The sequence below is a fragment of the Paenibacillus sp. MAHUQ-45 genome (assembly GCF_058133325.1).
Genome location: NZ_JBYUPV010000001.1, coordinates 57,672 through 288,357, shown reverse-complemented (window position 1 = coordinate 288,357; position 230,686 = coordinate 57,672). Strand labels below are relative to the sequence as shown.

Annotated in this window: 196 protein-coding genes (2 of these 196 only partly in view); 41 read left to right on the top strand and 155 right to left on the bottom strand. The window is 46.7% G+C overall.

Going from position 1 to position 230,686, the window contains the following annotated elements; genetic code table 11:
* From AC3Y23_RS01260 to AC3Y23_RS01240, 5 genes are all read right to left on the bottom strand, one after another.
* On the bottom strand, positions 1 to 4,703 hold the 5' portion of the coding sequence (locus tag AC3Y23_RS01260) for an S-layer homology domain-containing protein (protein WP_379194807.1). Its footprint begins 1,360 nt before the window's first position; only the first 4,703 of its 6,063 coding nucleotides appear in the window; it begins with the start codon at positions 4,701 to 4,703; its stop codon lies off the left edge, out of view.
* A gap of 113 nt (positions 4,704 to 4,816) precedes the next feature.
* Positions 4,817 to 6,373 carry an extracellular solute-binding protein gene (locus tag AC3Y23_RS01255; protein WP_379194805.1) on the bottom strand — a complete coding sequence of 519 codons (1,557 nt, stop codon included), beginning with the start codon at positions 6,371 to 6,373 and terminating at the stop codon, positions 4,817 to 4,819.
* Positions 6,374 to 6,429: 56 nt separating this feature from the next.
* Positions 6,430 to 7,314, bottom strand: a complete 885-nt coding sequence (locus tag AC3Y23_RS01250; RefSeq protein WP_379194803.1) for a carbohydrate ABC transporter permease — start codon at positions 7,312 to 7,314, stop codon at positions 6,430 to 6,432.
* An 81-nt stretch (positions 7,315 to 7,395) separates the two neighbouring features.
* Positions 7,396 to 8,322, bottom strand: coding sequence for an ABC transporter permease (locus AC3Y23_RS01245; protein ID WP_379194801.1), 927 nt, complete (start codon positions 8,320 to 8,322; stop codon positions 7,396 to 7,398).
* A gap of 202 nt (positions 8,323 to 8,524) precedes the next feature.
* Entirely contained in the window at positions 8,525 to 10,390 is a 1,866-nt protein-coding gene (locus AC3Y23_RS01240) for a cache domain-containing sensor histidine kinase (protein ID WP_379194799.1), read from the bottom strand.
* A gap of 70 nt (positions 10,391 to 10,460) precedes the next feature.
* Between AC3Y23_RS01240 and AC3Y23_RS01235 the strand changes: the two genes are divergently transcribed.
* Positions 10,461 to 13,193 (top strand): alpha-mannosidase, encoded by a 2,733-nt coding sequence (locus tag AC3Y23_RS01235; RefSeq protein WP_379194797.1) that lies wholly within the window; start codon positions 10,461 to 10,463, stop codon positions 13,191 to 13,193.
* Positions 13,194 to 13,255: 62 nt separating this feature from the next.
* On the opposite strand, the gene AC3Y23_RS01230 is transcribed toward AC3Y23_RS01235, so the two are convergent.
* Entirely contained in the window at positions 13,256 to 14,884 is a 1,629-nt protein-coding gene (locus AC3Y23_RS01230) for a response regulator (protein WP_379194795.1), read from the bottom strand.
* Between the two features lie 268 nt (positions 14,885 to 15,152).
* The gene (locus AC3Y23_RS01225; protein WP_379194793.1) at positions 15,153 to 15,920 is read right to left on the bottom strand and encodes an HAD-IIB family hydrolase; all 768 of its coding nucleotides are present in this window, start codon (positions 15,918 to 15,920) and stop codon (positions 15,153 to 15,155) included.
* 206 nt (positions 15,921 to 16,126) lie between these two features.
* Between AC3Y23_RS01225 and AC3Y23_RS01220 the strand changes: the two genes are divergently transcribed.
* The gene (locus tag AC3Y23_RS01220) at positions 16,127 to 16,891 is read left to right on the top strand and encodes an ABC transporter ATP-binding protein (protein WP_379194791.1); all 765 of its coding nucleotides are present in this window, start codon (positions 16,127 to 16,129) and stop codon (positions 16,889 to 16,891) included.
* 62 nt (positions 16,892 to 16,953) lie between these two features.
* On the opposite strand, the gene AC3Y23_RS01215 is transcribed toward AC3Y23_RS01220, so the two are convergent.
* Positions 16,954 to 17,868 (bottom strand): LysR family transcriptional regulator, encoded by a 915-nt coding sequence (locus AC3Y23_RS01215; protein ID WP_379194789.1) that lies wholly within the window; start codon positions 17,866 to 17,868, stop codon positions 16,954 to 16,956.
* Positions 17,869 to 17,988: 120 nt separating this feature from the next.
* On the opposite strand from AC3Y23_RS01215, the gene AC3Y23_RS01210 reads away from it, so the two are divergent.
* From AC3Y23_RS01210 to AC3Y23_RS01195, 4 genes are all read left to right on the top strand, one after another.
* Positions 17,989 to 19,038 (top strand): aliphatic sulfonate ABC transporter substrate-binding protein, encoded by a 1,050-nt coding sequence (locus AC3Y23_RS01210; RefSeq protein ID WP_379194787.1) that lies wholly within the window; start codon positions 17,989 to 17,991, stop codon positions 19,036 to 19,038.
* 18 nt (positions 19,039 to 19,056) lie between these two features.
* On the top strand, positions 19,057 to 20,043 hold the full coding sequence (locus tag AC3Y23_RS01205) for an Ldh family oxidoreductase (protein WP_379194784.1): 987 nt from the start codon (positions 19,057 to 19,059) through the stop codon (positions 20,041 to 20,043).
* Positions 20,040 to 20,813, top strand: coding sequence for an ABC transporter permease (locus tag AC3Y23_RS01200; protein WP_379194782.1), 774 nt, complete (start codon positions 20,040 to 20,042; stop codon positions 20,811 to 20,813). Before AC3Y23_RS01205 ends, AC3Y23_RS01200 begins: the two co-directional genes overlap by 4 nt.
* Before the next feature lie 230 nt (positions 20,814 to 21,043).
* On the top strand, positions 21,044 to 22,738 hold the full coding sequence (locus tag AC3Y23_RS01195; protein WP_379194780.1) for a CocE/NonD family hydrolase: 1,695 nt from the start codon (positions 21,044 to 21,046) through the stop codon (positions 22,736 to 22,738).
* Between the two features lie 96 nt (positions 22,739 to 22,834).
* Here the strand turns inward: AC3Y23_RS01195 and AC3Y23_RS01190 are convergent, their stop codons facing one another.
* The 5 genes from AC3Y23_RS01190 to AC3Y23_RS01170 all read right to left on the bottom strand — a co-directional run bounded on the left by AC3Y23_RS01190 (position 22,835) and on the right by AC3Y23_RS01170 (position 31,412).
* Complete coding sequence (locus AC3Y23_RS01190; protein ID WP_379194778.1) at positions 22,835 to 25,177, bottom strand: glycoside hydrolase family 95 protein; 2,343 nt, start codon at positions 25,175 to 25,177, stop codon at positions 22,835 to 22,837.
* Between the two features lie 309 nt (positions 25,178 to 25,486).
* Complete coding sequence (locus AC3Y23_RS01185) at positions 25,487 to 27,790, bottom strand: AraC family transcriptional regulator (protein ID WP_379194775.1); 2,304 nt, start codon at positions 27,788 to 27,790, stop codon at positions 25,487 to 25,489.
* Between the two features lie 127 nt (positions 27,791 to 27,917).
* The gene (locus tag AC3Y23_RS01180; RefSeq protein ID WP_379194773.1) at positions 27,918 to 29,498 is read right to left on the bottom strand and encodes a DUF3502 domain-containing protein; all 1,581 of its coding nucleotides are present in this window, start codon (positions 29,496 to 29,498) and stop codon (positions 27,918 to 27,920) included.
* 90 nt (positions 29,499 to 29,588) lie between these two features.
* The gene (locus tag AC3Y23_RS01175) at positions 29,589 to 30,470 is read right to left on the bottom strand and encodes a carbohydrate ABC transporter permease (RefSeq protein WP_379194771.1); all 882 of its coding nucleotides are present in this window, start codon (positions 30,468 to 30,470) and stop codon (positions 29,589 to 29,591) included.
* 30 nt (positions 30,471 to 30,500) lie between these two features.
* Positions 30,501 to 31,412 (bottom strand): ABC transporter permease, encoded by a 912-nt coding sequence (locus tag AC3Y23_RS01170; protein ID WP_379194769.1) that lies wholly within the window; start codon positions 31,410 to 31,412, stop codon positions 30,501 to 30,503.
* A 409-nt stretch (positions 31,413 to 31,821) separates the two neighbouring features.
* On the opposite strand from AC3Y23_RS01170, the gene AC3Y23_RS01165 reads away from it, so the two are divergent.
* From AC3Y23_RS01165 to AC3Y23_RS01150, 4 genes are read left to right on the top strand one after another with little or no spacing between them, the layout of a single operon-like run.
* Positions 31,822 to 32,502, top strand: a complete 681-nt coding sequence (locus AC3Y23_RS01165) for a response regulator transcription factor (protein WP_379194767.1) — start codon at positions 31,822 to 31,824, stop codon at positions 32,500 to 32,502.
* Complete coding sequence (locus AC3Y23_RS01160; RefSeq protein ID WP_379194765.1) at positions 32,499 to 34,283, top strand: sensor histidine kinase; 1,785 nt, start codon at positions 32,499 to 32,501, stop codon at positions 34,281 to 34,283. Before AC3Y23_RS01165 ends, AC3Y23_RS01160 begins: the two co-directional genes overlap by 4 nt.
* Before the next feature lie 40 nt (positions 34,284 to 34,323).
* Positions 34,324 to 34,848 (top strand): CDP-diacylglycerol--serine O-phosphatidyltransferase, encoded by a 525-nt coding sequence (pssA, locus tag AC3Y23_RS01155; protein ID WP_379194763.1) that lies wholly within the window; start codon positions 34,324 to 34,326, stop codon positions 34,846 to 34,848.
* 7 nt (positions 34,849 to 34,855) lie between these two features.
* On the top strand, positions 34,856 to 35,353 hold the full coding sequence (locus tag AC3Y23_RS01150) for a DedA family protein (protein WP_379194761.1): 498 nt from the start codon (positions 34,856 to 34,858) through the stop codon (positions 35,351 to 35,353).
* Here the strand turns inward: AC3Y23_RS01150 and AC3Y23_RS01145 are convergent.
* On the bottom strand, positions 35,350 to 35,667 hold the full coding sequence (locus AC3Y23_RS01145) for a hypothetical protein (protein WP_379194759.1): 318 nt from the start codon (positions 35,665 to 35,667) through the stop codon (positions 35,350 to 35,352). The genes AC3Y23_RS01150 and AC3Y23_RS01145 overlap by 4 nt on opposite strands.
* 170 nt (positions 35,668 to 35,837) lie before the next feature.
* On the opposite strand from AC3Y23_RS01145, the gene AC3Y23_RS01140 reads away from it, so the two are divergent.
* A complete protein-coding gene (locus tag AC3Y23_RS01140; protein ID WP_379195736.1) occupies positions 35,838 to 36,413 on the top strand; it encodes a TetR/AcrR family transcriptional regulator in 576 nt (191 codons plus the stop codon).
* A gap of 79 nt (positions 36,414 to 36,492) precedes the next feature.
* Here AC3Y23_RS01140 and AC3Y23_RS01135 read toward each other — a convergent pair whose 3' ends face one another.
* A complete protein-coding gene (locus AC3Y23_RS01135; protein ID WP_379194757.1) occupies positions 36,493 to 37,305 on the bottom strand; it encodes an SDR family NAD(P)-dependent oxidoreductase in 813 nt (270 codons plus the stop codon).
* A 222-nt stretch (positions 37,306 to 37,527) separates the two neighbouring features.
* Between AC3Y23_RS01135 and AC3Y23_RS01130 the strand changes: the two genes are divergently transcribed.
* Positions 37,528 to 38,109, top strand: a complete 582-nt coding sequence (locus tag AC3Y23_RS01130; RefSeq protein WP_379194755.1) for an LOG family protein — start codon at positions 37,528 to 37,530, stop codon at positions 38,107 to 38,109.
* 701 nt (positions 38,110 to 38,810) lie between these two features.
* On the opposite strand, the gene AC3Y23_RS01125 is transcribed toward AC3Y23_RS01130, so the two are convergent.
* The 11 genes from AC3Y23_RS01125 to AC3Y23_RS01075 all read right to left on the bottom strand — a co-directional run bounded on the left by AC3Y23_RS01125 (position 38,811) and on the right by AC3Y23_RS01075 (position 50,387).
* Positions 38,811 to 39,125 carry a hypothetical protein gene (locus AC3Y23_RS01125; RefSeq protein WP_379194752.1) on the bottom strand — a complete coding sequence of 105 codons (315 nt, stop codon included), beginning with the start codon at positions 39,123 to 39,125 and terminating at the stop codon, positions 38,811 to 38,813.
* Positions 39,126 to 39,493: 368 nt separating this feature from the next.
* On the bottom strand, positions 39,494 to 40,180 hold the full coding sequence (locus AC3Y23_RS01120; RefSeq protein ID WP_379194750.1) for a DUF4982 domain-containing protein: 687 nt from the start codon (positions 40,178 to 40,180) through the stop codon (positions 39,494 to 39,496).
* Entirely contained in the window at positions 40,137 to 41,972 is a 1,836-nt protein-coding gene (locus AC3Y23_RS01115; RefSeq protein WP_379194748.1) for a glycoside hydrolase family 2 TIM barrel-domain containing protein, read from the bottom strand. The genes AC3Y23_RS01120 and AC3Y23_RS01115 overlap by 44 nt, the downstream gene beginning before the upstream one ends.
* A 30-nt stretch (positions 41,973 to 42,002) precedes the next feature.
* Positions 42,003 to 43,514, bottom strand: a complete 1,512-nt coding sequence (locus AC3Y23_RS01110; protein ID WP_379194746.1) for an ABC transporter substrate-binding protein — start codon at positions 43,512 to 43,514, stop codon at positions 42,003 to 42,005.
* A 61-nt stretch (positions 43,515 to 43,575) separates the two neighbouring features.
* Positions 43,576 to 44,463: a carbohydrate ABC transporter permease gene (locus AC3Y23_RS01105; protein ID WP_379194744.1), complete on the bottom strand. Its 888-nt coding sequence runs from the start codon at positions 44,461 to 44,463 to the stop codon at positions 43,576 to 43,578.
* Positions 44,464 to 44,476: 13 nt separating this feature from the next.
* Entirely contained in the window at positions 44,477 to 45,412 is a 936-nt protein-coding gene (locus AC3Y23_RS01100; RefSeq protein ID WP_379194742.1) for an ABC transporter permease, read from the bottom strand.
* A 280-nt stretch (positions 45,413 to 45,692) separates the two neighbouring features.
* Positions 45,693 to 46,334: a TetR/AcrR family transcriptional regulator gene (locus tag AC3Y23_RS01095; RefSeq protein ID WP_379194740.1), complete on the bottom strand. Its 642-nt coding sequence runs from the start codon at positions 46,332 to 46,334 to the stop codon at positions 45,693 to 45,695.
* 66 nt (positions 46,335 to 46,400) lie between these two features.
* Entirely contained in the window at positions 46,401 to 48,098 is a 1,698-nt protein-coding gene (locus AC3Y23_RS01090) for a glycoside hydrolase family 3 protein (protein WP_379194738.1), read from the bottom strand.
* 20 nt (positions 48,099 to 48,118) lie between these two features.
* Positions 48,119 to 48,925 carry a tyrosine-protein phosphatase gene (locus tag AC3Y23_RS01085; RefSeq protein ID WP_379194736.1) on the bottom strand — a complete coding sequence of 269 codons (807 nt, stop codon included), beginning with the start codon at positions 48,923 to 48,925 and terminating at the stop codon, positions 48,119 to 48,121.
* Positions 48,926 to 49,320: 395 nt separating this feature from the next.
* On the bottom strand, positions 49,321 to 49,854 hold the full coding sequence (locus AC3Y23_RS01080) for a group II intron maturase-specific domain-containing protein (RefSeq protein ID WP_379195734.1): 534 nt from the start codon (positions 49,852 to 49,854) through the stop codon (positions 49,321 to 49,323).
* A 332-nt stretch (positions 49,855 to 50,186) separates the two neighbouring features.
* Positions 50,187 to 50,387, bottom strand: coding sequence for a hypothetical protein (locus AC3Y23_RS01075; protein ID WP_379194734.1), 201 nt, complete (start codon positions 50,385 to 50,387; stop codon positions 50,187 to 50,189).
* Positions 50,388 to 50,520: 133 nt separating this feature from the next.
* Between AC3Y23_RS01075 and AC3Y23_RS01070 the strand changes: the two genes are divergently transcribed.
* On the top strand, positions 50,521 to 52,119 hold the full coding sequence (locus AC3Y23_RS01070; RefSeq protein ID WP_379194732.1) for an amidase family protein: 1,599 nt from the start codon (positions 50,521 to 50,523) through the stop codon (positions 52,117 to 52,119).
* 146 nt (positions 52,120 to 52,265) lie between these two features.
* Here AC3Y23_RS01070 and AC3Y23_RS01065 read toward each other — a convergent pair whose 3' ends face one another.
* A complete protein-coding gene (locus AC3Y23_RS01065) occupies positions 52,266 to 53,444 on the bottom strand; it encodes an adenosylhomocysteinase (protein WP_379194730.1) in 1,179 nt (392 codons plus the stop codon).
* Positions 53,445 to 53,572: 128 nt separating this feature from the next.
* Here AC3Y23_RS01065 and AC3Y23_RS01060 point away from each other — a divergent pair, with 128 nt between their 5' ends.
* Positions 53,573 to 54,247 (top strand): Crp/Fnr family transcriptional regulator, encoded by a 675-nt coding sequence (locus AC3Y23_RS01060; protein ID WP_379194728.1) that lies wholly within the window; start codon positions 53,573 to 53,575, stop codon positions 54,245 to 54,247.
* 87 nt (positions 54,248 to 54,334) lie between these two features.
* Here AC3Y23_RS01060 and AC3Y23_RS01055 read toward each other — a convergent pair whose 3' ends face one another.
* The 12 genes from AC3Y23_RS01055 to AC3Y23_RS01000 all read right to left on the bottom strand — a co-directional run bounded on the left by AC3Y23_RS01055 (position 54,335) and on the right by AC3Y23_RS01000 (position 67,795).
* Positions 54,335 to 55,168, bottom strand: a complete 834-nt coding sequence (locus AC3Y23_RS01055) for a carbohydrate ABC transporter permease (protein WP_379194726.1) — start codon at positions 55,166 to 55,168, stop codon at positions 54,335 to 54,337.
* Between the two features lie 15 nt (positions 55,169 to 55,183).
* On the bottom strand, positions 55,184 to 56,074 hold the full coding sequence (locus AC3Y23_RS01050) for a carbohydrate ABC transporter permease (protein ID WP_379194724.1): 891 nt from the start codon (positions 56,072 to 56,074) through the stop codon (positions 55,184 to 55,186).
* Between the two features lie 106 nt (positions 56,075 to 56,180).
* The gene (locus tag AC3Y23_RS01045; RefSeq protein ID WP_379194722.1) at positions 56,181 to 57,581 is read right to left on the bottom strand and encodes an ABC transporter substrate-binding protein; all 1,401 of its coding nucleotides are present in this window, start codon (positions 57,579 to 57,581) and stop codon (positions 56,181 to 56,183) included.
* 257 nt (positions 57,582 to 57,838) lie between these two features.
* Positions 57,839 to 58,570: a glutamine amidotransferase gene (locus AC3Y23_RS01040; protein ID WP_379195732.1), complete on the bottom strand. Its 732-nt coding sequence runs from the start codon at positions 58,568 to 58,570 to the stop codon at positions 57,839 to 57,841.
* Positions 58,570 to 59,892, bottom strand: a complete 1,323-nt coding sequence (locus AC3Y23_RS01035) for an ArgE/DapE family deacylase (protein WP_379194720.1) — start codon at positions 59,890 to 59,892, stop codon at positions 58,570 to 58,572. Before AC3Y23_RS01035 ends, AC3Y23_RS01040 begins: the two co-directional genes overlap by 1 nt.
* The gene (locus tag AC3Y23_RS01030; RefSeq protein ID WP_379194717.1) at positions 59,889 to 60,458 is read right to left on the bottom strand and encodes an ureidoglycolate lyase; all 570 of its coding nucleotides are present in this window, start codon (positions 60,456 to 60,458) and stop codon (positions 59,889 to 59,891) included. Before AC3Y23_RS01030 ends, AC3Y23_RS01035 begins: the two co-directional genes overlap by 4 nt.
* Positions 60,459 to 60,482: 24 nt before the next feature.
* Positions 60,483 to 61,526, bottom strand: a complete 1,044-nt coding sequence (locus AC3Y23_RS01025; protein WP_379194715.1) for an autoinducer 2 ABC transporter substrate-binding protein — start codon at positions 61,524 to 61,526, stop codon at positions 60,483 to 60,485.
* Between the two features lie 21 nt (positions 61,527 to 61,547).
* Positions 61,548 to 62,483 carry an ABC transporter permease gene (locus tag AC3Y23_RS01020; RefSeq protein WP_379194713.1) on the bottom strand — a complete coding sequence of 312 codons (936 nt, stop codon included), beginning with the start codon at positions 62,481 to 62,483 and terminating at the stop codon, positions 61,548 to 61,550.
* Positions 62,480 to 63,442, bottom strand: coding sequence for an ABC transporter permease (locus tag AC3Y23_RS01015; protein ID WP_379194711.1), 963 nt, complete (start codon positions 63,440 to 63,442; stop codon positions 62,480 to 62,482). The genes AC3Y23_RS01020 and AC3Y23_RS01015 overlap by 4 nt, the downstream gene beginning before the upstream one ends.
* Positions 63,439 to 64,953, bottom strand: coding sequence for a sugar ABC transporter ATP-binding protein (locus AC3Y23_RS01010; RefSeq protein ID WP_379194709.1), 1,515 nt, complete (start codon positions 64,951 to 64,953; stop codon positions 63,439 to 63,441). Before AC3Y23_RS01010 ends, AC3Y23_RS01015 begins: the two co-directional genes overlap by 4 nt.
* A gap of 191 nt (positions 64,954 to 65,144) precedes the next feature.
* Positions 65,145 to 66,143 carry a LacI family DNA-binding transcriptional regulator gene (locus tag AC3Y23_RS01005; RefSeq protein WP_379194707.1) on the bottom strand — a complete coding sequence of 333 codons (999 nt, stop codon included), beginning with the start codon at positions 66,141 to 66,143 and terminating at the stop codon, positions 65,145 to 65,147.
* 752 nt (positions 66,144 to 66,895) lie between these two features.
* Positions 66,896 to 67,795, bottom strand: coding sequence for a LysR family transcriptional regulator (locus tag AC3Y23_RS01000; RefSeq protein ID WP_379194704.1), 900 nt, complete (start codon positions 67,793 to 67,795; stop codon positions 66,896 to 66,898).
* Positions 67,796 to 67,932: 137 nt separating this feature from the next.
* Between AC3Y23_RS01000 and AC3Y23_RS00995 the strand changes: the two genes are divergently transcribed.
* Both AC3Y23_RS00995 and AC3Y23_RS00990 read left to right on the top strand, forming a co-directional pair.
* The gene (locus tag AC3Y23_RS00995) at positions 67,933 to 68,943 is read left to right on the top strand and encodes an alpha/beta fold hydrolase (protein ID WP_379194702.1); all 1,011 of its coding nucleotides are present in this window, start codon (positions 67,933 to 67,935) and stop codon (positions 68,941 to 68,943) included.
* A gap of 41 nt (positions 68,944 to 68,984) precedes the next feature.
* The gene (locus AC3Y23_RS00990; RefSeq protein WP_379194700.1) at positions 68,985 to 69,731 is read left to right on the top strand and encodes an MFS transporter; all 747 of its coding nucleotides are present in this window, start codon (positions 68,985 to 68,987) and stop codon (positions 69,729 to 69,731) included.
* A 19-nt stretch (positions 69,732 to 69,750) separates the two neighbouring features.
* On the opposite strand, the gene AC3Y23_RS00985 is transcribed toward AC3Y23_RS00990, so the two are convergent.
* The 5 genes from AC3Y23_RS00985 to AC3Y23_RS00965 form a co-directional block, all read right to left on the bottom strand.
* Positions 69,751 to 70,341, bottom strand: a complete 591-nt coding sequence (locus AC3Y23_RS00985; RefSeq protein ID WP_379194698.1) for a TetR/AcrR family transcriptional regulator — start codon at positions 70,339 to 70,341, stop codon at positions 69,751 to 69,753.
* Positions 70,342 to 70,383: 42 nt separating this feature from the next.
* On the bottom strand, positions 70,384 to 71,463 hold the full coding sequence (locus tag AC3Y23_RS00980; RefSeq protein WP_379194696.1) for an oxidoreductase: 1,080 nt from the start codon (positions 71,461 to 71,463) through the stop codon (positions 70,384 to 70,386).
* 280 nt (positions 71,464 to 71,743) lie between these two features.
* Positions 71,744 to 73,102, bottom strand: coding sequence for an Nramp family divalent metal transporter (locus AC3Y23_RS00975; RefSeq protein ID WP_379194694.1), 1,359 nt, complete (start codon positions 73,100 to 73,102; stop codon positions 71,744 to 71,746).
* Positions 73,103 to 73,352: 250 nt separating this feature from the next.
* Positions 73,353 to 75,422 (bottom strand): iron ABC transporter permease, encoded by a 2,070-nt coding sequence (locus AC3Y23_RS00970; RefSeq protein WP_379194692.1) that lies wholly within the window; start codon positions 75,420 to 75,422, stop codon positions 73,353 to 73,355.
* Positions 75,419 to 76,441: an ABC transporter substrate-binding protein gene (locus AC3Y23_RS00965; protein ID WP_379194690.1), complete on the bottom strand. Its 1,023-nt coding sequence runs from the start codon at positions 76,439 to 76,441 to the stop codon at positions 75,419 to 75,421. The genes AC3Y23_RS00970 and AC3Y23_RS00965 overlap by 4 nt, the downstream gene beginning before the upstream one ends.
* Positions 76,442 to 76,687: 246 nt before the next feature.
* Between AC3Y23_RS00965 and AC3Y23_RS00960 the strand changes: the two genes are divergently transcribed.
* Positions 76,688 to 77,317 carry a class I SAM-dependent methyltransferase gene (locus AC3Y23_RS00960; protein WP_379194688.1) on the top strand — a complete coding sequence of 210 codons (630 nt, stop codon included), beginning with the start codon at positions 76,688 to 76,690 and terminating at the stop codon, positions 77,315 to 77,317.
* 128 nt (positions 77,318 to 77,445) lie between these two features.
* On the opposite strand, the gene AC3Y23_RS00955 is transcribed toward AC3Y23_RS00960, so the two are convergent.
* Entirely contained in the window at positions 77,446 to 78,270 is an 825-nt protein-coding gene (locus tag AC3Y23_RS00955) for an aldo/keto reductase (protein ID WP_379194686.1), read from the bottom strand.
* 26 nt (positions 78,271 to 78,296) lie between these two features.
* Positions 78,297 to 79,055, bottom strand: coding sequence for an IclR family transcriptional regulator (locus AC3Y23_RS00950; RefSeq protein WP_379195730.1), 759 nt, complete (start codon positions 79,053 to 79,055; stop codon positions 78,297 to 78,299).
* Positions 79,056 to 79,271: 216 nt separating this feature from the next.
* Between AC3Y23_RS00950 and AC3Y23_RS00945 the strand changes: the two genes are divergently transcribed.
* On the top strand, positions 79,272 to 79,676 hold the full coding sequence (locus AC3Y23_RS00945; protein WP_379194684.1) for a hypothetical protein: 405 nt from the start codon (positions 79,272 to 79,274) through the stop codon (positions 79,674 to 79,676).
* Positions 79,677 to 79,841: 165 nt separating this feature from the next.
* Here AC3Y23_RS00945 and AC3Y23_RS00940 read toward each other — a convergent pair whose 3' ends face one another.
* The 7 genes from AC3Y23_RS00940 to AC3Y23_RS00910 form a co-directional block, all read right to left on the bottom strand.
* Positions 79,842 to 80,813 carry an alpha/beta hydrolase gene (locus AC3Y23_RS00940; RefSeq protein ID WP_379194681.1) on the bottom strand — a complete coding sequence of 324 codons (972 nt, stop codon included), beginning with the start codon at positions 80,811 to 80,813 and terminating at the stop codon, positions 79,842 to 79,844.
* A gap of 138 nt (positions 80,814 to 80,951) precedes the next feature.
* Positions 80,952 to 81,236: a CD3324 family protein gene (locus AC3Y23_RS00935; RefSeq protein ID WP_379194679.1), complete on the bottom strand. Its 285-nt coding sequence runs from the start codon at positions 81,234 to 81,236 to the stop codon at positions 80,952 to 80,954.
* A gap of 505 nt (positions 81,237 to 81,741) precedes the next feature.
* Positions 81,742 to 82,002, bottom strand: a complete 261-nt coding sequence (locus tag AC3Y23_RS00930) for a hypothetical protein (protein ID WP_379194677.1) — start codon at positions 82,000 to 82,002, stop codon at positions 81,742 to 81,744.
* Between the two features lie 106 nt (positions 82,003 to 82,108).
* A complete protein-coding gene (locus AC3Y23_RS00925) occupies positions 82,109 to 82,918 on the bottom strand; it encodes a hypothetical protein (protein WP_379194675.1) in 810 nt (269 codons plus the stop codon).
* The gene (locus AC3Y23_RS00920; RefSeq protein ID WP_379194673.1) at positions 82,918 to 83,886 is read right to left on the bottom strand and encodes an ABC transporter substrate-binding protein; all 969 of its coding nucleotides are present in this window, start codon (positions 83,884 to 83,886) and stop codon (positions 82,918 to 82,920) included. Before AC3Y23_RS00920 ends, AC3Y23_RS00925 begins: the two co-directional genes overlap by 1 nt.
* A gap of 28 nt (positions 83,887 to 83,914) precedes the next feature.
* Positions 83,915 to 85,150 carry an alpha/beta hydrolase family protein gene (locus tag AC3Y23_RS00915; RefSeq protein WP_379194671.1) on the bottom strand — a complete coding sequence of 412 codons (1,236 nt, stop codon included), beginning with the start codon at positions 85,148 to 85,150 and terminating at the stop codon, positions 83,915 to 83,917.
* A gap of 140 nt (positions 85,151 to 85,290) precedes the next feature.
* Positions 85,291 to 86,883 (bottom strand): helix-turn-helix domain-containing protein, encoded by a 1,593-nt coding sequence (locus tag AC3Y23_RS00910; RefSeq protein WP_379194669.1) that lies wholly within the window; start codon positions 86,881 to 86,883, stop codon positions 85,291 to 85,293.
* Positions 86,884 to 87,062: 179 nt separating this feature from the next.
* Between AC3Y23_RS00910 and AC3Y23_RS00905 the strand changes: the two genes are divergently transcribed.
* On the top strand, positions 87,063 to 87,425 hold the full coding sequence (locus tag AC3Y23_RS00905) for a MerR family transcriptional regulator (protein ID WP_379194667.1): 363 nt from the start codon (positions 87,063 to 87,065) through the stop codon (positions 87,423 to 87,425).
* A gap of 131 nt (positions 87,426 to 87,556) precedes the next feature.
* On the top strand, positions 87,557 to 88,312 hold the full coding sequence (locus AC3Y23_RS00900) for a Nif3-like dinuclear metal center hexameric protein (protein ID WP_379194665.1): 756 nt from the start codon (positions 87,557 to 87,559) through the stop codon (positions 88,310 to 88,312).
* A 103-nt stretch (positions 88,313 to 88,415) separates the two neighbouring features.
* On the opposite strand, the gene AC3Y23_RS00895 is transcribed toward AC3Y23_RS00900, so the two are convergent.
* From AC3Y23_RS00895 to AC3Y23_RS00885, 3 genes are all read right to left on the bottom strand, one after another.
* Positions 88,416 to 89,567: a stalk domain-containing protein gene (locus AC3Y23_RS00895; protein WP_379194663.1), complete on the bottom strand. Its 1,152-nt coding sequence runs from the start codon at positions 89,565 to 89,567 to the stop codon at positions 88,416 to 88,418.
* A 182-nt stretch (positions 89,568 to 89,749) separates the two neighbouring features.
* Positions 89,750 to 90,682 (bottom strand): DMT family transporter, encoded by a 933-nt coding sequence (locus AC3Y23_RS00890; RefSeq protein ID WP_379195727.1) that lies wholly within the window; start codon positions 90,680 to 90,682, stop codon positions 89,750 to 89,752.
* Entirely contained in the window at positions 90,682 to 91,542 is an 861-nt protein-coding gene (locus AC3Y23_RS00885; protein ID WP_379194661.1) for an AraC family transcriptional regulator, read from the bottom strand. The genes AC3Y23_RS00890 and AC3Y23_RS00885 overlap by 1 nt, the downstream gene beginning before the upstream one ends.
* 145 nt (positions 91,543 to 91,687) lie before the next feature.
* Between AC3Y23_RS00885 and AC3Y23_RS00880 the strand changes: the two genes are divergently transcribed.
* Positions 91,688 to 92,866 (top strand): DNA glycosylase AlkZ-like family protein, encoded by a 1,179-nt coding sequence (locus AC3Y23_RS00880; RefSeq protein WP_379195725.1) that lies wholly within the window; start codon positions 91,688 to 91,690, stop codon positions 92,864 to 92,866.
* Between the two features lie 58 nt (positions 92,867 to 92,924).
* Here the strand turns inward: AC3Y23_RS00880 and AC3Y23_RS00875 are convergent, their stop codons facing one another.
* Entirely contained in the window at positions 92,925 to 93,512 is a 588-nt protein-coding gene (locus tag AC3Y23_RS00875) for a TetR/AcrR family transcriptional regulator (RefSeq protein WP_379194659.1), read from the bottom strand.
* Between the two features lie 177 nt (positions 93,513 to 93,689).
* Between AC3Y23_RS00875 and AC3Y23_RS00870 the strand changes: the two genes are divergently transcribed.
* The gene (locus AC3Y23_RS00870) at positions 93,690 to 94,430 is read left to right on the top strand and encodes an SDR family oxidoreductase (protein ID WP_379194657.1); all 741 of its coding nucleotides are present in this window, start codon (positions 93,690 to 93,692) and stop codon (positions 94,428 to 94,430) included.
* A 223-nt stretch (positions 94,431 to 94,653) separates the two neighbouring features.
* Here the strand turns inward: AC3Y23_RS00870 and AC3Y23_RS00865 are convergent, their stop codons facing one another.
* The 16 genes from AC3Y23_RS00865 to AC3Y23_RS00790 form a co-directional block, all read right to left on the bottom strand.
* Positions 94,654 to 95,349, bottom strand: a complete 696-nt coding sequence (locus tag AC3Y23_RS00865; RefSeq protein WP_379194655.1) for an HD domain-containing protein — start codon at positions 95,347 to 95,349, stop codon at positions 94,654 to 94,656.
* A 219-nt stretch (positions 95,350 to 95,568) separates the two neighbouring features.
* Entirely contained in the window at positions 95,569 to 95,859 is a 291-nt protein-coding gene (locus tag AC3Y23_RS00860) for a hypothetical protein (protein WP_379194653.1), read from the bottom strand.
* A 30-nt stretch (positions 95,860 to 95,889) separates the two neighbouring features.
* Positions 95,890 to 97,014, bottom strand: a complete 1,125-nt coding sequence (locus AC3Y23_RS00855; RefSeq protein ID WP_379194651.1) for an MBL fold metallo-hydrolase — start codon at positions 97,012 to 97,014, stop codon at positions 95,890 to 95,892.
* Positions 97,011 to 98,765, bottom strand: a complete 1,755-nt coding sequence (locus AC3Y23_RS00850; RefSeq protein ID WP_379194649.1) for an ABC transporter ATP-binding protein — start codon at positions 98,763 to 98,765, stop codon at positions 97,011 to 97,013. The genes AC3Y23_RS00855 and AC3Y23_RS00850 overlap by 4 nt, the downstream gene beginning before the upstream one ends.
* 18 nt (positions 98,766 to 98,783) lie before the next feature.
* Positions 98,784 to 99,563 (bottom strand): energy-coupling factor transporter transmembrane component T family protein, encoded by a 780-nt coding sequence (locus AC3Y23_RS00845; RefSeq protein WP_379194647.1) that lies wholly within the window; start codon positions 99,561 to 99,563, stop codon positions 98,784 to 98,786.
* 14 nt (positions 99,564 to 99,577) lie between these two features.
* On the bottom strand, positions 99,578 to 100,168 hold the full coding sequence (locus AC3Y23_RS00840) for a hypothetical protein (RefSeq protein WP_379194645.1): 591 nt from the start codon (positions 100,166 to 100,168) through the stop codon (positions 99,578 to 99,580).
* 19 nt (positions 100,169 to 100,187) lie between these two features.
* Positions 100,188 to 100,889, bottom strand: coding sequence for a Crp/Fnr family transcriptional regulator (locus AC3Y23_RS00835; protein ID WP_379194643.1), 702 nt, complete (start codon positions 100,887 to 100,889; stop codon positions 100,188 to 100,190).
* A 38-nt stretch (positions 100,890 to 100,927) separates the two neighbouring features.
* A complete protein-coding gene (locus tag AC3Y23_RS00830; protein ID WP_379195723.1) occupies positions 100,928 to 101,371 on the bottom strand; it encodes an NUDIX hydrolase in 444 nt (147 codons plus the stop codon).
* Positions 101,372 to 101,613: 242 nt separating this feature from the next.
* Positions 101,614 to 102,450 (bottom strand): SDR family NAD(P)-dependent oxidoreductase, encoded by an 837-nt coding sequence (locus tag AC3Y23_RS00825; protein ID WP_379194640.1) that lies wholly within the window; start codon positions 102,448 to 102,450, stop codon positions 101,614 to 101,616.
* An 850-nt stretch (positions 102,451 to 103,300) separates the two neighbouring features.
* Positions 103,301 to 104,029 (bottom strand): SDR family oxidoreductase, encoded by a 729-nt coding sequence (locus AC3Y23_RS00820; RefSeq protein ID WP_379194638.1) that lies wholly within the window; start codon positions 104,027 to 104,029, stop codon positions 103,301 to 103,303.
* Positions 104,030 to 104,431: 402 nt separating this feature from the next.
* Positions 104,432 to 105,739, bottom strand: a complete 1,308-nt coding sequence (locus tag AC3Y23_RS00815) for an LLM class flavin-dependent oxidoreductase (protein WP_379194636.1) — start codon at positions 105,737 to 105,739, stop codon at positions 104,432 to 104,434.
* Between the two features lie 11 nt (positions 105,740 to 105,750).
* Positions 105,751 to 106,290 carry a GNAT family N-acetyltransferase gene (locus AC3Y23_RS00810; RefSeq protein ID WP_379194634.1) on the bottom strand — a complete coding sequence of 180 codons (540 nt, stop codon included), beginning with the start codon at positions 106,288 to 106,290 and terminating at the stop codon, positions 105,751 to 105,753.
* Complete coding sequence (locus AC3Y23_RS00805) at positions 106,287 to 108,329, bottom strand: ABC transporter ATP-binding protein (RefSeq protein WP_379194632.1); 2,043 nt, start codon at positions 108,327 to 108,329, stop codon at positions 106,287 to 106,289. The genes AC3Y23_RS00810 and AC3Y23_RS00805 overlap by 4 nt, the downstream gene beginning before the upstream one ends.
* 22 nt (positions 108,330 to 108,351) lie before the next feature.
* Complete coding sequence (locus AC3Y23_RS00800) at positions 108,352 to 109,176, bottom strand: ABC transporter permease (protein ID WP_379194630.1); 825 nt, start codon at positions 109,174 to 109,176, stop codon at positions 108,352 to 108,354.
* 59 nt (positions 109,177 to 109,235) lie between these two features.
* Positions 109,236 to 110,159 carry an ABC transporter permease gene (locus AC3Y23_RS00795; protein ID WP_379194628.1) on the bottom strand — a complete coding sequence of 308 codons (924 nt, stop codon included), beginning with the start codon at positions 110,157 to 110,159 and terminating at the stop codon, positions 109,236 to 109,238.
* A 24-nt stretch (positions 110,160 to 110,183) separates the two neighbouring features.
* Complete coding sequence (locus AC3Y23_RS00790; protein WP_379194626.1) at positions 110,184 to 111,848, bottom strand: ABC transporter substrate-binding protein; 1,665 nt, start codon at positions 111,846 to 111,848, stop codon at positions 110,184 to 110,186.
* A gap of 268 nt (positions 111,849 to 112,116) precedes the next feature.
* Here AC3Y23_RS00790 and AC3Y23_RS00785 point away from each other — a divergent pair, with 268 nt between their 5' ends.
* A complete protein-coding gene (locus AC3Y23_RS00785; RefSeq protein WP_379194624.1) occupies positions 112,117 to 113,451 on the top strand; it encodes an LLM class flavin-dependent oxidoreductase in 1,335 nt (444 codons plus the stop codon).
* A gap of 68 nt (positions 113,452 to 113,519) precedes the next feature.
* Here AC3Y23_RS00785 and AC3Y23_RS00780 read toward each other — a convergent pair whose 3' ends face one another.
* Positions 113,520 to 114,143: a TetR/AcrR family transcriptional regulator gene (locus AC3Y23_RS00780; protein WP_379194622.1), complete on the bottom strand. Its 624-nt coding sequence runs from the start codon at positions 114,141 to 114,143 to the stop codon at positions 113,520 to 113,522.
* A 168-nt stretch (positions 114,144 to 114,311) separates the two neighbouring features.
* On the opposite strand from AC3Y23_RS00780, the gene AC3Y23_RS00775 reads away from it, so the two are divergent.
* From AC3Y23_RS00775 to AC3Y23_RS00760, 4 genes are all read left to right on the top strand, one after another.
* Complete coding sequence (locus tag AC3Y23_RS00775; RefSeq protein WP_379194620.1) at positions 114,312 to 115,004, top strand: response regulator transcription factor; 693 nt, start codon at positions 114,312 to 114,314, stop codon at positions 115,002 to 115,004.
* An 80-nt stretch (positions 115,005 to 115,084) separates the two neighbouring features.
* On the top strand, positions 115,085 to 116,005 hold the full coding sequence (locus tag AC3Y23_RS00770; protein WP_379194618.1) for an ATP-binding cassette domain-containing protein: 921 nt from the start codon (positions 115,085 to 115,087) through the stop codon (positions 116,003 to 116,005).
* Positions 115,998 to 116,717 carry a hypothetical protein gene (locus tag AC3Y23_RS00765; RefSeq protein WP_379194616.1) on the top strand — a complete coding sequence of 240 codons (720 nt, stop codon included), beginning with the start codon at positions 115,998 to 116,000 and terminating at the stop codon, positions 116,715 to 116,717. Before AC3Y23_RS00770 ends, AC3Y23_RS00765 begins: the two co-directional genes overlap by 8 nt.
* A gap of 22 nt (positions 116,718 to 116,739) precedes the next feature.
* The gene (locus AC3Y23_RS00760) at positions 116,740 to 117,663 is read left to right on the top strand and encodes a sensor histidine kinase (protein WP_379195721.1); all 924 of its coding nucleotides are present in this window, start codon (positions 116,740 to 116,742) and stop codon (positions 117,661 to 117,663) included.
* A gap of 327 nt (positions 117,664 to 117,990) precedes the next feature.
* Here AC3Y23_RS00760 and AC3Y23_RS00755 read toward each other — a convergent pair whose 3' ends face one another.
* The 8 genes from AC3Y23_RS00755 to AC3Y23_RS00720 form a co-directional block, all read right to left on the bottom strand.
* Positions 117,991 to 119,049, bottom strand: coding sequence for a threonine aldolase family protein (locus tag AC3Y23_RS00755; protein WP_379194614.1), 1,059 nt, complete (start codon positions 119,047 to 119,049; stop codon positions 117,991 to 117,993).
* A gap of 1 nt (position 119,050) precedes the next feature.
* Positions 119,051 to 119,488 carry a MarR family winged helix-turn-helix transcriptional regulator gene (locus AC3Y23_RS00750; RefSeq protein ID WP_379194612.1) on the bottom strand — a complete coding sequence of 146 codons (438 nt, stop codon included), beginning with the start codon at positions 119,486 to 119,488 and terminating at the stop codon, positions 119,051 to 119,053.
* 189 nt (positions 119,489 to 119,677) lie between these two features.
* The gene (locus AC3Y23_RS00745) at positions 119,678 to 120,487 is read right to left on the bottom strand and encodes an SDR family NAD(P)-dependent oxidoreductase (protein WP_379194610.1); all 810 of its coding nucleotides are present in this window, start codon (positions 120,485 to 120,487) and stop codon (positions 119,678 to 119,680) included.
* A gap of 77 nt (positions 120,488 to 120,564) precedes the next feature.
* Positions 120,565 to 121,665: an MBL fold metallo-hydrolase gene (locus AC3Y23_RS00740; RefSeq protein WP_379194608.1), complete on the bottom strand. Its 1,101-nt coding sequence runs from the start codon at positions 121,663 to 121,665 to the stop codon at positions 120,565 to 120,567.
* 145 nt (positions 121,666 to 121,810) lie between these two features.
* The gene (locus AC3Y23_RS00735; RefSeq protein WP_379194606.1) at positions 121,811 to 122,221 is read right to left on the bottom strand and encodes a MerR family transcriptional regulator; all 411 of its coding nucleotides are present in this window, start codon (positions 122,219 to 122,221) and stop codon (positions 121,811 to 121,813) included.
* Positions 122,222 to 122,437: 216 nt separating this feature from the next.
* Positions 122,438 to 124,747, bottom strand: a complete 2,310-nt coding sequence (locus AC3Y23_RS00730) for a glycoside hydrolase family 95 protein (protein WP_379194604.1) — start codon at positions 124,745 to 124,747, stop codon at positions 122,438 to 122,440.
* A 1,003-nt stretch (positions 124,748 to 125,750) separates the two neighbouring features.
* Positions 125,751 to 126,872: an AbrB family transcriptional regulator gene (locus AC3Y23_RS00725; RefSeq protein ID WP_379194602.1), complete on the bottom strand. Its 1,122-nt coding sequence runs from the start codon at positions 126,870 to 126,872 to the stop codon at positions 125,751 to 125,753.
* Positions 126,872 to 127,600 (bottom strand): MBL fold metallo-hydrolase, encoded by a 729-nt coding sequence (locus AC3Y23_RS00720; protein WP_379194600.1) that lies wholly within the window; start codon positions 127,598 to 127,600, stop codon positions 126,872 to 126,874. The genes AC3Y23_RS00725 and AC3Y23_RS00720 overlap by 1 nt, the downstream gene beginning before the upstream one ends.
* A 148-nt stretch (positions 127,601 to 127,748) precedes the next feature.
* Here AC3Y23_RS00720 and AC3Y23_RS00715 point away from each other — a divergent pair, with 148 nt between their 5' ends.
* Complete coding sequence (locus tag AC3Y23_RS00715; RefSeq protein WP_379194598.1) at positions 127,749 to 128,636, top strand: TetR/AcrR family transcriptional regulator; 888 nt, start codon at positions 127,749 to 127,751, stop codon at positions 128,634 to 128,636.
* Between the two features lie 83 nt (positions 128,637 to 128,719).
* On the opposite strand, the gene AC3Y23_RS00710 is transcribed toward AC3Y23_RS00715, so the two are convergent.
* The 30 genes from AC3Y23_RS00710 to AC3Y23_RS00565 all read right to left on the bottom strand — a co-directional run bounded on the left by AC3Y23_RS00710 (position 128,720) and on the right by AC3Y23_RS00565 (position 166,050).
* On the bottom strand, positions 128,720 to 129,400 hold the full coding sequence (locus AC3Y23_RS00710) for a TetR/AcrR family transcriptional regulator (RefSeq protein ID WP_379194596.1): 681 nt from the start codon (positions 129,398 to 129,400) through the stop codon (positions 128,720 to 128,722).
* A gap of 40 nt (positions 129,401 to 129,440) precedes the next feature.
* On the bottom strand, positions 129,441 to 130,622 hold the full coding sequence (locus AC3Y23_RS00705; protein ID WP_379194593.1) for an FAD-dependent oxidoreductase: 1,182 nt from the start codon (positions 130,620 to 130,622) through the stop codon (positions 129,441 to 129,443).
* A gap of 343 nt (positions 130,623 to 130,965) precedes the next feature.
* Positions 130,966 to 132,393 (bottom strand): MDR family MFS transporter, encoded by a 1,428-nt coding sequence (locus tag AC3Y23_RS00700; protein ID WP_379194591.1) that lies wholly within the window; start codon positions 132,391 to 132,393, stop codon positions 130,966 to 130,968.
* A gap of 288 nt (positions 132,394 to 132,681) precedes the next feature.
* On the bottom strand, positions 132,682 to 134,115 hold the full coding sequence (locus AC3Y23_RS00695) for an aldehyde dehydrogenase family protein (RefSeq protein WP_379194589.1): 1,434 nt from the start codon (positions 134,113 to 134,115) through the stop codon (positions 132,682 to 132,684).
* Between the two features lie 183 nt (positions 134,116 to 134,298).
* Positions 134,299 to 135,237, bottom strand: coding sequence for an ABC transporter substrate-binding protein (locus AC3Y23_RS00690; RefSeq protein ID WP_379194587.1), 939 nt, complete (start codon positions 135,235 to 135,237; stop codon positions 134,299 to 134,301).
* A 266-nt stretch (positions 135,238 to 135,503) separates the two neighbouring features.
* The gene (pnuC, locus tag AC3Y23_RS00685) at positions 135,504 to 136,214 is read right to left on the bottom strand and encodes a nicotinamide riboside transporter PnuC (RefSeq protein ID WP_379194585.1); all 711 of its coding nucleotides are present in this window, start codon (positions 136,212 to 136,214) and stop codon (positions 135,504 to 135,506) included.
* 5 nt (positions 136,215 to 136,219) lie between these two features.
* Complete coding sequence (locus tag AC3Y23_RS00680; RefSeq protein ID WP_379194583.1) at positions 136,220 to 136,945, bottom strand: nucleoside phosphorylase; 726 nt, start codon at positions 136,943 to 136,945, stop codon at positions 136,220 to 136,222.
* A gap of 3 nt (positions 136,946 to 136,948) precedes the next feature.
* The gene (locus AC3Y23_RS00675) at positions 136,949 to 137,617 is read right to left on the bottom strand and encodes a Crp/Fnr family transcriptional regulator (RefSeq protein WP_379194581.1); all 669 of its coding nucleotides are present in this window, start codon (positions 137,615 to 137,617) and stop codon (positions 136,949 to 136,951) included.
* A gap of 290 nt (positions 137,618 to 137,907) precedes the next feature.
* Complete coding sequence (locus AC3Y23_RS00670; protein WP_379194579.1) at positions 137,908 to 138,858, bottom strand: iron-hydroxamate ABC transporter substrate-binding protein; 951 nt, start codon at positions 138,856 to 138,858, stop codon at positions 137,908 to 137,910.
* 233 nt (positions 138,859 to 139,091) lie between these two features.
* The gene (locus AC3Y23_RS00665; RefSeq protein ID WP_379194577.1) at positions 139,092 to 140,630 is read right to left on the bottom strand and encodes an MFS transporter; all 1,539 of its coding nucleotides are present in this window, start codon (positions 140,628 to 140,630) and stop codon (positions 139,092 to 139,094) included.
* Positions 140,631 to 140,663: 33 nt separating this feature from the next.
* Entirely contained in the window at positions 140,664 to 141,749 is a 1,086-nt protein-coding gene (locus AC3Y23_RS00660) for a TetR/AcrR family transcriptional regulator (RefSeq protein WP_379194575.1), read from the bottom strand.
* Positions 141,750 to 141,785: 36 nt separating this feature from the next.
* Positions 141,786 to 142,295 (bottom strand): NADPH-dependent FMN reductase, encoded by a 510-nt coding sequence (locus AC3Y23_RS00655; protein ID WP_379194573.1) that lies wholly within the window; start codon positions 142,293 to 142,295, stop codon positions 141,786 to 141,788.
* Between the two features lie 13 nt (positions 142,296 to 142,308).
* Positions 142,309 to 142,797 (bottom strand): flavin reductase family protein, encoded by a 489-nt coding sequence (locus tag AC3Y23_RS00650; protein ID WP_379194571.1) that lies wholly within the window; start codon positions 142,795 to 142,797, stop codon positions 142,309 to 142,311.
* A 56-nt stretch (positions 142,798 to 142,853) separates the two neighbouring features.
* A complete protein-coding gene (locus AC3Y23_RS00645; protein ID WP_379194569.1) occupies positions 142,854 to 144,191 on the bottom strand; it encodes a zinc-binding metallopeptidase family protein in 1,338 nt (445 codons plus the stop codon).
* A gap of 2 nt (positions 144,192 to 144,193) precedes the next feature.
* Positions 144,194 to 144,802, bottom strand: coding sequence for a cysteine hydrolase family protein (locus tag AC3Y23_RS00640; RefSeq protein ID WP_379194567.1), 609 nt, complete (start codon positions 144,800 to 144,802; stop codon positions 144,194 to 144,196).
* Positions 144,799 to 145,875: an LLM class flavin-dependent oxidoreductase gene (locus tag AC3Y23_RS00635; RefSeq protein ID WP_379194564.1), complete on the bottom strand. Its 1,077-nt coding sequence runs from the start codon at positions 145,873 to 145,875 to the stop codon at positions 144,799 to 144,801. The genes AC3Y23_RS00640 and AC3Y23_RS00635 overlap by 4 nt, the downstream gene beginning before the upstream one ends.
* 28 nt (positions 145,876 to 145,903) lie before the next feature.
* On the bottom strand, positions 145,904 to 147,046 hold the full coding sequence (locus AC3Y23_RS00630) for an ABC transporter substrate-binding protein (protein WP_379194562.1): 1,143 nt from the start codon (positions 147,044 to 147,046) through the stop codon (positions 145,904 to 145,906).
* A 55-nt stretch (positions 147,047 to 147,101) separates the two neighbouring features.
* Positions 147,102 to 148,013: an ABC transporter permease gene (locus AC3Y23_RS00625; protein ID WP_379194560.1), complete on the bottom strand. Its 912-nt coding sequence runs from the start codon at positions 148,011 to 148,013 to the stop codon at positions 147,102 to 147,104.
* A gap of 2 nt (positions 148,014 to 148,015) precedes the next feature.
* Positions 148,016 to 148,792, bottom strand: a complete 777-nt coding sequence (locus AC3Y23_RS00620) for an ABC transporter ATP-binding protein (protein WP_379194558.1) — start codon at positions 148,790 to 148,792, stop codon at positions 148,016 to 148,018.
* Positions 148,793 to 149,225: 433 nt separating this feature from the next.
* Positions 149,226 to 151,850, bottom strand: coding sequence for a carbohydrate-binding protein (locus tag AC3Y23_RS00615; RefSeq protein ID WP_379194556.1), 2,625 nt, complete (start codon positions 151,848 to 151,850; stop codon positions 149,226 to 149,228).
* A gap of 145 nt (positions 151,851 to 151,995) precedes the next feature.
* On the bottom strand, positions 151,996 to 153,000 hold the full coding sequence (locus AC3Y23_RS00610) for a carbohydrate ABC transporter permease (RefSeq protein ID WP_379194554.1): 1,005 nt from the start codon (positions 152,998 to 153,000) through the stop codon (positions 151,996 to 151,998).
* Positions 153,001 to 153,018: 18 nt separating this feature from the next.
* A complete protein-coding gene (locus AC3Y23_RS00605; RefSeq protein WP_379194552.1) occupies positions 153,019 to 153,924 on the bottom strand; it encodes a carbohydrate ABC transporter permease in 906 nt (301 codons plus the stop codon).
* Positions 153,921 to 156,473 (bottom strand): DUF5696 domain-containing protein, encoded by a 2,553-nt coding sequence (locus tag AC3Y23_RS00600; protein WP_379194550.1) that lies wholly within the window; start codon positions 156,471 to 156,473, stop codon positions 153,921 to 153,923. The genes AC3Y23_RS00605 and AC3Y23_RS00600 overlap by 4 nt, the downstream gene beginning before the upstream one ends.
* A 17-nt stretch (positions 156,474 to 156,490) precedes the next feature.
* Complete coding sequence (locus AC3Y23_RS00595; protein ID WP_379194548.1) at positions 156,491 to 157,099, bottom strand: Yip1 family protein; 609 nt, start codon at positions 157,097 to 157,099, stop codon at positions 156,491 to 156,493.
* A gap of 1 nt (position 157,100) precedes the next feature.
* Positions 157,101 to 158,555, bottom strand: a complete 1,455-nt coding sequence (locus AC3Y23_RS00590; protein WP_379194546.1) for a gluconolactonase — start codon at positions 158,553 to 158,555, stop codon at positions 157,101 to 157,103.
* Positions 158,556 to 158,571: 16 nt separating this feature from the next.
* Positions 158,572 to 159,447 (bottom strand): carbohydrate ABC transporter permease, encoded by an 876-nt coding sequence (locus AC3Y23_RS00585; protein ID WP_379194544.1) that lies wholly within the window; start codon positions 159,445 to 159,447, stop codon positions 158,572 to 158,574.
* A gap of 4 nt (positions 159,448 to 159,451) precedes the next feature.
* A complete protein-coding gene (locus AC3Y23_RS00580) occupies positions 159,452 to 160,324 on the bottom strand; it encodes a carbohydrate ABC transporter permease (protein ID WP_379195719.1) in 873 nt (290 codons plus the stop codon).
* Positions 160,325 to 160,441: 117 nt separating this feature from the next.
* Positions 160,442 to 163,336: an extracellular solute-binding protein gene (locus AC3Y23_RS00575; RefSeq protein WP_379194542.1), complete on the bottom strand. Its 2,895-nt coding sequence runs from the start codon at positions 163,334 to 163,336 to the stop codon at positions 160,442 to 160,444.
* A gap of 115 nt (positions 163,337 to 163,451) precedes the next feature.
* A complete protein-coding gene (locus AC3Y23_RS00570; RefSeq protein ID WP_379194540.1) occupies positions 163,452 to 164,861 on the bottom strand; it encodes an extracellular solute-binding protein in 1,410 nt (469 codons plus the stop codon).
* A 178-nt stretch (positions 164,862 to 165,039) separates the two neighbouring features.
* Positions 165,040 to 166,050 (bottom strand): LacI family DNA-binding transcriptional regulator, encoded by a 1,011-nt coding sequence (locus tag AC3Y23_RS00565; RefSeq protein WP_379194537.1) that lies wholly within the window; start codon positions 166,048 to 166,050, stop codon positions 165,040 to 165,042.
* 355 nt (positions 166,051 to 166,405) lie between these two features.
* Here AC3Y23_RS00565 and AC3Y23_RS00560 point away from each other — a divergent pair, with 355 nt between their 5' ends.
* Entirely contained in the window at positions 166,406 to 168,535 is a 2,130-nt protein-coding gene (locus AC3Y23_RS00560) for an alpha-galactosidase (protein ID WP_379194535.1), read from the top strand.
* A 71-nt stretch (positions 168,536 to 168,606) separates the two neighbouring features.
* Here AC3Y23_RS00560 and gndA read toward each other — a convergent pair whose 3' ends face one another.
* The 4 genes from gndA to zwf all read right to left on the bottom strand — a co-directional run bounded on the left by gndA (position 168,607) and on the right by zwf (position 174,101).
* Positions 168,607 to 170,022 carry an NADP-dependent phosphogluconate dehydrogenase gene (gndA, locus tag AC3Y23_RS00555; protein ID WP_379194533.1) on the bottom strand — a complete coding sequence of 472 codons (1,416 nt, stop codon included), beginning with the start codon at positions 170,020 to 170,022 and terminating at the stop codon, positions 168,607 to 168,609.
* A gap of 19 nt (positions 170,023 to 170,041) precedes the next feature.
* Positions 170,042 to 171,400 carry a glucose-6-phosphate isomerase gene (locus tag AC3Y23_RS00550; RefSeq protein ID WP_379194531.1) on the bottom strand — a complete coding sequence of 453 codons (1,359 nt, stop codon included), beginning with the start codon at positions 171,398 to 171,400 and terminating at the stop codon, positions 170,042 to 170,044.
* A gap of 16 nt (positions 171,401 to 171,416) precedes the next feature.
* On the bottom strand, positions 171,417 to 172,082 hold the full coding sequence (gene fsa, locus AC3Y23_RS00545) for a fructose-6-phosphate aldolase (RefSeq protein WP_379194529.1): 666 nt from the start codon (positions 172,080 to 172,082) through the stop codon (positions 171,417 to 171,419).
* Positions 172,083 to 172,562: 480 nt separating this feature from the next.
* Positions 172,563 to 174,101, bottom strand: a complete 1,539-nt coding sequence (gene zwf / locus AC3Y23_RS00540; RefSeq protein WP_379194527.1) for a glucose-6-phosphate dehydrogenase — start codon at positions 174,099 to 174,101, stop codon at positions 172,563 to 172,565.
* Positions 174,102 to 174,278: 177 nt separating this feature from the next.
* On the opposite strand from zwf, the gene AC3Y23_RS00535 reads away from it, so the two are divergent.
* The gene (locus AC3Y23_RS00535; protein ID WP_379194525.1) at positions 174,279 to 175,157 is read left to right on the top strand and encodes a LysR family transcriptional regulator; all 879 of its coding nucleotides are present in this window, start codon (positions 174,279 to 174,281) and stop codon (positions 175,155 to 175,157) included.
* A 181-nt stretch (positions 175,158 to 175,338) separates the two neighbouring features.
* On the opposite strand, the gene AC3Y23_RS00530 is transcribed toward AC3Y23_RS00535, so the two are convergent.
* The gene (locus AC3Y23_RS00530) at positions 175,339 to 176,040 is read right to left on the bottom strand and encodes an SDR family oxidoreductase (RefSeq protein WP_379194523.1); all 702 of its coding nucleotides are present in this window, start codon (positions 176,038 to 176,040) and stop codon (positions 175,339 to 175,341) included.
* Positions 176,041 to 176,297: 257 nt separating this feature from the next.
* On the opposite strand from AC3Y23_RS00530, the gene AC3Y23_RS00525 reads away from it, so the two are divergent.
* The gene (locus tag AC3Y23_RS00525; RefSeq protein WP_379194521.1) at positions 176,298 to 177,803 is read left to right on the top strand and encodes an IMP dehydrogenase; all 1,506 of its coding nucleotides are present in this window, start codon (positions 176,298 to 176,300) and stop codon (positions 177,801 to 177,803) included.
* A gap of 106 nt (positions 177,804 to 177,909) precedes the next feature.
* Here the strand turns inward: AC3Y23_RS00525 and AC3Y23_RS00520 are convergent, their stop codons facing one another.
* Positions 177,910 to 178,761 carry an alpha/beta fold hydrolase gene (locus tag AC3Y23_RS00520; protein WP_379194519.1) on the bottom strand — a complete coding sequence of 284 codons (852 nt, stop codon included), beginning with the start codon at positions 178,759 to 178,761 and terminating at the stop codon, positions 177,910 to 177,912.
* A gap of 257 nt (positions 178,762 to 179,018) precedes the next feature.
* On the opposite strand from AC3Y23_RS00520, the gene AC3Y23_RS00515 reads away from it, so the two are divergent.
* From AC3Y23_RS00515 to AC3Y23_RS00505, 3 genes are all read left to right on the top strand, one after another.
* A complete protein-coding gene (locus tag AC3Y23_RS00515; RefSeq protein WP_379194517.1) occupies positions 179,019 to 179,981 on the top strand; it encodes a bifunctional helix-turn-helix transcriptional regulator/GNAT family N-acetyltransferase in 963 nt (320 codons plus the stop codon).
* 38 nt (positions 179,982 to 180,019) lie between these two features.
* On the top strand, positions 180,020 to 180,619 hold the full coding sequence (locus tag AC3Y23_RS00510; RefSeq protein WP_379194515.1) for a DUF4062 domain-containing protein: 600 nt from the start codon (positions 180,020 to 180,022) through the stop codon (positions 180,617 to 180,619).
* Between the two features lie 75 nt (positions 180,620 to 180,694).
* A complete protein-coding gene (locus AC3Y23_RS00505; protein WP_379194513.1) occupies positions 180,695 to 180,949 on the top strand; it encodes a DUF1450 domain-containing protein in 255 nt (84 codons plus the stop codon).
* A 202-nt stretch (positions 180,950 to 181,151) separates the two neighbouring features.
* On the opposite strand, the gene AC3Y23_RS00500 is transcribed toward AC3Y23_RS00505, so the two are convergent.
* The 3 genes from AC3Y23_RS00500 to AC3Y23_RS00490 form a co-directional block, all read right to left on the bottom strand.
* Entirely contained in the window at positions 181,152 to 184,259 is a 3,108-nt protein-coding gene (locus tag AC3Y23_RS00500) for an MMPL/RND family transporter (RefSeq protein ID WP_379194511.1), read from the bottom strand.
* Between the two features lie 19 nt (positions 184,260 to 184,278).
* Positions 184,279 to 185,280 carry an NADP-dependent oxidoreductase gene (locus AC3Y23_RS00495; protein ID WP_379195717.1) on the bottom strand — a complete coding sequence of 334 codons (1,002 nt, stop codon included), beginning with the start codon at positions 185,278 to 185,280 and terminating at the stop codon, positions 184,279 to 184,281.
* A gap of 236 nt (positions 185,281 to 185,516) precedes the next feature.
* Positions 185,517 to 185,843: an ArsR/SmtB family transcription factor gene (locus AC3Y23_RS00490; protein ID WP_379194509.1), complete on the bottom strand. Its 327-nt coding sequence runs from the start codon at positions 185,841 to 185,843 to the stop codon at positions 185,517 to 185,519.
* 191 nt (positions 185,844 to 186,034) lie between these two features.
* Here AC3Y23_RS00490 and AC3Y23_RS00485 point away from each other — a divergent pair, with 191 nt between their 5' ends.
* Positions 186,035 to 186,796 carry an SDR family oxidoreductase gene (locus tag AC3Y23_RS00485; RefSeq protein ID WP_379194507.1) on the top strand — a complete coding sequence of 254 codons (762 nt, stop codon included), beginning with the start codon at positions 186,035 to 186,037 and terminating at the stop codon, positions 186,794 to 186,796.
* Positions 186,797 to 186,872: 76 nt separating this feature from the next.
* On the opposite strand, the gene AC3Y23_RS00480 is transcribed toward AC3Y23_RS00485, so the two are convergent.
* From AC3Y23_RS00480 to hutH, 12 genes are all read right to left on the bottom strand, one after another.
* Positions 186,873 to 187,352, bottom strand: a complete 480-nt coding sequence (locus AC3Y23_RS00480) for a DUF6530 family protein (protein WP_379194505.1) — start codon at positions 187,350 to 187,352, stop codon at positions 186,873 to 186,875.
* Positions 187,353 to 187,524: 172 nt separating this feature from the next.
* Positions 187,525 to 187,884, bottom strand: a complete 360-nt coding sequence (locus AC3Y23_RS00475; protein WP_379194503.1) for a GIY-YIG nuclease family protein — start codon at positions 187,882 to 187,884, stop codon at positions 187,525 to 187,527.
* A gap of 42 nt (positions 187,885 to 187,926) precedes the next feature.
* The gene (locus AC3Y23_RS00470) at positions 187,927 to 188,886 is read right to left on the bottom strand and encodes a vWA domain-containing protein (RefSeq protein WP_379194501.1); all 960 of its coding nucleotides are present in this window, start codon (positions 188,884 to 188,886) and stop codon (positions 187,927 to 187,929) included.
* Positions 188,887 to 189,020: 134 nt separating this feature from the next.
* On the bottom strand, positions 189,021 to 190,148 hold the full coding sequence (locus tag AC3Y23_RS00465; protein WP_379194499.1) for an AAA family ATPase: 1,128 nt from the start codon (positions 190,146 to 190,148) through the stop codon (positions 189,021 to 189,023).
* Between the two features lie 22 nt (positions 190,149 to 190,170).
* Positions 190,171 to 191,379, bottom strand: coding sequence for an MFS transporter (locus AC3Y23_RS00460; protein WP_379194497.1), 1,209 nt, complete (start codon positions 191,377 to 191,379; stop codon positions 190,171 to 190,173).
* A gap of 2 nt (positions 191,380 to 191,381) precedes the next feature.
* On the bottom strand, positions 191,382 to 191,861 hold the full coding sequence (locus AC3Y23_RS00455; protein WP_379194495.1) for a DUF6530 family protein: 480 nt from the start codon (positions 191,859 to 191,861) through the stop codon (positions 191,382 to 191,384).
* Positions 191,862 to 192,085: 224 nt separating this feature from the next.
* Complete coding sequence (gene solA / locus AC3Y23_RS00450) at positions 192,086 to 193,219, bottom strand: N-methyl-L-tryptophan oxidase (protein ID WP_379194493.1); 1,134 nt, start codon at positions 193,217 to 193,219, stop codon at positions 192,086 to 192,088.
* A gap of 51 nt (positions 193,220 to 193,270) precedes the next feature.
* Positions 193,271 to 194,059 carry an IclR family transcriptional regulator gene (locus AC3Y23_RS00445; protein WP_379194491.1) on the bottom strand — a complete coding sequence of 263 codons (789 nt, stop codon included), beginning with the start codon at positions 194,057 to 194,059 and terminating at the stop codon, positions 193,271 to 193,273.
* A 15-nt stretch (positions 194,060 to 194,074) separates the two neighbouring features.
* Positions 194,075 to 194,797 carry an amino acid ABC transporter ATP-binding protein gene (locus tag AC3Y23_RS00440; protein WP_379194488.1) on the bottom strand — a complete coding sequence of 241 codons (723 nt, stop codon included), beginning with the start codon at positions 194,795 to 194,797 and terminating at the stop codon, positions 194,075 to 194,077.
* Complete coding sequence (locus AC3Y23_RS00435) at positions 194,784 to 195,461, bottom strand: amino acid ABC transporter permease (protein WP_379194486.1); 678 nt, start codon at positions 195,459 to 195,461, stop codon at positions 194,784 to 194,786. The genes AC3Y23_RS00440 and AC3Y23_RS00435 overlap by 14 nt, the downstream gene beginning before the upstream one ends.
* 58 nt (positions 195,462 to 195,519) lie before the next feature.
* Positions 195,520 to 196,362, bottom strand: coding sequence for a transporter substrate-binding domain-containing protein (locus AC3Y23_RS00430; protein WP_379194484.1), 843 nt, complete (start codon positions 196,360 to 196,362; stop codon positions 195,520 to 195,522).
* Positions 196,363 to 196,408: 46 nt separating this feature from the next.
* Positions 196,409 to 198,022 carry a histidine ammonia-lyase gene (gene hutH / locus AC3Y23_RS00425; protein ID WP_379194482.1) on the bottom strand — a complete coding sequence of 538 codons (1,614 nt, stop codon included), beginning with the start codon at positions 198,020 to 198,022 and terminating at the stop codon, positions 196,409 to 196,411.
* 223 nt (positions 198,023 to 198,245) lie between these two features.
* Between hutH and AC3Y23_RS00420 the strand changes: the two genes are divergently transcribed.
* Positions 198,246 to 198,608 (top strand): nuclear transport factor 2 family protein, encoded by a 363-nt coding sequence (locus tag AC3Y23_RS00420; protein ID WP_379194480.1) that lies wholly within the window; start codon positions 198,246 to 198,248, stop codon positions 198,606 to 198,608.
* Positions 198,609 to 198,925: 317 nt separating this feature from the next.
* On the opposite strand, the gene AC3Y23_RS00415 is transcribed toward AC3Y23_RS00420, so the two are convergent.
* The 8 genes from AC3Y23_RS00415 to AC3Y23_RS00380 form a co-directional block, all read right to left on the bottom strand.
* Positions 198,926 to 199,669: a gamma-glutamyl-gamma-aminobutyrate hydrolase family protein gene (locus tag AC3Y23_RS00415; protein ID WP_379194478.1), complete on the bottom strand. Its 744-nt coding sequence runs from the start codon at positions 199,667 to 199,669 to the stop codon at positions 198,926 to 198,928.
* Between the two features lie 53 nt (positions 199,670 to 199,722).
* The gene (gene opp4C, locus AC3Y23_RS00410) at positions 199,723 to 200,595 is read right to left on the bottom strand and encodes an oligopeptide ABC transporter permease (protein ID WP_379195715.1); all 873 of its coding nucleotides are present in this window, start codon (positions 200,593 to 200,595) and stop codon (positions 199,723 to 199,725) included.
* Positions 200,596 to 200,654: 59 nt separating this feature from the next.
* Positions 200,655 to 201,605, bottom strand: a complete 951-nt coding sequence (locus AC3Y23_RS00405; RefSeq protein ID WP_379195713.1) for an ABC transporter permease — start codon at positions 201,603 to 201,605, stop codon at positions 200,655 to 200,657.
* A 29-nt stretch (positions 201,606 to 201,634) separates the two neighbouring features.
* A complete protein-coding gene (locus tag AC3Y23_RS00400) occupies positions 201,635 to 202,612 on the bottom strand; it encodes an ABC transporter ATP-binding protein (protein WP_379194475.1) in 978 nt (325 codons plus the stop codon).
* A complete protein-coding gene (locus AC3Y23_RS00395) occupies positions 202,609 to 203,631 on the bottom strand; it encodes an ABC transporter ATP-binding protein (protein ID WP_379195711.1) in 1,023 nt (340 codons plus the stop codon). The genes AC3Y23_RS00400 and AC3Y23_RS00395 overlap by 4 nt, the downstream gene beginning before the upstream one ends.
* Positions 203,632 to 203,679: 48 nt before the next feature.
* The gene (locus tag AC3Y23_RS00390) at positions 203,680 to 205,089 is read right to left on the bottom strand and encodes an amidohydrolase (protein ID WP_379194473.1); all 1,410 of its coding nucleotides are present in this window, start codon (positions 205,087 to 205,089) and stop codon (positions 203,680 to 203,682) included.
* A 12-nt stretch (positions 205,090 to 205,101) separates the two neighbouring features.
* On the bottom strand, positions 205,102 to 206,781 hold the full coding sequence (locus tag AC3Y23_RS00385) for an ABC transporter substrate-binding protein (RefSeq protein ID WP_379194471.1): 1,680 nt from the start codon (positions 206,779 to 206,781) through the stop codon (positions 205,102 to 205,104).
* Positions 206,782 to 207,139: 358 nt separating this feature from the next.
* On the bottom strand, positions 207,140 to 208,111 hold the full coding sequence (locus AC3Y23_RS00380; RefSeq protein ID WP_379194469.1) for an alpha-L-fucosidase: 972 nt from the start codon (positions 208,109 to 208,111) through the stop codon (positions 207,140 to 207,142).
* A 242-nt stretch (positions 208,112 to 208,353) separates the two neighbouring features.
* Between AC3Y23_RS00380 and AC3Y23_RS00375 the strand changes: the two genes are divergently transcribed.
* Positions 208,354 to 208,932 carry a TetR/AcrR family transcriptional regulator gene (locus tag AC3Y23_RS00375; RefSeq protein ID WP_379194467.1) on the top strand — a complete coding sequence of 193 codons (579 nt, stop codon included), beginning with the start codon at positions 208,354 to 208,356 and terminating at the stop codon, positions 208,930 to 208,932.
* Between the two features lie 104 nt (positions 208,933 to 209,036).
* Here the strand turns inward: AC3Y23_RS00375 and AC3Y23_RS00370 are convergent, their stop codons facing one another.
* Entirely contained in the window at positions 209,037 to 209,495 is a 459-nt protein-coding gene (locus tag AC3Y23_RS00370) for a tautomerase family protein (RefSeq protein ID WP_379194465.1), read from the bottom strand.
* A gap of 246 nt (positions 209,496 to 209,741) precedes the next feature.
* Here AC3Y23_RS00370 and AC3Y23_RS00365 point away from each other — a divergent pair, with 246 nt between their 5' ends.
* Positions 209,742 to 210,197, top strand: coding sequence for an Lrp/AsnC family transcriptional regulator (locus AC3Y23_RS00365; RefSeq protein WP_379194463.1), 456 nt, complete (start codon positions 209,742 to 209,744; stop codon positions 210,195 to 210,197).
* Positions 210,198 to 210,272: 75 nt separating this feature from the next.
* On the opposite strand, the gene AC3Y23_RS00360 is transcribed toward AC3Y23_RS00365, so the two are convergent.
* The 3 genes from AC3Y23_RS00360 to AC3Y23_RS00350 form a co-directional block, all read right to left on the bottom strand.
* On the bottom strand, positions 210,273 to 211,481 hold the full coding sequence (locus tag AC3Y23_RS00360; RefSeq protein WP_379194461.1) for an MFS transporter: 1,209 nt from the start codon (positions 211,479 to 211,481) through the stop codon (positions 210,273 to 210,275).
* Between the two features lie 671 nt (positions 211,482 to 212,152).
* Positions 212,153 to 214,495 (bottom strand): M13-type metalloendopeptidase, encoded by a 2,343-nt coding sequence (locus AC3Y23_RS00355; RefSeq protein WP_379194459.1) that lies wholly within the window; start codon positions 214,493 to 214,495, stop codon positions 212,153 to 212,155.
* A 55-nt stretch (positions 214,496 to 214,550) separates the two neighbouring features.
* On the bottom strand, positions 214,551 to 214,862 hold the full coding sequence (locus AC3Y23_RS00350) for a YbjQ family protein (RefSeq protein ID WP_379194457.1): 312 nt from the start codon (positions 214,860 to 214,862) through the stop codon (positions 214,551 to 214,553).
* A gap of 183 nt (positions 214,863 to 215,045) precedes the next feature.
* On the opposite strand from AC3Y23_RS00350, the gene AC3Y23_RS00345 reads away from it, so the two are divergent.
* Both AC3Y23_RS00345 and AC3Y23_RS00340 read left to right on the top strand, forming a co-directional pair.
* Complete coding sequence (locus tag AC3Y23_RS00345; protein ID WP_379195708.1) at positions 215,046 to 215,780, top strand: response regulator transcription factor; 735 nt, start codon at positions 215,046 to 215,048, stop codon at positions 215,778 to 215,780.
* Complete coding sequence (locus AC3Y23_RS00340; protein WP_379194455.1) at positions 215,777 to 217,513, top strand: sensor histidine kinase; 1,737 nt, start codon at positions 215,777 to 215,779, stop codon at positions 217,511 to 217,513. Before AC3Y23_RS00345 ends, AC3Y23_RS00340 begins: the two co-directional genes overlap by 4 nt.
* Positions 217,514 to 217,721: 208 nt before the next feature.
* On the opposite strand, the gene AC3Y23_RS00335 is transcribed toward AC3Y23_RS00340, so the two are convergent.
* The 10 genes from AC3Y23_RS00335 to AC3Y23_RS00290 form a co-directional block, all read right to left on the bottom strand.
* Positions 217,722 to 218,513 (bottom strand): CPBP family intramembrane glutamic endopeptidase, encoded by a 792-nt coding sequence (locus tag AC3Y23_RS00335; RefSeq protein ID WP_379194453.1) that lies wholly within the window; start codon positions 218,511 to 218,513, stop codon positions 217,722 to 217,724.
* A gap of 65 nt (positions 218,514 to 218,578) precedes the next feature.
* Entirely contained in the window at positions 218,579 to 219,352 is a 774-nt protein-coding gene (locus AC3Y23_RS00330) for a MerR family transcriptional regulator (RefSeq protein ID WP_379194451.1), read from the bottom strand.
* 210 nt (positions 219,353 to 219,562) lie between these two features.
* Complete coding sequence (locus AC3Y23_RS00325; RefSeq protein ID WP_379194448.1) at positions 219,563 to 221,482, bottom strand: DHA2 family efflux MFS transporter permease subunit; 1,920 nt, start codon at positions 221,480 to 221,482, stop codon at positions 219,563 to 219,565.
* Between the two features lie 121 nt (positions 221,483 to 221,603).
* Positions 221,604 to 222,863, bottom strand: coding sequence for a TraB/GumN family protein (locus AC3Y23_RS00320; RefSeq protein ID WP_379194446.1), 1,260 nt, complete (start codon positions 222,861 to 222,863; stop codon positions 221,604 to 221,606).
* A 244-nt stretch (positions 222,864 to 223,107) separates the two neighbouring features.
* Complete coding sequence (locus AC3Y23_RS00315; protein WP_379194444.1) at positions 223,108 to 223,893, bottom strand: MerR family transcriptional regulator; 786 nt, start codon at positions 223,891 to 223,893, stop codon at positions 223,108 to 223,110.
* Positions 223,894 to 224,207: 314 nt separating this feature from the next.
* Entirely contained in the window at positions 224,208 to 225,467 is a 1,260-nt protein-coding gene (locus AC3Y23_RS00310) for a TraB/GumN family protein (RefSeq protein WP_379194442.1), read from the bottom strand.
* A gap of 178 nt (positions 225,468 to 225,645) precedes the next feature.
* Positions 225,646 to 226,410 (bottom strand): MerR family transcriptional regulator, encoded by a 765-nt coding sequence (locus AC3Y23_RS00305; protein ID WP_379195706.1) that lies wholly within the window; start codon positions 226,408 to 226,410, stop codon positions 225,646 to 225,648.
* A gap of 444 nt (positions 226,411 to 226,854) precedes the next feature.
* The gene (locus AC3Y23_RS00300) at positions 226,855 to 227,166 is read right to left on the bottom strand and encodes a YbjQ family protein (RefSeq protein ID WP_379194440.1); all 312 of its coding nucleotides are present in this window, start codon (positions 227,164 to 227,166) and stop codon (positions 226,855 to 226,857) included.
* Between the two features lie 111 nt (positions 227,167 to 227,277).
* On the bottom strand, positions 227,278 to 228,531 hold the full coding sequence (locus tag AC3Y23_RS00295) for a TraB/GumN family protein (RefSeq protein WP_379194437.1): 1,254 nt from the start codon (positions 228,529 to 228,531) through the stop codon (positions 227,278 to 227,280).
* 96 nt (positions 228,532 to 228,627) lie between these two features.
* Positions 228,628 to 229,374 (bottom strand): MerR family transcriptional regulator, encoded by a 747-nt coding sequence (locus AC3Y23_RS00290; RefSeq protein WP_379195704.1) that lies wholly within the window; start codon positions 229,372 to 229,374, stop codon positions 228,628 to 228,630.
* Positions 229,375 to 229,600: 226 nt separating this feature from the next.
* Here AC3Y23_RS00290 and AC3Y23_RS00285 point away from each other — a divergent pair, with 226 nt between their 5' ends.
* Positions 229,601 to 230,686 carry the 5' portion of an alpha/beta hydrolase family protein gene (locus AC3Y23_RS00285; RefSeq protein WP_379194435.1) on the top strand. It continues 417 nt past the right edge of the window, so only the first 1,086 of its 1,503 coding nucleotides appear in the window; the start codon lies at positions 229,601 to 229,603; the stop codon falls past the right edge of the window.

The window sequence follows — 230,686 nt, the reverse complement described above, 5'->3', positions numbered from 1 at the left end:
CCCGGGTCAGTGCCTGGACCGGGATCGACCGAACCCCCGATAGCTGCCAACCGGGCAATCAAAGCAGTCTTCACCGGACCTTCAGGCAGCAAACTGACAAAATTAGCTGCTATATCCTGATGGGTGATATCCTTAAGCGTCTCTGCTTGTGCAACCTGTGCTGTTGCCGAATGTTCCAGCAGACCAGCATAATCGCTGTCCAGCAGAATCAGGTCCCCGTACAATGTTGCATCCTTGCTGGTTCCAATGCCCTGATTGTATTCCATGAATCCGGCACGGCCAGCTCCGTCATTCTCATTGATAAGCAGCGTAAATCCGATTACATCGGAAGGTGAGAATGTATACCCTGGTTTGTGTAACTCACTAAACGGAATCTTCAGGTTATACGTGGTCAGATGAGTGGACTCGTCACGGGTAATATCTGCCTGGACATTTTTCAACGCCCCGGTCTGTACCCCATCCGGTGCTCTCCATCTCCACTTCGTGATGCTGCCTTGATTATTCAGGGCAAAGCCCAGCTCATTTACATTTTTACTGGCCGATCCATCTTTCTTGGACAGATCAATACCAAGCTGGACACTATCGCCCTGCCAGATATCCCCGCCACTCCAGGTCTGTACATGCACATCGTCCTTCACAACAATCGAAGTGTACAGATTCCCGTCATCCCAGGTTACGGACGCATGGGCGCTGAGATCGTCTGGACCTTTCCATTGACCGCCTACACTGGAATATTGATCAATGCTTGACAGTTCAATCGTCGGATTAACCGCCGATTCCACTCCCTGGCGCTCGGCAAAGGTTTGTGCCAATCTGACAGAAGTCGTATAAGTGTAGCCATCATCCAGCGTGACGCGGTATTTCAGCGTGTCACTGGATAGGAACGGCAAGGCAATCTCCCGGGACTGTCCCAGAGCAATACCTTCAAATCGGATAGGCTTAAATTTCCCGGCATACCCGGAAGGCTGCAGTAACTCCAGACGACCGCTCAACGGCTGTTCCCCTGTTACATTGGTTACGGTGAGCACACTGTTCGATTTATCCGGTTCGTTAGCATTGAACGGACTGCGTTTAATGCCTAGTGCAACTGGAACCAGATTGGTGCCAGATACTTTATTCACAGCGTCATTGACTAGTTGCATGCCGCCCTTGAAGAGATTGTTCGTAATCACCAGCTTGCTGATATCCGGGCCGGCATAGACATGCGTAGTGCGCGGCTGTTGGAAGTAGGAATTGTATAATGCGGTATCCCCACCCAGAGCATTGATTCCTCGTTCTCCAACGGTTGTGAAGTTAGCTTGCTGAATACGCACGGTCCCAGCGTAAATATCGAAGGAACGCGTCGTATCTCCCCACATAGAAGTGTTGAAGAGCGTGACTTTGGAGTCAAAGCCTTCGCCGACTACGACATAGACTTTATCCGAGCTGCTCATCGATACAAGCTCGGTATTGATCAGAGAAAGCCCTGCTGGACCCGCACTGTCAATGACGGCGCCTTTTTTACTACCGTCCGTTCCGTGACCGATGACAACCGCTTCTGGACCAGAACCATTCTGTTCCTCGAAATGAATGCCATACATCGAACCGTAAACAAAGGTATTGAAAATCGTCTCCTGCTTCACATGTCCTACGCGGAAGGCATCCAGATGATCCTTCTGATAGTTCCAGACTTTATTGAAGTCCTCGCCGCTTTCAGGATGGTTCGGATAGTTGTTTCTTCCATAATAGTGTGGGTTAAACTGGACATTGCGGACCATTCCGCCTTCTGCCCCGCCGCCGAGGAAGATCCCTTCTTTAAGCGGAGAACCGGCGACATAATCAATATAATGTCCACTAGTATCATAGCTACCAAAATCAATGCCTTGATAAGAGTTAATCAAAGTCGTATTGATGGCGTACACGCCATGACCTTGTCCCTGAATCGTCCAGGAATAAGGCTTCACTGTGTTCCAATTCTGCTTATCATAGTAGACAGACAAGCCTCTGACACCTGCGGAGGCCTCCAGAGTGATCAGTGGTGTGCCATCAGGATCATTTTCCCCAAAATTGGTGAAGAACACGGTTCCGCCACCAATGGTATGATGGGGCACATCCCATGATCCTCTTAATTCAACACCGCTTGGCACAATAATAGGCGAGTTCAGCCGGTAGATCCCTGCTGGCAGATACACTGTACCGCCCCCGGCAAGCTTCGCATCATTAAGGGCCTGCTGCACAGTGGCGGCAGCGTCGATCTGACCGCTTTTATCAGCTCCGTAAGGCTGTGCAGTTACATTGTATAAGCCGTTTGTTGCAGGCTTCGGCTGCTGTGCCAGATCAAGGGCTGCTACTTCTGGCAGTGCCTCCAAGCTGTACTTGTCATCTTGGTAAATGTTCAGTTGTGCGCCTTCGCTCTCATTCTTCACCTGAAGCTGACCCTCATAGCCGGAATTGACAGCATTCACTTCAGCCACAGTATCTTGAAGCAAGATGTGATTTGACGGCTTGTCGAAGGTGGACTGACCAAGAATAAGCGAGCCGCCCTTGGCCACAATAGCATAGCCGCCAGCCTGGTCATCCCAGTTCTCGAAAGTACTATTTTCAAAAGAAAGTATACCCGTTCCTTCATTGACGACTGCCTGATGCGGCTGACCGCCGACCGTCACCTGGTTGAACTGAACGATGGAGCGGAACCCAGGCGTTGCTTGAATGGCGATTGGATTGGCTCCAACATCAGCTTTAAAGCTGCTATCAGTCACCAGCAGACCATAATCATTGACGCCTTCAATCTTGAGCGCTACCTGGGAATGATCAATATTGATTTTGTAAAGCTGGGCATTTGCCGTTTCCAGGCTATCCGTTCTGGTAGTCACGCGCATCCCGGTCTTGAAACCCGACAGGTAGATGTCCGACATATATTCCCAGTCAGAACGGCCCATGACAATCCCTTCGGCATGGCCTGTAAGATAATTCGTTAATTGCTCCTTCTGTGGAGACCCAGCCAGACCAGAGCCAGACCAATAATCAGGAGCTAGTCGAACATGCTCAAGGCGTCCGATATCTGTGGTGAAATCCAGGAAAATCCCGGTGTTCAGTACGGTACCGAATACATTTTTGACATAATGAAGCTCATTCCAGATCGGACCGATTTTGATACCATTATAGGAGTTGACCATTGTCACATTCTGAATGGTAGCGCTATCACCTGAGAGCTGCTCAAAGGTCCATGGATAAAGGACCGGCTGCTCGGCCGATTGCTCCGGATACCAAACTGATAGATTCGTGACACCACTGGAAGGTGCGAGTTGCAGGAAACTTGGCGCTTCAGCGTCTCCTCTACCAGCGTAAGCTTCAAGAACTGTTCCCTTTACTTCTTTATTGACTGTGTCCGGGTTTACCCAGTCACCACGGAGTGTAACTCCGGTTGGAATGATGAGATTACTGGTGATCTTGTAATGGCCTTCCGGTGCAAAGACTACCCCGCCCCCACGGTTGCCCGCTGCGGTCAAGGCATCCTGGAACGCCTGCGTATCATCCTTGACGCCATCCCCGACAGCACCAAAATCCTTAACACTGCCATCGGCTATAACTACATCCTGTGTTGCATAATTCGTTGTATATACTTTGGTTTGCGCGTCCACAGCAGTGCGTGGCGATTTCGTAATCGCGACCGAAGCCAAGATCAGTTCCGGATTACCAGCCGGTGCACCTGCACCACTGACACCAAGCCGGAAGTCGCCACCGTTAGTGCCGTTACCAAAATAAGCATCGCTTAATTTGTAGGTATGTGTCTTCCAAGTATTCGTATTTTTATAGGTGAACAATGGCGCATCTTTAAAATGCGCTGACTCTGCATCATACTGCAGAACCATGCTCCCATTGCCGCGATCATAGTATTCCACCGTTACAAATACATCCTGATCGGTATTCTGATACAAATAATCGTCGGCTACATTAAAATAAAAGTAGAGGACATTCTGTCCCGGATCCGACGAGCTTACATTCTGATTCGTCTGCCAGTAAGTTTTGCCGTCCCGTGTTCCAGTCACGAGGCCGGTAGCTGGTCCATCCCCAGGTCTTGCTGTAATGCCGTTAGCGTCGACTTGCGGCCCTAACTTGATGTCGACCTTTTGTTTTGAATCCGCTTTCAATTTCTTGACAACTTTAACTGCAGCAACCTTAAGATCCTTGTTGACCGCAGCATCAATGCCCCCGCCTTCCACACTAAGCCGCATATCCGCTCCGTTGGTACGGTCTGCAAATTTAGCATCCTTCAGCGTGAAGGTATGGCTTTGCCATGTCTTAGAATCACCATATTGGAATGGCTCCCCATCCTTAAAAGGGGCTGTCTGGGCATCATATTGCAGAACAAACTTTCCACTGCCCTCGTCATAGTAATCTACAGTGACATCCACATCGTAATCATTGCTGTCATACAAATAGTCTTTGTCCACGTCCAGATAGATATAGCTTGTTCCGAGGTCCTTACCAGTCTCCCAATAGGTGACTCCGGTGACCGTTCCGGTCTTCAGGCCGGCGGCAGTATCACCTGCCCTAGCAGACAGTCCATCCACAACCGGTGTTTCTCCCAAGATAACTTGCACAGCGCTGGCCTCAGCCTTTACTGTGCCAAGAGGAAGCTGGATGCTGGACACCAGCAGCAGAGCCGCAAGTACCCGTGATACCCCTCCCCGGAGCTTGGCCCATGATTGATTTGTACTCACTAACGCACCTCCAATAGTTTATTGGTCATACATTCCTGCGGATAGGCAATGGTGCTATGAATAAAAAAACAGGAAGCACACCTTACAAGGCGGCTTCCTGTTTGCCGCAAGCTTTATTTTTTGGCAGCAAGATAAGCATCAATTTGTTTCTGTGTTTCAGAGATAATTTTATCGAGTCCATTCTTCTTCTGAGTCTCAATGTAATCGGCTACAGATTTTTCAACATCCTTCACCATACCGTATTCGATCGGTCTGCTAATCTCATCGGTAGCCTGGTCACGCTTGGCCAGTTCATTCTTCATGCTGTCTTCAGCAATGAACAATCCGTCGATTGGCGAGTTCACGTTGTTCGGTTGGTTGGCGAAATCGGCTTCCTTCACCCAGAAATCTTTGGCATATGTTGTGGTTGGACGCATAAATTGTGGCTTCCAGAATGCCCATTGTCCGCCCCACTCCATGTAGTTACTAGTAGAGGATTGCATACCTGCCGGATAATCAGCAGCATCTCCATTCAGGACGTAGGTTTTGCCTTCGATACCATATTGCAGCAAGTCATACAAGGTTTGATCGGTTTCTACCATATCGAGGAACCGTAGTACCCGGTCCGGATTCTTGGAATTCGTATTGATGGCAACTACGTTGGCAAGAGCAGTACGGTTGACGTATTTCTTATCAGGATAAAGTAGCGACATTCCTTGTTTAAAGGAAGAATCGGAGAAGCCTGGATCAGCGTAAGCCCATTCATGAGAAGTCACGGTAAAGAGCAGCTTGCCGTTTCTCCACTGGTCTTCTGCGCCTTCTTTATCAATCATCGCGTCTCTGTTGATCAGCTTGTCATCGTACCATTTCTTAGAGAGCTGCGAAGCTTCCAGGAAGAACGGTTGTTGTTCAACAGGCTGCACAGTAATCTTCGGATCATTCAGATAGAAACCGAGACCGTGGAAGTTCAGATCCACCCATTCATCACGGATATAATAGAGGGACAGCGGTGTAGTACGGGACAACTTTTCGTTAGGATAAGCTTTTTTCAGTTCACGAAGCAGATTGTCTACATCTTCAATGGTTTTGATGGAATCTGGTGCAATATTAATACCTGCCTTCTCGGCAAGATCCGAGCGCCAGCCAGCAAATTTACGTTCATTCATTTTCATCGTCCATGGCAGACCAACAATTTTACCGTTCACTGTTGCTGCGCTCAACGTGCCCTGTTCTTCATATTTCTTCTCCAGATTAGGCGCATACTTCGGCAGCAGATCATTCAGGGCCATATAGGAACCTTTAGCCGCCATTTGCTTATAAGAGAGCCAGTCGCCGTCAAAGTTCATGTCCCAGCTATCCCCGGACGCGGCCATAACGAGCATTTTTTCCTTGAAATCACCAAACGGAATAAAGTTGACATCAAATTTAACATTAAGGCCTTTGGCTTTAACATAATCACTAATTTTGGACCAAACCTCATCCGTGGCAGCCTTCTTGTCACCGCCGAAATAGAATTTGAGGGTAACTTCATTCTCAGTCTTCGTTGCTGCTGTGTCATTTCCTCCGCCAGTACTCGTCTTATTGCCTGCATTCGACGTGTTGTTGTTACTACCGCCACATGCGGACAAGACTAGACTGAACAGCAGGAGTGTGGTCAGGATTAGCTGAAATCTACCGATGCTTTTGCGCATCCAAATCTCCCCTTTGTTGAAATGTAATTTATACTATACGACCGTGGTCGGCATAGTTAACCTTTTACAGCCCCAACCATGAGGCCTTTTACGAAATAACGCTGCAAGAATGGATAGAGGAAAATGATCGGGCCAATCGTGATGACTGTGAGCGCCATTTTGATCGACTCGGAAGGAATCTGGGTCGAAATTCGCTGCATCGCTGCTGCATTACTAGAGCTCTTCAGGAACTCAACATTGGAAATCAGCGTGCGTAAGAGCAATTGCAATGGCTGAAGCTCTTGCTTATCTACGAACATCAGACCGAGGAACCAGTCGTTCCAATAGCCCAGGGCTACGAACAAACCAACAGTAGCTAGAACGGGTAAAGCTAGCGGCATGATCAGTCGGGCATAAATTCGGAACTCGCCAGCACCGTCCATTTTGGCCGATTCGTGCAAATCTTCTGGTATGGAGAGCATAAAGTTCCTGATGAGGAACATGTTGAAAGCATTTGCCAGAGACGGCAGAATAAGTGCCCAAATCGTATCTTTCAAGTGCAGGTATCTAACGATAATAATATACCAAGGCACGAGCCCACCACTGAAGAGCATAGTGATAATGACGAAGATCGAAAGAATATTCCGGTATTTAAAGGAACGACGGGCCATAACATAAGCGCCCATGCTCGTCAGAAACAGAGACAGTACGGTACCGACAATTGTAACGAATGTGCTGACCCCGTAAGCCTGGAATATACGGTTAGAGCCGAGTAGCAGAATCCGGTAAGAGTCAAAGGTAATCGTCTTCGGCCAAAGTGAATAGCCATACTGCATAATATCCTTCTCTGTACTCAGTGAGCCGGAGATTACCATCAGGAACGGGAATAGGCAGGCCAGACTGAACAGGCCGATGACCAAAGCAATAAGGAACTGGCTGAGGGAAAATTTTCTTGCTGACATCGTGTGGGATGACCTCCTAAAAGTATAATGTGTCTGGTGTCCGAAGCACCTCAATGAACAAACGCTTCGGACACACAGCCTTTAGAATATCGCTGAGTCTTTGTCAATTTTGCGCGCCGCATAGTTGCTACCAAGCACCAGGAAGAAGGCGACAAAGGACTGAAGGAAGCCTGCAGCGGAAGCCATCCCGATGTCACCGGATTTACGCAAGCTCCGGTAGACGAAGGTGTCAATTACATCTGTGGTCGGGAAGAGCAATGAAGCATCCCCTACCATGGCATAGAACATACCGAAGTCCGCATTCATGATTCTTCCTACTGCCAGGAGGGTCAGGATGATGATCGTTGGCCGCAGCATCGGAATGCTGATATAACGAATCTGCTGCCATCTGGAAGCTCCGTCAATTGAAGCGGCTTCATAATAAGAATTGTCAACAGAGGTTAAGGCCGCCAGATAAACAATCGTGCCGTAACCGGTTATTTTCCAGCGTGCCGCAATGGTCAGAATGGCTGGCCACAGCTCGGCCCGGCTGTAAAAGTCTATCGGCTGTAAATGCAGGTACTCCAGAAAGCGGTTAACCGCACCGTTCTCAAAGTTCAACAGATTGTAAGCGAATACACCTACGACGATCCAGGAGATGAAGAAAGGTAGAAAGGTTAACGACTGGGTAATCCGTTTGAAATACTTGTTACGCATCTCATTCAGCAGCAAAGCAAATCCTACTTCAAATACTAGTCCTATCGCAATAAAGAGGGCATTCAGCAGGATCGTGTTGCGGATAGCCCGGAAGGCTACCGGTGAAGAGAATACATAATCAAAATTGCTGAACAGGGGATCCATCCATTCACTGCCAAAAATCCCTTTGGAGAAATCGAAATTTTTGAACGCGATGACAAGACCGGCCAGTGGCAAATAGTTAAAAAGCAAGAATAGTACCCCGACGGGGAGGAACATGAGCAGCAAGGTGCGATTTTTGTACAGTTCCTTGAACACTCCGTTTAGTTTCATATCGACTTCCCTTTCGCTGTTTGGATGACTTAATTGTAAAAGAGAACGATAGGCACTTCTATGAGTCATTCTTGCACTTTGTAGTTTCCTTTTGTCCTGATGACCCTATTGCAAGTCATTATCCCCCCAAACAGACAAAGGAGCGAATCTCCCACCTAGAGAGTCCCGCTCCTATGTCTGCTTTTACATTTCTAATAGTCTACTAATGGTCGTCCGACCTAGGTAATTCCAACTCTATCTTCTTAGGATGGCGCAGCAGTATTCGGGTACCGCCCTGTGAACCCGTCTCGATCTGCAGCTTGTAGTCAGACCCGAAGTACAGCTTCAGACGATCGTTCACATTGCGGAGCCCTACCCCCCGGCGGGTGGCAGTATACATTTCCTCGGCATGTACCTCATGCTCCAGTTCCTCTATGATTTGCTGCGGAATGCCTTTACCGTTATCTGTAATCTCTATGATCATATCCTGCCCCTCACTGCGCGCGGATACAATGATCTTGCCTTTCTCAAAATCACTTCGCACGCTATGCTGAATCGCATTCTCAACCAGAGGCTGCAGCAGCAGCCGCAAGAATGGGAGGTCGAGCAGCTCTTCATCAATAGAATACAGGATGCGGATCATACTGCCCATTCTGGCCTGCTCAATCAACACGTAAGCTTTGACCTGCTCAATTTCACGCCGCAGAGTTGTGATCTCCTTACCCTGATTCAGACTGAGCCGGAGCAAATTACCGAGCGCAGATACCATTTCACTAATATCGCTGCGTCCATGGTTCTCTGCCTTCCAGCGAATGGATTCCAGCGTATTATAGAGAAAATGCGGATTGATCTGGTGGCTTAGCACCTGGAATTCCAAGGCCTTCTTCTTCCGCTCTGAACGCCACGCATCCTGAATCAGCACATCAATCCGCTGAACCAGACTTCCGACCCCACGGTACAGCCAGCCCACCTCATCCTTCCGAGGGGAGTTCAGTACGATATTATGAAAGTTCCCGTCTTCCATTCTCCGCATCAACCGCACCAGACGAGCAATGGGCTGAGTAAAATACACCGTAATATAGAAGACAACGGCAATGCAGCAGATTAGATAGATGATCAGAAAAATAATCAATAGCCGGTTGATCTCATCATTTGTCCCGGTCAGCTCCTTGAGCAGCGTCAGGCTGACGATCGCCCAAGGCTCGCTGCCCAGCCCGACATAGGTTGCAAGATAGGTATCGCCATCGATCTTAATGGTCTGTGAACCTTCCGGACTTTGCTGCAGATGAGTGATGAACGACTCCGAAGGAAAAGAGGTGCCTGCCCACTCATTAGCAGATGAATCATAGTAAATCGTGCCGTTCTTATTCATAAGAAGCAGCTTCTGGTTCTTCAATTGCTCCGTGGGCGAAAAATAACGCTTCAGATGATCCTCCGAGACTTCCGTAACGACGATGCCGCGGGGCTTCCGATCGTAAAGGCCCGAGAAACGTTTGATATAGGCGAGTAATGGCCTTCCATACTTGCCTTGCTCCGGCATGAACTGCCTCCAGGTCGGCCCGGCACTTTCCTGAGGTTTCTGGAACCAATCCGCAGATATTAGATTAGCCGAATCTCCCAGCGTATTCATATAAGAAGGGTACAGCGCCGGATTCATCGGATACACTCTGACCCGGAAGGCATCGATTTGCGGGGTAGCCTGATAGAGCAATGTCAGCATATTTACCGTGAAGGCCTCCTCTTCAGCGGCATTGGCTGGCGGGTCGACCAACAGATCCTGCAGGCGTTTATTGCCGATAAGCGTATTGACCTGATCATTGAGTTTATTAAGATAGATTTCAAAATTTTTGCGGGCCTGCTGGAGATAGCTTAGTGAAATCTTGGTATTGGTGTTGGTAATGCCCTCAATAGACTTGATATGTGCATAGTAAGCAAAGATGAGGAACGGTAAAATAATGATCAAAAAAAACACCAGAATAATCCGGTTCCGAAACGATGCTCCCAGCCGCAGAGAAAAACGATTCACAGCCGCAGCCACCCTTCCTTCCATGTCGACAACAATCCCCGCAATAGTTTGCGATCCACTCATTGTGACAACGGATGCATATATTTATATTTATGCTGTAGCGTTCATCATCTTATGGAAAAGAGGAATCGCATTGACAGCATCCAACAAAACGGTTGTACATGTAATCTCCCACACCCACTGGGACCGGGAATGGTATATGCCTTATGAAGCCCATCACGTCAAACTTATCGAAACGATAGATACCTTGATTGAAACGTTCGAGTCCGATCCTGATTTCAAGAGCTTCTATCTTGATGGACAAACCATCGTTGTAGAGGATTATTTGCAGGTCTATCCCGAGAAGCGCGAAATCATCCAGCGCCTGTGTGATGAAGGCAAGCTGTCCCTCGGTCCGTGGTATATCCTTCAGGATGAATTCCTGACGAGCGGCGAAGCCAATGTCCGCAATCTGCAAATCGGCCACCGTGATGCCAGTACGTTCGGTCCGATCTCCAAGCTCGGCTATTTCCCGGATTCCTTCGGCAACATGGGCCAGGCTGCGCAAATTCTACAGCAAGCCGGCATCAGCACAGCCGTGTTCGGCAGAGGTGTGAAAGCCACCGGCTTCAACAATCGCGTAGAAGATGCTTCCGGCCTGGAATCCCCATACTCCGAGCTGATCTGGCAATCTCCTGATGGTTCCAGTGTTCTCGGTATCCTGTTCGCCAACTGGTATAACAATGGTATGGAAATTCCGGTAGACCCTGAGGCGGCCAAGGCGTACTGGGATATTCGCCTGGAACGTGCCCGGCAGTATGCCTCCACTAGGCATCTGCTGCTGATGAACGGCTGTGATCATCAACCGATCCAGACTGATCTGTCCGAAGCTCTGCGTGTGGCGCGTGAACTCTATCCCGACTGCGAATTCATCCATTCGAACTTTGATGATTACGTGAAAGCGGTGAAAGAAGAGCTTCCGGAAGATCTGACCCTCACTACCGGCGAGCTGCGCGGACAGCATACCGACGGCTGGTATTCGCTGGTCAACACAGCATCGGCGCGCGTATATATCAAACAGCTCAATCAACAGAATCAGACACTCCTGGAAAAAACAGCAGAGCCGCTGGCCGCCCTGGCACATGGGTTAGGTAAACCGTATCCGCATGGTCTGCTGCAATATGCCTGGAAGACCCTGATGCAGAACCATCCACATGACAGCATTTGCGGCTGCAGTGTGGACGAAGTGTATCATGAGATGAAGACCCGGTTCGCGAAGAGTATTGAAGTTGGCTCCTCCCTCGCCACCGAAAGTGCCAAATTCATCAGTTCCAAGGTGGATACATCCGTATTCGCATCGTATGGAGATCAGGCCGTTCCTTTCGTGGTCTATAATACAAGCGGCTACGCGAGCAGCGGTACAGTTACCGTCGAAGTGGAATGGTCCCGCCGGTTCTTCAACCAAAGTGAAGATCCTGTCGCCGTCTTCAATGAGGTCGTTGGCCGCACGCATGGCGAAGGTTATCTTGTTAATGCAGCAGGGGTACGACTCGATGTTACCGCCGAGGATCTGGGCGTACGCTTCGGCTACGAACTGCCCGGAGACAAGTTCAGACAGCCTTACATGGCCCGTGCCCTGCGCCTGACTTTTGAGGCGGATAATCTTCCTGCCTTGGGGCTGGCTTCCTACGCCTGGATTCCAAGCAAGGCTGCCAATACGGAACAGGAGCCGCAGGATGTCTATCTGGTCACCGGTGACTTGACCATGGAGAACGAGCATATCCAGGTTAGCCTGGAACAAGACGGCAGCTTCTCCCTGTTGGACAAAGCCAGTGGCCAGCTCTACAGCGGCCTTGGCATCTATGAGGATGTCGGCGACATCGGGAACGAATATATTTTCAAGCAGCCGATAGGCGATACAGCTATCACAAGCCGTGGTGTACAGGCCGAAATTACGTTAGTCGAGGATACACCTTATCGTGCAGCTTTTGTAATCCAACACACGCTGCAAATTCCGGCTTCTGCTAATGAACTGCTGCAGCAGGAAATAGATACGATGGTGGAGTTCAGACAGCGCCAGGCAACTCGCTCACAGCAGCTTGTCCCGCTTCATATCGTCACTCGCATCAGCCTGGAGCGTAGTAGTCAAGCCCTGCACGTGCATACCCGTATCGACAATCATTCGAAGGATCACCGCCTGCGGGTCCTGCTGCCATCCGGCGTCCAATCGGCTGTGCATTATGCCGACTCTGTCTTTGAAGTAGCCGAGCGCCAGACCGTACCTGCACCAGAGTGGGAGAACCCAAGCAACTGTCAGCATATGCAATCGTTCATCGATGTGCATGAGGACGGCCGAGGCCTAACTGCAGCCGGCAAAGGCCTGAACGAATACGAAGTGCTGCGTGATGCCGAGGGTACAATTGCCGTCACACTGCTTCGCAGTGTCGGAGAGCTTGGCGACTGGGGCGTATTCCATACCCCTGATGCCCAGTGTCTTGGAGTGAACGAAGCAGAGTGGAGCATTATTCCGCACCGCGGCGGGGACACTCGCTTTGACGCTTATCGTGAAGCTTATCGCTTCGCTGTTCCGCTCATCACAGCCCAAACTGACATTCATGAAGGCGAACTGCCGCCCGTACACAACTTCCTCACCTGGGAAGGAAAAGGGCTTGCCTTCTCCAACCTGAAGCTCAGCGAAGGCAGTGGTGACCTGATGGCCCGCTGGTACAACCTCGCGGAGACTTCATCCGAACTGAGCATCCACGCAAGCGAGGATGTCGTGCTCTATACCAGCAATATCATGGAACAGCACACCTCAGACGTTCTGGAACAGTCGCTTCCAGTGAGCAAGGCAGGTATTGTGACAGTCGGAATTTCGTCCCGATAATTGACTTGATTTGCTTTTAGGACCTCCAGGCTGCCAATTCCTACGAACGGGCAGCCTGAAGGTTATTCCTCAGCCATCCCCAGCTGTCTTCTAAATTCCTTCGGTGTGCAGCCTACCTGCTTCTTGAACAGCTTCGAGAAATGCACCGGGTCCTTGTATCCAACCTGATAGGAAATCTGATAGATTTTAAATTTCACATCATACAACATTTCCTTCGCTTTTTTGACACGAATCTCTGTCAGATATTCGAGAAAAGTTTTATGCAGTTCCTTCTTAAACAGCTTGCTGAGCCATACCGGTGTGACATGTACAGCAGAAGCAACGCTCTGCAGTGTGAGGCTTTCAGCATAATCACGATGCAAGATTTTCTCCGCCTCGCTGACGATCTGGCTTGGCGTCTCCGAGAGCTTGCGGAAATCAGCAGCGATCTCATGCAAGAACGCTTCAGTCTGCACACGCAGTGCTTGCAATGTATCATACTGCTCCAGCTGCTCCCAGACGGCAATCGGATTACTCCTCCAACTCTTAAGCACCGTCCCCTCCGCCCCTCTGCGGAACACTTCGAACAGCCACTCAAAAATTTTCTGTTGAATATCCCTTAGCTGTGTAAGCTGCCAGGAATGCACCATCTCGATGAAGCTGTCCATCGCCCTTGAAATATCGGCATCGGTCCCATAGCGGACCAGATCAAGCATTTCTTCCGGCTCCTGCAGCGACAGGTCCTCATTTTCTCCATCATAAAAAAGCCCCTGCTCCGTAAACAGCCGGTTGCCGCCATAGACCGCTTTCTGCTCCATTACGCTTAACGCCTCAGTGTACATGTGATAAAGATTCCGGGTGTTGCCTGGCTTGGTCAGCATACCCGCACTGGCCGTGATTTTGACAAACTCATTGATTCTCTGAATCAACAGCTGTGCCATGCCCTGGGCAAATTCTGTTTGCTCCAGCTGTGAACTGCCAAGCACGACGATCCAACGGTTGTGGTTATCCTTATAAAGAGCAGACGGATGCGGATATTCCTCCTCCAGCGTCTGATGAACAACATTACCGATACCGAACAGAATCAGTTCCTTCTCATGCGGATTCCGGTTCTCAATCGCTTTGAGATTATCGGCCTCGATAACAATCAGGAACATCGGCTCCTTCAGCATCCATTCCAGTTCCAGCGTCTGCAGACGGTGACATCTACGCATTTCCAGATTGGGATCGTAGACATGCTCGATCATTTCCTTCAGCAGTTCCTCCCGCATTTTGGGAATAGCGAAGACAGCCTGATTGCGTAGCATCTGGCGGTTGCGTTGATCCATCCTTTTGCGATTGATATTCTCCACCGATTTATCCACCATTTTCCCCAGTTCATCCAGGTTGATCGGCTTCAAGATGTAATCGCATACACCTGTCTGCATCGCTTGCTTCACCAGTTCAAAATCATCATAACCGCTGACAATAATCTTCTCCGGCTTATAGTCCTCCACAGGGCATAGAGCATTCAGAAACTCCAAGCCCGACATGCGATTCATTTTAATATCCGTAATGATCAGATCCGGTCTAACTTCAAGTGCCGTGTGCAAGGCCACATCCCCGTCCTCCGCCACCAGAATCTCCGTAATATTGTAATCCTCCCAAAGAAAGCGGTTACGTAAACCTTCACGAATCTCATATTCATCATCCACTATAAGTACGCTAAGCATCTGTTCACCTTCCCGATTCGCATTTTTATACCTTGTTTCCTTTGGCAACATTATGCTTTAGCTTCATACTACCTGACAGCGGCTAGGATTGCACGGGGGTAATCCTTAACTTTTATGGGTGAATATTAAATTGCACTAACCATCCTTTTTGAAAAGGGTTTAATCTTAGCTCCATAAAAATAAAACGGCATCGTCCAGAGAGACTTCAGCCGTTCTATATCTGTGCGCAGTGCGCTGTATTCAGCTCAACAACTTATATACCCAATGATCAAGAACGAACCGATGACACCGCTAACGCCTTCAGCTTATTGACAATAGCACCCTCGCAGTCACCTTCCAGTGCAATCGATTCCGAGGCATAGGGAGCAAGCTCCTCGTGATGTCCGATCATAACGGCATGCCGGGCCTGCTGGAACATGGAAATATCATTAGCATCATTACCAAAGGCAATAAACTCCTGACCTCGTACCCCAAGCCGTTGTAACGCATTCCATTTATGAATATTCTGCGGGCTGATATCTATGACATTTTCATTGCGGTGCCTATGAATGACCACGCCAAGATTTTTCAGAGATTTCGCCAACTCCTCCATATCATCAGCAGTCAAAATAAGAATCTTGACGATGGATTTCAGAGATTCCACAGGAAGGCGTTTGGCCAGCTTGGAGGGATCTACATTATTCAGAATGGGATGATCGTGTGGACCGGTATAGGCATAATCCCAATCACTGTCAATCAGATAAGTGCCCTGATGTTCTTCAATCAGCCTAAGAATCTCCTGAACATCCTCCTGAGTGAAAGCTTCGGCATGCAGAACCTTGCCTTCCTTGGACACTAACGACCCGTTGCCGCCGATGAGCGCAAAGGAATGAAAACGTTTATGCAGAACAGGTAGCATATCACGAATCGGACGGGCCGAGGCAAAAATCACTTCATGCCCTTCATGCGTCATTTCTTCCAGACAAGACAGAATAGTTTCGGATACCGGTTGGCCTTTGAAGCAAATCGTACCATCCAGGTCAAAAACGAATTTCACTTTTACCCCTCCAAAACAGATGAATTTATGTAATATATTACACTAATCCTACTGCTATTTTCAGAGAAAATAAAGCTTGGATTGGGTCATACTTCAGGAATTGGTGATCGATTCCGAAGAGCTATTCAGAAGGAACGTGATTGACAATCCAAATCAATTACAGTACCTTTAGTCAAAAAAAGAACACACCCGAGGTGAAATCACAGATGGCTACAGTTAAATTGCAGCATGTCTCTAAAGTATTTACATCCCAGAAGGACAAGGTTCAGGCTTTGGAAAACGTCAACCTTTCTCTGGAGCCCCATGAATTTGTAGCCATTATCGGACCCAGCGGCTGCGGCAAAAGCACCCTGCTGAAGATAGTTGCCGGCTTGGATACCGGGTATGAAGGAGCTGTCGAACTGGATGGCAAGCCCGTTACAGGACCGAGCATTGAGAAAGGTGTTATTTTTCAGGAGCATCGTTTATTCCCGTGGCTGACTGTCGAAAAGAATATCGCCGCTGATCTATCCCTGAAAGACCCTGAGGTCAGAAAAGCTGTTGATGAAATGATCGAGTTAGTCAAACTCGGCGGGTTCGAAAAGTCTTTCCCCAAAGAATTATCCGGCGGCATGTCCCAACGTGTTGCCATAGCTCGGGCCTTGATCCGGAACCCGAAGGTTCTGCTGCTGGACGAGCCCTTTGGTGCTCTTGACGCCTTCACACGCAACCACATGCAGGAAGCGCTGCTGGATATTTGGCGCAGTAACCGGACTACCATGCTGCTCGTGACTCATGATATCGACGAGGCCATCTTCCTTGCCGACCGGATCGTGGTGATGCAATCCAAGCCGGGCAGAGTGAAAGAGATTATCCCCATTAACCTGCAGCATCCCCGTTCCCGTATCTCCGGACCATTTTTGGAATACCGCAAGCGGGTGCTGGAAGCCCTAAGTGATTCCGAGCAGACAGAACCTGCATATAGCATCTAGTCAAAATATCTAAATTCTCTATTTCGAGTTCACGTCTCGCCCATGCTGGGTGAGGCGTTTTTTTATAATCCCAACCGCTCGATCTCCTGCTGCAAATGCTTAAGTAGTTCCTGATGGGCAATCGAGAAATGCTGTCGCTTGGAACGGGCATAGCCAAGTGGGATAATATCCTGATCCAGCTCCCTGGCCTCCAGCGGAATCGCCACAATATCGCCGCTCAGGATCAGCGGATCATTCATGATGTTGAACTCCATGAAGATACTGATCACATCCCCCGCAGCGATCGTCCGCTTCAGTACCTCCTGATTGGTCGAGGTGAACAGCACCTGTACAGGACCGTACTTCAGCATCAGCTTTTTCATAAAAAGCCTTGAAAAGCTTCCGTTGACGCTGACAAAAGTCTGGTCAAGCAGATCGGATACGCCCAGCTTGCTTCTGGAAGCCAGCGTGGATTTGCGACCCACACATACTACGAGTCGGGTCTCCAGCATCGTGGTTAGCCACAGGTCCTTGATTTGCTGGCTATGCTCGGGATGAAAATAAATCAGCCCCATATCGGTGATATCCTGGCGTATATCCTCCAGAATCTCCACCGAATCCTTTTCCGTAATCTCCAGCTTGACATAGGGGTTGTTCGCTTTGAAAGACATAATGGCTTTCGGAAGAATCGCAAGAAAATTGGGGCTCACAGACAGGCGGATATCGCCGTGGATCTGCTCCTTTTGACCAGAGACCTCGTCCTCAAACTCCTGAACCTTCAGCAGAATTTCACTAGCCTTGGCAATCAATATCTTTCCCCGTTCGGTTGGTAGCGTCCCGTGCCGCGTTCTGCGGAACAGCTCGAACCCTACCTCTTTTTCTAGCTTCATGATTGCTTTACTGATACCAGCCTGCGAGATATGCATGGTCTCCGCTGTAGCTGAGATTGATCCTGTTTTCGCTACATTTACAATATATTCTATTTGTTCGATATTCACCTGAAATTCACCCCGTTCCCATAACCATTGGTTATATAAATATCATTCAAAGTTATTTTACTTGTTTAATCGGATATAGTAAAGTGATCTTTAACTTAGATAAAGGGGACTCGAACTATCATGAAAAGAAGAAATACATTCGCAATTCTATTAGCTGCCATAAGTATGCTGCTGGTACTCGCTGCCTGCGGTAAAGATAATAGCTCCGGTAACTCCAGTAGCAACTCCACTGCCTCCGGAACCAATCAAGTGGCCTCCACTCCAGAAGTCACTGTCAATATCGGCGTCCAGCACGCTGTTGCTCCGCTGGTTCTGGCTCAGCAACAGAAATGGTTCGAAGAAGAATTCGCCAAGCACAACGCCAAGGTAAGCTGGGTAGAAGTACCGGGTGGCCCAGCGCAATTCGATGCGATTCTTACGGATCGTCTGGATCTCGCGGTAACCGGTAATACCACCGTTATCACTGGACAAATATCCGACATTCCTTTCAAAGAAATTGCCATTGGTAGCACTGGCTCCAAGAATGTCGGACTGCTACTGCCCAAAGACAGTAAGATTACCGATCTCAGCGAATTGAAAGGTAAAAAAATCGCTGTAGCCAAGGCAACAGCAGCTTATGACATCCTGTTCAGATTACTGGACAAAGCAGGCCTGACTGCAAATGATGTCGAGCTTATCCAGCTCACTGCGGATGAAGCCAAGGCAGCGTTCGTCGGAGGATCTGTGGATGCATGGGCCATCGGCGAGCCGTACCTGTCGACAGCGGTTGTAGATGAAGGCGCCAAGGTTCTCGCAGACGGTTCCACCATTAACTACATCAGTCCTGCATTCCATATTGTCCGCACCAAGTTTGCCGATGAACATCCGGATCTCGTAGTCGCCTATCTCAAGGTACTGGAAAAAACACTGCAGTGGCAGAAGGATCACCTGGATGAAGCGGTAAAAATCTACGCTGATGGCACCAAGCTGAATCCCGAAGTTGTTAAATCCGTCATCTCCAATGTCCAGTTCGCGACTGTACCGGTTTCAGATGATTTTGTAAAAGCTCAAGGAGAGCTGGCAGCGTTCCTGTTAAAAGAAAAAGCAGTAAATAAGTCTGTTGACCCTGCCAAGGTCGTAGATAACACCTTCATCAATCAAGCACTAGAAGAAGTGAAAAACGATAAATAACCGTTAGGAGAGACAGCTATGAGCACAATCACCATCCCAATCCAAGAACTCAAAGACATGGGTAAAAAAGTCCTGCTGAAATACGGCGCTACCGAGCACGAAGCAGAGATTATCGCCAGTGATTACCTGGATGCCGATTTGAGAGGCCGCTCGTCGCACGGTTTTACCTTCTTCAAGCAGGCGGTCGGCTCCCTCGAAGGCAGAGGGAAGTATGAAGCCGCTCCGCTGGAAGGCTCCTATCTGCATGTCGCCGGAAATTACGATCTGGGCCATATCGTGGCCCGGGAATCGATTGATCTCGCTCTGCCAGCACTCGCTGAGCGCAAAGTGATCACCATCGGTATCACCGATGTCTCCCGCTTCAACTGCCCGGGCATTATTGCCCGGTACGGAGCAGAACGCGGCGCGATTACGCTGATCTCCGCTTATGGCGGAATGAGTGTGATGGCACCTCCCGGAGGCAAAGGAGCTGCCGTGAACAATACACCGCTGGCGATTGCCATCCCGCATACAAATCCGCTGTTTGTACTCGACATGGCCGTATCGGAGCGGGCTTGGGGCCATCTCAGTATCGCCAAATTCAAAGGAGAGTCCATCCCGGAACATTGGGGAGTCGATGAAGAAGGCCAGCCAACCGAGAATCCTGCGGATGTCAAATGGCTCTCCCCGCTTGGCGGCTACAAGGGCTTCGGCCTGGCGCTCGCGCTGGAGATTCTGAGCGGCGCCCTTGTCAATGTACCTATCGGTGCCCAAGGACTGAAGAAGAATCGTGGAGCCTTCATCCAATTGATCGATCCTACCATTTTTGGTCATACTGTGGAGTCCTTCACCGCACAGGTCACTGGCTTCCTCGGCGAACTGGCCGATATTCCGCTGGCTGAAGGTCATAACGTGCCGATTACCTATCCCGGACAAGCTTCGGAACAGCGCTATCAGGAAGCGCTAGCTTCCGGTGTCATTACACTGCACCATTCTGCTATTGATTACTTGCGTAACGAACTATGAAAACGCAGAAATCTTATCTGAAATACGTTTATGGCAGCCTGCTTCCCCTGCTCATTGTGGTGGTGTGGCAGTTAATCGGGGAGCTTCATCTGCTGCCTCCCCAGCTGCTCCCTACACCGCTCAAGATCGGCAGAAGCTTTATTGATCTGCTCTCAAGCGGTGTGCTGCTGTCTAATATCGGAATCAGCATCTATCGTGCTCTGATCGGCTTCCTCATCGGCGGCGGGTTAGGAATCGTATTTGGGCTCCTCGTCGGTTTCTATAAAAGAACGGAGTGGACGCTGGACCCGACGTTACAAATGATTCGAACCGTCCCCCATTTGGCCATTATGCCACTCTTCATTCTATGGTTCGGCTTCGGCGAATTCTCCAAGGTACTGTTGATCGCGATGGGTGCTTTTTTCCCTATCTACCTCAATACCTTTATGGGTATTCGCAGCGTGGACTCTAAGCTGTTCGAAGTATCTCGCATTCTGGAGTTTAGCCGCTTCAAGCAGATTACCCGGCTCATTCTACCGGCTGCCATGCCCAATCTGCTGCTCGGCATCCGTTTGTCCCTCGGCACGGCCTGGTTGAGCCTGATCGTTGCCGAGCTAATGGGAGCAAACGCAGGTGTAGGCTATATGATCTCGGATGCCCGCCAGTTTGCCCAGACCGAGGTTGTTTTCGTCGGCATCGTTATCTTCGCTGGAGTCGGCAAGCTGACTGACTCCCTTGTGCGCAAGCTTGAGACCCGCCTGCTGCGCTGGCGGGATAATTATAACGGATGACCGTGTTACACTTTTTACATTTACAAGTACAGGAATAAACCAAACAGGCGTAGCCTTTCGCTCCTATGCGAGACGCTGCGCCTGTTCTTTTCATAGAGAAAAGCCCGCGCTGAATTATGCTATAACGCCTCTTTGCCCAATATCATCACTAAGAGTTACATGATAGAATTCAAATATAAGTTCCTTTTTGAAAACAACAAATCAGCATCTTTTATCGGGAGGCGTCTAACATGTCAGAAAAGCAAGATTCTGAATTCCCTGCTCCGCAGCATGAGGTGGGAGAACGTCAGGACCTATGGGTGACGATGAGTGACGGGGTGCAATTAATGACCCACATATGGTTAAGCAGGGGTGAACAGCCCGCGCCAGTAATTGTGGTACGCAACCCTTACATAGGCAGAGAATTCCGGCCAGACCCCGAAGTCGTGCTGCTCTCTGCTTATGGATACAATGTCATCATCCAGGAGTGTAGAGGACGCGGTTCCTCCGGCGGGCGCTGGGTGCCGTTTATACATGAGAAGCAGGACGGTCTGGACACGCTGGATTGGATCATCTCCCAGCACTGGTGCAACGGCAATATCGGCTTATACGGGGGTTCGTATCTCGGCTTTAACCATTGGGTGCTCGCAGACAGTCTGCCGCCAGAGGTCAAGACACTATATATCTCCGTGATCGGTACCGAACAGCAACGCTTCATCTATATGGACGGGATGTTCCGTCCGGATATCTATACCAGTTGGGCGGTTACCAACGCTGGCGCCGATCTTGGAGGCCGCAGCCCCCGGGACCTGGAAGAGCAAGCGCGCCAGTTCCGTCCTCCTCTGGAGATGGATGTGACCCTGCTCGGCAAACAATTGGATTGGTACCATGACTTCCTGTTGAACCCTGGAGCCGGAGACGAGCTATGGCAGGAGGGCTTCTGGCAGGAATTCCGGCATATCCCCTCCCGTCTTTCCGTTCCGGTCTGTATGGTCGGAGGATGGTTTGATATTGCTCTGGAAAGCATGATGCTGACCTATGAGCAGATTCCGCCAGAGATCCGGGAGCGCAGCCGCTTTATCGTTGGCCCTTGGGTACATTCGCTTGCCCCGCATGGGGACCGTGATTTTCCGGGTGGTACCGTCAATGGCGGCAATGGCGGTTTCCGCGAGGTGCTGGGATGGTTTGATTACATGCTTAAGCAGACGGCGTATGAAGAGGAGCTCGGCACGGTCAAAACCTATGTAATCGGCGCAGATGGCTGGCAGAATTGGACGTCCTGGCCGCCGCCGGTGCAGAAGCGAACCTATTATTTAGGGCAGCATAACGTCCTAAATGATGTGCCCGAAGTGGATGGGCATCAATTAACCTACACTTATGATCCGCTCGATCCAGTGATTACTGTAGGTGGAAGCGGTCTCTTATCAACCTTTGAAGCCGGTCCGGACCAGCCCCGTACAGCATGTGCATTACAGCTGGAACCGGGCTATCGCCAGGATGTCCTGAGCTTTCTCTCTGCACCGCTGGAGGAGGAACTGTTCCTCGCAGGGTCGATCGAAACGGTGCTGCAGGTCAAGTCAACCGCCGAAGATACTTCATTCACCGTCAAGGTGAGCGAGGTTCTGCCGGACGGCAGAACCTATAATATCGCTGATGGCATAACTTCACTGGCATATCGGAACGGTTCGCCGACCGCACTGCCTTATTCTCCCGGTTCACTCGAAGAGATCACGCTCCAATTATGGCCGATTACCTGGGTGCTGGGAACAGGCTCACGGATCAGAGTCGATATTTCTTCTTCCAACTTCCCGGCTTACCATGTGCACCCTAACCGGGCCGGCAACTGGTCCAAGATTCAGGAGACGGTGACGGCCGAGCAAAGTATATACTGGGGCGGAGGCCATAACGCTAGTATCCAGCTTCCAGTATGGAAACCACAATCTTAGCCATATAGATGTGAAAATCAAAGGCGGCCCCGATCAAATGTATTGACGTTTGATCGGGGCCGCCTATTTTACGTTGAAGGTATAATACTCTAAGTGCTAATGTCTTGGAAGAACTACGTAGCTTGAGCCTACCGTTGCTGTCCAGCTCACAGAACCATTTTCGTCCCGCGTAACGTCTACCGGCTGTCCGTTGCAGGCGATTTCCAGATCGCCAGCACCAGATACACGCAGCGTGCACTCCCCATCGCTCCGGGCATGAATGACTGCCTGATCCAGCGTTCCCCGACTCCAGACCATATCCACGTCATAGCCGCCTCTCGCCCGCAATCCTCGCACCTCACCCTCGGCCCATGCCTTCGGAAGTGCCGGAAGCAGATGCAGCTCTCTGTTATGGCTTTGCAGCAGCATTTCAGAAATCCCGGCTGCGCCGCCAAAATTCCCATCAATTTGGAAAGGCGGATGATTGTCGAGCAGGTTCGGTAGCGTGGAATGAGCCAGCAGTGCCTGGACATTCTCCCACGCCTTCTCTCCATCCGCAAGCCTAGCCCAGAGATTGATAATCCAGGCCCGGCTCCAGCCGGTGTGACCCCCGCCGTGCGCCAGCCGCCGCTCCAGCGTCACTCGCGCCGCCTTCATCCATTCCGGCGTTTCACTTTCGGAGAAACGGGTACCGGGATGCAGCGCGAACAGATGCGAGATATGCCGATGACCCGGCTCGGCCTCTTCATAATCCTCCAGCCATTCCTGCAGTTGTCCATATCTGCCGATCTCCGGCTGTGGCAGTCGTTCGCGCAGCGTATGCAGCCGCCCGGCGAAAGCGTCATCAACCTCCAGAATGTTCGCTGCCTCGATGCAAGCGCTGAACAACTCATGCAGAATCTGGCTGTCCATCGATGGGCCCACACAGAGAATTCCCGCCCTGCCATCCGGCAGCAGATATGTATTCTCCGGGGAGACCGATGGCACGGTAACCATACGCCCGTCTGGCAGCTCCGTCAAATAGTCTTCGAAGAACTCGGCTGCCTCTTTAAGAATCAGGTATATACGTTCCAGGAAGGCAGCGTCCCTGCCGAATTGGTAATGCTCCCACAAATGTAAGGACAGCCAGGCCGCGCCCATCACCCAGTAAGTTGCCGGAATATACAGATCCTGCGGCGCCGTATCGCCCCAAAGATCCGTATTGTGATGAGCTGCAAAGCCTTTGCAGCCATACATATCCCGGGCCGTTACTCTGCCCGGCTCCCGCATGCGCTCAATCATATCGAACAGAGGTTCATGGCAATCCGCCAGATTACCTGATTCTGCAATCCAGTAATTCATCTGGGTGTTGATATTGATCGTATATTTGCTGTCCCATGGAGGCAGAAACTGCTCATTCCAGATCCCTTGCAGCGTAGTCGGCAAGGAGCCGGGTCTACTGGAAGCTACTAGTAGGTAGCGCCCGAATTGGTAATAGAGCGCGATTAGGCCCAAGTCCTCTTCACCGCTGCGGATACGCTCCAGGCGGGCATCCGTTGGCAGGTCATCCCCCTGCAATGAGCTCCCTTCCACCGCTGCTCCAAGCCGGATCGACACCCGTCCCATCACGGACTCCATGTCCAGCGTATGTCGTTCCCTTAGTGCGGCATATTCCATTCCCCCTGCCTGATCCGCAGTCTTCAAAGCTTGCAGCTCCGGTTGGGGGTAGCGATAGGAGGTTGCCGCCGTCAGGTACAGGATCACACAGTCTGCCTGCTCAACTACGACATGTTCTCCAATAATAGCCGCCTTACCTCCACCCTCGGCTTTTACACACAGCACGGTGCGGAAATCCACACCACCTGCGCCGCCCTCGTTTCCCCGCATGACCAGCGTTTGATCATCGGCTTGAACAAGCTCGTCATAGTAGCGATTGTTACTTCCCCGCTTTAACCGGGCTTTGAAGCTCACTGCTCCCGGCACATTAGCCGTGATGCGCATCACCAACACCTGATCGGGATGGCTGACGAAGAGCTCCCGCTCATAACTCACACCATCCGCTTCATAACGTACACTTGCGATTCCATGGTCCAAATTCAATTGACGTGAATAGTCCGTGATTTCTCTGCCATGTTCAAACGCCAGCGCCAGTTCTCCCAGCGGAACGTAATGGCGCTGGCTTTCAGGAACACCCGACAAGGCTAGCACAGCCAGCTCCTGCGCTTTTTCTACCTCGCCCCGCAGCAATAGCCCCCGGATCTCCTCCAGATTAGCCTTGGCATCCGGATTATTGCGATTCCGCGGACCACCGTACCACAGACTGTCTTCATTCAGCGCGATCCTTTCCTCCAGCGGATCACCATAAATCATCGCTCCAAGCCGGCCATTACCTACAGGAATGGCGTTCTCCCATCGGTCAGCCGGGGAGGTAAACCATAACCGTTGGCAACCGTTCCCTATTACCTGTGAAGCTGAACTCATGTGAAGATTCTCCTCTCGCATTGCTCTATTTTTTCAAGTATAGATTGAACTTAGGATTATCAAATGGGGTAAAGTCGTCATTGCAGAGAATGTTTGGACTTCCGGCCGCTGTTATCTCCAGATTTCTTGGGATTGTACCACTATTCGCGGATAAAATCTGGAGACAGCCTATGCTTTCGATGCCAGCTTTCCTGCGGAAAGCTTTCAGGCAGACTCTTCGCTCCTACAGTTCCAAAATTCTCCTCCATTCCGTTCCCCTTATGTTAAATTCTTCAACTCAGTCTATATACAAAAAAATATCCATCCTCCCTAACCAGTAGCAGGCGAATTCTCCTGCAGCGACAGCTCACGATATGCCGAAGGTGTCAGACCCACCTGCTTCTTGAAGGCGGAATAAAAGTGGCTGCTGTTGGTATAACCGCACAGTTCGGCCACATCGCCCACCCGGTACTCATCGCTACGCAGCAGTTCCTTGGCCTTGTCTATGCGGACCTTGCGGATATACTCACTGGAATTGATCCCTGTGACCTCTTTGAAAATCTTTGATAAATAATTAGGCGTATAGCCGGCCCGCTCGGCCAGAACCTCAACACTCAAGTTATTGTCGTTATAGTTCAGCTGGATGAATTGCATAATCTCTTCGACCTTGCGGTAGAACTTGTTCTCCTTCAATTGCTTGATACTGTCCAGGCTGCTACTGTAATGATCGAATTGTCTAAGCAGCCAATCCATGGCCTGCTCCAGCGTCTCCATCTCAGTAAAGATCAGATTCAATTCCCCATACAGCACGCCAAGACGTTTGTTCTCGTCGTTAATGGTCTGATTCATCTGGGTGATGCAGACCAGAAAGAGATGGAACAGTGCCTGAATCGCGTCAGAGTATACGAATCCTTTTAGCACATAGGCTGCACCCGCCAAACTCTCCTGGAACCCAGCTCTGTCGTTCATAGAAATACAAGAGATCAGCTTCTTCTCCATCTCCGCCGGAAGTCCGTAACTGCGTGTAAGCATCTCTTCGACCTCTGCCTGGTGGATAATCCGTCCGTATCCTAGCACAAACCGCTGCTGAAGCATCTCTAGACCCTGAGCATAGGCCAGCGTGCAATCCCGATCCTGCCGTACATCGCTAAGTCCGATACTGACCGTAATCCCATGCGAAGCAATAAACCGTTGAATACTCTCCAATAGATCCAGCAGATCCTCGAAGCCTTCCGTTCCTCCCTCGCTCTCATTAAGCAAAACAGCGATTTCTCCCTTGGGCATCCTTACAGCCTCATAAGGGTAATCGTTATGCAGCCGTTGACTGATGCTCTCGAACAGCAGCGATTCGAACAGGGCTGCTTCCTTTCCATCTAACTGTGAATAGGCATCGATCCTGAACAGGCACAGACGGAACGTATCCAGACAAACCCCAAGTCCGTAATCGCCCCCTTGAACGTCTGCTCGTTCGTCGTTTCCCCCATCGGTCAGTAAGCTACGCAAATAAGTCTCCTTCACAATCCGCTGATTGCTCCGATTCTCGTTTTCCAGCGAACGCATATGCAGCAGCGTTTCTGTATACACCGATTGAATAAAAGAGATATCGCCGGTATTTCCACCCTCCACCTGGAACGGGGAGCGTTTGAACAATTCCGTCAACTTCTCCACTGGGATGTAGAGCCTCTTGGAAATTAGAAAAATAGCAGCAAGGCACATCAGGAGCACACTCGTACAGACGACCAGAAAGCCATTGCGTTTATCCTGAATAGGCTTGACCAGCGTGGAATAGGGTGCCTTGCTCAAGATATACCAGCCAGTGCTTTGATTTTGCACAAAAGCGATGAGCGATCGTGACCCTCCCTCCTTGTCGGAGAGGTTGCCCTTGGAGTCAGATTGTTGCAACACATTGGCAAAAGCAGAGGTGTCCTTGATATCCCCGCCAATCTTCTCCGGGTCTGTATGTGCGAGCAGCGTTCCCTGAGTGTCAGCAATCAGCAGTTCATTGCCTGAATTCGCCAGGTAATCATGAATAAACAAATTCTCGTCTAAATTAATGATCACCGTCTGCTGTTCACCATTGATGTTAAGGTTCGTATATTCGATACTGATCGTGTAATCCTTCTTATTGGTCAAAAAGTCTTGCTTATTACCGGACGGAACCAGCCGGGTTAAATAAACGGTCCGATTGCTGCCCACACTTTTGCGGTATGTGGAGCCCTGCTTTAAGAAGCCTGCGGCATCAAAGCCAAGCTCTCCCTCGCAAATGAATTCTTTGATCGTTGAGTTGTAAACAAAAATGGAGTGGATGTAGGGATTGATTTGGCGAATATTGCGGATCTGGATGCGGGCTTGGTTACTCGTTAAGGCATCGCTGCTGCTTAACGCTAGGAAGTAATTGATGTTGTCATTGATCTCCAAATTCAGAAAGATCTGATCCATCTCCCGGAAGAGATTGTCGATATTTCCGCTTAAAGTTTCGAGTCCCTTGATTTGTTCCCGTGATAGCTGATTAAAGAGCGTCTTGGAGTACAGGTTGGAAAAAACAAGGGTCATCGTAACGACAAGAATCATCGTCAATGCTGTGAAGGATAACAGCATCCGGACAAACAGTGAATCCCGCCTGAGCTTTGCCACCGATAGCTCCCTCTCTCTCTTTAAGCGCTTTCATATATTGGACTCCAGTATAGACGAAAAGGATCGCGAATGGCAATGAATATCGCCACCCGCGATGGTCATTTGGATACAATAAGATTAAGTCAACCTAGTTTGCTGCGAGGAATTCATCCAGTTGTTTTTGGACCTCAGCCACAATCTTGTCGGTTCCGGCATCCTTCTCCTTGGCGATAAAATTGGCAACATCTTTATCCACGTCCTTGATGTTGATTCCGCACATCAGCAGATTGCCCAGTTCACTGCGCAGCTGCTCCCGCTTTGCTGCCTCGGTCTTGATCGCTGTCTGGTCAGGCACGAAGTATTTGACCGTCGACGTAATCTGGTTCGGACGATTAATGAAGGCATCGTAAGTCTCATAGTATTTTGGTGTATGCTGCTCGTCATACTTCTGGAATTCCTTGCGCCAGAAGCCCCACTGTCCCGGCCAATCAAGATAGTTGGTTGGCTGGCCGTTACCTTGCCCATCCATATACTTCACGTTATCGCCATCCAGCTTGTAGGTCTTATCCAAAATGCCATAAATCACAGCATCATACACCTTCTGATTCGTGGACAGCTCCTCCAGGAACATGAGCACCCGCTCCGGGTTGGCTGCATTCTTATTGATCGCTACAATATTATCCAGCGGTGAAGCAATAACCCATTTCTTGTCTGGATAGAATTCCGACCAAGTCTTCACAGCTCCTTCCGCTTCCACGGACGGCTTGAACGTATTAGGGTTCTCCAGAATCCCACCGTCAATCTGGTTGATAGCAGAGCTCAGTGTTCCGGCCGAGAAGTCGCCTTCCGTTCCTTTGGTCGCCAGAAGGTTGCGCGGAATCAGGCCATCCTCGTTCCACTTTTTCGCATAGGTTACGAGTTCCTTGAAGGCTTCAGTCTGCTCCCACGGAATGACCTTGTGCTCGGGATCATCAATCTTGACGACTAGACCCATAGAATTCAGGTTCTCGTATTCATATTTCTGCAGGAACACCTGGGCGACATCACTGTACCAGCTATCCGGCCGCCAGGAGATGGGCAGAATTTGCGGTGAAGCCTTTTTGGCAGCATGGAGATACTCATCCAGCTCTTCCACCGTTTCTACCTTGTCTTTCATGTAGCCGCCTTTTTTCGCCAGATCACCCCGGTACCAGACAATCGGCTTGATGCTTTTCTTCAGTGTCCAAGGCGCCCCGTACACCCGGCCCTTGACCCGGATCGGGTCCAGTAGATTCTGTTTATTGTAAGTTTCGGTCAGCTTGGGTGCATATTTTGGCAGTAGATCTGTGATATCCAGATAAGAACCACGATTCATAGCATTAGGGAAATCATTCCAGTTCGCATCAAAATTAAGATCATAATTATCGCCAGATGCCTGAAGCAGCTTCATTTTATCCTTATAGTCATTCCAGTTGACAAAATTAATCTCGAACTTGGCATTCAAAGTATCCTTGGTCAGCTCCGACACATACGACCATACCTCATCGGTCGCCTGCGGCTTATCTCCCGGGAAATAAAAGCGCAGCGTAACAGGCTTCAGCTCTGCCTTTTGTCCTTCGCTTGTCTTTGTACCTTCTGTTTTGCTTGGGGTGCTTGCATTCTCTTTGTCACCGCCGCCGCAGCCCGCGAGCAGCCCTCCTGCCAGCAGCACCGTCAGTCCCAGCGCAGCCGTTCTCTTCCCTTTGACCATTGACGTTCCCCCTATTAACAATTTTGTGAATATGCTCAGCGGCAGTATTGCCGTTCAAGCCTTCATCAACCCGCCAAATCTGTGAATGTCTCACCCTTTAATTGCCCCCAACATCAATCCTTTAACGAAATACTTCTGGAGGAACGGGTACAGAAAAATAATCGGACCAATCGTAATCATCGTGGCAGCCATCTTGATACTTTCGCGCGGCATCATCTGGTCAGCAGTCGTTGCCAGCACGCTGGAATTGGCCAGATAATCCACATTCGAGATAATGGTCCGTAAGAGCAGCTGCAGCGGCTGCAGCTCTATCTTGTCGATCAGCATCAGCCCCAGCCACCAATCATTCCAGTAGCCCAGAGCGATAAACAAGCCGACAGAGGCAAACACCGGTGTAGATAATGGCACAATGATGGAGATCAACGTTCGGAACTCTCCTGAGCCGTCGATTTTGGCTGATTCATGCATTTCCTCCGGGATCGAGGAGAAGTAGCTGCGCATCAGGAACACATTGAAGCCGTTAACCATCGACGGTAGAATCAATGCGGCCATATTGTTATGAAGATGTAGATATTTGACGCAGATGATATACCATGGAACCATGCCACCGCTGAAGAGCATTGTGAGCAACACGTAACCAGAGATAAAATTACGGTATTTCAACCTGCGCAGCGACATTGGGTAAGCAATCATGGCGGTAATCGCCAGACTGGCGATGGTACCAATCACCGTGACCAGACTCGTGACCTTGTAGCCATTCAGGATCACACTCATCCGCTGGAACAAATACTGGTATGCCGCAAAGTCGAAATTCTTCGGAAACAGATTATACCCGCTGGTGAGAATGTCCATTTCCCGGGTCATAGAGCTGGATAGAATAATGACGAACGGGATGACACAGAACAGGGCAATCAGCGTGACGATCAGATTTAGAACCGCTTGGCCCCAGGAAAAGGATGTGCTGATTTTCATGCAAGTACCTCCATTATGCACCTCATTTTTTTAAAAGAGCGCTGCGTCGCTTTCATACTTGCGGGCCAGTCTGTTGCTGACATAGACAAGCACGAAGGCCAGTACCGACTGATAGAAGTTCGCCGCTGCAGCCATCCCCATATCCCCAGCCCCCTTCAGACTGCGGAAGACAAAGGTGTCGATGACATCCACCGTAGAATAGATCTGCGAGTTATCGCCGACAAGGGAGTAGAACATTCCAAAATCTGAGTTCATAATATGGCCGATGCCAAGCAGTGTCAGCACAATAATGGTTGGACGCAGCATCGGAATGGTAATATGAATGATCTGCCTGAACTTCGTAGCCCCATCAATCCGGGCCGATTCATACAGTGTGTTGTCAATCCCCATCAGGGTAGCCAGGTAGATGATGCTGTTATAGCCGATACTTTTCCATATAAAAATTATGGCGATTATAAAAGGCCAAGCCATCGGACGCGAATACCAGTCAATCTTATCAAAGCCCCACCTCACCAGTAGCTCGCTCAACATTCCGTGCTCATAGCTCAGGATATTGTAAGCGAACACGCCCACCACAATCCATGAGATAAAGTACGGAAGCAGCGTTAGCGATTGAGACACCCGCTTGAACCAGACCGACCGGATCTCATTAAAGAGGATCGCCAGCGCCACATTAAGGAAGGTACCCAGTGCGATGAATAATAAATTCAGTAGAATCGTATTCCGGGTCACCCGAACCCAATTGGAGGAAGTGAAGAAGTATTGGAAATTCTCATAGATCGGATGGGCCCAGGAGCTGCGAAATATCCCCGTGCTTAAATTGAAATCTTTGAATGCGATAATGATGCCGACCATCGGAAAATAACTGAATACCAGCAGCAGTAGCATCGCAGGCAAGGTCATCAAATACAGGACCTTATGTTTATTCAGTTCTTTGAGCAAAGTGGAACCCCCTCTACATTTCGTGAATCCGCTTACAAATGGAATGCTATCACAGCCATAACCCATTTTAAACTTTCGATTACTGTGATTTTGTTAACATTTCTACGATATAGAGCCATCAATTGCTATGATTTTATTGCTTTTTCGTGTTGTTTCCCCGAAACTTTATAGGCGATCTTATTATTGTTATACTGGGACAATCCTACTTAAGAATGCTAGGACAGCTTAGCCCCAGTGGTCTCAAAAAGGCGAAGGCGATACTCAAGGATGTATTTTTCACTTCATTTAATGATGTTTAAAATGACTTCCCCCGCTTCTCCCCCAAATTGCTCACGGTGTCCTCATGGACACATGAAGGACATACCCGCAGGTTATACTTTTTTCCAAGCTGAATTAAAAGAGGGATTACATGAATAAAAAAGTGCTTCTCGTTGAGGATGAAATCCGTATTCGTGAAGTCATTGCCGACTATTTCATACAAAGTGATTGGGAAGTCTACGAAGCTGGTGACGGTCAGGAAGCCTTGCTCTGCTTCGATGATCTACAGCCGGACCTCCTGATCCTGGATATCATGATGCCGAAAATCGACGGTTGGGAAGTATGCCGTCAGGTGCGCAGCCGCTCAGAGGTGCCGATTATTCTGCTGACGGCCAAATCAGGCGAGGATGACAAAATACTGGGCTTTGAACTGGGCGCCGACGATTATGTTACCAAGCCGTTTAGTCCCAAGGTGCTCGTAGCCCGGGCGAATGTGCTGATGAAAAGAGTCGAGGGTCTTTCCAAAGCTCAGCCATCACTCTTAACGTTTGGCAGCGCGGTGCTGAATACGATGGCCCGTCGGCTGGAAGTGAACCAGGTGGAAGTCGAACTGGCCCCCAAGGAGTATGAGTTGCTTCTTTATTTAATCAAAAACAAAGGGATTGTTATCTCGCGCGATACCGTGCTTGACCGGATCTGGGGCTTGGATTTTGAAGGCGATTCACGTGTGGTAGATACCCATATCAAAAAATTGCGGAGCAAGCTCGGAACGGAATCACGTCATATCCGTACTGTAATCGGTACCGGCTATAAGTTCGAGGAGGAAGAATGAAGAAACGTGGCGTCACCTATAAGCTGTTTATCATGACCGTTGTTTTTTTCCTGTGCTTCTACGGCATGGTGATCCTTAGCCAAATGCTGTTCTTCGAAGGCTTCTACGAGAACCAGAAAATCTCCCGGGTAGAAAATCATTTGAAGGCCTACGCCGCAAACTACGCCTCCCTAGAGAATCGGAGCATGAGTCAAATTTCCAAGGATACGGCCAAGTTCATCATTCAGAACAAAAGCCAGCTGGCCATTCTGACCCTGGAAGGCAAAGTGAAGCTGGGCGACCCCTTTCATATCACGTTGAAAAAAGAAAACGGGCAGCTGGTTACGATCAACCTGTCCCTTTTTATGAATATGTATGGCACCGAGCTGAAGGATGCTCGGATTCAGCTGGGCGACCATCTAACCGTCTTAGGTGAGAACGATGTCGTTGAAGAATCGCAGATACATGTGCTTTATCCGATCAACATTCACAAGCAAGGCGAAGCGGTGGTCGGAGAACCTCCTGCACAAACGCTAACCGAGGAAGCAGAGATTGGGAAAGCAGAGACCATCACGGGCACAGTTACAGAAATTGTGCTCCCTGATCTGAAGACATGGAACCCCCGTCAGGTTCTGATGCTATCTGCTATGGAGGAGTGGTTCCCTCTGAATCCAACCATACTTGAGAAGCTGAAAAACCTGGAGGTTCAGCAAGACGAATGGACAGAGCCCTGGACCGGGGTCCGCAGTTCCGTCATCATCTACCCTGTGAAGATGAAGAATGGCGACATTGATCTGTTGTTCACAGTGACTTCACTTCAGGAGGTTAGTGAGACGAATCAGGCTCTGCAGTGGTTCTATGTCTATCTCGGCATTGGCGGCTTCATTCTGATTCTGTTCCTCTCTCTCTTCTTCTCTAAAATTGTGACCCGTCCGCTCATCTCGATTAACAATGCGGCGAAACGAATGGTCAATCTTGACTTCAGCGTTCACGAGCCGATCCGGCAAAATGACGAATTGGGCAGTCTTTCAACCAGCATGCACACCCTCTCCCGCAAGCTGGACAGCGCGCTTAGGGAGCTTCAAGAAGCCAATCAGCAGCTAGTGAATGATATGACAGAAAAACAAAAAATGGAGATCGCCCAACAGGAATTCTTCGCCAATGCATCACATGAGCTGAAGACCCCCATCAGCATTATCAAGGGCTTCGCGGAAGGGTTGCAGGACGGGGTGAGCGCTGGCAAGCAGGATCACTACATCGGCGTCATTATCGAGGAATCGGACAAGATGGAAATGCTTGTTCAAGACATGCTGAATCTAGCTACCTTGCAATCTGACACCCTTAAGCTCCGCAAAACAACCTATATGCTCAGCGAGCTGGTAGAAGATGTGATGGGGAAGCTGGTCTATTTATTGAAGCAAAAAAATCTTGAAGCTGTAATCATCCCTTCCAATGAGCTCCCGCTGTATGGGGATTTGAGGTGGATGGAACAGGTAGTATCCAACCTGGTTACCAATGCGATCCGGCATGCGGTGGAAGGCAGTACGATTACAATCGGAATCAAGGGCTTGGAAGGCTCCTCTATTTTCTCCATAGAGAATACGGGCGAGCAAATCCCGGAGCATCAATTGGAGCATATCTGGGAGCGGTTTTTCCGGGCAGAGCCTTCGCGTAGTCGCCAGACTGGCGGGACGGGACTTGGGCTTGCCATCGTCAAGCGGATTCTGGATCTGCACGGCTGCCAGTATGTAGCGGAGAACACAGGGAGTGGCGTAAGAATCGTCATTACCTTTGATCATTAATTATTATCTTTTTTTTAAAACGAAAGGCGTGAAAATAAACATGAAATGGATTTGGTTACCCTCAGCATGTACTGTAATCAACTTGGGGGCAGGGGCATTATCATTATTTTTTACCATTCGTGAACAATATATGGTCGCATTCGCACTGGTGATGGTGGCCGCGATATGTGATGTGCTGGATGGTTTGCTGGCTCGGCTGCTGCATTGTCCCAGTGATTTTGGCAAACAGTTGGACTCACTCGCAGATATCGTCTCCTTCGGAATTGCCCCGGTATTTCTGATCTTGCTGTACAAGCTGGAGGATTCCATGTGGCTCGGTCCCCTCGCTGCGGTTGTATTCCTGGTATGCGGGGCGCTCCGGTTGGCAAGATTTAATATAAGCGTTCCCGTCAAAGGGTTCGTCGGTCTGCCCATTACCGCTGCTGGCGTGATCCTGTCACTTACAGCTTTACTAGGTGACCGGTTGAAGCCTGAAATGACACTGCTTGTGATGGGCCTGCTGTCTGTTCTGATGATAAGCAGAATTCCATTTCCATCCTTTAAAAAAACTTACGCCAGGAAGTGATTACAGCATGGCATGGATTATGGATATGATCACCCAATATGGATATTTCGCGATTTTTGCGCTGCTGGCGCTCGGAATTATAGGTATTCCGGTTCCCGATGAAATTCTAATGCTATTCGTAGGCTATCTGTGTTCTGTAATGGTGCTTGATTTCTCGATCTCCGTGCTAGTCTGTTTCACTGGGGCAATCACTGGTATGGTCACTAGTTATACCTTGGGCAAAAAGCTGGGGCAGCCACTGGTTGACAAGCATGGCAAGTGGATCGGCCTAACGGCCAAACGATTTGAGATCGTGAAGCGCTGGTTCGCAAAGTTTGGTCTCTGGACAATCCTGCTCGGGTACTTCATTCCAGGGTTGAGACATGCTACTAGCTACATCTCCGGAATTAGTGCCATGCCCTTTCGAAAATATTTCCTCACCGCAAGCCTGGGGTCGATGGTGTGGGTTCTGATATTCACCTCTATCGGTTATTATATGGGGGCGAATATGTCGTTTGGCGTTTAACACAAAAGAAACTGCAAGTAGAAAGCTCTGAGTTGCCGGTCAAATACTCTGTAAAGAGATACAGGCCGGCAATTTGATTGTTGAAATGAACCACTGCTTGAAAATGATTTATATTTCCTTACAAGTATCATAATTACTGCATATACCAAAAGTATGCCTCCGATACCCTCACTTAATAATTCAACACTGGTGGATACAGTTACTCCAAAGCCTTTATATAGTGTTGAAGGAATCAAACATATGAATACCCCCAAACACAGCCCTGCATAAGGTTTTGCCATAAAATTATTGAATTTTTCCCCATTTATATTCAATTCACTTCCAACCTCCTATTTCTTCTGAACAATTTGGTGTCTGTTGTGGGTTCTGGTGTTCACCTCCCCTGGTACGAAAAAGAAAACGAACAGTCCGTCTTTTATTGACAGGTAGCTCTATTTATCCTTAGAATAAAAGGAAGCTATCGGCTTGAAAGGAGGCGTTTGTTATTCGTAAAGGTGAGAAAACCAAGCAATTTGTTATCGAAAAAACTTCCCTGCTACTGAATCAGCGCGGGTACTTGTCCACTTCCCTTGCCGAGGTTACTGAAGCTACCGGACTGCAAAAGGGCGGACTCTATAATCATTTTAGAGACAAAGAAGATCTGATGATCGAGTCGTTCAAATACAACTGCACACTGATTAATGAACGAATGGAGCCAGCCATCGCCTCGGCATCAACAACAGCAGGCAAGCTGAACGCTTTTGTCGAGATTTATCTCGACCTTGATTTCCCAGGTGGCTGCCCTATTGCCAATGCCGCTGTGGAAGCCGAGGCTGTCTCCCCTCCCCTGTTCCAGCATGCACAAGAGGCGATGGAGAGACTACTGGACCTTTTAGTAGATATTATCAACACCGGTATGAATCAGGGGGAATTCAGAGCAGATGCCAATCCCCGTGATACAGCCATCGTCATTCTCTCGTTGATCGAGGGTGGACTGCTCATGAACAAGCTTTTGCCATTCTCTCCGTTGCAAATGATTAAGGATCAGGTCACTCGTTATGTAGATGAGGCGTTGAAATAAACATTTGTTGTCAATAAAAAGAGCCCTTACGGTTTCAACCGTAAGGGCTCTTGTGCTGATAGCACGACCGTGGCAAGGCTTACTCCGCCATCAACGATACCTTTTCCCACGCCACGACTTCCTCGATTCTTTTGCCCAGCTCATCCCGAATACTATAAGATGCCATAGAACCCACCGGGAAATGCAGGGGTGGATTCTCACTGTTGATCATAGCAATAATGGATTCTACCGCTTTACCTTGATCGCCTTTTTTCAAGGCGTCATAGCTCTTGTTGAAGGCGTCATACACCGGTGCGTATTCGTCGGTGGATTTGCTTTGTTTTTGGGAAGATCCCATAAATTCCGTCAAGAACACTCCCGGCTCCACAATCGTTGTCTTGATTCCGAACATAGCCAGCTCGGCAGCCATCGCCTTGGAGAAACCCTCGACTGCAAATTTCGATGCCGCATAGATGCTGTAAGTAGGTACGGCCCATACGCCAAAAATAGAAGAAATATTCACATAATGCCCCGAATTTTGCTTTTTGAAAACCGGAAGGGTTGCCCGGATAACATCCAACATACCGAACACGTTCACATCAAACTGATCTCTGATCTGCTCATCCGTGTACTCCTCCAACATGCCGAACAAACCGTAACCGGCGTTATTGACAACAATATCAATTCTGCCGAATCTGTCTATAGCCTCTTGAACAGCAGCTTCAATCTCGTCCTTCTTCGTGACATCCAGTTTGGCAATATGGACATTCTCGGGGGATTTCTCCTTCAAGTCGACGATGGAATCAATATTCCGTGCGGTAGCGACGATTTTATCGCCTGTATTCAGCAATTGCTCCACAAACTTGCGCCCAAACCCTGTCGACGTTCCTGTAATAAACCATACTCTGCTCATTCTTAACCTCTCCTTATGCTTTATGATATGTTGTAACACTTGTTTTTAAAATAAAAGACAGACCGTTCATATTTTTAATTATAGATAGGACGACTATTAAAGTCAAACGCAATTCATCTGGCCCCGAAGGGTAACATTCCTACCGACGGCTCTGTTCTCTTCACACGCGAACATACGTATGGTAGGATACCTATAAAAAGCATTCGAAGGAGAGAGGTTACGATGAAAAGTGTAGCTGTGTTTTGCGGATCGAGTGAAGGTGCTTCTCCAGTCTATAGAGAAGGCGCGCAGAAATTGGGACATGAACTCGCAGAGCGTAACATTACCCTGATCTACGGTGGAGCCAGTGTAGGACTGATGGGAGCCGTAGCGGATGCAGTATTAGAGAAAGGCGGGAAGGTTGTCGGCGTTCTGCCACATTTTCTGCAGACCCGGGAAATTGCCCACAATCACTTAACGGAGCTAATTGTTGTCGATTCGATGCATGAACGCAAAGCAAAGATGGCCGAACTCGCTGATGGCTTCATTGCTTTGCCGGGAGGACCAGGTACGCTGGAAGAATACTTCGAGATTTTCACATGGGGGCAGCTTGGACTTCACGAGAAGCCACTGGGGCTCTTAAACATCGAACAATACTATGACGCTTTGATTAACATGTTTGATCATATCGCTGCCGAGAAATTCATGCAGGAAAAATATCGTTCCATGGTGCTCGTCGATACTACGGCCAAGGGAATCCTAGATCAGTTCGATGCATACAATGCACCGGCGGTCAAAACCTATCTCACCGAAAACCGGACTTAAGCGGCAGTCACGCAGTCCCAAGTGAACGTTATTGACGAAGAAGTTGTCCCAAAAGGGATTTGAACCTTTGTGCGTCGCTTGTAGCGCAGAATGGTGGATTGGTCAGACTCCATGCAGCTCCTCAGATCCTCAGATCCTCAGATCTTCACATCCTAACTTGGGAACTGGGATCTGGGAACTGGGCTTGGCTCTGATTTAACAGGAAAATATACCGTTAATTCTCCCCTTTCCAGCGTTTTGCCCGGATTAAAGGGAATTTCTCCCGTTATTTTTCCCCTTTATCAGAAAATCGAAGGGTATCTTAGAGAACAACGGGAATTTTTCCTGTTATTTTTTTGGAACACGCTATTTTCGAAAAATTAACGGGAGTATTTCCAGTTATTTAAGCGCTGCATACTCGCAACACCCATTTTGACTTAAGTGGATCTGCACGCCTGAAGGCTAAGGGTTTGGGTTTGGGTTTGGGTTTGGGTTTGGGTTTGGGTTTGGGTTTGGGTTTGGGTTTCACTCTGGCTCTGGCTTTCGTTTACCCGTCCCGTGAATCGTCGACCACTAATAGAACATAGCGGACTTAGGCTTCCTCCTGAGTACCGCCATGTTCTATTTTCGCTTTATTTTTTAGCAGATAGGCTTCTTATCAAGAAATATACCTATTTTTGCGGTAGCCACTTAACTATGAACTCCTAGCGAATTGGTGCATGCTAAACTTCAGTCTCTTTCTCCGCCCAACGCTTTGCTTCATCCGATTCAGTGAGATTGGAGAAGAACGACCGATACGAGACGTCGCCGCTGCCACCTAATTGAGCATTCTTCAAATCCAGGTAGCGAATGTTCAGGCTCCTTACAGCCTCTTCGTCCATAATGGCCTCTACGGCCTCTTTCTTGACATTCTCATCCCATAGGACCTGGAATTCATAACGTTTAATTTCCGGGAAGAAGTTGTTCACATTCCAGGCATAGTCCACCATCGAGCGATAAATATCCTCTTTAATAGGCGAAGAACCCACTTCAGGCACAAACGTAAAATGGAGCGTGTACTGATCTTTCGAACCGTCGATTGTGAATTTTTACACAAACCTAAAGTGATCTCGAGTGTAGAATTCCACTTTACTGGTGATAAAATCTTTCTGTGACCTCATTTCGCCTGCTTCTAAAACAGACTTGGAATTGGCTTGTGAACATGCAGAGATAAACATCAGCATGAGTATTACCATAAGTACATTCAGGAATCTGTTCATAAGTTCCCCCTTCCTATTTTATATTCTCATGAACATCAAAATTTCACCAATTAGTATCAACGAAGCAAAAACACCCCCTGGAACTCTATCAGATAAACCAAAGGTTTATTCCAATGTCTATTCTAAGGGGTGCTCTTCAATTACTATTAGATAGCAGATGAATTCATTGAGGTTAAGGTCAATACGTCCGACACTAAGCCTACCGACGACGCTTTAATTTGGATATTTCCTGCCTGATCCAATGACTGTACGATGGCTAGAGCATAGCCGTTGAACACGCTCCTGGCATTCCCTTTATCCGATTCATGGCACCCGGGGTCACCATTCCCCAGCCCCAGCAGCTTGCCCTCCCCTGAAATTTGAAACTGAATCAGGTTATTGGCAACAGGCACTACTCTCCCCGCTGTATCTCTTACTGTTACGGTGATTATGGATACATCTTGACCGTCAGCCATAAGCTCTGTCCCGTCAGCCTCCAGATGAATAGCATACGCTTCGGTTGTAGTTTCTTTCCGCTCTCTCGCTACTTCCATACCGTCCCGGTAAGCAACAGCTTCGAGCACACCCGGTTCATAGACGACCTGCCATGATAATGTATGTTCTCCTGCTTCCACTTCCGCTTTCTTAATACCTAAGCTTTGTCCGTTCAATACCAGTTCAACCTCACTGCAATTGGTATACACGCGGACCTCCACCGGCTGTCCCGCCCGTTCGGACCAATTCCAATGCGGCATTAGATGAACTATGGGCTCATCCTTCCAGATCGATTGATAGAAATAATAAGAATCCTTAGCAAAACCGCAGTAATCGAGGATACCGAAATGCGATGTCACAGACGGCCACTGGAATGGTGTCGTCTCTCCGCGATAATCCTGTCCACATGAACAAACCTCCCGTAAAACGGTTATCCAGATAGTAGCGCCAGCTTTGCTCAGGTGTCGACGTTCCGCCCGCCCCGCCCAGGTTGCCTACATCCATCTCCTTGCCTGACATCGTATATTTAGAGCCGTAGCTGGAGCAGCGCCCGCCCCCTGGATCATCCTCATAGACCCCTCTCGTAGAGAAGAAGGAGACATTCTCCGTATTCAGCACCTTGGCCTGCGGATGGTCATGGAACCACTCTCCGATCGATTGGTTACCATTTATAGACTCAGCATAGTTAACGCCGTTCACATCAATCTCGATTCCATCCTGACTTAAGCAGGCCACCGTAAGGGGACGGGTAGGATCGATTTTTGTAGCCAGCTCCCGTATGCGCTTGAGCATTCGCTTGGCTTGATAGCTCCCGCTGATCTTCTCCTCATTGCCGAGACTCCACATAAAAATACTGGGATGATTGCGGTCACGGTACAACATCGATTTCAATTCCTCAAGCTTGATCTCCGTACTTTCCATCACACGGTTCTCGTTCATGACCAGCATTCCGAGTCTGTCACAGGCCTCCAGCAGTTCCGGCGCCGGGGGATGATGGGCACAGCGATAAGCATTGCAGCCCATTTCCAGCAGCCGTTTGATTTTGTATTCATGTACACGATCCGGCAGTGCGATGCCTACACCTGCGAAATCCTGATGATTGCAAGTGCCTTTTAGTAGTACGTACTCGCCGTTCAGATATAACCCGTCCTGACGGTATTCCACCGTGCGTATGCCTGTAACCGTCCGGTACGTATCGACGATACAGCCCTCATGTAGCAGTTCGGTTACAACCTCATATAAATGTGGTGTGCTCAGTGACCAGAGCTGCGGATACGAGACTTGAAGTGATTGTAGCGTTGTTAATTTATCAAGTCCACCTGTTGTACAATCCGTCTCTGTTGTAGAGGACAGCTTGCCGTTCCTATCCAAAATACTTGTACGAATGCGATAATCCATCGTCCGTGAATACTCGTTACTTATCGTCGTTTCCACTGTAATCGCAGCCGTCTCATTCTTTACCCAGTCGGTTCTGACAAAGGTTCCCCAGCGGTCGACATGGAGATAATCATGTTTGGTTAACCACACATGACGATAGATGCCTCCGCCTTCGTACCACCAGCCTTCCTCTCCGCCGGTGGTATCCGTCCGAACCAGGATGACATTATCCCCCTCAGCTTCTCCGTATTTCAGCAGATCAGTAATGTCATAATGGAAGCTGGTATACCCGCTAAGATGATCGCCAACGAAGCACCCATTTACCCAAACTGAGCTGGCCCGCATGACACCGTCAAACTCGATGACGATTTTCTTACCTTCGTCTTTCTGCGGAATTTGGAACACTTTGCGGTAATAGCCCACACCACCCGGCAAATATCCCTGAAACGCTGCTCCATGTTCCTCCTGGCTATAGGGTTGCTCTAATCTCCAATCATGCGGCAAATCTACACTAACCCAGCCTGTATGCTTGTCTCCTGGTGTATCCGATCCGTAAATTTGCGAAATTTCAAAATGAGGATCACCCATTAATTTCCGAATAACATCCTGGGTGATACGCGCGGCTTCACCCATAGCGAAAGGCTCATGCCGCTCTTCCTCAAGCGCATTGGTCAAGCCAGCTATCATCCCTGCTTTCTTAACCGTCTTCACGATCTTTCCTACCTCACCAAAATGAAACATCCAGTTTGTATCAAAATTCTCCCTGGTCCGCATACGCTTTTGACTCCTTCTGCACTGTACCCATTATTTCTGAGTCTTCGCCCATTCATCAAGCTGTTTTTGCTTCTCGCTGATAATCTTGTCGCTGCCTGCTGCTTTTAGCTTTTCAATAAACTTCGGCAAATTTTCTGCCGGGTCAAGCGTACCTGTCTCCAGTCCCACTCTAAACTCTGAGAGTACGTTATTGACTGCCGCCATTTCAGTTTTTACATTGTCCACATTGAAGCTGAAGCCCAGCGCCTTGGATTTCTTGGCACCCCTATTGAACTTGTCCATCTTGTTCCAGATATCCGGATCTTCTGTTGTCCAGGTGTAGGACAAGAATTGGTTACCGAACAGATACGGCGTACCGAAGTTATAGCCCAGGCTCTGAATATCTACGCCTTGCGGATAATCAATCACATTGTCGGACTTCTTCACATAATGCTTGCCTTCAATACCCCAAGTGAACAGATTGTACAACTCTTTATCAGAGTACAGCAGGTTCAGAAGCTTCATCGCTTTTTCGGGATTCTGCGAATTTACCGGAATGGACCACATAATGCCTGTGATGGAATCAGTCGTAGCATAAGCCGGTGTAAGGCGAACTACTGTCATTTCTTTGCCGCTCTTACGGGAGGCTTCAATTTCGGATCCTGGCTTAAGGTTGGAAAAGTAAGCGAAGGCCTTGCCCGCCTTCACCATTTCTCTACCATCCTGCTTGCTTGTCCCCGCGTCTTTCAGCATAAATCCTTGCTGGTACCATCTGCGCAACGTGCTCAGTTGTTCTGCGTATTTCGGCGTTTCATAGAAGTCAACGACCTTCATGTTGTTATCAAAATCCGGCAGAACCCCTACCCCTCCACCGAGAGGGTCGTACGTGATATATCCCGCGTCGAACGGAGCCGTACCAGGATTCTTGGCCACCAGTGGTACTATCGCCGGTTCTTTATCTTTAATCACCTGGAAGACCGCGTCCAGATCATTAATGTTTTTGATATTGGCTGCGTCGATATGATATTTGTCCAGAAGATCCTTACGCATCAAGATACCGTAGTCAGAGGCAAGATCTCTTACTGGCGTAACACCGTAGATCTTGCCGTCAACTTTGGAAGCCGAGAGCTGGGAAGGATCCAACGCTTTTTTGATCCCCTCTCCGTCTTTGTCCAGCAGGTCGTCGAGTGGTGTCAATTGCCCTTTAGCCACTTGTGTACTGTAATTGAATAAGGAAGACGTGAACATCAAATCTATCTTTTCATTACTGGCAAGCATCAGGTTCGTTTGCTGAGCCCAGTTACTCACTGCAATGGGCAGCAATTTGACGGTGGCATTGATTTTGGACTGGATGAGCTTGTTCATTTCACTCTGTACTTCCTGCATGTCCTTCTGTTCATTGCCGAAGAAAGCCATGGTCACTTCATAAGGAGCTTCATTCTTTCCATCTGTTGATGCACCTTCCCCGCCGGCTTTCTTTGTGCTGCAGCCAGATAGCACCATCGTTGCTGAAATAGCCAACGTCAAAACACTGTACACTGCTTTTTTCCCTCTTCTGTTCATCCCTGAAGCCTCCCTATTGATTTCCTTATTTATGCTAACCAGTGTCATACTGGACATAGCCTTAGCCTTTCACTGCACCTACTGTAAGTCCTTTGACAAAGAATCTTTGAAAGAATGGATAAGCTACCACAATCGGAATGACACCGATCACCGCCATCGCCATCCGTACGGTTTCCATTGGCGCATTGGAAGACACGTCAGCTTGGCTACTACCAAAATTGCTGCTCGCCAAAAATTGAATATCCAGCAATATCCGGTTCAACAGGTTCTGCAGGCTGAACAGGCTGCTATCCGTAACGTAGATCATTCCGTTAAACCAGTCATTCCAGTAGTTAATCGATTGAAATAATCCAACGGTCGCCAGAATCGGCAGGGAAAGCGGTAGCACAATCCGGATAAAAGTACCAAGTTCACCTGCACCGTCTATTTTGGCCGACTCAATAACGGGTTCAGGAATCGATGTCACGAAGAAGGTACGCATCAGCATGACATAGAAGGCATTCATCAGCAGTCCTGGCACGATAAGGGCCCAGATTGTATTTTTCATATCAAGCAGTTGTGTATACACCAGATAGGTCGGTACCAGACCGCCATTGAACAACATCGTGAAGAATACGAAGAATGACCACAGGTTACGAAACGGTAAATTGGGCCGTGATAAAGGATAGGCCAGCAGAGCTGTCAGAACCAGGCCGCAAGCCGTTCCCACTACTGTAATGAAAATCGTGATCCCGTAAGCATGCAGGATGCCCGAAGCATCATTTAGCAAGTATTCATAAGCAGCAAAGCTGATCTTCTCCGGGAAGAAGGAATAACCATGTTGATAAATGGCCTGCTCATCGGTTATAGAAGATGTCAATAACAGGACAAAAGGAAGGATACATACACAGGCGGTCAGCATCAGAATGCTATTGATTCCCCATTGCCACATCAAATTTCTTGTTTTCAATACTTTCCCTCCTTTAGAACAAGGCGTTGTCTTTGTTGAATTTCTTCACCACATAATTGGAGATAAAGACGAGCATAAAACCGACTAAGGACTGATACAGCCCGGCTGCCGAAGACATTCCGATATCTCCAAGTGTCATCAGTGCGCGATAGACATAGGTGTCAATAACGTTCGTGGTCGATTGCAGGGCTCCCGTGTTGAGCGGCACTTGATAGAACAGGCCAAAGTCGGAGTAGAAGATGCGCCCGATCTGCAGTAACGTCATTACCGTGACCACCGGCATGATTAGCGGGAAGGTAATGCTCTTGATCTGTCTCCATTTGCCCGCCCCATCGATCGTGGCAGCCTCGTAATACTCCTGATCAATCCCGATGATTGCAGCCAGATAGATTACACACAGATAACCTGCACTCTTCCAGCTGTGTACAAAGGTCAAAATGTAAGGCCAGTATTTCGCCTCGCTGTACCAGGAAATTTCGGATATTCCGAACATCGGCAGAATGCTCTTGTTGAGGAGTCCGCTGTCCATACTGAACACCGCAAAGGTCAGGTACCCAATAATCACCATCGAGATCAGATACGGGAGCAGAATGACACTTTGGTAAAAACGGGATAAGAAGCGCTGCTTCACCTCGTTCAGCAAGACGGCTAAGCCGACCGCAATAAATAGATTAAGAATAATAAAGACACCATTGTAAAGAATCGTGTTTCTTGTAATAACGAAGGCATCCGATGTCTTGAAGAGATATTCAAAGTTCTTGAAACCAACCCAATCACTGCCGAAAATGCCCTTGGTATAGTTGAAGTCCTTGAATGCAATGACCACTCCAAACATGGGTAAGTAATTGTTGATTACAAGGTAAAAGATTCCCGGCAGCATCATTAGAAGCAGCACGCCGGATTTCCTGACTCTGCTTTTCCTTTTGTCTGCAGTTGATGATTTTGTCATGTGGCCTACCCTTTCTAAAAATCAAATTGTTGTCATTGCGCCCTCCACCATTTACTGGTAGTACATAAGTGTTTACCACTAGTAAACACCCTTAGTATAGAATCAAATTGTCACAGTATCATCAACATGAAGTAAATCTATTGTTAAAATTCCGGGGACGGATGACATCCGCTCCAATGTGCGATCCCAAGCCTGCCGAGACACAAAAAGGCGCTATTCCCAAAGGAATAGCACCTTTATATTTACACAAACGATGATTTAAGCGCGTACGCGTACTAGCTTAAGCTTTTACATAAGCCAAGATCATATCCACCATATGTCTCATCACAATAGCAGGATCTGTATCCTGGTCCTGGTGAAGCAGTTTCCCGCGCAGCAGCATCCGCTGTTTGGTCGCATTCACGACATTGCTAATGGTGTAACCCAGTGCCTTGACATCTATATCCTGGCGGATCGATCCATCATTCACCCCATCTTGGAGCGTAGATAAAAAAGGATGCGGTACACTACGTAGAAACGACCGGTATCGATCTTCAAGTTCCGGAGTCGGATATTCTTCCTGATAGAGCGTATCGAACATCGCAATGAATCGAATCGCGTCCTTACTTCCCTTTGAGTCCAGGATCTGCTCCTCCAGCAAGAATTGCAGCTTTTCAAAGCCACTATTACCTTGGTGAGTCGCCTGATTGACCTTTTCCAACCAAGCGCTTAAAATCTCAATTTCCACCTCGAAAATAATCTCATCCAGAGAGCGGAAATACTTATATAAGGTCACTTTACTAATCCCGCAAGCCTCAACAATATCCTTAAGTGTAACCGCAGTCAAACCACGTTCCATGAATAACTGCTTGGCATGCTGGATAATATCTTCACGCCGCTGATTTCTATGCAGCTCCAGCTGTTCTTTCCACTTGGGTTCCATTAAACTCCCCCTTATTCATTTATAGTTACCGAAATTGGCATTTCCAATAATAAAATCCTTCGCAGGCTACAGCTTTGCTTCCCACAAACCGCAGAATGAATCTACCGGTGAAGTTCCTGTAAAGGGAGAGCGACCGAGCAGCTTGTCAACGACAGCTTCAATTGTGGCTTCATTGCACGAATAGGCATTAATATACGTGGGTATACGGGGAACATCCAGCAAATGATACGGGTTGGCAAAAGAAACAAACACCGTTGGCAGCTCCTTAACAAACCACGGTACATTCGCAGCAAGAAACGGTTCCCAATTAATGCGTACTGTCGTCTGATTGCTTGCGGTCTCCACATTCGCTGCGTATAGTACCAGGTCATACTGATCGCGCAGCTTCCCTATAGCTTGAAAGAAAGCTTCAAAGTCAAGTTGTTCAGGGTTGAAATGTGTGACCTCAAACCCTTCCTTATTTAAGTGATCTGTCAATTGGCGCTCGGCAGAAACTTCACCGCGGGCTTTGCCGTTGGTCAGGCCATATAAGAGTACACGTCTATGCTTAGAGGCGGAAAGCGGCAGCAACTGCTGTGTATCCTTGACCAGGGTAACCCCTTGGTTCGCGCAGGCCTGCGACCACAGCCGATGCTCCTCACATTGCAAGAGCGAGAGCGCCTCTGGCCCTGGAACAAGCGTGCCGGCAATTTTACGCTGATGCAGACCCAAAGAGGCTTTGAGGGCTAAAATGCGTGTGACCGCCTCATCCAGCCTTTGCATAGTGAGAATTCCGCTTTCAAGCCCTTTCACCATGAAGCTGAAATCCTCCTCCATATTCTTGTTGAACAAGAACATGTCGCAGCCCGAAGCAATAGCCTTCGGCACGGCAATCTCCCGTCGCTCTGCCATCATAAAGCCAGCCATCAGTGTGGCGTCTGTAACAACAAGACCGTTAAAGCCGAGACGGTCCCGCAGCAGCCCCTGAATCAACTCGGGAGCCAGAGTCGCGGGCATAATCTCCTCATCACTGAGGCCGGGAGCGAGCATTCGTGAGTACGCTGGAAGCATGATATGGCCAGCCATTATAGTGTTGGCCCCTGCTTCAATAACTTCCCGGAAGACGCTCCCATAGGTATCGTCCCAGGCCTCAACGGACAAGGAATTTACCGAAGTTAAGAGATGCTGATCACGCTCATCAACGCCGTCACCCGGAAAATGCTTGACCGACACCGCAAGCCCACTCTCCTGCATCCCTGATATGAATGCTTTCGCCATCCTTGCGACACGGACTGGATCAGCTCCGAACGTCCGAACATTCGTTATCGGATTACGAAAGTTAAGATCAATGTCCACCACTGGCGCAAAGGCCCAGTTGCAGCCAACGGCCCATCCTTCCTTGCCGGCCACAAGACCGAGCTTATAGGCCACGTTTTCGTCATCCGTGGCGGCAACCTGTAGCGGATTGCCGAAATAAGTACCGTCGACAGCCGTCCCGTTCCCCCCGGCTTCCAAATTAGCAGCAAGAAGCAACGGGATGTCAGACAGCTGTTGAATGAAGCGATGCGTCTCCTGCACAGACGCCCCTGCTCCAGGGCGAAATAGCATTCCGCCCGGCTTGACTGCTTCAAGCAGCACCTTTAACTGCTGGGGATCATCTGTCCAACCGATCAGACAGAATAATTGTCCGATTTTCTCCTTAACGTCCATCGCTGCCAGTGTTTCATGAACCCACTGGATGTCCGCAGGCTTTAAATTAAACGGTTTTGCTTCCAAGTTTACCACGTTATTGATCCTCCTGACACTCATTCCAAACACAGCTTTTGTAAAGCTTCCCGTTTGGAAAGCGTTAGGTCGAACTCGGCGGCTAAATACGAATCGTAATCTCCATAGTTGTCCTTAATAGATTTAAAAACAGCCTCCATATACTCCTCTTTAATGCCGAGCATATGCTCAATATTCTTCAGGTCATCCTCATCCACATGCCCGGCAAGCTGATGCAGAATTTGGCCATTGATCTCCCTCATCGTTTCATTGGTGAGCAGATAATCCTCCATAATATCAGCCTCCGAAACGCCAAGCGCCATTAGAATCAGAGCTGCTCCCACGCCGGTCCGATCCTTGCCAGCCGTACAATGCTGCAGCAGTCCCAGATTGTTTTCAAGCTGAATCATCTCCATTAACCGTTGATATGCCGGGTTGTTAAACACCAAGTTCCTGTATAGATCCAACATCATCGTATCTGAACGATACTGCTTGAAGAACCCGCTTTTTAACAAACCTATTATAAAATGCTCCTGCTGATCCGCATTCTCCGTTTGATCCGGCATATTCATCATAGATAGCGAACCGGACGTAATGGCTTGTATGTGCAGATGGTTCACCTGCGGGAAGATCGGGTCAGGCTTCTTCTGTACCTCATATTCACTGCGGTAATCAACTATCGTTCGGATATTCAGGCCTTGAAAATCCCTGATATCCTGCTCTGATAACGCAAATAATTCGTCTGAACGAAAGAAAAGACCATGTTTGACTTTACGGCCATCGGCAGTACGATAACCGCCCATATCACGGAAATTATGTGTTCCCTGGAAAGGAATTAACCGATTCATATGTTCACCCCACCCTAATATTTGGCCCGAAATTCGGCATTTGCAATGCGCTACGAGCGGTTTATCACCATAAATTCACTCATAGTAAGTATATATTTACTATTAGTAAACACCCTTGAGTATAAGTATGATTTATTATGTAATGATTAAATCCAAGTAAAGAAATTATCAACGTAATCGAGTAGGAGACTACTCATCGTTGAGTAGCCGACCTCTCACACCACCGTACGTACCGTTCGGTATACGGCGGTTCAACCGCATAAGTGCTATTTTCATAGATGCTCGTACTGTGCCGGAAAGTCATAATATCCGGCCAGCGCGAGCTTTTCATTTGTTATGGAACGAGACAACACAGGGCTTCCGGCGATTCTCCAATACCCAAGGCGCGAGTTTCCTCACTGGTATGCCTGCCCTTCCGGTATTCCTAGCTTGCGCAGGTTTTGTACCTTACTTCTCGGCTTCTTCCATCCTTTCCAGATGTACATTCGAAGTCGCCTCCGTAGCCATTCGCTCCAGTTTTGCAAGATTCGTTTCATGTCGGCCACATAGTAGTAGCCAATCCAGCCCCGAATGTAGACCTTCACCTTCTCCATGACTTGACGGATATTCCTTCCTTGACTGCGGCTCGTCAGTTCTTCCAGCTTCTTCTTTGCTTTTGCGAGGGACTGACCATGCGCGCGAATATCCACGCTATTTCTGTTCTTTCCTAGTGCAAAACCAAGGAATTTGAAATGCTTCCGGGCCACTACGCTGACGACCTTGCTTTTCTGCGCATTCATCTGGAGTCTTAGCTTGTTCTCCAAATACCTCCCGCAGGATTCCAAAAGCCGTGTTGCTGCCTGTTTGCTTCTGGCTAGTACCACGATGTTATCTGCATACCGGATGACGTTCACTTCCCGACTCTTCATTTCCTGGTCAAATTCGTTCAGGTAGATGAAACTTTCCGTACTATGGCCTCTGCTGACTTCTCACAGCGAGCTTTAATCCGCTATTTCGGATTTTTTTCCTACTTCGCGTCTGTGGGATCTCCCCGGGTAAGAGCGATAACCTTCCCCTCATCTATCCGCCACATTTACAAGATGGGATTCGGGCAGTATTGGACTTTGCTTTGTCATGCGAGCTCGTCCGTCCCACCCTGCCTTGTATGTGATTTCTGTTCGTCAGACCGAGGGTTTGCCTCCGGCTTCCTTCAGATTCTGCCTCGCGGCAGACACCCTTGCCCTTGGCTAACAGTTCCTACTGCCAAGCCTGTAGCGGACTTTCACCGCCAAGTTATCGCCCATGCCGGGCGCACATGAAAAAATGGCGGTACAAGGGTTATCCTTGCATCGCCATTTTTTTTGCTTTGCTGAACTTCGTATTTTTGCAGACGAGGGAGCAGGTCTTTGCGGAACGCGCGTACTGCTTTTTTTAGCGGCTTATCCTTTGGCGTTTCCTGTATCCGGGACTCTAACTGCTTCACGACGGCTTCCACGCAGCCCCGAGGTCTGCTTAATTTTAATGTTATATAAATTAACACAATCGACGAAATCTATTGATATTTTTAATTTTGAGTAATATAATCTTACGCATAAACAATAACAGGAGGGCATTTAATGAAATTTACACCCAGAAATCTAACATCACTTGTCATCGCCTTGGTTTTAATCTTCGGAGTTTTACAGTTTCCCGCCTACGGCAAGGACGCGAAAGATAAAGACAAAAAAGCCAAGCCCTTCGTCCTTGAGGAAGCAACTGTAGACAGCATTCACGCCGCATTCGCGAACGGAACACTCACTTGTACCGCACTGGTCAAAAGTTACCTCGCCCGTATCAATGCTTATGACAAGAAAGGCCCAGCCATCAACTCCATTATTAACGTCAACAATGACGCATTGAACCTTGCAGCGAAGATGGATAAGCAGTACAAAGACAGCAAAGGCAAGGTTAGTCCCTTGTTTTGCATCCCGATCATTTTGAAGGACAACTACAATACTAAGGATATGCCTACGACTGGAGGCAACGTGGCCATGAAAGACTCGGTACCACCATCCGACGCCTTCACAGTAGATAAGATGCGCAAAGCCGGGGCTATCATCCTCGCAAAAGCCAATCTGCAGGAATTCGCGCGAGGAGGCATGTCCATCAGCAGCCTCGGCGGCCAAGTGTTGAACCCGTACGACTTAACCCTGACCCCAGGCGGCTCAAGCGGAGGTACCGGCGCGGCTATTGCCAGCAATCTCGCCGTGCTGGGAGCGGGCAGCGACACCGGTCAATCGATCCGCTCTCCCGCTTCCGCCAACAGCCTGGTTGGCGTGCGTCCCACCAGGGGTTTGATCAGCCGTGCCGGCGTCATGCCTAACAGCTTTACGCAAGATGAAATAGGCCCGATCACTCGCACAGTGAAAGACGCGGCCAGACTGCTCGACGTCATGGTCGGTTATGACCCGAAAGATCCTATCACCGCATTCGGCGTCGGCAAGACCCCGAAAAGCTATGCGGCCGGATTGAATGCCAATTCGCTGAAAGGCGCGCGAATCGGCGTCATGACCAATCTGTACGGTACGGAAGAACGCCATGCAGAAGTAAATAAGGTCATGGAGCAAGTGATCAAAACGATGGAAGCCAAAGGCGCGACGATCATCCGTTTCTCGCTTCCGGAATACGATACATTGTCACCGAAGGTAGGGACGGCTAGCTGGGAAGCTAGATCTGCGATGGATAAATACTTCGCCGAACTTGGACCCAACGCTCCCGTGAAAACCTTCCGTCAGCTGGTGGATTCCAAAACCGCATCACCGACAGTCCAAAAAACACTTGAAACCGAAATTGCCGTGGAAGACGGCCTGAACAACCTGGAGTATAAAGACCGCACCCTGAACCGTGACAAACTGCGTCTGGCAGTATCTTCGAAGATGGCTGACTTGGGGCTTGACGCCATCCTGTACCCGCTGCAGAAGGTACTCGTCGCCCCGATCAGCGCAGCGGATCAGATGGAGCGCAACGGTACGCTATCTAACGGCACAGGCTTCCCGGCCGTCACGTTCCCAGGCGGCTTCTCTACGCCAACCGCAACGGCGCCGCTTGGCGTTCCAATCGGAGCCGAACTGCTCGGCCGCGATTACAGCGAACCGCTGCTCCTCTCGCTTGCATATTCTTATGAGCAAGCAGCGAAGGTGCGCAAAGCTCCACTCAGCACTCCGCCCCTTAAATAAACACGTAGAGTAGACAACTTCATACCCCGAGTAAGTACAAGAGGCTGTTCCAAAGTTTGTGTTTGGGACAGCCTCTTTGTACAACTCCACAAGCTACGCTTCGTGAAATCAACTGTTCGTTTTCTTGTTCCTTGAAAGGGAATGGATCACTTCAAGGATTCAATGAATAGCTGACTTATTCTTTCATTAATATCATCCGGCACCGGCTGCATTCCGGCTTTCAACGTCTCTACTTCTGTAACAATACGATAGGCGGAATAGGATTGTAATCCTAGCCCGAGATCCATGATTTCAATCGGGTTACCGTCAGCACCGGCAAGGTTCAGCGGATTGGCTTGGTGAAGCAAGTAGAGACTTTTCTCCCCAAAGCTGATTCGTTCAATCCCCTCCTTGACCTGATCTATTGAAATGGAGGCCTGCTTGATGGCCTTAACATTAATCTCGAAGCTGTAATGACCAGAATTGCCGAGGATCACTTTATCTTTGAATAAAGGAATGTGCTGCTCGGTAATGACATCAAAGGCACCGGTCACTGTAATAATGACATCCGCCTCAGAAATTAACTCCCGCAATTCACCTACAATATGCCCATCCGACTTCGCTTTCAATTGATAGACAGGATTGAGATCATACACGAGTGTCGTGGCCCCTAAGCCACGGAACTTCTTCGCTACACCGCTCCCACAGTATCCGTAACCCACTACAAGTACCTTTTTGCCGCCGACCAGAAGGCTGGTGGTTCGCATAAATCCGTCGACAACCGATTGACCGACACCTACGGCGTTCTCCAGAATTTGCTTCAGAGGCGAGTCGTCAATCACAACAATGGGATAGGCCGTTTCTACATGACTTTTCTCGATAAGCAGTTTCCCGGAACGTGTCTCTTCATTGGCACCCATAGGACTCCAGCCCGGATTAAGCTCATGATGAGCCAGAATCAGGCTTGCTCCATTGTCCAGGAAAAGGTCTATTTTATGCTCCATCACCAGCTTGAGATATTCCTTATGTTCTTCGTAAGTGTCGCCTTCCTTACCAAGCACGGTGATATGCTCAAGGGAGGCCAAATATGCCGCAGTATCCTTCTTGGTCGTCCCCAGGCAGCCCACCAGATAGACATGCTCCGCACCACCGCCCAGCAGCCCTTCAATCCAAAATCCGGTTTTGGGTTCAATATGCATACACACCGCAATCGTCTTGCCTTTAAAGATTTGCTGTTCCTTAAATGTTTGGTTTACCCCAGCAACAACGGGCATCCGCTCCCGGAACCAATGCATTCTTACAGCTCCCGCATTCGCCAAACTATGATCATCAATTATAGAATTCATACTGTCACCTCTGTCTCTATGCATTTGTCTTGTCTTTCTGGCTCTAGTATAATGATTTGAAAATCATAACCAGGAGGACATATGTCCGCTTTTAGGACGACAAATAAAGACGTGAGGAGTCTGCCTACATGACGGTCAACAAGCCTCGACCAGACCTTAGAGCAGCCATCGTAAAGGCCAATCTCCAGGATCTTATTCCGGACGAGATCCTTCCTGCTCTTGAAATTAAGTGTTACAAGAAGAACGAAACGGTGATCTCTACCGGCAATGAAGTAACGGAGTTCTTTATCATTATCGAGGGCAAGGTAGCCATTCATAATTCATCTGAGAAAGGGAACATCGCTGTAGTGGATTATTTGGAGCGCGGGGGACTGCTGGGGGACATTGAATATTTTCATAAATGCCAATACCTTCATACTGTAATTGCCGCTGTGCCGACAGAAATTCTGCGAATTCCCCTGGAGATTATGAATAGTACGCTGACCCGATCCGTTCCCTTCCTAATGTTCATGTGCTCCAGCATAACAGAGAAGCTGATGCGGTCCTCCATTCAGAATGCCAGGTCCATGCTGTACCCTGCTCGCAACAAATTATGCAAGTACCTATTGCAGACTTCGGAGCTATTCGAGACACCGGTAATCTTCTTTGTCAGCAAAGAGGTTGCTAGCATGCTGGGGATTTCGGACCGCCATCTCCGGCGACTGCTCAATGAACTTATAGATGACCGGATTATTATTAAGGAAAATAAAACCGTAACTATCGTAGATATAAATAAACTGAGACAGTACTCGTCTTATTTTTAAATAAATGTCTCCAAACAAAAAACGGCATTTCTGCCGTTAGAATTTTCAAAAAAGCATGTTTATCAAATGATATCTGGCAAAAGTGCTCTACCCCTTGGTTCCTCCCTGCAATCCAAACCCCTTGGACATATACTGCTGAGAGAGGATATACATGATAATCGCCGGGATGGCATACAAGACTGAGAATGCGGCCAGGCTGCCGTAATCTACCATACCGTATTGTCCGAAGAACTGATACAGCTTCACGGAAGCCGGGAATTTTTCAGGGGATTGGAGCAGGATATACGGTACGAAGAAGTTGCCCCAACTACCAGAGAAGGTGAAAATCGCTACCGTACATATACCGGGAACCATGAGCGGAGCGACAACCTTGCGAATCCCCGTAAACACTGATGCCCCATCCACCCAAGCGGCTTCTTCCAGGTCACTCGGCACGGAATCCATAAAATTTTTCATCATCCAAATGCCATAAGGCATCGAAGATGCTACATAGAACAGAATGACACCAAGAATGTTGTCGTACAGCTTCAGCCCCAGAAACAACTGATACACAGGCACCATAACCGCCGTAATCGGCAGGGAGGTCATGAATAAAATCGTAAGCATGAACGGCTTCTTATATTTCAGCTGATAACGTGATAGCGGATAGGCTGCCAGCAAGGCCAGAACTACAACCAGCACAGCTTGGCTAAGCGACATTACAAGGCCGATCAGGAAGGCTCTTTGATTGTCTCTGCTTGTGATCACTTCAATATAATTAGCTCCGGTGAGCCGGCTTGGAACCTTTAGAGATTGCATCGCATTGGGATCTACGGACGCTACCAGAATCCAGAGCAGCGGTAGCACGAAGCATATTCCAAGCCCTGCAAGGATGACATACGGCAGGATACGAAAAATCAGTTTGCGCTGTTTGGCATTCATTTGGATTCACCTCGGTTACTCTTTCATCGAGCGGATATATAACAGACTTAGTACGATACCGATTAGCAGCAATAGTAAGGATATGGCCGTCCCGTAACCGAGCTGATAGTTCACGAAAGCTTGATTATACATGAAGATAGGCAACGTAGTTGTGGAGTTACCAGGGCCACCGCCGGTCATGGCATAAATCAGGCCGAACACCCCGAGCGTCTGCAAGGTGACCAGCATCATGTTGGTTGTGATGGTCCCTTTAATATAAGGAAGAATGATACGGGTGAATATTTTCCACTTGGATGCTCCATCCACCACCGCAGCTTCCTCAATTTCACTCGGCACATCGTCCAGCGCCGCTTGGAACACCAGCATCGAGAACGCGGTACCATGCCAAATATTCGCCAGAATAATAGTGAGCATCGGCACCGTGAACAGCCACGTCACTTCCGAAAATCCGAAAAAGCCAATGATCGCATTCAGCGTACCATCATCCCCAAAAAAGCTGTACAGACACAAGGCACATACGATCTCTGGTGTAACCCATCCTGCAAGCACGATAGTCCCGATAACACGCCGAAAGGTTTTGTTCCGCTGTTTCATCAGCAGGGCAATGAGAAATCCGAGCACCTGTTGGCCAATAACCGCCGAGCCGATCAGGAAGATCAGCGTATTCCAGATGCTGATTCTTACCGTGGGGTCCTGAAACATCCGTGTATAGTTATCGAATCCGATAAATTTCAATTCCTTCGCGGCTTCACCGGTCAGCGCCAGGTTCGTAAAGGAATAGAAGAACGTCAACAATATCGGATAAATAAAAAATAGGAGCATAATCGCGATCGAAGGCAGTAAAAAAAAGAGCCATGTATACGATTTTTTGGACTTACCGTACATGTCCACTGACAAGCTGCTCATGTGCCGTTCTCCTTCCGTGCTGCAGTTCTGAATAAGGCCGCAGGCCCAAGCATTCATGGGTAACCTGAAAGAATGCTTGAGCTAGCCAGCCTCTGGCTAATGTCTTCTATTTCTCTACTGCATGATCCGCACCGACGATGCGGGTAACATCCTGCGCATATTTGTTCATTGCATCCGCAGGCGCAGTTCCGGTAGCCACGGACTCCACCATCGTTTGGATTTGTGTGGACACTTCCGGATATTTATCCTGAGCGGGTCTGAACTCCGCATTTTTCAGATATTCGGTTGCGATCTCGTTAAATGGCATTTTGGTATAGCCCGGGTCCTTGGCAACATCGGCACGCACGGTAATATTTCCGGAGGCAATAACCAGCTTCTGGGTGTATTCCTTGCCTAAGGCGTATTGGATAAACGCCCATGCTTCATCCTTATTCTTGGAGTTGCTTGGAATCGACAGTGCCCAGCCACCAGCCAGTGTTATAGAGCCTGGCTCCTGTCCTTTACTGGTAGGCATCGGTGCAAATCCCAGCACATCCTTATATTCCGGCCATGGCGCAGCCCCGGTATCGAGATAATTCCCTGAAATCCATGATCCGTCCAGTGAAATTGCCAGTTTGCCTTTAGGCAGGTATTCGCGCGAAGCGGTGTTGCCGGCCTGGCCGTTCAGCACTTTGGACAGCGGAGGCCCCAGCTTTTCCTTATTAACCGTCTCTACGAAGCCAAGCGCATCGAGAATGCCCTGGCTTTTGACCGTCCATTTCCCGGTGGCATCATCGTACAGTCTCTCGCCTGTACCATACAGCAGCATTTCGTAGGTCTGCATCGAGGTAGCCTCGCCCGTCGCCTTGCCCATGTTCATCCAGATCGGCACGACATCCGGCGCTTTCTCCTTGATCGCTCTGGCCGCATTCAGGACATCTTCCCATGTCTTCGGCTGCCAGTCTTCTGGAAGACCAGCCTGCTTGAAGATCTGCTTGTTGTACCATAAGCCGCGGGAATCCGTATTGTAAGGAACCCCGTATACTTTGCCGTCACTAGCTGTAACACCCTTCTTCATCGCTTCGATAAAGGAGCCGTTGGTCCAGTCCTCCCATTTCGCCAATCTATCATCAAGCGGCTCCAGGAATCCTGCACTGGCATCCGAATTCAGAATAAACGTATCTTCGGTCACAATATCCGGTGCGGTATCCTTGGACTTCAAAGCCAGAGCGATCTTCGCAAAATAATCTCCTTCCGACGCTTGAATCGGCGTGGGCTTGATATCCACATTTTTATCAGGATAGCTTGCCGCTACTTCCTTCAGCCACTTATAGAACGCCCCATTCTCACCGACACCGTCATCCCTGAACGTAACCGAAACCGTCTTCTTGACCGTCTGCCCTTCTTGGGTCTTCCCCGGCTTGCTCGTCTCTGCCGGGCTATTCTTGCCACCCGAACAACCAAACAATAAGGACACACTTAATACCGACGTTGCCACAAGCCAAAATCCCCTTTTGCCTGTCTTCATCCTTTGGCCTCCTTTTGTACATATAAAATGGTTATATAATCCATTTTATATGAATACGCTTTCAGTAACGTATATTCATCTCTATTTCCGAGGCCGTTCAGATATTCTTAACTTTTTTCTCACCACAAAAAGATCACGGTCAGACGAGCCATCAGCATGGACTCGAGATCATCAAAAAGCCGCTAAACAGGAAGGTTTAGCGGCTTGACAGCTATTATAATTTCTCATTCATTTCATATGATTTCCGGGACAGTATTCTATTTCAGACCCTTGAGCAGGTTCCCCCAGAACGTTGAGTAATGCTCCCAGTTCATGAATTCCAGCGAGCCCCAGTGTGGCGCACAGTCGCTTGCGAAGGCTGCGGTTTTGCCTGATCCATAGGTGCCTAGTACAAGCATTGGATCACCATTATGATTCAGAATTTCTTCCGCATCCGGCTTGGTCACCAATTTATTGTAGCCTAGCAGCCTCGGCCACTCACCGAATGAATCGACCAGCGGATGGGACTTCGAAGCCTTCGGAGAGAAGCCTTCCGGCATCTCCACACGGTCCTCACCATTCATCATTTCAACTGGCAACACCTCGGCGAGAATGGTGTTTTTGTAATTCGCCTTACCTTCGATCCCCATAAACGTCAGGTACCCACCGATCATCAATAGGCCGCCACCTGCCGCAACAAATTGTCTAATGGAGTCGAGCGCATTGGGAACAATCTGCATTTGATAGAACGTAGGGTTCTGCAACAGGAAGGTGTTGGCACCCACATCACTGATCACAATGGCATCAAAGGCTTGCAGCTCTTCCAGGCTTTTCGGGAAGCGTACCTGCACTTCATGCGAAGGCATGTAAGTCACATCTACATCTTCTTCGCGCAAGCAGGATAACAGATACGTAGCTCCTTCTTCATATTTAGTTGATGTAAAGCTGTCATACCCTTTCGTATGAATCATATGAACAATCCAGGATTCGCCTATGAATAATACCTTCATCAATTCTGCACCTCCACTGCTTCAGTTCCGCACCAATCTATAATCGTCTTCGCAATCATCTTCACCGCATCTATCACTTCGTTTACAGGCGTGAACTCATCGCTGTGGTGGGCCAGACTAGGATCTCCCGGTCCGAAATTCACTGTGGGAATCCCCACATTAACCGGCCAGCCCATATCCGTATGGAAGCCCAGACCTTCAATTTTGCCTTCCAGACCAAGGGATTGCAGGGATTGAACACAAGTCTGAACAAAAGGATGCTCAACATCGGTTTCCGCACAATCGGCATCCACCAACCACTCAATCTCCGGCAGATTTTGACTTAGCCAAGGATCTGATTTTGCTACACTATTAATAAAATTTTCCAGTTCTTTCTTTACATGTCCGCCCATTAATTTATCGTCCCGTTCCGAAGGCAAATACTGCGCATTAAACACGATTTCAGCTTCGTTGGCAAATGAAGTTGGGTACTCACCCGCATTAAACTGCGCTACATGGACCTGACAGGGAATCGAGAGATACGGATGTGTCTTGCGTACAGCCCAGTCTGCATTCAGATGATCGAACTGATCCAGGATCAATCTGGCTTTTTTAATGGCATCCACCGCACCGCCATTCTGCCAGTCCGCCTGCGGCATCTCGATATGACCACTACGGCCTTGCACCTTGATCTTGCCCCAAAGAATTCCTCTGCATAATGGAGCGATTGTAAGGGAAGTAGGCTCCGTCAATATACAGCCATCTGCACGATAGCCATGGTGAATAAAATCAAGTGCACCCATGCCACCCGTCTCTTCATCCACGACCGTACCCACAATGACAGGCCCCTTAAGCTTAGCCCCGCTGCGCAGGATCGCCTCAACCGCCATAATCATGGCCGCGACCCCGCCCTTCATATCCACCGTTCCCCGACCATACAGTTTGCCGTCAATCACCTCTGCTCCAAAGGGATCTACAGTCCATTTCGAACCGGCTTTTACTACGTCAATATGTCCAAAGAGTAGCAGGGACTTCCCTTCTGCCCCCGCTCCAAAAGTAGCCGCCAAATTGGGTCTTCCTTTAAAATCTCTTCCCGGATAATAACCGGCCATTCCCTCATATTGCTTTAAGTCGTCAGCGACAGGTTCCCATAATTCGATCTCCGCGCCTAATTTAGACAGCTTGTCAGCAATAAATTCCTGAACGTCTTTTTCTTTGGATGGCCCTGGCTCATCAAAAAACCAGGGGTTCACACTTGGAATCTGTATCAATTGCTGTAAGAAGCCTATAATTTCATCGTTATGATCATCTATCCACTGCATAATTTGCTGTTCTTGATTCATAGCTGCCAGTCCTCCTCAAGTTGATCAAGCTTGGGTACTTCAGAGATGGACGAGCCATCTCCGAAACTTACCGTATCTCCATCTTTGAAATCCACCCATGGATTGATCATTTCATCACCGAACTTGTCCTTCTTCTTCTCAATGGCGAACATGTAGCGCGCATCCTCATGGGCAGGATAAGCTGGACTGTGCCAGACCCCCCGGCCAATAATGATGGCTTGCCCCGGTTTGATCTTGAAGCATTTCACCGTGCGTGCATCGGGATGTTCATCCGGATCATCAATATCGGCACATAACGCCACCGGCTGAATGATCTCTTTATCGAAAGTAAGTAGCAGCTCCTCCCGACTTACGTGGCGCTCCATCGCCTCCACCAAAAACTCCCTCTTTTTCGTAATCACAAGTCCAAAGCCAATGGGCTCGTGTACATCCAGCATATCGATGTAATTCCAGCAGTCCCATCCATCTCCCGTTTTGGGCGGAGCGTAAGAAGGAAGATCTATTACTTTGCCGAAAGGTTCAAAAGCCTCTTTCGTTAATGGTTCTACAGAGATGCTATGCTGCATTTTTACGCCTCCTTTCCTGTAGGATTAGAATCCAAAGCTGTCTACGTTATCATTTGTGACTTCAAGCATGCCGATAAAGACGCTTTGCCCATCCACTTTCACCTTGCCGACCGTTGGCACATCCATGCCGTCTGTGATTTTTTTCCCTTGAGCTAGTTGATCGAGGACGTACACAGTCATGTAGGCGAGCTTGCCTGGGTCCCAAATAATATCTGTTTTAATCGTGCCATTCTTAACGTAGTTTTTGACCACACTAGGAACGGCAATACCGGTGATAGCAATTTGTCCTGCTTTCAAAGTGCCAGCCTTTACTGCTTGCTCGACCACTTCAGCTGCTGCCGGCGGCTCACCGCCTGCAAATCCAATGATGCCCTTCAAATCGGGATATGTTTTGATGAGGTTCTGCGCATTGGCATATGCCTTCTGTTGATCATCATCACTGGACACCGTTGTAACCACTTCAACGCCCGGATAATTAGCCTTCAGGTAAGCTTTTGCTGCTTCTGATTTGGCAATTTGATTCTGAGAACCAAGACCTGCTACCATGAATGCCACCTGGCCTTTGCCTCCAATCTCGTCGCCGATCGTTTTAGCCAACTTGTCTCCAACCTCTTCATCCGTGGCTGGAGCTATATAATATTGACGGTCCGTATCTGGTGCATCGCTGTCCCAGGTGACAATTTTGACGTCCTGACCGGCTGCTTTCTTGAATACAGGTCCAACGGCTTTGGCATCATTTGGCGAGACCCCAATCCCGTTCACTTGACGAGTCAACATATCCTGAATCATATTAATTTGCTTGGAGGAATCTGCCTCTGTGGGAGCATTGAAGAGAACTTTCACCTTCAGATCAGTCTCCGCTTGTTTGGCTCCTTTTTCAGCGGCCGCCCAATAAGCGGGGCCAATGGACTTGGGATTAATGAAATAGGTTCTTGTGGCAGTGGACGAAGAGCCTTGATTGCTATCGCTTCCCGCACTTTCTTGTGGTTTGGAGTTGCCCGTATTTCCGCAAGCAGCCAAAGTAAGTGTCAATAATCCAGTAATTAACGTAGTAGCGATTTTTCTCATGTGCTTCGACCTCCAAGTAAGTTATGCTTTTTGTTTACCAACAGCGATCAACAACAGAATGCCGAGAATTACGGATTGATACAATACGGATACACCCAACAAATTAAGGCCATTGCGTAAAAACACGATAATTAGCAAGCCGAGAAACGTACCTGCCAGACTCCCCCTTCCGCCAAAAATATGTGTGCCTCCTATCAGGGTAGCTGTAATTACATCAAGCTCTATATTTGTACCTGATGTCGCTTCTGCACTTGCCAGACGGGACACTAGGAAAACACCAGCCAAAGCGGAGAACAACCCACTGATCATGAACAAAATGAACCGGGTGCGAACAACAGAAATCCCTGAATAATGGACGGTTTCTTCGTTGTTACCTATGCCATACACATAGAGGCTAAAGCGCGTCTTCTTCATTACAAAATTCGCAATCAAGAACATGACGGCCAGGAAAATCGCATTAAAGGGAACCCCCCAGAAATATTGCTGGCCTAGAAAGTAGAAGGCATCCGGATAGCCGCTGATCGGCCTTCCTTCGTTCAGTACATAGACAAGACCGCGAAGCATCACCAGCATTCCGATGGTCACAACGATAGCCTGCATACGATGCCTGGCGATCAGGTACCCGTTAACAGCTCCGCATGCCAGTCCAGCTAACAACCCTATGATTACGCTAAGCCAAATGTTCAGGCCACCCTGGAACGCTAGTCCCATACAAACAGCGGAGAAGGCAAGAATTGAGCCGACGGAAAGATCCATTGCGCCTGAAATAATGATCATAGTCATCGGGATTGCGATCAGACCAACCTCGACCATCTGGTTCAGCACATTCATGAAATTGGTGAATGACAGGAAGTAAGGAGATTGAATGCTGAAAAAGACGAGGATGAAGATAAACAAAAGCGACTGAACCAGCATTTTATTAGATTTGAAGTTAAAAAATTGGGTCAGTGCACTCATATCAACTCGCCGCCTTTGCGTTTATTTTGTCTGACGTATTGCAGCGTATTAATGGCAATGGCCAAGATAATCAGAAACCCAGTCGTCGCATCTACCCAAAACGGAGACACCTTGGCAATGACCAAGCCGTTCTTGATAATTCCCATCAGGAGAATACCGACTGCCGTTCCAGCAATTGTGCCAGTTCCGCCAAAGATGCTTCCCCCGCCGATCAAGACCGCTGCCATTACTTCAAAGGATAGATTGCTGCCCGCCGTTGAGGCCTGAACACTACCCACCTTGGAGGCAAAAATCACTGCCGCAATGCCCACAAGCATTCCGCTGAATACGTAGACCATAAATTTGGTTCTCGGTATACTAACTCCGGCCAGCTTGGCCGCAGCTTTATTGCCGCCAATCGCATAGATTCTGCGGCCAAAGCGAGTGAATTTTAGAAGAAAGATAAAGCCGATGATCAGGACTACAGCAACGATTAGCGGAAAGGAAATGCCCAGGACCTGACCTTGTCCGAAGAACTGGAATCCTGGGGGAAAATTAGTCATCCATGTTCCGCCGCTGATCCCCACGGCCAGACCACGAAAGATATACATCGAAGCTAACGTAACAATAATGTCCGGAATGTTCAGCACAGCAATAAAGTAGCCGTTAAACACACCGCACAGAATCCCTATGCCAATGCCAAGCAAGGAAGCAAGCCAAGGTGACATCCCGTGACTGAGGAATAGCCCCACTGAAGTGGCGGTCAGGGCCAGCACCGAGCCTACCGATAAGTCGATGCCGCCCAGCAGAATCACCATAGTCATCCCGATTGCAACAATCGCGCTGGAAGTATTCTGATCCAATATCAACTTCGCATTATCCAGTTGAAGAAACTCCGGGGAGATGATGGTAAACAGGATGCCTATCAACAGTGTGAACAGGATGATCGGTGCCTCGTGGATGTTCAATAGACGCTTCATATGACCTCTTCTCCCTTCGTCCGCGGATTGGAGGCACGCTTCAGCAGTTGCTCCTGATCCGCTTCCCCGTGTCCAAATTCATGAACAATTTCTCCCTTATGCAGCACCAGGATTCGATCACTGAGGCCGATGACCTCCGGCATCTCTGATGAAATAAGCAATATGCTTAAGCCCTTTAATGCTAACTGATGAATAATGTTATAGATTTCAGCCTTCGCCCCCACGTCCACACCTCGTGTTGGTTCTTCAAGAATGAGGATTTCCGGTTCTGCGGCCAACCATTTGCCGATGACTACCTTTTGCTGATTGCCACCGCTCAAAAAATCGACACTTTGCAGATCATCGGGCGCCTTGATATGCAATTGCTCCATATAGGAGCTACTCATTTTTTTAATCTCTTCCTGATCCAGAATCAAGCCCTTTGAGAGTTTCGGCAGGATGGGAAGCGCTAGATTTTGCCGAATCGACATCGGTTTAATAATGCCTTGGCGGTGACGATCCGGCGGAACATAAGCAATCTTCTTGGCTTTCGCTTCATTAGGAGTGTTAATTTGTACTTGAACACCATTGATCTCGATTGCCCCTGTTCCCTTCACTAATCCGAAGAGTCGCTCTGCTACAGTGTGGGAGCCGGAACCCGGTATACCAAACAGCCCGAGAATCTCACCTTTTTTCAAGTTGAAAGAAATAGAATGCGTGGAGTCGAGAGACAACTCCTTCACCTGCAGCACAATCTCTTCTCTCGGCTCTACGGTTCGCACAGGATATAATTGGGCAACCTCTTTGCCAACCATCATCTGAATCAGACTCTGCTCGGTAACCTCTTTGATCCCGTGTGTAGCGATTTTCTTCCCGTCTCTTAATACCGTCACTTTATCTGCAATTTCGAATATTTCTTTCATCCGGTGCGAGACATAGACGATAGCCACACCCTGCTCTTTAAGCCGCTTTACTACATCGAACATCTTTTGCACTTCATTCTCTGGCAGCGCTGCTGATGGCTCGTCCATGATCAGTACGTCCGCCTGGAACGATAAGGCCTTGGCAATCTCGATGACCTGCTGGCTGTGAACCCCCAGATGTCGTACTTCCTTACGGACATCAATCCCTCTCCCACCAATGGAGTCGACCAGTTTCTGTGCTTCACTATATAATCTTGACCAGTGGATTCTTCCGAACCGCCCCACTACTTCTGGACGGTCGATATAAATATTCTCTGCCGCAGATAAGTTGGGAAACAGATTGAATTCCTGATGAATGATAGATACTCCTTGATGCTGCGCATCAAGAGGATTACGAAAGACTACATCCTGTTCTTTGAGCCGGACAATCCCTTTGGTAGGTGCATACACACCGGATAATATTTTCATCAAAGTAGATTTCCCGGCCCCATTCTCCCCCATCAAAGCATGAATCTCTCCGGGATAAAGCTCGAAATCAACACCTTCCAAAGCTTTTACACCCGGAAACTCCTTGCTGATCCCCTCCATCGATAAGATCGGACGTTCCATCGTTAACCCTCCCTTTCAAACGATCTCGTCTGGTTGACTAGTGAACAGATGTGAAATTTAGGCATACTTTAACAAGACTCAGCTTTAAATCAACAAAGTCAATGGATGCAATAGATTATCTTAATCCAACTTAATCTAATCCGCTCTTTCTTTTTTCAAATAAATTCAAGAACCTGCGCTTCTTCCTGCGACTAATTCATTTTTTTAACGGAGCCGTATTTCATTAGTTCGACATCCAGTATGACCTTCTTCGGATTTGTCTCATCCGTATCTTTATCCCTAATTCTCTTAATTAGCATTTCTGCAGCTTGCGTCCCCATTTCACGAGTAGGTCTGCGAACGACCGTTACTTTCGGTTGCACAAATTCGGCCAGTTCATTCTCATCGAACCCGATTAATGAAATGTCTTCCCCAATCTCCAGATTCAAATCCCTAATCGCCTTGATGGCTCCCTGACAAATCAAGTTATTGGCTGCAAAAATCGCTGTCGGGGGAATGTCAGCTTGCATTAATTCAATGGTAGACTGGTATCCGCTCTCCTCCAGCCAGCTCCCTTGCTTGTGATACTCAGGGTCAGGGCTAACCCCGCCTTCAACCATCGCCCGCTGATATCCCCAATACCGATCCTTACCGTCATTAAAGTCATGCTTCCCATCTATAATTGCAATGCGTGTGTGACCATACTCCAAAAAATGCTTGGTAGCTTCGTAAGCGCCGCGATAGTTATCAATCATGACACCATCATGGCCGCTGTTATCGATGTACCGATCTACCAGAATTGTCGGCTTACGAATGGTCTGGTAAAAATCCGCTGTCTTATGAGTACCAATCAAGATAAAACCGTCGGCGTTTTTACCAAGAAAACTCTCGAAATAGGTGGACTCTTCGGCCTCATCGCCATTCGTGGATACTACGAGTGTGACAAAGCCTTCTTTCTTTGCTACTTCCACCGTTCCGCCTATTACTGCCGTGTAGAAAGGATTCTGAATCTCCGGCACAACTACCGCCAGCATATTCGTCTTTTTATTCACCATAGATGCCGCTATCGTGTTCGGCACGAAGTTTAATTCATCGATTACTTTCAATACTTTTTTTCGTGTAGCCTCACTTACCCGGTCCAGTCCATTGATTACCCGAGATACAGTCGCAACAGACACATTGGCCGTTTTTGCCACATCTTTAATCGTCATGTCCCTTTTCGTGACAACCACTTCCATTCTTTACCTCTGTTTTTGTAATAACGTTTTTACAACCTTTATACCTTTTATAATGTAAGACTATTTAACATTGATCTGTTGTTTTGCAAAAACGTTTACGCAATTTCTAATCTCATTCTAGTTTATGTTAGATAAGTTATCAATACATTTTTAAAAATTTAAAAAATAAAGATAAATGCAACATATATATAACATTAAGATGACATAAATAATCATTTATACTCCATTAAAAAATAATTCATTTAATCACGTCATAAAATATAACACTTAAATGACAATTAGGAAGCTCTGTGCTGGATAATACAACATGGTCCCCCTAATTCATGAACACCATCCATTTCCAAAACCTAAGGCTCATCTATAAGAGCTAACGGATCGTATAGCCGTTACTTTCCACTCTAAGCTCTCTGAATGATGTTGCGGACTCAGATGACGTTATTTGCTAGCGGACAGCGGAATTTGCAGACGATTTCTGTACATAAGAACTCTGGAGTCCGTTATCTTTCTGAATGGCTGAATTTATAGGCGATAAGGTCTCTGGAGTCCGCTACCTGACGAGGCAAGTACTGATTTTGAGGCAGGCCCACTTAAGATTCATAAAAATGATCTAAACCACGCAAAAAACCTTAAAAAACTGACTTTCACATGTTACGACATGGAAGCAGTCTTTTAAGGTGTTATCATTGATTCTATCATTGGCTCTATCATTGGCTCTATCATTGCTTTTACAAATTGTTATTCCCCAGAAATGTATCCCGGCTTAAGTTTATAAAGGCTTCGATCGCAGGCGAGATCCACTTCTCTTCATGCCAGAACATGTGGGTTGCGAAGGATATGGCGGTCAAATCCCAAGGTAACGGAACCAGCTCTCCCCGATTCACTTCTTCGACCACAGCCATTTCAGGCAGGATGGCGATACCCATTCCTATTTTCGCACATTGCTTGATCGCTTCTGCACTGTTAAACTCCAACTCCGTAATTCCCCCCATGTCCTTATGCGACAGACTTCGCTCAAAAAACGTGCGATAAGAGCAACCCTTCTCTGTCAGCAAAAAGGTCTCACCCTTAAAATCTTCAACCGTCAATGACGTACATGTTGCCAAAGGATGATCAGGCGCCGCTAGGAAATAAAAGGATTCATTCAGCAATTTTTCTCCACAAAACCCGGTCTCACCCTTGTCCTCATCCAGCATAAAAATAATATCCGCGTCTCCTTCCCGTAGACTCTGTTTGAGATTGTCGTCGCTCAGCGCCCGGAACAATAGCCGAATCCCAGGATAGCGCAAGCGAAAACGCCGCAATACATCCGGCAGCCGATATGTACACAACGTCTCATCTGCACTTATGACCAGTGTCCCTGTCATTTCGCCAGATTGCCTGACCACATGCTCTGCTTCTTCAAGCTCCCTTAATATGTTGTCAACGTATCCGAGAAACTGTCTCCCCGCATCGGTTAATATTACTTTTTTTCCCAACCGGTCCACTAACTTGACACCTAGCTCCTCCTCCAAAGCCTTCATCTGCATCGTAACCGTTGACGGGACATAGTTCTGTACTTCTGCAGTGCGGCTAAAGTTGAGTGTAGAAGCAAGCGTATGAAAGGTCTTGAGTTGACGCAATTCCACAGTACATCCCATCCTTAGTTCAAAAAAATTGAATGTTTCATTCATAAACGTTTCCTTGAACAAACAATAACATCGTCGTAGAGTGGTGACAAGAACGACCGGTCATCTTGCGATTACGAAAAAAGGGGATTATTACGATGAAAGATTACGAAATTTATGAACTGGGGGATGTTCTGCTGCAATCCGGTGTCATCCTGCCCAATGCCATTCTTGCCTATAAAACTTACGGAACACTGAATACGGCAAAAAATAATGCCATTGTCTATCCCACCTGGTTTGCAGGTCTGCATACCGATAATGAATGGTTAATTGGACCTGGCAAGGCGCTGGACCCGGAAAAGTATTTCATCATCATACCAAATATGCTGGGCAATGGATTATCCTCCTCGCCAAGTAATACGGCTCCGCCCTATGATCGCGGAAACTTCCCGGAGGTCACGATTTACGATAATGTGACTCTACAGCATCAACTGGTTACCAAGAAGTTTGGGATTAGTACAATCGCCCTCGTTGTCGGCTGGTCACTTGGAGCTCTTCAAACCTTCCAGTGGGGAGCCAGTTATCCAGATATGGTGCAACGAATCGCCCCGTTTGGGGGTACGGCTCAGACAAGGCCACATGCGCAAATGGTATTTGCAAACATGATCGCTGCACTTCAAGCGGATTCCGCATGGGAAAATGGGTTTTATAAGCAGCAGCCTACAGCGGGACTAGCCGCAATGGGTCGGGTCTATGCACCCTGGGGCTTCTCCCAAGCTTATTATCTGGAGCAGCTCTATCAGCAAGACGGCTACCAAACCCTGGAGGATTATGTAGTGAATTATTGGGATCAAGTCTTCCTGACCTTCGATGCCAATGACCTGATCACTATGTTACGTACCGGAATCAGCGGCGATATCAGCGTAAACCAGGCGTATAACGGGAACTTCGAACTTGCATTACGTAGCATTACAGCCCGTGCACTGATCATGCCGGGAAGTACAGACCTGTTCTTTCCTCCCCAGGATAACAACTATGAGGCACAATGTATGCTGGATGCACGTTTCCTCCCGATTGACTCGAAATGGGGGCATTGCGCAGGCATTGGACAGCATGATCCTGATTCCGAATTTATAGATCAACAGCTGAAGGTTTTCTTGGGTGAATGATTTCAACGCAAAGTGAATAATAGAAAGTAGAGCGAATCCCATTGAAAAATAACATGATCATCTATATTCTTGCACTTGCGGTCTTTCTGATCGGAACCATTGAATACATTATTACAGGAATCATTGATATGATTGCCGTGGACTTGGGCATTTCAACTTCTAAGGTCGGGCTATTAGTGACTGTATTTGCGCTCGCAGGAGCCATAATCACGCCGATTCTAATCGCACTGACCATCAATATGGATCGCAAGAAGCTGCTCATGTCTTCCTTCGGTGTGTTCATTGCCACTAACGGACTTATGTTTGCGAATCTTTCTTATGAAATCGTACTATCAGTACGAATGATTCAAGGAGCTAGTGGAGGAATGGCTACCGTAGTGGCCATGGCAGTAGCAACACGACTAGTAGAAAAAGAACGAAGGGGACGAGCTATCGGCATTATTTTGATGGGTCTCAGCAGCTCGCTTGTACTGGGTGTTCCAATCGGTACATTTTTTAGTGAAAGGCTTGGATGGAGAGTTCTATTTATTGCAATCGGGTTATTAAGCGTTCTTCCCTTACTAATCATCTATAAAAAGGTTCCGGCCATCAAAGAAGAGGACAAGGTTACCCTTTTGAATACTTCCTTTATCCAATTAGGTTTTGCATTGGGATCTGGATTGGGCGGACTTGTCATCAGCAACACCTCTGTTCTCTACTTAAATTGGTTCGGGCTTGCTGCTGTAAGTATGGCTCTACTTCTTGCGATCTGGCTATTCAGTAATAAAAGCGCCCCCGGCACGCCATAAAAAAACTGCCCCGTGCTTTTCAGCGCGGGACAGCTCGTATGGAATCAATACTATAATCAAGAATTGCTCTAATTTCTTCTTGTGAACTGTTGGTTTTATTTAATACTCGGATCCCATGTTGAGTAGTGGATAAATTTTTAGCGATAAGGCTGGCTGGAAAATGAGATATAATTTCTCCTGCTTTTTGACCACGAATAATGACTTCCTCAAGCAACTTCTCCGAGTCTTTAAACAGTGCATCAATTTCCACCGAAGCCTCAGCATCCTCTGTGCCTAGCTCCAGGGCCATGTTTACGATAAAACAACCTTTCGGACAAGTGTCCTCACTGGGTTGCAGCAAATTTATTTTCCATAATTCTAATGTTCTTAACGCCGACGGTTCTTGATTCAACAACTCTTGAATGGAAGTTATGGCTTGCATTCGATACAGACGAAGCGCCTTTATAAACAAAGCATGTTTATCACCATAAGCCCCGTATAGACTTTGCTTCTTCAAATTGCTGACTGCCACCAAATCGGCCAGGGAAGTGCCTTTGTAGCCCTTCTCCCAGAAGGTCAGCATTAATTGATGCAATACTTTATCATAATCAAACTCTCTAGGTCTACTCATACACTGATCATATCCACTTATAGATTATTGTGTCAATAGCGCTTAGTCATTCTCCTTGTATAACTCACTGTCCTTTATAGTTGGAGCCGGACTCAATACTTCCCCTGTAAATTCTTCAATAGGCAGACCATTTTCCACTTTTTTGACCCAATCATGATTGCCTAGTGCCGGTTTTCCAAGAGAAATCAGATCTGAACCTGCCTCAAGTGCTTTCTGTGCATCCTCCGGCTGATCCAATTGCCCATTGGCAATTACCGTTGTTTTCCCGTACTTCTTGGCAAGCTCTGCTAACGTATAATTACTGTTCGCAAAAGCAGGGGCTAAGCTATTGTATTCCGTGATGTGAATATAATCCGTTTGTTCTGCGCCAATGGCGCCAAATATGATCTCAGCATCCTGTTCGCCATTCGCCCATTTGTACTCATAATTATTGATCTTTGCTTGAGAAATACGAACACCAACAACGATGCGATTACCAACTTTTTCTCTAATGGCTCTAATAATCTCAGTGATGAAACGGGTGCGCTTTTCTGTAGAGCCGCCATATTCATCTTGACGAAGATTGGTATAATCCGTTAGAAATTCATCTATTAAAAAACCATTGGCACCATGAAGTTCGATTCCATCGAAGCCCGCTTGTTCAGCCCTCACTGCAGCCTCTGCAAATCCAGCAATAATTTCTTGAATCTCTTCAGTGGTAAGTTCTTTCGGGGTATGCCCCTGCTCTGCCCCAGTTGGCTGTACGGATGATGGAGCGACGGTCCCCTCTCGATATCTGTTACCTTGCGATACTGCGCCAGCATGAGCGATTTGCAAAATAATCTTACTGCCTCGGGCATGTACAGCTTCAGTTACAGCTTTCCATGCCGTAACATGATCATCGCTAGCGATCCCCGGTTGATTCAAAACCCCTTGGCTATATTCCTCGTCAGGGTATGCCGCTTCTGCAATCACTAGACCGAAGCCACCTGCAGCAAAGCTCTCATAATATCTGGCCATTCTATCAGTTGCACGACCGTCGTTGTCAGCGGACATCCGTGTCATCGGGGCGAGCGCCACACGATTTTTAAGAGTTATATTTCCAAGTTGGTAACTGGTTAGCAGTACGTTAGGTGTTGTCATGGAGTTGCTCCTTTTATTAGTTATTTTTGCATCTCATTATTATTGACCAAAAGGTCATTAAATGCTCAAAAAAATATTTATGAAGGGAATATTTCTTTTAAGCATCACTCCCATAAAACATTTGTCGAATAGCGTGGCTTTATAATATCAGTTATTTACCTTTTGGTCAATAATGAAAATCAGAGGAACTCCAGAGGGAAATTAAACATTTTTTTGCTCAGGAACCTTACGTACACATAAGTAAAAACCCCTCGGGATTCCCAAGGGGTCTTATCTTGTGTCATCCTAATTCATGACCGGTAAGGATAATATAGAATACCAGGAACACATTGAGGGCAACGATAACTCCCGTGGATAGCCAAGCCAAAATTTTAATCCACAGCCGATTGGCGAATTCGCCCATTTTATGCTTATCGCTAGTGAACAGTACAAGTGGAATAACCGCAAAAGGCAACTGCAAACTAAGCACTACCTGACTCCATAACAACAAGTCGCCCGTTCCTCTGGAGCCTGCTAGCCAAGTAACGATAAATGCCGGTACTACAGCAAGTAAGCGGGTAATCAATCTACGGAGCCATGGAGATACTCTTAATTTGACGAATCCCTCCATTACAATCTGCCCTGCCAACGTTCCTGTAATCGTCGAGTTCTGACCAGAAGCAAGCAATGCAACCGCAAATAGCGTACCTGCAATACTAACGCCAAGCGTAGGACTTAAAAGCTCATACGCGCCTTCTATTTCCGATACATCTAGGCCCGTACCATGGAAGGCAGCCGCACCCAGGATCAAAATAGCAGAGTTAATCAAGAAAGCAAAGAATAGTGAAAGATTAGAATCCAGAATAGAAAACTTGAGTGCTTCTTTCCGTCCCTTGGTCGTTCTCTCATATTGTCGGGTCTGTACAATGGATGAATGCAAGTACAAATTATGCGGCATCACTGTTGCACCCAAAATACCTAATGAGATAAAGAGCATCTCAGGATTCGTAACGATCTCAAATTTAGGAACATATCCACCAAATAAGGCCGCAACCTCCGGTTTGGATATGATCACTTCAAAAGCAAATACTGCAAATATGGTAAGCATTAAGACGATAATGATAGACTCCACAATGCGGAAGCCTTTTTTCTGTAAAACTAGCAGCAGCAGTACATCAAGTGTAGTAATCGCTATGCCCCACAATAACGGAATGCCGAATAGTAAATTCAGAGCAATCGCTGATCCGATCACTTCCGCCAGGTCTGTTGCCACAATCGCCAGCTCCGTTAGAATCCATAGAAAAGCAGCCACTTTGGGACTAACAGCATCCCTCGTTGCCTGTGCCAAGTCTCTTCCGGTGACAATGCCAAGTTTGGCTGACAAGACTTGAAGCAGCATGGCAATCAAATTTGAAATTAAAATAACAGATAAAAGAGTGTAGCCAAAGCGTGCGCCGCCTGCTATCGAGGTTGCCCAGTTGCCCGGATCGATATAGCCGACGGCTACCAGTGACCCCGGCCCCGCAAAGGCAAAAAACTTTCTCCAGAAACCTGCTTTTAGAGGGATTTTTACGGAATTGTTTACCTCCTCCAAGCTAATACTAGAACTACTTCGTAACCATCCTTGGTCTTCTTTCACTTGCTGAACTCCTGTACTCATGGTCTCTCCTCTTTTCACACAATAATCGCGGGGATGTTCCAAGCCCCTAAACTTAACGAACATATACTGTTGTTTATTATTTTGCTCTTGGGAAACATTTTTGTCAATAACTAAATTTTATGTACAAGACTAAAAAAAGAGGACCGTACCAAAATCCACAAATGGATTCTTGGATCGGTCCTTATGTTGTTATTATGAAGAAGGCCGCCCCATAACGGGACGGCCTTGAATAGACATCTCAAACCATATTCTATCCTTTTCTAACAAGCGAACGGTACATTAAGAACAGGAAATACGGAGCTCCGATCAGCATAATAATCAAGCCTGAAGGAATTTCTTTGGGCGCCATGACCGTTCTTCCGACAGTATCAGCAATGACCAGCAGTAATCCGCCCAGCAGACCCGATAAAATAATGGAGCGTCTCGTGTGATGACCAATCATCATCCGCACCGCATGTGGTGCGATGAGCCCGAGGAAACCAATCGTCCCCACACTGGCAACAGCTCCCGCTGCCAGCAATACGCCAATAATCATCGTCCAGAGCCGTGTCCCGCGAACAGGCAAGCCTAGACCTACTGAACTCTCATCACCAAAGGCCAGCAAATCGATTTTCCGTCCCAAATAGTACGCAACGGGTAACAGGATAAGGAGAAAGATCAGCAGACTATAAAATTGATTCCAGCCCCGTCCATAGGTCGAACCTGTAATCCAAATTAAGGAGTTGCTGCTCCAGATGCTTGCCTTGACGATCATCACTTGAATACCCGCCGAGGCGATTGCAGATATTGCGATTCCAAGCAGGATGAGAACCGATGGATTCAGAGATCTGCGCCATGCCAGGAAGAATACAAAGGCTGCCGCCAAAGCCCCGCCAGCCATAGCGGCAATAGGTAACGCAATTACCGTCATTGCCGGCCATAAGAACAGTACGACCAGCGCACCAAAGCCGGCACCCGAGGTCACGCCGATAATAGAGGCGTCTGCCAGAGGATTGCGAACAGCGCTCTGAATCAGTACACCGCTAACAGCAAGGGCAATACCACCTGCAGCCGCGACTAGTGTACGAGGAAGCCTTAAAGTCAGCAGCACAGAATACGATTCATCACCCCTGCTAGCAAGACTATTCAGTAGATCCCCGATAGGTATTCTCGTTCCGCCAAGCGACAAGCTAACAAGGATAATCACAATTAGCAACACACTCATGAATATCGCAGTCGGAACAAAGCGCATACGTAGCGCTACTCCGCCTATACTCATAGAGGATTGCCCTGGACCTGAACCAGATATATTTTTCATTCTGGTCAGCACCAGCCAGATCAGCCAAGGAGCTCCGATAATCGCCATAACCGCACCAACCGGCATCTCCCCTACACTACTCCGCACGGCACGCGCAATCGTATCCGCTGCCGTAATGAGCAACGCTCCCCAAAGGGCGCTCGCGGGAATGAGCAGGCGATGCTTACTTATACCGCTAAGACGGACAAGGTGGGGCGCGACCAGACCAACGAAGCCGATGGGGCCGACCACACTGACCACGATCGCAGCCATCAATACGGATATGCCGAGGCCTACAGCCCGGGTTAACCCTACTCGCTGTCCTAGCGAACGGGCAGTGGACTCATCAAGTTCAAGTGCATCGAATTGCCTGCCTGCGAACACGGATACTCCGATGAGTACAAGGACGAAAGGCCAAGCATACCGGACGCCGTCCCAATTCAGCTGAATCAGAGAGCCCGAACCCCATAAGAACAAATTTTGCGTTTCCGTCTTATTAAAAATAAATAAGGCCGAGGTGAACGCTCCAAGCACCATGGACACGATCATTCCGGATAGGGCCAGCCGGACAGGCGTAGCCGTCTTGCCTCCGCTCAGTAGATAGGCAATAAGTGCCGCCAACAGGCCCCCAGCCGCTGCCAACACAAATGGGAACTGATGCTGTAAAGCCGGGAAAGCAACCATGCCAAGGACGACCATAAAATAAGCTCCCGCATTAATTCCCAGTGTATCTGAGGAAGCAAGCGGGTTCTTCGTTATCGTTTGCAGTAACGCGCCAGCCGCAGCCAGGGCAGCTCCAGCCAGAATACCGATAACTGTACGCGGCATCCGGATATCCCAGAGCAGATGATGTTCCATAACATCCTGACGGTTCAGCAATCCCTCTACTACAGTAGCTGCCGGGATTTTAGCTTCCCCAAAGCCTAGACTTAGAATGAACAGAACGAAGAGGACGGCAAGGCCGCCCCCGAATATTCCAATCATCCGCCAGGTCATACTGATTGAAGTTTTTCCACTGCTATGCCCGTTCATAGTAGCACTCATTTCGTTAAGGTTTTTACAACTTCATCCACAATCACCTTGGAGGAGATTGGACCGCCGAACACCCAGGTCGCGCTGTCCAACGCGTAAGTGCGTTTCTCCTTAACGAAGGTAAGACCGTTCCAAACAGAATTATCCTTCAGTGTTTTTGTGAAAATATCATCATCCTTTTGGACGATATAGAGCAGATTCGTATCCTGAACCGCCGGCAATGCTTCAACGGTTGATGTGCTGAATCCATAGCTCTCGAAATTTTCAGGCTTCCAGTCATTTTTCAGACCAATCCGATCCAACGTTTGTACTGCTAGTGAATTGTCTGTGAAAAGACGCATTGTTGCTGCATTCTGATAGCTATATGCTTGTGTCAGTACGTAATTCAGACCTTCCTTGCCAGCTGCAGCCAGCTTCGTCTTCGCATCCGTATAGTGAGCATCCAAGTCTGCAAGGACTTTGTCACCTTCTGCGGTTTTACCAAGCGCCGCTGCTATCGTTTTAAAAGTATCCTCCATCAGTGTGTATTGATCGCCTTTTCCTTCATCCGGATACAGGCTGAAAATCAGTGTTGGAGCAATACTTTTCAGTTGATCATAAATGGCTTCGTTGCTAGGCGCATTCGCAATAATCAAATCCGGCTTCAGCGCCGCAATCGTCTCCAGATTTGGTTCATCACGTGTACCAACATCCGTCACGCTTGCATCCAATGGTGCTTCAGATGTCACATACAGCTTATAGTTCTCGTTATCGGCGTTCCCTACCGGTTGTACTCCCAGCGCAATTACATCTTCTGTAAAAGTCCACTCCAGTACAACAACCTTTTGTGCAGGCTTATCCAGCTTAACCTCGCCTTTAGCATCTTTTAATACAATAGGGCCACTTGCGGTATCACTACTATTATTTGCAGCCGCCTCATTACTCTTTGCGGCACTGTTCGTTGCGTTATTCGTGGAATTGTTAGAGCCGCAGCCAGCTGCAACCAGTATCACAACAATAAGCATAACTACACTCAAAAACCTTTTATGCATTTCGTATATCCCCCTGATCTTCAGTGATTGTATTTGATAATGATTATCATTTTTAATGACATGGACTATGTTATATACGATTTCATGGAAAGTCAAGGGAATATGCTATTTTCACCAATGAACTAGTTTTGGAAAATCTCACGGGTAGATCCATATCTATAGCCTCAATAGTTCAACTAACAGCGTAAATATGATGATTTGTTAATTAATCACAATATCTAAATAACTTCCAAAGTAATGGTTTAAATGGATAATTATTGGGATAAAAGATTTGATAATGAAGGAATGATTTGGGGTCAACAACCCAGTAAAACAGTCTACCAAGCAATTGAATTATTTAAGAATAACAAAGTTAAGACAGTCTTAGTTCCTGGATCTGGGTATGGAAGGAATACTAAAGCACTCTCTAAATTTTTTCAGGTTGATGGGATTGAGTTATCACATAAAGCTATTCATATAGCAATGCATTGGGATCCTTATAGTCATTTTATTCAGGGATCTGTTATGGATGATCTAACCGGTACTACGACGTATGATGCAATCTATTGTTTTGATGTATTACACCTATTTCTAGAAGATGATCGAAAGAACTTTATTAATAATTGTGTACGACAACTAAAACATGCTGGAGTAATGTATTTTACATGCTTTTCAAACGAGGATCATAACAATGGGGTCGGGAGACAATTGGAAGATGGGACATATGAATATGTAGAAGGAAAATATGCTCACTTTTTCACTGAAAAAGATCTAATCAATCATTTTAAGGACCTAAAAGTTATTGGAACAGGAACCACACAGGAAATTTTCAATTATAAAGAGAAGCAGAGCAAAAAATATATTATCAGATATATAATAGTAAAAAAGACAGGTTAACTGCTCCAGTACTTATAAATGAATTATAGAACTACGCATTAATGCACAGTCGATTGATGATTTTCATTGGATTAAAAAGCCCGCAAATCGCTTGTAACAAGCAGATTTACGGGCTTTAAATCATTCGATTATCTCATATGAAAATCGTTTGGATGCGGGCCTTTGCGGCGGTTGCTGTCCAGTTGATTAATGGACTCCATTTCGTCAGCAGAAAGTTCAAAGTCAAACACATTAATGTTTTCTTCGATTCTGGAAGGTGTCACTGATTTAGGAATGACAATGGAGTTACGTTGCAGGTGCCAGCGAAGTACGATTTGCGCCGGGGATTTGCCATGAGCTTCGGCTAGCTTGACGATCACTTCATCCTTCAAGACATCGCCGCCTTGATCCAGCGGGCTCCAAGCTTCAAGGAAGATGTCGTGCTTATCACCGAAAGCTTTCAATTCATTTTGAGCCAGGTATGGGTGGCATTCGATCTGATTAAGAACAGGCTTCACTTCACATTCCTTCAGAAGACGCTCCAGATGCTCAATTTCAAAGTTACATACACCGATCGCTTTTACTTTACCATCATGGTACAGTTTCTCCAGCGCCTTGTAGGTGTCAATGTACTGATCGAAATTCGGCGTTGGCCAGTGGATCAAATACAAATCAATATAATCCAGTTCCAGCTTCTTCAAGCTTTCATCGAACGCACGCAGGGTATTCTCATATCCTTGGTCTGCGTTCCACACTTTGGTCGTAATGAACAGCTTCTCCCGCGGAATTCCGGATTCCTTGATCGCTTGTCCCACACCAAGTTCGTTCTGATAAATCATAGCAGTATCAATCGAAGTATAACCTACTTCAAAGGCTGAAGCGATCGCAGAGGCAGCCTGTTCATCGCTAACCTGCCACACGCCCAATCCAAGCTGAGGCATTTTCACACCGTTATTCAATGTTACAAAGTTCATGGTTTAATCTCCTTCAAATTGTATTTTTATGGACTGTTAAGCAGATCTGAAATCTCCTGTGCACATTTGGTTACCTGCTCAATATGGTACGCATCTTTCTCTTTGGACACTCGGGTTGTCGGGCCACTGATCGCAATGGCAGCAATAACCTTACCATCTTTCCAGATTGGTGCACCGATACATCTAGCCCCGCATTCCCCTTCTTCATCATCCAGGGCATAACCTCTGGCCTTAATGTTGCTCAGTTCCTCACGGAATTTCTCTGGAGATGTAATCGTATGCTCCGTCTGCTTCTCAAAAGACATGTTGTCCAAAATCCACGACTGCAGCTCCTCACCCTGGTAAGCCAGCAGGCATTTCCCGATGGCATCGCCGCGAATAAGCTTACGATCTCCAATCACATGATGTGTTCGGGTAGCATAGATCCCTGGCATCGCATGCGTGATAACAACCTCTGTGCCATGAAGGATTCCGAGATATGTGGTTTCCCCTGTCTCCTTACTTAGCTTGTCCATGGATGGCACGGATTGCAAGAGATCAACGTCCTGCTTGAGCAGATTCTCACTTTGCAATTTGGATACAAACACATCCGAAATCACAAACCCATTCTTAGGACTTCTCATGATGAATTGATTCTGCTCCAGTGTACTTACCAAGCGATAGGCTGTACTTTGGTTGAGCTGTAATTGTTCCATGATCTCTTGAGTAGTGATGTTCGGGTTATGGAGCACAAGGTTAAAAATATCCAAACCCTTCTTGAGCGTACCAACCTCATTGCGGTTTATATCCCCACCCCCTACTCAATAGTATTCCACTCACAATTGCGATTATAGCAAAGGAAAATCCATTATTCAAATATAGATAATAAAATAATAATAATTATCCATAATGGATAATCTGTTTCATTGATCCAACTTTCTTATGATATTGTTATATAGATTTACTATTCAATATCCGCATGGTAAATTTAGTAATAACATTTCAAACAAGCAGAGGTGACAATGAAAAAGCTAAGTATTTTAATAGTTTCCGTGTTGATAATCCTTGTTGGCTGTTCAAGCCATAGCAACTTAAATATCAACTATTTAGACCCCAGTGAAGTTAAGGAGCCGATACATAAATGGTTAGAATCTAATCGTGCGAGAAATGGAATCTATATAGGCAGAATATCCGCCGAACACCGTGTGTATCTGTATATAAATTATAACAATGAAGAACATAATCAAAAGTTCACAGTACCCTCAGTAGATATTCAGAATCAGGACGGAAAGCTTCTCGTAGAAACAGTAACCGCCGCTTCAGATCATTCGTTTGAAAAAATATTTGTTATTACAAATAAGGGAATAAATCGGATTGAGTTAAACGGACAAGAAATTAATTTGGAACAGTTAGAGGAACTCCAGTAGTTTTTTTTGATTTACCTTCCTAAATAAACAGAAGAAACGTAACCCATGAAAATAAGGACGTATCTGTTTGAAGCAAAAAACAGCGGCAACCTAGGAATTGAATTATCAAATCCATAAGCTGTCGCTGCTTTTGTTATGAGTTTTTACTGTTATTTTTCTTCCTGATTAAAGTAAATCCAGCGCCTTCAGCAAGGCGTGCTCGCCTGCCTTAACACCCTCCTGAGAATAGTGGGCGTTCGGGAACATTGGCGACAGATGGTGGTAGCCCGGATAGACATGCAGCTCGACCAAAACACCATCATGAACCAGTTGTTTCGCGAATAGCAAAGCTTCATCTACGAATAAATCGATGCTTCCTATCGTAATAAAAGTAGGTGGCAAACCAGCAAGTGATTTCGCACGTGCAGGCACATAATACTGGCTTACGCCTTCCTGATCTGGTTCATGACCTAATACAGATTTCCAGCCAAAATAATTACTTGCTTTGTTCCAAACAAATTCTCCGGCATAAGGATGATCTGGTGCAACACTTGTACGGTCATCCAGCATCGGGCTACGCAATCTCAGATGATGAATCTCAAATTCCTTCTGATCCCGAATATATAAAGCCAGACCAGCCGCCAAACCGGCGCCAGCACTTGAGCCTGCAACGGCGACTTTCTTAGCGTCGATTCCCAGTTCTTCCGCATGTTCGATACACCATTTTAGGCCTGAATAGATATCCTCTAGCTGGCTTGGCTGAACATGCTCCGGTGCCAGACGGTAATACACAGACACACAGCAAAAACCATGCTGCACAGCAAGGGCGGCATTCCCCATGCGATCACCAACCGGACTTCCCATAACCATCCCGCCGCCGTGAAGGGAATAATATAAAGGCATGTTTTCATATTTTGGCTGCGTAGGTTTAATGATCTCTATACGAACTTCCGGCCCTCCAAAATAACTTGGTACCGTTCTTTCTTCAAAGGTAACCGGAAACTTTTGCGTAACATCAATTTGTGGCATCATTTGTGCTTGCTTCATACGTGATTCCATCAGCACAGACTGCGTAAGATCCGTTGTTGGGAACATATCAAGGGCGCTAACCACTTCTGGATCAACCAGATGTCTGCTTCTGCTTTGCTCTTCACTCATTGCCAATATTTCCTCTCTATATGTCATTATTCAGACTAGCTGTCTCTATTGTTAGTCTACAGTGTGCCCTCGACTCTTGAAATGATGACAATGACTTAGAATCATTTTCGGCATAAAAAAGACACTGATGAAGTATGCTCACCAGTGCTGTTTCTTACTTTTATGTGAATAGACAATTTTCTTAATTGTTTCGATCGAGAGAAAATATTCCTCGGCCAGCTGCTCAATACTGCTACCGTTCCTAAAAGCAGCTCGGATCGCGGCGTTTCGCTCATCAAGCAACCGTCTCCCGCCACTCTGGCTTCCCCAATGCTTATACTCCGTTTCCGGCTTAGGAATGTACAGCGTTTCTCCCTGAACGTATTTTTGAATTTCCATAATTAGCTTTTCGGGTAACACTTTTGCTGCATTAATATATTTCATTGTGCCCGCTCCTTATTTTAAAGTTTCCAAATAAGGTGCAAAGCCAACATATTAGAAGAGCTTATTTAGCGTTAAAAAAAGGTTTTGCCCCATGCAAAGTAACGCTTTTCTAATACAGGCTTTGCATGAGTGGGAGAAGTACCAGACAATCTTACAAGATTCTCCATCTATTAAGCACCCCCTTTTCGCTAACCATTATAGCATAGTTTCACGTGTGGCTGTCACGAACAGCACTACGAGGACAATTGGCTTTGCCACGTACATCTTCATCAACGTAGACTTTAAAAGTTAGACGTTATCTTTTGCTATATAGAACGCATTTAAATAAACAAACATAGCAAAAAAAGAGAGCTTATATAAGTAGTATAATTAAGGGCATTCTCGTACCTTAAATCCTCTGCAACTAAGGGTTCGTGGAGATTAAGTGCAATATTGTACCTTAAATCTTCCAGATTACCTCGTCTAGCATGCTTTTCCGAAAAATAAGATGCAAAAATGCCCTTATTTACCTTATTTGCCTGCATTCAAGAAAAATAAGGTGCAAAAATGCTCTTAGTTGGGGAAGTGCCCCCTCTTTTTGAACTGTTACGACGACGGAAGGTGAAGGGGAATACCCCGCTTCTACTAACATCGCTGGATTTGAACAGCCCTGGATTATAGGTCTTGCTTCCAACAGTCTATGTTCCGGTGCTAACTTTCCTTTGGAAAGCAAACAGGCAAGCGTTTTGCGCATACAGCACAGTTCTAAACTTCCCCATTCGCTCATCTTCGTCTTAGTTAATTTCTTTTGTTCGACTCATACAATCTCTTCTTTCTGTATAATCCGAAAAGAAAAAAGGCATCCCTTATTAGGATTGCCTTTTACGTTTTGTCTAGCCCTGCTGCAGCCAATCCATACGATCTTGCTTAGACAGGCGTGGACAAGTATAGCAGTATGAGCGATTGGTACGCTTGTATTGCAGACAGCAGGTATTTTTAATAGCGAGCTTCTTCCCTGCCTCAAGCGGATGGTCTAGGAATCGGACTTTAGCTTGGAGTGGGTTCTTCGATCGTCCGAAGGCCTCAGGGGCAAGCTCATTACACATGAAGGCATCGTCTTCAGCCAGATAGGACAGAAGCGAAGCATTATCCTGTGTAGACAACTGGGTAGACAATAGTGCTTGCAGCTTTTCCCTGTAATTCTGCAGAGCCGTCGGCAGCTGCCCCCATAAGATTCCTGCCTGAATCCCGCTGGCCTCCGATACACAGAGGAGCAAGGGGCTAACAGTATCCCAATAAAATCGGCTGAACACTTGCTCCCGCCATACAGTCCAATCTATCGTTTGTCTCTCTCCTGGCGCATGATCTAATTGATCCTCCGACAGTTGAAAAGCAATTCGAGTGAAGCCCTGCTCAGGGGTGAGATGTACCTGCAAGTTCGCAAGTGTGAGGTTCGGAGCGGTATTGTGCACAGAAACGCTATACAACAACGCAGCAGCCACATCCCCAAACCAGCTGACAAAATAAGCTGCAGCAACTGGAAGCTCTTCAGCCTCAATGAACTCGCCGTAGGCGGTGAGAAAGCGATGCATGACTGCCTTCTCAGTTAAAGCTTCCCCTCCGATAGTGCATACAGCCTTCCCCTGCTGCTGAATATGAAGGTTAAAATAAGAGCTCAGTTGATCCCAAATGTTCGTGTCCATTATTTAACGAAAATTTTAGTCAGATCATCCAGCATGGAGTTAGCAGCGTTAGGCCCATAGCCGCCGAACCAGGAATCCGAAGACAGCGTGTACACCTGATTGTTCTTAACGGCTTCGAGATTTTTCCAGATACTTAGATCCTGCAACTCGTTATAGATACTATCACTGTCGTTAATGAGCAGAATGTAGTCCGGATTGATTTGCGGAAGCTTCTCATTGGACAGGGACTCATAACGATTGTCCGCCGAGGTTACTGGGTAGACAGCAGGACGGGTGAAGCCGAAATCATCATATAGCCATTTGTAATCCATATCCCCGTAATAACGAATATCGTTACGAATACGCAGTACCATTAAGGTTTTGCCAGCTACTTTATCGTGGATCTGCTTGATTGCTTCTTCCTTGTGCTTATCATAGTCGGTGATGACTTGCTCAGCCTTGTCTTGAAGGCCAAAAGCTGCAGCCGTTGCACGGAATGCTGTCTGCCAATCCGGCGCACCATAACCATTTTCCAGCATAACCGTAGGCGCTATTTTCGCGTACTCGTCATAAACTTTTTCGCTGTTGGTGTCTGTAATAATCAGATCGGGATTTACGGATAGCAGCTTCTCCAGATTCACCTTTCCTTGGTCGCCAATAATTTCAACATTATTCAGAAAAGGCTTTAGGTACAGCGGAAAATCTTCATTTTGCGACTTAACGGAAGCCGTTGGCGTCAAACCCAGTGCGATCATATGATCTGTTAAATAAGTTACCGTTGTGGCAATATTAGCAGGCTGATGCTCAAGTGTATGTTCTCCATTGTTATCTTTGTAGGTAAACTTAGTCTCTTGGGCCGTATCCGGACTGGCAGTTTGTTCTGCAGCAGGCTCAGAAGACTCCTTGCTGCAAGCTGTAGCAATCGCAAGCATCATCATAATCAGAATCACTACGCTCAATGGGCGCAGCTTTTTATAACTGTTTCTCATATTTCTTTCCCCTTTTTATTCTATTTGATTAGACTGGTACTTCTCGACGATCTCTCATGACACGGGAACTGGTAATCCAGCCTTTGGTATTGGTTAGCTGCACAAAGTAGACTCCGCCTGAAACCGGCAAAGCAACATGCGCTTCTCCGTGATCATTACTATTTTCATCCTTGTACAGAATAGCTGTCTCCGAATGCCAACTGGCGCTTCTCCAGTCCGTGTCATCCCCGCACCAGTACAGCACAGCCTTCACGACTTCAAGCGGCGATTGAAAACACACCCGTACCCGCTCCTCATACTGCTCCGCACGAAGAATGCGAATTAAGGCAGGCCCCTCTCTTGTGATACTGTCTGCAAAAGCATAGCTCTCTTCACAGGACCATGCATCCGGATAAGTATGGGGCAGTCCATGCTGAATGCTTAATCGGCTATGTAACTGCGCATCCTCATAGTGATGTTCATGTTGTTCGTAGGACTTCACAAAGATGGACAAAGGAAAATGCGTATCCTGGCTGCCGTTTAGCCACAGCATCGGTATCTTGCTTTGGTGCAGATAAGAAGACGGGTCCCATAGCCCCCGAAGACGTTCAGCTGTAGCGGGTGGCATAGCAGCAAATCCGCGACCGTAGAGCGTACCTGGCTCATAAAGATAACCACATCCATATACCGGCATGGCAAAAGAAAGCCTGTGATCCAGACCAGACACCAGACTGGTAATAATACCTCCCCATGAGATCCCTGTAATTCCAATTCGGTCTTCATCTACACCAGGCAAACTGCGAAGGATGGTATGTGCCGATAACACAGCGGCTACAGCGTGATACATCCATTGATCCTGCACAGCTTCGCCATAATCTGCGAATACTCCCTGCTTCATTGGGCCACTCCAGGGATGTGGCGAGAATAGTGGCAGGGATGAATCCGTATGAAGATCATCACGGCTTCTCTCGCTGATGTTGTTATAGCTTGCAAAGGGGACCTGCCCCTCGAGATCCATCGCAATTGCGGCATAACCCCGGTCATTCCATTGCTTCACCCAATGGGAGAATGCGCTCCCTGCACCGCCATGAACCAAAATGATCCCAGGAATCTGCTGAGGGATTTCATTTTGCTTATGTTCTTCAATCTTAGGCAATCCATAGTAGGCAAACACTCGTGTTTCTTTTCCCTTATAAGGAACTCCTTGATAAAACGCGGCATGAATTCCGGTCTCTTCATCTTCAAAAACCGGATACAGGGCAGGCAATTGGAATAATGACTCCAAATCCCAGGGGATAGTAGTAAAAATAAAAAATCTCCCCCTCCATATTCATGAGAATGATTTTCTTTCTCAACAAACAATAGCACGTAATCCTTCTCATGGACATGGATTATGGGAAGATGAGTTCTGGATTTTTGTTACCTTCAAAACTGAAAATTGCGTCCACCCAAAAGTTCAGCAAAATAGGATAAGGCGCGATCATGAGACCAAGCAGAATACTCCAGGAGTTTTTCGGTGCCAATGTCAAAGATTCTGTTATTTTTGGCCGCCGTCAGATTTCGTAATAACTTGCTTCTCTGTAATGCCCTCCACTCTAACATTGCCTTTGGGGAAGGATCAATCATGATAACTAGCGCATCAGCGTCATACACCGGCAGATCTTGGCGGGTCACTGTTTCATACACATCCATTGCCTTTAATGAATGAGTAGCGGTTAGTTGAAAATCTCCATAGAGTACCGCACCCACATTCCGGTCCCCGTAGACCCGATATTCATCATCCATGATCCGCCAGATATTAAGTGTCGCACCACCCAGATACCTGCGTACCTTGCGCCGGACAATGTCTGCCCTCTGATCATACTCCGACAACCATTGTTGTCCCTCTGGTTCTAGATCGGCAGCTTCAGCAATGAGCGTCAATTGTTCACGCCAATTTGCAGTAAGCCAGGGAACCGTGACGGTCGGTGCGATTTGCTCCAATTCATAATGCGCCTGTGTATTCAAAAAATCGGTGCAAAAGATAAGCTCAGGGTTCGCGCCTTGTAGCATGGCCACATTGTCTCCCCACATTTGTCCTACACCTTGTTCATCAGAATGCAAGCGAAGCATTTTGGAGTCCGGCTTATGATTCGGATAGAATGCAGCCGCCGTGGGCAGTAATTGCAAGGCAAGCAGACTTCCGAAGATCGGTTCGGACACACTGGCAATTTTTCTTCTACGGCTATTTACATAGGTCAAGGGAGACATTCCGATCTGCTGTTTGAACCGCCGGCTAAAATAAAATTCATCGTCAAATCCCACACGAGAGGCTGTATCCTTAACCCCATTCCCCGATAACAATAGTCCCTTAGCCTTGGCCATTCGCAAATCCATAACAAATGCTGTTGGTGATTGCCCCATTAACTGCTGAAAGGCTCGTGAGAAATAGCCTGGACTAAGTCCAGCTAACTGCGCAAGCTCGGTTCGTGTTAACTCCTGATCGATATGCTCCCTGATATAGTTAGATACACGTGCAATCGCCTCAGCCAACGTTTCCTCAGCAGAAGGCCTGGCTGTTGAGGATTGTAGCAATGCCATCAGCTGGTAAAAATCAGCCTGTCCACTGTAGCGACTGGACGACTCAGATATCTGTACCTGGTGTAATCTGTCACATAGGCCCGCCAGCATTTGAGGATTCTCACAACGCAGCCACTCGTACCGAACTAGATTATGTTTTGCTACAAGATTCTCTTCCTTCTGTACATAAGAATCAAATTGAATCCGCCAGCCCTTAAAGAGCTCCTGAGCATCTGCGATGATCTTGAGCTCTTGCCCTGGGGGCAGTATACAGATCTCTCCAGAAGCTAGTGAACAAGCTTCACTCCCCCACTCCACCGCTGCTCGGCCGTTCAAGCAAATCACCATTGTATGTGAATCTATGCTGGAATAGAAAGTCTCGCCATTCATCACAATCTCAATCACTTGTATTCCATTGAAGCGCAATATATCCGTAAAGACGTCCTCAAGTCTATTCATTGAAATCCCCCTACTAAACGTCTAAGCTCCCAGTTTATTTTACTTGACTATACCTGTTCTCTGCATAAATGGAAAAGGGAGAAAATTGGAATTAGTAACTTTGCTAACGCTATCAGGTTGTATTGAAGCTCACTTTAAGGGTTATAATAGCCATAATTCATGTGCAGAGGATGAAAACCATGTATACGATCAAAGAGGTCTCCGAAAAATTCAATCTGGCTTCCCACACACTGCGATATTATGAAAAGGAAGGGTTGTTGCCGCCTGTTCACCGTATGGACAATGGCAGACGCGTCTACAACGAGACGGATTTACAGCGGATTCAAATGCTGTGCTGCATGCGGGACTCCGGCATGTCGATTGAAGCGATCAAGCACTATAATGAACTGATCCTTCTTGGGGACGACACTGTACCGGAAAGACGTGAAATCATTTCTCGGCAAAAAGAGACCGTTCAACAGCACATCGCAGAATATCAGAAGTATCTCGATCTGTTATCTCAAAAACTGAACTACTACGATGCTTTTTTAGACAAAAAGTAAAAGAAGCCGCCTCTTTGGTGGCTCTTTTTATATCTATAGCTTAGCTGATTTAAAAACAATAATTTACATAAAAGGGTTATACGAACACATCATCGAATAAGAATCGGAGACAATTTTAAGGGGGGGTTAAGATGTATCTAACTGATTTCAATGACTTCATTAAGAGTACTTTTGGCAGCTTGGTTGAACAATTTAAAGAAAATGATGAGTATGGCTATAATAATCCACGATCACAGGAGATTATTCGGGTTGGGTTTACAACGAATTTAACTCCAGACGTGATTCTCAAAGCAGTCGATCACAAGGTTCAGTTCATTATTACACACCATGACGCCTGGGATTTTCTATACGAAGTGAAAGAGCAGTGTATGAAACACCTGATCGACAATGAGATTTCACATTTTTATATCCATCTCCCTTTGGATTGTGCAGAATTTGGTACCTGCAACTCGCTTTTGCAAGAAATCGGGATCTCAAAAATAACTCAGCAGACACACTATGAGGACAACCACGAAATCATTGGTATCGGTGAGTATAACGAGCCTATAGCTTTTGAGGAACTAGTGGATAGAATTTCAACCGCATTAGGTGAGGATGTGAAGGCATGGAAAAACTCCAATACAACGATAAAGAAAGTCGGAGTCGTCACTGGCGCTGGAAATTCCACAGATCTAATCAGACAAGCCAAAGAAGCGGAGTGCGATGTGTATATCACGGGTGAAAAATCATTGTATTCTGTTCAATACACGAAATTCGCTGGCATCAATCTCATCGTTGGAAGTCACACATTCACAGAGATCTTTGGTGTTAACTCTCTTGTGAAGAGGCTGAAAGCAGCTTTTAACGAGATTGAGACCATCTATCTTGAAGAGGAACATATGGAGTAAATCCAAGATATGAGTTTTATTAAAAAAAGCCCATAGACCAGACACATCTTTAGAGAAATGTGTTGAGCCTATGGGCGCTTTTCCTATAACCCTCGAATTACGCTTATTTTTGGGCTGTAGCAGTCACCTGAATATCATCAAAGTACAGTGTGGTTAAGCCTTCAAAACCAGAGTCTGCGCCGATTAGAACATACATCACTCCCTTGGCATTTGTCTTCACCTTGGCGTTGTAATGAAAATCGACTCGCTGATAGCCTGGCTTGTCCGATTCCGGCTTCGCGGCATTGCCGATCACCTTGATCTCCTTGCCGCCGGTCCCTTGACTACCGGTATCTACATTCATTCGATAATACTTTCCTCCGGCATACTCTGTTGGGACTGATAACGGTTCATTCGTAAGAATGCCGGCTTTGATGAAGAGCGATTCCGCTGGCGAACCGCCAATGCCAATTGATCCTCCAGCCGCATCCGTATACATAGCAAAGTTAAGTTTTACATCATAAGTGGTATTCGGCTTAAATCCTCCGATCCCCCGAGAGAGGAACATAAACAAATCGTCGCTGCGGTTATGCCCGGAAAGCTGGAGGCCATAGTTTGTCTTGTTGTTTTGTAGTGGTAGAAGCTCACGGTTATATTTCAATTCATAGATGGTTTTATCATAATTAACCGGTAGATCCGCGAACCCGCCTTTCCATCCCTCGGTATCTTTATTGAATAAAAAGCTAAATTGTTTGGGCTCCTGAACCGCTTCCTTGCGCGCGATCGTCAAGGTATGCGTCCCGGCATCCCAGGTCAAGTTAGCATTCAAGAGAGTGGACAACGACCTGGCAGGGACAAACCATACCCCTTTTACCTGACGGATCTGTTCAGGCAGCTTCACACGTTCTCCCTTGGCATTGATTGCATAATCCGAGAACCTTGTAAATTGAACGGTGCCCAGGCTAGGCCCCGATAATTCGAGTGTTCCCTTCTTCGGATTCCAGTTCACCGTGCATCCCAATGATTCGGCTGCGGCCCGAAGCGGGATCATCGATGTGCCTTTTACCACGAACGGGGCAGCGTTCAGACGATGCTTCCCTTGGCCGTTAACATAGACGGGATTATTCAGCTTGAATATCACAGTCCCGGAAGTCATTGTCGTTGTCACTGCGCTCTTCACTGGTGAGGCCGCTTCCGCATGCAATTGTGAGGTGTTGTTTAAGGATAAGGCTGTTGCCAAAATAATGCCGGATAAGAGAATCTTCTTCTTGTTCATAGGTCTGCACCTTTCTTTGCGGGTATAGCAGGTAGACGCAGGGTGCAAGAAAAAGGTTGCAGTGGGGTTCACCAGTATCGTTATTCCGTGTCCCCAGATTTTGACCACCTACGCGAAAGGATGCGTATTAGCGAACACTTAAATAGCCTGACTATTGGTATACAGCGCCGTGTCCATTTTTTCTATAAAGATCCTTGCTCTGTGACAGAATCCGTTACATGCCTGCGCTTACGAAGGAATCTTTGTTCCGACACGATTAAACCTACCAAGGTTAGCGCAATACCCACGATACCAGCACCGGTAATCCTTTCATTCAACAACAAATAAGCTGCTACTACAGTAACTACAGGGGTCAAATAAAAGTATACGCTGGTCTTGATCGCTCCCAGAATGCCGACACTCCAGTTCCAGCTGACATAACACAAGGCCGAAGCGCCCAAGCCAAGGAATAGAAAATTCCACAAATGAGACCCTGTCCCAAACCGGACCAGATCCAGTCGGAAATCACTAAACAAGGTTACCGGCAGCATAAAGATCAGTCCGTAGAAGAAGACTCTCCGGGTCATGCCAATTGAAGGGTATTGAAACTGATTGATCTTGCGCAAAAGGATTGAATACAAAGCCCAGCTAATGCAAGCAAGAACGGCCAGCAAATCCCCAAGTGGATTTAATTGCAGCTTCGAACTGCCACTCCAGGAAATAAGGGCAATCCCAATCATCGCGATCAGGAAGCCTACAAAAAACCGAAAATGCAGCTTCTCATCCTTCAAAATAAAATGGGCAGCCACCGCTGTAAAAAAGGGAGCTACGGTGACGATGACGCCAACATTGGAGGCATACGTATAGGTTAGAGCAATGTTTTCCAGGAGAAAATACAAGGTCACGCCGCACAACCCGGCCGCTGCAAACAGCAGTTCCTCCCCTCTCTTCCGAAACGGAATCAGTCTTGGATGAACGATCCACAAGGCGACATAACCAATCAAAAATCGGGTAAACAAAATCTCCATGGGACTAAAATCGCTCAAAAGTACTTTGGACGAGATGAAGGTGGTTCCCCAAAACAATATGGTAACCAGCGTTGCGAGATGTGCGGCCGCGTGATAACGAGAATTCATCATTGGCGCTCACCCGAAAGCAAAGTTTCTGCAGCCGTTTCCTGATGAAAGATCCGCATATACTGCCGCGGGGTCAGGCCAATCAATCTTTTGAAAAAATGTGTGAAATGGCTTTGATCGCTAAAGCCTGTCATATGTGCTATTTCAACAGGAGCAATACCCTGTTCCAATAGCTTCTTAGCATTGCCAATTCGAATCGTCTCCAAGTAATTATAGGGAGAAATCCTCTTATGCCGAGTGAAGGCGCGTAAAAAATGATACTTGCTGAGCCCGGCCAGATCACTCAATTCTGACAGCGTAATTTTGGATGCATAATGGGTCTCCATATATTCGCACACAACCTCAAATTCGGAAGGCCCCTTCTTTCCTGTCTGTTCATGCTCCTCCGGCGAATTCGCATAATCCTGCAGCAATTGGACAATAAAAAAGAAGAACAATTCCTCTTTGATAAAATCCGGTTCCCCCCTAAAGATCATTTCATGCAATTCTTTTAAAGCTGGCGCAAATTCGCTCCCGGAAAGTACATTCAGTGTGAATGAAGGCAAAAACGCATGGCCCGTAATATCTTTCATCATGCTCATCATACGATCCGGCTTAATATTGATGCTGCGATAATCTAACGGCCTGCCGTCCACTTCTTCACAGGAATGAACATCACCAGGATTAAAGATCAGGAGATCACCGGGCTTGATACTATACTCTATATTGTTGCACAGCATGCGGCGCGGACTGTTCTCTATATATCCGAACACATAATGATCATGAAAGTGATTGGGGAAGCTATGCATCACACCCTGAAACCAGTAGGCTTCCACTTGCAGTTCAGTATCGTAATAGGCGGTTCTTAACTCACCAGGCATGACAACCCCTCCTCTAATATGCTCCGTTACTATACCAAATACGGCGACGCAAGGATTGCATAATATTGCTCTGATTCGCACTGTAAATAAGAACTGTTGTTTGGTATATTGAAGTTGTAATCATTCCTTATTATAGAAAGCAGGGATTATTATTACACAGCTATCATATTCAAAAGCAGATATCCGAAAATACTTAATCACCTACCATCATTTAAGCGACGACTCCGCACTTCAGAGCACGTCTCAGATTGCCGAGTATATCCGTAAAGTTGGCTGTATTCAATACGATCCACTCGATGTCGTAGGCCGTAATCCTGATCTTACGCTGCAGTCTCGCTACGCTACATACCGTAAAGGAGATATAGATCAATATCTCTACACCGAGCGGATTTTGTTTGATGTGTGGGACAAGAACATGTCTATCTGCGAGGTCAATGACTGGCCTTCTTTTCAAAGATTCAGGGAGAGGTATCTACGCTGGTGCCATGAGCACCAAGAGACCATTGATGTCATAACTGCATACCTAAGAGAACACGGGACGGCATGCTCCTCCGATTTTGTACTGGAAGAAAGAGTGGATTGGCATTATGGGCCGCAACGGCTGGCTAAAGCTGCCTTGGAAGCAATGTGCTACGCCGGTCTTGCCGTTGTTCATCATAAGAAAGGGACTCGGAGATATTATGGCTTGGCCGATCAATTTATACCCGAACCGTATTTCAGTTCTCCGGCACCTTATACGACAGAGGAAGAATTCTACAAATGGTTTGTGCTGCGGAGAATCAATAGTGTTGGCCTCTTGTGGAACAGACAAAGCGATGCTTGGCTGGGCATTAACGGGCTCAAAAGTCAGCATCGGAACGAGGCGTTCCAAGCGCTGATCGATGAGGGGAGCATTTATGAAGTAGCCGTTGAAGGTATCAAGCACCCGCTGTATCTTGCGACTGATCACGTAGAATTATTAAAGTCCTCTGCAGAACGGGAGCTAAGCGGCAATACGGCCAGAATTCTCGCCCCGCTGGATAACCTGATGTGGGACCGTAAGTTGATTCAGGAATTGTTCGGCTTCGAGTATACATGGGAGGTCTATGTTCCTGCTCCCAAGCGCAAATACGGTTATTATGTGCTCCCTGTGCTGTGCGATCAGCAGCTAATTGGCCGAATTGAACTGGAAACGGATAAAAGCAGCCAGACTTTGATCGTGAAGCACTTTTGGCCACAGTCTGAAATGAACAGTCTCGACTATCGCGAGCAGCTGCTCACCGGCTTGGAACGATTTAAACAATACAATCTTTGTAGTGGGATCGAAATTGGCTGTGATCTGTAAACAGCTAAAAACTCGCGAACAGCCTTGTCACCTTGAGACTTATCGCGGGTTCTTCATGTTAACTTTTCATTTGCATATAAACCTCATTTTTCTCAAACAGATGCCGCACTTGAGCCGCCATATATGCCGGAGGGTGCGGCATTTTGTTGCGAATCCACCATTCCAGGATACCGACAAAGGCGGAAGACATAAACTCGGCGTTGATCTCATTATCAATGGCTGTTCCTGCCGTTTGCTGATCCAGCTTCTCCTTCACGTTGCTCGAAATAAATTGCAGCAGCCGCTCACGGAAGAGAGCCGTCCGCTGATTAAGCAGGATCGCCGAGAAGAAGCGAAAATGCTCCCCTAAGTAATCGAAAACCAGTTGGAGCTCATCCTGATCCATTGAAGTCGCTGATGTAGCAGGTTCATGAGTACCACAAAACGAAATAAGCTTGTTCAAATGTTCCTCTATATATTGATCCAGCAGGTCGTATTTGTCGCTGTAATGCAAATACACCGTGCCCCGGTTAACGTTCGCCTGATCCGCAATCTCATTGATTGTAATCTGCTCAAGTTCCTTCTCTGCAAAAAGCTCCAGAAACGCCCGGTTAATCGCTTCCTTGGTTTTAGTAATCCGCCGGTCAACCTTTCGCTCGCTTGCCATTTGAATCTCTCCTTCACTTTATTGAACAGTTTCATCCACTCTGTTGATTATGGGACAAATACACGATGATTAGCGATTGAATGAATCTAATATCTTTATATAATGTTAATCAACGGCCGTTAAATAATCAACACAAGTTAAATAAATATTATCTTAATGCTAAAGGAGAGAAATCAAGTGGACAACACTAGAGATAAAGTAGTTATTATTACAGGGGCATCAAGCGGAATCGGTGAAGCTACTGCAAGACTGCTGGCAGAAAAGGGAGCCAAGGTTGTATTGGCTGCCAGAAGAGAAGAGCGGCTGAAGGTTATTGTGGAGGAGATTAAACAATCGGACGGGGAAGCTTCTTATATTACAGCAGATGTCGTTTCTGCTGAGGATCTGCAGCAGGTCGCACAATTTGCTCTGGACCAATATGGCCGGATTGATGTACTGGTCAACAACGCCGGAATTATGCCAGTTTCGGTGCTGAATGAAATGCGGGTTACCGACTGGGACCAAATGGTTGATGTTAACATCAAAGGGGTGCTGAACGGTATTGCTGCCGTACTTCCTATCATGAGAGAACAACAATCCGGTCATATCATCAATATTTCTTCGGTGATGGGGTACGAAGTCAGCCCGACTTCGGCTGTATACAGCGGCACCAAGTTTGCAGTCAGAGCAATTACAGAAGGGTTACGCAAGGAGGAATCCCCGGCCTCACACATTCGTACGACGCTCATCGCGCCGGGAATCACTGAAACGGAGTTATTCGGCACCGTGACAAGCCCGGCGGTTCAAGCTATGGCCGAGCATATGGGCGGGTTGGCAATCTCCCCTTACAGCATTGCAAGAGCGATTGCCTTTGCCGTCAATGAACCAGAAGACACTAGCGTAAATGAGATGATTATTCGGCCTACTCTGCAGCCTTAAAGTCTGCAGATGTTATCATCTGATCCGAACATCGAGCATTGCCGGTGATACACCGCAAGTCTGAAAAAACCGCGAAGCGCCTTGGAAGATCAAGGGTGCTCGCGGTTTTTTGGTGAAGCTATATCCATAATTAGCTGGATGAATACTATTAGCGGAAAAGCATAAGTTTCGTGGATAAGATGCTTTTTCAAAACTTTTGCCGCCTTATCTCGATATGGTTACTTCAACGGAAGGTTAGCCTCAGTTCGTTCTCGAATTGCTCTAAAAAAGTGATCATCACCTGATGTCGCTGAGCAGCCATTCGCCTCCCGGGCACCGTATGCATACCGTCTGCAAGCTTTAAGAGCTTTTCATAGAAATGCATGTGTACCGAACCATAGGGACGAACGTTAGGGTCGAATTCAGCCACCACTGACTTCTGCTCCTCCTCAATCATCGGCAGTCCATGTGCGCCTCCGAACATAAAAGTACGGGCGATTCCAACCGCACCCAAGGCTTCCAGCCGGTCCGCATCCTGCAAAATCTGCGCATCTAGCGAAAGGATGGCGTTAGCGCTATAGCTTTCGTGAAGCGCAATGGCATCCAATATTCTAGCGAAGGCCTGCTCTCCGATCTCAGGAACAAACAGTGGCTCGAACTCCCTGCGCAGATCGGCTATCGCCTCTGGGCTAAAATGCAGCTGGCCGGTTTCCTTCTCTTCTTTGCGATAATAATCATGCATCAGCCCGGCTGCTGCAGCGATATCTACATCGGCATGGAGTTCATCCGCGATGCTCGTCGCCAGCTCCATCACTCGTACCGCATGCAAAAAATCATGACCAGTCGTATCATCGCACATCTTGGCAAATACCTTGGCCACGACAGGTCCGATCCATTCCGGCAAAGGCATTGTAATGTATGGAAAATCCAGCTTTCTCACACCTATTCCTCCTAATGCTATCTATATTCTTTCAGGCGAACGCTTGCGAGTCAGGGCAATAGTGCTTTTACTAATTAGCACAGATTCTACACTCTCAACTTGGCGTAGCCCACTGCATTCCCGAATTGGCATAGCTCACTGATTCCCAATTAAGAGCATTTTTGTACCTTATTTTTCTTGTATTTAGGTTATTTAAGGAAATAAGAGCATTTTTGTAGCTTAATTTTTGGAAAAGAGCCCTGAAGGGGGACATTTGGAAAATTTAACGTACAAAAATGCCCTTATCTTATGCAAAACACCTGCTGCATCCGATTTAAGGTACAAAAATGCACTTATTGACACCATGGGGAGCCTTGAGCCACCCTTCCCCTGCATGTCTCCTCGACTTTTTGTTTCGATCTCTCGTTTCTCTTCTTTCTCTTGTTTTTCTTGTTTTTCTTGTTTTTCTTGTTTTTCTTGTTTCTCTTGTTTCTCTTGTTTCTCTTGTTTCTCTTGTTTCTCTTGTTTCATTCTCTGGTCATCTCTTCTAACTCGTTTCCCCTACGACCATATGTGCCATTCATGCTGCCTAAGCAGCCTCATTCCGCACAGCGCTTTCTCCTCAAGCCCCCTCGGGGCTTCCCCGTAATGCATCAAATAGGTATATTGGCGAATGGCCTCAGGGTATTGGCATAATGCTTCAAAGCTGGCATGGACGGGGCTGGAATCAAAGCTGCAATCGTGGTAAAAATCCGTAATTCCTTCTTGGTGAAGCTTGGACACCAGTTCTGCGTCAGCCACCATATCCGCACTATAAAAGAAGCGACTATCGATCACGAGCGAACAGCTGAACTTGGATGGCACGTGATGTGAAGAGAGCCAGCGCATGGACAGTAGCTGTTGGTCTGCTTCAGCGCCAAAGCCGCTACCAGCATTAATAGCCTTAGTAGCACTACCAGCTTCACTAGCTTCACCGGCATCACCAGCATCACCAGCCTCACTAGCGCCACCAACACCACTAGCACCACCAGCTTCACTAGCACCACCAACTCCATCAATACCACCAGTAGCACCAGTACCACCAGCACCACTAGCACCACCAGCTTCACTAACACCACTAGCATCACTAGCACCACTAGCACCACTAGCACCACTAGCACCACTAGCACCACTAGCACCACTAGCATCACCAGCATCACCAACACCACTAGCACCACTAGCACCGCCAGCAACACTAGTACCACCAGCACCACCAACATCACCAGCATCGCTACTGGCCGTTAGCCAAAAAAGTTCTCCCTCTTCGACGGTCTGTATATCAAAGTAGTCCGCTAATGATGTTTTTCCTTCAGCAGCATTCTCCAAGGTTCCGCGTAAATGCTGCTCCCATAACACACTCTGCAGCGGAGCCGGAAGCCAGAGCTGCATCTTACGCCCGGCAGCATAGGCTCCATACAAAGCGGCTTCATCCAGCCCTCCGCAATGGTCATAATGCAGATGTGTAATAAAGATGCCATCAATATCCTCAAATCCGAAGCCGAGTTCATACAGGCTGTGCCAAGCCAGTGCACCGCAATCGATCAGAAAGCGGCGGCCACTTACTTCCACCAGTGCATTGTTATGATAAGTCGATTTTACAAATCCGTTGCCGACACCGAGCATCATGATGCGGAATTCCTGGTTCATATGATCACTCCACCGCCAAGGGCCGGCTCTTGCAGAGCCGCAGCGGATAAAGCCTCTACCAATTCATCGGAAGTCAGGGCTGCCGGTGTCCATCCCCAGATGTGCGACAGTTCAACCACTGGCGGAAGTGTAATATGGTACCGCTCCAGTTCTTTTCCCTTCGAAAATACCTCACGGGTAGGCGCGTCCCACACAATCTGTCCCTGGGATAGCACAATGGTGCGCGGAATATAGTCTGCTACAACCCGCATGTCATGTGTAAGCATAATGATCGTGTGGCCTTGGCGCCACAGCTCGGTAATATAATCCATCATTTCCCGGCAGCGTACGGAATCCAGCCCGGTCGTTGGCTCGTCCAGAATAATCACTTCCGGCTGCATCACCAGAATGGAGGCGATCGCCACTCTACGCCGTTCGCCCCGGCTTAAGAAATGGGGATGCTCCTGCAGATATTTATCAATTTGCAGCAGTTTAGTGACTTTCTTGACACGTGCCTCAATCTCGTCGGCCGGCAGCTTCTGAACACTTAAGCCATAAGCGACTTCGTCATACACGGTACGGCGAACAAACTGATAATCTGGATTTTGAAAAACAAAGCCGATATGACGCACACGCTGGTCAGCCCGGTATTCACTTGAAGGTCTGCCGTGAATAAGCAGCTCCCCGCCATACGGTTTTAATAGACCGGTAATCAGCTTGCAGAGGGTGGACTTGCCCGCCCCGTTGCGGCCGATAACCGCTGCAAATTCGCCTCTGCCGATCCGGAGATTCAGCGGCTTGATCGTCATCTCGTCTTCCTGCTTACGGTAGCGGAACGTAATATTCTTCAGCTCCAGCAGCGTTTCACCAGCGGCTGCTACCCCGCCTTCAAGCGTATGACCACTCCCCAGCTTTGGAGGCTCAGGGCGAACAATACCTCTGTTGTGCAATGCCTCCCGCAGCTCCTCCACGGTCAGCGGATCGCATTCGCCGTGCTGTTCGTCTTCTATCTTTACACCCAACTTGCGGGCCAGTTCAATCACCTGTGGCAACGGCAGCCATTCACGAACAAGCGGTTCATCATACAGACGGCTTGGCGGCGCATCTGCTACGATCTTCCCTTCAGCAACAACGATCACCCGGTCGACATAGGGCATAGAGACATCAAGATTATGATCGACGAAGACGATTGTATATCCCCATTCTTGATGCAGCTCACGGATCGTATCCAGTACCATTTCTTTGCCAAGTGGATCTAGCTCCGCAGTTGGCTCGTCCAGCACAATGACCTTCGGCTTCATCATCAAACAGGCAGCGATCGCCACCCGCTGCTTCTGCCCACCGGACAGATCCAGTGTGGAGCGAAGCAGCAGCGATTGAATCTCTACTCTCTCTACAACTTCTTCCAGTCGCCGGTCAATTTCGTCAGCGGAGAACCCCATATTTTCAAGAGCAAAGGTTAGTTCTTCCTTCACTGTTCCTCTGACAAGCTGCCATTCCGGGTCCTGCAGCACCGTTCCGACGACCGAGACGAGATCGTTAGGATATACATCCTGTACCTTGTTTCCGTCCACCGTCACACTGCCCTGATACGTAGAGCCTTCTGTCTCATGCGGAATCAATCCGTTAATCGAGAAGCAAAGCGTCGACTTCCCGCCGCCGCTCGGCCCTGTGACAAACACAAATTCGCCAGGTGTAATGTTCAAATTCAATTGATGCAGCATCGGCTTCCCTGATGAATAGGTGCAGCTATAGTTATCGAAAGTGATCATCTTGACCCTCCTCCGTGGTTATAAAGTAATAAAGCATTTTAGTGCCAGGAAGGCCACAAACAATACTACTCCGGCCAGAATGACCCGCTTATCGAGTCCGGTAATTCTGGGATTGTAATAATAAGTTCGCTTGTTTTTTCGCCCTGCACCTTTGAGTGTCAGAGCGAAACTGGTCGTACGGAACCGCTTCAAGAAGACGAATAAGACGGGAACGAGCGTACTTGCGAACCGGACGGAGCGGGCATACAGGTTACCCGAGCGAAAATCGACGCCCCGCACGTATTGCGCGTCCATGACTGTTTTGACATCGAAGATCATCAAACTCCAATACCGCAGCGCAAGCGACACAGATAGTGTCACGAATTCAGGCAGCCCAAACTTTTTCAGACCCATTACAATGTCCTCATTGGAAGTTGTGAACAGTATCAGGAAGAAGAGCAGACACCAGATCAGCGTACGGCAGATAAATTTTAGCGAAAGTCCGATGTTACCCGAAGAAATGATGACTTGCCAATACCCCAAATCCGCCTGAAAGTATGTTGTACCGCCTCCGTCGGACAGAAAATAGGACAAGCTCATGGTGAACGCCAGGATCAGCACGGGGATTAGCAGTAGCCAATGCCAACGCGTTGGGCGAATATAGATGAATAATGCCAGGCAAATAACAAGCAGACCTAGAAGACTTGCGAGCCGATCCATAAACAAAGGGATAAAGGTAAAGAGTAAACCGAAGACCAGTATTTTCGTAAAACCATGCAAGTAGTGCAAAAGTGAATTAGATGGATAATACAATTGCATAAACGTAACCCCCGTCAGCCTAGAAACCTTTTGAAAAATAAGCCGGATTTATTCATATAGTCGGACATCCAAGCGAACAGAAGCGGGCTGAAGATAGCCGCAGCAAGCGTATTGCTGACCTGCATCCAAGGCCAAATGGTGCCCCAGACGACGTTGCCGGGAATTTTTTGAATAAGGACGAGATTCAGTGACACCAGGACCGAGGACAGAACCATGCCGAGCACAACCGTAACGATGAAAACAATACGATCCTTGGCACCTTCAAACCGGACTTTACGGAACGCGATTCCCGGAACGAACCCCATCACGAATTGTGCGAGCAAGGCTAACGGATAAATCGCCGGATTCATGCCAACAACGACCATCGATAAAATATTACCAATTACAAGCCCCGCCGAACCCCAAACGCCAAACCAGACGCCGAACAGCGGAGCAAAGATCGCAGCAGGATACAACACTTGAACCGTACCCAGCTTGATCGGGACAAACCGGGAAATATAGATCGTCGCTCCAAAAATCAGCGCACTGATGACCATAGCCACGATATGACGGGCGGTCACCCCTCTGTTAGGTAATCCTGATTGCATGGAAGTCATTTGGCTCACAATAAACACTCCTTGGATGTTATTTTTCCATGTCCGTTAATTCTTTCTTTAATAAAAAGCGGCTCCATTCATTGCAGATAATCCGGTTCTTATCTACGTAAATAATCTCCCGGTCCTTCAGTTCCTTCAGCACCCGGTTCACACTGCGCAGCGTCACGCCCCACTGGGAAGCTATATCTTCACGTGAGATGGGAATGATAAACGAAGTTTGCCGGTTAAAATTGATATGCTCTACCTGACCGTACAAATAGCGGAGCAGCTTGTGCCTGAGGGACATAGACACGCTGTCAATCGATTTGCGTACCGTCTCCTGCAGCTTCCCGGCCAATTGCTTCGTTAAGTACATTAAGAAGTGGTTATCGGCCAGCAACCATTTAAGATAAATATCCTTTCTCAGTACAAGCGTAGAAGACTGGGACTCCGCGGTAATCCGGCAGACGTACGGCGTCATTAAGGCAATCTCGATATCACTGATCATTTGACCGGGATCAAGATAGGCGATAATGAGAATGGTACCATCTTCCAGAATGTACTCTACCTTCAAGCGCCCTTCGATAACGATATAAAAGACATCTGGATGGTCGCCTTGCTCACATACCAGTTCTTCCGGATAATAGCGCCATAGCTCCCAATGGACAAGCAAGTCCGGCGGCATGTGTTCCAGCATGTCATGCAGCCATCTGTGGGTGTTCATCAAGTTGAGCAGGACGGACTTGTCCATTTGCAGCCTCCATTAACCTTTTTACAACTAGTATTCCCCTAGTACTTCCGATCTTGCAAGATTTGCTTGGCGATTTTCCGAATCGCTTCTGGCATCGACTCTTGATCTAACTTAGCAGCGTCAAGCCAAATCCACTCTTCTTCGGACTCCGTTCCCTCTTTACGAATGACTTCTCCGACATAGATGTAATCGATATGATCATGCTGGTCATCAATGTGTTCAAGCTGAATTCTAATTGGAAAAGTCAAAGGAACTACACCAGGCTCTATATAACTGCCTTCTTGTGCGGACAATAATCGGATCAGATAACCTGTCTCTTCTTGCACCTCTCGAATCGCAGCTTCATCCGGTGTCTCGTTCGGCTCCAGGTGTCCTCCTGGCGGAAAAAAGCACCCCACAAACGGCGGTTTTCTCCTCCGCATGAACAAAAGCGCATCACGTTCTTCATTCAGGACATAGACCGTAGCGGTAAATTCTCGAATTCGTTTCTGCTCGATCTCTTCTCACCTCCACTCACTTGCCTTATTTGATTCTTATTTTAGAGATTTTTTTATACGAAAAAAGGACAATTGTCTAGTAGTGTTAAACAAGGTGACCTCTTTCGTAAAATGAATATTAAACATAAAAAAAAGGACATCCCGACTGGAATATAGCTCCAATATCAGGATGTCCTCTATTTATTTATCTTCTATTATTCACCATTCATAAAGCTGGTCTCTTCATTTTAGGAAGTGAATTCTACCGTTTCACTCACTTGGCGCCACTTGGCATCAGTTGCGGCACGAGCCTTCTCCGCTGCATCTGCATTATCGACCGCATCCTGGCCCAGCAGCAAACGAAGAGGGGCCTCAGGCAGCAAGGCTAGCTCGCTAATAACTTCAGCAAACTTCTCCGGTTCACTGCCAAATTGACCTGAATGCTCTTGCAGCATACGAGCTAATGCTCCAATGGTCTCTTCGTACGGCTGGCTGATTGGCGGAATAGTCATCGAAGAACCCGCCCAATCTGTGCGCATGCCGCCTGGCTCAATGACAGTTACTTTGATGCCAAAAGGAGCCACCTCTTGAGCCAGCACCTCGGAGAATCCGCCGACTGCCCATTTTGCACTTTGATATGCGGCTAAGCCCATAGTAGCAATCCGGCCGCCTACAGATGAAATCTGGATGATATGCCCGCTGCCCTGTTTGCGCAAAATCGGAACGACAGCTTTGGAAACATAGACAACACCGTAGAAGTTCGTATCGATCTGAGCCCGGAAATCATCCAACGTGACATCTTCAACCGATGCGACATCGCCATACCCAGCATTGTTAACCACGACATCCAAACGGCCAAACACTTGAACGGCTTGTTCAACCGCAGCAGACACAGCCTGCTCATCACTGACATCTAGCGCAAGCGGATGAATCTGCTCACCGTATTGCTCCACCAAATCATTCAGCGACTGCGGGTTGCGGGCTGTTGCAATGACATAATCACCTTTTTTCAGAACGGTTTCTGTCAGACTGCGACCAAGACCTCTAGAACTGCCGGTAATGAACCATACGTTTGGTTTAGACATTTGATATTCTCTCCTTTTATTTAATATCGCGGCTTCCATTCTGCTTTGATATTATCTATTTATCTCACTTCTGTATAATAAACGATCATTCAGTTATAGTCAATCTGGTGCAAAAACTTACCATATATCACTTATCACTTATCACTTATCACTTATCACTTATCATGTAGTTCAGTGCCAAAAACCCGCGAAATAGCCTTCTAAAATGAGCTCTGACGCGGGTCCTTATATTATTTAATCCACCTGATGCTATATAGAACAACATTTAAAAACAAACATAGCCAAGAAAAAAGAGAGCTTACATAAGAAGTATAATTAACGGCTTTTTCGTACCTTAAATCCTCTGCAGCCAAGGATTAATGGAAATTAAGTGCAATATTGCACCTTAAATCTTCCGGGATACCCCATCCAGCGGGCTTTTTCGAAAAATAAGATGCAATAATGCCCTTATTTCCCTCATTTGCCTATTTTGAAGAAAAATAAGGTGCAAAAATGCCGTTAGTTGGGGTGGTGCCCCCTCTTTATCACTGTTAAGACGACTGGTGAAGGGGAAAATACCGCTTCTAGTGACATCGCTGGATTTGAACAGCCATGGATTATAGTCTTGCTGTCGAAAGTCTATGTTCCAGTGTTCCAGTGTTCCGCTGCTAGCTTTCCTATGGAAAGTTTTCAGGCGGTCGCTTTCGCTCAATCCTACAGTTCCAAACTTCCCCGTTCCCTCATCTTCGCTTTTTGTTAAATTCTTTTGTCCAGCTTATTTTGTCCAGCTTATTTTGTCCAGCTTATATAGAGCACTGTGATGAAGTCAATCATCCCGTTCCATATGACCGTCTACGTTTCAGAGGTAAGCTTACCAAGGAACCACGCCGTCTTCGTTAAAGAAGCTTCCTGTAGGTCCATCCTCTGGCAGTGTCGCGAGAGTAACAATAATTTTAGCTGCTACCTCAGCTGAACGATGGCCTTGGTTACCCGTTAAGTCTGTAGAGGTATAGCCCGGGTCAGCCGCATTGATCTTCAATGCTGTATTTCTAAATTCCTTGGCGAACATGATCGTCAATGCGTTCACAGCCGTTTTGGAGCTTGGGTAAGCAAGGAAGTTAAAATTAGCATATTCGGCAGCCGTATTGCTCATAAAGGCTAATGAACCGAGTCCACTGGATACATTAACAATTCTACCTGCCGGGGCCTTAGTCAGCAAAGGAAGAAACGCCTTCGTGACAGCAAATACGCCGAAAAAGTTCGTCTCATACGTTGCCTTCAAATCAGACAATTCCAGTTGGCTTGGCTTAGCAAATGCTTCAAAAGAAGCTCCAGCATTATTAATCAATACATCGAGGGAACTAAATTCATCAGCAATTTGCTTGGAGGCAGCATCAATTGTACCCTGATCCGTAACGTCGAGCACAATGTGACGAGCATCGAAGCCTTCGCTTACCAGCTGTGCTGCTGCTTCTTTTCCTCTCTCCGCGCTACGCGCTCCTAGCAGGATAGTATATCCTAGAGCGCCCAATTGTTTAGCTGCCGCGTACCCAATCCCCTTGTTGGCTCCGGTGATCAGAACAGTCTTTGTATGTGGCATGGTTTTACCCCGTTTCTGTATAGAATTTGGTTGAATACTATATAAGTCGAACTTATGATCATCACTTAAGGCTCGGTCGTCACTTCGGTGAATGTTTGGACTTCCGGTCGCTGTTGTCCCCAGATTTCTTTCTATTGGACCGCTGTTTGCGGTTGAAATCCGGAGACAGCTTTTGCTTCCGATGTGAGCTTTCCTGCAGAAAGCTTTCAGGCGAACGCTTGAGCTCCTACAGTTCCAAACCTTCCCCTTCGTTCCTTCTCGCTTTTCGTTATTTTCATTTGTTCATCTTATATAGTGACACTCACACTCTACAACTTGGAGTATACTCCAAGTCAAGCGCCGCCATACTGGGCAGTCCATCGTTCAAATTCCGTCCATATTTACGGGGAAAACCTCTAGCCTTTAAGATTGAGCGTGACGATTCTTCGGTATGCTGAGTCCCAGATTCTCTCTAAGTGTAGAACTCTCGTAAGCTGTGCGGAATAAGCCACGCTCTTGCAGAATCGGTACCACTTCATTTAAGAAATCATCCAGTCCAAACGGGCCGAAAGGCACGAACATAAAGCCATCTGCAGCGCCTGCTTCAAACCACGCCTGCAATTTGTCTGCGATTTGTTCAGCTGTGCCCATGAATGGACTGCGCGGAGTTGTCGCCTCCAAAGCAAGCTGTCTGAGCGTTTTACCGCTCTGCAGTTCTTCTGTAAAGTACTTATAGGTTCCTTCCTGACCCGGAATCAGCTCCAGCAGGTTTATTGCCGGTTCATCCAGTGGATACTGCGAGAGATCAAGATGGTTAAAGAATCGGCTGGTATAGTTAAGCGCATGCTCGATAGTGACCAGGCCTGCAATCTCCTGATATTTTTGCTCAGCTTCCTCCGCGGTCGCGCCCACAACAGGAGAGATATTAGGGAACACCAGTATATCGTCTGCCGATCGTCCGAAGCTTACCGCTCTTTGCTTCATATCTTCTCTAAAAGCAATCGCTTCTTCGATACTCTGTGGAATCGCGTAGATCGCATTGGCATATTGGGCGGCAAAGTTACGGCCCGGTTCTGACAAACCGGCTTGGAAAATAACCGGCTGCCCTTGCGGAGAACGCTCAATGTTCAGCGGCCCTTTGACAGAAAAGAATTTACCTTCATGATTCAGGGTGTGCATCTTCGCGGGATCAAAGAATACCCCTGTCTCCTTGTTGCGTACAAAGGCGTCGTCTTCCCACGAATCCCATAACCCTTTAGTGATTTCCAGATATTCCGTGGCCAATTCATATTTTTCGTCATGATGGACTTGCTTTCCATTAAAGTTATTGGCCGCTCCATCCAGTAAGCCTGAGGTAACTACATTCCAGCCTGCCCGTCCGCCACTCATTTTATCCAGCGATGCAAATTGACGTGCGATGGTAAAAGGATCACTGTAAGTAGAAGATACTGTACCCACAAGGCCAATATTCTTCGTTACAGTAGCCAGAGCGCTGAGCAAGGTAATCGGTTCAAAGCGATTTAGAAAATGAGGCAGCGACTGTTCCGTAATATATAAACCATCCGCAATAAAAAGAATATCGAAAAGTGCAGCCTCGGCCTTTTGTGCCCATTCCTTGTAAAGTTCAAAATCGATACTTGCGTCCGCTTTCGCATCGGGATGTCGCCATTCAGACATGCTTCCGCCGACACCACGCAGGTTGATTGCCAGTTTAATTTTCCGATCGCTCATTGAAATTCCTCCTATAGTTCAGCTGGTAAGTCAAGCCGAAAGCCTTCCATGAAATTTTCTCCCAGATGAAGATCCTGGTCACTTGAACGGACAAACCCCAGATGTTCATATAATCTCGCAGCCGATGCATTGGTTTCCAAGGACGTATGCAGATATAGGTAGCCGGCTCCAGCGTTCCATGCTCGCTTCGCGCTCTCTTGAATAAGCCGTGTAGCAATTCCCTTCCCTTGCCATCCAGGTAAGACAGCTAATCTGCGCAAAACTGGCGTTGCAATTGTCTGCAGGGTGTCACCGTACGCTTCATCTGCCGTATGGAATAGCTCTGCTGTTCCAACAATAAGACCTTCCGCTTCAGCCACAATGCGCTCCTGAGAACCTGGCTCCAGATACTTGCGCAGTGTCTCCTTCAGCGATTCTCTGACTTCGGGGTAGGTCACGGCGTAGCTTTCCCAAGCCCGAGACAGTACCTCAACCACTGATTCATAGTCAGCAGGGACTGCGCTGCGGATCGTAATTAATACCTTCTGTTCCGAAGAATTGGACAAGCTCATGATAAGTCTCCTTCAAATAGGATAGGGTGATGACAAGCTACGTGATGTTGCTCTCCGACATTTTGCCATACAGGGTCTTCAACTCTGCATTTGTCAGTGGCTGCAGGACATCTTGGATGAAACTTACAGCCTGTCGTCTGGAACGTCTGCGAGGGAACTTCCCCCTTTAACAGCCCATGTGCTTTTTTACCGGAAGGGTCCGAAGCTGGGATGGCTGATAATAACGCATGGGTATACGGATGAGCTGGCGAGGCATACAACGCTTCTGTAGGGGCAAGCTCCACGAGCTGGCCCAGATACATCACCCCTACACGGTCTGATAAATGCCGGACGACATGGAGATCATGGGCGATGAATAGAAAGGTCAGTCCGAGCCTGCGCTGCAGATCCTGCAGCAAATTAATAATTTGCGCCTGTACAGATACATCCAGGGCAGAGACCGCTTCATCGAGAACGATGAATTTTGGGTTTAACGCAATCGCCCGGGCAATGGCAATACGTTGCCGCTGCCCGCCGGAGAATTCATGAGGATAACGATCTGCAGATGCAGGCTCCAGTCCAACCAGAGCCATCAGTTCTTCTACTCTCACTCTTCTTTCCTTAGAAGATAACGAGAGATGGACCTTTAGTGGCTCACCAATAATATCCGCCACTTTCCAGTGAGAGTTGATAGAACTATACGGGTCCTGGAACACCATCTGCATCTCACGGCGCAAACCTCTTAAATCCTTGCTTTTCGTCTCAGCCAAGTCTTGTCCTTCCCAATGAATTTGGCCTGAAGTCACCTTCTCCAGTTGAAGCATCATGCGCCCCAGTGTTGATTTCCCACTTCCAGACTCCCCTACCAGGCCGAACGTCTCCCCTTTCAGAATCTGTAAAGAGACCTCATCCACTGCACGAACACCTTGCTTTTTCCGGGATAGAACCCCCCTGCTGGTATGGAATCTTTTAGATACCTTCAACGCTTCGATCAATACTTCTGGATCGCCTATATTGGTGTGAGACGCAACGACAGCGGCCTGTGCATCCTCTTCATAAGTCTGCTGTTCCGCACCCAGTGGAAGTGCTGATATGTCATCGGCATGCCAGCAAGCAACCATGTTCGTGCCGTTCGTAATGGCAGGCGGCTCCTCAGAACGACACTGATCCGTAGCAATTGCACAGCGCGGATGAAAACGACAGCCTCGCGGCAAATCCGCCAGACTTGGGATAGAACCCGGAATATGATAGAGCGGCTTCGTACGATCACTCTGTAACGTCATAACCGATTGCAGCAGTCCACGTGTGTACGGGTGCTGTGGCTTCGCATAGAGGGAATTAACATCGGCGACTTCTACCACTTTACCTGCATACATAACTGCGACCCGATCGGCCATCTCTGCAGCGATCCCCAGATCATGGGTGATCAGCAGAATGGACATGTTGAACTCTTCCTTCAATTCCTGTAGTAGCTGCAGGATCTGAGCTTGGATGGTAACATCCAGCGCTGTCGTCGGTTCATCGGCAATAAGCAGCTCCGGTCCGCAGGTCAGAGCCATTGCAATCATGACACGCTGCCGCATGCCTCCCGACAGTTCATGCGGATACTGCTTCATCCGGAGCTCCGGATCGACAATACCTACACGGTCCAGCAAAGAAATTGCCCGATTTCGTGCTTCCTCCTTCGTGGCCAGCCCATGATGAATCAGGATTTCCATCATCTGTTGACCAATCGTAAAGATAGGATCAAGCGCCGTCATCGGCTCTTGAAAGATCATCGCGATCTTCCGGCCGCGAAGTGCCCGCAGCTCACGAGGGCTTAGCTCTGCCAGATTGAGTCCATTCAATTGGATAGAGCCTTGCGTGATACGCCCATTGTCATAATCAATGAGCCGCATAACAGATAAGGAAGTGACCGTTTTCCCGCTCCCCGACTCTCCAACCAAAACTAGCGTTTCTCCCGGAGCAATGGTCAGATTGATATCGTTCACCATATTTCGAGGTCCTTGCGGTGTCATAAAATCAACGGACAGCTCTTTAATATCGAGTACATTGTTCAAGGGATATGCGTCCTCCTTTCTTTTAACCTTTTCGAGGGCCGATTGCAGACTGTAACTCGTCCCCTAGAAAGTTAATCGACACCACTAGCAAAGTAATGGCAAGACCAGGGAACGTCGCAATCCACCAAGCCATTGAGATATAGCTCCGTCCCTCTGACAGCAAGCTCCCCCAATCCGGAATTTCTTCCGAACTCCCGAGTCCAAGAAAACTGAGTCCAGAGCCCATTAGGATCGCACTGCCCACGCCAATCGTCCCCATTACCAGCAAAGAGGAGAAGGCGTGTGGCGCGATATGCGAGAATAAAATTCTAAGATGTGAGGTACCATTGCTTCTCGCCGCTTCGATGAATGTGCGATTCTTTATCGTTAGCACCTGTCCGCGTAGCACGCGAGCAAAGCTGGGAATGATCGAAATACTTACAGCGATAATTAGATTAAATTTACTTGGCCCCAGTACCGCTGAAACCGTCAGTGCCAACAGAATTCCTGGTATGGTCATCAGCGTATCAATAAGACGCATCAGCACAGCATCGATGAACCCCCCGCCATAGCCGGCAATAGCACCGATCAATGACCCAATACCTCCGCCGAGCAGCACCGCAGAAATCCCGATGATCAAAGCGTCCCTACTGCCATAGATAACCAGGCTTAATATATCTCGTCCAAAATAATCCGTTCCGAGCCAGTGAGTCCCGTTAGGTGCCTGCAAAATATCTGCCCCATTCATCTCGGTAGGAGAATAAGGAGCAATCCAGCCAGGAACAATCGCAAACAGCACCAGACAAGCAATCATCAGTATGGAGACGGCTATCATTGCCCTTGAAAAAAGACTTCGTTTAGCGTTCACCTTATTCGTTCCCTTTCTGCTTCGCCAATTGGCTCATGGTTTGCCTTTATGCCTTCAAGTTAGGCTTGGCGAATCCTTGGATCAATGATCGCATACGACAGGTCAACCAATAGATTGACCAGAATATAGATTGAAGCCGTGAGTAGAATCGCCCCTTGGACTACAGGCAGATCTTTTGCCAAAATGGCATCGAGAATTACTCTGCCTACCCCTTGCCTTGCAAACACGGATTCAATAACAACCGCACCCGCAAGCAGTTCTCCGAGGAGCATCCCCATCATCGTCACCGCTGGAATGAGCGCATTACGCAGGACGTGCTGATACATCACGCTTCTCTCCGGCAGCCCCTTCGCACGCAGCGTTCTTACAAAGGGTTCATGCACTACTTCCAGAATACTGCCTCGCACCATACGAGCAATCAGCCCTGAGCCTACAATGCCCATCGTCGCTGCCGGGAGGATGAGATACTGAAACCCTCCCACTCCTGAAGCCGGAAGCCATTGCAGGTTAACGGAAAAGAGGAGCACAAGAAGAATAGCTACCCAGAACGTCGGCATCGAAATGCCGAAAATACTGAGCAGCCGAATGAGATGATCAAGACTGCGATGCCGGTACACAGCAGACACAACGCCTAGCAGCACACCAAACACTATGGATATAGCCATACTTAGAAGCGTTAACCACAATGTTGCAGGGAATTGCGCCATAAGCTTGGTCATAACGGATTCATTATCCACGAGCGACTTTCCAAAATCCCCTCGGAATACCTTGCCCATATACTGGAGGTATTGCTTATACAGCGGCTGGTCCAACCCGAATTCATGCTTCAGTTTGGCCACAACCTCCGGGGATACGGGATTTCCTGCGATTTTAATATTGATTGGATCTCCTGGCAGGAGGTGCAGAAGAAAGAACACAAGTGTTACGGTGCAGAGCAAGACCACGATGGAGACTAGTAGTCGGTAAAGAATAGTTCTAAGCATTTCCCCCCGTCTCCCTCCTGCTGCCTATTTCGAGACTGCAACGTCATAGAATTGTGGATACCCCGGGAAGTCAAATGTAATTCCGCTCACTTTTTTACTTGCAGCAATGGTGTATGGGAACACATATACAGGAATAGACACGGCATTCTTCACAAAGTATTGTTGCAGTTCTTTATACACCGCAACCCGCTTCTCCGGATCGGCTTCCTGGTAAGCGTCTGTTAACTGCTGCTCAATCTGCGGATCATAGAAACGAGCAAAGTTGGAGTTCGCATATTCATTCGTAGACCAGTTCGCTTTGGAGAAAATGGTTCTTAAAATATCAGGATCTCCGCCAGCAAAGCTGTGGCCCACCAGATCATAGCTGGCAGCTTTCAGTGCATCTACATAAGGACCAGCAGCCATAATCGAAACATTCATTTTCACGCCGATTTGCTTCACCTGCTGCTGCACCATTTTAATGATGTCGCCGCGTTTTTCTCTATTGCCGGTGATATCAATATAATTGATCTCCAGTGGCTTGCCGTCTTTTTCGCGGACACCGTCCGCACCTAACTTCCAGCCTTCTTCATCAAGCAATTGGTTAGCATGCTGAATATCTACCTTATATGAATCTTCCAGGGAAGAATCGTAGCCTAAGGTTGAGGAGGACAATGGACTCCATGACCGCGGGAATGTGCCAAGATACAAAGATTTCACAATCGCATCGATATCGACAGTGGACTGTACCGCCTGGCGAAGCTTCACATTATTCCACGGTGCTTTCTCATTATTAAAGGTGAGTTGGAAAGTAGCACCTGGGAGTAGCGCCTTCTGAATCTGGTAATTAGCGTCTTTCTCCAATACGACAATATTTTGTGCCGGAATAGATTCGGCGGCAAGCACCTGACCACTTTGCAAGCTGCTGACACGAGTGGCCTCTTCCGGAATAAGCTTCAATACGATTTTATCCAAATAAGCTGGACCACTATGTTCAGCAGCCGGCGAAGGCCATTTATAATCACTGTTTTTCTCCAGCACGATCTCGGAATTGGCAACCCAGGAGGCCAGCTTGAATGGACCGGTTCCTACAGGATGCTGACCAACGTCCTCACCATACTTCTTAAAGGATTCAGGAGATTGAATGCCCAGCGTGGATTTAGCCAGATTGCTTAAGAAAGGCGTAAACGGTTCTTTAAAATTCACTTTTATCGTGGACTCGTCGATGACCTCGGAAGATTCGTACGGTCCTAGCAATTGTTTCGCATAAACGGACTTCCCGTTAGGATCAGCACTTCTGTCAAAATTGACTTTTACTGCCTCTGCGTTGAATGGCGTACCGTCATGGAAAGTAACGTCTGTACGCAGCTTGAAGGTATAACTCTTCTTATCTGCTGAAATTTCCCAGGACTCTGCCAGCCAAGGATTGATCGTATGATCTGGCAGCTCGCCCACCAAACTATCGAATATATTCCGGCCAACCCGGAAGTCAATATCAGAAGAGGTGACCCCTACATCCAGCGTGCTCGGAGATCCCGCAAGGGCGAAGGTTAACTCCCCGCCCGCAGCAGGAGTAGATGCCGGAGCTTTATCTGATGATGCTGTATTAGCAGGAGCATTCTTATCACCACTGCTGCATCCTGAGACCACTAATGAAAATCCAATAGCCATAACAATGGCCCATTTAAACTTTGGAAAAGAAAGATTCATGGTTACACCCCTTGTTTTTTTCGCATAGGAATACATGGAATTAAAGCACAAGTTGACCGCGCGTTCAACTTGTGATCAATTATATTCACTCCCTATGACACTGTCAATTTTAAATTTTCTTATTTCAAATTAGTTATTTTGATGACATATATTCGAATTGACAGCCAGGTAGGAAGCAAGCTATAATGATTCACAAATTAAACGAACGGTCAATCTGTTGGGCGATCTGCACTTTAATCCGAGTATACTCATTCTCTTAGTAGATCAAATGGTGGGAGGAATCGTTGTGAGTCTGAAAAAAATAAAATTGGCTGTGAACTTTCGTGGCGTTGGGGACAGCATTTCTGAATGGAGACACCCTGATGTTCAGTCGGACGCCAGTGTGAATTTTGAGTTGTATAAGCAGTGGGCCCAAAAAGCCGAGTCTGCCCTTTTAGATGCCATCTTTATTGCGGACGGCTTGTATATTACAGAACAGTCACTACCCCATTTTTTAAATCGCTTTGAACCCATCTCGCTGCTGAGTGCCTTAGCGGCAGTAACTTCCAACATTGGTCTAGTCGGAACCGTATCTTCCACCTTCAGTGAGCCTTTTACACTGGCACGCCAGTTTGGAACGCTTGATAAAATTAGCGGGGGAAGAGCCGGTTGGAATGTTGTGACTTCTGGCACGCTTGATGGGGCGGCGGATAATTATAACGAAAAACATATTGAGCACGATGCGAAGTACAGATTGGCCACCGAATTTCTGGAGGTTACAAAAGGATTGTGGTCATCCTGGGAAGAGGATGCCTTCGTACGCGACAAGGAAAGCGGCGTGTTTTTTGACCCTGCCAAAATGCATACCCTGAACCATAAGGGAGAGTTTTTCTCTGTCAAAGGACCGCTGAGCATTGAACGTTCGCCGCAGGGTCAGCCTGTTATTTTCCAAGCAGGAACATCAGAAGTAGGTCGCAATTTTGCAGCAGAGCAGGCGGATGCCATCTATTCCATCCCCGAGACAATCGCAGAATCCATTGCTTTTAGAGAGGATATGAGAAGAAGAGTGGAGACCTTCGGTAGATCAGGGGACGATATTCTAGTCTTCGCAAGCATCGCTCCAGTTGTGGGTAGAACCGCAGAGGAAGCAGAGCAGAAATATCAGGAAATGGCGAGCCTCGTCACGATCACGGATGCCCTTAAATACACCAGCCGCTTTTTTAATCACCATGATTTGACGCAGTATCCACTGGATGAGCCAGCATTGCATTTGCTCGATCTTGTCCCGACTCAACAAGGTTCCCTGAAGAACTTTACCGAAGCTCTGAAAAGCGGAAAAACGCTCCGCCAGCTGGCTTTAGAAGCTACAACTCCGCGCAGTCCGTTTATGGGCACACCGGCCCAAGTCGCAGATACACTACAGGAATGGTTTGAAGCAGGCGCCGTAGACGGATTCATGTTGGTCCCGTTCGGTCCTTTCGGAATGGATGACTTCTTAAGTGAAGTGGTGCCAATTCTGCAAGAACGCGGTTTGTTCCGAACCGAGTATGACAGCGATACGCTTAGAGGAAATTTGGATTTACGTATTCCGCAGAACCGTTATGTAACGAATGAATCCCTTTAATAAAACGTCAAAAAACCGTGAAGCTCTTGGTAAATCAAGCGATTCACGGTTTTTTATATTTATAGCTGCTATTGACGAAGAAACAGCTTCAGCGCATTTTCAACATTATTATTATCAAACAGTCCTTCATTCCTAGTATTCTCCATAAACATGCCATTCACGATCGAGGAATAATGAATCGCCAGCTGGTAAGGATCACCTTCGATGAGCTGCCCAGCGTTTTGCCCCTGCTTGATGATTTCGGCAACGGTTTGCCGATTAAAAGTATAAGCTTTATCCACGTCACTCTTATAAGGCTCAGGCAAATGTTCAAAATTGAGAAATTGCATGGAAAAGGCCAGATTAAATCGCATTTCGACGGCATCCCCAGCGAGCTTAGACTTTTGCAAGATAACTACATCCTTAGCCAATTGACAAAGTCTTTCCCAGGCTGTCCCTTCCATCACATACAGGAGATGATTCGCATCTTCCTCCGATAAACCTAGGATATCAACAGCCAAAATGCTATACAACTCAACTTTGGATTCAAAATAGTTATAGATCAGACCTTTGCTCATGCCCGCAGCTTTAGCAATTTCACTGATCGTTGTGGCCTGAAGCCCATTCTCTACAAATAGTGGGAGAGCCGATTTCAAAATTTGTTTTTTCCGCTCTTCACGGAGTTGAATATCTTTTTCATGATTTCTGGGCATCCTATAATCTCCTAATTAATCGAAATATCCTTTCCAACAATTATAAGCCAATGGGTTGTGTTTGCAACAGTTGTAAATAAGCTCTCGATGCCCTTTGCAATTTCATCGTATATTTCCTACAATTTAACGTACTTATACACATTTGAAACGGACAAAGGGGAATAAATCATGAGCTACCGCATTTTAATTGTTGAGGATGATATGGATATTAATCAGCTGCTAGCACGAATATTGAACGATAACGGCTACACGGTGACCAGCGCTTATTCAGGTTCGGAAGGCCACCTGTTAATGAGACTTGAGACATTTGATTGCTTGTTACTGGATTTGATGCTGCCGGGAATGGACGGGAAGTCGTTGATTGCAACGATTCGGGAGAAGCATACAATGCCCATCATCGTCATCTCCGCCATGCTGGGTACGGATGCTCGCGTAGCCACGCTGCGTCTGGGAGCGGATGACTTCATCGCCAAGCCTTTTGAAAATGAAGAAGTATTAGCTCGTGTAGAGGCACAACTCAGAAGAAGCCAAGTCTTCTCTAAAAGCACTACCCCCTCATCCGCTACATTGCTTCGTCATAAAAATTGTGAATGTAATACCGCAACAATGACGGTTAGCATTAATGGAACACCCATCGACCTCACATCGCTAGAATATCAGATCCTCACCCTCTTTTTGCAGCATCCGGATCGCGTATTTACCCGTTCTAATATTTTCACTTCTTGCTGGAAGCAAGAGTTTCTGGGTGAAGATAATACAGTAGACGTACATATCAGTCGTATTCGGAGTAAAATTGCGCAGGTAGACAGCGAGGAATACATTAAGACCGTGCGTGGCATAGGTTATCGCTTGAATCCGTGAACTTCAGAAAGTCTTCAGAATTCCTTCATGCTCTTGTATTCTTCGTTAGCTAAGATAAGTACATCGAAGGAGGTATGGTCATGAGCGAAAACATCGTCGCCACGAATGGTTTATCTAAAAAATACAACTCTTCCTTTGCACTGATGGATTGTTCCTTAACCATAGAAAAAGGTCAGATCTATGGCCTGGTAGGAAAGAACGGTGCAGGTAAAACCACATTGATGAGACTCATCTGTGGTCAGAGTTATCCGACGTCGGGATCACTTACTTTGTTTGGAAATAGTGATTCCCGAAAGCTCGAAGAGAGCCGCACACGCATTGGCTGTGTGATTGAGTCCCCCACATTTTATCCCAACCTTTCAGCCAAGAAAAATTTGAAGATTTATTGCATGAAAAAAGGAATACCGATTACTAATGAGCTTGACGAGTTGCTGGAATTTGTAGGTCTGGGGGATGTAGGCCGTAAAAAATTCTCCCAGTTTTCCTTAGGCATGAAAGAACGGCTAGGCATTGCCCGTGCACTGCTTGGTAAACCGGAGTTTCTGGTGCTGGATGAGCCTACGAACGGTCTTGATCCTTTGGGAATCTCACAGATTCGGGAATTGATCCTGAAGCTTAATCAAGAACAGGGTGTTACCATTCTGATCTCCAGCCATATTTTGAAGGAGCTCAGCTCCATAGCCACCCATTATGGGTTCATTGACAACGGAATGCTGATTGAGCAGGTTAGCGCCAAGGAACTCGAGTTACAATCCAAAGGCGCACTGGTCATCAAAGTCAGTAACACAGCAAAAGCATCTACGGTGCTGGATATCTGCGGCTATAAGAATTATAAAGTTTTTCCTGAGAATATTATTCGCTGTTACGACCCAGTGGACCATCCGGAGCAGATCAATCGGGAGCTTAACGAGAATGGCGTAGACGTATTCTCATTAACGGAAGAGAGAAAAGATCTCGAGGATTACTTCATAAGCTTGTTAGGAGAGAGATCAAATGCTTAATTATTGTAAAGCTGATTTATATCGTATTGGTACCCGCTTTTCTTTTTTGGTATGGTGCTTCGTTTTGATCGCTGTTCCGGCCCTGCTGATCATTGGCGTAGGCAGCCACTATGCTCCATCCATCGTTGTCCGCATTGTTCCTAGCCTCATGTATGCAGCCTTTTTCTTTATCACGCTAATCATTACAGAATACACATTCCGAGAAGATATGCAGCTGGGATTGTATAAAAATGATACAACCAGCGGCATCACACGCATGACGATCTTTATTTCCAAATATTTCAGCGGACTCCTGCTCTTATTGCTCATGTGGATACTATGCTCTGCTTCCGTCTTGGCTTCAGTCTTTTATAGCTTCGGTGCAGCAGATGGGAATACTATGCTTCAAGAAATGGGTTCTACGACGATGATTTCTAATTTTCTCAGTATCGCTGCCTATCTCGCCTTGTTCCAGATGCTTAGTGTGCTGATTCAAAAGACAGCCTCCCTGATCCTGGTGTGTATTCTGTGTAGCACGATATTTTCTAATGTAAGCAACATGCTAAGTTCAACCTTCCCTGGTCTTAGCAAAGTGTTGGCTTACCTAAATCCGGTGGCTGAGAACAGCGCACCCTCTGTAACGCTGCAGATTGTAATGCTCATCATCCCAGTGGTCTGTGTTGTCGTGCTACTAGGTGTTGGTAGTTTCTTATTCCGCAAAAAAGAACTTTAAGGAGACCGATATGCTCATTGTGATGATCGTTTTAGGTGCAGCAGCCTGCTTATTTGCAATCCTCTATAGCCTGCAGGTCTCTCAGACGCGGCGGCTGATGCAAAAACTCAGACAACTGAACGATGAAGAACGATCCCAACTCGTCACGATGAGCTTTCCCTCCAAGCTGAATCAGGAGCTTGTGATTGAGATTAATCGGCTGATCGGTGCCAAGGAACAGATGGCGCGGTCTTATCAGTGGAATGAAAAGCAGTTGCATCAAAGAATCTCCAATATTTCGCACGATATGCGAACACCGTTAACAGCTATTTTAGGCTATCTACACATGTTGATCCAGAACAAGGCGACCGATCAGGAAAAATCGCACTATCTTCGTATTGTGGAGAAAAGGGCCCGTGCGCTCCATCGTCTTATATGGGATTTCTACGATCTATCCCGCTTGGATGAAGGTGAATATGCGCTTGAATCCACTTTAATCGACGTCAACGAGATTGGTCTGAATTTACTGGCTGAAGTCTATGACGATTTTGAATCCTCTGGATTTCAAGTGGACGTTTCTCTTCCTCCTGCTGCCCCAAAGGTTATTGCGGATGCCAACGCCGTACATCGGGTCATTGAGAATGTGCTCCAGAATGCCAAGAAACATGGAAAAAATAAATTACGGGTGGATAGCAAGGTGGAGTCCGGCTCAATCGTGATGTCCTTTGCCAATGAAAGTGAGTTCATCACCAAACAAGAGCTGTCCCATGTGTTCGACCGCTCATATACCACAAGCAGCAGCAGAACAAATGACAGCACTGGACTCGGACTTTCCATATGTCAATCGCTGCTCACTCAGATGGGTCATAACATTACGGCCGACTATACCGATGGGATTTTCATAATTACAATTATTTGGAATATTGAGAGTGAGGAATATAATAATGACGAAGCAAAAAGCAAGTAGGGGAACTGGAACCTGGGCGCTATATCTGGGGTTCCTATCGATACTTTGGTCATCTAGCTTGAATGGCATTCCTGTGATTGAAACTCTAGGAGACAAGATTGGACTTCATAATCATACGGTTTTATCCCTGTCTGTCTTAATTCTTACGATACCAGGCCTCCTCTTGGGGTTAAATCATCTCAAAGATTGGGGCGCGAAAATCGGCACTTTAATATGCCTCGGTACAACGATAAGTGTTGTTATTACTATAATTACTATGTAAGACAAACGAGCTATCGCTAGATAATTTGAGTAAGGCCCAGTCGATCAACTCAACTGGGCTTTTTCTTATACTAAGTATGGTGTAGCTATTTTCATTTCTTTAATATCTTCTATTAGCATTTCAACATGTTCTTTTTTCGTAGCCCAACTAGTACAAAATCTCAAAGCACTGTGTGTAGCATCGATTTTTTCCCAGAATTGAAATGCATACTTTTTGCTTAATTCAACAATTACCTCTTCAGGCAAAATGGGGAACTGCTGATTGGTTGTAGAATCATAATGTAATGAAAAACCATTTTGAACGAAAGCATCTCTAATCATCCCTGCCATTTCCACAGCATGATTAGAGAGTTCATGGTATAAACCATCCTCAAATAGGGTTTCAAACTGGATTCCCAAAAGTCTACCTTTAGCCAGCAGTCCGCCTCTTTGCTTGATAATATAGCGAAAATCTTTCTTTAGAGAATCATTCGTTATAACTACTGCTTCACCAAACAATGCCCCAATTTTAGTTCCACCTATATAAAATACATCACATAGCCTTGCAATATCCTCTAATGTGATATCGTTGTCCTTCGAAGCCAAAGCATACCCTAATCTGGCACCATCCATGATCAAAGGTATCCCGGATTCACGACATACCTTACTCAATTCTTCCAATTCTGATTTGCGATAGGTTGTCCCATTTTCAGTTGGATGTGAAATGTACACTAAACCTGGCTGTACCATATGCTCATGAGTGACATCGTTCCAATGAGCATCATACAATTCTTTGACCTGCCCCGCTCGGATTTTCCCATCTTCACTTGGTATAGGAAGGACTTTATGACCAGTAGCTTCAATTGCCCCAGTTTCGTGTACTGCGATATGACCCGTATGTGCCGAAACTGCACCTTGATGTGGACGTAAAATCGAAGCGATAATAGTCGTATTGGTTTGTGTTCCCCCTACTAAAAAGTGGACATCTGCACTTTCAGCATTACAGGCTTTTCGAATATACCCTCTAGCTTTTTCACAATGCTCATCCATTCCATATCCAGGTGTCTGCTCGTCATTGGTTTCTAATAATCGTTCAAGAATTCGCTGATGAGCGCCTTCTGCGTAATCATTTTCAAATCGTATCACTTTATTTTCTCTCCAAACTATCTAAATTCTTCTTTATAGCTAACATAGAAGTGTGTATCTCATTGATTTGTTTCCGTGATAAACCTTGGAATAGATCCACTAATTGTTCATCCGATTTTTTATTTATTTCATTAAAAAGTGCTACACCTTCAGGAGATAAGCGAATGAGATTCGTTCTGACATTCGAGGTCGATGGCTCCTTAATAATCAGCCCATCTTTCTTTAGCTTTCTAATGATTCTGCTCATGTAACTTCGATCAATATTAAGTAAATCAACCAGATTGTTCGCAATACATTGCTCCATCAAGCCAATTTCTATAATGACTCGTGCTTCTGTCAATGAGTAGCCCGTATCTAATACACTTTTATTTAATAGACCTAGTACGTCCGTGTAATATCTATTGAATTGACGTATATCTGCAATAACTTTATTATCCATGCTTGTCTCCTTTCTAGTGGACTCTGTCTACTAATAATGTATTATTTCTAGTGGACTCTGTCAACATGAATGTAAGTGGTATATCAACAGTGAGTTAAGACACGTTCGTTCGCTTATATATAAATATTGTGGATTCATTAATATAAAAAAAAGAGGAGCGGATGAATTATCCACTCCTCTTTCTTCATATTAATCTGCGCTTGCCGTAATGTGTTCCCACTTGTCATATTCCTCAAGCATGCCATTCAGCTGCGTACGCGCCATCACAAGGCCCATGCTTCCGAGCGCTAGTCTTCTCGGAGCATTATCTGTGCCGGCAATATCGGCAACGGCTGACATCGCTTTTTCAACATCGCCGTAAGGCGCGGTCTCAGCAAGATCATTATACCAATCATACAGCGGTTGGTAGTCTGGAATGCTGCTTGTGATTTCCTGAGTATTTCCTTGGAAGCCAGTTTTGAATCCTGCAGGCTCTACCAGCGTGAGCTTGATGCCCAGATCCTTGACTTCAGCCGCCAGACCTTCACTCAAGCTTTCAAGTGCTGCTTTGGAGCTACAGTAGATAGACAGCGTTGGCAAGCTTTGTACGCCGCCCATGGATGAGATATTGATAATATGACCGGAGCGATTTTCCCGCATTTGTGGAAGAACAGCCTGGATGGTGGTCATCACACCAAACACATTCGTTTCATATTGCTTACGTGCTTGGTCAACAGTTACTTCTTCAAAAATGCCTGCTTGCGCATATCCAGCATTATTGAGCAGTACATCAATTGCTCCATATTGACGCGTTACCGCATCTACAACCTCTTGGGTCATTTCCGCATTAGTAATATCCAATGCCAGGACTTGTACGTTACTATATTGGCTAAATTCAGCGGCAGCTTTCGATGTATCCCGCATGGTAGCTACGACATTCCATTCACGCTTCGCAAATTGGAGAACCAACTCTTTTCCGAAACCTGTTGATGTGCCTGTGATTAAAATTGTTTTACTCAAGTGTATTCCCTCCTGATAACGGATTGAGCTGGGCTCATGAGTTATCGTAACCCTTAAAGTTCACTTTAAGGCAAGGATTATTTTTTAATTGACTCCCACCAGCTTGAAGTAGGGAATTCACTTGAACCGATCATCACTTTTTCGCCAATTTTTGGCGTAGCCAAAGCTACATTCCGCTCACCTGCAGCTGCTTTCGCCCGCTCAATAGGGTCTGTCCAACTGTGCAATGCCAGCGTGAAAGCTCCCCAGTGAATAGGAACCATTACTTTCCCCTGTACATCCAGATTCGCTTGCACGGACTCTTCAGGAAGCATATGAATATTGGCCCATTTCACATCATATTGACCTGTTTCAATGAGGGCAAGATCGAACGGACCGTATTTATCACCAATCTCCTTAAAGTGAGGCCCATAACCACTATCCCCGCTAAAATATACATTCGATTGGTTACCTTGAATAACCCAGGAGCTCCATAACGTGGACCCACTACGGGTGCCGCGGCCAGAGAAATGTCTTGCCGGCGTGCTAACGAAGTTCAACCCTTGATACGATGTCTCTTCCCACCAATCAAGCTCCTGAATCTGGCTAGGATCAACGCCCCATTTTGTCAAATGCCCAGAGACCCCTAGCGGAACGATAAATTGTTTAACCTTTCCTTTCAGCTTGCGGATCGAACTATAATCCAGATGATCATAATGGTCATGCGATATCAAGACGACATCAATATCAGGCAGATCCTCAATCTGTGCTAGCGGCTTATTGCTATAACGCTTTGGCCCTGCAAAAGAAACTGGAGAGGCATATTTACTAAATACCGGGTCGATCAGCAGCTTCATTCCACTGACTTTCATCAATAAGGTCGAATGACCAAACCAGATGACTTGATCCTCGTTACTGTCCGAAAATGCTTTTGCATTAAAGACCTCCATCGGAAGTGTTACCTTTGGCCGGCCATTCGGGTTGCCTTTTATCGTATCGTATAAAGCCCCAGCAGTATCTTTTAAGCTGTAATCCATCGGTGTCGGTATTTGATTGCGAAACTTCCCATCGACAAAGTTAGCGGATTCATGAATCCGTTGCTGACTATCGGCTGAACTCTTTCCACCAAGAGGAGGATAATAACTCAAAATTAAGAAAATTACTAATGCGAGTGCGAACAAGATTATTACATATTTCATCCAGTCTCTCCTGCTTTCTTATTCCGATGAATATTATTTTTTAATAGTCCCAGTATATACCTTAAAGTGCACTCTAAGGCAAGGTCTATGATTACAACAAAGTCACCCTATTCTTCGTTAGAGTGACTTGTCACCATCACAATTCTTATATGGGTGTATCTAATTCCTCGATGTACGTGAGAAAACGTTCCTCTGGATTGCCCTTTTCAATATTGTTATACACTTCAAGCTTCTGGCTAACAGCTTCAAAAGCCTCATCCAGCACTCGCTGCTTCCGTTTGATCTCTGCTTGATGGGCTTCCAGTATGGCTCTACGCTGCCCGATCGTTTCATCCCCCTGCAAGGCAAGATCAACAATCTTTTTCAAATCCGCTACACTCATTCCTGTCGCACGAAAACAAGTCATTAAGCGAATCCAGTCCAGATCTCTTTTCTCGAACATGCGGTTGCCGTGATCGTCCCTGCGGATGTTGGGCAACAATCCTTCTTTATCGTAAAATCGGATCGTGTGAGCAGCGCAATTTAATTTTTCCGATGCTTCCTTAATTGTAAACAAAGTGCTCTCCTCCCAAGTCCAGTGTTCATAATTTCACTTATTCTATTATTAGCATTAAACTGAACTTTAAGTCAAATTCCTCAGGGTCTCGTTCACTCTAGAGAGAAGTTGCTAATGAAAAAAAGCTGTCTCTATCGTGGAAATCCACGTTTGAGACAGCCCTTCAAAGTTCTTGCTAAAGTATTTCCCCTTTTAGGGAATTCTACGATGTGCTCTTTACTGTATTCTTAGCTCGGAATCTATGCTGTAGCTGTGTCCCGCTTCATAACTGAACGGCAGCGTCTGTTCACCATAGCGCAGCGTGGTATGTCCCGTAGTCAATGCTCGCACAGACACCTCGACCAATTGTCCCTCCGACCAGATGACGTCTACCTCCAAGGCACCCCTGGCCCGAAGTCCACGATATTGCCCTGAAGACCATGATGCCGGAAGGGCTGGCAGTAAATGAAGTTCCCCTGCATGACTCTGTAGCAACATGTCCGCAATCGCCGCCGTTCCGCCGAAATTGCCATCCGCCACATAGATCGGACTCTCCGCGCCGCCAATCCCCGGCTTCGAGAAGGTCAGCAGGTTATCAAAGCACAAGCTTCCAATCAGGTGCGAAATCTGCTCATAAGCATTTTCTCCATCATGCAGACGGGAATAGCAGCCGGCAAAGGCAGCTACCGTAAACTCCACATCCTCATGATTGCTGGTTGATTTACGACCCTCCAGCGTAACACGTGCAGCCTCGCTAAGTTCAGGGGTATGCTGCGGAGTAACGCGATAAGCTGGATACAAGCTGTGTAAATGGGACAAATGACGGTGTTCAGGCTGCGCTTCCACGTAATCCTCCAGCCATTCCTGAAGCTGTCCTTTTTGCCCGATCTGCAGCGGTGGCAGCAAGGCAATAGCTTTTTTCAAATCAGCTTGCAACTGCTCATCCACCTCAAGCTTCTCTGCTGCCTCCAAGACAAATTCGAACAGATCGCTCACTAACACCTGATCCAGCGTCGTCCCCATGGATAGATAGTGATGCACCTGTGTGCCATTGGCATGGAAGGTATTTTCCGGGGAGATCGAAGGTCCCGTGACAAGCCAGCCATACGTAGGGTGCAGGGCCATATAATCTAGAAAGAATAGAGCCGCTTCTTTTAAAAAAGGGTAAGCAGTTTCACTTAAAAATTGTTCATTCAACGTAAATTCATAATGATCCCGCAATTGCATCGCAATCCACAGACCGCCTGTGACGTTCAGCCCCCAGGAATTCTGCCAGGCCGGAGCTGTAAAACCCCAAGCATTGGATACGGTATGCGCCACCCAGCCTTCACATCCATAGAAATCCCGAGCCGCTGCTTTTCCGCTCTCCGCGAGCTGCTCAATGTAGCGAATTAACGGCTGGTGAGACTCAGACAAATGAGTCGTTTCCGTCGGATAGTAGTTCATTTGCGTGTTAATATCAATGTGGTAATCACAGGTCCAGCCCATACGGCAAGCCTGGTCATCGTTCCAGATCCCCTGTAAATGCAGCGGCAGAGGCGAATCCTCTCTTGCCCCGCAGAGGGTCAAATACCGACCATATTGGAAAAATAACGCGAATAAAGCAGCATCCTCACCTTTACCCTGTGACACATTGCGGATTCTTTCGTCCGTAGGTAATGACGTTTGTTCAGATGTTCCCAGCTCTAAGCTGACTCGATTATACAGACTGTTATAGTCTGCAATATGATCCAATTTAAGAGACTCATATCCTTTGGCTACCGCTAGTAGGTTCCTATTCTCCGCCACATTCATCCAGTCGTCGCTGGTCACGCCATAGTCTGTATTGATCGCAAAATAAATAATAGCTTCCTGCGCATTACTAACCTCAAGCCTTCCCGCGTCTCCACTAATTGTTCCACCCTGTGTTGTAACATGAATGCTACCTTGGCTACGCACACCACATTGTCCATCGCTATGCAGCTGCTCCAGCGCTTGCCCCTTAAAGAAGAGTCTGCCTGCGCTCTGTGGCTCGTTCCAGCTCTCGAAATAATCCGTTTTCCCTTCAAGATGCAGGCTGAACGAAACGCCCTCCGGTTGTTCACTCCATAACCGGCAGACGATCAGTCCATCCGCATGGGAAGCAAATAGCTCGCGGTGTACCTTCGCACCCTCAACTTGATACGTTGTCTTCGTGATTGCGTTTTCAAGATTAAGCTCTCGAATGACATCTTCTCCGGCAGCTTTAAACTTCAAGATTACATCACATACGGGCAGATTGGTGCCAAAATTCTCTTTGCCTGGCTCAAGTAATTGGCTCGCTAACCGCTCGCCGCCTTCATAATCTCCATCGAAAAAGTGCTGTCTGAGCCGCGCCAGATCATCCTTGCCGGAAGATTGGCTGGTGATCAGTTCTCTTTTCCCGGACCAGTAAGTCGATTCCGTGATATTCCAAACTTCTTGTTCTGCTCCGCCATATACGATTGCAGCTAATCTGCCATTTCCGACCGGGATACCTTCGGACCATGAAGCCGCTGGTTTGTTGTACCATAGTTTCTGTGCGCTCATCAAATCTGCCTCCAGAAGTTTCTTCATTATATATAGTAGTTATATTAGTGGTTTTCTCCCGGAAAAGCTTTGTACGAAACTATTATTTTTTATCGAAAACAGAGAAATGGAGGGCAACCAGTGGCAGCGTATGGATGAGAAATGATGGCTGCGTGCGGGACAACTGATGACGCTGATGACTCCGGTCGGGACAGTTAATGACTGCGTCTGGAGGCATGAAAATAGCCAGAGCAAAAGAAAATTTGCCCTGGCTGCGGTATTTGATTCGGGGATTTCATTCAGCTAATAGAGTTATTAAATAAAATGGATTTGAAATACAGAGGTATAGATAGAGATAGAGATAGAGATAGACGTAGAGATCAAGTCGGCGTAGTTCCGGTGAAGGTGGGATTTTCGGCCACAGTTGTCCAGAATTCTTAAAGAGGCTAAGTGTCGCAACCCCTCGCATCCCCAATTAAGAGCATTTTTGCACCTTAAATTCATCGTTTTGAGAGAAAATACGCAATTAAGGGCATTATTGTAGCTTATTTTCTAGAAAAACCGCTATTCGGTAGAATTCCGTAAAATTAAGGTGCAAATTTGCCCTTATTTCAAGCTAACCCCTTCGTTCCTGATAATTAAGGTACAAAAATGCCTCTATTTACAATTTGGAGATGCATGAGAGGTGCTAGAGAGGTGTTTGGGATACTCTCGATGCTCTCAACACTCTTGGTAATCTTAGCACTCTCAGCACCGTTAGCACCGTTAGCACCCTTAACTCTTAATACTTTTAGCACTCTTAGCACTCTTAGCACCTCAGCACTCTTAGCACCCTCAACACTCTCAGCACCGTTAGCACCTCAACACTCTTAGCACCTTAGCACTTCCACACTTCTGATGCTCTTGGCACTATCGATACTCTGAGACACTCTTGACTCTCTCGATGCTCTTAAGACACCCTCAGCACTCTCGACACTCTTCCACGTCATCCCTTCACGCCTTCTACATCTTCCCTTTGTTCAGTCTATGCAGTAACCTTCTTATCCTTTAGCATCGACCGGAAAACCAGCTTCAGCACAGGCGGCACTGCAAAGAAGATAAACAATGTTCGGAAGAGCTGATAACACGTAACAATCGACAGGTCGCCGTTCACTTCCTTGGCGATGAGGGCCATTTGGTCCATACCGCCTGGCGACAAGCCAAGAAAAGCTGTGACGATTGTGATGTCATGCATTCGTGTCAGCAGCAAGCTAAGCCCCATCGACACCCCAATCAGCAGCACCCCGCTCAATATTGCGAGCAGAACAATTTTCGTCTTATTTTTTAAACTCTCCAGATCCAGCAGCAGCCCAATGTAGCCTCCGATCATCAGCTGTGAAAGACTGAGTACGATGGGTGGCAGTGCATGGCCCTCATACCCGGTCAAATTAAGCAGGATCGTGCCGATCATTGGTCCAAGCAGAAAAGCCGTTGGCATCTTGATCTTTTTGGCGATGAACGCACTCAGTACGCATACTGCGGCAAAGACCAAAATATGCGGAAATAGCGCAGCATATCCAGCAGATCCGCTCGCAGCAGCAGCTACGGCATTGTGGCTGCCACTGACATGAAACAATGGACTGAAGATCAGCAGCGGTACGCAGAAAATAATCATCATTAGCCGGGACACCTGCAAAAAGGTGACGACTGTGATATCAATTCCTTTCACTTCTTCCGCTAGCGTGATCATCTGGCTGAGGCCCCCGGGAATACTACCCATAAGCACCGTCGGGAAAGGAATACCGGACAATCTCGAAATTAAAAATGCAATAGCCCCGGCACATAACAGCAGCAACGCCGTAAACAAAATCATCGTCGGCAGCTGCTGTCCGATCTGCGTTAAGGTCGACAGGGTGAACGAGAGTCCCAAGGTATAACCGATGATAATCATACCCGTGTCGCGGACTTGCCCAGGCCAGTAAAAGGAGATCCCTTTAAATAATCTGGAGCCGATCACAAGGAACACCATCGAGCCGAGTAGCCATGGAATTGGCATATGGATCAGTTGAAAAACAAATCCGCCAAGAACGGCAATGGCACAAGTCACCGCAAAACGGAGCCACTTGTTCTCCTTCCCTAATACCTTCCGAGGTGTGTCGCCGTCCATTACAGGCTCTCCGTTATTTCATCGATAGCCTTGTGAACATCTCCTTTAAAAATGCCTCCATGATAGCAGATTACAGTCTCGATTGGATAATCCTTCAACTTGCGGAGTGATTCCAGTGCGAGTGGCATATCTGGCGTAACTGCCGGATTAGGACCGATCAGTTTACTGTCTTCAACGTTTAAAGCATCCCCTGCAATGAGTGTCTTACTAGGCTCATGATACAGGCTTATATGTCCAGGCGTATGCCCTGGTGTATGAATTGCGGTCAATCCGCCGCCGAAAGACAGTTTCTCTCCGTCTGCCAGTAACGTAGTCACATTCTTTTCTTTTCCAGAAAAAGTAGCTTCAAAGGCAGTAGCAAGATCTTGCGGAAGAGAGGCAATTAGTCCTTCTTTACGTTCCCCGCTGAACTTAATCATCGGCTTCAGTCCATCGATATAAGGCTGGTCATCCCCGTGGGCATACACCTCTATGCCTTCACCCTTGAACTGCGGCAAGCTGCCTACATGATCGATGTCTTGATGGGTTAAAATAATGGAATGAGGGGCCGCAGGGTCAATTCCCGCTTGGGTTAAAAGCTCCGTGATTTGGCCGTAAGAACCAGGCATACCGGTGTCCACTAATACATAAGAATGTTCACCGCGGATCGCCACCGGGTTAATGATAAAGTCATGCTCACCCATCTTAAGAGTAAGCACTAGCATTTCAATCTGATCGTTAATTTTCATGTTGCGCCAAAGCGAATGCTCTGGCTCACCTCCTTAGAAATAAGTTCATAAAACTGACAAGTTCATTATATGACTTTGGGGTTTTGTCGTCAAATTCCTTTATTGACCACATGGAAGGGACATGTCAGAATGTGTAGGGGTGGTTAAGTTGGAACAATTCAAAAGACAGCAAATTATTGAAACAGCAATGTGCATTTTTAGGAAAAAAGGATATTTCGCTGCCTCCATGCAGGATATCGCAGAAGCTTGTAGCATGGCCAAGGCCAGCATCTATAAAGTGTTTCCATCTAAAGAAGATTTATTTACTGGCGTATTTGTCGAGGTACACAGAATTCTATTCGAAGAGGCCAGGCAGCTTGATCGGAGACTTTCGCTTGAGGGGCTTCCACCGAAGGAAGTGCTGCGTCTTAAGATCGAATATCAGATGCAATATATGCTTGAAAATTATTTTTTCACCAGTGAGTTTAAAGAGCTCCCGATCACAAGCAATGACAACTTTGTAGTGGAGTGGAGAAAAAAACGCGCCTCATTGCTGACATTACATCAGGATTGCTTCTATGAAGCGTATGGCGAGCCGATTGTTCCTTATCTCGGGGATGTTGTGACCATCTTCCGCGGCATGATCAAAGAATATCTGTCGCATGCGGTCCAAGCTGTGATCGCTGTTCCCATGGCCGAATTAGCAGGCTTCTTCGTCGATCGTCTGGATACAGTCATCGGGGACTTGATCGCCAGCAATCCTGAACCTGTGCTTAAGACCTCGAGTGCTTTTTTCAATCAAATCAATCCAATGGATAACGACACCCGGCAGAACAACCTGGATGAATTTCTGATGTTTTTTGCCGATAAGATCCGCGGGCTGCCACAACCAGAGCAGATTCGGATTGAATTGCTGGAGGTCATCGAACTGCTGAAGACGGAGTTAGGACAATCAAAGCCTAATAGTACCCTTATTCGGGTATACACCAACTTTTTGGATTCTGTCAGCGAGTTAGCACCTTATGTACGCCAGCTCAATCTAATGCTGAACCGTTAGATAATTTAACAAGGCAAATCATAAAGAAAAAGCAACCGAAATCAATCAGTTGCTTTTCCTTGTTTAAATATGATTATTTCCTCTTAATTCTTGTCCAGCTTAATTCCCTGTAACATCACTTCAAGTCCCCAATGGAACCGGTCCATGACGACCTCGCCTCCCGAGAATAATTCTTCAGTCAGACTGTGAATGAACGGAAAACGAACAGGGTCTGCTTTTTCAAAGGATTCTTTGATGGCAGGCATCTCCACAGTGCCATGTTTCCTCCAGGAATGCTTCTCGAAGGCTGTAGATGTGACGTATAACAGTAGCAGATCCACTCCCCAGGCTGCTGCCGCCGATTTGGCTCCACCTTCATGCAGCGCGGTAAGGAGGTATTCGACTAACTCAAGGTATTGGTCTCCCCGTGGCATCGTGGACAGTGAAATTTCAGAGAGACCTGGTTGCTCGATTAATAGCAGGAAATACGCAGTAAGGGCTCCGAACAATCTTTCCTTCCATGAACCCTGCTTGGAATCAGGCAGCACTAATTCACCAAGTCCGTAATCCAGAACATAAGAGCTTAAATCCTCCAGATTATTAACGTACACATACAATGAAGAAGGGCCTGTATCCAATGCTTTTGCAACTTTACGCATGCTCATCCCTGCCATCCCTTGCTCTTTGAGGAGTTCATAGGCGGTTTTAACGATGAGCTCACGGCTTAACGGCTCTTTGGCCGGACGGTCACGACGGCTTACAATAATTCGATTAGAATTCTTCATAGTCTCTTTATAATATAGCATAGTCAGAAATTCAACATGTTTATTGACCTTCGAATTGCTCTTGGAAGGACTGCATTAATTCAGCCATCTTGGCAGCGGCATTGTCTGAGAACGTAAGCTGCAGGCTGTAATCCGATTCCTGAGCTTTGACGGATGAGAATGCATACATTTTTTCCTCGTACTCCATGATTGCCTTGGCATAATCACCACGATTCCGGGCAATGGCAAGTGCTAGCTCCAAGGCATCATACATCGCCATATTTACACCTTCACCCGCGAATGGCGACATGACATGGGCGGCATCCCCGATCAAGGTTACGCCAGGGTTATAATTCCACTTGAATCCGATAGGAAGCATGTAGATCCGTCTAGTCAAAATAGCATCTTCAGCGTAACGGATATAGTCTTTTAGCTGCTCATCCCAATCACTGAATAGATCCAATAGCCGCTCCTTAGCTTCTTTAGGCTGGTCGAACGGAATCCCACTTGTCTCTAACCAGTTTCTCTCTACCTGAAGACTAGCGTACACCTTAATTCGTCCATCTCCATTCAATTGACCAAGGATACCTTTATGATCATCCAGTGCAAACATTTTACCACGTTTATTAAACGCCGCTAATTCCGGATGATTCTGGGCTGCATTCAGGATGTTTAGTTCAATCATAGTCAGACCGGAGTACTCAACATCGGCATCCGTGAGCAATGGGCGTACACGTGAGAAGGCTCCATCCGCACCAATCAAGAGGTCAACCGTATCCACAGCACCATTTTCAAAATGAAGCTCGGTCATGCCGTTCTCTGACGAAACAGCCTTTGCGAGTTTATAACCATATTTGATCGTACCTTGATCAAGATCGCGTAACAGCAAATCACACAGCACGCCGCGGTCAATCTCGGGACGAGTCCCTGCTCCGCCTGATTCTGAATCTGAATCTTCATCAACATAAATTTTCGCGTTTTTATCAAGTACCCGGAAGTCCTCTTCTTCAAAGCGGGCAATACGTTGGAACTCCTCCAACAGCCCAGCTTCTTTAAGTGCTCTTTGACCGGATTCTTCGTGAATATCCAAGGTACCGCCTCTTTCATGACTAGTGTCATGAAGCTCCCGCTCATAAACTACAGACTGAATGCCTTGGCGCTGCAAGATTAGGGCTAGTGTCAATCCCCCTGGTCCTGCTCCGATAATAGCAATTCGTTTTTGTTCTTTAGATACTGTTGTCATTGTAATGCATCTCCTTCATGTAAGTTTAATTTGTATAAAGTGAACCTGAGATTTTTACGTAAGGCTTGGTCGTCACTACGGTGGAATGTTTGGACTTCCGGTCGCTGTTGTTGTCAGATTTCTTCTTTAATAAACCGCTTTTAGCGGTTGAAATCTGACAACAAAGGCGAGCGCTACGCTCCTACAGTTCCAAACTCCCCCCTTCGTTCCTTCTCGCTTTTGTTTTTTCTTATGTTCATTTTCTAGAGAATTAAAAGATCTAAGCACTCACTGAACATCGTTCTTTAAGAACACTGTTCGTTAATAGCAAAAATATATTGCCCCCTATCCTATTTATGGGCGGTTAGCGTGCCTTTTTAGGAGGAGCCGACGATTTTTTCAGAAAGAACGTCAATACCAAAGCAATAAGTGCAAAGGATAATGTGATCCAGAACGTGTGACCGAATGATTGTCCTAGTTGTTCCAATGTATGTCCTTCCGGCAAGTTTCTAATTTGCTTAGTCAGGTACGCGGCTGTAATCGTTATCCCGAAGGAAGACATAATCTGCTGCGCGGAAGTGGTGATCGGTGTCACACGGTTTACGAGTTCTATTGGAGCTGATTTAAGCACATGCGTATTAAGCTGCATCATGGTTAAACCTTGACCAAGTCCCACAAAAGCAAAACTACACATAATGTAAACTGCACTGGTACTCGTAGTAATATGCGTTAAGGCAAACAAGGCACCGGCTAATGATAAAATACCAAGGAATGTAACTGGACGAACCCCGTACCGGTCAAATAGCTTCCCGCCTACATTAATCCCGATCGTTGACATGATCGCTTGAGGAATAACGTACAATCCAGCTTCCAGAGGAGAGAGTCCCTTAGCCTGTTGCAGATATAGCGTAAACAGCAGGATACTCCCGAATAATGCCATTTGGTTCATCCAGGCCAGAATGATGCCATGCGTGAATGTCTTCGAGCGGAACACTCTCAACTCAAGCAGGGGGTGCTTTTGCTTAAGCTCATTCCAAATGAATAATAACAAGGTAACAACACCCAGTCCGAGAGACCCCAAGGTCCATTCGTCAAGCCAGCCCTTCTCCCCGGCTTGATGCACACTGAACACTAACGAAGCAAAGGCAATCGGGGCTAAAATTGCACCCAGGAAATCCAACTTCATTTCTTTACCTGGCTTTGAAGCCGGTAAGTAACGCCATGCCATCCAGAAAGCAAAGATTCCGACAGGCAGATTAATAAGGAATATCCAGTGCCAGTTAATAAATTCGATTAACCAGCCGGACAATATAGGTCCGAAAATCGGAGCGAGCAGCATAGGAATACCGAGGATCCCCATCACGGAACCGCGCTTATCTGGAGGCGATACCTTGAACACCATGGCAATACCGATTGGTGAGACCATTCCGCCGCCTAGCGCTTGAAAGATGCGATAAATAATCAGCTGCTCTGGTGTTTGAGCCAGTGCACAAAGCATTGATGCAATAACAAATAATACAATGCTTGCAAGAAACATACGCTTAGGTGTGAAGCGATCCGAAAACCACCCTGCGAGTGGAATGACCGCTGAGAGCGCCAACGTATACGCTGTAATCACCCATTGAATCGTGCCGAGATTGGAATGAAAGGTGTCCACTAATTTAGGAACAGCTACATTCATAATTGTACTGTCCAAAATAATTAGAAACATTCCCGTTGCCACTGCAAGCAGAATCGGCAGGATCTTCTTCATTGAGAATTCGGATGGAGCACCTTGAGCTTGTGTGTTCAAAAGAAGAACCACCTCTTTTCTTTATTATAGTCATCATCAACTTGAAATTTCGTGTGCTTATTTAGAACCAATCGTAGTAGCGCACCACCCTCCTTTTGTTCTCGTTCATCTTGTTTACACATTATTTATACCATAACGAACAGTGTTCGTAAAGTACATTGTTCGTTTAATTTTAAAATAAATGATTCAAACCATTTTCACACCTCTTGCCTGAGATAAAATAAAAAAACCACAAGAAGACAATCCTTCTTGTGGTAGTAGTATCCGTCAGCTTTCGTACCGACTAACTTATATAATCACTGCATTGTATCCCAGAATTGATTTAGGCTCCAGATACTCCTCGATACCGTAGGTGCCATGATCCCTGCCTATGCCGGAATTTTTGAACCCGCCGAAAGGCGCTTTTGGCTCGTCATGCACGCCATTAACGGAAACCCGGCCAGCCACAATCTGATCAGCCACGTGGTTACCCCGCTCCTTGCTTCCAGAGAAGACGAATGCTTGTAGGCCATACGCTGTATCGTTCGCGATGTCTATCGCTTCGTCTTCTGTCTTATAGGTTATAATGGACAGGACCGGACCAAATACTTCTTCCTGAGCGATGGTCATATCATTAGTCACATTAGAGAACACCGTTGGCTTAACGTAGTAGCCTTCATCTAACCCCTCAGGACTGCCTGTACCACCAACGACCACTTCAGCTCCATCTTCGATCGCCCGATTAATATAATATTGAACCCGATCATACTGCTTCTGATTCACCATTGGCCCAATAACTGAAGCTTCATTATAGAGATCTCCGACTGTTAAAGCTTCGATGGTAGTAACCATCAAGGACTTTACCTCCTCCAAACGCGACTCTGGAACAAGCACTCTTGTACCCGCCAGGCACGCCTGCCCGCTATTGATGAACCCAGCGCTTACGGCAAGCGGAACTGCTTTGGTGAAATCGGCATCTTCTAGAATGACAGTTGGAGATTTTCCGCCAAGCTCTAGAGTAACCCGCTTAAGATTGGCAGCGGCCACTTCCGCGATACGTTTCCCAATTTGAGTGGAGCCTGTGAATGTTATGCCGGTGACATCAGGATTGCGGGTTAATTCCTCTCCCACCTCTTCTCCCTTGCCATTAACGATATTGATAACCCCTTGTGGGATATTGGCAGCATGGATAGCTTCAATAAATATTTCCGTTTGAGCTGCACTGAACTCGCTTGGCTTAACAACTACGGTACAGCCTGCTGCCAGTATTGGTGCTATTTTGTTCGCCATATGCGTAGCATTTGCATTCCAGGGCGTAATGGCGCCAACGACACCGACGGATTTCATGTGAACTTGTGCCGAGCCTGCCGTCCGTATAAATGAATAGGATTCGAGACTTTCCTTCGTATGCAAAAATGCATTTACAGCAATATGAGTCAACATTCTGGCCACGGAAATCGGAGCGCCGTATTCCTTAACGGTTGCCTCTGTTAATCGGTCGGACCGCTCCAGTAGAGATTGGTGCAGCCTTAAGAGAATTTCAGCCCGTTCCTCAACACTCGTCTTCGAAAATGTTTTGAATGCAGCTTTGGCTGCTGCAATGGCACTTCGAGTATCCTCAACATTCCCCAATACGACTTTACCGGTGATTTGTTTGTTCGCAGGGTTGATGAGCTCCAGCTCTTCTGTACCCGATGGTATAACATATTCCCCATTGATATAAATCTTATTGTATAAGTCCATTGTCATGCCTCCAATTCACAAGTATTGAACCACAATTCATATCCTACAAGTTAAAGTTCACTTTAAGTCAAGTCGATCAAAATAGCGAAGCAACAAGTTAAAGAGCAGAGGGATCTATCCCCCTGCTCTTTAAGATGCGCCATATTCTGTATCTACAAACTCAAAAGAGATTTTGAAATGCCATTACCCTTTTATCAAGCCATTAGCAATCAGCCATTCTTTTGCTACTTCAATCGGAGCCCGCTGCTTATTTTCCACCTCGCCATTCAGGCGTTGCATCTCTTGATCCGTGAGCTTCCCTGCGATTGAGTTCAGAACCTGCTCCAGTTCCGGATGCTTCTTCAGCACTTCATCACGGACAATTGGGATGGCGTAATACGGCACGTACACATGCTTATCATCGTCAAGCACCGTAATCGGTCTCACCAGAACCTGGGCGGAGGTTGTCTGCACCATCGCTACATCGATTACGCCCTGGTCTATGGCCTGATACGCCAAGCCCCCTGCTATCGTTTTGATCTCCTTAAAATTAGGTTTGTAGTTCTCTACAACCGGCGGCCAGAGATCCGGACGATTCATAAACTCTTCACTTGCTCCGAAGACCAGCTCTGAGGATTTCGCGGCAATATCCGAGCCTGTCTTGAGACCCAGCTTCTCTGCGATCTCCTTGCGCACTCCGAACGCATAGGAATTAGTGAAGCCCAGTGGATCCAGCACCGTGATCTGATTTTTCTCCTTTAGCTCCTTCTTCACCTTGTCATAGACCACTTGAGGATCATATTCAGGTTTATCCTTCAAAATATTAATGAGTGCCGTTCCTGTATACTCCACATAAGTGTCTACTTCATTTCCTTTTAAGGCTGTCCACAGAAGATTGTTATCAAGTTTCTTGACGATCGCCTTCAGATCTGTCTTATCTTCAATAAGCAGCTTTAATGCATTGGCCAAAATATCCGACTCCGCAAACCCTTTGGTCGCGATCTGAATCGTGTCCGAGCTTGAGCCTGCGCCTCCTGCTGTGGAGCAACCTGAAATTCCAATCGTCAGCAGTATTGCTGCTGTAATCGTCAGGAAGGCTCTCCTGCTCTTCCCCCACTGTTTAAAAAGCTGTTTCCTCTTCATAATCTTATCCCCTTTCGATTGGTCTTCCGATTTTTGATACAAATCTTTGTTGTTACCTAGTCCAAGATTAGCCTCCCTCCAAATTCGCAAAAAAAGAGGCCTCATGTCCCTCTCGGAACATAAGACCTCCATCTGTACGGTGGGTCCAGATTATTAAAATACAATAAACGAGAATTACTAATTAATAATTTTAACTAATAATATTACTGTGAATGAGTGTTTGTCAATCATTTTATACAATTCTCATCGGAATTAAATGTTTTAGCTTATTTCATGTTCTGCTCGTACGATTTCCAGACTTTATTGGCGTAAATACTGTTGAATAGCAATGCCGCTTGGAGCGCTACTTGAGATAAACATCCGCCCACGGTACCGACATCAGTATGACCCGTAGCCACTTGATACGTTAGAACAGCCCAATAGGCCAGGTTAGCAATATTGACGATGATCCACAGCGACCAATTCTCTTTGTATTTACAGATATATAGCACCTGTGCAATAAACGAAATGACGAGGTTAATACTATCGAAATAAGGCAATTGACCGCCTGTTCTTGCTAATACAAACCAACCTACAGCCCAGGCAACAAAGGCAGCGAGGAAAATAAGCCGTTTCATTTTGGGACTAATCGTATTTACCGCTTCATCATTTCCCCATAAGAACCATCCGATCGGCTGGGAGATGACATAGAATATATTCATCACAAATGCGCCATAAGCGTGGCTTTGCCAAGCAATCATTGTCATGGCTATACATTGGACCAAGCCGAAGGCAAAGGTTAATTTCTTCCCTTTCATCCCGAATACAAGGCAAATGACACCGGCTACACCACTCACCATACCGATAATGGAATCCGGGGCAATCACATATGCGACCACCTGTAACAGGATCAATACGATCGCATAAGTTACTTCGAATCTTTTCCAACCGCTAAAGAATTGGTTATATAACCATGATTGTTGTTGTGTGTTTTCCATATGACTCAAGCCTCCTGCTCACTTAAAATCGTTAATGCCAACCCAATCGATGCTTGTTCACCAATCGCTACTGTGTTTTCTCCTGAGACTAATTGATTAACTCCGGCAGACAAATCGGCACGGTATAAGACAACATTATTTAGAATTGAGAGTGTTTTCATTTTACGCAATGTGCCTAATACAAAGATGATGCTGGTCTCCATATCACCGCCAAGTACACCATACTGAGACCATTCTTGTTCTACAGCCTCATTGTTATCCATGTAAAAACCATCATGTGCTCTGGTAATTCCGAAATAGCCCTCAGGATGATGCTTCTTAGCTAGCTGCAACAAATCTGCATCTGGAATGGCTGGATAAATGGATGGAACGTATTTACTGGATAGACCATCATCACGAACGGTCCCTGTAGCAATAATTAAAGACCCTAGCGGAATGTTCTTTTGCATCGCGCCGCAGCTTCCTACTCTGATGACCGAGGTGATCCCTATATTGTGCAGCTCCTCCATGGCGATAGCAGCGGACGGGGCTCCGATCCCAGTAGAAATAACCAAGATATCTTCGCCTTGATAACTACCTTTGATCGATTTAAATTCTCTATTATAGGCCAGGGGCTGTACGTTATCCATCAGCGCGCCAACTTTATCTACTCTGGCCGGATCTCCAACCAAAATGGCTTTTTGCACATTAATTGAGCTATCTAGTTGAATGTGTGCTTGTTTGTCTGTCATATCCTATCTCTTCCTTTCAGGGTCAATCCATAATTTCTCACGATCCACAATCTCTATCTCATCACCACTGATGACGATGCTCCCCTCCACCTCAAGCTGGTTTAAGACACGGTAGACACTTCGGTTGGTAGAGGAGACTGAATCTAAAATGGCCTTCTTCTGGATGATTGTTGACTTCTGCCCATTACTCTCCTCAATAAGCGATGAAATGATTTGTGATCGCACACTGTCTAAGCTGTATTTTATCGTTCGATTGGTAAGCTTATACATCTGCTCACATAGAGAAGCAATCACGATCTGATTGAAATTAGCATCCTTTGAGAGCCAATATAAAAATGCCTTATCAGGTATCTTTATTAAAGTTACTTCACCAATGCTCACTATAGATGCACTATATGGTTTATGGATCATCGCTTCTTGCTCACCAATAAAATTACCGCATGAATAGATATCTAACGTTACCTGTTTAGCGCTTTCATTCATGACATAGACTTTGACGTTTCCGCTTACGACAATGTATACGAAGGCATGCATCTCCCCTTGTGGTAAATAAAACTTGTTCTTCTTGAACGATTGAATCTCCATTTCTCGTAAAACTTCAAAGGGACAATCTTTCAAAATAGCATGGATCTTAGGATTATTGGAAACGATTGCATCGATGCTTGTAAGCATTTGTTCTTATCTCCTTGGGTTATATTTTCTCAAACGCAAAGCATAAAAGCTACGACAAAGGACTTGATATGAATGGATTTATATCTTATTTTTATGATGAACTGCGACATTTTTCAAACCTAAAAAAATCGTCCCCATTATTCTCCAGAAGTCTGCTCACTAACCAAGCTTGCCCTGAACGTTTTGCTCCCATACAGGCTGCACGATTGCTGTGAACATATAAAAAAAGCCGATCGGACAGTGTCCAATCAGCGTTTGAAGCTTTATACCTACTATTAATAGTTGAGGACTTACTGCAAAAATCCTTTTTCAAAAATATTAAATAAATTCTCAAGTGTGATGGGATCACTATAAGAGGAGGATTCCGTATCAATCTCAATCACATGATGATTGGCAACAGCCGGGAGGTTCTTCCAGATTGACGATTCCATGAAGGAATTATCGACCTTGGCGTTTTTGCTCAGGACGATATAGTCTCCGGCATAATCACCCAGCACTTCAGTAGATACGGCATATAAACCTGGACCGAGCGCATCCTTCTTCACTTTGTCAGGCATATTCAGCTGCATCATTTGATAGAGCAATTCCGTTCCCCGCGCGAAGTTATTGCCAAAGACGTAGAAGCTCTTGTTATCGCCTTCCAGCACAGACACTGTTCCATTCTCCCCGATTTTTGCTTTGATCTTGCGGCTCAGTTCTTGCGAACGCTGAGTAAAATCATCGATCCAAGCCTGCGCTTCCTTCTCCTTATTCAAGAGCTTACCGACTTCCAGATGCTGCTTCAAATAATCATTTTTGCCCCACGTGTAGACTACAGTCGGAGCAATCTTCTCGAACTTATCAATATTTTTGTTGTGTGCCGCGGCGAGAATCAAGTCCGGTTCAAGATCCAGAATACTCTCAACATTCTCATCGGACACCACGTTTACCCCTTGTAGCTTGTCTGCGAATAGTGGATTACCGTAAGTCCATTCATCAACGCCAACAAGCGGTATGCCGAGTGACAGTACGTTAGAAGCACTGGTCAGCGCGACAATGCGCTTTGGATGAGCAGGTACTTCTACGGGTCCACGCTCCGATTGATAGACGATTGTATCATTATTTCCCGCCTGATTGGAAGCCGCCGCTTCAGTTGGGCTTGGGCTTGGGGAAGAGGAATCATTCACAGCCTTTTGAGCTCCACACCCACTAATCATGACTACTAATAAAATAAGCAACGGAATAATACGTTTTCTATTCACTTTCTAATATACGCCTCTTCTCTATTATGATATTGATTATCATTATTAATTTAGTCATAGAGAAGAAATATTGTCAATAAATTCTGCTTATTCACAAATCAAATAATTGCACTATAAATGGACGATGTCCAAGGCATATCACGCTTTGCCAAGAACATCGTCCTATTGTTCATCACATAATATTCTGATATGTCTCAACCACATTAACAGCCACCAGGTACTCGCCATCATAATTAGCCCATCGACGCCATGTCTACTCGCGACTCCTCGACAGTCGTGTCTGTAAAACGGCTGCGGCCCGTCCACCATGCCGCCACAAGACCGAACGCAGCTGCGGCTGCCAGAAACCAGAAGCCTGCATGCACGGCTGCGGCCAATGCCTCCTGTGTAGCGGCGGCACTCTGCCCATTCGCACTTGCCCCTTCTAGCAGCCGCTGGATCTGTTGATCAGCGCTACCTTCACCCGCAGCTCCTGCGGGAAGCTCGTGGACAAGCCGCATGTTGATAACAGCCGCCATGACGGCCGTACCAAACACACCACCAACGGAGCGGAAGAAGCCTACAGATGAAGTCGCGACCCCTTTGATCCGCTCGTCAGCACTGAAGGTGACAGCCATCTGCCCGACCGTCATCATAATGCCGACGCCAACACCAATCAGAATCATCAGGAACCGGATATGCCATGGGCCGATATTCAAGCTAGCCACAGTCATCCCAAGCAGCCCCCCGGCGCTGATCAACATAGCAACAAAGATGCAGACGCGCCAGCTCCACCATTTGATAAGCGAACCGCTGACTGCGGCCCCCACCATAACGGAAAACATGAACGGCGTCAGGACGCCCCCGGTGTCCGAGGCGTCACCACCCAGACTACCTTGGACGAAAAGCGGAATGTATATGAGCGATCCGTACATAATGGCGCCCTGCAGGAAGGTCGCTGCCAGCGTCCCGCCAATGGCCCGGTTACGAAACATGACTAGAGGTAAGATCGGCTCTGGCGTGACGACCTCAACCCGCAGGAACGCCACCAGGCAGATCAACCCCAAGCCGAGCAAACCGGCCACCTGCCAGGACATCCAGCCCTCGCCTTCGCCGCCGAGCTTAAGACCCAGCAGGATGGAGAAGGTGGATACGGCGAGTAGGAAGGCTCCGCTCTTATCTACGCTCGGCTTGACATCCGACTTGGGCGTTACCGGCAGCAGCCGGCTCATCGCCACGAAAACCAGTATGCCGAGCGGTATGTTCATATAGAAATTGTAACGCCAGTCCAAGTGCTCTGTGATCCAGGCGCCGAGCGCCGGGCCACTCACGGAAGACACTGCGAATACACCCATATATAGCGTCTGATAAATACCTGCACGTTCCTTTGGCATGTTCGTGAACACCAGCGTGTAGGTGACGGGGATGAGGAAGCCTGCACCCAAGCCCTGAACCGCCCGATAAAAGATCAGCTGCGGCATACTCTGAGCAATCCCGCACAGCGCTGATCCGAGTATGAAGACAACAAGACCTAGCATATAAAAACGTTTGCGGCCATACAAATCCGACAGCTTGCCGGCGATCGGCATCATCATGGTAGAGGTCAGCATATAAATCGTAAACACCCAGGACATCAGTGGCAATCCATACAGTTCCTTCACAATCGTGGGAAGGGCTGTCGAGACGATCGTCTGATCAAGTTGTGTCAAAAAGATGCTGACGAATAAGCCGGCCATCGTCCAGTTGAGTCTTGATTTGCCGGGCAGGGCAGCCTTCATCTGCATCGTCTGCATCGTCGTTCACTCCGTTTCGCTAATAAGTGGTCTCTACCCCCGCAGGCCAGCCCATTTGAGGCATCGCTTGGCATAATTCAGCGGGCTTATATCCGCTGTACGAGCTACAGCATAGGCGCCAATTCTATTGACGGCATCCTCCAACAGGCGCTGCAACGCCTCGGATCCTGCGCTCCCGCGCTCTACCCAGATACCAACGGTTACCTCTTCCACATTGGGGTTATTCCTCAAATCCTCTAACCACGAGACGATAGGCGGCGGCATTTCGCCATATAGAGTGGAAGCGAATACAAATACTAGCTTCTCCGCCCGTCCACCGCTCGTGTCACGCTCCTCCTCCCACGCCAGCAATGGCTGGCGAAGTGAATCCTGTAACCAGAGGCACATATCTGCGCACTCACTGCCCTCCTCAACTGAGGCAGAACCAACACTGTAAATAAAATCCGTCTCGCGCCACTTGGGGTCTGCCTCCTTATTCCCTCCGCCGTATAGGGCAGGCACGACACCGTGCAGCGTCAGCCGGATCATCTGATCGGCCACCCGGTCCTGCAGCGATTCCAGATCACCCTCTCCCCCTACGATTTCACGCAAGTTATCTTCCGAACGGAAGTAAAATTGGTTCATCATGCCCCACAGCAGGAATAGCAACGCCTTCCTATTCATACCCGCGTCTAACGCACCTTCCTGTTGCCAATCGAGAATCATCTCTGTGTGCTTCAAGAAATCCTCATACCAGGTAGAGGAGGCATATTTAGTGAACAGATCACCCTCTTCCATCGCTTCCCAATGGAATATTCTGTACAGATTCGGAATCTGGCACTTAAGACGGAACTGTGCACGAATGTAGGTTGCCAGAAATTCCGGCGCGTTCATCCCGCTCCAGGATAGTTTATTAACGTACTCCTCCCACTGTCGGAACAGACTGACGAGCACTGCTTCATATAGCTTCTCCTTCGATTCGAAGTAATAATGGATAAGCGCCTGATTAACTTCAGCCTTAACAGCGATCTCACTTATACGCGTTCCCGCAAAGCCGCAAGCGGAAAAAACCTCCTCCGCAGCTATTAAAATGCGTTCCTGAACATTTATTTTGGTTTCTGCCGGACCTGGTCCAATCATTTCCTTTCCTCCTTTCCAATTTATTAAAGTATATCTTCAAACCCGGTTCAGCAGCCACTTATCGTTCTGTGACACCCATTCTTTCGCGATTGTCCCGAAGTCGTCCAACTGAGAGTCCATCACGTACAGACCCTTTGTCGGGCAGGAAGCCCCCAGTTCGATGAGCAGCGGCCTCAGGTGAAGCTCGACAGCCAGACTGTGATGCGGAGCCGCTCCCACGAGCAGAGGAATAGCTAACTTGCCAGCCAACGCCTCCGGCGGCAGCTGATCCGCAAACAGCTTCAGGAGCCCTGTATAGGTAGCCTTATATGTAGGGCTAGCGAATACAACAGCTTGCGCACGGGCAATACGCTCATTTAGTTCGGCTGCCACAGGGTCCCCCCATGATAGAAGTGAGCCACCATGTGGCGCCAAATCGATCAATTCATAGGTCACATGAAGTGACGTATGCTCGGCATACTCAGCGATCGCTTCGGCAAGGCGAAGCGAGATTGTATAGGTCTTTGATAACGGTTTCGGATTACCAACAATAACCGCGATATGCATATAAGAACCCTCCTTAGCCCTCCAGCGCCTGCAGCGCTCTGTACTTACCCTGGTAAAATAATAGGGGGCTTGCTTGCGTTTCCGACTCGTACAGGAATTCGCCCTGTCCAACCAGAATCAGATGGTCGCCTCCATCCAGCGTATCCGCCAGACGGCATTCAACTGAAGCAAGGCAGCCGCCAAGTATGGGCAGCCCCAGTTCGCCCTCACGATAGTCAATCTCTGCGAATTTGTCAGTCTCGCTCTTTCGTGCAAAGCACCGAGATAGGTCCTCCTGCGTATCGGCCAGGAAGTTGACCGCGAACTTCCTTGCTGCAAGCAGGCTAACCAGTGTGCTGCTTCCCTTATCCAAGCAAATAATAAGTAGCGACGGTTCGAGCGACAGAGACGTGAATGCATTGGCTGTCATCCCTATCGGCTGTCCTGCTTCATCGAGCGTTGTAATTACTGTAACTCCCGTGGCGAACTTCCCCATCACGCTTCTCCATGCAGTACCTTCCATACTCTATCCCTCCCAATCAATCGAAGCAAAATTACAATTGTTCACTGATATTCCGGCTATCTTCGGCTGTTGCATACCTGCCAGGCGGTTACAGCATAGACGACAGCTGCATCGACCATATCCTTTAGGCTCGGTTGGAACCGGGTCGGACCATAAGTCGCCGACGGTATGTTATACATGTTAAACACGTTATGATCCCGCCACATGCTGGAATAGACCGGGTGCGCGATTGGCGCCGCCCCGCGTCCGCTAGCTTCGCCCGCTGCAGCCAGCGCGGTACGCAGAGGATCGATTCGTGCTGCGTCCGCTTCAAAACCTTGGCGGTAGACTATTGGCCGAACAGCGCCGTTATAACGGCCGCGCTTCAGTAACGCCTCCAGTTCGCGCTGCACATCAGCGACGTTCTGAGCAGGAGTTAGATTTACCTCAACATAAAGCGAACAGACCTCACTTCCTCCGCCAAAGATATGAGGATCACCGCCACGAATGGCTGAGATCTGCACCTTCGGAACAGCTGTGCCGCCCGGCGAGCGGTACGTTTGCCGGATTTCGTAATCTGCAGCCCAGAGTTGCACGTCCACAATGAGCGGCGCAACCTGTACAAGCGCACTCGGATGATCCTTCAATTCAGCCGGATGCTCCAGCAGTGGCGTGAACACATCCTCACCATAGACATCGATGCGGAAGAGCGCATGGCCGCAGCTTACCCAAGAGATGCCAAAGTCAGTACCTTCAGCCGCAATCGCGTAGTCCGGTGCAACACCGCCATGTGTCATCATATAGTGCGCACCGATCTCCTTACCCAGATACTGTGTACCCTTGAACTCCTCAACATGCTCGGGACCGATCTCCGCTGGACAAGCAGTCAGGTACAGATGTCCCGCCAGGGGCAGACCTGCCAGCTTCAACGCTTTGGCTGCTATAAGAAAGCATGCCATCGGCCCCCGATCATTCTCCACCGGATGCCCGGAGAAGCGCCCCTCGACTAGCGAGGCTGTCGTCCAACCCGGATCATCAATTGTACCGCCTGGACGGTATTTCCACTGATCACGCCAATTGTACTGCGGTGCTTCCGTATCCAGATGGCTCGTAAACAGCAAATTCCTACCTGCCTCCGGCGTTTCTCCACCCAGTCTACCGACGACACTGAACCGATCCTCGACCATACCAACACGACTCGGAGCAAAGCCCTCCCGCTCCATCCAGGCGAATACATAGTCACCCGCCTCCTTCTCATAACCCGCCAGACTGCGAATGTTACACAACTCCAGGATAAGTGAGGTCAGCTCCTCAGTGTCGATATGGCGCCGGACGAGGTCTTCTATTTCGGCGATTCGCCCTGCATCTGCGCCGGCTCCGTCCTCTGTGTTTATGAGATTACGATGTTCCGCCATGCTTATACCTCCCCGATATCTGACCACTCTGCCAGTAGCGTTTCCGTGTCAATCAGCGTAGCGAAGTTCAATGCCATCGCCCGCAACGAATAAAGATGAAGCTCTTCCTCGTAGGCTGTGCACGCATCACTAACAACAAAAGCGTCGTAATCTCGCATGAATGCGTCGCGCACGGTCGACTCTACACAGCATTCTGTCGTGACACCTGTCGCGTACACAATACCGATCTCCTTCTCTTTCAGCACCTCTTCCAGATTCGTGCCGACGAAGCCGCTATACCGCGTCTTCGAGACAACTGTATCGCCCGGTGCAGGGAAGAGGCGATAATAATCCGCCCCCGGCTCCCCCTTACGGCATACGGCCGCCGCTACCATGGGATCGATGCCCTGTCTCTCATACCATCTAAGCATTGCAGGCGAGTCTAATTTCGGTTCCGTTTCAAGCCGGATGAAGATGACATCGACACCGGCGCGACGGGCCCCACTTACCAGTCGCTCAATCCTGTCCACCGTCCCATCGATTGTAGACAGATCGGCACCGAATGCCGCTACCGCACCGTCCGGCGCGCAGAAGTCATACTGCACATCGATAATCAGTAGCGCTGTCTTCATTCTTCCACCTTGCGCAACAGCGGTATTACGCGCTCCCCGAAATAGCGGAGATCTTCGGTGTAGTCCGAGAACGTCAGCATCATACCATCGATACCCGTATGCTCAATGATGTGGCGAACTTGCGAAGCGAGTGAATCTGCGTCGCCAACGAGCATTTCATTCATGAACACGTTCTTGGCACGTGCTTGCATTGCATTCTCGCGGCCATCCGGATCCATTCCGTAGCTGCGCAGCAACCCTTTTATCGCCTCAATATCAGCACCATCTTGAAAATGCTTCAGCTTGGCCTCCGCTTCCTCTTGTGTATTTGCCGGAAGCACTCCGAACATCGAGTACGTCTTGATTGTCTTCCCCCGCTCTGCAGCCATCTCCTTGGCGCGTCTCGACAAGGCCGCCAATTCGTCCAGATCACGGCCACCAATGAAGCAGGCATCGCCTTCCTCAATAGTGAAGCCCATCCCTTTCTCAGATTGACCTGCACAGATGATCGGCGGACGAGGTGACTGCTGCAACGGCTTCGGATTAGACTCACAGTCGATCAGTTCGAAATACTCGCCCTTATGATTGACACGCTCCTCCTTCCACAGCTTCTTCACGACCTGCATCCATTCACGGGCCAGGTCATAGCGGGCATCATGGTCCAGATGCTCCGGCCATGTGCCCATCTGTCTGAATTCTCCCGCATAAGAGCCCGACACAACGTTCATGCCGACCCGTCCGCCGCTGATTTGATCCAGTGTCGCGAACATCTTGGCAGCGACAGCCGGATGATAGAGCAGCGTATGCACCGTAGCGAACACCTTAACCCGAGAGGTTGCCTCAGCCAGGCCCGCCATCATCGTCATCGATTCAAGTGAAGTGCCCCAGTGATTTGTCGTGCCGCCATACCCCTTCCACTTCGCCATCGACATAATGAAATCAAATCCGGTCTCCTCTGCGATCACAGCAGCTGCGCGATTGAGTAGATAACTACCGTCTGGACGGGGCTCAGAATCCGATATGATCCAGCCTCCATTCGTGATAGGTAAAAAGACGCCGAAGTCCACATTGTTATAATCAATACCTTTTGTCATATTCGTATCCTCCTGCAGCTGATGTTTGTTATTTGTTTGGCCAGATCAGATTAGCTCCGTCGTAGATGGAATTGAGATATTGGTTGTCCATGACATCTGTAACAGCCAGTGTCTTCGTCAGCACGCCTGCGTTCTTCAGCATGTCGATCTCATTCTGCCACTGTGTGTCCGTTTGCCATCCCACTCCGTGCTTTGAGTCTTGTGCATCTTTAACAATTTGACTTTCAACCGCCCACCGATTAGTCTCAGAGGTCAGATCGTACCCCGATTGTGAACGCTTCTTCAACATATCGAGCGCTTTTTCACCATTAGCAAGCGCCCATTCATGGGCTTTGGCGACAGCACGGAGGAAATCCGCAACCGTATCCGGATGCTCCTTGGCAAACTCATCATTAGCTACGATGACGCCAAATGACGTCTTAGCACCGTAGTCACCAGGATCAATCAAATTTACCTTGAATCCCTTGCTCTCCATAATGTGTGGTTCGTTAGACTTGTAGACAGTGAGCGCGTCGATTTTGCCGGAACTCAGCACGCTCGGATCATAACCGACTGAGACGCCTTTAACCGAGGCTGGATCAATCCCTTCATTTTTGAACATGGCTACATAGTTTGGCGGCAACGCCCCGTGGTACCCAATCGTTTTACCTACCAGATCCTGTGGTTTCGTAATGCCTGAGTCAGCCATAACCATCAGCGCGTTGTTCCCTTTGGCGCCAAAGGTAGCAATCCCTTTAATACCAGCACCGCTAGCAACCGACTGGATGACAAGGCTAGGGGCGCCTGCACTAGCGATCTGTATCTTATCCGCAGCAAGGAACTTCATCCCCTCGGAATCAAGACCACCCTGAATCTCAACATCGATGCCCAAATCCTTAAAGTATCCGAGCTCATCCGCAACAACAACTTCCAGATCAGGCGGCGATGCCCCGAAGTAAAATCCCGTCATATACCTGATTTTCCCTGCCTTCTCGTTGGACGCCTTGCGTGCTGCCCAGTCCGATTCTGCCGAAGCAGGTGTCGACACGATTGCGGTAGGCGATGCTGCTGCCGAAGAAGAGGAGCTGCTGGAATTGCCAGAATTGCCTCCGCAGCCCGCCAGTACCATCGCGAACAGCGTCAGCAGTGCGCCTACCGAACTTACTGTTTTAAAGCCTTTATTCTTTGCCATATCCCAGACCTCCACCTCTATTGTTATCGATTACTCGTGATGCTGTACGCCTAAGTTATCCTTTGGACTGTTCAGAGCTATGCCATGAAAGCACCCTGCGTTCGACCAAACGGACGAGATTGGTCAGTATAATCCCCATCAGTGCGAGCAGTAGGATCGAAGCGAATACCTGATTCATCTGCATATTATTACTTGACAGCATTACCAGATTGCCTAGTCCTTCCGTCGAGCCGCTCCATTCGCCAACGACCGCCCCCATTACGCTCAGACTAACGCAGGTGCGAGCGGCAGAGAACAGATAGGGTAGACTATTCGGCAGCCGTAGTTTCAAGAAAATCTCCATCTTGCTCGCGTGGAGCGACTTCATATATTCATAGTTGTTAGCATCAACAGAGCGGAAGCCTGTAATCGAGTTGACCAGCATCGGGAAAAAAGTGACGATTGCCGCGATCAGCACCTTGGGCAACGCCCCGAAACCAAACCAAATCATGAGTAGTGGAGCGATCGCCGAGATCGGTGTCACGTTGGCAAGTACGGCGAGCGGGAGCAGCGAGCGCTCAATCAAACGCGAGTGCGCCATGATGATCCCACCCGTCAGGGCTAGCACAGACCCAAGGAGGAATCCTCCAATCGCCTCGTACAGTGTTGTCCAAGCATGTGGCAAGTAGAAGGAGAAGTGTCCAAACAATTCTGAAAGCACTGAGCTTGGTGCGGGGAGCGTCAGTGCATTGAGACCGATCAGGCGAACGAGCGCCTCCCAGACAAGGAAGAAGCCAATGAAGGCAACCGTCGGCGGTGCCGACGATGATAAGGCCCGACGCGTTTTCGAAAACTTGTTAGAAGGTGCGGACGACGGATCAAACGTAATTCCAGACTTCCTATTGGCATTCAATTTAATCTCCATCATCGTTACACCTGCTCCTTTTGCGTTTAATCTCGATGTGTTTTGCTTATCAACGACCACCATAGTCAATCCCACCTTTCCTGCAACAAAGCACGGATTTGATGTACATAGTCATGAAAAATCGGATCATTCTCTTCCATCTTCGTTCGAGGATGCGGCAGATTAATGTCGACGATCTCGGTTATTCGCCCGGGACGGCTCGACATGACAACAACTTTATCCGATAGAAATACAGCTTCGCGGATGTTATGCGTAACAAATACAACGGTTTTTTGATGTTTCTCCCAGATACTCATCAACTGGTGACTGATCTTCTCTCTTGTGATTTCATCAAGCGCGGAGAAGGGTTCATCCATGAGCAGGATCGGCGCACCACTTGCGAACGCCCTCGCAATCCCCACACGCTGCTGCATGCCGCCCGACAACTCCTTCGGATATGCGTTGGTGAAGTCGCCGAGACCGACAGCTCGCAGCAATTCCGTCTCGTCTTCGCGGTTGCCCTCATAGGCTGCGCCGCCTTTGCGGTTCACTTCCTGCGGCAGCTGCATATTCTCAATAATCGTGCGCCAAGGAAACAAAGCGGGCGCCTGAGGGACAAAGCCGAACACTTTCGAGGCCTGCGCCTCAAGCGGGGTCATTCCGCCGATACTTACCCCTCCGACATCCGCGGTCTCCAGTCCGCCGATGATGCGCAGCAGCGTTGATTTTCCACATCCGCTCGGTCCAATCAGACTGACGAATGTACCGCTATCAAGCTCCAAATCGATGTTACGTAAAGCCTCAGTCCACTGTCCTTTGCGCGAAAACCTTTTGGACAAGTTCTCCACCAATATGGCTGACATTCGCCTCTCCCCCAATTCTTTTTTTAATTTTTTAATTAAATTATTTGATGAGTTGATTAACTTTGAATACAATTTAGCACGAACCCAAAATAACGTCAATATACATGACACGTATAATTTAATTTTATCGGATCATAGAACGGAAATAGTATTTTCATACCATTTACACTTAAAATATAACTTTTAAATGTAATATTAAATAACATTAATATGACGTAATGATAGAGCTTGCTTTAAACATGCAGCAGCGTATACAAAAGAGAAAGAGATCACTCAAGGTCATAACTTTGATTCGAAATCGTGAACTTGATTTTTTAATTAAATATCAAATGACGAAGACGTTTAGCCTGGGTCATTACTTGGCATATCCAAAAAAAGCGCTGACTGGACAATGTCCAATCAGCGCTTGAATCTCAATGCTTGTAGCCAGCCTTTATTTTGGAGCCAGTTTATACAATACGGATTGTCCCTTGCTAAGGGTGAGCGTAAGCTTCCCATTTTGGGATAAGACCGGCTTATTAGTCCACAGATCAAGTATACTGCTATTCACCGGAATCCCTGCGCGCTCGAGATCAACGATTTTCTCCGTAGATTCCTTACCGTAGTTAAATACAGCCAGATAATAATCTCCCTGATCTTCCAGAACAAATGTATCCGAAGCCGCGGTTCCTGTATTGCCCTCCACATTGCGGAACGCCTTGCCTTTGACAGCGAGTGCATTCACGCGCGGGTTGGTGAGTAGCTTCTTCATCAGATTTTGTGCATCTTTATTAGTCGCATCATCCGAACTGAAGTACACTGTCCCCGAAATGGCAGCTGCATTCACGCGGGACTGGGCTCCCGCGTAGCCTCCACCTTTAAGCAGGGTCATATAATCTGGATCGGTATAATGATAGATCGTCCCATTCTGCCACCAGCCATATGTCTGACTGTTCAACTGATATTCTGTAGAGGACGCCGAGCCATCAATATCACAAGAGATTCTCCGACTGTGCGCGTACTGACTCGGGAAGATCGGTGCAATAGATTCACTAATGAACATGCTGTCACCAATCTGTTTTAACAAATAGGACATCCCTTCGTTATAAGCCTGTATTCCTGTCGTGATCTTCTCATCATAGAACTTCCCTTCCATTGTCGCATGAGTAAGGAAGTCGAGCTTAATGAACTGATAGCCACGGGCTTTGAAGCGGGCAATATCATAATCGATCTTCATCTTCGTACCTGGATGAGTGGGATCAAGGGCGATTCCATTCCCATACGGCACGAGCTTCCCTTCACTATCTTTGAGGATGATATCGCCATAAGTGTACTGCCCATCTGTTCCTTCCACTACAGCAATCATATTCTTACCCCAATATACGAATGGTGTATGGTATGTTCCCGGAATCTGTCCGTTCTTGCGGATCTTCACCACAGCTTCATCAAGCTGCTCATCCGACAGATTATCCCAGAAGGAATCCATATTCATAAACACAGCACCATTATTATTGAAGGAAGCATTTTGGAGATGGTCATGGAAAAAGTTAGACGCTGCCATCAGATTATCGTACGACAGATGCTCTGCATGCGCTCCCCAGCTATTCCAGCCTACCGGAACGCCTGGCGGAATATTCGGTCCAAAGGCTAGTGGAGGCGCTACTACTGCATTCGCGCGGCCATAAGCTTCCATCCCGTCACGGTAATCGCTGTAGAAACCGACGAAAATTTGCGGCGACTTCAGTATCTTTCCTTTGATCGCACCATGTGGCAAGCTATCATAGGTGACCTTTTTGGAAGTAAAGCCACCGAATACCTTAAGCTGATCCAGACGATTATCTGTACCGCTCCAGTGAATTCCTGTCTTCCATGTATCATGAGTCACCGATCCGACGATCAGACCGTTACGGCTGGCATTATCAAAGATCGCCGTCACTTCAGAACTAATATTGCTCTTCGTGTTCAAGTGTGTGTTCATCGACTTGGAATCATAACGCGCCCATGCATCATTATCGAACGGCACGATAAGCACGCGGTTATCACCATACTGTCCAAGATCGATCCCACCAGATGTCTCCAGCACCACTGGAGCCATCTCGTTACTACTTAGCTCACTACTGCCGCTCACTTCTTCAGCTTTGATAAAGTAGTTGCTCTTCTCGTACACATAATAGATTTGATCAAGTGTTGGTAGCCCTTGCTTTTCATTACGGACAATGAACTTAATACCCTTCCCGTGTCCATCCTGAATCTGTTCAATCTGATCCGTTAGCAACATGTGTGTATCATACTCATTATTGTAGACCAGATCCTCATTCAGCTTGAAGCTGCTATATACCCCCTTAGCAATCATCTTGCCATCCCAGGAGTATGATGATAATCCGGTTGTCGTATTATAAAGCAATTGGTAAGTACCACTATTCACTGTAAATCCAGAGCTATGCTGCGACACCTTAATATCTCCAAAATTCAAAATGGCACTGGCCTCACCAATATTGGCCGAATCGCCCCACTGGAACGCTGGATTCTGTCCAACATTAATGCTATCAGGGTCCTTCTTGATCAAAATTCGATCCAAATTCGGAGAGTACCAATCACCGTCAGAGAACAGCAGGACATTGTTGCCACCGCTTAGCTCGATCTCAAAATCAAAGCTGCCCACTGATTCCCAGTCGTCTTTCGCAACTTCTGGAAAGTCGATTTTCTCTGAATCTTTGTCATTAACCTTAACATAAAAAGTACGTGGATCTCCCGACACATAGTAAGCGGTTACAATGTATTTCCCAGATTCCTCTACCTCTACATTATTAAACTGTATTGAACCGCCCTCGAAGAGACCCCCTACCTGTTTGCCATCAGAACACGGTGCGCAATCAGCGATTTCGGTATGCGGTCCTTTCAAAGTGTTGCGAGAATCATTAGCTTGGAATTCATATAGGGTCGGTGCTGGTGGCTCGGTCGCATTCGCCGCTGGCAATTCTGCAGCAGCTTGCTGCTCCTGTACTACCGTATCTTTCGCTGGTGAATCTATAGCCTTCTCCTCCCCCCGGGGATTACTAAGCCATACAAAAACAACCACAACTCCAATGATAAGAAGCAGAGCGGCAAGTATTAGCTTTCTGTTCTTAATCAGCTTACATCCACCCTTCCACCTATTGTCGTATAAACAAGGGCGCAAGAAAGCATTCAACCTTCTTGCGCCCGATTCAGATTAGAGCTAGCGATTAACCCACAAGACCACTGCGCTCCATACTTTCTACAAAGTGGCGCTGTACAAACAAGTACATAATAATCAGCGGCAGAATTGCCATCAATACTGCAGTATTACGAATCATGGATGCATACAGCGGGTCCATACCGAGAGAAGTCTCCGTGTATCGCAGATAGAACATAATCTGGCCCCAGGCGCTCGATACCATGGATGACATTACGCCAGTCTCATTCAAGATCATTCCCGTGAAGAAGGAATCATTCCATTGCCACACGAAGGAAAATAGCATGACTGTGACCAGTGCCGGAACCGCGTTAGGCAGAATAATCCGCATAAAGGTTCCGAAGGTTCCCGATCCATCCACCCAAGCTGCTTCCTCCAAATCCTTAGGAATCCCTCTAAAGAATTGACGGAAAATGTAAACAAATAGTCCTGTCTTCAGCCCCATTCCTAGAATAGAGGAAATAAAGAACGGCCAGTAAGTATCGATGAGATTCAGAGGTTTACCTGTGAAGAAGGTAATGATACCGAGAATATCAAAGTTTTTATAAGTCAAATAGGTTGGAATCATAATGGTCTGTGGTGGCACTAGAATCGTAAAGATCACGCAGCCGAACAACAAACCGCTCCCCCGGAACTTCATTCTGGAGAATCCATAACCGGCAAGAACACAAGACAAAGTCTGGCACACCATGACCAGGATAGACAATAGCGAGGTGTTGAGCAGAACCTTCGGATAATTCAGCGATTCGCTAACTAACACAAAGTTTCTTAACGTGAAGTGCTTTGGAATCCAGACTACACTAGCATCATACAGATCAACAGGGTCTTTGATCGCAATCATGACCTTAATCAGAATGGGATACAAGATAATAAAGGATATACCAGCAAGAAGAACACTTCGAACAAAAACCCAAAGCCAATTTTTCACCTTATTCGTCCAAAAACTCTTATGAGTCATGCGCTCCAAGGAAGAAGGTAGCACATGCGCCTTTTCTCTAAGACTTTCAGCTTTCATAGCAGGCTCCCTCCTAACTTAGTCGTAGTAGAATACTTTTCTGGAAATGAGCATCGTAACTAGCCATAAGAAGAGCGAGATCACGACGAAATAGATCCACGCCATTGCTGCACTAAGTCCAAACTGGTAGGACTTGAAGGCCGTATCCCGAATTTGCTGGGTTGTTGGGCTTGTAAGCAAGTTATCAATGATAGAATAGACCACATTCGTCAAAATCAACGGGCTGATCATCGGAAACGTAATTTTCCAGAATGACTCGTATCCTGTTGCACCTTCGATTTTGGAGGCTTCATAAAGCGATCCAGAAATGGATTGCAAGCCTGCTACGAAAATTAGAATCTGCACGCCAGAGGCGGTAATGATCTGATAGATCCGGTTAACCGCCTCGACCAGATATTGAACGATATGATAGTTGACACCCGAGTTCAGCAGCAGCTTAGCGAGCTCTAGATTACGAAACAGAGCAAACTCGCCGCTTGACGTCTGAGTCGCACTTTTGATGATTCCTTGGGTGTAGTCGCCGCTTTCAACTGCAGCGATAACACCAGAGGCTAGAATAACCGGCAAGAAGAATATGGCGCGAACTAAACCTCTTCCTTTGAACTTCTGATTCAGCAGTACCGCTGCAAACAAACTGAAAATAACAATGAGCGGTACGTTGATGGCCATGTTCATCATGGATTCAGTCAACGTTCGTACATAATGCTCATCTTGAAACAAAGCATTCTTAAAATTAGCCCAACCTACAGATTGCATAGAAAATCCATTATCGTTCACCTTCAGTGTACTGAAGCTATAGCGCAGCGAATTAATAAGCGGCACAAGGAACAATAACAGGAATCCGGCGAACCAGGGGAGAATAAACCATACGCCTTTATACTTTTGCCGCTGATGCAGCGTTAGCCCGACTCTGGGTAGCTTCAATTGTGCTCGCCTCCAATCAGGTATCCCATTGCTTCAACAGCAGCGCCCCCTACGTTGACCGCATAATCATTATAGTTGACTACTATTGTTGTCCCATCCTCATAGGTGGTTTGATAGACACCTGTTTCTAGCATTTGATGATCCTGTATGCTCTGGGTCCGTACTTTGCTAAGCGCGTTGTTCACTTCGGCATATGCACGTCCCGCCTCATCCATCCAATTTTGATAGCTCGCAGAATACAGATAGTCGAACCCTGTTTCCTTCACCAGAGATGGTTTCTCGTAGAACCAAGTAAAGTACAGCCCAGCGCCAGTCTCCAGTGATTTTAGGACATGATAACGAGTATCCTGCTCATCCGAGAGATTGAGCGCTTTCCCTGCATAATCAATGTACCCATGTAGGGCCATCTCATAGAAAGGCACGCTCTGATCGGTAAGGTTATACCCGCTGTTCTCCAGCGGTGCATTAACGACACTATCTACAAAAGGAAGAGTGTATGCGTTACCACCAGAGACCATCATGTTCGGATAAGTGTGCAGCTTCGCAAGCTGCTCTTCTACTGCCTTCTTACTCTCTTCCCTGGTAAGGACATTCTTCGTATTAAAGTCGGAATTCAGTTCATCTCCCATATCATGTAGAGACAATCCCTTTTGCCCGAGCTTGTTGTACTGAGTTATAAATTTATCGACAACTACAGGCAGCCTTGCAGGAGAGAGCGGATAGGTCGGCTCCAAATACGTAAGCTTGAAATAACTAGCTATATCGTAAGGATGGACCGTTGCTACTACGCCATTCATTGTACGTGACGCATCTCTTTTAGGCTTGAAATCCCCTTTATCCTGAAGCACTCTCATGAATGATACATCGGGATACAGCGTGATTCCGTTACTATTGGCAAAATCCTGTAGCTCCGCAAGTCCTTTTTTCCCGCCCAGCTTGCTATCCACGGATACAGAGGATGGAATTTTATGATTTAGCCCGCCATTGAACCATCCCGTATAGCGGACTTTAATATTGTGGATACCATCGTTCTGAAGCTGATTAAGAATGTCCTGCGCCTGACTGAACGTGGTCAGTGGCTGATAAGAGGTATAAGGAATACCCAGGAAGAATTTCCGTGTTGGAATTCCACCAATCAATTCCACATTGAACGGAATTTGCTCCTGCTCTTGCAGCTTCGTAAGCCCATGCTTCTTGATTAAGTACGAACGGTAGTAGGAAGCCATCCCACTGTAGCTTGCATCCTCTTTTTGCAAGAAACCGTAGCGAACGGTAATATCGCCGTTATAAGGTCTTTCCTGGAATTTGGGAACCGACTGCTGCATCCAGAATCCTGTCAGCGCAAGCGGATCAGAACCAGTGATCTCATAACTACTGAACACATAATTGTAGGAGTTAGCCCGTCCGCTTATATCGGCTTCAATGCGTCCGATTCCGTCCCCATTTTCTACGATGGCTACAAAACCTGCATCATTCTTTTTCATACCAAACACCGGCAAACGAGCTGTTAATCCGCCTGGCACCTGCTTTTTCGGCAAGCTAACGGAATCGGCTCCGTACAGTGGCACATTATAACCATAGGCAGTCAACTTATTGTTATTGAGATGAATGAGCGAACCAGAGCCGTCAGGTACGAACATGTAGCCCTGATCCTTGGTACCCGCAGCACCAAAGTAAGGTAGAACGGAAATGGAGTGTAGAAAGAAACCTTTGTTCTCAATATTCTCAGCGGATACATTCACTACGAGCTGATCATCAGCAAGACGATAAGTCACAGGAATCACGAATGAAGCCTGGCTGACCGCATCACTGTTCTTACGGTCAATCTCCATCTCTTCTTCGCCATATCCGATTTCCTCTAGCGTACGCAGTGTCTTGGTCAGCGCCATCCCTTTTAAGGCAGTATCACGCCGCTCATAGAGCTTACTATTCTCATCCAAGTTGAATCTGCTAAGGACATCTTTTTTCTTCTTCTCATCCTTGATCTTATCCAGGATCAGTGTTTGGAAACGTTCTTCACTAATAAACTTTGGAATCTGCTCTACACCGCGCAGCTTTTCGCCGATGGTATAGACGATTTTAAGGCCGTCACCCAGCTTCTCAATTTCAAATTGCTCGTACTCCACACTCTGATTGAAATTGTTATATTGCTGCGGCTTGCCTGTTTTATCCGAAAAATTCAGCAGCAATTGGCTGGATAACATTGATTTATTCATCCCAGACGCTTTACCGTCCTTATCCCGATCCTGCGGGTTCGAGAACCAAATTGTACCATCCTTCTTATTACTGACAGCAATCTCTGTCGTCTTGGGACTATAGTAAAGTGCCAATGCTTCGTTCTCGGCAGCCAGCGTCATGGACTCTAGAGCCGAAGCTGCTGCGCCGGAAGAATGAACCACCTCTTCAGACGAGTCACTTTGAGTTACCGGCGCATCCAAGGAATTGGGCGCAGCAGCAACATTTTCAGCATGCCCGATTGGCCCGCTTCCAGCAGTTACTAAACTGATTACAACTGCCGCAGCAATCGCCGCTCTCCATTTGTTTTTCACGTCTGCCAGCCTCCTTCCTAGATGCGGTATGAAATCTCATTATAGATGGATACCACGAAACCGATCATTTCCTGAAGCAAGCTGAAGAATAACAGCCCCAGGAACATGATAATCCCCATAACCACCAAGGTTAGCACCATCGTGACAATGGTCTTCAGAACTGTATATTGATGTACCGTCATCGTGCCGATAAACAGCAGCCAGACAAACCATAGTACAGAAAGTGAATCTATCATGTAATAGAAGGCGGATTCGCGCGTAGTAATGATGTTACTGATCAGCACATTCCCGAATCTCATCAAGATCAGCGGAAGCAGCGCGTAACCAGTAGCCATCACAATTTCCCTGAATTTCCCTTCACCATCCATGAGCGTCGTCAAAGACCAGTTAGCTACGCACCATAGAAAGAATGGCAACACAATATATTGCAGTTCATTAATACTATTGAGATCATAGGGATAATTAAAGTTAACAACAAAACCAGCGTACTGCCGTAGCAGAATGGTCGCCACCGTCAGTAGTAGTAGCATGGTCAGGGCAACGCGCAGTTTGCCCTTATTCTCATACTTTAAATCCCAGAATCCTTCAAAAGGATGAAGCAGTACATAAAACGGGGTTTTGGTCATCTCACGTAACATTTGTCTTCACCTTCCCTCTCGCCCTTCTTCTTAAGAGGCTGAAGCCCCCCAGAGCTACACCCAGGACGATCACGATGGTCATCCCTGTCCCAAAATATTCACGTACCACCTCTTTGCGATATTTGCCGAATGCCTTAGAGTAGTACTCCCTGTCATAACCAAGCTTCAAATATTCCAGTGCCTGCTTGTTCTCTCCTTGGCGGAGCATCACCTTGCCAATACCGACATAAGCGATTTCATTATTGGAGTCTAGCTTAAGCAGATCCTTCCACTTCTGTTCCGCCTCATCGTACTTGCCAGAGAACAGCAGATGATTCGCTTCATTAATTAATGCACCATAACGGGTAGGCTTGAATACGCTGATTCGATTCATCGCCTTATCCAGCACCAGGAAATCATCCCCTCTTCGCTCTAAAGCAACAGGGGTTCGGAACGTGCCTTCCTGCTCACCCATACGACCGAAAATGTACAATAGATTTCCGTCTTGGTCATAGGTAAATACACGCCCCTTTCGGGAATCAAGCGCACTATATACCCCATTCTCACCGACTTTGACATCGATCAAGAGTGAACTTTCACTCGTTCCCATGGAATATATATCTCCTCTTGGGAACCAGTAGCCTTGACGCCGCAAGACATCTTCTCCAACTGGATTCAGCCGCTTAATCGGATCGGTAGAGGTCGGCTCAGATGTCGTCGTATACAAAAAGCCTTCGCTGTCGAGATCCACATTGTTGAACTCTAGCGGAACAAATTGTTCCAGCTTACTGCGCTGCTCTTTGGTCGACATTTTCTTCCAGAAGTAGTCCCATGCATCAAACTTGACTCGGTTCGTCCCCATAAAACCAGTGAAGTTGCCGTCCGCATCAAGCTCGATAATTCCATCGAAGACCCCTCTGCCGACAACATAGATCCGGCCCGCATGATCTACAGTAACCTTGATCGGGTAATATTCGAAGCCAGAGCGGATGACATCAGACTTCGGAGCTCCAATGTCGCGCACAAAGTCTCCTTCTCCTGTTAGCTCCACCACTCTGCGGTTTTCAGTATCTGCAATATAGATATGGTTGTGCTTCGTAACATAGATTCCTTGCGGACTATTGAACTTCTCATTCTTCCCATCTCGCACAAAGCCGCGAATCTCTCGAACAACCCGCCAATCTGTATCAAAGACGACAATTCGTCCATTCCCTGCATCCAGTACATAAAGCAAGCCATCCTCAGCAACATACATATCGCTCGGTTCTAAAAGCTTGCCAATACCTTGCTCGCTACCATCAATCGTGCCTGACGGAATGTAAGCATTAGGGGTATTCACACTATCACCCCAGTAGGAGTAGGTGTACCCCTCATAGGGAGCAGCTCCCGCTTGAAGCGGTGATGCTAATAAGCTTACTGTTGTTAAGACAAGCACTACTTTGCTAATTGACTTAATAAGCTTCATTTTCGTTCCTCCCGTGCTATTCCTTCATTCCGGAAGATGCCATCGTCTGAATGATCTGGCTCTGAGTGATGACGAACAACGCCATCGGAACGCTCATCAATAGCAGAGCTACCGCTGCTGCTATACCTGCCCGGGCAATACCACCTTGAATAATTTGTCCCATTGCATAGTGCATGGTCTTAAGCTCTTCGCTATAGATAAAGCTGCCGCCGTCGGTGGCCCATAACATCTGGAACAACAAGATAATAAGCGTGAACCATGCTGGCTTAACCAGCGGCATAACAATCGTCCAGAACACGCGGTACTCGCTCGCACCGTCAATTTTGGCGGATTCAATCAAGGCCATCGGAATCTGCTCAATGAACTGCTTCATCAGATAGAGCCCGAGCGGGAAGGCAAATGCTGGCACAATGATCGCCCAGTACGTGTCAATCCAGCCCAGCCAGGACATCGTCATATAGTTCGGGATCGCCGTCACCTGCGAGGAGAACATCAGCGACAGTACGACAATCGAGAACAGGGTCTTAGAACCAATAAAATTGTACTTGGCCAGCGGGTAGGCTGCTGCCGAAGCGAGCAGAACGTGTCCGACCGTGCCGACTAGAGTGATGAACACCGTATTGAAAATGTATCGTGAAAAAGGAACCCATGATTTAGCCATCAAATGGAACAAATCAGGAAAGTTATTAAAGGTCGGGTTCCGGACAAAAATTTTCGGTGGAAACAGAAACAGCTCATCGAGCGGCTTGAACGCATTATTGATCGCATAGATCAGTGGAATGGCCATAAAGGCGCCGAACAGGCCTAGAAGAAGGAATAATAGAACGTCCACCTGCCACGAGCGGTTAATTCTCTTCTCCCCGCTCAATCTGAATTTAAGCGCTAGTCTCACTGGCCTATTCACCTACCCTTCTAAGCATCTTCTGAATCAACAGGTTGGAGCACAGCATAATACCGAACAATACGGTTGCAATGGCTGAGGCATAACCCATCTCAAATCGAATCGTACCGTAGTCAATCAAATGGGTAACAATGGTATGGGCAGAATACTGCACACTTGGGAATCCCGCCAAGTTCATCGCTACGTCTGCCACTGCAAAGGATGCCGTAATTTGAATAACCGCCCCGAACATAAGCTGTGGTCGCATAGAAGGCAGCGTAATATACCATAGCTCCTGCCACCGGTTGCGAATTCCGTCCATCGCACCCGCCTCGAACAAAGTCTTATCCACAGTCTGTAGACCGGCAATGAACGCCAGAAAGCTCGTGCCGAGACTCAGCCATAGCTGAACAATAATAATGATCATGAGCGTATACTTCGGATTCTGGAACCATAGGATCGGTTCATTAATAAAACCAGTCCTCATCAGGAAACCGTTCACAATACCGTAGGAATCTCCAGAAAACATGATCTGCCACACAAAATAGATATTCCCGGAAATCGAAGGCGCATAGAAGACAAGGGTCATAAAGGCCCGTACCTTTGGCCTGAGCTCATTGATTAACCAGGCAAATACGAAACAGGCAATATAACTGATCGGACCCGTAATCACTGCGAAGATCAACGTATTTTTTAGAGCGATCAGAAAAATATCATCATCTAGTAGCAACCTTGTATAATTGCTCCAGCCTGCCCAGCGTGGAAACTCCAGCATATTGAAGTATGTAAGGCTGATAAGCATGGACATGACAACCGGAAGCACAGTGAAAATGAAGAACAGCACCATATATGGAGCAATCAACACGTAGAGATGCTTGTCATTTTTCATTCGCTTCAGATTAAACCGGAGTTTACTATGCTTGGTGCTCACGCCTTTCTGAGGCGAAGGCTCACCCGCGGATGCCGGTAATGCATTGGTTTGCTGCAACTTAGATCACCTCGGTCTCTACTTCAGATTGATTTCTGTTTGCTTAAATTCGATCTCACGATTGATCTCTTCCACGTAATCATAGAGAGCGTCTCTCGTGTTCGTTTTATTGTTAATGACTTCTCTAAAAGCATTATCAAGGTTACGACCCGTGTAGTATCCACCAGGTACCTCAGGAACACCCTTCACCCAATCCCACTGCTCTTTCAGGTTCTGAAGATCCTTACTTGGCCATGGCAATTCTTCCATAGCTTCCACATTCGCAGTTGGATAACGAGCTGCTGCACCCATGAGTCCTTCCATCTCTCGACCAAAGCGCACCTGTGTTTCCTTACTGGTCCACCATTTCATGAATTCCCAAGCTGCTTCTTTGTCCTTCGTTTGCTCCATCATGATGACAGCCGAACCACCGCTCGATACATCCCGCTTGATGCTGCCATCTTTCTGTTCAAGTCCAGGAACAACCGTAAAGTCCCACAGTCCTCTAATCTCTGGAGCGGATACCGCCAGCGTATTGTAGAATGTGTAGTCCGAAATCGCGACTGGAATCTCACCTGTCCGGAAACGAGTCGTTAGATCGAACTGAAGTGGGAACTTATAGTTCACGAAGAAGTCAGTCCATTGGCGGAAAGCCTGCATAGACGGTTCAGAATCCAGGGCACTTCTAGTGCCATCGTTGTTATAGAACTCGCCGCCTTGCTGATACAACAGCATCGCAAAGGCTTTACTCGGTTCAAGTGTGGATACCCCAACGGTCTGAGCAAGGGGCAGCGCCAAATCCATATGATGCTTTTTGAGCACCGGAATGATCTCATACATATCTTCCCAGGTCTGTGGAGCTTTCAAGTTAAGCTCGCCCAGAATATCCTTGCGATAGAACAGCATTGGGAAGATCTGCTGCTCTGGCAAACCGAAAACAGCATCATGGAATTTATACGGGGTAATCGCACTCTCCCGGAATCGCTTGGCAACCTCTTCGTAATCCTTGAACTGAGTCAGATCCACAATGGCATTCCGCATCCCATAGTTGACGGGAATATCATTAGAAATTTGCATCGCTACATCAGGTCCTTGTCCTGATAGGGTAGCAGGCATAAGGACAGAAGGATTGACTAGTCGCAAATTCACGCTAATTCCTGTTTGCTCTGTAAATGTATCGTCAGTCATCGCTTTAATTACCTGTGCCTGGTCACGTCCGGTTCCTACCCAAACCGTTACTGCTCGTTCATTCTCACTTGTATTCCCCATGCTGTTATAGTCTGTAAAGAACGAGCTAAATAAGTTCGTTACCTCATGCTTGGCTTTGCTAGCAAAGGATGCAGCCGCCTTAGGCATCTTCTGCTCAGGGGAAGCGAGAACGATATAGTCAATTTCGAGTGGTTGCTCTCTAACCTGCAGAACCCAGGTACCGAGACCACCAACATTGATTTTGAAAGATTCCAGACGATTCTGCAGTGTCTCTGGATGCTTAGCCAAGTCCTCAAGCTGATAGGCCATTTTCGTCAAAATTGCCACCTGATCACTTTTCTCACCTGTGATCTCGTTCAATTGATCGGCTACACCTGTTAGAATCTTACTGTGTTTCTCAAAGACAGCAGTCATCTCGGGAATTTTTTGCTCCAGATTATAATCCCGGAACGGATCCGGCACACTACCCGTAATCATCAATATTTTCCGATAAATGGAGTTAAGCTCTAGAATACTACTCTGCACTTGACGAATCAGTGGTGCAACTGAACCAAGGCTGACCGCAAGCTTCAACTCATGACTTCCTTTAGTCAAATAGAACAGATACGGCTCCTGCTCGCTGCCGAGCGTAGTCATCTTCCAGTCACTTGAGTAGTTGAAAGGAATCTCCTGCACTTCATTAAAAGGAATTTCACCGTCGATATACAGGGTTCTAGTAGAGTACACCCCGCGCAAAAACTCCTGTCTACTCTTGATGCCAAGCTTGTAAAGTCCATCCTCCGGCACTTCAATCACCCAAGTAATGGAATCGCCCGGCATACGCCAGTTATTGCCGCCTATGGTATTCATGCGAATCTTCGAAAGGGACTTTGGTTCTGTGCTTGGACTGGAACGATCTGTGATAGGGTACAATGTGGGGGCAGATTTGAGCCTCGCATCCTCACCCTGTACCTTCACTTGTTGTCCCTTGGCCTCTTGTAGTCCCAGCTTCTGATAACGCGCCTTCATCTCTTCATAATTAGGCAGCGTATCGATCTGACCGATCTTGATCTCGCCGATCACCATCGGCTCCTTAATAGAGTTCAGCGTAACTGTATGGTTACCAGCCGACAGATAAAAAGCATACGGCTTCTCATAAAAGCCCTCTGCATCCCGGAAAGGTATCTCCTGCCATCCATGTGCCTCAATCTGGCGAGGACGGATATCATTCCCTTGATTATCCTGCTCGATCTCCGGCTTCTCGTTCATCCAAAGCCTTGGGAAAATAAAACTTCTTGCACCAGCGAACGGGAGCTCCCCGTCGATCAGAAGTTCTCTCTCGATCGAAGATGATCTACCTTCGAGCGTGTAATAACGAAGAGTCATGTTGTACAGCCCGTCTTCAGGGACGCTAACCTCCCATGATATTGAACCTGTATCATAACTCTCTACGAACGACCCTTCCTGATCTCCTACCGAATTGACCTTTTTCGGTGAGGGGCCATCAAACTTCACGTAATCACCGCCATGGATTACGATATCTTGTACCGGTCTACCCGCATTCTGATGACGCTGCAAATAACTATCATAGCTATCCGTTTGAAGCGCTTCCACAACTTCCAATTGTCCTGTCTTGCTATCTCCTGCAGCATGAATCTGTTGCCCGTGATCTGTCCCTCCCTTCATGGGAATCACAGTCGTACACAGGATGGCAAATGCAACAGCGACGCGCAACACCTTAGGCATATTCAACGCAATCCCCTACCCTGCCTGATAATTTATGGTCCTAGTTTGTGTAACTTGGGGAGCAGCCCCCCTAGGCATTCTTCACCTGGTTGTCTACTCCCCTCTCTTCAATAGACTATTCGCCTTTAAGAACTTTATCTGCAGCTGATTCCAGAGCAGGGAAAATTTTCGCTACCCCAGCTGACGGAGTTGTTTTTCCAGCTATGATATCGCGATATAACTGGTTCAGGTTATCTTCGACACCCAGGCCTGCATAACGCGCAAATTTCATAATCTTAAATGTGTTCATTGCGTTGTTAACGGAAATTTCATCATCAAACCAGGACTCGGCAATCGTTTGGTTATCTTCATCAATGGTATCAAAGCTTTGCAGATCTTCCCAAATCTTGTAGACAACATTCGCATCTTTCACCCCGCGTGGAATGACGTTCACGTGCAATTGCGGCATACCCATGATGAACTTGCCACCAGATTTAGGTCCGCTTGGGAAAGGTACGAAAACATATGGGTCTTCCATCTGATTTTGGAAGCGCGGAGCTACTTCGAACAATTGCACTGGATACATTGCAACTTGACCTTCTCTGAAGTATCTCGCAGGATCTTCCCAGTCGTTACCCTCATCTTTTTTAACCACTTTGTACTCGTTGTAGAGCTTATTCGCAAACTCAAGACCTTCCATAGCTTCAGGTGAATCTATCGCGATCTTTTGTGTATCTTCATCAAAAATTACGCCACCGTTAGAATAAATCGAGGCTGTAGATATAGAGAACGGAGATCCAGTGAAGCCCCACTGATCAATTTTCCCGCTGCCGCCCTTGCTCTTCGTTAATTTCTTCGCAACATCTAAGAAGGTATCCCAAGTCCATTCCCCTTTTTCGATGTACTCTTCAGGTGTAGGTAGACCCGCTTCATCGAAAAGACGCTTGTTGTACAGCACTCCAGTGTTATCGAAGAGTGGTGGACCTGTTACAAAACCATAGGTTTTGCCAGTTCCATAGCTACCTGCTTCAATGATGCTGTCAGAAAGCTTAGTTTCTTCTTTGACATTCATCACGTCATCAAGCGCTGTCAAATATCCACCTTTCACGAAGCTCCGTATATAAGCGGCAGGTGCCAGCATAATGTCAGCGAAAGGATCGCCAGCCATAACTGTGGAAGTAAATTTCTCAGCAAGCTCAAAATAGTCTACAGCGACATATTTGATCTTGATGTTGTACTTCTTCTCAATTTCCGCTTGCTTCTGAATGGCCTTCTCACCTTCTGGCGTATCAGCTTTTGGTGTTCCATCCCACCAAGCGCCAATTTTAATTTCTCTTCCGCCAAGGTCGTAAGTCTCTTCCGGTTTGACTTCTTCTTGTTTAACTTCTTCTTCTTTTACCGGTTCGTTAGTAGCATCTGCTTTAGCTGTATTGCCTGCATTCTGGGAAGCAGAAGACGAATTTTGACTACCGCCACTACAAGCAGTCAACGAGAAAAGCAAAACAAAAACCAAAGAAAGTAATGAAAGCGGTTTCAATTTACGCATTTGTTAAACACCCCTCGTCAATTTTCCATACTCTGACCACGCTTGAATAATAGTTATTAATTTTCTTCAATAAAAACACAAACCTCAAGCGCAACTGCCCCGTTTCGTATGCAGGTATCTCATCTCCACCAAGCAGTAGCACTACATCGTACTCACCTCCTTTAATATGCTTGCGGGCCTATGACCCGCAGCTGTTACGTACAATTAGTTTGGCAGGCACAATCACCTGTACTGGAGTTTCTCTACCCTTAATCTGATCAATCAGCAGTTTTACTGCCATTCGCCCCATCATCTCTGGCTGACTTCGGATTGTTGTAAGAGGAGGACTCATATACTCCGCAATATCAATATCGTTAAACCCGACAATTGCCACATCTTCAGGCACGCGCAGCCCTGCTTCCTTGACGGCATGAATTGCTCCAATGGCCAATGAATCATTAGCAGCGAAAAACGCTGTTGGCAAATTACCTTTCGCAATGGCTTCTTTCATTAATCGATTCCCTTCCGGAATCCACCAACCACCCATATAAACATGCTCTGGATTAAGCAGTTCCTTGTCTTTCATATAACGCTCAAAGTAGAACTGCCGCTGATCCTTACCGTATGTACGATTACCTCCGATATAGCCGATGTTTGTATGTCCAAGATCAAAAAAATGGTCCAGTGCAAGCTTAACCACCCGCTCGAAATCAATCACCACGGAGTCATAGCTTTCCACATCGGGAGCAGAATCGACAAAAACTACATGCTTTAATGTGCTTACATTCTGAATATCGAAATCGTACGACCTGTCGATGAAAATCACACCGTCAACATCACCAAAATCCATCTTCGGACTCTCAAACAGTTCTAATCTGAAGATATCAGCTGATCTAATGCCGGATGCCACACACTCTTTCTCGATTCCCTGTCTAATCGCATGAAAGTAGAGATCATCTTCCTCCTGATTTTCGGTCAAAAACATCACGGTGCCAATCTTGATATTCGATAGCTCGTTATTATCTACGCCTTCCTTGCCGCTTGCTGCTCTGCGATTGCGAGGTGTCTGGTAGTTCAGTTCCTCGGCGATAGCAAGTATCCGTTGTCTGGTTTCGTCAGATACCGATAATGAATTATCCTTATTAAGTACTCTGGAGACGGTCACACTCGACACCCCTGCCAGTTTTGCAATATCACGAATGGTTGCCATGATTTCACCCTGTCTATATAGATTAATTCTTAATTCTAAATGATTTCATGGAAGTTAACAATTTTATTTCCACTACAGCGAAAAGAACATCGCCATCTATCATTTAGCTGCAACAGTGAAAAACGCTGGGGTGATGGACCATTTATTCAGTGAATATTTTTCAATATTTCAGTGATTAAATCATAGCAGATGATTTTAAGCTTAGCAACAACTATTTACATTTATATACTTAAAAGCGTTTTCTATATAAATATTCATTGGTTATATCCAAAATGATAAAAATCATTTTCTTTTTTTAGTGAATTAATATATATTTATTAAGTAAATATTCACTAAAGAGAAGAGGCGATTTTCAATGGCATTGCTATATGACAAAGAAACATCTCGCTGGCTCCTTCAAGGAACCAACTTATCGTACGGTTTGGGCGTGCATGAGAACGGCACTTTGCAGCACCTTTACTACGGTCCTAAACTCCCTTATCTTACAGACCTGCCGGCTTCTGATAAATCAATCGTTCGTCATTCTTCTTTCGAGCCATCCGAAGGGATCCTACAACAGGAATTCCCGGCTTGGGGTGGCATGTACTATTATGAACCTTGCTTGAAAGCCACCTTCCCTGATCAAGTTCGTGATACGAAGCTGGTTTACAAAGAACATGAGATCATAGAGGGTAATGAGCATGAAGAACTAATCATCGTGCTGAAGGATACTGTCTATCCGCTGCTGGTGCATCTGCACTACCGTCTCTATCCGCAGCATGATATTATCGAGCGTTTTGCCGTAATTGAGAATACTGGTGAAGAGGCCATTACACTGGATCAATCCCTCTCCGCAACATGGCATGCACCAAGAGGCGACCGTTACCGCCTGACCCATCTGGCGGGCAAATGGATCGAAGAGACCCAAATCTATCAGGACGAGATCACTCCTGGGAAGAAAACACTGGAGAGCAGACGCGGGAATACAAGTTGTCAGGCGAACCCGTGGTTTGCCATTGACCGTGGAACAGCGACCGAAGACCACGGTGATGTATGGTTCGGGGCGCTTGCATGGAGCGGCAACTGGAAAATCACAGTAGAGTATAGCCCATTCAAACTGCTACAAGTTAGCGGCGGTGTGCATGACTTCGATTTCTCCTGGCATTTGGCTGGCGGCACGAAGTTCCAAACTCCTGCCTTTGTCGGCGGTTATACACGCGAAGGCTTCGGCCAAGCAAGCCGCAACTTCCATCGCTATCAGCGTGAGCATGTACTGCCTAAGCCACTTTCAAAAGAATTGCGCCCTGTACTGTACAATTCATGGGAAGCAACTTACTTCGATGTTAACGAAGAAGGACAAACGAAGCTGGCGGAGAAAGCGGCTGCGATGGGCGTGGAGCTGTTTGTTATTGACGATGGCTGGTTCGGCGAGCGCAATCATGACCGTGCAGGACTCGGCGACTGGACCGTCAATCCGGAGAAATTCCCGAACGGCCTGAAGCCGCTTATCGATAAGGTCGAGGCACTGGGGATGAAATTCGGTATCTGGGTGGAGCCAGAGATGGTCAATCCGGACAGCAACCTGTACAGAACCCATCCGGATTGGGTGTATCATTTCCCTAATCGTCCACGTACCGAGAGCAGAAATCAGCTGGTACTCAATGTAGCGAACCCGGAAGTGCAGGCTTTTATTTTCGAGATGATGGACAATTTGCTGAGCGAGAACAATATCGCTTTTGTAAAATGGGATATGAACCGTTCGCTCAGCGAAGTCGGCTGGCTCGACGCGCCGCAAGAGCAGCACAAGGAAGTATGGGTGCGTCACGTACAAGGGCTGTATGACATTTTCGCTCGTCTGCGCGCCAACCATCCAAATGTTGCCTTTGAAGCTTGCTCCGGCGGTGGTGCACGGATCGATCTGGGCATTATGCAGTTGACCGATGAGGTCTGGACCAGCGACAACACCGATCCTTATGAGCGTCTATTCATCCAAGAAGGTTACTCCCTTGCTTACAACGCGCAGTCTATGATGTGCTGGGTAGCCGACGCCGGAAAATGGATGAAGAACCGTCCAGCTTCTGTCGCATACCGGTTCCATTCCTCGATGATGGGATCGCTTGGCATTGGCGGCAACCTGCTGAACTGGTCTGAGGAAGAGCTGGAAGAGTCCCGCAAATGGGTTGAGGTATATAAAGGTATTCGACATATCGTGCAAAAGGGTGACCAGTATCGTCTGCTTTCGCCAAGAGAAGGTAGCACGACTGCTGTGCAGTATGTAACAACGGACCAGCGTGAATCCGTGCTCTTCGCACTGATGCATCCACAAAAATTCCAAAATCACTCCCCTCGCATTTATCTGCGCGGTCTGAAGAGTGAGGCTCTGTATCAGGTTGACGGCTTTGAACAACCTCTAAGCGGCAGCGCGCTGATGAACCGGGGACTGGATCTGGACCTGTGGGGCGATATGTCCAGCAAGATGGTCAAGATTACGGAGATCTCTAAGTAATCATCAAAAACCTAATCATAAAAAAACGAGAGCAGATCAACTCTGCTCTCGTTTTTTTATAAGTTCTAAAATTAATTGTTGCCCATCCATTGGAAGTGGAAGCTTCCTTCTTTATCCACACGTTCAAAGGTATGTGCGCCAAAGTAATCACGTTGTGCTTGCAGCAGGTTCGCTGGAAGTCTCTCTGTACGGTAGCTATCATAGTAAGCCAGCGCAGAGGTGAAGGCCGGCACCGGAATACCGCGGCTTACTGCAACCGTGATAACCTCTCTCCAAGCCTGTTGATAGTTTTGTACGATGTCTGCAAAGTACTCGTCGAGCAACAGGTTTTTCAATGCTGGGTCGCGGTCATACGCATCCTTGATATTTTGCAAGAATCTCGCCCGGATGATACAGCCTCCACGGAAGATCATCGCAATGCTGCCATAGTTCAGATCCCAGTTGTATTCCTCGGAAGCCGCACGCATTTGCGCAAAACCTTGCGCGTACGAAGCGATTTTGCTGGCATACAGCGCTTTGCGGACCGCTTCGATGAATTGCTCCTTATCGCCGTCATAGCTTGCTGCTGAAGGGCCGCTCAGCTGCTGACTTGCTGCTACGCGCTCTTCCTTCATCGCAGAGATGAAGCGGGCAAATACGGATTCCGTAATAATGGACAATGGCACGCCCAGATCCAGGGAGCTTTGGCTGGTCCATTTGCCAGTTCCTTTTTGTCCGGCAGAGTCCAGAATGACATCGACCATCGGTTGGCCAGTCTCAGGGTCCTTCTTGGAGAAGATATCAGCCGTAATTTCGATAAGGTAGCTATCCAGTTCGCCTGTGTTCCACTCTGAGAAGATTGAATGCAATTCCTCTGCGCTCACGTTCAGCACATCTTTTAAGAGGTGATACGCTTCACCAATCAGCTGCATATCGCCGTATTCAATTCCGTTGTGCACCATTTTCACATAATGGCCTGCGCCATCCTCACCAATGTAAGTGGAACAAGGGTCACCGTTCACTTTAGCAGAGATTGCGGTCAGAATCGGCTCTACCAATTCATACGCACTTTTTTGTCCCCCTGGCATAATCGCAGGGCCCTTCAGCGCGCCTTCTTCCCCGCCGGATACACCCGCGCCGATGAAGCGGAAGCCTTGTGCTTGCAGTTCTTTATTTCTTCTTTGGGTATCAGGGAAATAAGCGTTACCGCCGTCGATCAGAATATCTCCTTGATCCAGGTAAGGCAGCAATTGATTAATCGTGCTGTCTGTAGCTTCTCCAGCCTTGACCATGATCAGAATTTTGCGAGGTGTTTCCAGAGCCTGTACGAATTCTTCAACACTATAAGTACCGACAAAATCTTTGCCCGGTGCTTCCGCAAGCAGTTCTTTTGTTTTGTCTGCTGAACGGTTAAACAAGGCTACAGAGAAACCTTTGCTTTCAATGTTCAGAGCCAGGTTTTTCCCCATTACTGCCAAACCAATTACACCAATCTGTTGTTTTTTCATGTTCACTTCTCCCCCTATGTTACTTCTGCTCTGTTGCAGAATCGGCTGATAAACGTTTGTTTAGCGCCTCTTTTTGCGCTTCAAATCCCGGTTTGCCTAGCAGGGCAAACATATTTACTTTGTATGCCTCTACACCCGGCTGATCGAACGGGTTCACACCAAGCAGCAGACCGCTGATGCCGCAGGCCTTCTCGAAGAAATACACCATTTCTCCGTAAGTGTACTCATTCAATTCATCCAGCTCGACGATGAGATTCGGTACGCCGCCATCCACATGCGCAAGACGTGTGCCTACGGCTGCTTTTTTATTCACATCATCCATGGTCATGCCAGACAGGAAATTCAATCCGTCCAAATTATCGATATCCTCTGGAATCGCGAGCTCGATCCGTGCCTTATTCACCGTTACTACAGTCTCAATGAGATCACGACGTCCTTCTTGCACAAATTGACCCATGGAGTGCAGATCCGTTGTAAAATCAACGGAGGCCGGGTACAATCCCTTCTGGTCTTTCCCTTCACTTTCACCAAAGAGCTGCTTCCACCATTCGGACACATAGTGCAGGGAAGGCTCAAAGTTCACCAGCAGCTCGATAGTTTTTCCTTTACGATAAAGCGCATTACGAACAGCCGCATATTGATAGCTCTCGTTCGTCGCCAAATCCGGATTGTTATATTTTTGAGCGGCTGCCGCAGCTCCCGCCATCATCTGGTCAATATCCAGTCCCGCTGCAGCAATTGGCAACAGACCCACAGCCGTAAGTACAGAGTACCGTCCGCCTACATCATCCGGAATGACAAACGTTTCATATCCCTCTTCATCCGCCAATGTCTTGAGCGCACCCTTCGAGGCGTCAGTCGTTGCAAAAATACGCTTTCTGGCCTCTTCTTTGCCGTATTTCTTCTCCATGTAATCCCGCAGGATACGGAAAGCGATGGCAGGCTCTGTTGTTGTACCGGACTTCGAAATCACATTCAGGGAGATGTCTTTATCCTTGATCAGCTCAAGCAGATGCGAGAGATACGTAGAGCTGATATTTTGTCCGGCAAAATACACCTGTGTTGTTCCGCTCATCTGATTGTGGAAGGTGTGCGACAGCGATTCGATCGCGGATCTGGCTCCAAGGTAGGAGCCGCCGATCCCGATTACGATCAATGCATCCGAATTGCTGCGAATACGCTTAGCCGCTTCTTTGATGCGGGCGAATTCTTCCCGGTCATATTCCAGCGGCAGGTTCACCCAGCCCAGGAAGTCCGAGCCCGGTCCCTTTTTCTCATGCAGCATATGATGAGCCGTTCCGACAAACTCGCTGAAGTAATCGACTTCATGCTGGTTCATAAACGACAGTGCGCTTGAATAATCAAATTTAATACTCATGGTGATTCACTCCTTTTTATTGAACAGATTTCTTCCAGTCCGCAGCGAATTTCTCCAGACCTTGATCGGTCAGCGGGTGTTTGGACAGCTGTTCAATAACGGAAAATGGAATGGTGGCAATATGTGCGCCGGCCATCGCTACACGAGTAACGTGGTCCGGGTGACGTACGGAAGCGGCAATAATTTGGGCATCCAACTGATGAATGCGGAACAATTCGGCAATCTTCACGATCAATTGTACGCCATCTTCAGAGATGTCATCCAAGCGGCCCAGGAACGGCGATACATAAGTCGCACCTGCACGGGCAGCGAGCAGCGCCTGGTTTACGGTGAAGATTAGAGTAACGTTAGTTTTCACACCTTTTTTGGAAAGGTAACGACAAGCTTCCAGTCCTTCAAGCGTCATTGGCAGCTTAATCGTAATGTTCTTATCATTGTTGTTGATCTTGATGAGTTCGTTCGCTTGCGCGATCATTTCCTCAGCAGTTACCGCATCAGGAGTGACTTCCGCAGATACCGATTCCACCTCAGGCACAGCACGCAGGATCTCAGCGATACGATCTTCGAACTTCACGCCTTCTTTGGCTACCAACGAAGGATTAGTCGTTACACCAGAAAGAACTCCAACTTTATAGGCCTTTTTGATATCTTCCACATTTGCTGTATCGATAAAAAATTTCATTTGAATAACCTCCGTTTTTGGGTGTAGTTTGTTATTTTTAATCGGTATAACCGTTTCAATTCCTTCGAAAAAATGCTACGGGTGCGAAGGGTTTTTCCTATCGCTCTTAAATGGAGAAAAAGCTCCGTTCAAGCTGCTCCGCAGTGCAAATAACGGCATTTTCGCTCCCTAAATTGAGGCAAAAGAGGGTCGATTTAAAATTAAGCGCATTTTTGTATGTTAAATCTTCCGAATTCGGCCCTTGTTGGGTATTTTCCACAAAATAAGCTACAATAATGCTCTTATTTGCTTATTTTTCCTAAAAACAAGAAATATAAGGTACGAAAATGCCCTTAGTTGCTATTGCTATTTTCGCCGATAAGGGGCCATCGGCAGCTAGACCGAAAATGTGACCGAGATCGGGACTGTGACCGGGACTGTGAACGAGCCGTGCCTTGTTCAATCCTTGAATGTTGAGAGTACCTTAAACCTGAGCGTAAGTTAAACCAGCGTCTTCTCTTGCTGTACCACTTTCTCTTTCTGTGCCGCAAGCTCTTGCTTCGCAATATCATCGAACCACCAATGGAACCCATCCTTGGCTAGCAAGGCATCGGATTCAGCCGGTCCGCAGCTGCCTGCGGCATACAATTGAAGAGGGACCATGTTCTCTGCATAAGCATCAAGAATCGGCTGTACCCACTCCCAGGACAATTCAACTTCATCCCAATGAGCGAAGAAGGTAGAATCGCCTTGCAAGGCATCGCGGATCAGATTTTCATAGGCTTCGCGGCCATCTCCGCGTCCTTCTGGCAAATCTACGTTAATCGGGTTAAGCTTCTCTGCACCTTCAAAGTTAGGGCCTTTAAATTGCAGTGTAATGCCCTCACCAGGACTCATTTCCAGTACCAGCAGGTTCGGAGCTTTACTCTTCTCATGAGTTGAGCCGAATTGCCCAGACTCTTCCTTGAACTCCACTACGATTCTCGTAGATTTGTCGATCATTCGTTTACCAGTGCGGATGTAGAAAGGTACTCCCTGCCAGTCGCTATCATTAATCTGCAATCTCGCTGCAATGAAAGTATCATTCATAGATTCGGCTGTAATGCCTGGCTCTGACGTATAGCCCACCACCGGCTTGCCTTGGATGCTGCCTTCCTTATATTGCCCCCGAATGATGCTAGCAGCAGCATTATGCTTGTGCAGCGGCTCCAGAGATTTCATTAGCCGTTTCTTGTGCAGATGTACCTCAGTTACCTCATCAGCGCTCACCTTATCCGGAAGATGAATGGCAATCATCATGAGAAGTTGCAGCATGTGATTCTGGAACATATCCCGAACCGCACCGACATGATCGTAGTAACCTGATCTCTCTTCAACACCCACCGTTTCACTAGCCGTAATCTGCACATTGGCTACTTTACGGTTGCTCCACAGCGCCTTAATCTCAGGACTTGCTTGATGCAGCGCTTCGAGCTTTTGCACAACCGGCTTGCCGAGGTAATGATCGATTCTGAAGATTTCGGATTCGGCAAAAGCAACGCTTAATTTCTCATTCAGCACTCTTGCAGAGGGCAAGTCATGGCCAAATGGCTTCTCAATGATAAGACGCTTCCAGCCTTGCTCCGAACCGAGGCCGTTGTCCTGAATTTGGGCAGCAATCGTCTCAAAATATTCTGGTCCAACCGACAGATAAAAGAGACGATTCGGCTCAAGACCAAGCTCTTCTTCACGATGCTCGATTAACTTCAGCAGCTTTTGATAATCCTCTTTTTTGCCGATATCCAGTGTGCAGTAACGAAAGGCCTCAAGGAAAGCCTGTAAAGCCGCTTCATCTTGAGGAGCTCTTCTGGAAAACTCACGCAGGGACTGCTCGACATTGCGTTTAAAGGTCTCATCCGACCATTCTCTTCTTCCCAGACCAATGACCGATAACGGCAAGGCCAGCTTATGATCGATAAATAAATTAAAAAGGGCCGGGTATATTTTTCTCTTGGCTAAATCACCCGTTGCTCCAAATAAAACAAGTGTATGTGAATCCATATCATCTCTCCTTCCAATAGCGCCACTACATATCTCGGATATGTTCATGGAGCCGTAACTGCACTCTAGTCTTCTGACAACTTTTACGCAGTGGTTTCTCTTCTATAGTTCCACTATAATACTTTTAGGAGCTATACATGTAATTAATAAATTTCACAGGAGCTATAAACACCATCTATGACTAATAATTATGAGTTATATAAGGTTTTTTATTGGGCCGCCAAGACCGGAAGTTTGACGCAAGCAGCCAAGGCATTGTATCTCACCCAACCTAGCGTCAGTCATGCCATTAAGCAGCTTGAGCAGAACTTTGGAATCACTCTTTTTTACCGTAACTCGAAAGGTGTCGCTCTTACTCAAGAAGGCACGATTCTATATTCCTATATTGAACAGTCGCAGATTCTGATCTCCATGGCTGAAGAGAAGATGGCCGCACTAAAAAATCTAGACAACGGCGAACTGCGAATCGGCGGGAGCGATTCCTTATTCAAGCATTATTTGCTCCCTTACCTGGAAGACTTCCATAAGAACTATCCAGGGATCAAGCTGCATCTGAACCACGGTACCACACCGGAGATCATGACGTTCCTAAAAGAAGGTACCATCGACCTTGGTGTAGTTCGTCTGCCGATTCTCGACCCCCAGCTTGAAGCCAGAGAGACCATTCAGCTGCAAGATTGCTTTGTCGCTGGCCCGCAATATACCATTTTAAAAGATGTCGTTCTATCCTTAGAAGTATTGCTGCAATATCCCGTGATTCTCTTCTCGCGCAATAGTCGGGCACGGATGGCGATTACGGAGTTATTTCAGAACTATGGATATACGCTGAAGCCTGAGATTGAGGTAGGCAGTGTGGATCTACTCATTGAATTTGCGCGCAGAGGACTCGGCATTTCGTATGTAACCAGAGAATTTGTAGCGAAAGAGCTGGAGGAAGGCTCTCTTTTCGAAATCCAATTGGATATTACACTCCCCCCTTCTCATGTGGGCATCATGACGATGCGTAACATGCCGTTAACTCATGCAGCCTCAAGTTTTATTAAACAGGTCAAGTAACTTCCTATAAATAAAAACTGCGTCCGTGTTGTTAGTTCGCTCTAACATTGGGCGCAGTTTTTGATTTCAACTTGTGACAACACACATAATAATTCGAGACTTATCGTTCTAAAAAAGAGCGCAAGCTGTTACGGAATTATACCTTTAGACTATCCCGTGATGCTTCTTCTGAAGACAAACCTCATTTACGTAATTGCGAGTAGAGCGCCGAAATGTCGCCAGAGAGTCCTGCTTTGACCTGCTTGCTAATATCATCGGCGATGATTTCATAAAGATCGGAGGCAATTCCATCAATAGCCATTCTCGCAACATCTTGCGGATCTGCCTTCGGGGCATTAATCCCAGCCGTCATGTCCGTATCCATAAAACCGACGTGCAGGCCGGCCACTCTAATGTTCTTCTCCGTCAATTTCAAACGCAGGGCATTCGTCAATCCCCACTCGGCAGATTTCGCTGAGGAATACGCACCGTCAGCACCAATACTGAACCAGGACAATACCGATAGAATATTCAGGATTGTACCGCCGCCATTCTGTTCAATAACCGGTGCAAAGGCGCGAATCATCGAGAGGTTGCCGAAGAAATGCGTGTTGAATTCCAGATTAATATCTTCGAGTGACCCCGTCAGTAGATCCGTTTTTGTGGAGATCCCTGCGTTATTGATCAGCAGTGTCACATCCCCTGCCGTTTTGGCTGCAGCAGCCACTGACTCTGGGTTGGTGATATCAAGCTGAACCGGGATAACTCCAGGGAAATCGATTGTGTCCAGATTACGGGCACCTGCGTATACTTTGGCTCCTCTATCCAGCAGCTCCAGCGCCAGTTTCTTACCCAGACCCCGGTTGGCGCCACTGACCAGTGCGACTTGTTGTGAAATATCCATTATAGTAAGCTCCTTTAGTGTTTATTTATCTTAAGTAGTTGCCTGATTTCCTGGAATCCATTCTATTTGTGTATAATCCCCCTCTCTAAAATATTATGATCATAATATATTTCACTTATCATATCTGTCAATTCTTATTTCCTAAGCCTGCGTCATTTCATTTTTCGTTTGACATCTGTAATTATGATAAGTATAATACTTTCAAATTTTAATGAAGAAATGAATTTACTTTTGCAATCAGAGAGGGGATTTAACAGGTGGCTTATTATTATTCAGAACCTTCGCGTACGTTTAGTGAGTATTTGCTTGTCCCGAATTTGACTACCAAAAGCTGTACACCTGACAAGGTTGATTTAACGACGCCTATTGCTAAGTTCAAACGCGGGGAGAAGTCACGCCTGCAGTTAAAAGTCCCGTTCTCTTCTGCTGTTATGCAGTCCGTATCCGATAACCGGTTAGCGGTTGCCCTGGCACAAAATGGCGGGATTTCTTTCTTATTCGGCTCCCAGTCCATCAGCAGCCAAGTTGAAATGGTCCGGAAGGTTAAAGCGTACAAAGCAGGACTTGTGGTCAGCCGTTCCAACCTCACACCCCAGCATACGCTCAAAGATGTACTGGAACTAAAGGAGAAGCATGGCCACTCCACTGTTGCTATAACCGAAGATGGATCAGCTACCGGAAAATTATTAGGGATCGTGACCGGAAGAGATTATCGGATTTCCCGCGATTCGCTGGACAAGCCGGTAAGTGAATTCATGACCCCATTTGAATCCCTGATCTGTGGTCAAGCCGGCATGACTTTGAAGGAAGCCAATGACCTGATCTGGGAACATAAGCTCAATTCATTGCCTCTCATTGATGGCGAGCAAAAACTGGTTCATCTTGTATTCCGTAAGGACTATGACCGAAACAAAGAATTTCCTAATGAGCTGCTGGACAGTGAAAAAAGCTATATTGTCGGCGCAGGGATTAATTCTCGTGACTATAAAGAGCGGGTTCCCGCATTGGTGGAAGCTGGCGTAGATGCGCTGGTAGTAGACTCATCGGACGGCTATACAGAATGGCAGGCAGAGACGGTTCAATATGTGAAAGAGAACTTTGATGTTGTGATCGGCGCCGGCAACGTGGTCGACCGCGAAGGATTCCGTTACTTGGTTGAAGCTGGTGCTGATTTCATCAAAGTAGGTATTGGCGGCGGCTCTATCTGTATCACACGCGAACAAAAAGGCATCGGACGGGGACAAGCCTCTGCGGTGCAGGAAGTTGCCAAGGCTAGAGACGAGTATTACGAGGAGACTGGTATTTATGTACCAATCTGCTCGGATGGCGGAATTGTGCATGATTATCATATTACGCTTGCCCTTGCTATGGGCGCAGACTTCATCATGCTGGGCAGATATTTTGCCCGTTTTGATGAAAGCCCTACGAAAAAGGTGAAAATTGGCGGCAATTTCGTTAAAGAATACTGGGGCGAAGGCTCCAACCGGGCACGCAATTGGGAGAGATACGATACCGGCGGCAAAGCTACACTATTGTTCGAAGAAGGTGTAGATTCTTATGTGCCTTACGCCGGAAGTCTGCGCGAGAACCTGGACAAATCGCTGGGGATTATCAAATCGACCTTCTGTAATTGTGGCGCCTTGTCTATTCACGAACTACAGGAGAAAGCACGAATCACCCTTGTATCCGCAACAAGTCTCGTAGAAGGCGGCGCCCATGATGTCATTCTGAAGGAGAATACTTCTACCTTCCATGTTGATTAATTGAAAATTGTTAAAAAAGTATAATTGTTGAATAAAAGAGCAGAGGCTTCTATCCCTTTCCTGATAGGTGCTTCTGCTCTTCTTTAGTTTATTGGCTTCTGTTATCTCATTTCGAATTGTCCATTAGAAATGGCAATATACGAGGGGTCTGTTTGATCAGAACATGACCGTATTCCGGCAACAGTTGAATGTTGGCATGAGGCAGCAGGCTGGACAGCCGTGCTGCGGTCTTGTGCGAGTGGAGCATGACATCCTTGGCGCCAGCAATTAATAGGACAGGCATGGTCAACCGGCTAAGCTCTTGATCTGTAAAAATCGGCACCGTCTCTGACCGAAAGCGAAAATGGCGGGCGATAATCTTCGTATTCTGCATGGACTGTTCCGGAAGCTCCACAATGCCATTAACGAGACGAGAAACCTTATCTCTTCCCTTCTCTCCCATTAGCAAGAACGGCATCGCTCTGAACAGGAAAGAGACTCGCTGCGGGCCAATCCCGGAAGGCGACATCAGCACCAGCTTCTCCACCTTCTCCGGATGTTTCACTGCATAATTGACAGCCATCCAAGCCCCCAGAGAAATCCCGATCAACGCTACCTTTTCAACCTGTAAAGCGCGCAGAACATCATCCATCCATTCAGAATAAGCCGGACTCTTCAGAGGGTGCTGTACATCCTCACTTTTCCCGGGATCTCCAGGAATGTCTACGGCGTATACTCTATAGCTTTTGGAGTAATGTGCGATATCCCCTACCCACATCGTGGCATTTGAACCAGAGCCATGCAAAAGAATTAGCGGCGGTGACGATTCCGCTCCACTTGCAATCACATGCGTTTTTCCGTGTGGTGTGTTCAAATACATTTCTTCATAAGGAACCGTGAGCTTGGCCAGCAGTTGATGATATATATCCAACACAGCAGCTTTTCCTGCTTCCGTTTTGTATAAAGATTGTTGATCCATGATAATTCCACCTCAATTGGAGTTCATTCTGCTAGTGAACAGGCAGATTGACTTCATCGTTTTATTTCGTTATCGATAACCTATGATCATAGTAACATATGATATTTATAAAGTAAATGAAGCTATTTAGGATCATCCCTCTCCATAATTAAGAGGTAGCATTATTAAGTGATAACATTACCATTGAAATTTATTTGACAAAGTCAACTAAAAATCTTAAATTGAATCTACTCAATAATGAAAGGCGGTAGCCTGCAATGCAGTCTGAACAGTCTGAACAACTTCAAGTAGTTCCAATCATCCGGCAATTCAACCGTTTTTATACGAATGTCCTCGGATTACTCGATCAGCACTTACTGGATAGCGATTTTTCGTTGTCTGAAGCACGTGTTCTATATGAAATCGGGAATAACGAACAATGTACAGCCAAGATTCTTATTGATCGACTGAGACTGGATGCCGGGTACTTAAGCAGAATATTGAAACGGTTTGAGCGGGAGAATCTCACCTACCGGATGCCGTCTGAGGAAGATAAAAGATCTTATTACTTGTATTTGACCGAACAAGGAAAAAATATCCTTCACCAGTTGAATACCAGGTCTGAGCAGCAGATTCACCAGATGATCAGCACGCTGCCCGATCAAGAGCAACAAGCGCTAGCTAAGAGCATGACCGTAATCGAACAAGCCCTGTCAGACGAAGCTGATGTAAAAGCAAAACCAGACATTCATATCCGCCATGATCTTAGACCGGGAGATATCGGTACCTTGATTCAATTGCACGGCTGGGTCTATGCCAAAGAATGTGGCTACAACCACTCCTTTGAAGGGTATGTGTGCAAGACATTCTATGAATTTTTGGAGCACTATAACCCAGATAAAGATCGGTTTTGGCTGGCGGAAGCCGGTGGTGAACTGGTTGGCGCGATCGCAATTATCGGACACTCATCCGAGAAAGCTCAGTTGAGATGGTTTATTTTGCATCCGGATTATCGCGGATTTGGGCTTGGCAAGAAACTACTGGGTGAGGCGCTGCAATATTGCCGGGACAAGCAGTATCAGACAGTATTCCTGGAGACAACGGAAGACCAGAAGACGGCGATTGCCATGTATGAGAAAGTAGGGTTTAGAAAAACTGGAGAACGTGAGAACAAAGCGTGGGGTGTCCAGCATGTGGAACAAACCTTCGAGATGAATTTGCACTATAGCGTAACCCGATGATACCATTTATATTAAAATTTAATTAATATAGGTGGCCTATGCGAAAAAAATTGCAAGTCTTCATCTCCTCTACTTTTAACGACCTGATTGAGGAACGCCAAGCTGCTGTGCAAGCTATACTCAGAGCCGGTCACATCCCTGCGGGCATGGAACTGATTTTTAAGTACAATAAAACGGAATTGACTAAGAAATGGATTCAGGAATCGGATATCTTTATCCTGATTCTCGGAGGGTACTATGGTCCATTGCTTCCAGATGAATCCCTGAGTTATACGCACTCGGAATATGATTATGCCGGAGAACTGGGGAAACCTAGGTTTGCTTTTGTCCTCACAGATGAAGCCTTAAGACAAAAACCGTACGACTTTGTAGTTATGGAAAATTATCCAGAGCTCCAAGCGTTCAAACAATCCGTAATGGAACAAGTTCCTATATTTCATGTTGAAAGTGAACCGCACATTCACATGGTGATTCGTGACCTGCTCCCAGAGTATGCAAGAAGAGACGATTTGTCTGGCTGGGTATCGGGCAAAGAGATCCCGGATGTACAGAGACTATCAGAAGAGAACGCAGAGTTATTGAAAGAGAATGCCAGATTACAAGCTGAGTTAGAGAAAATCAAAAAAGAACATCAATAAGCAGAAATGTGCGATAATAAAGCAAACGCAGAAAACTTAAAATTTTAAATAAAAAGCTTACAGTAGGTGATTATTATGTCATTAGGACTTGTTGTTGTTGAAGTATGTACCCGGAATTCCATCGCTGCGCTTCCCCTGGAAGATTTGGAGGACGAATTTCCCGAAGTTGCCATCATGAGAACGGATTGTTTGACGATGTGCAATATGTGCAGGGCTGTCCCTTATGTAATGGTTGGCAACAAGAGAGTTTACGCAAAAACAATGGATCAATGCCTTGAACTTGCTAAAGAAGCCATCGCTGAAGAGATAAAGGCTTTCTGGGAAGCATAAACATCCTCAACACCTCCCGGATCACGAAATGGCACACAACTCCAAATTAACAGCATTTTTGAGTTGCATCCGAATTAGGGTACAAAAATGCCTTTAATTACACCATTCTAATCAAGCAGGAGGGAGCAGCAAGCTCCCGTCCTCTCTCACACCACCGTCCATACGGGTTACCATACGGCGGCTCGAAAAAATTCAGCCAGTTCTAATGATCAGTCTTTTTCTTGAAAAATGATGCTGTAGAAAGACTAATAAAGGCTGGTAAGAACAGAGGCAATAGCAACAGAGCCAGTAAAGCCAAAGCAATAATGACTGCTGTAGCCAACTGCAGCAAGGTTAATACACCTGATGGAATCATAGCGGCAAACGTGCCTGAAAGAATAAAGACCGCCGAGATGATTACCCCACCTGTGTGCTTCATGGCTTCATAGATCGCTTGCCGCGGATTCCAATCCTTGTACTCCAGATAGCGCATGATCAGGAAGATACTATAGTCTACCCCCAAAGCGATGATCATAATGAACGAGAAGAACGGAATGGTCCATGTCAGATCTTTATGAGTTGTGAATGTACCAAAGATCCACTCTGTTGCTGCCAATGCTGTAAGGTAAGCCAGTACCAACGAAATGATAGCCCCGAGCGGGATCCAAAAGGACCGGGTGATGATCATCAAGAAAATGAATATCCCAATGAGCATAATGACTGCTGTCTTCGTAAAATCTCCCGTAGACATCGTATTGAGATCCTGGTTCTGCGCGGATATGCCCCCAATACCATATTCAGCCTTGGCAAATTCCGACTGCTGAAGCAATTGGTCGAATCTTTCCTGGATTTGCTGTACTGTCTCCATTGCATGGGAAGAATAAGGATCTTCCTTCAGAAGTATCGTCCACTGGGCTTCATGTCTGTCTGGAGACATATACGTATCCAACGACTTGGCGAAGGTTGCTCCTGTCCGTACTTGTTCTGGAATAAAGAAGGTCTCGGAGGAACCTGTTCGAACAACTTCGTTCAAGTAACGAGTCGTACTCGTCAGCCCATCAGAAATCTTTTCTAATCCTTTTACACTATCCCCTAACCCATTTTTCAGCTGAGGAAGGTTGCTTGCTAAATTGCTCAGTCCTTTATTTAACTCCACTTGTCCCTGTACAATGCTACTCATTCCTTCAGCTAGAGCAGGCATCTTGCTTGTAACCTGTTTCTGCCCCGCACTGCCTTGAGCAAGACCTTCCTGAAGTTTGGCAGCACCGTCCTCCAACTGTGCAGAGCCTTGTCTGATCTTCTTCTGCCCAAGCTGAATTTGCTGCATGCCCTGCTTAACAGTAACCAGTTGACCGTTCACTGCATTGAACTGTTGGTTTAACTGGTTCATCCCTTGACTTAGCTTTGTTAACTGTTCACTGAGCGCTGCTGACGTACTCTTCAATACTAAAAAGTCAGCGCTGTTCTTCAAATCTCCATTAGACTCTTCCAAGCGGCCGATGGTATCGTTCATACCTTTGGATACTGCGATGATGCTATCCAGCGACTTCTTGATATTGTCATACTGTGTGTAGAGTGTGTTATACCCCTCTGTAATCTTGGGGAGACCGGAGCTTATCGTGGCCGTTGATTCATTCAGCTTCGCCAAATTCCCATTCAGATTGTGTAAGCCCTGTTTCAACTCTCCTGCGCCAACCGTTCCTTTGTCCAACCCAGCAGAAATCTTGTTCAGTGCTGCAATGGACTGATTCATCCCCTCTTGTACCTTCTTTGTTCCAGTTACCAAATCATTCACTTTGTTGAATTGATCCAGCGGAACAGTTGCCAGCTGATCCACTGCGCCGGATAATCCATCCTTAATCGTGCCAATTCCGTCATTCGCTTTTCCAATACCTTCGCTAAGCGAGGCGGACTGATCACTAGTGTATAGTTCTTTAATTTTCTCCCCATGAGGTCGGGTCGCACTAAATACCTTATCTACGCCATCAATAGAAGTTAATTGCTCGGTGACGCTATCGATAAAAGCCAAATTCGCTGACGAATCGAGGGACTCTCCTGCCTTCATGACCACTGTTGTAGGCGAGGCCTGACCCGCCGGAAAATGATCATAAACAATATGAATTCCCTTCACAGACGGGTATGAATCCTTAATCTCGTCCAGTGAGTTGTAGCTCAAATGCCCGGAATAGAACAGAGAGATGGGCACAGCAATCACGATCGTAATGAGAATCCCCCAGATTGGGCGTTTTACTGCAAATCCTGTGATACCAGAGATCAGCTTGTTTCCGTTATGCTCACCGGTTGCTTTGGATGGCCAGAAGCTTATGCGACCCAGAAGTCCCATAAATATCGGTACAATCGTGAACAAAGCCAAGAGTAAGATTCCCACACCGATGCCGACTGCTGATGCAGATTTGAACAATTGGAATTCAGCCAGTCCCAAGCTGCTAAAACCGATCAACACCGCTACCCCGCTATACAATACGGTTCGGCCTGCGGTTTTGTAGGTATGAATAATCGCATCCAAGGTCGTTTCACGCCGGGACAACTCTTCTTTGAATCGCATAAATAATAGAATGATGTAATCTGTGCCAATTCCGAATAGGACCAGTATTAAAAAAATTTGTGTGAAGCCGGAGAAGGGAAAATTGAACTTGTCGACCAACTGAGTTACAGTACCTAACGAGATTAGAAATGTTATTCCTACAGTCACAAGTGAAATGATCGGGGTCACCGGTGAACGGAAGATTAAGATCAGGACGACAATAATGAAGACGACCGCAACACCTTCTGTTTTTTTAACACCAGCTTGGGTGGTCTTGACGAAATCCTCCATTATGAGTTCTGATCCAGTGAGATAATGTTCCACCTTTACCTGCTCCAATTTGTCCATCAGAAGATTTCTGATCTCTTCTTTGGAGCGGTTGCCTATATCCACTGTAACCACAGCAAGAGCCGTAGTTCCGTCTTTAGAGCGAAGCTGCTCCTTCATATCCTCATTGCCCGGTGACAGAATGGAACGAATGCCTAAGTCCAATTTCTGCTGCTCCAGCGCTTGGATGCCTGTTTCAATCTGATCCATCTGCGCTGTATTCAGCTTATCCTCACTGTAAAAAACTGCGACGACTGACATTTCATTCGCATTCTCTGATTGTCCATTCAACTCCCGAATCAGCCGTTCTGCTTGTTTGGAAGAGTACCTCTCAGGAACACTGGCCTGACCCTTTTCACGAACAAGCTGCTCCATATCCGGCATATAATTAATCAGCAAGGCTGCAGCTGCAACCCAAATCGCGACAATAAGCCATTTCCATTTCAAAATCAGTTTCATTATTAGTCTCCCTTTACCATCACTTTATTTTAACGACAACTTTTCCTTTGGCACTTCCGCCCTCCAGATATTTCAGCGCTTGCGCAGCATTCTTGAAATCAAACACCTTATCAATCACCGGCTTAATGTGACCTTCTTCAATAAATTCCTTAATGATCTTTAATTGCGTACCACTCGGTTTCATAAAAAGGAAATGATAACTACTCCCAGTCTTCTTCTCGAGTGCAGTGAGTTTATGACTGGCGATGGATAAAATGGTTGTCTTCAACCAGCCTAGCTGTGCTTCCTTCCCAAATCTTGCGTTGGGCAAGCCGGAGACAGAGACTATTTTTCCATGTGGCTTCAGGATCTGAAATGATTTTTCCAAGGCTTCGCCGCCCAAGGTATCATACACAGCATCATATCCATGAAGCAGCTCTTCAAAATTCTCTTTCTTATAATTAATAATGTGATCAGCACCCATCAATTTAACCAATTCATATCCCTTATCACTTGCCGTGGTGGCGACAACAGCGCCCATTAATTTAGCCAACTGGATAGCGAAGGTGCCTACACCGCCTGCCCCTGCGTGGATCAAGATCTTCTGTCCTTTTTGCAGCTTCAAAATATCGTGAAAGGCTTGATATGTCGTAAGTCCGACCAACGGTATGGATGCTGCTTCGACAAAGTTTAGATTCCGCGGCTTTAATGAAATATCATCCTGATGAACCGCTATATACTCAGCTAATGTTCCAATCCGGCCTTTGCGCGGTCTCCCGTACACTTCATCCCCGGGTTTATAGTCTTTCACTCGGCCGCCAACTTTAGTGATCACACCTGCAAAATCATTGCCCAAGATTAAAGGCATATCATACTTGAGCAGGAACTTTGCTTTTCCCTCTTTTACTTTAAAATCAATTGGATTCAAGCTGGCCGCGTAAATTTCCACCAGTACATCGTCTTCTCCAATCTCAGGCATGGGGCGGTCTTTCATCAATAAAGGTACATCTTTTCCGTATTTCTCAATCAACATAGCTTTCACTTCTATCACTTCTATTAAGTTCATTAGTTTAAACATATAAACATATAAACGTATTGTGCGTCAAAATGTAGTTTTGGCACCTAAGTTATGCTTTATGCTGAATAAGCACCTCCCAAATTATGATTTAATACTTTTTATATAAAAATGATCATGGTCTTCATTTATGCTATCAGTATATGATCATTAGTTTAAACATATGGACCTAATGTGCAAGAAAAAACGTTCTTGCATCAATACTAATTATTAAGGTGATTGCACTGGGATTCAATGGCCTCAATTAATGATTTGAGCTGCTCAAGCGGTTTGCGGACAGTCAGTATATAGTGATTTTCCACACTCTTTTTCTCAAAACTAACATAGCCAGACTGTTTCAACACCTTCAAATGATGGGAAACGGCAGGTCTGGACAAATTGATATGCTCCGCAATAGTGTTAACATTAAGCCCCATTTTATGCTGTGCCAGCAGTAAAATGATCGCTTGACGCTTCTCATCTGTCAGCACTTCCAGCAAAGGAATACATTCTTTAAATTGTTCCACAATAAGCTCAGTATTTTGGCTCATACCACTCCCTCCCTTTCGTTCATCCGTTTAATTACATAAACATATTATAAACATCTTCTTGATAAAATCAACCTTTTCAATCGATTGTACTATCAATCTTCTTCGCGGGTTGTAGAATATGAGAGCAACATTTCAAACCTCTCCCTGTGATAATCTTAACCATGAATTCGACACAAGGAGATGGAAACAGGATGAATTTAAAAGGTAAAATCGCTCTAGTAACCGGTGCAAGCCGTGGGATTGGTCGAGGTATAGCGTTACGTCTGGCACAAGAGGGGGCCACGGTAGCTGTACACTATGGGGCAAGACGCAATGAAGCAGAAGATGTCGTGAAAGAAATCAAGCAAAGTGGAGGTACCGCCTTTACGATTGGAGCTGATCTAAGCACATCTAACGGCATTACTAATTTATATGCTTCTTTGGATAAAGCTCTTAGGGAACAGACCGGTGATAATCGGTTTGATATTCTTGTGAATAACGCCGGAATCGGTCAAATATTAACGCTGGAAGAGGCAACAGAAGAGTCGTTTGACGAAGTTATGAACATTAATGTCAAAGCACCCCTTTTTGTTACCCAACAAGCTTTGCCACGCCTGAATGATGGAGGCCGTATTATCAATATCTCATCGTTTGTTACACGTGTGGCCTCACCTAGTGTGTTCACTTACAGCGTGTCCAAGGGTGCCATAGATACATTTACACATGTTTTGGCTCAGCAGCTTGGAAGTCGTCATATTACAGTGAATGCCATTCAGCCGGGCATTATTAATACAGAGATGAATGCAGGTACACTGCAAGATCCGAATGGACAGAAGTCTGCTGCTAGCCTCTCAACCTTCAACAGATGGGGAGAATCGGAAGATATCGCCGATATCGCCGCCTTTCTTGCCTCATCGGACAGCCGCTGGGTAACCGGTCAACGAATTGATGCAAGTGGTGGATCGCGTCTGTAAATTAACGGTGATGATCTGATAAAAAAGTGGCAGTCACGGGGGCATACCTTTGTCCTCATGACTGCCACTTTTTTGTTTAATAACCCATATCCTTCAATATCTTAGATAACGTTCGCAGACGCTCGCCGATCATTTCATCGTCATCACTTAACGCTTGGCTGAACAGTTTAATATCCTCATTAATTCTTTCATTGTCCGTACATACTGACACAGTCATAGCATCCCCTTGCAGACCTACCCGGTCGATAACAGGCTGCTCTGGGTCATATAAATTCTCATATCGATAGGCTTCACGAAAATGTTCCAATGACCGACAAATCAGAATGGATAGATCTAGCACGCGATGAAGCGGCAGTTCCTCGGATTGTCTTGACCATTTCTCTCCTGTGTATCTCCATACTTTAGCTGAAATATCGACCTTACCTCTATCATTCCACTGGGCTAGTCCCAAGGAAAGACCTTTCGCGTCCGTGTTACCGGCCATCCGGCCGTCAACCTTCTCATAATTCTCCGACACGACAACAGGTTTATGTTTTAAATACGTAGGTATTTTCACTTTCATTCCCTCATTCCGTTTACCTATTCACTAAATTACTAAATGACGGTTTCATCTTATCTCTAATTACACTGTTAGTCAAATCCGTCTTTGGACAGGTTTCAATGGAATCACAAAACCCGCCAATTGTTCAATTGACGGGCTTCTAGCCTCATTATATCTATGAAATCATTTATTCCTTTGGAGGTTTATTGTATCCTTTGTCACCGTAAGGCTGCAGCTTCTCTAGCCACGGCTTCAAGATTTGTTTCTGTTCCCACCGCATATCTGTAATCTTATCGCTTTCCTTCTGCTGCAGCACCTCATAAGTGAATGCATCTGCTCCGAATTCCTTCCAATCCTTTTGCAACTGGGCATTTGCGAATCGTCCTTGATCCAGCTGCATCTGCAAAGTAAACCATTTGTTTTTCAAGTTGGGATAGCTGTCGATGAAGATTTTGCCGTTGATGTTATTCTTGATTTGGGCAACACCCATATAAATCTTAATTTGCTTGTATTCCTCAAGCAGTTCCTTACGCTTCTTCATATCCATATCTTTCTCTCCTTATCTTATATAATCAATATTTATCGAAACTTACAAATACCGCGCAATAATCCGCACTAGCTTCGCAGGAAGCTCACGTAAATTCGTAATATCCAAAAATCTTTCGTTACCATAAATCTCACTGATAACATCCTTATCTTGACCTATAGCGGCCGCCAGAAAAGTAATGCCTTTCCGTTCATACTCCTCGATGGTCTGTTGCATGTCTGAAGTGGCATATCTTCCGGTATAATTCTCCATTGCTTTGGGCTGCCCATCACTAATGCTAATTAATAGCTTCGTCTGCTCTGGTGAAACGGCTAACCGTTCGCCCATAATTCTCAGGGCCATACCGTCACGATTATTACTACGAGCCTGAATCCGCATCAGTCTGTAGCGATCATTAGCATCTGGCTTATCAAAGTCAGCATAGGCAAAGATCGACATTTGCTCCAACCTGGACACATTCGCCGTATCGCCATAGATTAATACAGGGATATTGCATATTTGGCAAAACTCATAGACCGCGATGACTGCTCGTTTGGCCGCCTCTAGTCGCCCGAACGCTGCCATCGATGCAGATTCATCCACTCTTAGACCAACCACAAGGGAAGGGGATTCCGTTGGCGGTCTTTTTTTGGCAAAATACCTGTAATCTTTATACGCCACGCTATCAGCTTGAAACTTGCTGCCATAGTAACGATTACGTTCAAACTCGGAAGATGTCTCATGTTCCAGAAGTGGAAGAGTCTTGCGGGCAATTTCCTGAACAATCGGCATAAGTTCCTTGCTTAGACTAACATATTCCTTTTGATGTTCCTGAACGTAATCGGGACGGTGAACAATGAGTTTTACCGACTCATGAATGGAATCTGACACCATCGCTCTTGCGGTCTGATTGAGTTTTTTACGGAATTTGCGTTCTTTTTGTTTCGCCTCTTCAGACATCGGTTCGGGATTGGCCTGATGGTATTGCGGAGCGCCATCTTCTCCGGTATCCGTACTTCTCATGTTAGTTGAGTCATCGGATACACGGGAAGAGTTCTCTTCACTATCCGCAGACTTTTTTAGCGCGACCGCCTTTTCATCTTCAATGTTCGCATGATCAACATCAGTGGCGCCTATATCCCCCCATAACTTGATCTCTATGGCTGCATCATCGCTAGATTTTCGTTTTTTTTTAGCCCACTCGTAGTAAGGGTCTCTAAGCTTGTGATGAGATCTTGCTTTTGCAGGGCTTCTTCCAAAATCCTGATTTCCTCTGCATCGGTGGTTATTTTGTAGATAACCTTATGATACAGGGATTCTTTGGCCGAGGCTCCGCCTGCAACCGCATCTGTCCAATAGAAGAAGGAACGCATTCCGGCCACACCTTTGATGGCATTAGCTCGGGCGGTTGTATCCAAAATCATAATCGTATCTGCCAACACGCTTAAGACCTGCTCATCTTGATAGCCGGTTTTGACTTTTGCCCGTTCAACCATGACTTCTTTCGTTGGCAAATCCATTTTCTCCGAGTGCTGAACTCTGTCCCGCAGCGCTTCATTTAGCGGTCTCGCCCCAGCATAACTACGATTGGTGGTAATGACCGCGATGAAGTCGGGATGTCTGTGAATGATCTCAGTAGGAAGATTAATACTGCCGTCCAGTTCCAAAGCAGAGTTTAACGCCATGAGTACCGCTGCATCTCGAATTACGTTTGGTTCCTGTATTTCTAGAAGATAACCTTTTTGATACGCCCTGACAATCTCTGATGGGTAAAAACGGTACTCCACGGCTTCTCCGTTACTCTGCTCCGCAGCAAGCTTCAGCAATTGCTTCATCTTTACAGCGGCCTGCTCCTGTGTTAGCCCCAATGCTTCCATTAAAATCTCAGTCGTGCTTTGAAAACCATCGCTTTCATATAGAACCTTCAATATGCTTTGCTCTACAGGGTCCAGCTTCTCCAACTGTTCAGAAGAAATCACCGGTAAAATAGCTCCGATAATATCCGATTTATCCATATCCGCAAAGCAGGTTACTTTTGTGTAGGGTAGCCCAAAATTAGCGGATAATGCTTTGGCTAATTGGGTTTTGCCAGAACCAGCATCGCCTTCTAAGAGAATATTGGCAATTTTCATTTCACCACGATTCCAGTTCCGTTTCACTTCATTGCTAATACGCTGTTCTTCTTCGCCTGGCTTATGAGACATTGGCTTTTCCCACACCAGCATCTTTTCCGCATCCGTCAATAGTCGCTCAGGTGACAAATAATATTCTTCATGCTTTTGCATTATTATCTCTCCTTTCTACCCGTCATGCTGTCCGGCCTGCTTCGGCCTTACTACTCTTCTTAACAACAATAGGGAGCAGTAGAAGCGCACCGATAATCACAAATACACCACTCGCCGCAAATACCCCTAGTAAGGAAAATGCATCCTTGAGATAACCGGAGATGAACATACCGACTACCATCATCCCCATAAAAATCGGCATAATCGTTCCCGATACCCGACCAATAAATGCTCCCTCTGTGTTCCGGACAAGAAGCGTCTGAATTCCGCCTTGGATACAAGGGTAGAACAGACCACTGATTACGAGTAGGGCAATGGTCAGCCAAATTTGCTTGGACGCGCCCATTCCTACCGTACAGACAGCATTGACAAGCAAACCGACTAAAAGCAATGTCTGTGGCTTAAATTTCTTGGCTATTGCGATGATGGCGGCTCCGCCTACCAGCATGGCTGCCCCATTGGCCATCACGAGCCATTGCAGAAATTGTCTATCCCGCCCCAAATTCTCGATAACCAGGAAGATTTGCAGCGGCTGAGTCAATCCAGAAGCCAAACCGACTGCCGAGAACGTCATACTCAGCGTTCTTAAAGATTTATTGTCCTTGATATAGCGCAGGCCAGCCGTCAGCTCCTTGATAAAGCCGCCGGTATTCTCTGATTTCGGTTCCGCCTCATCACGCGGAAGGGTCGATAAGATGAAGGAAGAACCAAGGAACATCACTGCCGTCAAAATCAGAGAAACGCTAATCCCAAACTTAATAAAAATAAATGTACCGATGACCGGTCCCAGCACTGTAAAGACAGCGACCAACGTTTGAGACATCGCCATCACGCCCTGCAGTTGATCAGCAGGTACATGTCGCTTGTATAGTTTCATCGCCGAAGGCTGAGAAAACTGCGATAAGCTGGCAGAAACAAAGGACCCGATCAGAAGGGCAACCCAGCCGCCGTTTATGACCGCAAGCAGCACAGCCCCAACGGACAAACCAGACAACAAATCACTCCAGACCATGGTTCTCTTCGGCCGCCACCTGTCGGCAAAGGTTCCGCCAATCAAGCCAAATATAAAGATCGGTGCAAATTCCGCAACCGAAATTAGCGATATATCAACCGGATTATTATGCGTTAATTCGGAAACATATAGCAGGACCGCATAATTCCGGACCCATATCCCCAGCTGCAGCAGCACCCGGGAGAGGATAATCGTTCGAACATAGCGATTCGCAAACATTTTTAATACCCCATATCTTCTAAAATTTTGGCTAACGCACTCAGACGCTCGCTGATCATTTCATCATCATCACTGAGTGCCTGACTGAACAGCTGAATATCTTTATTAATCATTTCATTGTCCACATCAACCGCTACGGTCATAGCGTCACCTTGCAGGGCAATACGATCGAGAACCGGCTGCTTCGGATCATATAAATGCTCAAAGCGATATGCTTCTTGAAAATGAGCCAAGGTCCGACAGATTAAAATGGACAAATCCAATACACGATGGAGAGGCAGTTCTTCCGATTGTCTTGACCACTTTTCTCCTGTGTATCTCCAAACTTTAGCCGAAATATCGACCTTACCCCGATCATTCCACTGAGCTAATCCCAGGGAAAGACCCTGTGCGTCCGTGTTTCTGGCCAATCGGCCGTCAACCTTCTCATAATTCTCCACTACAACTACAGGTTTATGCTTTAACGTTGTAGGAATTTTCATCTTGCTCCCTCTTCTCATTTACTAATTTACTAAATTACTAATTTACTGCTCAATAATATCTTGAACTTTTTCGTTCGTCAAGCCGCTTTTTAAATTTTGGAAATCACTCCTTAGCCGGATTTGTAGTACAAGAACAAAAAAGATGACCTCTGATTCATTCAGAAGTCACCTTTTTACTACTTACTCTATTGAGATTTAACATTATATCTGTCTTATGAAATTCATTACAAAATCCGACCCGCAAGCGAGAACTGAGAAATATCTATGTCATTCTTACCTGAAATAATCAGGTTGCTCAAGGCTTGTCCGACTGCGCTGCTAAATTTAAAGCCATGTCCTGAGAACCCTGCAGCAATCGCAACGTTAGGATACTTTGGATGTAAATCAATAATAAATTTCTCATCAGGAATCATTGGATACATGCAAGTTTTTCCATACTTTAATTGTTGAATATCAGGAATATATCCATTCAAAAATAGCTGCAAATCTTCTTTATCGCCTGCTACTTCACCAAACTCTTTCATCAATTCATCTGGATTTATTTCATCCCCGCCATCATGCCGACCTACCTTTAAGCCGCAACCATCAGTACTTGGAAAACCGTAATAAATACCTTCTGGAGTCTCAAAGTTAAAGGCTGGAAACTGCTCATGACTATAAATATCTTCATTAGCATCAAACCAAGCAAATGTCTTTCTCACGGCGGTAAGAGGAAGATCCAAATCGAGCATCGTAGAGAGTAGCTCTCCGGACCATGCTCCTGCGGAAACAACTAACGCATCCGAGAAAAAGGTCTCTTCGTCCGTTTTAATGGATACTCTGTCATCTAGAATGGAAATTTCTTGAACTCTACTATTGGTGAGGATTGTAGCACCATGCGATTCGGCGAGCTCTTTATAAGCTTGGATACATTCCTCACTTTTCAGTATTCCTGACGCTGGTTCAAAACACCCGACATAGTCGCCGGGTAAAGTGACGCCAGGCCAACGCTGATGAACTTGCTCAGCATCCATAATATCGAGTGGCAACGAATATTTTTCAGAACTAGAGATAATATTTTGAATAAAATGAGACCCTTCCTCACCTACATTCAGAACCCCTGTTTGAAGAAACAATTCCTTCCCAGTAGCCTTTTCAAGATCAGTCCATAATTCTTGCGCTCTTAGAACAAAAGGAACATATTCTTCACCCTCAGCATAAGCGTGCCTGATAATTCTGGTTTCCCCGTGATGGCTCCCTTTGTTATGTGGTGGGTTAAAGGAGTCTAATATCAAAGTTTTCTTTCCACTCTTGGCTAAAAAATAACCCGCGGCCATTCCCATTGAACCTGCACCAATGATAATTACATCATAGCTCATGCCTTTTAACCTCCATGCAAAAATCTAAAATATTTAAATATCAATCTTCTTTCAAATTGGTTTTGGTGTCAAGGAATGACCGAGGACCGTTGAAATCGTAGCAGCTGCTTTTCTAACGGCTGATCCATACTGTATGCAAATATCAGGTGTGAAATCCTGTGTAAAACCTAGAACGGTAAGGCTCCCGATTACCCGGCCAAAGCGATCGAATATGGGAGCAGCTACCGCACTGACACCTTGGTCCAGTTCTTGGTGTGATTCCGAATATCCCATGCGACGGGTTATCTCAAGCTCTTTTAATAATTTTTGGCGATCCACAGCTTCATATTCAGAAGATGTCTTCGACGCAGAGGAATCCATATACCGTTCCTGCTCTTCTTGATCAAGATAAGCAAGAATTGCCTTTCCTGATGATCCCTTATTAATTGGACTCAAACGCCCGAGCAGATGTGTAACATGGACGGCTGCTGTACTGTCCACTTTGTCCAGACATTTCACCTGACGATTAGAAATAATGGATAAAGTAACCGTTTCTCTCACTTCATGAGCCAGACGTTCTAACTCGCCACGTGCAATCCGCTGGAAATTCAATCTCCCGGACAGACGGTCCATAATGAATTGAAATATTTCCACACGAACTTCATACTTTCCATCCGGCAATTGGGAAGCGAACCCTCGCCGTTGAAGGGTACGAAGAATACGGAAGGTGGTTGATTTATTGAAGCCGGTAGCAGTTGCAAGTTCAGCTACTCCCCATGCCCCATCCCGTTCAACCAGTCTCATAAGAACTTCTAATCCCTTATCCAGGGTTTGCAGTTGGTCTGTATCGTTATCTGACATAAATTCTCCTTATCACTATAAAACTTTCGATAGGAATTCTATTGTTCTTTGATGTTTAGGGTTAGAGAATACTTCCTCTGGAGTGCCTTCTTCTAAAATGGTCCCTCTATCCATAAATAGAATCCGGTCGCCAACTTCTCTGGCAAACCCCATCTCATGGGTGACAATCACCATTGTCATCCCTTCTTTAATCAAATTTTTAATGACGTCCAGTACTTCCCCTACCATTTCAGGGTCAAGCGCAGATGTAGGTTCATCAAATAGCAGGACTTCCGGCTCCATCGCCAAGGCTCTGGCTATAGCAATACGCTGCTTTTGTCCCCCTGAGAGAGAAGCCGGATAATCCTTTTCCTTATTGGACAAACCCACCCGGCTTAACAGCTCTAACCCACGTTTATAAATATCCTGTTGAGACATCCGCTTAACATGAATAGGTGCGAGCATAATATTATTGATAACGTTATTGTGGGGGAAGAGGTTAAATTGTTGGAATACCATGCCCATTCTCTGCCTGATCTTATTGATATCTGCCTTTTTATCCGTAATATCCTGACCATCGAAAATAATTGATCCAGAGGTGGGGGTTTCCAGTAGATTCAAGCATCTCAGCAAGGTGGATTTGCCCGAACCGGAGGGACCAATAATAACCGTTACTTCCCCTTTTTTAAAATGTTGATTGATGCCCGATAATACAGGGGTCTTGCCAAAGTTTTTATACAGTTCTTTAACGTATATCACTGCTCTTAAATCTCCTTTCGATCCAGCTCATCAACCTACCCAATGAGAACGTTAGGATAAGATAAAACACGGCCGAAATGATTAACGGTTCAAGAGCAAGATAGGTGGCTCCCTGCACAATCTTGGCTGCTAATGTCAATTCTCCAACGCCAATTACGGAGGCCATTGAAGAAGCCTTGATGATATTCACAAACTCATTCCCTATAGCCGGTAAAATATTTTTGATGGCCTGTGGCATAATGACAAGTCTCATAGCCAAGCTACGAGACATGCCCAAGCTTCTTGCCGCTTCCATTTGCCCTTTATCCACAGCCTCAATACCTGCTCTGACAATCTCAGCTATAAATGCGCTGGCGTTTAAGGTAATGGCAATAACCGCCGACTGAAAGGCTGAGATATCGATACCCAGCAGCATTTTACCACCCGAAAAAACAAGCAATATCTGCAATAACAGTGGAGTTCCTCGCATCAGCTCGATAAAAACCACAGCGAACGCGCTTATAGGTTTAAATCTCCCTATGCCGGACTTGGATGCTTTCATGAAATAGATGATAAAGCCTAAAATCGTAGCTAAAATAACAGTTGCTATTGATAAGCCTATGGTAACTTTTAAACCTTCAAGAAATTTAGGGATATAGCGATCTAGAGAACTAAAATCAAGCAATGATATGCCTCCTCTTTATACACGTAAACCTTATCCAGGCATATTTAATTCGGACTCTCTATTCATTTTTCTGATTTTTTGCGGCCAATTCGGAAGCGGCTTGAATATATTTATCAAGATCTCCAGAATCCTGAAGTCGTTTAATGGTTTTGTTGATAGATTCACGCAAAGCATCTTCATTCTTTTTGACGACAACTCCAACTCCAGCGCTGTTTAAAGCAGAATCATCGATAACGATTCCATCAGCAATCGCAAGCTCGGGATTGGCAGCTACAGCAACTTTTGCAACAAGACCTTCACTAATAACAACATCAACCTGCTTAGCTTTTAGAGCAAGGTTTAGCGTATTCATGTTGTCCATCAGAACAAGATTCTCATTCGGGAATTGAGCTTGCATTAGCGTTTGCTCCGTAGAGTTCAGCTGCACGCCGATTCTCTTTCCTTTTAGATCGTCCAGGCTTTTATATTTGTCCTTGTCCGAAGCTTGAATCAACGCAATATCTTGGGACAGATAATAAATATCCGAGAAATCTACCTGTTTCTTTCTTTCTTCTGTTGCCGATAAAGCTGAAATTAGGATGTCCGTCTGGCCAGCTTTGAGGGCTGGAATCAATGCATCCAGATCTAGTTGTTTGAACTCCACTTCCACTCCGATATCCTTGGCAATTTCTTTAGCTAAGTCAATATCAAAGCCAACTCTCTGATCTTCACCGTCAACGATGGCATGGAATCCAAATGGAGCGAACACAGCATTGTTACCAACTACGATTTTCCCCTTAGCCTTTATAGCAGCCAGTGCATCCTGGGTATCATCGTTTTTATTTCCGCAAGCCGATAATAGCACCACTAACGCCCCTACTAAGCTAATAAGCATCCATTGTTTGAGAACTTTCTTTTTCATAAAAAATCCACTCCCTTTAATTGTATGTTTTTAAAACATGAATCCACTAAATTAAATCTCCAATTGCGGCTTCGATTTTTTTCACAATCTCACCAGATTCAGCTAGTTTTATAGCTCCTTTAGAAAGCGACGGCATGTATGTATCATTGTCTGTGAACGGAATGGCATCTAGTAATACGTCATATGCGATTTGCGTGCCTGCCCCTAGTTTAAAATCACCCAGTACATCTCTTGTGATATAGATGGCTCTTGAGGCGAGCAAATATTCGATCCCAATAATCTTGGGAAGATTATCGATGATTTGCTTTGTCTTTCTACATGCCCAAGGGGCCATACTTACATGATCCTCCTGATTGCTTTTCGTAGACAGGGTATCTACGCTGGCAGGAAAACATAATGTTTTATTCTCGGAAGCGATCGCTGCAGCTGCACATGAGATAACAGGGTATCCGCAATTCAAGCCCGCTGGTTCTCCCGCAAGCATTGGAGGCAAGCCGTAGTTAAGCGTTGAATCACATAGTGCAAAAATTCTGCGTTCCGAAATATTCCCGATTTCCGCTAGACTCATAGCTAGAATATCCATGGCAAAGGCAATCGGCTCACCATGAAAATTCCCTCCGCTTAAGAAATCAAGCTCGCCTTGTTCATTCCAAAACACAAGTGGATTGTCTGTAGCCGCATTGATTTCCCGCTCCAGAATTTTTCTAACATAGTTCAGATTATCCCTACATGAACCATGGACTTGTGGCAGACAGCGAATGGAATATAAATCTTGAACGCGCGGCTGATATTCTGGATGCAGAACATCGTGCTTAAGATGAACCTTCCTTGCATCTTCCGTTGTACGCTCACTATCTCTGACAAGTCTTCTAATATTGCTGGCACTATCAATTTGCCCTTTTTGCCGTCTGACAAGATGGATTCTCTCATCAAATGCCGCCAATTCTCCACGCATAGCCTCAATACTTAACGAGGCAGAAGCTTCTGCTTCTTTAACCAGCTTGGCAGCATCGAAATAATTAAGCACAGCCATTCCTGCAAACATCGTCGTTCCATTAATGAGCGCGAGTGCATCCTTTGCTTTCAGCTCGAATTTGATCGGATAGATGCCCGCTCTTTTTAAAGCTTCTGGAGCAGGTAAAATCTCACCTTCATAGTAAGCTTCAGCAGCATCATACCCGATGAGAACAGAGGCCATATGTGCCAATGGCGCCAGATCGCCGCAAGCTCCAACAGAGCCTTGCACGGGAATTACAGGGTGTACCCCTTTATTCAGCATTTCGATCAGCCTGTCCACCACTTCAATTCTGAGCCCCGACACGCCCTGACAAAAAGCATTTAATCTTACCGCCATGGTCGCTCTAACTACTTCTTCTGATGCAGGGTCACCAACGCCCCCACAATGCGACAAAATAATATTTCTTTGGAACAAATCATTATCTTCAACCGAAATATTGAAATCTTTCAATTTTCCCACGCCAGTATTAAAACCGTAGATCGGGGGTGCATCACTTCTGATCCAATTCTTCTCTATGTATTCTCTGACTTTAATAATTTCTTTTCTACTGGATTCAGCGATTCGGACCTGTGCATGATTTCTAGAAATATTAACAATGTCTTCAATCTTCAAATTCTCTCCATCTAGTATTATTTCGCTCATTTGCATCCCCCTGGATCATCCAACCGTTTCGATTATAGAAACAGTTGTTTCTTTATTTGTTAATTTTAGTTAAGTGTAAGAGATAGATGTTTTCGTGTCAATACTTATCTCATCTGTTTAGTGGGGTTTTATCTTGCAGGTTGGAATAATAATATCATTCATAACATGACATACTGTAGTCTAGTTATGAATGATACAGTTGAATTATAAAGGGGGAGTAATCATGTCTTTTCAACTACCGATACCAATTGCAATTTACATGGATTCGCTAAATACCCATGACAATGCTGTCATTGACGGTTGCATGGCAAAAGATGCTCATGTTCATGATATCGGTGAAAACAATCATTTCAATGGACTTGAGGCTATTAAGAAGTGGCGCGGAGACTCCAATGACGAATTTAAGCTGAGATCCGAGGTTATAAACGTGGAAGACAAACACGGAATAGTCATTGTAACTTCCCTAACCAGCGGCAATTTCCCGGGAAGTCCTCAACTGTTTTATTATTTCTTTACTGTCGCAGATAACTTGATCACCAATATAGAAATTGTTCCAGGTGAGGAAAACGTAAAACTGGACATCTAAGCGGTATACAGAATCAAGAAGGTCTCGCAGCTTATGAAAGACCTGGCCAGACCGAAACGATGTGCAGCTCGTACTGGATACCGTCAAGCAGTGGACAAGTAAAATAGACGTAAATTGGAAGCCGTGCTCCATTCGGATCACGGCTTCCAATTTACGTCTCAGGCGTACAACATGCGATTAGAAGGATTCGGCGTTAAGGGCAGCCACTCTCGCAAAGCAACCTGCCTGGATAACGGATGCATCGAATCCTTTTTTTCGTATATTTACTTTTATAATTACCATCGGAGTCCGCCCGATCTTCTTAAGCGTAGCCTTATTCACCGATGTTTTGTACTCCGATCCCTCCACGTACGGCCCTGCTCCACAAAAGCTGCAAATAGCTTCGTCATTTGCGGCTCGTTAGCTGCTGCCATATTCTCAGGATGCCACTGTACCCCGATTGTAAAACTTCTATCTTTGTACTCAACCCCCTCAATTACACCATCAGGTGATGTTGCCGTCACTTGCAGTCCTTCTCCGAGTTCCCGAAGAGCCTGATGATGAAGGCTGTTGACCCTTACTTGGGTGCTCCCCAAGATATTAGCTAATTTGCTATCCGGGGTAATTAATACATCATGAGTATCGCTGCTTCTGGGTACGCCTCGCTGCACATGTTCTAAAGCTCCCTCATACTGGCTCGGCAAATCCTGATAGAGCGTACCGCCGAGTGCAACATTCAGAACTTGCACTCCGCGGCAGATGGCGAGCAGTGGTTTATCGGTATCTAGAACATAACGAATCGCTTCCAGCTCAATCTCGTCACGGATCGCCAGTATCTGTCCAAGTTCAGGTATAGCCTCTTCTCCGTATCTGGAAGGATCGATATCTTCTCCTCCCGTAAAAATCAGACCGTCGCAATGATCAATCAATTGTTTAACTGTTTCTATAGAAGCAAGCGGCAGAACGATGGGTAGACCACCCGCCGCTTCTACCGCAATGTGATAATCCTGATGAACGTATACCCCTTCACTGTAAGCGTTCAATCTGGCTAGTGTGCTTGTAATGCCGATAACAGGTTTCATGATAAGCTCCTTTTACGCTAATGGTATAGGCCTTGTGTACAAGGAACGCCAGACTACTGGCGGGTATCTAGTGCATCGCGCAGACCATCACCTACGAAATTGATAGCAAGTACAGTGAGCAGGATCATTGCCCCCGGTGGTACCCACAGCCATGGCTGATCGGTTAATACCGTCAATGATTGTGCGTCTGTAAGCATATTTCCCCAGCTTGCTGTCGGAGGCTGCACCCCCATACCGAGAAAGCTAAGGCCCGCTTCACTCATAATAGCAGAAGCAATGCCAAAGGTCGCATTCACAATGATGGGTCCAACAGCATTAGGAAAAATATGCCGGAACAAGATCCTTGGAGTGCTTAGTCCAAGAGCTACGCCTGCATTAATGTAGTCAAGCTGCTTGATCGTCAGCACGCTCCCTCTGACGAGTCGTGCGACACTTGGCCAGGAGAACAAGGCCAAGACGAGAATAATCGTCGTCATGTTCGAGCCTAGAATACTAATGACTACAAGAATAACCATCAGAAAGGGAAACGCCATGAACATATCCGTTATCCGCATAATCACCATATCCAGCCAGCCGCCAAAATAAGCGGACACGATACCGATCAGTGTTCCAACGGTCACATATAGAGCTACTGTCACGAACCCGACGAGAAGTGAAATTTGCGTCGCATAAATGAGACGACTCAGCACGTCACGTCCAACCTGATCCGTCCCGAGCCAATGCTCTGCCGAAGGCGGTGCTGAAAAAACTCCCGTTACTTCTGCGGGATCGTTCGGTGCAATCCACGGTGCCAGCAATGCCACAAGGATAAGCAATACAGTTATAACCAGCCCGGCAACGGCCAGCTTATGGCGATTAAAGCGAGTAAATAACTGCTTAAAAAAAGCATCCTCCGTCTCCGGTTTAATGCTCTCAGCAGGGATCACTGCAGACACTGAGCCCTCATTAAGCTCATACGGAGATAATGCCACGTCGATCACCCTCTCTAGGTATATTTAATACGCGGATCAGCCGCTGCATACAGGAGATCCGTTAGCAAGTTGGTCGTAAGTACAATCAGTGCTGCTACCAGGTTCAGCCCCATCAGTATTGGATAATCACGGGACAGTATGGATTGAATTGTTAACTGACCGATACCTGGCCATTGGAATATTTGCTCTATTAGAATACTACCACCTAACAACAAGGGAATCTCCATGCCAACCACTGTAATGATGGGGAGGAGCGCATTACGCAGCGCGTGCTTATTCGTGACAATAAACGGATGCAGGCCTTTGGAATTCGCTGTACGCAGATAGTCCATATTCATTACATCCAACATACTCGCCCTTACATAGCGCACTTTTTTCCCTGCAATGACGATGCCTAGCACAAACACAGGCAGAATCATATGGCTAAGACGATCCCAGAAGCCCCCTGCACCGCCGAGTGTAGCCATTCCGCCCGTAGGGAACCATTTCAATTGAACAGCGAATATGTAGATCAGCCCCAAACCGAGGAAAAACTGCGGGATCGATGTGCCAATAAAAGATAGACCTGTTATAATATAGTCGAACTTCGTATTTTGCTTAAGAGCACTAAGGATGCCCACAGGAATGGCAATAAGCATACCAAAGATAAGTGAAGCAGAAGCCAGGATTAACGTTGGACCAATTCTTTCCCCAATGATCTGGGTAACTGGTGCATAGGAGCTGAAAGAATAACCTAACTGACCGTGCAGCAGATTCAGCAGCCACTTAAAATATTGCAGAACCACAGGATCATTCAGTCCGAGAATCTCTTTCCTGAGTTCAAGGACCTCCTTTGGAGTATTGGGATCGATGAACATATCAACTGGATTGCCAGGCGCAAGCTTAATAATGAAATAATTAAGCACTGTAATCCCCAACAGGACGGGGATCGCAATCAGGATTCGGCGGATAATATATTGAAAAATGGCCGGCTCCTCCCTTCTCTTTCATTACTCTATTGGGCAAGAGGAAAATGACAAGCCACCGCATGCGGATTCTCGTCTAATGCCGGTTCTTCCAGGCGGCATAGCTCCTGCGCATACGGACAGCGGGTATGGAATCGGCAGCCATTGGGAGGATTGGCCGGAGATGGCACATCGCCCTGGATGACGATACGCTTGTCTGCGCGCAGGGTCGGATCTGGCTTCGGATAGGCTTGAAGTAAGATTTGCGTGTAAGGATGCTTCGGACTGCGAAATAGTTCATCCTTATCGCCAATCTCGACGATTTTTCCCAAATACATCACAGCAACCCGAGTGCTAATATATTTCACTGCACCGATGCCGTGGGCAATAAAAAGATAGGTCAGATTCAATTCTTGTTGCAGATCGGACAGGAGATTCAGTATTTGTGCTTGAATGGATACATCCAACGCAGATACCGGCTCGTCACAGACGATTAGCTTAGGCTCAAATGCAATAGCACGAGCAATTCCGATCCGCTGGCGTTGACCACCGGAGAACTCGTGCGGATACCTGTTTTTATAAGCTTGTGGCAATCCGACCATATCAAGCAATCGATTCACGCGCGCCTGCACCTCACTGCCTGTTGCCAAATGATGTGCAATATACGGTTCTGCCAGGATGTCGGCCACTCGTTGACGTGGATTAAGCGAAGCATACGGATCTTGGAAAATGATTTGGAGCCGCGTCCGAACCTCCCTCAGTTCCTTTTGCTTTTGGTAAGTAATATCCTCATTTTCAAACCATATCCGCCCTTCAAAAGGGTCCTCAAGTCGCACAATCGAGCGACCGAAGGACGATTTGCCACAGCCGGACTCACCAACAAGTCCGAGCGTTTCGCCTTTATGAATGCTCAGACTAATATCATCTACCGCCTTCACATGACCGACAGTACGCGAGAAAACACCCTTTTTAATCGGATAATACGTCTTCAGCTGTTCGACTTGAAGCAGCGGAGCATCTGCGATCATAATACGCTAGCCTCCTGTTGCTGGGAATTTGCTCTGTCTGATAAAGGTGTAGCCTGTTCCTCGACAACCCAGCATCGTACTTGATGCTCACCTTCCACACTTTTAAGCTCAGGCTGTTCTTGCCGGCAACGGTTGGTTGCTAAGGCACAACGGGTATGAAATCGGCAGCCCTCAGGCATCTTTGTGACGGAAGGCACGGTACCGGGAATCGCCTGTAGTCGTTCGTTCTCTCCATGAACACTCGGGATGGATGCCATCAACCCTTGCGTGTAGGGATGCTTGGGTTCACGGAAGAGCGTAAATACGTCCGCCGACTCTACAATTTGGCCAGCATACATAACGACTACACGATCTGCCATCTCGGCTACGACACCCAGATCGTGGGTAATTAACATAATCGCTGCTTTACTCTCTTCCTGAAGCACCTTCATCAGCTCCAAAATTTGCGCTTGGATCGTGACATCAAGTGCTGTCGTCGGTTCATCGGCAATCAGCAGCTTAGGCTTGCAGGACAAAGCCATCGCAATCATGATTCGCTGGCGCATCCCGCCAGAAAGCGTATGCGGATAGGTATTCATTAGATTTTTGCCCTGGGGCAATCCGACTTTATGCAGCATTTCAATGGCATAGCCTTTGGCTTCCTTACGGGATAGATTCGTATGACACTGAATCATCTCCACCAGCTGATGTCCGATCGTCAGAACCGGATTCAGCGAGCTCATCGGCTCTTGGAATATCATAGATATCTCCTTGCCCCTTAAGGCACGGAGCTCCTTTTCGGAATGTGCAGCTATATTTTGGCCATTAAAGCGAATTTCCCCTTGCTTAATTCGGCCATTCTTACCGAGCAGTCTCATGATTGACAGTGAGGTCACACTTTTCCCGCAACCAGATTCACCAACAATGCCAATCGTCTCCCCTGCTTTCAGACTGAAGCTAATATCCTGAACAGCAACTACGTCTTCTTTCCCATTCCAAAATACAGTTTGCAGCCGATCGATTTCCAATAGATTAGTGATGTGATTCACCGCCTTTCTGACAAAATGACGCCGTCCGCGTTTAACTTCTCAAATAAGAACGGGTGCGTGCACATCCTGCGGGATCGCCGGAACATAGGGCTTGCCCTGTGTCGAGTTTTGGAATTCTGCTCGGGCCTTGTTCAGTCCCTCTCCGCCGTCTGTTAGCAGCTCATAAGCTGCAAGGGCAAGCAGCTTGGCGGCATGGTGCATGCCTTTAAGACCGATGGGCGAACCAAAAGCAGACGTCGCTTGCCAAGTATGTACCTGTACGCCAAGCGGCGCACAGGTCGTCGTAATCTGGCCCACTGGCGTAATCCAGGATACATCACCGACATCGCTAGAACCGCCACCCGTGGTCTGCGAAGTAGCTCGGTTTTCGTAGAAACCCGTAGGCAGAAGCTCGTCACTCTTCCCCCACTCTTGATGACGTTTCTTAGCTGCTTGCAGCAAATCCGGATCAAGCGTAGCTGCAAGAGCTGTCGCCAGCTCTTGCTCCTCAGGTGAGAAGTTCAGCGCTCCTGCATCATCCTGTTGCTTAACCAGCAATTGATTCAGCGTCTCGTTTATATTCAAATCATAAGCACCCGCTTTAATCTCCCAAGTGACCGACGTCTCTGTCATCAGTGCACCTCCTTGAGCGATCTTGATCAATCGCTCCAGCAGTTCGTCCACATGCTTGCGGTTGACGCCGCGGAGGTAGTACCAGACGCTTGCCTCATCGGGCACAATATTGGGTGCTTCTCCCCCATTTGTAATCGTATAATGAATACGCGATCCGTCTGGCACATGCTCACGCAAGTAATTTGCTCCGACATTGGTCAACTCGACGGCATCCAGAGCGCTGCGCCCCAAATGCGGGACTACGCCCGCATGTGCAGCACGACCTTTGAAGGAAAATTCAACAGAAGTAAGCGCCGATGTTCGAATACTCCAAGCGGCATTCGAGTTCCCGGGATGCCAGGTGAGCGCAGCATCTAGGTCATCAAAAATACCGGCTCTCGCCATAAATGTTTTTCCAGATAAAACCTCTTCCGCCGGGCAGCCATAATAACGAATCGTGCCTGACAATCCTTCTTCATCCAGACGTTGCTTTAATCCGATAACGGCCTCCACGCCTGCCGTCCCGAGCAAGTTATGGCCACAACCGTGGCCAGGTCCGCCAGGAGTAATAGGCTCACGAACCGCACTCACCTTCTGTGAAAGCCCCGGAAGCGCATCATACTCCCCAAGAATACCGAGCACTGGTTCACCCGAGCCATACTCAGCTACGAAAGCTGTTGGTACGCCACCTATGCCGGAAGTGATTCGAAAACCCGCCGCCTCTAGCGTTTCTGACTGCAGCTTTGAGGCGAAGGCCTCCGTGTAAGCCACCTCAGGGCGATTCCAGATACGCAGCGCAAGCTCCTCATAGGTGGATCTGTTATCTTCAAGCCAGTTAACCAGTTGTTTTTTACTCATACTCTCCTCCTGCTATTTTAGATCCCATTCATTAATGTTGTTGAACATCCCTATATCAAGCGGCTTGCCGACAAGTACGTCCTTGGACACCGCAAGCAATCTTTTTTCCGAATAGACAGCCAGGGAAGGTACATCTTCATGAAGGGTCTCCTGGAGCTTGTTATAAATTTCCTTCCGTTTCGCCGGATCAGCTTCCGTTTCGCCCTTGGCGATCAGTTCGTCAACCAGCGGGTTTTTGTATTTCAAAAAGTTTCCTGTATTAGTACTCTTAAAGAGAGTGAAGTAAGAGCTTGGCTCAATATAAAAGTCACGGGTGAAGATTGTAATGTCGTAATCGCCCTTCAGTACCTTTTGGATTAAGGTTGGGAAATCAAACTTTTGCACCTGAATGTTCAAGCCAATGGCTGTCAGGTTCTGCACGAGTATATCAGCAGCCTGCTCGCGGATTTTGTTGCCCACCGGAATGAGGAACTCAATCGGCTTCTTCTTATCCCATTTAGCCTCTTCCAGCAGTTTCTTTGCTTTCTCCGGGTCATAGTTATAGTTCACAATATCCTTATTGAAGTAAGGGTGGTAGCTCGGAATCCCTCCGTCTATGACTTCCCCTTGGCCTTTAAGCAGCTGATCCACAATCAAGGTGCGGTTCAACGCATAAGCAATGGCTTGGCGTACCTTTGGATCTGCTATCTTTTCACTGTTAAAAAAGATTTCAGGAGGTACAGAAGGGTTGCCTGAAGCTAAGTCGACATTCTCGAATCCTTTGACCTTCTCATAATCTGTAATCGGAATGAGACCCACAGGTACAGAGTTCATCTGAATTTCTCCAGTTTGCAGTTGAGCGACAAGATTGGCGGCTGGCAGAACTTTGATGAAGATTTTATCCAGCTTGGCTTCATCGCGGTAATAGTTCGTATTTTTGACTACCTCAACATACTGTCCTTGGGCAAAGTTAGCGATCTTGAAGGCGCCTATCGTAACTTCTGGCTTCTGGAAATAAGGGTTCGTTGCGATCTGATCCGGTGCTACGTCCTTCAGAATATGCTCCGGCAGGAAGAACACTTTGGTGCCGAAACGTTCCTTGAAAATAAGAGGATCAATTGGGGTTTTCGTTTTGACCTCGAATGTTTTATCATCTACAATCTTCAAGCCGCTGATCTCGGTCTTTCCTTCATCCAGCTTACCAGCATCGTTCAAGCCTTCGATGAAGTTCAGCTTAAAGTTCGTTTCTACCTTCGGGTTAAGGGCTGTTTTTAGGGTAAAGTCAACATCAGCTGTAGTGAACGGCTGCCCATCATTCCATTTAGCCGCAGGATTCAGCTTAACGACAAATGTTTGATTATCTGTCGTCTCCACAGAATCAGCGATCTTTGGCAGAAATTCGAACTTCTCATTCAGATCAAGCAGAGAGTCATTAATTAATGCAATCGCATTGTCAGCAGCGGAATCGCCCTGATCATTAATTTGATTCAGCGTGACGGGTACGTTCACAATTCCTATATATACAACTTTCTCTTTCTCTTCTTTTTTTGGAGAAGGCTCAGCCTCTTTAGGCTTGTCCGTAGCTGCTGCTTGCGTTGCCGATTCTTGCGTTGATGATGAAGATGGTGAATTTGCTGATGAACCGCACGCAGATAACACGAGCATGAGTGCAATAACGATAAAGAGCATGGTTCGACGATAATGACGATTCATAATTTTCAGCCCCCCAAATTTTGATTATTCCAATTTGTTTAATATGAATTGTAGCTAAATTTACCATTGACGAATCTGTACTGTCCAATAGATTTGTTCAATTAGAATATCCAAAATATTGAATCTCACTAGCAAATCAGGGGCCTTGGTCATACTAAGAGGGGTTGTAGAAGTATCTATCGTGGAATAAGAGGATTGAAAAATAAAAAAATCGCAGCCTGGTCAATAAATGAGCCAAGCAGCGATTTTTTAACATCTATTTTGTTTTGAAAAAGTGCTATTTCTGGATAAATAACGATCGTACGAATATTAGAAGTAGGCGCTTCTTCCTGGCGCAGCTCCTTATTAAATGTGAAACTTATTTTCTATAAGACCAATTGTCCGGAATAACGGTGAGATCAGCCGGGTGATGATACCGTTCGCCGATTTCTTTAAAGCGTTGCAGAATGTTGTCGTCCAGCACGCCTTGCTGGTTCGGTGCCCCATTAAGCAAGAATGATACATTGTGCTTGTTACATTCAATGATTTTGTCCAATGCCCAGTCAGCTGTTCTAAGCTCCATAGTAGTATCTGATGTTCTCCAGAACCAGGTCTTGGTTAAAATGTTGCAGCTCGCTCCGGGACCGTTAAAAGAGTGATCGACCTCTTGCCCGGCAGCATTTTCAAAAAATGCAATGTCCGTTTGCTCTACTCCAGACTCACAGCCAATGTTCATCAACAAGCACTGTGGCTGCAGACCTTTGACCAATGCATCGATTTCCTCGAAAGGAAGATCCTCATAACTAGGGCCACCCCAAGGTGCATTCCACCCATCAATAATCAGGAACGGGATTTCTCCGTAACCTGTCAACAGCTCCTCAATTTGATTCTTAATGAACTGTTTATCTTCAGGCGTGCATTTCTTCCGGCCGATTTGGTGATGCAAGTCCAGCGCGGAGAAATAAAGACCTGCTTCAATCCCTTCTTGCCTAAATGCATCAAGATATTCCTTAACTACGTCTGATTTTAGCGTTGCGTTCTTTACAGAATGATCGGTATATTGGGTCGGCCATAAGCTGAATCCTTCATGATGCTTCGCTGTCAGCGCCGCAAATTTCATTCCTGCAGATTTTGCAGCCTTGGCCCATTGGGCACAGTCCAACTGCGTCGGATTCCAGTCTTTGGGATCAAAAATAAATCTGCGAGGTTCATCGTTATTTTCGTGGCCATATTCCCAATCTTCCACTTCCGTATCTGCGAACTGAAATGTAGCACTATTAAAATGAATAAACATGCCAAGCCTTTGATTAACAAACCATTGTTGCTGTTGAACCAATTCTTGATTACTCATGAAGATAACCTCCTAATTATGTTGTGTAACAGAATCGTATAATATCTACTACTCTATAGAATTATAGTCCCCGTTACAGCTAACAGAATCGACATTCCATAGTACAATTCCTACATAATTATCTGGAAGGACTAAATACTCTCTGTTGTCTCTACGCTGTACGTTTGCACATTTGAAATGTACAATCGTTACTATAGAAGCTGATAAGCTGAGATGTGCAAAGGCAAAAGGAAGGTGTAAACATGACTCTAAACTCTCGAGAACTTATGATTGAAGGTGCCATACAGCTCCTCGGCCAACGGGGGGTGCAGGCTGCCTCATTTTCTGAAATTATGAAAGCCACTGGAGCGCCAAGAGGGTCCATCTACCATCATTTCCCTGAGGGTAAAGACCAACTTGTCAAGGAAGCTATTGATCTGGCTGGACAACGCGCTATAAGCTTTTTAAATACCCTTGAAGACCAACCCGCTGAAATTGTCACCGAGAAGTTCATTTCACTGTGGAGAATGCTATTAAGTCACTCCAACTTTGAAATGGGTTGTTCTGTGCTCGCGGTAACTGTAGGATCGGACTCGCCAGACTTGCTGGAACAAGCCGCAACTGTATTCCAACAATGGGGCGATTACTTAACAGCAATGCTGGCTGCTGGCGGTCTGAACCCGGACAAAGCAAAGGGACTAGCGAATGTTATCATTGCTTCCTGCGAAGGCGCTGTGGCTATCAGTAAAGCGCAAAAATCTTTCGATACTTTCGATACGGTAGCAGAGCAACTGCTGATTATGGTAAAGAGCGCGTCCAACTCACAACGGGAAACGGAATAATACCTGTTTTAAACAAGGTTCTCCTGCTAAAAAAACTTAGCCTGTAATCTGCAAATCCGTACTGGATCATGCAGTGTTACAGGCTAAGTTTTTTGATTTGAAATTTAATCTCCTGTGACTTCTTGAGCCGCCTGAGCAGCGGCTGCACGAGCGGCCAACGCACTAAATTCTTCAACGCCAAATGCAGTTCCCTGCATTCCCCAACCACCTTCAGCAGCTTCTGTAAGAATGACCCAGGTACGTTTGAGAAGATTATCGTCACCAGCAATCCGCGCTACAATTTCTGTCGCTTCCTTCGTTACCTGCTTCTGCCCCTCCCGATTAAGTACACCTGGTGGTGTAATAATTTGGATTCTTACATTATTCGCCGCGTTTGTGCTTCCAGTATGAATATCTGTTGCTTTCAGCCGGTGAATAAATACTGCTGTATTGTCCAAATGAAACGGGCTAGGTGAAACAACGCCTTCTGCTCTAAGAATAGCATGGGCTAATGCTGTTCCTAATTCATTTTCTGTACCTGCTGGGAAAAGATGCTCTGGTGTGTACACATCGATCATTGGCATAGTATAATTCTCCTTTTTAAGTACGATTATGACGACCATCATAATCATATATTATGACGATCGTCATAGTCAATAATTCTCTAGCATATCCAATACTCATGTGATTGATTTCTTTTATCCAGACAGTTTATACTCATAATGAGTATTCCACTAATAGCATGAGTTTTCCCTGATAAGAGATTATCTCTCAAATGAAAATAAGTTCATTTACCAATAACACCTTAATTTTAAAAGGAGAGCTCAACCATGGATCAGATTGACCAGAATATCCTGTACCACCTTCAGCATCAAGCGCGAATTCCCATGACAGAGCTTGGCAAATCCGTCGGCCTGTCACAACCGGCTGTAACGGAAAGAGTAAAGCGGATGGAGGAAAAGGGAATCATCGAACAGTATCGTACGATTGTTTCGCCCGCAAAGGTCGGAAAACAGGCCGCAGCTTACATGCTGCTTCATACAAGAGACTGTGACGGTTTTATTGATTTTTGCCACTCCGCTCCTGAAGTCATTGAATGTCATCGGATAAGCGGAGAATATAATTACATGTTGAAAGTCGTTACTGATTCCATACAGTCTCTGGAGAAATTCGGAGATCAATGCGATAAATACGGAACTTATACCATTCTCATTGTCATGTCATCACCTATTGACCATAAATTCTTTATTTCTGAAGCTGGAAGCACCCTTATCAATAAAAATTAGAAGCTATAAACAAAAAGAAATCCGGCATTCAAACCGGATTTCTTTTTTTGCGATTCATCGTTATAGAATTTGTCTTTACTGTTTCAAACTTCGAAATCCGTGTTCTTTGGCACGTGCTGTAACGAATAGAGCAAGCAGGAGCAGGACGAGCACTACCCAAGGGAAGTTATGGACACCAAGTGTTCCAAGCAGAACACCTCCAATGATACCGCCCCCACCGATAGCTATGTTCCAACTGGTTACCAGCATGGACTGAGCTACATCAGCATTTTCGCCTGCTGTTTCCGCGACCGCTGTTTGAAGTAATGTCGCCGCTCCCCCAAACGTCAGCCCCCACAAGACAATACTGAAATAGATGATCACAGGTTGACCACTGCCAATACCAAGCAATACAGATGCTGCGGCGAAACCAGCCAGGCTGAATAAGGTAAGCAGTCGCAACCAACGGTCGATCAGCATGCCTGTCACCCAAATGCCAACAACAGAGGCAATACCAAATATAAGCAGGATCAAGTCTACTCGCCCAGCAAGTCCTGCCAGCGTAAGAAACGGTGCAATATAGGTGTAGAGGACGTTATGTGCGAGTACCCAGAACAACACAACAAAGAGAATGGATCGTACCCCAGGTATGAAGAAAACTTTACGAAGTGGAAGCCGCTGCTGGCCAACTTGCCCTGGAAAATCCGGTACTGCCTTGAATACCCAAAAGATAAGTAGCAGCGAGAGTATAGATGTGATCCCAAAGACAAGTCTCCATCCTATATAGCCCCCGACAAATGTTCCAATGGGAACACCAAGCAGAAGTCCGAGTGGAGTACCAATCATCGCCACCGCAAGCGCTCGTCCTCTTAATGATTCGTGCACCATACGGCGTGCATAGCCTGCTGTTATTCCCCATACAACACCACCGGATACCCCCGCGAAGAAACGGGCCGCAAGTGTCAAAATATAGCTCGTAGATAGACTTGTGATTGTGTTGAACACAAGAAAAACAACGATACACATCAGCAAAAGCGACCGTCTTCTCCAACCCCGTGTAGCCGTAATTAACGGTATCGCAGCCAAGGTGGAACCTAGCGCGTATAAGGTGATAAGCTGGCCGGCGAGAGCTTCCGAAATTCCAAGCCCATCACTGATCTGGGGCAATAACCCTGCTGGAAGCGTTTCGGTTAGGATACAGATAAACCCCGTCATCGCCAATGCCAGTAATCCACCCCATGGAAGACGTTCAGCAGAAGCATTACTCGTGGCACTCTGCGAGGATGAGGCCATGTTTCGGTTCATATGAATAACACCTCTAATCTATAAATTCTAGCGATTTATAGTTTACAGGATTAATTCTTTGTTTTACATGTATAAGTAACTGAATATCCGTCGTTTTTATTTTAATATCATTTATTTTTCTGTCGTATTCCTATAATTTAAAACCAACAGCACCAAAAGTAACATTTGCCCACAACTACTGTAGCACCATAAAAGAAAGGACCACCTTAACGGTTAGCCTGTCGTGTCATGAAACGTTTCTTTTTTTGCTAATCTCAACTCCCCCTTCACTAGTTGCCTTAGAGTGAAAAAGAGGGCTACATCCTCAACTAACGGCATTTTTGCACCTTATTTTTCTTTAAAATAGACAAATGAGGGAAATAAGGGTATTATTGTATCTTATTTTCTGGAAAAGTACGCTGGAGGGGGTATTCTGGAAGATTTAAGGTACAATATTGCACTTAATCTCCACTAACCCTTAGCTGTAGAGGAATTAAGGTACGAAAATGCCGTTAATTGCACTTTGATAATCCTTGTCGTCCCCACTCCAGATACTTACCCAAGCACTCTTGCTTCAACAAAAAGAGGGCTATAAGCAACAACATCATTAGACTAGCAAAAATAAAAGCGTTCTTGTACAAAAAAGCTGCGAGGTTAATAACCCCGCAGCTTCATTTTATTCATATCCTCTTTTACCAAAGAGTAATTCTATCTTCTGGAGCAATATACATTGCATCACCTTTTTTCACACCAAATGTAGTATAGAAATCATCAGTGTTACCAACTACGACATTTACCCTGAATTTCACAGGCGGGTTAGGATCGACGGCTAGCAGAAATGATGCAATTTCAGGAACAACCTTCTGTCTCCACACAGTTGCCCATGATTTATAGAACTCTTCCAGATTGGCATCCGGCAATTGTTTAGCCGCTTCAAGCGCAACCTGCAATCCGGCAATGTCGGCAATATTTTCTGGTAGTGTCCGTTGTCCGTTGATTTTTTGGCCCAGATACTCTAATTTGTTATATTGGTCAACAACAGCTTTAGTTTTAGCTTCGAATTTCTTAAAGTCTTCGGCTGTCCACCAGTTGGTCCGATTTCCAATCCCATCAAATTTGGAGCCATTGGAATCAAAGGTGTGAGAGATTTCATGCCCGATAACCGCACCTATAGCGCCGTAATTCTGGCTTGCGCTTTGATTTTTATCATAGAATGGCGCCTGAAGAGCCGCTGCTGGGAATGTAATGGTGTTGGTCAGCGGTTCGGAGATCATATTGGCTGTATTCGCTGCTATTCTCCACTCGTTCCGGTCAATGAGCTGATCAATTTTTGCAAATTTGCTTTTTGTAAGGACTGCTTGGATCGCCTGATTGTTCTCATACAATGTCTTGCCTGCATCGACCTTAAGCGCACCATACATGTCATCCAGTTTGTCCGGATAACCAATGTGTACTTTCAAATGATCCAGTTTTTTAATCGCTTCTTTTTTCGTCTGCTCAGACATCCAGTCATTTTTCAGGAATTTATTTTTATAAACGCTAATCATATTGTCTGCCATCTTGGAAATTTCCTGCTTTGCTTGTTCTCCAAGATAGGTCTTACCATAATATTGTCCAGCAACCTCTTTGAAATTAGCGTTAACAATATCGTAGATCGTGTCATCCGTTACTGCCATTTGTTCCTGACCAGCGGTGCCTCTGCTCAATTGCGTTGATTTTGCTATCATCTCATCAGATAGAAAACTCGCAGAGTTTAATACAAAAGTGGCGTAGGTCCAGCTTTTCATTTTCTCCCAATTTTTCTCATTAATAAACTTATCCAGATTGTTGAAATAATCCATTTTCATCAATGAGACCTTTTCTGGTGTTGTACCCGTAACATCGACGATGAATTTTTCGAGATCAATATTTTTACTATATGCCTTTAACTCTTTCAATGTTTTTGGAGTATAGAAGGATTCAACATTACTCTGATCTTCTGCTGTCATTGTATATTGGGCAAATTCTGCTTCGAATGCTACCGCTTCACCGGCAATTCGTTCGGCTGCTTCTTTGGTTTCCCCAACACTCACCAATAGATCTGCCAGCATGTTCTTGTATAGTCCTACCATTGCTTGACCTTGAGGATTGTCAGGTGAATACATGCTCTTTTCAAATTTCGGTTTAGGGGAATTGATGTACAGGATCGTTCTCGTTGCATCCTTCATATCGGACAAGATATCCAAAGTAAAGGGTAAAGCAAGTCCCCTAATATAGAGATCTTTTTGATTCTTTGCAAAATCGGCCAAGCTGTTTATCGATTTCAACTTCTGGATATCACCTTTAATAGCTTCGTACCCCTGTTTGTTAAGGGTTCCCCGATCAGCGGCAAGTTTATAGTACTTAATCATGTTGCCGAGCTCGTCATCTGTTTGGTCACGTCCGTTGGCTGCCATTTGTGCCATATCCTTCGACAACAGCTTAGTTACTGTATCACCAAGGTCACTTAAACCGCCTATGATGACTTTACCTGCCGGAATTTCGGTCGATGCCTTCCATTTCGCATTTACTGCTTCATAGAAGTCGTCTTGTAGTCTAGTTACTGCAGCTTCATTGGTCGGCTTCTGTTGCTGCGAGGTAAGGCTAACTTGACGCAGTGATTGGTTCCAGGCAACTTTGTAGCCTGCTGTTTCAGCGATAAACCGGAGTGGAACATACGTTACATTCTGGATTTGCTTAGGCGCTGTGTCCAGCTTGATTGCTTTTCCGTTTACAGTTGCGCTTGTGCTGCCAACCTTCAGGGATAATGTGAGACCAGCTTTAGTACCGCTTAAGGTACGGGTCTTGGCATCCCATTTCACTTGGACACCCAGCTTCTCCAGAAGCGGTTGTACCGGGACAAGTGTCACTCCTTTTTCAACGATCGGTGCGGACTTGCTGAACTGGATTTGCTGACCATTCAGTGATACGGATAAAGCTTTTTCTACTGCATGAACGGATGAGAGTCCAGAGGTTAGTAAGCTGAGGGAAAGTATTGTAGCGCTAAGTTTTTTCATCTGCGTATAAGCTCCTTTTCGTGAAATTATAGAGTGGAACAATGATTCATCAAGATTAGATAATCACTGCTGTTCCACTGACAGCGACCATCATCATGTCCTGGCGGACAACTGCGTAATTGATACCTACACCGATAACTGCATTGGCTCCCATCTGCGAAGCTTGCTGGGTCATTTCTGTAAAAGCTGCGTCTTTTGCCTCCCTTAGTTTGGTTTCATAAGCTTTCGATCGTCCGCCTACAAGATCTCTAAATGAAGCAAGAATATCTCTTCCGACATTAGCTCCCATGATGACTTCTCCCGTAGCCACGCCAATGTATTGCCTAACTGGAGAACCATCCACGACCGCGGTGGTTGTAATAATCAAGTGACTGCCTCCTAAGAACAACTAGTGTGTTATCCGTTGTTCTGAACCTATTTCTTATGGATTCTATCCTACCAGCCCCTGTGAAACAGAGCCTAAACGAATAGATAAACATTAGCTTAAGTTTGCTGCCTCAGTTTAGGTTCTGTTAATGTGAGTAGGCTACTATGGAGAGGGGTGAACATGATGACAAATCTATCCGGTATTAAAATCGCAATCGTTGACGACGAGCCTTCGATTGTCACGATGCTGCAAATGGTGCTGCGCAGGGAAGGATTCCATCAGCTGTACGCAGCTTCCACCTGTGCAGAAGCACTCGACATAGCGGAGCGCATAGCCCCCGATATCGTCCTGCTCGACATTATGCTCCCGGACGGCAGCGGACTAGAGCTTTGCTCGAAGCTTCGCGAATACGGTAATCCACATATTCTGTTTTTGACTGCCAAGGCTTCCGATCTCGATGTTCTGCGCGGCTTCGCCATGGGTGGGGATGATTATATTACGAAGCCCTTCAATCCCCTGGAAGTGACCGCAAGAATTCAGGCACGCATCCGTCGTTTGGAGCCTCAAGCGTCCATAGCCAATCCAGTGAAGCAGCCCGATCCGGGGATTTACCGGTTCGGCCGTTTCACCATCAACGAAGCCGAAGGCGAACTGATTGTGGAGGGACAGCCTGTTCCTTGTCCCGCTCAGGTGTTCCAATTGCTGCTGCACTTCTGTAAGCATCCCGGAGTGGTATTTTCCAAAACACAGCTCTATGACAAGGTGTGGGGGATCAACGGACAAGGAGATGACGCGACTGTAATGGTCCATATCCGGCGCATCCGCGAGCGGATTGAGATCAATCCAGGCGATCCGCAGCTGCTTCTTACCGTACGCGGGCTCGGCTACAAATTGGTGAAGGAACCGCAAGACCGATGAAGATCCAACAACGTATGGCTTTCCATTTCACATACCAGTTGATCTTTTATGCCCTGGTGATTCTCGCTCTCTCTTTGGCTGCCAGCGTCTTGTTCTACCAGAACATTACGAATAATGATTTACGCCGCAACTTTCCGGATGACGCTTTGCAGCTTATTGCCCAAGAAGCGTCTTTGAAGGGCGGAACGATTCATCTCTCCCCCGAATGGGACAAGCTCATCACGGAGAAAGGGATGTGGCTACAGGTTGTCAATGCTGAAGGAGAAGTTATCTACAACGTCAATAGCGTTGCTCATCCCTTACTGCCTGCCTCTTACTCCACCTCCGGGCTGCTGGATATCCAAGAAACCCGGAAGATTGGGACGTATGCTGTGCACACTCAGCTGACTTCGGCTTCTAACGGGCCGCTGCTGTACATACTGGGCTACCAAAGTTCTGAACTTGACCAGCTCACGTCCTGGTTCAATGCCTATGGGCAGCAGGGAAAGGTGCGGAGCAATGCGGTTCCTCTACTAGAGCAGCAGCTGCGCCAGACGGGCTCCTACCTGCAGGTAATCGACCCTGAGAGCCATATTGTACAAGGCATCGGGGATAAAGCTTATGAACATAAAGCGTACCGTCCGTTAGATATTTTGACGATCCAGCAATCACCGAGCTATTATGACACGAATATTGTCACTCATCGGGACGAGCAGAGTGGAATGAAATGGATTCTCTATACAACCAATACAGCAGGAAAACCATTGAAGCACCCTGTGTATGATTCGGCAACGCGTAACCTCACCTGGTTTGCAGGTCTTGTCCTGCTCTTGGCGGTACCCATCTCCATCTGGCATGGTAATCGCTACGGTCAGCCGCTGATTTTGTTCGCAGGCTGGTTCGAACGGATGGGACGAGGACAATACAATGAGGTACTGACTGCCAAGGATAAACGCAAAATATTTCGCCGCAACGGCACGCTGCGAATTCGTTACAGACTCTATAAAGAAGTGATAGAATCCTTCTATCAAATGGCTCATCAGTTGGCTCAGACCGAGAAGGAACGGGAACGGCTGGAAAAGATGCAATCGGAGTGGATGTCAGGAATCTCCCACGATCTGCGCACGCCCCTGGCTACGATTCAAGGCTATGGATATATGCTGGAAAGCTTGCCTGAATGGAGTAACGAGGATATGCGGACCATGGGCACGACGATTCGCGAAAAGGGTGAGTATATGCTTGAGTTAATCTCCGACTTTTCTATGATTCATCAGCTCAAGCAAGGAGATTACATTATGGAGCTCCGGGAGCTGGATTTGGACGAACTGGTACGCTGCTCTGTACTGAAGTACGTGAACGACGCCACCATGTCGGAATATCAGTTTCACTACGTTGGGGATGAGCTTCCCCTGGTGGTGAAGGCAGATGAGATTTGGTTGCAGCGGCTGATGGATAATCTGCTGTCCAACGCCGTGAAGCATAATCCGCCGGGCGTAGTCGTTACCGTCGCTATTAGCAAGGTGAATAACAAGGCATGCATACGAGTAATCGACAATGGCAAAGGAATGGATGAGGAGACACTACATCATTTGTTTAAGCGTTACTACCGGGGAACAAATACTGAAGAAAAGACGGAAGGTTCCGGGCTCGGGATGAGCATCGCCAAAACTATTGTGGAAGCGCATGGCGGCGAAATCCTTGTTCAATCCAAAGTGTGGCAAGGTACGAAAATTGAGATTTGGTTGCCCTGCTAAGCGAAAACCGGCAAGGCCTGACTCCTTTCCATCCTAGTGAGAGGGCAATCATCGTTATTAGATCAGCAAAAATAAAAGCGTTTGTGTTGCAAAAAAGCTGCGAGGTTAATAACCCGCAGCTTTCCTTTTTAAGGATATTCTATTTTAGCAGAGAGTAATTCTGTTCTATGGGGCAATGTGCATTTTATCGTCTTCTTTCACAGATGAATCAGGCGACGGGTCTTGACACGCTTTGGGCGCTATCGCGCCCTCTTTCGCGGCGGAGGATAATCGGAACCGTAATCGCTGCAGCGATCGCCAACACCGGAGCTAGTGCACCAGCGAGAGGAAACGACGACGAGCCATTCGTAGAAAAAATGCTAAAGTCCCAAAGTCCGTGCAGGAGCATGGCGAACACGAGCGATCCGGTAGACCTCCGGGCAAGATAGAAGATCGAACCGAGGCCGAAAGCGATCAATACCTGGAACAAGGCACCCGCCCCGATGCCCAGGAAGATGTTCGGCAGGTGGAAGACTGCGAACATCGCGGTTGCAAGCAGCCAGACCCCGGTTTCACCGAAGCGGCTGCGCAGAGCGACTATCAACTGACCCCGGTTGATCATGTCCTCATTGAAGCCGACCAAGATACTACCCACAATGAGATACAACCACATGAGGGGCGTGAAACGGCTGAAGTCACCGATCAGCATGTTCACGATCGCGATGACCATCATGATGATCGGGAGAGTCATCGTCCATCGTGAAAGACGCTGCCTTTCCAGCAGACTGGGGCGCCACCATCCGTAGATCGTGACCATTGTGATGGTCAGCACGGCACCGCCGGACAGTGGTATTACGTACCAGAGAAGAAGGGTCTGCGCACTCTCGCCTATTCGCGGGTAGTCGACACCATTGAGAACAAAGATCGCGTAGAAGACTGCGCTGTAGAGGAAATAGGTGAGAACACCCCATCGTACACGGGGACGAACTCGAAGGGCGGGATCCGAAGATTCTTGCAGCATGTCCCTATTATTTGACATCATAAACACTCCCACTATAAATTATTATTTTTATAACTTCACTGCTTTCACGTAATGTCGGGTGGCGTGCTCTGACTGAGTAGATGAACTAACGCTTCAACCAAGTAGTTCATAAGTTCCGGTTCGAATTTCGGAAAAAGCTGCAGATCCCACTCCCCTAGCGCTATTAGCGTTTCGATCGTCTCCAGTTCCTGTAGCGATTCGCCCAACATCTGCTCGATTATCAGCTTTATAGTAAGCGCACGCTCCTGCACAAGGTGATGTTCCGGTGGTAGCCCTTGCTTGGACATCACGAGCAGATCGTTCACCGTTATCATGATCTTACGTTCTACCTGATCTCGTTCTTCCGCGCTCAATCCACTTAGTAACACCGATTGTACGAATGTATCCGGCAGACGTTCGGAGAGCCATTGCTTCTGCTCCTCCTCATGCTGAATGGAACGAACCATCATCATAATAAGTCCTGGATCAATCGTGTCGTTATCATCAACGATTGCTATTGCCCGTTCAACCGTATCCACAATGCGCTGAATATGCTGCTGCTTCTTTAGCAGCAGCCCATATTGCAGCTTCAGAGAAGCATTAAAATCCTTACCGTCCTGTTCCAAATACTCGCTGATATCTTCCAAGGAGTAATCTAAATATTTCAAGGCCAATATTTGATGGAGACGGAACAAATCCTCATCAGAATAAGTACGGTATCCACCCTCGGTGTATCCGCTTGGCTTGAGCAGCCCCTTGCGGTCATAATATCGCAAAGTAGGTGTCGACGTTGAGGTCAATTTCGAGAATGAACCAACGGTATAATGCTTCTTACTCATCTTACTCAGCCCCTTTCTAGTTTCAGTATAAAGCTTAAAGTTACTTTAACCTCAAGTCCTTTTTTTGGACTCTAATTAAAAAAGATCTCCATATTAGTTCAAACTCCCCATAACGAGTAGGATTTTCTGGGTAAACAAAATAGCCAGTCACCGTTGGATTTCCGGCGACTGACTGATTAAACTGGCAAGGTACCTGTGAAGCCTGTCTTACTAATGGACAACAGTTCCACTTTCAGGTTGATTTAATCCTGCCTCTTGGGCATTTGGTTTGACACGCTTCATAAAAAACGAGATGAACAGGGCGATAATCGACATGACACCAGCGAAAATAAAGGCGCCTTTGATGCCAAAAACAAAGGAGGACGGCAAATGAGCTAACATCGCGGGATCTAGTTGAGCAAGATTAAGCCCATTACTCATATCAAATCCTTGATCACGCAAATAGTTTAACTGACCTGTCGCCAGCATCGTCATCGCCAACGCACTGCCAATCGCTCCAGCCACTTGCTGCAGCGTACTCATTATTGCTGTACCGTGTGGATATAATTCAGCCGGCAACTGGTTCATCCCATTGGTTTTTGCTGGCATCATGACCATCGACAAAGCTAACAAGAACGTACAATGCAAGGCAACAATTAACACAGTTGAGGTATTCACCGTAATCGTTGAGAAGAGAAACATAACGGCACCAATTAGAATCAGACCAGGTATAATTAGCCTTCTTGGTCCGTACTTATCAAACATTTTACCCATAAGAGGACCCATTATACCACTAATGAGCGTACCAGGTAGTAAGAGCAGTCCGGCCTGTAAGGTGTTTTTTCCAAGACCGTTCTGTAAGAGCATCGGCAACAACAGCATAGATGACAAAAGCAGCATCATCACTACAATAAATAGCACCACCGACAAACTAAACATTGGAAAACGGAACGTACGGAGATTCATGATCGGCGATTCTATACGCAATTGACGCCAAGTGAAGAGAATAAGGGCTACTACGCCGATAATTATGAAAGATATAACCAACATACTACTCCAGCCACTCTCTCCGGCTTTGCTGAACCCAAATAAGAGACTGCCAAAACCGATTGTTGAAAGCAGTAGCGAAAGAATATCAATTTTCGGACGTGTAATCACGGATATATTTTTCAAGAAGATTATGCCGAAGATTAGTGAAATAAAAAGAACTGTTCCGGAAATCCAGAAAATCCAATGCCAAGACAGCTTTTCAATAATTAAACCAGCAACGGTTGGACCAGAAGCAGGCGCAAGCGTCAATACAAGCCCCATCAATCCCATAGCTGCACCGCGCTTCTCTGCCGGGAAAAGAATCAGTATGGCATTCATCATAAGAGGTAATAGTAAGGCCAGGCCAGCCGCCTGGAAAAAACGCGCCACCAGCAGCACTTCAATATTAGGCGGGAAGCTGCCCGGGTAGAGCTGCCAATTCGTCTCCTCCAATGCACTTCCCGCTTCGCTGCTCCCCAGCCCTTGTAGTAATTCTCCAAACCACTGTTCCATGATTTGCATTAGAGCAAGCGCACGCTCCTGCACAAGGTGATGTTCCGGAGGCAGCCCTTGTTTGAACAGGATGAGCAGATCATTAAGCCCTATTGTGACCTCACGTTCTAGCTGGGTCCGTTCTTCCCGGCTTGCTCCGCTCATAAATATCGATTGTACGAGCGTATCCGGCAAACGACCGGAAAGCCACTGTCTCTGCTCTTCCTCATGCTGAACGGAACGAATCATCAGCATGAGGAGCTCAGGATCAAGCGTATCGTTATCCTTAACGACCTCTCTTACTCTTTCAATCGTAGCCACGACGCGCTGGATATGCTGCTGCTTCTGTAGCAGCAACTCATGTTGCATCTCCAGAGAAGCATGGAAATCCTTGCTGTCCTGCTCCAAATACTTGCTGATTTCATCCAAGGAGTAATCAAAATATTTCAAGTTTAATATTTGATGGAGCCGGAACAATTCGTCATCAGAATAGATACGATGTCCCTTTTCATTGTAGCCGCTCGGCTTGAGTAACCCCCTCCGCTCATAAAAGCGCAGCGTTCCTTCCGTGGTCGAGGTCAGTTTTGCAAAGGAACCAATGGTGTAATACGTCTTACTTATCGTGCTCACCCCCTTTCTAGCGCCAGTATAGCACCTGAAGTTACGTCAGGGGCAAGCACTTGTTTGAACTTTAAAAAGGGCCAACCTCACGGTTGGCCCTTTAGTATTTTGAACGATGATCTTCTAAATCCTAATGTTTTTTCACCTTAAAGCCTGCCTGCTCCAGCAATGGAACAATCCCCTTGTCGCCCAGCATGTGCCCAGACCCCACTGCAACCAAATGAGTTTGTTTTTTATCACTGTTCAGATAGTCTTTAATCTTCTCGAACATTGCTACATTGCGATCGGACATTATGCCTTTGTAATATTCAGGATCCCAGCCAGTTGATTTGCTTGCTTCAGCCAAGGCGTTATAATCGCCTGCTTTCCATATTTTCGGGAAGAAATCCGCAGGAACATCCGGAGCAGGGGGAACCACAGATTTTGGATCCAGACTTAGGAGTAGAATTCTTTCTTGTAGAGCGTCGGAGTAGCTATTATTAAGCCGGTAATTACCTTCTGTAGTTTCCAGCGAAATAACAGGCTTTTTCGCTTTGTTGGCCTTATTAATAAGGTACAGGTCAATACCCATTCCCGTTTCTAAGCCGTCATCTGCAATATTAGAGTAACTAATCTGTCCCTGGATCACCCACGGCTTTAAGTTATCAAAGCTATTTTCCGGCATTTCACGGGCGTTCAAGAATGCTTTAAGTTTTACATACGTTTCTGCGGAGACATGATTACTCAACGTATCCCCGTCTTTATAAAAACCCAGTTCCATTAACTGTTGTTGTACTTCTTTGGGATCAATCTTTGACATGTCAACCTCTACGCTCAAATCATCAGCATCATTGAGCGCACGCTCAATCTCCGGACGTAGCGGGTACATGCTATCGTCGGCTACGTGAACTGTACCTAACAGATAAACGGTGTTACCCTTGTTCTCTACCTTCCACATAAAACCATGACTTCCTTCAGACTGTTTCCCAGAGGTCAGCATCACCTGGTGCAGTGACGGATTCCAGGCCACCTGATAGCCTGCAGTTTCAGCGGCAAAGCGGAGCGGCACATACGTTTCATTCCCGATTTGCTTTGGTGCTACATCGAGCTTGACTGTTTTGCCGTTTGCAGTAGCATTTGTACTACCAATCTTCAGGGAGAAGGAGAGACCTTCTTTCGAACCGCTGACGGTACGGGTCGCTTGATCCCATTTTACTTGGACGCCCAGCTTCTCCAGAAGGGTACGCATGGGGACGAGTGTCACCCCTTTTTCGATAATCGGTGCAGATTTGCTGAACTGGATCTGCTCTCCGTTGAGTCCCACAGATAGAGCTTTTTCTGCTGCTTGAACAGAAGAAAATGCAGAGGTAAGCAAGGATAGAGAAATTAATGCAACACTAAGTTTTTTCATTGGTGTATAGCTCCTTCTAGTTAGAATAATAAAAAGTGGCTTTCTAGCATCAGCTTATCGCTTGACGTTACGTCAAGCGCAAGCATTCTTTTGGGCATATCAGCACAAAAAAGAGCCATAACCGAAATTCTCCGATCGAATGGAGTAGTTTGGACAACATTCGATGAATAAATTTAGGCATGACTCTATCAAATTAAAATTTAATCCGAAACATATAGAATAGCTATCACTTATATGGACCTAATCATTCGCCCCCTCCTTCAATCAGCGAAACCATCATATGAAAAAACACCTCACTCAAATAGTTCTTAAATTCCGGATCGAAGTGACCTGAGATCAATTGCGGATCCATCTCCTCCAGAACTCCTACCGCTTCGTTCTTCCACAGCTCCTGCAGCGGTTGTCCAAACGCCCGCTCGTATATCGGCTTCAGAGGAAGCGCATGCTCTTGTACAAGCGGATGATCCGGCGGCAGCCCTTGCTTGAACATGACAAGCAGATCATTAAGCGTCATCATCAGCTCACGTTCTAGCTCAAGCTGTTCCTCCAAGCTTGAACCACTCATAAACATCGATTGTACGAGTGCATCCGGCAGACGGTCGGACAGCCACTGCTTCTGCTCCTCCTCGTGCTGAATGGAATGAATCATTAGCATAATAAGCCCGGCATCGATCGTATGATTGTCCTTAACGAGCGCTCTTACCCGTTCTATCGTAGCCACAACACGCTGGATATGCTGCTGTTTCTGCAGCAGCATATTATATTGCATCTCCAGAGAAGCGTTAAAATCCTTACCGTCCTGCTCCAAATACTTGCCGATGTCATCCAAGGAGTAATCTAAATATTTTAAGGTTAATATTTGATGGAGTCGGAACAGATCCTCATCGGTATACATCCGATGTCCCTGTTCATTATAGCCGCTTGGCTTGAGCAACCCCTTACGATCATAAAAGCGCAGCGTACGTCCCGTCGTCGAGGTTAATTTAGCGAATGAACCAATGGTATGGTATGTCTTACTTATCTTTCTCATCTCCTTTTTAGTGTCAGTATAACGCCTGACGTAACGTCAAGCTCAAGCATTATTTCTTTGATCATATCAACAAAAAAAAGAGTCATAGCAAAAACTCTCCAATTGAATGATGTTGCCTGAACAGCATTCAATGGAGAGGGATGGTATAAATTAATATTTTCTTTCAGTTCCTAGTCTATGGGTACTACTAACTCTGTCTTCTGGAGAAACATATATTGCATCGTCCTTTTTACATTAGTTCCTTCGTTGTTATAGGTATTATTACTACATGCTAATGCAGAAATTATAGCATCCTCACCCAAGCTGCTTAAATGTTACTGTTTTACCACCTTGTATCCCGCCTTCTCCAGCGTTGTAACCAGACCAGAGTCGCCCGCAAAATGTGAAGCTCCAAGTGCAATCATATATGTTGCTTTTTTATCACTGTTCAGATAGCCTTTAATCTTCTCAGCCATTGCTAAATTACGGTCCGTCTGCATACCTTTGAAATAGTCATCATCCCAGCGAAGCGCATCGACAAATTTAACCAGGTTTTTTTCATCGCCAGTTTTCCATACTTTCAGAATATCATCCATCGACATTTCCGTAGCAGAAGAAGGCAAAGAGTTTGGATCCAGCATTTGAAGGATCAGCTTTTCCTGTAGCGAGTCGGAGAATTTATTGAAAACATCGTATTGGGACTCAAAAGTCTCTAGCCCAATAATTGGCTTTTTCGTATTGATGGCTTTGCCCATGAAATACATGTCAATACCCATACCTTCGTCTAAATCTTGTTTTGCCGATAGAATGGTCCCCATTTGTTGCGAAGCGTACCACGCCTTGATGTTATCGTAGCTATTTTCCGGCAGTCCATTTTCTTTCAGGAATGCTTGAACTTTGTTATAGGTTGCTGCAGAGATATGATCCTTCAGTGTGGTTCCGTCTTTATATTCACTCACATCAGTTATCAATTTAGTTAATTCGTCGGGAACGATCTTTGTAAAGTCGATCTCTACGCCCAAGTAGTCAGCAGCATTGAACGCATTCTCAATCTCCGGACGCAACGGGTATATAGTCTTGTCGACGGTGTGGATTGTACCAAGCATATACACGGTGTTGCCTTTATTCTCTACCTTCCACAAAAAGCCTTTGCTGCTTTCGGATTGCTGTCCAGAGGTAAGGCTAATCTGGCGCAGCGATTGATTCCAAGCCACTTGATAGCCTGTAGTTTCAGCAGCAAAGCGGAGCGGTACATACGTTACATTCTTGATTTGCTTTGGTGCTGCATCCAGCTTAACCGTTTTCCCGTTTGCCGTGGCATTCGTGCTGCCAATCTTCAAAGAGAAGGAGAGACCTTCTTTCGAACCACTGACGGTACGAGTCGCTTGATCCCATTTCACTTGGACGCCCAGCTTTTCCAGGAGCGGACGCAATGGGACGAGTGTCACTCCTTTTTCAATGATCGGTGCGGAGTTGCTGAATTGGATTTGCTCGCCGTTTAACTTTACGGATAAGGATTTTTCCGCTGCTTGAACGGAAGAATATGCAGAAGTAAGCAAGATCAGGGAAAGTATTACAGCGCTAATTTTTTTCATTAGTATATAACTCCTTCTAGTTGGAATAATAAAACGCAGTTTTAATCGTTAGAAAGCAACCTTTTTATATCCGATTTCTACATCTGTCTTTATCTCTATCTCTATCTCTATCTCTATCTCTATCTCTATAAGCAACCTTCATTATGCGTCGACGGACAACTTCGTTTGGGGTTGTAACCTATTGCTCTTCCTTCATCTTCTCCTCCCACATACGACGGAACAAATGAACGAACGCCTCAGACAAGTAATTCGCAAAGCTAGGCTCAAAGTTCGGGAAGAGCTGCGGATCCACCTCCTTCAGCACTCTTCCCGTCTCGTTCGTTCCTAGTTCCTCTAGCGGGTGTCCAAGTATCTGCTCGAAAAACAGCTTTAGAGCTTGCGCACGCTCCTGTACAAGTGGATCATCCGGCGACAGCCCCTGCTTGGACATAACGAGTAGATCATTAAACACTATCATCAGCTCAGTTTGCAGGTTTACTTCAACACTAAAAATAGATTGTACGAGTGAATCCGGCACACGCTCGGAGAGCCACTGCTTTTGCTCCTCCTCATGCTGAATGGAACGAATCATCTGCATAATAAGCTCTGGATCAATCGTATGGTTGTCCTTAACAATCGCTCTTGCCTGCTCAACCGTATCGACAACGCGCTGGATATGTTGCTGCTTCTGCAACAACAGCTCATATTGCAGCTCCAGAGAAGCATTAAAATCCTTGCCATCCTGCTCCAAATATTCGTGGATTTCATCCAACGAGTAGTCTAAATATTTTAAGGTTAATATTTGATGGAGCCGGAACAAGTCCTCGTCGGAATAGGCCCGGTATCCCTTTTCACTGTAGCTGCTTGGCTTAAGCAATCCCTTGCTATCATAAAAATGCAGCATCCGTTTCGTCGTTGAGGTCAGTTTAGCGAATGCACCAGCGGTATAATGTCTCTTATTTATCTTTCTCAGCCCCTTTCTAGCATCAGTATAAGGTGTAACGTTACGTTACACTCAAGCATTTTTTTATTCTATTCAAGATGAACTTAAAATCCTAACATAGGGCTCGGTCGTCACTACGGTGGAATGTTTGGACTTCCGGTCGTTATTGTCTCCAGATTTTTGGATTATACCGCTATTAGCGGATAAAATCCGGAGACTGCCTGTGCTTCCGATGCGAGCTTTCCTGCGGAAAGCTTTCAGACGAGCGCTTCGCTCCTACAGTTCCAAACTTCCCCCTTCACTCCTTCTCGCTTTTTGTTACTTTCTTTTGTTTATCTTATATAGTCAAAAAAAGAGCTCCCTAGTCAAACTCCTTATATCAAATGGAGCTGCCTGAATACTAAAAAACTAAATTAAAAATAGGGCTAACCTAATGGTTAGCCCTGCAATATTATGAACGACTACTTAGATAACAACTGCTGTTCCACTAACAGCGACCATCATCATGTCCTGGCGGACAACTGCGTAATTGATCCCTACGCCGATTACAGCGTTGGCCCCCATCGTCGAAGCGTGCTGGGTCATTTCTTTGAATGCCGCATCTCTTGCTTCCCTTAGCTTCGTTTCATAGGCTTTCGAACGCCCGCCTACCAAATCTCTAAATGAGGCAAGAATATCCCTCCCGACATTAGCTCCCATAATGACTTCACCGGTTGCCACACCGACATATTCTCTGACTGGGGAACCTTCAACGACTGCGGTTGTTGTAATAATCAAGTATTTCCCTCCTAACAAACAAATGGATTAGAGCTGATCTCCTGAAGAAAATAACAGAGCCAACCTAATGGCTAGCTCTACTGTGTAATAAGCAAGAATGATAAATAAGTGCTACTGTTTTATTACTTTGAAGCCTTCCTTTTCCAGCGATGGAACGATTCCTTCATTACCCAGCAAATGCAGCATTCCAACGACAACCAGATAGGTCTCTTTTTTATCACCATTCAGATAGCCTTTAATCTTTTGGGTCATTTCTTCGTTGCGGTCATTGATTAGACCTTGGAAGTATTCAGCATCCCAGCCAGTAGTGGTGAACTCATTCAAAGCTTTTTCATCGCCCTGGATCCATATTTTATTCAGATAATCTATCGATACATCCGGAGAAGGAGGCGTCACAGATTTAGGATCCAGATTCTGAAGCAGCAGTCTTTCCTGCAAGGCGTCGGAGAAGTTGTTGTTCATCTTCATCTGGGATTCCATAGTTTCTAGTGAGACTATCGGTTTTTTTGCTTCATTAGCCTTTTCAATCAGATAATTATCAATCCCTTTTTCTGGCGTAAAGCCATCTTTGGCAACTTGAATGTTCATGATCTGTTGTGTGACAAACCATGACTTGAAAATATCGAAGCTATTTTCGGGCATTCCATTGGCTTTCAGGAATGCTGTAACTTTGTTATACGTGTCTGCGGAGATATGATCCTTCAGTGTGGTTCCGTCTTTATAAACACCCAATTCCAATACCTGTTTTTGTAAATCTTCGGAAGTGACTGCCGACATATCGACCTCTACCCCCAAGTAGTTGGCAGCTTTTAACGCATTCTCAATCTCCGGACGCAGCGGATACATCCCTTCGGGTACATGATGGATTGAACCCATCACATACACCGTGTTACCTTTATTCTCCACCTTCCACAGAAAGCCGCGGCCTTCTGTATGCTGCTTTGAAGTAAGAGTAACCTTGCGCAGTGATTGATTCCAGGCCACTTGATAACCTGTAGTTTCAGCGACAAAGCGCAGCGGCACATAGGTTACATTCCGGATTTGCTTTGGCGCTGCATCCAGTTTGACGGCTTTGCCGTTTGCAGTGGCGTTTGTGCTGCCAATCTTCAGGGACAAGGAAAGGCTTCCTTTGGAGCCGCTGACGGTATGCGTCGCTTGGTCCCATTTTACGTTGACACCCAGCTTCTCCAGAAGAGGACGGAGTGGGACAAGGGTCACCCCTTTTTCTACAATGGGTGCGGAATTGCTGAACTGGATCTGCTCACCGTTTAGCCATACGGACGAGGCCTTCTCAGCTGCATGAGCGGAAGAAAGTCCAGAGGTAAGCAGGCCCAGGGTTAGTATTGTAGCGCTAAGTTTTTTCATTGATATACTGCTCCTTCTGTCGAAGTGAACTTAAGAATACGCCATTCAACAATCAGCTTTTCTAATTCTTAAGTTCAGCTTATATAGTTGTAATAGTCAAACGCGGTCTATTTCTCCCCATTGCCGAATTAACATTTGACCAAACGCTTCAATCAAGTAGTTCTTAAAATCTTGTTCCAGGTTCGGGAAGAGCTGCGGATCCATCTCCTCCAGCACTTTTCCGGTCTCGCTATTCCACAGCTCTTGCCCGAGCATCCGCTCGATCATCATAAACAGCGTAAACGCATGCTCCTGTACAAGGGGATGCTCCGGCGGCAGTCCTTGCTTGTACATCACCATCAGATCGTTTATCTCTAACGTAAACTCACGTTCTACCCGAATCCGTTCTTCTACACTTGATTCACTCATAAACACCGATTGTACGACCTCATCCGGCACACGATCGGAGAACCACTGCTTCTGCGCCTCCTCATGCTGAATGGAATGAATCAGCAGCATAATGAGCGAAGGATCCATCGTGTCATTATCCTTAACAATCTCTTTTACCCGTTTAACCGAAGCCACAACGCGCTGGATATGCTCTTGCTTCTCCATTAACAGCTCGTATTGCCTCTCCAGAGAAGTCTTAAAATCCTTGCTATCCTGTTCCAAATACTTTCCAATTTCGTCCAAGGAATAATCTAAATATTTTAAGGTCAATATTTGATGGAGTCGGAACAAATCGTCATCCGTATAGGTCCGGTGTCCCTGCTCATTGTAGCCGCTTGGCTTAAGCAGCCCTTTTTGATCATAAAAGTGAAGCGTACGTACCGTTGTAGAGGTCAGTTTAGCGAATGAACCAATCGTATAATATGTCTTACTTATCCTTCTCAGCTCCTTTCTAACGTCAGTGTAGCACCTGACGTAACGTCAGGCGCAAGCATTCTTTTATATGCTATCGAATTACAAAATTGTAAGGTAGCTTTAAGGTAGTTGTAAGGTAGATGTAAGGCAAATCGATAGTTTAGGCCAGTCTGGCAGGATAAGATTGGAACAAATCAATCAGAATTTTTTTAAAAGGAGAATCGAGATGAGGCTGTTTGAACTGTTGCTTTTTTTGTCAAACATCGGTTTGTTTGCATTAACAGTCCTATTAAAAAAAGGACAGCGTAGAATTCCAGTATTCGTTGCAAGCGGGATCGCCACACTTTTATTGGTCATTCATTGGACAGTGGAAGGATACAGAGTCCAGCTATTATTCCCATATTGCATAACGATCATTTTTTTAGCCATTTCAGGTTATAGTTATTTCAAAAAAACCGGACCCAAAAAGGTCCCGCGAGTCTTGTTGGGTTTAGCCTATACCGCTATAGCGACAATGCTGGTCGTAACAGCGGGTCTCATGTATGCTTTTCCTGTATTTAAACTGCCTGAACCGGCAGGTGAATTTAAGGTAGGAACGCGGGCTTTTCATTTCGTGGATCCAAATAGGGAAGAGATTTTCGGTGAAGCCAGAGATGGTAAGAGAGAATTAATGGTTCAGGTATGGTATCCGGCTCAAGCTGGCACCGGCAAGTATGCACCCTTAATTCCTGATACCCAGATTTTACGTTATATGGCCGCGAACTATGGTCTTCCCGGGTTTACTTTGCAACACCTGAAGTACGTATCCAGTCATGCTTATTCAGGGGCCGAAGTCTCTTCGGCACAGACTTCATACCCGCTGATCATTGCGAATCCCGGCTTTGGCTCTTCCAGGTTCCTCCACACGTCGCAAGCCGAAGATCTCGCGAGTCACGGATATATCGTGGCCGTGATCGACCACACCTACAATACATTTGCAACCGAGTTTCCGGACGGTCGAATCACGACTAGCTCAACCAACGACTTATTCTCGCCCGACCATGATTACCGGACGGAAAGCGGAAACCGCGACAAGCTCGGAAAGGTATTAACCGACGATGTGACGTTTACATTGGACCAATTCGCGCTCATCCAATCGGGGCAGATTCCAAGTCATCTAAAAGGGAGGATTGATCTCGGTCATGTCGGGGTGTTCGGTCATTCCATCGGCGGAGCGACGGCCTATGACGCTGCTTACGATCCACGAATCGCGGTTGGAATAGACCTGGATGGAGCGCTTTATCGACTGCGTGACAGAGAGGGTCTGCGAAAG

Excerpts from the sequence above, each read along its gene's own strand:
- AC3Y23_RS01255 (WP_379194805.1), bottom strand. The coding sequence starts at position 6,373 with ATGCGCAAAAGCATCGGTAGATTTCAGCTAATCCTGACCACACTCCTG.
- AC3Y23_RS01250 (WP_379194803.1), bottom strand. The coding sequence starts at position 7,314 with ATGTCAGCAAGAAAATTTTCCCTCAGCCAGTTCCTTATTGCTTTGGTC.
- AC3Y23_RS01245 (WP_379194801.1), bottom strand. The coding sequence starts at position 8,322 with ATGAAACTAAACGGAGTGTTCAAGGAACTGTACAAAAATCGCACCTTG.
- AC3Y23_RS01240 (WP_379194799.1), bottom strand. The coding sequence starts at position 10,390 with ATGAGTGGATCGCAAACTATTGCGGGGATTGTTGTCGACATGGAAGGA.
- AC3Y23_RS01230 (WP_379194795.1), bottom strand. The coding sequence starts at position 14,884 with ATGCTTAGCGTACTTATAGTGGATGATGAATATGAGATTCGTGAAGGT.
- AC3Y23_RS01220 (WP_379194791.1), top strand. The coding sequence starts at position 16,127 with ATGGCTACAGTTAAATTGCAGCATGTCTCTAAAGTATTTACATCCCAG.
- AC3Y23_RS01210 (WP_379194787.1), top strand. The coding sequence starts at position 17,989 with ATGAAAAGAAGAAATACATTCGCAATTCTATTAGCTGCCATAAGTATG.
- AC3Y23_RS01205 (WP_379194784.1), top strand. The coding sequence starts at position 19,057 with ATGAGCACAATCACCATCCCAATCCAAGAACTCAAAGACATGGGTAAA.
- AC3Y23_RS01200 (WP_379194782.1), top strand. The coding sequence starts at position 20,040 with ATGAAAACGCAGAAATCTTATCTGAAATACGTTTATGGCAGCCTGCTT.
- AC3Y23_RS01195 (WP_379194780.1), top strand. The coding sequence starts at position 21,044 with ATGTCAGAAAAGCAAGATTCTGAATTCCCTGCTCCGCAGCATGAGGTG.
- AC3Y23_RS01190 (WP_379194778.1), bottom strand. The coding sequence starts at position 25,177 with ATGAGTTCAGCTTCACAGGTAATAGGGAACGGTTGCCAACGGTTATGG.
- AC3Y23_RS01180 (WP_379194773.1), bottom strand. The coding sequence starts at position 29,498 with ATGGTCAAAGGGAAGAGAACGGCTGCGCTGGGACTGACGGTGCTGCTG.
- AC3Y23_RS01175 (WP_379194771.1), bottom strand. The coding sequence starts at position 30,470 with ATGAAAATCAGCACATCCTTTTCCTGGGGCCAAGCGGTTCTAAATCTG.
- AC3Y23_RS01165 (WP_379194767.1), top strand. The coding sequence starts at position 31,822 with ATGAATAAAAAAGTGCTTCTCGTTGAGGATGAAATCCGTATTCGTGAA.
- AC3Y23_RS01160 (WP_379194765.1), top strand. The coding sequence starts at position 32,499 with ATGAAGAAACGTGGCGTCACCTATAAGCTGTTTATCATGACCGTTGTT.
- pssA (WP_379194763.1), top strand. The coding sequence starts at position 34,324 with ATGAAATGGATTTGGTTACCCTCAGCATGTACTGTAATCAACTTGGGG.
- AC3Y23_RS01150 (WP_379194761.1), top strand. The coding sequence starts at position 34,856 with ATGGCATGGATTATGGATATGATCACCCAATATGGATATTTCGCGATT.
- AC3Y23_RS01135 (WP_379194757.1), bottom strand. The coding sequence starts at position 37,305 with ATGAGCAGAGTATGGTTTATTACAGGAACGTCGACAGGGTTTGGGCGC.
- AC3Y23_RS01130 (WP_379194755.1), top strand. The coding sequence starts at position 37,528 with ATGAAAAGTGTAGCTGTGTTTTGCGGATCGAGTGAAGGTGCTTCTCCA.
- AC3Y23_RS01115 (WP_379194748.1), bottom strand. The coding sequence starts at position 41,972 with ATGCGGACCAGGGAGAATTTTGATACAAACTGGATGTTTCATTTTGGT.
- AC3Y23_RS01110 (WP_379194746.1), bottom strand. The coding sequence starts at position 43,514 with ATGAACAGAAGAGGGAAAAAAGCAGTGTACAGTGTTTTGACGTTGGCT.
- AC3Y23_RS01100 (WP_379194742.1), bottom strand. The coding sequence starts at position 45,412 with ATGACAAAATCATCAACTGCAGACAAAAGGAAAAGCAGAGTCAGGAAA.
- AC3Y23_RS01095 (WP_379194740.1), bottom strand. The coding sequence starts at position 46,334 with ATGGAACCCAAGTGGAAAGAACAGCTGGAGCTGCATAGAAATCAGCGG.
- AC3Y23_RS01085 (WP_379194736.1), bottom strand. The coding sequence starts at position 48,925 with ATGAATCGGTTAATTCCTTTCCAGGGAACACATAATTTCCGTGATATG.
- AC3Y23_RS01070 (WP_379194732.1), top strand. The coding sequence starts at position 50,521 with ATGAAATTTACACCCAGAAATCTAACATCACTTGTCATCGCCTTGGTT.
- AC3Y23_RS01065 (WP_379194730.1), bottom strand. The coding sequence starts at position 53,444 with ATGAATTCTATAATTGATGATCATAGTTTGGCGAATGCGGGAGCTGTA.
- AC3Y23_RS01060 (WP_379194728.1), top strand. The coding sequence starts at position 53,573 with ATGACGGTCAACAAGCCTCGACCAGACCTTAGAGCAGCCATCGTAAAG.
- AC3Y23_RS01055 (WP_379194726.1), bottom strand. The coding sequence starts at position 55,168 with ATGAATGCCAAACAGCGCAAACTGATTTTTCGTATCCTGCCGTATGTC.
- AC3Y23_RS01050 (WP_379194724.1), bottom strand. The coding sequence starts at position 56,074 with ATGAGCAGCTTGTCAGTGGACATGTACGGTAAGTCCAAAAAATCGTAT.
- AC3Y23_RS01045 (WP_379194722.1), bottom strand. The coding sequence starts at position 57,581 with ATGAAGACAGGCAAAAGGGGATTTTGGCTTGTGGCAACGTCGGTATTA.
- AC3Y23_RS01040 (WP_379195732.1), bottom strand. The coding sequence starts at position 58,570 with ATGAAGGTATTATTCATAGGCGAATCCTGGATTGTTCATATGATTCAT.
- AC3Y23_RS01035 (WP_379194720.1), bottom strand. The coding sequence starts at position 59,892 with ATGAATCAAGAACAGCAAATTATGCAGTGGATAGATGATCATAACGAT.
- AC3Y23_RS01030 (WP_379194717.1), bottom strand. The coding sequence starts at position 60,458 with ATGCAGCATAGCATCTCTGTAGAACCATTAACGAAAGAGGCTTTTGAA.
- AC3Y23_RS01025 (WP_379194715.1), bottom strand. The coding sequence starts at position 61,526 with ATGAGAAAAATCGCTACTACGTTAATTACTGGATTATTGACACTTACT.
- AC3Y23_RS01020 (WP_379194713.1), bottom strand. The coding sequence starts at position 62,483 with ATGAGTGCACTGACCCAATTTTTTAACTTCAAATCTAATAAAATGCTG.
- AC3Y23_RS01015 (WP_379194711.1), bottom strand. The coding sequence starts at position 63,442 with ATGAAGCGTCTATTGAACATCCACGAGGCACCGATCATCCTGTTCACA.
- AC3Y23_RS01010 (WP_379194709.1), bottom strand. The coding sequence starts at position 64,953 with ATGGAACGTCCGATCTTATCGATGGAGGGGATCAGCAAGGAGTTTCCG.
- AC3Y23_RS01005 (WP_379194707.1), bottom strand. The coding sequence starts at position 66,143 with ATGACGATTAAAGATGTGGCAAAAACGGCCAATGTGTCTGTTGCGACT.
- AC3Y23_RS00995 (WP_379194702.1), top strand. The coding sequence starts at position 67,933 with ATGAAAGATTACGAAATTTATGAACTGGGGGATGTTCTGCTGCAATCC.
- AC3Y23_RS00985 (WP_379194698.1), bottom strand. The coding sequence starts at position 70,341 with ATGAGTAGACCTAGAGAGTTTGATTATGATAAAGTATTGCATCAATTA.
- AC3Y23_RS00980 (WP_379194696.1), bottom strand. The coding sequence starts at position 71,463 with ATGACAACACCTAACGTACTGCTAACCAGTTACCAACTTGGAAATATA.
- AC3Y23_RS00975 (WP_379194694.1), bottom strand. The coding sequence starts at position 73,102 with ATGAGTACAGGAGTTCAGCAAGTGAAAGAAGACCAAGGATGGTTACGA.
- AC3Y23_RS00970 (WP_379194692.1), bottom strand. The coding sequence starts at position 75,422 with ATGAGTGCTACTATGAACGGGCATAGCAGTGGAAAAACTTCAATCAGT.
- AC3Y23_RS00965 (WP_379194690.1), bottom strand. The coding sequence starts at position 76,441 with ATGCATAAAAGGTTTTTGAGTGTAGTTATGCTTATTGTTGTGATACTG.
- AC3Y23_RS00960 (WP_379194688.1), top strand. The coding sequence starts at position 76,688 with ATGGATAATTATTGGGATAAAAGATTTGATAATGAAGGAATGATTTGG.
- AC3Y23_RS00955 (WP_379194686.1), bottom strand. The coding sequence starts at position 78,270 with ATGAACTTTGTAACATTGAATAACGGTGTGAAAATGCCTCAGCTTGGA.
- AC3Y23_RS00945 (WP_379194684.1), top strand. The coding sequence starts at position 79,272 with ATGAAAAAGCTAAGTATTTTAATAGTTTCCGTGTTGATAATCCTTGTT.
- AC3Y23_RS00940 (WP_379194681.1), bottom strand. The coding sequence starts at position 80,813 with ATGAGTGAAGAGCAAAGCAGAAGCAGACATCTGGTTGATCCAGAAGTG.
- AC3Y23_RS00935 (WP_379194679.1), bottom strand. The coding sequence starts at position 81,236 with ATGAAATATATTAATGCAGCAAAAGTGTTACCCGAAAAGCTAATTATG.
- AC3Y23_RS00930 (WP_379194677.1), bottom strand. The coding sequence starts at position 82,002 with ATGAGCGAATGGGGAAGTTTAGAACTGTGCTGTATGCGCAAAACGCTT.
- AC3Y23_RS00925 (WP_379194675.1), bottom strand. The coding sequence starts at position 82,918 with ATGGACACGAACATTTGGGATCAACTGAGCTCTTATTTTAACCTTCAT.
- AC3Y23_RS00920 (WP_379194673.1), bottom strand. The coding sequence starts at position 83,886 with ATGAGAAACAGTTATAAAAAGCTGCGCCCATTGAGCGTAGTGATTCTG.
- AC3Y23_RS00910 (WP_379194669.1), bottom strand. The coding sequence starts at position 86,883 with ATGAATAGACTTGAGGACGTCTTTACGGATATATTGCGCTTCAATGGA.
- AC3Y23_RS00905 (WP_379194667.1), top strand. The coding sequence starts at position 87,063 with ATGTATACGATCAAAGAGGTCTCCGAAAAATTCAATCTGGCTTCCCAC.
- AC3Y23_RS00900 (WP_379194665.1), top strand. The coding sequence starts at position 87,557 with ATGTATCTAACTGATTTCAATGACTTCATTAAGAGTACTTTTGGCAGC.
- AC3Y23_RS00895 (WP_379194663.1), bottom strand. The coding sequence starts at position 89,567 with ATGAACAAGAAGAAGATTCTCTTATCCGGCATTATTTTGGCAACAGCC.
- AC3Y23_RS00890 (WP_379195727.1), bottom strand. The coding sequence starts at position 90,682 with ATGAATTCTCGTTATCACGCGGCCGCACATCTCGCAACGCTGGTTACC.
- AC3Y23_RS00885 (WP_379194661.1), bottom strand. The coding sequence starts at position 91,542 with ATGCCTGGTGAGTTAAGAACCGCCTATTACGATACTGAACTGCAAGTG.
- AC3Y23_RS00875 (WP_379194659.1), bottom strand. The coding sequence starts at position 93,512 with ATGGCAAGCGAGCGAAAGGTTGACCGGCGGATTACTAAAACCAAGGAA.
- AC3Y23_RS00860 (WP_379194653.1), bottom strand. The coding sequence starts at position 95,859 with ATGAAACAAGAGAAACAAGAGAAACAAGAGAAACAAGAGAAACAAGAG.
- AC3Y23_RS00855 (WP_379194651.1), bottom strand. The coding sequence starts at position 97,014 with ATGAACCAGGAATTCCGCATCATGATGCTCGGTGTCGGCAACGGATTT.
- AC3Y23_RS00850 (WP_379194649.1), bottom strand. The coding sequence starts at position 98,765 with ATGATCACTTTCGATAACTATAGCTGCACCTATTCATCAGGGAAGCCG.
- AC3Y23_RS00845 (WP_379194647.1), bottom strand. The coding sequence starts at position 99,563 with ATGCAATTGTATTATCCATCTAATTCACTTTTGCACTACTTGCATGGT.
- AC3Y23_RS00835 (WP_379194643.1), bottom strand. The coding sequence starts at position 100,889 with ATGGACAAGTCCGTCCTGCTCAACTTGATGAACACCCACAGATGGCTG.
- AC3Y23_RS00825 (WP_379194640.1), bottom strand. The coding sequence starts at position 102,450 with ATGTCTAAACCAAACGTATGGTTCATTACCGGCAGTTCTAGAGGTCTT.
- AC3Y23_RS00820 (WP_379194638.1), bottom strand. The coding sequence starts at position 104,029 with ATGCCACATACAAAGACTGTTCTGATCACCGGAGCCAACAAGGGGATT.
- AC3Y23_RS00815 (WP_379194636.1), bottom strand. The coding sequence starts at position 105,739 with ATGAGCGATCGGAAAATTAAACTGGCAATCAACCTGCGTGGTGTCGGC.
- AC3Y23_RS00810 (WP_379194634.1), bottom strand. The coding sequence starts at position 106,290 with ATGAGCTTGTCCAATTCTTCGGAACAGAAGGTATTAATTACGATCCGC.
- AC3Y23_RS00795 (WP_379194628.1), bottom strand. The coding sequence starts at position 110,159 with ATGCTTAGAACTATTCTTTACCGACTACTAGTCTCCATCGTGGTCTTG.
- AC3Y23_RS00790 (WP_379194626.1), bottom strand. The coding sequence starts at position 111,848 with ATGAATCTTTCTTTTCCAAAGTTTAAATGGGCCATTGTTATGGCTATT.
- AC3Y23_RS00785 (WP_379194624.1), top strand. The coding sequence starts at position 112,117 with ATGGTGGGAGGAATCGTTGTGAGTCTGAAAAAAATAAAATTGGCTGTG.
- AC3Y23_RS00780 (WP_379194622.1), bottom strand. The coding sequence starts at position 114,143 with ATGCCCAGAAATCATGAAAAAGATATTCAACTCCGTGAAGAGCGGAAA.
- AC3Y23_RS00775 (WP_379194620.1), top strand. The coding sequence starts at position 114,312 with ATGAGCTACCGCATTTTAATTGTTGAGGATGATATGGATATTAATCAG.
- AC3Y23_RS00770 (WP_379194618.1), top strand. The coding sequence starts at position 115,085 with ATGAGCGAAAACATCGTCGCCACGAATGGTTTATCTAAAAAATACAAC.
- AC3Y23_RS00765 (WP_379194616.1), top strand. The coding sequence starts at position 115,998 with ATGCTTAATTATTGTAAAGCTGATTTATATCGTATTGGTACCCGCTTT.
- AC3Y23_RS00760 (WP_379195721.1), top strand. The coding sequence starts at position 116,740 with ATGATCGTTTTAGGTGCAGCAGCCTGCTTATTTGCAATCCTCTATAGC.
- AC3Y23_RS00750 (WP_379194612.1), bottom strand. The coding sequence starts at position 119,488 with ATGGATAATAAAGTTATTGCAGATATACGTCAATTCAATAGATATTAC.
- AC3Y23_RS00740 (WP_379194608.1), bottom strand. The coding sequence starts at position 121,665 with ATGAAATATGTAATAATCTTGTTCGCACTCGCATTAGTAATTTTCTTA.
- AC3Y23_RS00730 (WP_379194604.1), bottom strand. The coding sequence starts at position 124,747 with ATGAGCGCACAGAAACTATGGTACAACAAACCAGCGGCTTCATGGTCC.
- AC3Y23_RS00725 (WP_379194602.1), bottom strand. The coding sequence starts at position 126,872 with ATGGACGGCGACACACCTCGGAAGGTATTAGGGAAGGAGAACAAGTGG.
- AC3Y23_RS00720 (WP_379194600.1), bottom strand. The coding sequence starts at position 127,600 with ATGAAAATTAACGATCAGATTGAAATGCTAGTGCTTACTCTTAAGATG.
- AC3Y23_RS00710 (WP_379194596.1), bottom strand. The coding sequence starts at position 129,400 with ATGAAGAATTCTAATCGAATTATTGTAAGCCGTCGTGACCGTCCGGCC.
- AC3Y23_RS00705 (WP_379194593.1), bottom strand. The coding sequence starts at position 130,622 with ATGACAACAGTATCTAAAGAACAAAAACGAATTGCTATTATCGGAGCA.
- AC3Y23_RS00695 (WP_379194589.1), bottom strand. The coding sequence starts at position 134,115 with ATGGACTTATACAATAAGATTTATATCAATGGGGAATATGTTATACCA.
- AC3Y23_RS00690 (WP_379194587.1), bottom strand. The coding sequence starts at position 135,237 with ATGAAGAGGAAACAGCTTTTTAAACAGTGGGGGAAGAGCAGGAGAGCC.
- pnuC (WP_379194585.1), bottom strand. The coding sequence starts at position 136,214 with ATGGAAAACACACAACAACAATCATGGTTATATAACCAATTCTTTAGC.
- AC3Y23_RS00680 (WP_379194583.1), bottom strand. The coding sequence starts at position 136,945 with ATGACAGACAAACAAGCACACATTCAACTAGATAGCTCAATTAATGTG.
- AC3Y23_RS00675 (WP_379194581.1), bottom strand. The coding sequence starts at position 137,617 with ATGCTTACAAGCATCGATGCAATCGTTTCCAATAATCCTAAGATCCAT.
- AC3Y23_RS00665 (WP_379194577.1), bottom strand. The coding sequence starts at position 140,630 with ATGCAGACGATGCAGATGAAGGCTGCCCTGCCCGGCAAATCAAGACTC.
- AC3Y23_RS00660 (WP_379194575.1), bottom strand. The coding sequence starts at position 141,749 with ATGATTGGACCAGGTCCGGCAGAAACCAAAATAAATGTTCAGGAACGC.
- AC3Y23_RS00655 (WP_379194573.1), bottom strand. The coding sequence starts at position 142,295 with ATGCATATCGCGGTTATTGTTGGTAATCCGAAACCGTTATCAAAGACC.
- AC3Y23_RS00650 (WP_379194571.1), bottom strand. The coding sequence starts at position 142,797 with ATGGAAGGTACTGCATGGAGAAGCGTGATGGGGAAGTTCGCCACGGGA.
- AC3Y23_RS00645 (WP_379194569.1), bottom strand. The coding sequence starts at position 144,191 with ATGGCGGAACATCGTAATCTCATAAACACAGAGGACGGAGCCGGCGCA.
- AC3Y23_RS00640 (WP_379194567.1), bottom strand. The coding sequence starts at position 144,802 with ATGAAGACAGCGCTACTGATTATCGATGTGCAGTATGACTTCTGCGCG.
- AC3Y23_RS00635 (WP_379194564.1), bottom strand. The coding sequence starts at position 145,875 with ATGACAAAAGGTATTGATTATAACAATGTGGACTTCGGCGTCTTTTTA.
- AC3Y23_RS00630 (WP_379194562.1), bottom strand. The coding sequence starts at position 147,046 with ATGGCAAAGAATAAAGGCTTTAAAACAGTAAGTTCGGTAGGCGCACTG.
- AC3Y23_RS00625 (WP_379194560.1), bottom strand. The coding sequence starts at position 148,013 with ATGGTGGTCGTTGATAAGCAAAACACATCGAGATTAAACGCAAAAGGA.
- AC3Y23_RS00620 (WP_379194558.1), bottom strand. The coding sequence starts at position 148,792 with ATGTCAGCCATATTGGTGGAGAACTTGTCCAAAAGGTTTTCGCGCAAA.
- AC3Y23_RS00610 (WP_379194554.1), bottom strand. The coding sequence starts at position 153,000 with ATGAAAGCTGAAAGTCTTAGAGAAAAGGCGCATGTGCTACCTTCTTCC.
- AC3Y23_RS00595 (WP_379194548.1), bottom strand. The coding sequence starts at position 157,099 with ATGACCAAAACCCCGTTTTATGTACTGCTTCATCCTTTTGAAGGATTC.
- AC3Y23_RS00590 (WP_379194546.1), bottom strand. The coding sequence starts at position 158,555 with ATGAAGCTTATTAAGTCAATTAGCAAAGTAGTGCTTGTCTTAACAACA.
- AC3Y23_RS00580 (WP_379195719.1), bottom strand. The coding sequence starts at position 160,324 with ATGAAAAATGACAAGCATCTCTACGTGTTGATTGCTCCATATATGGTG.
- AC3Y23_RS00575 (WP_379194542.1), bottom strand. The coding sequence starts at position 163,336 with ATGCCTAAGGTGTTGCGCGTCGCTGTTGCATTTGCCATCCTGTGTACG.
- AC3Y23_RS00570 (WP_379194540.1), bottom strand. The coding sequence starts at position 164,861 with ATGCGTAAATTGAAACCGCTTTCATTACTTTCTTTGGTTTTTGTTTTG.
- AC3Y23_RS00565 (WP_379194537.1), bottom strand. The coding sequence starts at position 166,050 with ATGGCAACCATTCGTGATATTGCAAAACTGGCAGGGGTGTCGAGTGTG.
- AC3Y23_RS00560 (WP_379194535.1), top strand. The coding sequence starts at position 166,406 with ATGGCATTGCTATATGACAAAGAAACATCTCGCTGGCTCCTTCAAGGA.
- gndA (WP_379194533.1), bottom strand. The coding sequence starts at position 170,022 with ATGAAAAAACAACAGATTGGTGTAATTGGTTTGGCAGTAATGGGGAAA.
- AC3Y23_RS00550 (WP_379194531.1), bottom strand. The coding sequence starts at position 171,400 with ATGAGTATTAAATTTGATTATTCAAGCGCACTGTCGTTTATGAACCAG.
- fsa (WP_379194529.1), bottom strand. The coding sequence starts at position 172,082 with ATGAAATTTTTTATCGATACAGCAAATGTGGAAGATATCAAAAAGGCC.
- zwf (WP_379194527.1), bottom strand. The coding sequence starts at position 174,101 with ATGGATTCACATACACTTGTTTTATTTGGAGCAACGGGTGATTTAGCC.
- AC3Y23_RS00535 (WP_379194525.1), top strand. The coding sequence starts at position 174,279 with ATGACTAATAATTATGAGTTATATAAGGTTTTTTATTGGGCCGCCAAG.
- AC3Y23_RS00530 (WP_379194523.1), bottom strand. The coding sequence starts at position 176,040 with ATGGATATTTCACAACAAGTCGCACTGGTCAGTGGCGCCAACCGGGGT.
- AC3Y23_RS00520 (WP_379194519.1), bottom strand. The coding sequence starts at position 178,761 with ATGGATCAACAATCTTTATACAAAACGGAAGCAGGAAAAGCTGCTGTG.
- AC3Y23_RS00515 (WP_379194517.1), top strand. The coding sequence starts at position 179,019 with ATGCAGTCTGAACAGTCTGAACAACTTCAAGTAGTTCCAATCATCCGG.
- AC3Y23_RS00510 (WP_379194515.1), top strand. The coding sequence starts at position 180,020 with ATGCGAAAAAAATTGCAAGTCTTCATCTCCTCTACTTTTAACGACCTG.
- AC3Y23_RS00505 (WP_379194513.1), top strand. The coding sequence starts at position 180,695 with ATGTCATTAGGACTTGTTGTTGTTGAAGTATGTACCCGGAATTCCATC.
- AC3Y23_RS00500 (WP_379194511.1), bottom strand. The coding sequence starts at position 184,259 with ATGAAACTGATTTTGAAATGGAAATGGCTTATTGTCGCGATTTGGGTT.
- AC3Y23_RS00490 (WP_379194509.1), bottom strand. The coding sequence starts at position 185,843 with ATGAGCCAAAATACTGAGCTTATTGTGGAACAATTTAAAGAATGTATT.
- AC3Y23_RS00485 (WP_379194507.1), top strand. The coding sequence starts at position 186,035 with ATGAATTTAAAAGGTAAAATCGCTCTAGTAACCGGTGCAAGCCGTGGG.
- AC3Y23_RS00475 (WP_379194503.1), bottom strand. The coding sequence starts at position 187,884 with ATGGATATGAAGAAGCGTAAGGAACTGCTTGAGGAATACAAGCAAATT.
- AC3Y23_RS00470 (WP_379194501.1), bottom strand. The coding sequence starts at position 188,886 with ATGAGAAGTACGGATACCGGAGAAGATGGCGCTCCGCAATACCATCAG.
- AC3Y23_RS00465 (WP_379194499.1), bottom strand. The coding sequence starts at position 190,148 with ATGCAAAAGCATGAAGAATATTATTTGTCACCTGAGCGACTATTGACG.
- AC3Y23_RS00460 (WP_379194497.1), bottom strand. The coding sequence starts at position 191,379 with ATGTTTGCGAATCGCTATGTTCGAACGATTATCCTCTCCCGGGTGCTG.
- AC3Y23_RS00455 (WP_379194495.1), bottom strand. The coding sequence starts at position 191,861 with ATGAAAATTCCTACAACGTTAAAGCATAAACCTGTAGTTGTAGTGGAG.
- solA (WP_379194493.1), bottom strand. The coding sequence starts at position 193,219 with ATGAGCTATGATGTAATTATCATTGGTGCAGGTTCAATGGGAATGGCC.
- AC3Y23_RS00445 (WP_379194491.1), bottom strand. The coding sequence starts at position 194,059 with ATGTCAGATAACGATACAGACCAACTGCAAACCCTGGATAAGGGATTA.
- AC3Y23_RS00430 (WP_379194484.1), bottom strand. The coding sequence starts at position 196,362 with ATGAAAAAGAAAGTTCTCAAACAATGGATGCTTATTAGCTTAGTAGGG.
- hutH (WP_379194482.1), bottom strand. The coding sequence starts at position 198,022 with ATGAGCGAAATAATACTAGATGGAGAGAATTTGAAGATTGAAGACATT.
- AC3Y23_RS00420 (WP_379194480.1), top strand. The coding sequence starts at position 198,246 with ATGTCTTTTCAACTACCGATACCAATTGCAATTTACATGGATTCGCTA.
- AC3Y23_RS00415 (WP_379194478.1), bottom strand. The coding sequence starts at position 199,669 with ATGAAACCTGTTATCGGCATTACAAGCACACTAGCCAGATTGAACGCT.
- AC3Y23_RS00400 (WP_379194475.1), bottom strand. The coding sequence starts at position 202,612 with ATGATCGCAGATGCTCCGCTGCTTCAAGTCGAACAGCTGAAGACGTAT.
- AC3Y23_RS00390 (WP_379194473.1), bottom strand. The coding sequence starts at position 205,089 with ATGAGTAAAAAACAACTGGTTAACTGGCTTGAAGATAACAGATCCACC.
- AC3Y23_RS00385 (WP_379194471.1), bottom strand. The coding sequence starts at position 206,781 with ATGAATCGTCATTATCGTCGAACCATGCTCTTTATCGTTATTGCACTC.
- AC3Y23_RS00380 (WP_379194469.1), bottom strand. The coding sequence starts at position 208,111 with ATGAGTAATCAAGAATTGGTTCAACAGCAACAATGGTTTGTTAATCAA.
- AC3Y23_RS00375 (WP_379194467.1), top strand. The coding sequence starts at position 208,354 with ATGACTCTAAACTCTCGAGAACTTATGATTGAAGGTGCCATACAGCTC.
- AC3Y23_RS00370 (WP_379194465.1), bottom strand. The coding sequence starts at position 209,495 with ATGCCAATGATCGATGTGTACACACCAGAGCATCTTTTCCCAGCAGGT.
- AC3Y23_RS00365 (WP_379194463.1), top strand. The coding sequence starts at position 209,742 with ATGGATCAGATTGACCAGAATATCCTGTACCACCTTCAGCATCAAGCG.
- AC3Y23_RS00360 (WP_379194461.1), bottom strand. The coding sequence starts at position 211,481 with ATGAACCGAAACATGGCCTCATCCTCGCAGAGTGCCACGAGTAATGCT.
- AC3Y23_RS00355 (WP_379194459.1), bottom strand. The coding sequence starts at position 214,495 with ATGAAAAAACTTAGCGCTACAATACTTTCCCTCAGCTTACTAACCTCT.
- AC3Y23_RS00345 (WP_379195708.1), top strand. The coding sequence starts at position 215,046 with ATGACAAATCTATCCGGTATTAAAATCGCAATCGTTGACGACGAGCCT.
- AC3Y23_RS00340 (WP_379194455.1), top strand. The coding sequence starts at position 215,777 with ATGAAGATCCAACAACGTATGGCTTTCCATTTCACATACCAGTTGATC.
- AC3Y23_RS00335 (WP_379194453.1), bottom strand. The coding sequence starts at position 218,513 with ATGCTGCAAGAATCTTCGGATCCCGCCCTTCGAGTTCGTCCCCGTGTA.
- AC3Y23_RS00330 (WP_379194451.1), bottom strand. The coding sequence starts at position 219,352 with ATGAGTAAGAAGCATTATACCGTTGGTTCATTCTCGAAATTGACCTCA.
- AC3Y23_RS00320 (WP_379194446.1), bottom strand. The coding sequence starts at position 222,863 with ATGAAAAAACTTAGTGTTGCATTAATTTCTCTATCCTTGCTTACCTCT.
- AC3Y23_RS00315 (WP_379194444.1), bottom strand. The coding sequence starts at position 223,893 with ATGAGAAAGATAAGTAAGACATACCATACCATTGGTTCATTCGCTAAA.
- AC3Y23_RS00310 (WP_379194442.1), bottom strand. The coding sequence starts at position 225,467 with ATGAAAAAAATTAGCGCTGTAATACTTTCCCTGATCTTGCTTACTTCT.
- AC3Y23_RS00295 (WP_379194437.1), bottom strand. The coding sequence starts at position 228,531 with ATGAAAAAACTTAGCGCTACAATACTAACCCTGGGCCTGCTTACCTCT.